Origin of the sequence: Gloeothece verrucosa PCC 7822 (genome assembly GCF_000147335.1) — a bacterium.
Taxonomy (GTDB): domain Bacteria; phylum Cyanobacteriota; class Cyanobacteriia; order Cyanobacteriales; family Microcystaceae; genus Gloeothece; species Gloeothece verrucosa.
The window spans coordinates 3,530,662-3,761,347 of record NC_014501.1 but is presented as its reverse complement, the minus strand read 5'-3'; the positions used below and the strand labels follow the sequence as shown (position 1 = coordinate 3,761,347).

224 protein-coding genes, 1 pseudogene and 1 riboswitch (2 of these 226 running past the window's edge) are annotated in these 230,686 nt (G+C 40.2%); of the genes and pseudogenes, 114 read left to right on the top strand and 111 right to left on the bottom strand.

What is annotated here, in order from left to right:
* Both glnA and CYAN7822_RS16585 read left to right on the top strand, forming a co-directional pair.
* Nucleotides 1-1,126, top strand: partial view of a type I glutamate--ammonia ligase gene (glnA, locus tag CYAN7822_RS16590; protein WP_013323417.1) — the 3' portion only. The gene continues 296 nt to the left of window position 1, outside the view; only the last 1,126 of its 1,422 coding nucleotides appear in the window; its start codon lies off the left edge, out of view; the stop codon is at nt 1,124-1,126.
* Nucleotides 1,127-1,516: 390 nt separating this feature from the next.
* Nucleotides 1,517-2,605 carry a class I SAM-dependent methyltransferase gene (locus CYAN7822_RS16585; protein WP_013323416.1) on the top strand — a complete coding sequence of 363 codons (1,089 nt, stop codon included), beginning with the start codon at nt 1,517-1,519 and terminating at the stop codon, nt 2,603-2,605.
* A gap of 104 nt (nt 2,606-2,709) precedes the next feature.
* Here CYAN7822_RS16585 and CYAN7822_RS16580 read toward each other — a convergent pair whose 3' ends face one another.
* Nucleotides 2,710-3,072: a DUF5615 family PIN-like protein gene (locus CYAN7822_RS16580; RefSeq protein WP_013323415.1), complete on the bottom strand. Its 363-nt coding sequence runs from the start codon at nt 3,070-3,072 to the stop codon at nt 2,710-2,712.
* Nucleotides 3,069-3,323, bottom strand: coding sequence for a DUF433 domain-containing protein (locus CYAN7822_RS16575; RefSeq protein ID WP_013323414.1), 255 nt, complete (start codon nt 3,321-3,323; stop codon nt 3,069-3,071). The genes CYAN7822_RS16580 and CYAN7822_RS16575 overlap by 4 nt, the downstream gene beginning before the upstream one ends.
* Nucleotides 3,324-3,606: 283 nt before the next feature.
* Between CYAN7822_RS16575 and CYAN7822_RS16570 the strand changes: the two genes are divergently transcribed.
* The 4 genes from CYAN7822_RS16570 to CYAN7822_RS16550 all read left to right on the top strand — a co-directional run bounded on the left by CYAN7822_RS16570 (nt 3,607) and on the right by CYAN7822_RS16550 (nt 7,002).
* A complete protein-coding gene (locus CYAN7822_RS16570) occupies nt 3,607-4,116 on the top strand; it encodes a DUF4149 domain-containing protein (protein WP_013323413.1) in 510 nt (169 codons plus the stop codon).
* Between the two features lie 218 nt (nt 4,117-4,334).
* Nucleotides 4,335-5,933, top strand: coding sequence for a 2,3-bisphosphoglycerate-independent phosphoglycerate mutase (gene gpmI, locus CYAN7822_RS16560; RefSeq protein WP_013323412.1), 1,599 nt, complete (start codon nt 4,335-4,337; stop codon nt 5,931-5,933).
* 41 nt (nt 5,934-5,974) lie between these two features.
* Entirely contained in the window at nt 5,975-6,220 is a 246-nt protein-coding gene (secG, locus tag CYAN7822_RS16555; RefSeq protein WP_013323411.1) for a preprotein translocase subunit SecG, read from the top strand.
* Entirely contained in the window at nt 6,220-7,002 is a 783-nt protein-coding gene (locus CYAN7822_RS16550) for a peptidase (protein ID WP_013323410.1), read from the top strand. The genes secG and CYAN7822_RS16550 overlap by 1 nt, the downstream gene beginning before the upstream one ends.
* Before the next feature lie 337 nt (nt 7,003-7,339).
* Here the strand turns inward: CYAN7822_RS16550 and CYAN7822_RS16545 are convergent, their stop codons facing one another.
* Complete coding sequence (locus CYAN7822_RS16545) at nt 7,340-8,614, bottom strand: hypothetical protein (protein ID WP_013323409.1); 1,275 nt, start codon at nt 8,612-8,614, stop codon at nt 7,340-7,342.
* A 438-nt stretch (nt 8,615-9,052) separates the two neighbouring features.
* Between CYAN7822_RS16545 and CYAN7822_RS16540 the strand changes: the two genes are divergently transcribed.
* The 7 genes from CYAN7822_RS16540 (at nt 9,053) to CYAN7822_RS16510 (ending at nt 15,524) form a co-directional block, all read left to right on the top strand.
* Nucleotides 9,053-10,417 carry a UDP-N-acetylmuramoyl-tripeptide--D-alanyl-D-alanine ligase gene (locus CYAN7822_RS16540; RefSeq protein ID WP_013323408.1) on the top strand — a complete coding sequence of 455 codons (1,365 nt, stop codon included), beginning with the start codon at nt 9,053-9,055 and terminating at the stop codon, nt 10,415-10,417.
* Nucleotides 10,418-10,686: 269 nt separating this feature from the next.
* Nucleotides 10,687-12,054, top strand: a complete 1,368-nt coding sequence (locus CYAN7822_RS16535; protein ID WP_013323407.1) for a cyclic 2,3-diphosphoglycerate synthase — start codon at nt 10,687-10,689, stop codon at nt 12,052-12,054.
* Nucleotides 12,039-12,974, top strand: a complete 936-nt coding sequence (gene arcC / locus CYAN7822_RS16530; protein WP_013323406.1) for a carbamate kinase — start codon at nt 12,039-12,041, stop codon at nt 12,972-12,974. The genes CYAN7822_RS16535 and arcC overlap by 16 nt, the downstream gene beginning before the upstream one ends.
* 267 nt (nt 12,975-13,241) lie before the next feature.
* The gene (locus tag CYAN7822_RS16525; protein WP_013323405.1) at nt 13,242-13,724 is read left to right on the top strand and encodes a Tic20 family protein; all 483 of its coding nucleotides are present in this window, start codon (nt 13,242-13,244) and stop codon (nt 13,722-13,724) included.
* A 274-nt stretch (nt 13,725-13,998) separates the two neighbouring features.
* Nucleotides 13,999-14,472, top strand: coding sequence for a pantetheine-phosphate adenylyltransferase (coaD, locus tag CYAN7822_RS16520; protein WP_013323404.1), 474 nt, complete (start codon nt 13,999-14,001; stop codon nt 14,470-14,472).
* Nucleotides 14,473-14,482: 10 nt separating this feature from the next.
* A complete protein-coding gene (locus CYAN7822_RS16515) occupies nt 14,483-15,217 on the top strand; it encodes a hypothetical protein (protein ID WP_157871817.1) in 735 nt (244 codons plus the stop codon).
* A 55-nt stretch (nt 15,218-15,272) separates the two neighbouring features.
* Nucleotides 15,273-15,524, top strand: coding sequence for a hypothetical protein (locus tag CYAN7822_RS16510; protein ID WP_013323402.1), 252 nt, complete (start codon nt 15,273-15,275; stop codon nt 15,522-15,524).
* Nucleotides 15,525-15,593: 69 nt separating this feature from the next.
* Here CYAN7822_RS16510 and psaK read toward each other — a convergent pair whose 3' ends face one another.
* Nucleotides 15,594-15,869, bottom strand: a complete 276-nt coding sequence (psaK, locus tag CYAN7822_RS16505; RefSeq protein ID WP_013323401.1) for a photosystem I reaction center subunit PsaK — start codon at nt 15,867-15,869, stop codon at nt 15,594-15,596.
* A 231-nt stretch (nt 15,870-16,100) separates the two neighbouring features.
* Between psaK and CYAN7822_RS16500 the strand changes: the two genes are divergently transcribed.
* Nucleotides 16,101-16,745: a phosphoribosylanthranilate isomerase gene (locus tag CYAN7822_RS16500; protein ID WP_013323400.1), complete on the top strand. Its 645-nt coding sequence runs from the start codon at nt 16,101-16,103 to the stop codon at nt 16,743-16,745.
* Between the two features lie 191 nt (nt 16,746-16,936).
* Here the strand turns inward: CYAN7822_RS16500 and CYAN7822_RS16495 are convergent, their stop codons facing one another.
* Entirely contained in the window at nt 16,937-18,535 is a 1,599-nt protein-coding gene (locus CYAN7822_RS16495; protein ID WP_013323399.1) for an alpha/beta hydrolase, read from the bottom strand.
* A 207-nt stretch (nt 18,536-18,742) separates the two neighbouring features.
* On the opposite strand from CYAN7822_RS16495, the gene CYAN7822_RS16490 reads away from it, so the two are divergent.
* The 4 genes from CYAN7822_RS16490 to CYAN7822_RS16475 all read left to right on the top strand — a co-directional run bounded on the left by CYAN7822_RS16490 (nt 18,743) and on the right by CYAN7822_RS16475 (nt 22,503).
* Nucleotides 18,743-19,543, top strand: coding sequence for a hypothetical protein (locus CYAN7822_RS16490; protein WP_013323398.1), 801 nt, complete (start codon nt 18,743-18,745; stop codon nt 19,541-19,543).
* A 537-nt stretch (nt 19,544-20,080) separates the two neighbouring features.
* Nucleotides 20,081-20,425, top strand: a complete 345-nt coding sequence (locus CYAN7822_RS16485; RefSeq protein ID WP_013323397.1) for a rhodanese-like domain-containing protein — start codon at nt 20,081-20,083, stop codon at nt 20,423-20,425.
* 128 nt (nt 20,426-20,553) lie between these two features.
* Nucleotides 20,554-21,636, top strand: coding sequence for a heat-inducible transcriptional repressor HrcA (hrcA, locus tag CYAN7822_RS16480; protein ID WP_013323396.1), 1,083 nt, complete (start codon nt 20,554-20,556; stop codon nt 21,634-21,636).
* A gap of 120 nt (nt 21,637-21,756) precedes the next feature.
* Nucleotides 21,757-22,503, top strand: a complete 747-nt coding sequence (locus CYAN7822_RS16475) for a Uma2 family endonuclease (RefSeq protein ID WP_013323395.1) — start codon at nt 21,757-21,759, stop codon at nt 22,501-22,503.
* A gap of 26 nt (nt 22,504-22,529) precedes the next feature.
* On the opposite strand, the gene CYAN7822_RS16470 is transcribed toward CYAN7822_RS16475, so the two are convergent.
* The gene (locus CYAN7822_RS16470) at nt 22,530-23,084 is read right to left on the bottom strand and encodes a PadR family transcriptional regulator (protein WP_013323394.1); all 555 of its coding nucleotides are present in this window, start codon (nt 23,082-23,084) and stop codon (nt 22,530-22,532) included.
* 89 nt (nt 23,085-23,173) lie between these two features.
* Between CYAN7822_RS16470 and CYAN7822_RS16465 the strand changes: the two genes are divergently transcribed.
* Both CYAN7822_RS16465 and CYAN7822_RS16460 read left to right on the top strand, forming a co-directional pair.
* Nucleotides 23,174-24,730 (top strand): efflux RND transporter periplasmic adaptor subunit, encoded by a 1,557-nt coding sequence (locus CYAN7822_RS16465; RefSeq protein ID WP_013323393.1) that lies wholly within the window; start codon nt 23,174-23,176, stop codon nt 24,728-24,730.
* Nucleotides 24,731-24,820: 90 nt separating this feature from the next.
* Nucleotides 24,821-27,952 carry an efflux RND transporter permease subunit gene (locus CYAN7822_RS16460; RefSeq protein WP_013323392.1) on the top strand — a complete coding sequence of 1,044 codons (3,132 nt, stop codon included), beginning with the start codon at nt 24,821-24,823 and terminating at the stop codon, nt 27,950-27,952.
* 337 nt (nt 27,953-28,289) lie between these two features.
* Here CYAN7822_RS16460 and CYAN7822_RS16455 read toward each other — a convergent pair whose 3' ends face one another.
* Together CYAN7822_RS16455 and CYAN7822_RS16450 are read right to left on the bottom strand one after the other, a co-directional pair.
* Complete coding sequence (locus CYAN7822_RS16455) at nt 28,290-29,159, bottom strand: hypothetical protein (protein WP_013323391.1); 870 nt, start codon at nt 29,157-29,159, stop codon at nt 28,290-28,292.
* A gap of 40 nt (nt 29,160-29,199) precedes the next feature.
* A complete protein-coding gene (locus CYAN7822_RS16450) occupies nt 29,200-29,802 on the bottom strand; it encodes a DUF1517 domain-containing protein (RefSeq protein ID WP_013323390.1) in 603 nt (200 codons plus the stop codon).
* A 320-nt stretch (nt 29,803-30,122) separates the two neighbouring features.
* Here CYAN7822_RS16450 and CYAN7822_RS16445 point away from each other — a divergent pair, with 320 nt between their 5' ends.
* Together CYAN7822_RS16445 and CYAN7822_RS16440 are read left to right on the top strand one after the other, a co-directional pair.
* The gene (locus tag CYAN7822_RS16445) at nt 30,123-31,058 is read left to right on the top strand and encodes an ion channel (protein WP_013323389.1); all 936 of its coding nucleotides are present in this window, start codon (nt 30,123-30,125) and stop codon (nt 31,056-31,058) included.
* A gap of 296 nt (nt 31,059-31,354) precedes the next feature.
* The gene (locus CYAN7822_RS16440) at nt 31,355-31,588 is read left to right on the top strand and encodes a hypothetical protein (RefSeq protein WP_013323388.1); all 234 of its coding nucleotides are present in this window, start codon (nt 31,355-31,357) and stop codon (nt 31,586-31,588) included.
* A gap of 83 nt (nt 31,589-31,671) precedes the next feature.
* Here CYAN7822_RS16440 and CYAN7822_RS16435 read toward each other — a convergent pair whose 3' ends face one another.
* Nucleotides 31,672-32,985: a serpin family protein gene (locus tag CYAN7822_RS16435; RefSeq protein ID WP_013323387.1), complete on the bottom strand. Its 1,314-nt coding sequence runs from the start codon at nt 32,983-32,985 to the stop codon at nt 31,672-31,674.
* Between the two features lie 218 nt (nt 32,986-33,203).
* Here CYAN7822_RS16435 and CYAN7822_RS16430 point away from each other — a divergent pair, with 218 nt between their 5' ends.
* Together CYAN7822_RS16430 and CYAN7822_RS16425 are read left to right on the top strand one after the other, a co-directional pair.
* Nucleotides 33,204-33,848 carry a MotA/TolQ/ExbB proton channel family protein gene (locus CYAN7822_RS16430; RefSeq protein ID WP_173362922.1) on the top strand — a complete coding sequence of 215 codons (645 nt, stop codon included), beginning with the start codon at nt 33,204-33,206 and terminating at the stop codon, nt 33,846-33,848.
* 22 nt (nt 33,849-33,870) lie between these two features.
* Nucleotides 33,871-34,533, top strand: a complete 663-nt coding sequence (locus tag CYAN7822_RS16425) for an ExbD/TolR family protein (protein ID WP_013323385.1) — start codon at nt 33,871-33,873, stop codon at nt 34,531-34,533.
* 35 nt (nt 34,534-34,568) lie between these two features.
* On the opposite strand, the gene CYAN7822_RS16420 is transcribed toward CYAN7822_RS16425, so the two are convergent.
* Entirely contained in the window at nt 34,569-34,970 is a 402-nt protein-coding gene (locus CYAN7822_RS16420) for a hypothetical protein (RefSeq protein ID WP_013323384.1), read from the bottom strand.
* Between the two features lie 212 nt (nt 34,971-35,182).
* On the opposite strand from CYAN7822_RS16420, the gene CYAN7822_RS16415 reads away from it, so the two are divergent.
* Nucleotides 35,183-36,334: an extracellular solute-binding protein gene (locus CYAN7822_RS16415; RefSeq protein WP_013323383.1), complete on the top strand. Its 1,152-nt coding sequence runs from the start codon at nt 35,183-35,185 to the stop codon at nt 36,332-36,334.
* Here CYAN7822_RS16415 and CYAN7822_RS16410 read toward each other — a convergent pair whose 3' ends face one another.
* From CYAN7822_RS16410 to CYAN7822_RS16395, 4 genes are all read right to left on the bottom strand, one after another.
* Nucleotides 36,335-37,351 carry a formylglycine-generating enzyme family protein gene (locus CYAN7822_RS16410; RefSeq protein ID WP_013323382.1) on the bottom strand — a complete coding sequence of 339 codons (1,017 nt, stop codon included), beginning with the start codon at nt 37,349-37,351 and terminating at the stop codon, nt 36,335-36,337.
* A 39-nt stretch (nt 37,352-37,390) separates the two neighbouring features.
* Nucleotides 37,391-38,266, bottom strand: a complete 876-nt coding sequence (locus CYAN7822_RS16405) for a formylglycine-generating enzyme family protein (RefSeq protein WP_013323381.1) — start codon at nt 38,264-38,266, stop codon at nt 37,391-37,393.
* Nucleotides 38,267-38,339: 73 nt separating this feature from the next.
* Nucleotides 38,340-39,200: a sulfotransferase family protein gene (locus CYAN7822_RS16400; RefSeq protein ID WP_013323380.1), complete on the bottom strand. Its 861-nt coding sequence runs from the start codon at nt 39,198-39,200 to the stop codon at nt 38,340-38,342.
* Nucleotides 39,201-39,272: 72 nt separating this feature from the next.
* The gene (locus CYAN7822_RS16395) at nt 39,273-40,547 is read right to left on the bottom strand and encodes a polysaccharide pyruvyl transferase family protein (protein WP_013323379.1); all 1,275 of its coding nucleotides are present in this window, start codon (nt 40,545-40,547) and stop codon (nt 39,273-39,275) included.
* Nucleotides 40,548-41,109: 562 nt separating this feature from the next.
* On the opposite strand from CYAN7822_RS16395, the gene CYAN7822_RS16390 reads away from it, so the two are divergent.
* Nucleotides 41,110-42,387 carry a glycosyltransferase family 4 protein gene (locus CYAN7822_RS16390; RefSeq protein WP_013323378.1) on the top strand — a complete coding sequence of 426 codons (1,278 nt, stop codon included), beginning with the start codon at nt 41,110-41,112 and terminating at the stop codon, nt 42,385-42,387.
* Nucleotides 42,388-42,517: 130 nt separating this feature from the next.
* On the opposite strand, the gene CYAN7822_RS16385 is transcribed toward CYAN7822_RS16390, so the two are convergent.
* The 3 genes from CYAN7822_RS16385 to CYAN7822_RS16375 form a co-directional block, all read right to left on the bottom strand.
* A complete protein-coding gene (locus tag CYAN7822_RS16385; RefSeq protein ID WP_013323377.1) occupies nt 42,518-44,320 on the bottom strand; it encodes an ABC transporter ATP-binding protein in 1,803 nt (600 codons plus the stop codon).
* A gap of 285 nt (nt 44,321-44,605) precedes the next feature.
* The gene (locus tag CYAN7822_RS16380) at nt 44,606-45,523 is read right to left on the bottom strand and encodes an NAD(+) kinase (RefSeq protein WP_013323376.1); all 918 of its coding nucleotides are present in this window, start codon (nt 45,521-45,523) and stop codon (nt 44,606-44,608) included.
* Between the two features lie 11 nt (nt 45,524-45,534).
* Nucleotides 45,535-46,536, bottom strand: a complete 1,002-nt coding sequence (locus CYAN7822_RS16375) for an SDR family oxidoreductase (RefSeq protein ID WP_013323375.1) — start codon at nt 46,534-46,536, stop codon at nt 45,535-45,537.
* 305 nt (nt 46,537-46,841) lie between these two features.
* Here CYAN7822_RS16375 and CYAN7822_RS16370 point away from each other — a divergent pair, with 305 nt between their 5' ends.
* The 7 genes from CYAN7822_RS16370 (at nt 46,842) to CYAN7822_RS16350 (ending at nt 56,968) form a co-directional block, all read left to right on the top strand.
* On the top strand, nt 46,842-47,726 hold the full coding sequence (locus tag CYAN7822_RS16370; RefSeq protein WP_013323374.1) for an Hpt domain-containing protein: 885 nt from the start codon (nt 46,842-46,844) through the stop codon (nt 47,724-47,726).
* 199 nt (nt 47,727-47,925) lie between these two features.
* Nucleotides 47,926-48,195, top strand: coding sequence for a hypothetical protein (locus CYAN7822_RS35800; protein ID WP_013323373.1), 270 nt, complete (start codon nt 47,926-47,928; stop codon nt 48,193-48,195).
* Between the two features lie 92 nt (nt 48,196-48,287).
* Complete coding sequence (locus CYAN7822_RS16365; protein ID WP_013323372.1) at nt 48,288-49,139, top strand: prephenate/arogenate dehydrogenase; 852 nt, start codon at nt 48,288-48,290, stop codon at nt 49,137-49,139.
* A 47-nt stretch (nt 49,140-49,186) separates the two neighbouring features.
* Nucleotides 49,187-49,990 carry an ion transporter gene (locus CYAN7822_RS16360; protein ID WP_013323371.1) on the top strand — a complete coding sequence of 268 codons (804 nt, stop codon included), beginning with the start codon at nt 49,187-49,189 and terminating at the stop codon, nt 49,988-49,990.
* A gap of 195 nt (nt 49,991-50,185) precedes the next feature.
* The gene (locus CYAN7822_RS16355) at nt 50,186-50,479 is read left to right on the top strand and encodes a response regulator (protein ID WP_013323370.1); all 294 of its coding nucleotides are present in this window, start codon (nt 50,186-50,188) and stop codon (nt 50,477-50,479) included.
* Nucleotides 50,451-55,133 carry a PAS domain S-box protein gene (locus CYAN7822_RS34640; RefSeq protein ID WP_013323369.1) on the top strand — a complete coding sequence of 1,561 codons (4,683 nt, stop codon included), beginning with the start codon at nt 50,451-50,453 and terminating at the stop codon, nt 55,131-55,133. The genes CYAN7822_RS16355 and CYAN7822_RS34640 overlap by 29 nt, the downstream gene beginning before the upstream one ends.
* Before the next feature lie 65 nt (nt 55,134-55,198).
* Nucleotides 55,199-56,968, top strand: a complete 1,770-nt coding sequence (locus tag CYAN7822_RS16350; protein WP_013323368.1) for an EAL domain-containing response regulator — start codon at nt 55,199-55,201, stop codon at nt 56,966-56,968.
* Between the two features lie 27 nt (nt 56,969-56,995).
* On the opposite strand, the gene CYAN7822_RS16345 is transcribed toward CYAN7822_RS16350, so the two are convergent.
* A complete protein-coding gene (locus CYAN7822_RS16345) occupies nt 56,996-57,232 on the bottom strand; it encodes a NifU family protein (protein ID WP_013323367.1) in 237 nt (78 codons plus the stop codon).
* A gap of 151 nt (nt 57,233-57,383) precedes the next feature.
* Between CYAN7822_RS16345 and CYAN7822_RS16340 the strand changes: the two genes are divergently transcribed.
* The 3 genes from CYAN7822_RS16340 to CYAN7822_RS16330 all read left to right on the top strand — a co-directional run bounded on the left by CYAN7822_RS16340 (nt 57,384) and on the right by CYAN7822_RS16330 (nt 60,810).
* Nucleotides 57,384-57,851 (top strand): MarR family winged helix-turn-helix transcriptional regulator, encoded by a 468-nt coding sequence (locus CYAN7822_RS16340; protein ID WP_013323366.1) that lies wholly within the window; start codon nt 57,384-57,386, stop codon nt 57,849-57,851.
* A gap of 66 nt (nt 57,852-57,917) precedes the next feature.
* Complete coding sequence (locus tag CYAN7822_RS16335) at nt 57,918-59,474, top strand: HlyD family secretion protein (protein ID WP_013323365.1); 1,557 nt, start codon at nt 57,918-57,920, stop codon at nt 59,472-59,474.
* An 82-nt stretch (nt 59,475-59,556) separates the two neighbouring features.
* Nucleotides 59,557-60,810 (top strand): MFS transporter, encoded by a 1,254-nt coding sequence (locus CYAN7822_RS16330; protein ID WP_013323364.1) that lies wholly within the window; start codon nt 59,557-59,559, stop codon nt 60,808-60,810.
* A gap of 107 nt (nt 60,811-60,917) precedes the next feature.
* Here CYAN7822_RS16330 and CYAN7822_RS16325 read toward each other — a convergent pair whose 3' ends face one another.
* Nucleotides 60,918-61,388, bottom strand: a complete 471-nt coding sequence (locus tag CYAN7822_RS16325; protein ID WP_013323363.1) for a hypothetical protein — start codon at nt 61,386-61,388, stop codon at nt 60,918-60,920.
* Nucleotides 61,389-61,780: 392 nt separating this feature from the next.
* Here CYAN7822_RS16325 and CYAN7822_RS16320 point away from each other — a divergent pair, with 392 nt between their 5' ends.
* The 5 genes from CYAN7822_RS16320 (at nt 61,781) to CYAN7822_RS16300 (ending at nt 66,252) form a co-directional block, all read left to right on the top strand.
* Nucleotides 61,781-63,169 carry a mercuric reductase gene (locus tag CYAN7822_RS16320; protein WP_013323362.1) on the top strand — a complete coding sequence of 463 codons (1,389 nt, stop codon included), beginning with the start codon at nt 61,781-61,783 and terminating at the stop codon, nt 63,167-63,169.
* A gap of 185 nt (nt 63,170-63,354) precedes the next feature.
* On the top strand, nt 63,355-64,977 hold the full coding sequence (locus CYAN7822_RS16315; protein WP_013323361.1) for a DHA2 family efflux MFS transporter permease subunit: 1,623 nt from the start codon (nt 63,355-63,357) through the stop codon (nt 64,975-64,977).
* A gap of 1 nt (nt 64,978) precedes the next feature.
* Nucleotides 64,979-65,476, top strand: a complete 498-nt coding sequence (locus tag CYAN7822_RS16310) for a nucleoside deaminase (protein ID WP_013323360.1) — start codon at nt 64,979-64,981, stop codon at nt 65,474-65,476.
* A gap of 48 nt (nt 65,477-65,524) precedes the next feature.
* Nucleotides 65,525-65,806 (top strand): hypothetical protein, encoded by a 282-nt coding sequence (locus CYAN7822_RS16305; RefSeq protein ID WP_013323359.1) that lies wholly within the window; start codon nt 65,525-65,527, stop codon nt 65,804-65,806.
* Nucleotides 65,807-65,808: 2 nt separating this feature from the next.
* On the top strand, nt 65,809-66,252 hold the full coding sequence (locus tag CYAN7822_RS16300) for a type II toxin-antitoxin system VapC family toxin (protein ID WP_013323358.1): 444 nt from the start codon (nt 65,809-65,811) through the stop codon (nt 66,250-66,252).
* A gap of 315 nt (nt 66,253-66,567) precedes the next feature.
* On the opposite strand, the gene CYAN7822_RS16295 is transcribed toward CYAN7822_RS16300, so the two are convergent.
* The 3 genes from CYAN7822_RS16295 to CYAN7822_RS16285 form a co-directional block, all read right to left on the bottom strand.
* Nucleotides 66,568-67,224: a DUF3386 domain-containing protein gene (locus CYAN7822_RS16295; protein ID WP_013323357.1), complete on the bottom strand. Its 657-nt coding sequence runs from the start codon at nt 67,222-67,224 to the stop codon at nt 66,568-66,570.
* Nucleotides 67,225-67,265: 41 nt separating this feature from the next.
* On the bottom strand, nt 67,266-69,026 hold the full coding sequence (locus CYAN7822_RS16290) for an ATP-binding protein (RefSeq protein ID WP_041933277.1): 1,761 nt from the start codon (nt 69,024-69,026) through the stop codon (nt 67,266-67,268).
* A gap of 356 nt (nt 69,027-69,382) precedes the next feature.
* Nucleotides 69,383-69,613 carry a type II toxin-antitoxin system CcdA family antitoxin gene (locus CYAN7822_RS16285; protein ID WP_013323355.1) on the bottom strand — a complete coding sequence of 77 codons (231 nt, stop codon included), beginning with the start codon at nt 69,611-69,613 and terminating at the stop codon, nt 69,383-69,385.
* A gap of 213 nt (nt 69,614-69,826) precedes the next feature.
* On the opposite strand from CYAN7822_RS16285, the gene lepA reads away from it, so the two are divergent.
* The 3 genes from lepA (at nt 69,827) to CYAN7822_RS16270 (ending at nt 73,824) form a co-directional block, all read left to right on the top strand.
* On the top strand, nt 69,827-71,641 hold the full coding sequence (gene lepA, locus CYAN7822_RS16280; RefSeq protein WP_013323354.1) for a translation elongation factor 4: 1,815 nt from the start codon (nt 69,827-69,829) through the stop codon (nt 71,639-71,641).
* A 207-nt stretch (nt 71,642-71,848) separates the two neighbouring features.
* Nucleotides 71,849-73,108: an AAA family ATPase gene (locus tag CYAN7822_RS16275; protein ID WP_013323353.1), complete on the top strand. Its 1,260-nt coding sequence runs from the start codon at nt 71,849-71,851 to the stop codon at nt 73,106-73,108.
* On the top strand, nt 73,096-73,824 hold the full coding sequence (locus tag CYAN7822_RS16270; RefSeq protein WP_013323352.1) for a hypothetical protein: 729 nt from the start codon (nt 73,096-73,098) through the stop codon (nt 73,822-73,824). The genes CYAN7822_RS16275 and CYAN7822_RS16270 overlap by 13 nt, the downstream gene beginning before the upstream one ends.
* Nucleotides 73,825-73,885: 61 nt before the next feature.
* Here CYAN7822_RS16270 and thrC read toward each other — a convergent pair whose 3' ends face one another.
* From thrC to rimO, 3 genes are all read right to left on the bottom strand, one after another.
* Nucleotides 73,886-75,010, bottom strand: coding sequence for a threonine synthase (thrC, locus tag CYAN7822_RS16265; protein ID WP_425365324.1), 1,125 nt, complete (start codon nt 75,008-75,010; stop codon nt 73,886-73,888).
* A gap of 282 nt (nt 75,011-75,292) precedes the next feature.
* Nucleotides 75,293-76,741, bottom strand: a complete 1,449-nt coding sequence (locus CYAN7822_RS16260) for a DEAD/DEAH box helicase (RefSeq protein WP_013323350.1) — start codon at nt 76,739-76,741, stop codon at nt 75,293-75,295.
* 155 nt (nt 76,742-76,896) lie between these two features.
* Entirely contained in the window at nt 76,897-78,207 is a 1,311-nt protein-coding gene (rimO, locus tag CYAN7822_RS16255; protein WP_013323349.1) for a 30S ribosomal protein S12 methylthiotransferase RimO, read from the bottom strand.
* Nucleotides 78,208-78,697: 490 nt separating this feature from the next.
* Here rimO and btpA point away from each other — a divergent pair, with 490 nt between their 5' ends.
* Both btpA and CYAN7822_RS16245 read left to right on the top strand, forming a co-directional pair.
* A complete protein-coding gene (gene btpA / locus CYAN7822_RS16250) occupies nt 78,698-79,549 on the top strand; it encodes a photosystem I biogenesis protein BtpA (RefSeq protein ID WP_013323348.1) in 852 nt (283 codons plus the stop codon).
* A 48-nt stretch (nt 79,550-79,597) separates the two neighbouring features.
* Nucleotides 79,598-80,581, top strand: coding sequence for a vitamin K epoxide reductase family protein (locus CYAN7822_RS16245; RefSeq protein WP_013323347.1), 984 nt, complete (start codon nt 79,598-79,600; stop codon nt 80,579-80,581).
* Nucleotides 80,582-80,732: 151 nt separating this feature from the next.
* On the opposite strand, the gene CYAN7822_RS16240 is transcribed toward CYAN7822_RS16245, so the two are convergent.
* Entirely contained in the window at nt 80,733-81,326 is a 594-nt protein-coding gene (locus CYAN7822_RS16240; protein WP_013323346.1) for a PAP/fibrillin family protein, read from the bottom strand.
* Nucleotides 81,327-81,479: 153 nt separating this feature from the next.
* On the opposite strand from CYAN7822_RS16240, the gene mraY reads away from it, so the two are divergent.
* Nucleotides 81,480-82,577 (top strand): phospho-N-acetylmuramoyl-pentapeptide-transferase, encoded by a 1,098-nt coding sequence (gene mraY / locus CYAN7822_RS16235; RefSeq protein WP_013323345.1) that lies wholly within the window; start codon nt 81,480-81,482, stop codon nt 82,575-82,577.
* An 85-nt stretch (nt 82,578-82,662) separates the two neighbouring features.
* Here the strand turns inward: mraY and ftsH are convergent, their stop codons facing one another.
* From ftsH to CYAN7822_RS16215, 4 genes are all read right to left on the bottom strand, one after another.
* The gene (gene ftsH / locus CYAN7822_RS16230; RefSeq protein ID WP_049802709.1) at nt 82,663-84,558 is read right to left on the bottom strand and encodes an ATP-dependent zinc metalloprotease FtsH; all 1,896 of its coding nucleotides are present in this window, start codon (nt 84,556-84,558) and stop codon (nt 82,663-82,665) included.
* 179 nt (nt 84,559-84,737) lie between these two features.
* Nucleotides 84,738-86,426 carry a DUF3685 domain-containing protein gene (locus tag CYAN7822_RS16225; protein WP_013323343.1) on the bottom strand — a complete coding sequence of 563 codons (1,689 nt, stop codon included), beginning with the start codon at nt 86,424-86,426 and terminating at the stop codon, nt 84,738-84,740.
* Nucleotides 86,427-86,463: 37 nt separating this feature from the next.
* Nucleotides 86,464-86,916: a Fur family transcriptional regulator gene (locus tag CYAN7822_RS16220; RefSeq protein ID WP_013323342.1), complete on the bottom strand. Its 453-nt coding sequence runs from the start codon at nt 86,914-86,916 to the stop codon at nt 86,464-86,466.
* Between the two features lie 82 nt (nt 86,917-86,998).
* Nucleotides 86,999-88,486, bottom strand: a complete 1,488-nt coding sequence (locus tag CYAN7822_RS16215) for a DASH family cryptochrome (protein ID WP_013323341.1) — start codon at nt 88,484-88,486, stop codon at nt 86,999-87,001.
* 118 nt (nt 88,487-88,604) lie between these two features.
* Between CYAN7822_RS16215 and CYAN7822_RS16210 the strand changes: the two genes are divergently transcribed.
* Nucleotides 88,605-89,939, top strand: coding sequence for a cytochrome P450 (locus CYAN7822_RS16210; protein ID WP_013323340.1), 1,335 nt, complete (start codon nt 88,605-88,607; stop codon nt 89,937-89,939).
* A 59-nt stretch (nt 89,940-89,998) separates the two neighbouring features.
* Entirely contained in the window at nt 89,999-91,720 is a 1,722-nt protein-coding gene (lysS, locus tag CYAN7822_RS16205) for a lysine--tRNA ligase (protein WP_013323339.1), read from the top strand.
* Between the two features lie 98 nt (nt 91,721-91,818).
* On the opposite strand, the gene CYAN7822_RS16200 is transcribed toward lysS, so the two are convergent.
* Nucleotides 91,819-92,526, bottom strand: a complete 708-nt coding sequence (locus CYAN7822_RS16200) for a Uma2 family endonuclease (RefSeq protein WP_013323338.1) — start codon at nt 92,524-92,526, stop codon at nt 91,819-91,821.
* Nucleotides 92,527-92,744: 218 nt separating this feature from the next.
* Nucleotides 92,745-93,878 carry a substrate-binding domain-containing protein gene (locus CYAN7822_RS16195; protein ID WP_013323337.1) on the bottom strand — a complete coding sequence of 378 codons (1,134 nt, stop codon included), beginning with the start codon at nt 93,876-93,878 and terminating at the stop codon, nt 92,745-92,747.
* Nucleotides 93,879-93,999: 121 nt separating this feature from the next.
* Between CYAN7822_RS16195 and CYAN7822_RS16190 the strand changes: the two genes are divergently transcribed.
* From CYAN7822_RS16190 to CYAN7822_RS16180, 3 genes are all read left to right on the top strand, one after another.
* Nucleotides 94,000-94,776, top strand: a complete 777-nt coding sequence (locus CYAN7822_RS16190; protein WP_013323336.1) for a type I restriction endonuclease — start codon at nt 94,000-94,002, stop codon at nt 94,774-94,776.
* A gap of 112 nt (nt 94,777-94,888) precedes the next feature.
* On the top strand, nt 94,889-95,317 hold the full coding sequence (locus CYAN7822_RS16185; protein WP_013323335.1) for a hypothetical protein: 429 nt from the start codon (nt 94,889-94,891) through the stop codon (nt 95,315-95,317).
* 255 nt (nt 95,318-95,572) lie between these two features.
* Nucleotides 95,573-95,965 carry a hypothetical protein gene (locus tag CYAN7822_RS16180; protein ID WP_013323334.1) on the top strand — a complete coding sequence of 131 codons (393 nt, stop codon included), beginning with the start codon at nt 95,573-95,575 and terminating at the stop codon, nt 95,963-95,965.
* Between the two features lie 81 nt (nt 95,966-96,046).
* On the opposite strand, the gene CYAN7822_RS16175 is transcribed toward CYAN7822_RS16180, so the two are convergent.
* The 3 genes from CYAN7822_RS16175 to ahcY all read right to left on the bottom strand — a co-directional run bounded on the left by CYAN7822_RS16175 (nt 96,047) and on the right by ahcY (nt 100,229).
* Nucleotides 96,047-97,867 carry an alpha/beta hydrolase gene (locus CYAN7822_RS16175; RefSeq protein ID WP_013323333.1) on the bottom strand — a complete coding sequence of 607 codons (1,821 nt, stop codon included), beginning with the start codon at nt 97,865-97,867 and terminating at the stop codon, nt 96,047-96,049.
* Between the two features lie 362 nt (nt 97,868-98,229).
* Nucleotides 98,230-98,850: an exopolysaccharide biosynthesis protein gene (locus CYAN7822_RS16170; protein ID WP_013323332.1), complete on the bottom strand. Its 621-nt coding sequence runs from the start codon at nt 98,848-98,850 to the stop codon at nt 98,230-98,232.
* Between the two features lie 89 nt (nt 98,851-98,939).
* The gene (gene ahcY / locus CYAN7822_RS16165; protein ID WP_013323331.1) at nt 98,940-100,229 is read right to left on the bottom strand and encodes an adenosylhomocysteinase; all 1,290 of its coding nucleotides are present in this window, start codon (nt 100,227-100,229) and stop codon (nt 98,940-98,942) included.
* Nucleotides 100,230-100,646: 417 nt separating this feature from the next.
* Here ahcY and CYAN7822_RS16160 point away from each other — a divergent pair, with 417 nt between their 5' ends.
* Both CYAN7822_RS16160 and CYAN7822_RS16155 read left to right on the top strand, forming a co-directional pair.
* A complete protein-coding gene (locus CYAN7822_RS16160; protein ID WP_013323330.1) occupies nt 100,647-101,120 on the top strand; it encodes a TspO/MBR family protein in 474 nt (157 codons plus the stop codon).
* Nucleotides 101,121-101,481: 361 nt separating this feature from the next.
* On the top strand, nt 101,482-102,741 hold the full coding sequence (locus CYAN7822_RS16155) for an L-lactate MFS transporter (RefSeq protein WP_013323329.1): 1,260 nt from the start codon (nt 101,482-101,484) through the stop codon (nt 102,739-102,741).
* Nucleotides 102,742-102,969: 228 nt separating this feature from the next.
* On the opposite strand, the gene CYAN7822_RS16150 is transcribed toward CYAN7822_RS16155, so the two are convergent.
* The 4 genes from CYAN7822_RS16150 to CYAN7822_RS16135 all read right to left on the bottom strand — a co-directional run bounded on the left by CYAN7822_RS16150 (nt 102,970) and on the right by CYAN7822_RS16135 (nt 105,776).
* A complete protein-coding gene (locus tag CYAN7822_RS16150; protein WP_013323328.1) occupies nt 102,970-103,239 on the bottom strand; it encodes an HMA2 domain-containing protein in 270 nt (89 codons plus the stop codon).
* A gap of 269 nt (nt 103,240-103,508) precedes the next feature.
* A complete protein-coding gene (locus CYAN7822_RS16145; RefSeq protein ID WP_013323327.1) occupies nt 103,509-103,742 on the bottom strand; it encodes a FeoA family protein in 234 nt (77 codons plus the stop codon).
* On the bottom strand, nt 103,739-105,184 hold the full coding sequence (locus CYAN7822_RS16140) for a ferrous iron transporter B (protein ID WP_013323326.1): 1,446 nt from the start codon (nt 105,182-105,184) through the stop codon (nt 103,739-103,741). Before CYAN7822_RS16140 ends, CYAN7822_RS16145 begins: the two co-directional genes overlap by 4 nt.
* Nucleotides 105,150-105,776, bottom strand: coding sequence for a FeoB small GTPase domain-containing protein (locus CYAN7822_RS16135; RefSeq protein ID WP_013323325.1), 627 nt, complete (start codon nt 105,774-105,776; stop codon nt 105,150-105,152). The genes CYAN7822_RS16140 and CYAN7822_RS16135 overlap by 35 nt, the downstream gene beginning before the upstream one ends.
* Before the next feature lie 235 nt (nt 105,777-106,011).
* Here CYAN7822_RS16135 and CYAN7822_RS16130 point away from each other — a divergent pair, with 235 nt between their 5' ends.
* Nucleotides 106,012-106,890, top strand: coding sequence for an Rpn family recombination-promoting nuclease/putative transposase (locus CYAN7822_RS16130; protein ID WP_013323324.1), 879 nt, complete (start codon nt 106,012-106,014; stop codon nt 106,888-106,890).
* A 334-nt stretch (nt 106,891-107,224) separates the two neighbouring features.
* Here the strand turns inward: CYAN7822_RS16130 and CYAN7822_RS16125 are convergent, their stop codons facing one another.
* Both CYAN7822_RS16125 and CYAN7822_RS16120 read right to left on the bottom strand, forming a co-directional pair.
* Nucleotides 107,225-107,821, bottom strand: a complete 597-nt coding sequence (locus CYAN7822_RS16125) for a GNAT family N-acetyltransferase (RefSeq protein ID WP_013323323.1) — start codon at nt 107,819-107,821, stop codon at nt 107,225-107,227.
* Between the two features lie 31 nt (nt 107,822-107,852).
* Entirely contained in the window at nt 107,853-108,116 is a 264-nt protein-coding gene (locus tag CYAN7822_RS16120) for a hypothetical protein (RefSeq protein WP_013323322.1), read from the bottom strand.
* A gap of 173 nt (nt 108,117-108,289) precedes the next feature.
* A riboswitch (Glutamine riboswitch) is annotated at nt 108,290-108,346 on the top strand.
* A 34-nt stretch (nt 108,347-108,380) separates the two neighbouring features.
* Here CYAN7822_RS16120 and CYAN7822_RS38695 point away from each other — a divergent pair.
* Complete coding sequence (locus CYAN7822_RS38695) at nt 108,381-108,536, top strand: hypothetical protein (RefSeq protein ID WP_013323321.1); 156 nt, start codon at nt 108,381-108,383, stop codon at nt 108,534-108,536.
* A gap of 29 nt (nt 108,537-108,565) precedes the next feature.
* On the top strand, nt 108,566-108,724 hold the full coding sequence (gene pirA / locus CYAN7822_RS38690) for an arginine synthesis PII-interacting regulator PirA (RefSeq protein WP_013323320.1): 159 nt from the start codon (nt 108,566-108,568) through the stop codon (nt 108,722-108,724).
* A gap of 57 nt (nt 108,725-108,781) precedes the next feature.
* Here the strand turns inward: pirA and CYAN7822_RS16115 are convergent, their stop codons facing one another.
* Together CYAN7822_RS16115 and CYAN7822_RS16110 are read right to left on the bottom strand one after the other, a co-directional pair.
* Nucleotides 108,782-109,444: a response regulator transcription factor gene (locus tag CYAN7822_RS16115; protein ID WP_013323319.1), complete on the bottom strand. Its 663-nt coding sequence runs from the start codon at nt 109,442-109,444 to the stop codon at nt 108,782-108,784.
* An 8-nt stretch (nt 109,445-109,452) separates the two neighbouring features.
* Nucleotides 109,453-110,529, bottom strand: coding sequence for a sensor histidine kinase (locus CYAN7822_RS16110; RefSeq protein WP_013323318.1), 1,077 nt, complete (start codon nt 110,527-110,529; stop codon nt 109,453-109,455).
* A gap of 153 nt (nt 110,530-110,682) precedes the next feature.
* Between CYAN7822_RS16110 and kdpA the strand changes: the two genes are divergently transcribed.
* From kdpA to CYAN7822_RS16085, 5 genes are read left to right on the top strand one after another with little or no spacing between them, the layout of a single operon-like run.
* Entirely contained in the window at nt 110,683-112,365 is a 1,683-nt protein-coding gene (gene kdpA / locus CYAN7822_RS16105) for a potassium-transporting ATPase subunit KdpA (protein ID WP_013323317.1), read from the top strand.
* 31 nt (nt 112,366-112,396) lie between these two features.
* The gene (kdpB, locus tag CYAN7822_RS16100; protein WP_049802572.1) at nt 112,397-114,490 is read left to right on the top strand and encodes a potassium-transporting ATPase subunit KdpB; all 2,094 of its coding nucleotides are present in this window, start codon (nt 112,397-112,399) and stop codon (nt 114,488-114,490) included.
* Between the two features lie 44 nt (nt 114,491-114,534).
* Nucleotides 114,535-114,786, top strand: a complete 252-nt coding sequence (locus tag CYAN7822_RS16095; RefSeq protein WP_013323315.1) for a potassium-transporting ATPase subunit F — start codon at nt 114,535-114,537, stop codon at nt 114,784-114,786.
* Between the two features lie 22 nt (nt 114,787-114,808).
* Nucleotides 114,809-115,381 carry a K(+)-transporting ATPase subunit C gene (gene kdpC / locus CYAN7822_RS16090; protein ID WP_013323314.1) on the top strand — a complete coding sequence of 191 codons (573 nt, stop codon included), beginning with the start codon at nt 114,809-114,811 and terminating at the stop codon, nt 115,379-115,381.
* Nucleotides 115,382-115,383: 2 nt separating this feature from the next.
* Nucleotides 115,384-116,520, top strand: a complete 1,137-nt coding sequence (locus tag CYAN7822_RS16085; RefSeq protein ID WP_013323313.1) for a histidine kinase — start codon at nt 115,384-115,386, stop codon at nt 116,518-116,520.
* A gap of 9 nt (nt 116,521-116,529) precedes the next feature.
* On the opposite strand, the gene CYAN7822_RS16080 is transcribed toward CYAN7822_RS16085, so the two are convergent.
* The 13 genes from CYAN7822_RS16080 to CYAN7822_RS16025 form a co-directional block, all read right to left on the bottom strand.
* Nucleotides 116,530-117,159 carry a precorrin-8X methylmutase gene (locus CYAN7822_RS16080; RefSeq protein WP_013323312.1) on the bottom strand — a complete coding sequence of 210 codons (630 nt, stop codon included), beginning with the start codon at nt 117,157-117,159 and terminating at the stop codon, nt 116,530-116,532.
* 262 nt (nt 117,160-117,421) lie between these two features.
* Nucleotides 117,422-118,231 (bottom strand): TPM domain-containing protein, encoded by an 810-nt coding sequence (locus tag CYAN7822_RS16075; protein ID WP_013323311.1) that lies wholly within the window; start codon nt 118,229-118,231, stop codon nt 117,422-117,424.
* A 64-nt stretch (nt 118,232-118,295) separates the two neighbouring features.
* The gene (locus CYAN7822_RS16070; RefSeq protein WP_013323310.1) at nt 118,296-118,742 is read right to left on the bottom strand and encodes a hypothetical protein; all 447 of its coding nucleotides are present in this window, start codon (nt 118,740-118,742) and stop codon (nt 118,296-118,298) included.
* Between the two features lies 1 nt (nt 118,743).
* Nucleotides 118,744-119,097, bottom strand: coding sequence for a YtxH domain-containing protein (locus CYAN7822_RS16065; RefSeq protein WP_013323309.1), 354 nt, complete (start codon nt 119,095-119,097; stop codon nt 118,744-118,746).
* A gap of 149 nt (nt 119,098-119,246) precedes the next feature.
* Nucleotides 119,247-120,107: an NAD(P)-dependent oxidoreductase gene (locus CYAN7822_RS16060; RefSeq protein WP_013323308.1), complete on the bottom strand. Its 861-nt coding sequence runs from the start codon at nt 120,105-120,107 to the stop codon at nt 119,247-119,249.
* Between the two features lie 242 nt (nt 120,108-120,349).
* Nucleotides 120,350-121,675, bottom strand: coding sequence for an IS110 family transposase (locus CYAN7822_RS16055; protein WP_013322666.1), 1,326 nt, complete (start codon nt 121,673-121,675; stop codon nt 120,350-120,352).
* Nucleotides 121,676-122,002: 327 nt separating this feature from the next.
* Nucleotides 122,003-122,242 carry a hypothetical protein gene (locus CYAN7822_RS16050; RefSeq protein ID WP_013322667.1) on the bottom strand — a complete coding sequence of 80 codons (240 nt, stop codon included), beginning with the start codon at nt 122,240-122,242 and terminating at the stop codon, nt 122,003-122,005.
* Nucleotides 122,243-122,303: 61 nt separating this feature from the next.
* Entirely contained in the window at nt 122,304-122,630 is a 327-nt protein-coding gene (locus tag CYAN7822_RS16045; protein WP_013322668.1) for a hypothetical protein, read from the bottom strand.
* Nucleotides 122,631-122,649: 19 nt separating this feature from the next.
* Nucleotides 122,650-122,955: a hypothetical protein gene (locus tag CYAN7822_RS16040; protein WP_013322669.1), complete on the bottom strand. Its 306-nt coding sequence runs from the start codon at nt 122,953-122,955 to the stop codon at nt 122,650-122,652.
* Nucleotides 122,945-123,124: a hypothetical protein gene (locus CYAN7822_RS16035; RefSeq protein WP_013322670.1), complete on the bottom strand. Its 180-nt coding sequence runs from the start codon at nt 123,122-123,124 to the stop codon at nt 122,945-122,947. Before CYAN7822_RS16035 ends, CYAN7822_RS16040 begins: the two co-directional genes overlap by 11 nt.
* A 2-nt stretch (nt 123,125-123,126) precedes the next feature.
* Nucleotides 123,127-123,402, bottom strand: coding sequence for a hypothetical protein (locus CYAN7822_RS16030; RefSeq protein ID WP_013322671.1), 276 nt, complete (start codon nt 123,400-123,402; stop codon nt 123,127-123,129).
* Nucleotides 123,399-123,572, bottom strand: a complete 174-nt coding sequence (locus tag CYAN7822_RS37745; RefSeq protein WP_013322672.1) for a hypothetical protein — start codon at nt 123,570-123,572, stop codon at nt 123,399-123,401. The genes CYAN7822_RS16030 and CYAN7822_RS37745 overlap by 4 nt, the downstream gene beginning before the upstream one ends.
* A 7-nt stretch (nt 123,573-123,579) precedes the next feature.
* A complete protein-coding gene (locus CYAN7822_RS16025) occupies nt 123,580-123,849 on the bottom strand; it encodes a hypothetical protein (RefSeq protein WP_013322673.1) in 270 nt (89 codons plus the stop codon).
* A gap of 413 nt (nt 123,850-124,262) precedes the next feature.
* Between CYAN7822_RS16025 and CYAN7822_RS16015 the strand changes: the two genes are divergently transcribed.
* The 5 genes from CYAN7822_RS16015 to CYAN7822_RS15995 all read left to right on the top strand — a co-directional run bounded on the left by CYAN7822_RS16015 (nt 124,263) and on the right by CYAN7822_RS15995 (nt 126,971).
* Complete coding sequence (locus tag CYAN7822_RS16015; protein WP_245602583.1) at nt 124,263-124,568, top strand: helix-turn-helix domain-containing protein; 306 nt, start codon at nt 124,263-124,265, stop codon at nt 124,566-124,568.
* Between the two features lie 62 nt (nt 124,569-124,630).
* Entirely contained in the window at nt 124,631-125,101 is a 471-nt protein-coding gene (locus tag CYAN7822_RS16010; protein WP_013322675.1) for a coiled-coil domain-containing protein, read from the top strand.
* Nucleotides 125,102-125,103: 2 nt separating this feature from the next.
* Complete coding sequence (locus CYAN7822_RS16005; protein ID WP_013322676.1) at nt 125,104-125,295, top strand: hypothetical protein; 192 nt, start codon at nt 125,104-125,106, stop codon at nt 125,293-125,295.
* A complete protein-coding gene (locus CYAN7822_RS16000; RefSeq protein ID WP_157871810.1) occupies nt 125,276-125,539 on the top strand; it encodes a hypothetical protein in 264 nt (87 codons plus the stop codon). Before CYAN7822_RS16005 ends, CYAN7822_RS16000 begins: the two co-directional genes overlap by 20 nt.
* A gap of 58 nt (nt 125,540-125,597) precedes the next feature.
* The gene (locus tag CYAN7822_RS15995; RefSeq protein WP_013322678.1) at nt 125,598-126,971 is read left to right on the top strand and encodes a hypothetical protein; all 1,374 of its coding nucleotides are present in this window, start codon (nt 125,598-125,600) and stop codon (nt 126,969-126,971) included.
* Here CYAN7822_RS15995 and CYAN7822_RS15990 read toward each other — a convergent pair.
* Nucleotides 126,968-127,531 (bottom strand): tyrosine-type recombinase/integrase, encoded by a 564-nt coding sequence (locus CYAN7822_RS15990; protein ID WP_013322679.1) that lies wholly within the window; start codon nt 127,529-127,531, stop codon nt 126,968-126,970. The genes CYAN7822_RS15995 and CYAN7822_RS15990 overlap by 4 nt on opposite strands.
* Nucleotides 127,532-127,755: 224 nt before the next feature.
* Here CYAN7822_RS15990 and CYAN7822_RS15985 point away from each other — a divergent pair, with 224 nt between their 5' ends.
* From CYAN7822_RS15985 to CYAN7822_RS34635, 10 genes are all read left to right on the top strand, one after another.
* Complete coding sequence (locus CYAN7822_RS15985) at nt 127,756-128,382, top strand: hypothetical protein (protein ID WP_013322680.1); 627 nt, start codon at nt 127,756-127,758, stop codon at nt 128,380-128,382.
* Nucleotides 128,383-128,393: 11 nt separating this feature from the next.
* Nucleotides 128,394-128,873: a hypothetical protein gene (locus tag CYAN7822_RS39500; protein WP_013322681.1), complete on the top strand. Its 480-nt coding sequence runs from the start codon at nt 128,394-128,396 to the stop codon at nt 128,871-128,873.
* The gene (locus CYAN7822_RS15975; RefSeq protein WP_157871811.1) at nt 128,795-130,357 is read left to right on the top strand and encodes a hypothetical protein; all 1,563 of its coding nucleotides are present in this window, start codon (nt 128,795-128,797) and stop codon (nt 130,355-130,357) included. The genes CYAN7822_RS39500 and CYAN7822_RS15975 overlap by 79 nt, the downstream gene beginning before the upstream one ends.
* On the top strand, nt 130,347-131,150 hold the full coding sequence (locus CYAN7822_RS15970; protein ID WP_013322683.1) for a hypothetical protein: 804 nt from the start codon (nt 130,347-130,349) through the stop codon (nt 131,148-131,150). Before CYAN7822_RS15975 ends, CYAN7822_RS15970 begins: the two co-directional genes overlap by 11 nt.
* Before the next feature lie 140 nt (nt 131,151-131,290).
* Nucleotides 131,291-131,662, top strand: coding sequence for a hypothetical protein (locus tag CYAN7822_RS15965; protein WP_013322684.1), 372 nt, complete (start codon nt 131,291-131,293; stop codon nt 131,660-131,662).
* Between the two features lie 52 nt (nt 131,663-131,714).
* A complete protein-coding gene (locus CYAN7822_RS15960; RefSeq protein WP_013322685.1) occupies nt 131,715-132,089 on the top strand; it encodes a hypothetical protein in 375 nt (124 codons plus the stop codon).
* On the top strand, nt 132,086-132,409 hold the full coding sequence (locus CYAN7822_RS15955; RefSeq protein ID WP_013322686.1) for a hypothetical protein: 324 nt from the start codon (nt 132,086-132,088) through the stop codon (nt 132,407-132,409). The genes CYAN7822_RS15960 and CYAN7822_RS15955 overlap by 4 nt, the downstream gene beginning before the upstream one ends.
* Nucleotides 132,406-132,684 (top strand): hypothetical protein, encoded by a 279-nt coding sequence (locus CYAN7822_RS15950; RefSeq protein WP_013322687.1) that lies wholly within the window; start codon nt 132,406-132,408, stop codon nt 132,682-132,684. The genes CYAN7822_RS15955 and CYAN7822_RS15950 overlap by 4 nt, the downstream gene beginning before the upstream one ends.
* Nucleotides 132,684-132,824 (top strand): hypothetical protein, encoded by a 141-nt coding sequence (locus CYAN7822_RS38685; RefSeq protein ID WP_013322688.1) that lies wholly within the window; start codon nt 132,684-132,686, stop codon nt 132,822-132,824. Before CYAN7822_RS15950 ends, CYAN7822_RS38685 begins: the two co-directional genes overlap by 1 nt.
* A gap of 38 nt (nt 132,825-132,862) precedes the next feature.
* Nucleotides 132,863-133,654, top strand: coding sequence for a hypothetical protein (locus CYAN7822_RS34635; RefSeq protein WP_013322689.1), 792 nt, complete (start codon nt 132,863-132,865; stop codon nt 133,652-133,654).
* A gap of 366 nt (nt 133,655-134,020) precedes the next feature.
* Here the strand turns inward: CYAN7822_RS34635 and CYAN7822_RS15940 are convergent, their stop codons facing one another.
* Nucleotides 134,021-135,808 (bottom strand): mechanosensitive ion channel family protein, encoded by a 1,788-nt coding sequence (locus CYAN7822_RS15940; RefSeq protein WP_245602581.1) that lies wholly within the window; start codon nt 135,806-135,808, stop codon nt 134,021-134,023.
* 231 nt (nt 135,809-136,039) lie between these two features.
* Entirely contained in the window at nt 136,040-136,849 is an 810-nt protein-coding gene (locus CYAN7822_RS15935; protein ID WP_013323306.1) for a sulfotransferase domain-containing protein, read from the bottom strand.
* A 108-nt stretch (nt 136,850-136,957) separates the two neighbouring features.
* On the opposite strand from CYAN7822_RS15935, the gene hslO reads away from it, so the two are divergent.
* Both hslO and CYAN7822_RS15925 read left to right on the top strand, forming a co-directional pair.
* Nucleotides 136,958-137,857 carry an Hsp33 family molecular chaperone HslO gene (hslO, locus tag CYAN7822_RS15930; RefSeq protein ID WP_013323305.1) on the top strand — a complete coding sequence of 300 codons (900 nt, stop codon included), beginning with the start codon at nt 136,958-136,960 and terminating at the stop codon, nt 137,855-137,857.
* Between the two features lie 228 nt (nt 137,858-138,085).
* Nucleotides 138,086-139,948 (top strand): hypothetical protein, encoded by a 1,863-nt coding sequence (locus tag CYAN7822_RS15925; RefSeq protein ID WP_041933273.1) that lies wholly within the window; start codon nt 138,086-138,088, stop codon nt 139,946-139,948.
* A 320-nt stretch (nt 139,949-140,268) separates the two neighbouring features.
* On the opposite strand, the gene CYAN7822_RS15920 is transcribed toward CYAN7822_RS15925, so the two are convergent.
* From CYAN7822_RS15920 to leuB, 6 genes are all read right to left on the bottom strand, one after another.
* Complete coding sequence (locus tag CYAN7822_RS15920) at nt 140,269-140,484, bottom strand: hypothetical protein (protein ID WP_013323303.1); 216 nt, start codon at nt 140,482-140,484, stop codon at nt 140,269-140,271.
* A 196-nt stretch (nt 140,485-140,680) separates the two neighbouring features.
* Nucleotides 140,681-141,625, bottom strand: coding sequence for an acetyl-CoA carboxylase, carboxyltransferase subunit beta (gene accD / locus CYAN7822_RS15915; protein ID WP_013323302.1), 945 nt, complete (start codon nt 141,623-141,625; stop codon nt 140,681-140,683).
* Between the two features lie 7 nt (nt 141,626-141,632).
* Nucleotides 141,633-141,866 (bottom strand): class I SAM-dependent methyltransferase, encoded by a 234-nt coding sequence (locus CYAN7822_RS15910; RefSeq protein WP_013323301.1) that lies wholly within the window; start codon nt 141,864-141,866, stop codon nt 141,633-141,635.
* 27 nt (nt 141,867-141,893) lie between these two features.
* Nucleotides 141,894-142,706 carry a prepilin peptidase gene (locus tag CYAN7822_RS15905; RefSeq protein WP_013323300.1) on the bottom strand — a complete coding sequence of 271 codons (813 nt, stop codon included), beginning with the start codon at nt 142,704-142,706 and terminating at the stop codon, nt 141,894-141,896.
* A 45-nt stretch (nt 142,707-142,751) separates the two neighbouring features.
* On the bottom strand, nt 142,752-143,012 hold the full coding sequence (locus tag CYAN7822_RS39495) for a hypothetical protein (RefSeq protein WP_013323299.1): 261 nt from the start codon (nt 143,010-143,012) through the stop codon (nt 142,752-142,754).
* Nucleotides 143,013-143,082: 70 nt separating this feature from the next.
* Nucleotides 143,083-144,177, bottom strand: coding sequence for a 3-isopropylmalate dehydrogenase (gene leuB, locus CYAN7822_RS15895; RefSeq protein WP_013323298.1), 1,095 nt, complete (start codon nt 144,175-144,177; stop codon nt 143,083-143,085).
* Between the two features lie 548 nt (nt 144,178-144,725).
* On the opposite strand from leuB, the gene glgX reads away from it, so the two are divergent.
* Complete coding sequence (gene glgX, locus CYAN7822_RS15890) at nt 144,726-146,852, top strand: glycogen debranching protein GlgX (protein WP_013323297.1); 2,127 nt, start codon at nt 144,726-144,728, stop codon at nt 146,850-146,852.
* Between the two features lie 751 nt (nt 146,853-147,603).
* On the opposite strand, the gene CYAN7822_RS39070 is transcribed toward glgX, so the two are convergent.
* The 5 genes from CYAN7822_RS39070 to CYAN7822_RS15875 all read right to left on the bottom strand — a co-directional run bounded on the left by CYAN7822_RS39070 (nt 147,604) and on the right by CYAN7822_RS15875 (nt 152,464).
* On the bottom strand, nt 147,604-148,947 hold the full coding sequence (locus CYAN7822_RS39070) for a coiled-coil domain-containing protein (RefSeq protein WP_013323295.1): 1,344 nt from the start codon (nt 148,945-148,947) through the stop codon (nt 147,604-147,606).
* A gap of 93 nt (nt 148,948-149,040) precedes the next feature.
* Complete coding sequence (locus CYAN7822_RS40505) at nt 149,041-149,151, bottom strand: transposase (RefSeq protein WP_071881425.1); 111 nt, start codon at nt 149,149-149,151, stop codon at nt 149,041-149,043.
* Between the two features lie 44 nt (nt 149,152-149,195).
* On the bottom strand, nt 149,196-149,351 hold the full coding sequence (locus CYAN7822_RS37740; protein WP_157871815.1) for a hypothetical protein: 156 nt from the start codon (nt 149,349-149,351) through the stop codon (nt 149,196-149,198).
* A 288-nt stretch (nt 149,352-149,639) separates the two neighbouring features.
* The gene (locus tag CYAN7822_RS15880; RefSeq protein WP_013323294.1) at nt 149,640-150,290 is read right to left on the bottom strand and encodes a hypothetical protein; all 651 of its coding nucleotides are present in this window, start codon (nt 150,288-150,290) and stop codon (nt 149,640-149,642) included.
* A 455-nt stretch (nt 150,291-150,745) separates the two neighbouring features.
* The gene (locus tag CYAN7822_RS15875; RefSeq protein WP_013323293.1) at nt 150,746-152,464 is read right to left on the bottom strand and encodes a helicase HerA domain-containing protein; all 1,719 of its coding nucleotides are present in this window, start codon (nt 152,462-152,464) and stop codon (nt 150,746-150,748) included.
* A 174-nt stretch (nt 152,465-152,638) separates the two neighbouring features.
* Between CYAN7822_RS15875 and CYAN7822_RS15870 the strand changes: the two genes are divergently transcribed.
* Nucleotides 152,639-153,220, top strand: coding sequence for a Uma2 family endonuclease (locus CYAN7822_RS15870; protein ID WP_013323292.1), 582 nt, complete (start codon nt 152,639-152,641; stop codon nt 153,218-153,220).
* Here the strand turns inward: CYAN7822_RS15870 and CYAN7822_RS15865 are convergent.
* The 6 genes from CYAN7822_RS15865 to CYAN7822_RS15835 all read right to left on the bottom strand — a co-directional run bounded on the left by CYAN7822_RS15865 (nt 153,215) and on the right by CYAN7822_RS15835 (nt 158,305).
* Nucleotides 153,215-153,619: a DUF4332 domain-containing protein gene (locus CYAN7822_RS15865; protein WP_013323291.1), complete on the bottom strand. Its 405-nt coding sequence runs from the start codon at nt 153,617-153,619 to the stop codon at nt 153,215-153,217. The genes CYAN7822_RS15870 and CYAN7822_RS15865 overlap by 6 nt on opposite strands.
* A gap of 24 nt (nt 153,620-153,643) precedes the next feature.
* Nucleotides 153,644-154,582: a 7,8-didemethyl-8-hydroxy-5-deazariboflavin synthase subunit CofG gene (gene cofG, locus CYAN7822_RS15860; protein ID WP_013323290.1), complete on the bottom strand. Its 939-nt coding sequence runs from the start codon at nt 154,580-154,582 to the stop codon at nt 153,644-153,646.
* Nucleotides 154,583-154,699: 117 nt separating this feature from the next.
* Nucleotides 154,700-154,879, bottom strand: a complete 180-nt coding sequence (psb34, locus tag CYAN7822_RS15855) for a photosystem II assembly protein Psb34 (protein WP_013323289.1) — start codon at nt 154,877-154,879, stop codon at nt 154,700-154,702.
* A 184-nt stretch (nt 154,880-155,063) separates the two neighbouring features.
* On the bottom strand, nt 155,064-155,462 hold the full coding sequence (locus tag CYAN7822_RS15850) for an FHA domain-containing protein (protein WP_041933785.1): 399 nt from the start codon (nt 155,460-155,462) through the stop codon (nt 155,064-155,066).
* Between the two features lie 1,351 nt (nt 155,463-156,813).
* Entirely contained in the window at nt 156,814-157,887 is a 1,074-nt protein-coding gene (gene ygfZ, locus CYAN7822_RS15840; RefSeq protein WP_013323287.1) for a CAF17-like 4Fe-4S cluster assembly/insertion protein YgfZ, read from the bottom strand.
* A 25-nt stretch (nt 157,888-157,912) separates the two neighbouring features.
* Complete coding sequence (locus tag CYAN7822_RS15835) at nt 157,913-158,305, bottom strand: hypothetical protein (RefSeq protein WP_013323286.1); 393 nt, start codon at nt 158,303-158,305, stop codon at nt 157,913-157,915.
* An 82-nt stretch (nt 158,306-158,387) separates the two neighbouring features.
* Between CYAN7822_RS15835 and CYAN7822_RS35790 the strand changes: the two genes are divergently transcribed.
* On the top strand, nt 158,388-158,504 hold the full coding sequence (locus CYAN7822_RS35790; RefSeq protein ID WP_071881424.1) for a DnaJ domain-containing protein: 117 nt from the start codon (nt 158,388-158,390) through the stop codon (nt 158,502-158,504).
* 317 nt (nt 158,505-158,821) lie between these two features.
* Here CYAN7822_RS35790 and CYAN7822_RS15830 read toward each other — a convergent pair whose 3' ends face one another.
* Nucleotides 158,822-159,448 carry a molybdenum cofactor guanylyltransferase gene (locus CYAN7822_RS15830; RefSeq protein ID WP_013323285.1) on the bottom strand — a complete coding sequence of 209 codons (627 nt, stop codon included), beginning with the start codon at nt 159,446-159,448 and terminating at the stop codon, nt 158,822-158,824.
* Nucleotides 159,449-159,466: 18 nt separating this feature from the next.
* Here CYAN7822_RS15830 and CYAN7822_RS35785 point away from each other — a divergent pair, with 18 nt between their 5' ends.
* On the top strand, nt 159,467-159,784 hold the full coding sequence (locus CYAN7822_RS35785; RefSeq protein WP_013323284.1) for a hypothetical protein: 318 nt from the start codon (nt 159,467-159,469) through the stop codon (nt 159,782-159,784).
* A 175-nt stretch (nt 159,785-159,959) separates the two neighbouring features.
* On the opposite strand, the gene CYAN7822_RS15825 is transcribed toward CYAN7822_RS35785, so the two are convergent.
* A complete protein-coding gene (locus CYAN7822_RS15825; protein ID WP_013323283.1) occupies nt 159,960-160,907 on the bottom strand; it encodes an NAD-dependent epimerase/dehydratase family protein in 948 nt (315 codons plus the stop codon).
* Between the two features lie 97 nt (nt 160,908-161,004).
* Here CYAN7822_RS15825 and purD point away from each other — a divergent pair, with 97 nt between their 5' ends.
* From purD to CYAN7822_RS15805, 4 genes are all read left to right on the top strand, one after another.
* The gene (purD, locus tag CYAN7822_RS15820; RefSeq protein ID WP_013323282.1) at nt 161,005-162,270 is read left to right on the top strand and encodes a phosphoribosylamine--glycine ligase; all 1,266 of its coding nucleotides are present in this window, start codon (nt 161,005-161,007) and stop codon (nt 162,268-162,270) included.
* A gap of 111 nt (nt 162,271-162,381) precedes the next feature.
* Nucleotides 162,382-164,421: a two-component system sensor histidine kinase NblS gene (nblS, locus tag CYAN7822_RS15815; protein WP_013323281.1), complete on the top strand. Its 2,040-nt coding sequence runs from the start codon at nt 162,382-162,384 to the stop codon at nt 164,419-164,421.
* A gap of 138 nt (nt 164,422-164,559) precedes the next feature.
* On the top strand, nt 164,560-165,612 hold the full coding sequence (locus tag CYAN7822_RS15810; protein WP_013323280.1) for an NAD-dependent epimerase/dehydratase family protein: 1,053 nt from the start codon (nt 164,560-164,562) through the stop codon (nt 165,610-165,612).
* Nucleotides 165,613-165,760: 148 nt separating this feature from the next.
* The gene (locus tag CYAN7822_RS15805) at nt 165,761-166,831 is read left to right on the top strand and encodes an NAD-dependent epimerase/dehydratase family protein (RefSeq protein WP_049802570.1); all 1,071 of its coding nucleotides are present in this window, start codon (nt 165,761-165,763) and stop codon (nt 166,829-166,831) included.
* 5 nt (nt 166,832-166,836) lie between these two features.
* Here the strand turns inward: CYAN7822_RS15805 and CYAN7822_RS15800 are convergent, their stop codons facing one another.
* The 4 genes from CYAN7822_RS15800 to CYAN7822_RS15785 form a co-directional block, all read right to left on the bottom strand.
* Nucleotides 166,837-167,184 carry a hypothetical protein gene (locus tag CYAN7822_RS15800; protein ID WP_013323278.1) on the bottom strand — a complete coding sequence of 116 codons (348 nt, stop codon included), beginning with the start codon at nt 167,182-167,184 and terminating at the stop codon, nt 166,837-166,839.
* Between the two features lie 10 nt (nt 167,185-167,194).
* Nucleotides 167,195-167,503 carry a TIGR03792 family protein gene (locus CYAN7822_RS15795; protein ID WP_013323277.1) on the bottom strand — a complete coding sequence of 103 codons (309 nt, stop codon included), beginning with the start codon at nt 167,501-167,503 and terminating at the stop codon, nt 167,195-167,197.
* Nucleotides 167,504-167,757: 254 nt separating this feature from the next.
* Nucleotides 167,758-169,509 (bottom strand): ShlB/FhaC/HecB family hemolysin secretion/activation protein, encoded by a 1,752-nt coding sequence (locus tag CYAN7822_RS15790; protein WP_013323276.1) that lies wholly within the window; start codon nt 169,507-169,509, stop codon nt 167,758-167,760.
* A 280-nt stretch (nt 169,510-169,789) separates the two neighbouring features.
* Nucleotides 169,790-170,569, bottom strand: coding sequence for a DUF1350 family protein (locus CYAN7822_RS15785; RefSeq protein WP_013323275.1), 780 nt, complete (start codon nt 170,567-170,569; stop codon nt 169,790-169,792).
* A gap of 178 nt (nt 170,570-170,747) precedes the next feature.
* Between CYAN7822_RS15785 and CYAN7822_RS15780 the strand changes: the two genes are divergently transcribed.
* The gene (locus CYAN7822_RS15780) at nt 170,748-171,959 is read left to right on the top strand and encodes an ABC transporter permease (RefSeq protein ID WP_013323273.1); all 1,212 of its coding nucleotides are present in this window, start codon (nt 170,748-170,750) and stop codon (nt 171,957-171,959) included.
* Between the two features lie 225 nt (nt 171,960-172,184).
* Here the strand turns inward: CYAN7822_RS15780 and lpxB are convergent, their stop codons facing one another.
* Nucleotides 172,185-173,339 (bottom strand): lipid-A-disaccharide synthase, encoded by a 1,155-nt coding sequence (gene lpxB, locus CYAN7822_RS15775; protein ID WP_013323272.1) that lies wholly within the window; start codon nt 173,337-173,339, stop codon nt 172,185-172,187.
* A 43-nt stretch (nt 173,340-173,382) separates the two neighbouring features.
* Nucleotides 173,383-174,213, bottom strand: a complete 831-nt coding sequence (gene lpxA, locus CYAN7822_RS15770; protein WP_013323271.1) for an acyl-ACP--UDP-N-acetylglucosamine O-acyltransferase — start codon at nt 174,211-174,213, stop codon at nt 173,383-173,385.
* A 338-nt stretch (nt 174,214-174,551) separates the two neighbouring features.
* Here lpxA and CYAN7822_RS15765 point away from each other — a divergent pair, with 338 nt between their 5' ends.
* Together CYAN7822_RS15765 and CYAN7822_RS15760 are read left to right on the top strand one after the other, a co-directional pair.
* Entirely contained in the window at nt 174,552-175,010 is a 459-nt protein-coding gene (locus tag CYAN7822_RS15765; protein WP_216701608.1) for a peroxiredoxin, read from the top strand.
* A gap of 214 nt (nt 175,011-175,224) precedes the next feature.
* Complete coding sequence (locus CYAN7822_RS15760) at nt 175,225-175,470, top strand: hypothetical protein (RefSeq protein WP_425365323.1); 246 nt, start codon at nt 175,225-175,227, stop codon at nt 175,468-175,470.
* Between the two features lie 6 nt (nt 175,471-175,476).
* Here the strand turns inward: CYAN7822_RS15760 and CYAN7822_RS15755 are convergent, their stop codons facing one another.
* The 3 genes from CYAN7822_RS15755 to CYAN7822_RS15745 all read right to left on the bottom strand — a co-directional run bounded on the left by CYAN7822_RS15755 (nt 175,477) and on the right by CYAN7822_RS15745 (nt 176,814).
* Nucleotides 175,477-175,914 carry a type II toxin-antitoxin system VapC family toxin gene (locus CYAN7822_RS15755; RefSeq protein ID WP_013323268.1) on the bottom strand — a complete coding sequence of 146 codons (438 nt, stop codon included), beginning with the start codon at nt 175,912-175,914 and terminating at the stop codon, nt 175,477-175,479.
* A complete protein-coding gene (locus CYAN7822_RS15750; RefSeq protein ID WP_013323267.1) occupies nt 175,914-176,150 on the bottom strand; it encodes a hypothetical protein in 237 nt (78 codons plus the stop codon). Before CYAN7822_RS15750 ends, CYAN7822_RS15755 begins: the two co-directional genes overlap by 1 nt.
* Nucleotides 176,151-176,223: 73 nt before the next feature.
* Nucleotides 176,224-176,814 carry a hypothetical protein gene (locus CYAN7822_RS15745; RefSeq protein ID WP_013323266.1) on the bottom strand — a complete coding sequence of 197 codons (591 nt, stop codon included), beginning with the start codon at nt 176,812-176,814 and terminating at the stop codon, nt 176,224-176,226.
* A gap of 176 nt (nt 176,815-176,990) precedes the next feature.
* Here CYAN7822_RS15745 and ileS point away from each other — a divergent pair, with 176 nt between their 5' ends.
* The 4 genes from ileS to CYAN7822_RS15725 all read left to right on the top strand — a co-directional run bounded on the left by ileS (nt 176,991) and on the right by CYAN7822_RS15725 (nt 181,218).
* Nucleotides 176,991-179,870, top strand: a complete 2,880-nt coding sequence (gene ileS / locus CYAN7822_RS15740) for an isoleucine--tRNA ligase (protein ID WP_041933783.1) — start codon at nt 176,991-176,993, stop codon at nt 179,868-179,870.
* Between the two features lie 100 nt (nt 179,871-179,970).
* On the top strand, nt 179,971-180,330 hold the full coding sequence (locus CYAN7822_RS15735; RefSeq protein ID WP_013323264.1) for a DUF6972 family protein: 360 nt from the start codon (nt 179,971-179,973) through the stop codon (nt 180,328-180,330).
* Nucleotides 180,293-180,550, top strand: a complete 258-nt coding sequence (locus CYAN7822_RS15730) for a hypothetical protein (RefSeq protein WP_013323263.1) — start codon at nt 180,293-180,295, stop codon at nt 180,548-180,550. Before CYAN7822_RS15735 ends, CYAN7822_RS15730 begins: the two co-directional genes overlap by 38 nt.
* A gap of 14 nt (nt 180,551-180,564) precedes the next feature.
* Nucleotides 180,565-181,218: a Uma2 family endonuclease gene (locus tag CYAN7822_RS15725; RefSeq protein ID WP_013323262.1), complete on the top strand. Its 654-nt coding sequence runs from the start codon at nt 180,565-180,567 to the stop codon at nt 181,216-181,218.
* A gap of 28 nt (nt 181,219-181,246) precedes the next feature.
* Here CYAN7822_RS15725 and CYAN7822_RS15720 read toward each other — a convergent pair whose 3' ends face one another.
* Complete coding sequence (locus tag CYAN7822_RS15720) at nt 181,247-182,653, bottom strand: hypothetical protein (protein WP_013323261.1); 1,407 nt, start codon at nt 182,651-182,653, stop codon at nt 181,247-181,249.
* 167 nt (nt 182,654-182,820) lie between these two features.
* Here CYAN7822_RS15720 and CYAN7822_RS15715 point away from each other — a divergent pair, with 167 nt between their 5' ends.
* The gene (locus tag CYAN7822_RS15715) at nt 182,821-183,039 is read left to right on the top strand and encodes a hypothetical protein (RefSeq protein WP_013323260.1); all 219 of its coding nucleotides are present in this window, start codon (nt 182,821-182,823) and stop codon (nt 183,037-183,039) included.
* Between the two features lie 37 nt (nt 183,040-183,076).
* Here CYAN7822_RS15715 and CYAN7822_RS15710 read toward each other — a convergent pair whose 3' ends face one another.
* On the bottom strand, nt 183,077-183,658 hold the full coding sequence (locus CYAN7822_RS15710) for a Uma2 family endonuclease (protein WP_013323259.1): 582 nt from the start codon (nt 183,656-183,658) through the stop codon (nt 183,077-183,079).
* A 352-nt stretch (nt 183,659-184,010) separates the two neighbouring features.
* Between CYAN7822_RS15710 and CYAN7822_RS15705 the strand changes: the two genes are divergently transcribed.
* Entirely contained in the window at nt 184,011-185,123 is a 1,113-nt protein-coding gene (locus tag CYAN7822_RS15705; protein WP_013323258.1) for an acyltransferase family protein, read from the top strand.
* Between the two features lie 26 nt (nt 185,124-185,149).
* On the opposite strand, the gene CYAN7822_RS15700 is transcribed toward CYAN7822_RS15705, so the two are convergent.
* The 5 genes from CYAN7822_RS15700 to CYAN7822_RS15680 all read right to left on the bottom strand — a co-directional run bounded on the left by CYAN7822_RS15700 (nt 185,150) and on the right by CYAN7822_RS15680 (nt 193,045).
* Nucleotides 185,150-187,774: a chloride channel protein gene (locus CYAN7822_RS15700; RefSeq protein WP_013323257.1), complete on the bottom strand. Its 2,625-nt coding sequence runs from the start codon at nt 187,772-187,774 to the stop codon at nt 185,150-185,152.
* Between the two features lie 192 nt (nt 187,775-187,966).
* Nucleotides 187,967-188,986, bottom strand: coding sequence for a patatin-like phospholipase family protein (locus CYAN7822_RS15695; RefSeq protein WP_013323256.1), 1,020 nt, complete (start codon nt 188,984-188,986; stop codon nt 187,967-187,969).
* A gap of 232 nt (nt 188,987-189,218) precedes the next feature.
* Complete coding sequence (locus CYAN7822_RS15690) at nt 189,219-190,661, bottom strand: hypothetical protein (protein ID WP_216701549.1); 1,443 nt, start codon at nt 190,659-190,661, stop codon at nt 189,219-189,221.
* On the bottom strand, nt 190,658-191,452 hold the full coding sequence (locus CYAN7822_RS15685) for an alpha/beta fold hydrolase (RefSeq protein WP_013323254.1): 795 nt from the start codon (nt 191,450-191,452) through the stop codon (nt 190,658-190,660). The genes CYAN7822_RS15690 and CYAN7822_RS15685 overlap by 4 nt, the downstream gene beginning before the upstream one ends.
* A gap of 300 nt (nt 191,453-191,752) precedes the next feature.
* Nucleotides 191,753-193,045 carry a TldD/PmbA family protein gene (locus CYAN7822_RS15680; RefSeq protein WP_013323253.1) on the bottom strand — a complete coding sequence of 431 codons (1,293 nt, stop codon included), beginning with the start codon at nt 193,043-193,045 and terminating at the stop codon, nt 191,753-191,755.
* Between the two features lie 44 nt (nt 193,046-193,089).
* On the opposite strand from CYAN7822_RS15680, the gene CYAN7822_RS15675 reads away from it, so the two are divergent.
* The gene (locus CYAN7822_RS15675; RefSeq protein WP_049802569.1) at nt 193,090-193,389 is read left to right on the top strand and encodes a hypothetical protein; all 300 of its coding nucleotides are present in this window, start codon (nt 193,090-193,092) and stop codon (nt 193,387-193,389) included.
* Between the two features lie 23 nt (nt 193,390-193,412).
* Here the strand turns inward: CYAN7822_RS15675 and CYAN7822_RS15670 are convergent, their stop codons facing one another.
* Complete coding sequence (locus tag CYAN7822_RS15670; protein ID WP_280990151.1) at nt 193,413-194,159, bottom strand: TIGR03032 family protein; 747 nt, start codon at nt 194,157-194,159, stop codon at nt 193,413-193,415.
* A 365-nt stretch (nt 194,160-194,524) separates the two neighbouring features.
* Here CYAN7822_RS15670 and CYAN7822_RS15665 point away from each other — a divergent pair, with 365 nt between their 5' ends.
* Nucleotides 194,525-196,216 carry a right-handed parallel beta-helix repeat-containing protein gene (locus CYAN7822_RS15665; RefSeq protein ID WP_013323252.1) on the top strand — a complete coding sequence of 564 codons (1,692 nt, stop codon included), beginning with the start codon at nt 194,525-194,527 and terminating at the stop codon, nt 196,214-196,216.
* 165 nt (nt 196,217-196,381) lie between these two features.
* Here CYAN7822_RS15665 and CYAN7822_RS15660 read toward each other — a convergent pair whose 3' ends face one another.
* Complete coding sequence (locus tag CYAN7822_RS15660; RefSeq protein ID WP_013323251.1) at nt 196,382-198,370, bottom strand: amylo-alpha-1,6-glucosidase; 1,989 nt, start codon at nt 198,368-198,370, stop codon at nt 196,382-196,384.
* Nucleotides 198,371-198,531: 161 nt separating this feature from the next.
* Entirely contained in the window at nt 198,532-199,773 is a 1,242-nt protein-coding gene (locus tag CYAN7822_RS15655) for a vWA domain-containing protein (protein ID WP_013323250.1), read from the bottom strand.
* A 253-nt stretch (nt 199,774-200,026) separates the two neighbouring features.
* On the opposite strand from CYAN7822_RS15655, the gene ppk1 reads away from it, so the two are divergent.
* From ppk1 to CYAN7822_RS15640, 3 genes are all read left to right on the top strand, one after another.
* Entirely contained in the window at nt 200,027-202,192 is a 2,166-nt protein-coding gene (ppk1, locus tag CYAN7822_RS15650) for a polyphosphate kinase 1 (protein ID WP_013323249.1), read from the top strand.
* A gap of 129 nt (nt 202,193-202,321) precedes the next feature.
* Complete coding sequence (locus tag CYAN7822_RS15645; RefSeq protein ID WP_013323248.1) at nt 202,322-202,762, top strand: DUF7980 family protein; 441 nt, start codon at nt 202,322-202,324, stop codon at nt 202,760-202,762.
* Nucleotides 202,763-202,857: 95 nt separating this feature from the next.
* Complete coding sequence (locus CYAN7822_RS15640) at nt 202,858-203,517, top strand: phosphatase PAP2 family protein (protein WP_013323247.1); 660 nt, start codon at nt 202,858-202,860, stop codon at nt 203,515-203,517.
* A gap of 280 nt (nt 203,518-203,797) precedes the next feature.
* Here the strand turns inward: CYAN7822_RS15640 and CYAN7822_RS15635 are convergent, their stop codons facing one another.
* The 3 genes from CYAN7822_RS15635 to CYAN7822_RS15625 are packed head-to-tail and all read right to left on the bottom strand — an operon-like array spanning nt 203,798 to nt 207,133.
* A complete protein-coding gene (locus CYAN7822_RS15635) occupies nt 203,798-204,574 on the bottom strand; it encodes a class II glutamine amidotransferase (protein ID WP_013323246.1) in 777 nt (258 codons plus the stop codon).
* Nucleotides 204,575-204,611: 37 nt separating this feature from the next.
* A complete protein-coding gene (locus CYAN7822_RS15630; RefSeq protein WP_013323245.1) occupies nt 204,612-205,796 on the bottom strand; it encodes a retropepsin-like aspartic protease in 1,185 nt (394 codons plus the stop codon).
* Nucleotides 205,797-205,810: 14 nt separating this feature from the next.
* Nucleotides 205,811-207,133: a D-alanyl-D-alanine carboxypeptidase gene (locus tag CYAN7822_RS15625; protein ID WP_013323244.1), complete on the bottom strand. Its 1,323-nt coding sequence runs from the start codon at nt 207,131-207,133 to the stop codon at nt 205,811-205,813.
* 182 nt (nt 207,134-207,315) lie between these two features.
* Between CYAN7822_RS15625 and CYAN7822_RS15620 the strand changes: the two genes are divergently transcribed.
* Both CYAN7822_RS15620 and CYAN7822_RS15615 read left to right on the top strand, forming a co-directional pair.
* A complete protein-coding gene (locus CYAN7822_RS15620) occupies nt 207,316-208,521 on the top strand; it encodes a 4-hydroxy-3-methylbut-2-enyl diphosphate reductase (RefSeq protein WP_013323243.1) in 1,206 nt (401 codons plus the stop codon).
* A gap of 357 nt (nt 208,522-208,878) precedes the next feature.
* Complete coding sequence (locus tag CYAN7822_RS15615) at nt 208,879-209,079, top strand: hypothetical protein (protein WP_041933777.1); 201 nt, start codon at nt 208,879-208,881, stop codon at nt 209,077-209,079.
* A gap of 280 nt (nt 209,080-209,359) precedes the next feature.
* Here the strand turns inward: CYAN7822_RS15615 and CYAN7822_RS15610 are convergent, their stop codons facing one another.
* The 5 genes and pseudogenes from CYAN7822_RS15610 to uvrB form a co-directional block, all read right to left on the bottom strand.
* Nucleotides 209,360-212,161, bottom strand: a complete 2,802-nt coding sequence (locus tag CYAN7822_RS15610) for an NACHT domain-containing protein (protein ID WP_013323240.1) — start codon at nt 212,159-212,161, stop codon at nt 209,360-209,362.
* A 47-nt stretch (nt 212,162-212,208) separates the two neighbouring features.
* On the bottom strand, nt 212,209-212,649 hold the full coding sequence (locus CYAN7822_RS15605) for a hypothetical protein (RefSeq protein WP_245602577.1): 441 nt from the start codon (nt 212,647-212,649) through the stop codon (nt 212,209-212,211).
* A 206-nt stretch (nt 212,650-212,855) separates the two neighbouring features.
* Nucleotides 212,856-213,029: pseudogene (locus CYAN7822_RS35770) on the bottom strand (DUF29 family protein); the annotation flags it as partial.
* A 108-nt stretch (nt 213,030-213,137) separates the two neighbouring features.
* On the bottom strand, nt 213,138-213,851 hold the full coding sequence (locus CYAN7822_RS15600) for an SDR family oxidoreductase (protein WP_013323238.1): 714 nt from the start codon (nt 213,849-213,851) through the stop codon (nt 213,138-213,140).
* 135 nt (nt 213,852-213,986) lie between these two features.
* On the bottom strand, nt 213,987-215,984 hold the full coding sequence (uvrB, locus tag CYAN7822_RS15595; RefSeq protein ID WP_013323237.1) for an excinuclease ABC subunit UvrB: 1,998 nt from the start codon (nt 215,982-215,984) through the stop codon (nt 213,987-213,989).
* Nucleotides 215,985-216,169: 185 nt separating this feature from the next.
* Here uvrB and CYAN7822_RS15590 point away from each other — a divergent pair, with 185 nt between their 5' ends.
* Together CYAN7822_RS15590 and CYAN7822_RS15585 are read left to right on the top strand one after the other, a co-directional pair.
* The gene (locus CYAN7822_RS15590) at nt 216,170-216,592 is read left to right on the top strand and encodes a hypothetical protein (RefSeq protein ID WP_013323236.1); all 423 of its coding nucleotides are present in this window, start codon (nt 216,170-216,172) and stop codon (nt 216,590-216,592) included.
* Between the two features lie 81 nt (nt 216,593-216,673).
* Complete coding sequence (locus CYAN7822_RS15585; RefSeq protein ID WP_013323235.1) at nt 216,674-218,347, top strand: M14 family metallopeptidase; 1,674 nt, start codon at nt 216,674-216,676, stop codon at nt 218,345-218,347.
* A 47-nt stretch (nt 218,348-218,394) separates the two neighbouring features.
* Here the strand turns inward: CYAN7822_RS15585 and CYAN7822_RS15580 are convergent, their stop codons facing one another.
* Nucleotides 218,395-219,114, bottom strand: a complete 720-nt coding sequence (locus CYAN7822_RS15580; RefSeq protein ID WP_013323234.1) for a M15 family metallopeptidase — start codon at nt 219,112-219,114, stop codon at nt 218,395-218,397.
* A gap of 213 nt (nt 219,115-219,327) precedes the next feature.
* Between CYAN7822_RS15580 and CYAN7822_RS15575 the strand changes: the two genes are divergently transcribed.
* From CYAN7822_RS15575 to CYAN7822_RS37735, 6 genes are all read left to right on the top strand, one after another.
* Nucleotides 219,328-219,696 (top strand): hypothetical protein, encoded by a 369-nt coding sequence (locus CYAN7822_RS15575; protein WP_013323233.1) that lies wholly within the window; start codon nt 219,328-219,330, stop codon nt 219,694-219,696.
* An 83-nt stretch (nt 219,697-219,779) separates the two neighbouring features.
* Complete coding sequence (locus CYAN7822_RS15570; protein WP_013323232.1) at nt 219,780-220,007, top strand: DNA-directed RNA polymerase subunit omega; 228 nt, start codon at nt 219,780-219,782, stop codon at nt 220,005-220,007.
* A 33-nt stretch (nt 220,008-220,040) separates the two neighbouring features.
* Entirely contained in the window at nt 220,041-220,679 is a 639-nt protein-coding gene (locus CYAN7822_RS15565; RefSeq protein WP_013323231.1) for a hypothetical protein, read from the top strand.
* Nucleotides 220,680-220,681: 2 nt separating this feature from the next.
* On the top strand, nt 220,682-221,050 hold the full coding sequence (locus tag CYAN7822_RS15560) for a DUF1818 family protein (RefSeq protein ID WP_013323230.1): 369 nt from the start codon (nt 220,682-220,684) through the stop codon (nt 221,048-221,050).
* 25 nt (nt 221,051-221,075) lie between these two features.
* Entirely contained in the window at nt 221,076-221,459 is a 384-nt protein-coding gene (locus CYAN7822_RS15555) for a DUF4346 domain-containing protein (protein ID WP_013323229.1), read from the top strand.
* 303 nt (nt 221,460-221,762) lie between these two features.
* Nucleotides 221,763-222,392, top strand: a complete 630-nt coding sequence (locus CYAN7822_RS37735; RefSeq protein WP_013323228.1) for a hypothetical protein — start codon at nt 221,763-221,765, stop codon at nt 222,390-222,392.
* 89 nt (nt 222,393-222,481) lie between these two features.
* Here the strand turns inward: CYAN7822_RS37735 and CYAN7822_RS40195 are convergent, their stop codons facing one another.
* Together CYAN7822_RS40195 and carB are read right to left on the bottom strand one after the other, a co-directional pair.
* On the bottom strand, nt 222,482-222,616 hold the full coding sequence (locus CYAN7822_RS40195; protein ID WP_013323227.1) for a hypothetical protein: 135 nt from the start codon (nt 222,614-222,616) through the stop codon (nt 222,482-222,484).
* 64 nt (nt 222,617-222,680) lie between these two features.
* Nucleotides 222,681-225,929 (bottom strand): carbamoyl-phosphate synthase large subunit, encoded by a 3,249-nt coding sequence (carB, locus tag CYAN7822_RS15535; RefSeq protein ID WP_013323226.1) that lies wholly within the window; start codon nt 225,927-225,929, stop codon nt 222,681-222,683.
* A 297-nt stretch (nt 225,930-226,226) separates the two neighbouring features.
* Here carB and CYAN7822_RS15530 point away from each other — a divergent pair, with 297 nt between their 5' ends.
* Nucleotides 226,227-226,430, top strand: coding sequence for a hypothetical protein (locus CYAN7822_RS15530; RefSeq protein ID WP_013323225.1), 204 nt, complete (start codon nt 226,227-226,229; stop codon nt 226,428-226,430).
* A 188-nt stretch (nt 226,431-226,618) separates the two neighbouring features.
* On the opposite strand, the gene CYAN7822_RS15525 is transcribed toward CYAN7822_RS15530, so the two are convergent.
* The 3 genes from CYAN7822_RS15525 to tnpA all read right to left on the bottom strand — a co-directional run bounded on the left by CYAN7822_RS15525 (nt 226,619) and on the right by tnpA (nt 228,421).
* The gene (locus CYAN7822_RS15525; protein ID WP_013323224.1) at nt 226,619-226,807 is read right to left on the bottom strand and encodes a hypothetical protein; all 189 of its coding nucleotides are present in this window, start codon (nt 226,805-226,807) and stop codon (nt 226,619-226,621) included.
* A 324-nt stretch (nt 226,808-227,131) separates the two neighbouring features.
* Nucleotides 227,132-227,671: a phycobiliprotein lyase gene (locus tag CYAN7822_RS15520; RefSeq protein ID WP_013323223.1), complete on the bottom strand. Its 540-nt coding sequence runs from the start codon at nt 227,669-227,671 to the stop codon at nt 227,132-227,134.
* Nucleotides 227,672-228,010: 339 nt separating this feature from the next.
* Nucleotides 228,011-228,421, bottom strand: a complete 411-nt coding sequence (gene tnpA / locus CYAN7822_RS15515) for an IS200/IS605 family transposase (RefSeq protein ID WP_013323222.1) — start codon at nt 228,419-228,421, stop codon at nt 228,011-228,013.
* 46 nt (nt 228,422-228,467) lie between these two features.
* Here tnpA and CYAN7822_RS15510 point away from each other — a divergent pair, with 46 nt between their 5' ends.
* Nucleotides 228,468-229,697 (top strand): RNA-guided endonuclease InsQ/TnpB family protein, encoded by a 1,230-nt coding sequence (locus tag CYAN7822_RS15510; RefSeq protein WP_013323221.1) that lies wholly within the window; start codon nt 228,468-228,470, stop codon nt 229,695-229,697.
* 126 nt (nt 229,698-229,823) lie between these two features.
* Nucleotides 229,824-230,686 carry the 5' end (the start) of a group II intron reverse transcriptase/maturase gene (gene ltrA, locus CYAN7822_RS15505; RefSeq protein ID WP_013323220.1) on the top strand. The gene runs 982 nt beyond the window's last position, so only the first 863 of its 1,845 coding nucleotides appear in the window; its start codon is at nt 229,824-229,826; the stop codon falls past the right edge of the window.

Genomic DNA, 230,686 nt, shown 5'->3' with positions numbered 1-230,686 from the left:
AGGGGAATGGTATAGTAGAGATCCTCGCTCAATTGCGGCTAAAGCGGTGGACTATTTAAGAAGCACCGGTCTTGGTGATACGGCTTTCTTTGGACCTGAAGCCGAATTTTTCGTTTTTGATGATGTTCGCTTTGACCAAGCCGAAAACAAAAGTTATTACTACGTTGACAGTGTAGAAGGTCGTTGGAATTCTGGTAAAGAAGAAGCCGGCGGAAATTTAGGCTATAAACCTCGTTATAAAGAAGGGTATTTCCCGGTTCCTCCTACGGATACCATTCAAGATATGCGTACCGAAATGCTACTGACAATGGGGAAATGCGGTGTTCCCATTGAAAAGCATCACCACGAAGTAGCCACAGGAGGACAAAACGAACTCGGTATCCGATTTGATACTTTAATTAAATCAGCAGATAACTTGATGATTTACAAATACGTCATCAAGAATGTGGCTAAAAAATACGGTAAAACCGTGACCTTTATGCCCAAACCCCTATTTAATGATAACGGGTCGGGGATGCACACCCACCAGTCTATCTGGAACAATGGGCAACCTCTATTCTGGGGCGATGGCTATGCTAATCTGAGTAAAATGGCCCTCAATTATATTGGTGGTCTTCTTAGACATGCACCAGCGCTTCTGGCGTTGACTAACCCCACTACGAACTCTTATAAGCGGCTAGTGCCTGGGTTTGAAGCACCGGTAAACTTAGCTTATTCTCAAGGTAACCGTTCTGCTTCGATTCGGATTCCTCTGTCGGGTACGAATCCTAAAGCCAAGCGCTTAGAATTCCGTTGTCCGGATGCCACTTGTAATCCTTACCTCGCTTTTGCGGCTATGCTGTGTGCAGGGATTGATGGGATTAAGAATGAAATTGATCCCGGTGAACCCCTAGATGTAGATATCTATGATCTCTCTCCTGAAGAACTCAGTAAAGTTCCTTCTACTCCGGGTTCTTTAGAAGCGGCGTTAGAGAATTTAGAGAAGGATCATTCTTTCTTAACTGATTCAGGAGTCTTTACTGAAGACTTCATCGAAAATTGGATCGAGTACAAACTCGACAATGAGGTTAACCCGATGCGCTTACGTCCTCATCCTTATGAGTTTGCGCTTTACTATGATGTTTAAATAGAATTTTCTATTATTTCTCATTCCCAGGGTAAAACCTTGGGAATACTACTAGGAGGCTGTGGCCTCCGTTTTTTTTCCAATAGGTGGCTAATTTTTCCCTAAAATCATAGGACTTACGCACTCTCCACCAAATCATTAGGGTTTGAGATTGTTCGCGATCGGGAGCAAGGCTCGCTTGGGACATAAAATCGTTGTTTTTAATCAGGAGTGCGTAACTCTTAAATCATTTTAAATGAGCGCATTTTGCCTTGCTTAGGCATTAACCCACCACAACCAAACTGCTTACTGGTAGGGATTTTTCTATCTTCAAAAGGTAGCAAATCCTTGGTAGATTAATTATATTTACAAAAAGAAACAAAAAATTAGGCGATAGAATCCGTTTTATCTATGCAATCTACTGCTAATTTTGAGCGATTTATTCCTGAATCCGTGACTCAAGCCGCTTATAGCAGCTTTCAACAAGGTAAAGCCTTATTCGGACTAGCTCATAACAATCTAGGCAGGCGTTTGACTCAATTTTTTGCTCCGGATTGGGAAAAAATGGGTAAGCCACTTCCAGAAGAAGAAATCCAGGCACTCAAGCAGAGTGGAGAGCAATTGCGGCAAACTGACTGGCAAGATGCTCAAGACGGAGTTTATCCGCACAGTTTACTCTTTGACAATGCTTGGGATGAGTTTTTTTTATATTATCCTGCTGTTTGGCTAGATTTGCCTTTAAATTGGCAAAAAATTCGAGATAAAAAACATCAACAATTTTCAGCCGAGATCGACCAAGAAGGGTTTCCGAGTTACTATCTACAAAACTTTCACCATCAAACCGATGGTTACTTAAGTGATTGGTCAGCGAGTCTTTATGATCTACAAGTAGAACTGTTGTTTAGTGGCAATGCTGATCCGATGCGGCGGCGAATTCTGAAACCTTTAAAAAAAGGATTAAGTGCTTTTAGGGAACTTTCGCCGAAACAAATCCGAGTTTTAGATGTCGCTTGCGGAACAGGCCGCACATTAAAAATGATGCGGACTACTCTGCCAAAAGTATCTTTATTTGGGGCAGATTTATCTCCCGCTTATCTCCGTAAAGCTCACCAACTTCTCTCTAAAATCCCAGGAGAATTTCCCCAATTAGTACAGGCTAATGCTGAAGAATTACCCTATCAGGATAATTATTTTCATGGTCTGACTAGCGTGTTTTTATTTCATGAATTACCGCCTCAAGCACGTCAAAATGTGATAGAGGAATCTTTTCGGGTAACTCAACCGGGTGGGATATTTATCATTTGTGACTCCATTCAACTAATAGATTCACCCCAATTTCAAACATTAATCGATAACTTCCCTAAAACCTACCATGAACCTTATTACAAGCACTATACTACTGATAATTTAGGTGAACGCTTGGAAAAAGCAGGTTTTGAAAATGTAGAGATTGAACACCATTTATTTAGTAAATATTGGATTGCTCATAAACCTGTTTAATCTTTTCTGGTCACCATTTGTATTAACCGGGTAGGCAAGGCAGACAAATATCTTTCAATAAGGATATTCCACCTTGCCCACCTTGAAACTTAATGAGGCTATTTTTAAATAGGCAAACGTCGAACTCGGAAACTTTCATCACTGACTGAGATAATGGCTCCTAGTTGCAAATCATTAACACATTCTCTAAAAACAGTTTGCAATCGTTCTTCAATGACTTCACGGCTTTCGTTTCCTAAACGAAATAAAATCACACTGGGCAAAATTTCTCCTCGGCTTGCTAATAAATAACCAAAATCTAAATCCATTGTTAAAATAATTCTATTTTCATTTTGTGCTTTCACTAAAATTTCCTCATCTGTAAGCCGCTCTAAACCTTCCTCAACTAAATGAACAGCCTCATAACCCATCCTTCTTAACCCATCAACAGTACGAGGAGAAATCCCCATATCAGCTAAAAATTTCATTTGACTAAGTTGCCTTCATTAATAGGTTTTAAGGGAATTACTCGTTCTTCAGTTAACCAAGCCGCATAGAGGAGTGATTGTCTAATATCTTCAGGTTCAATATAAGGATAGTCTTCAATAATTTCGGCTTCAGATTTTCCATTGGCTACTAAATTAACGATTAAAGAAACTGGCACACGCATTCCTCTAATACAAGCTTTTCCTGCCATGATTTTTGGATCGAAGGTAATTCTATCTAGATTTTTTAACATAATTTTCCTCTCATTTGATCAACTGTAATGGACTTTTGATCAACTGTAATGGACTTTTACTTTTTTAGAAGATAACATAAATACTTCTTTGAGCAATACTCCCTGATTACCACCTTATCAGTTTTTTGTCTAATTTTATTTACAAAGCTTAACAAAAAAGACAAAAATTTAGTATGACATTCTCTTACATTGTAAAGTTACGTATCAAAATCGAGAATAGCTGTTAAGCTCTGTCTGGAAAAATCGTAAAATAAAAAAGTAGAAAAGCATCGTAAGGACATTTATGAATACATATTCTGAACGGGGCTTAAACCAAATTAATTGGCCTATCCTAGTGATGTTCGTCTTAGGATTTTGGCTCAGTGCCAGTATTGTTCTCGATTTAGTGATCATGCCCGGTTTATCAGCATCGGGAATGATGGCTACTAAAGGATTTGCTAGTGCTGGTTATCTCATTTTTGGGGTTTTCAATCGTCTCGAATTATTGTGCGCTGCCGTAGTTTTAAGCGGGATTTTAGTATTCCGCCGCCATCATACCTTAACTCATTCTCACGAAACCTGGTCAATTATTCTATCAGCATTTCTGTTAATCATTGCCCTAATTTATACCTATATTCTAACTCCTTATATGAGCGGATTAGGACTACAGTTAAACCAGTTCGATCCCATCAACCCCATGAGTGGAGTGATGCTCCCCATGCAATGGAGTTATTGGATATTAGAAGCCTGTAAACTCCTATTAGGCGTGACCTTACTCCGATGGTGCTATAAGGATTCTTGCTTAGTTCCCTAGGAGTCAAGAGAAAAAACAGCAATCCCCTCTAAATTCCGAGGGGGTTTTCATTTTTGGTGACAAATTTGCTGAAAAGTCTGAAATTCCTGAAAGTGAGCGGCAGCCAAAAAACCGGGAGAACTGAACAATCTAAAGATCCATACCCAAAAATTAGACTCTAACAAGAAGTCAATGGTATCATCAATGTGCAAAGCAAAAAAACTGGTAGGGTAACAATCATGGCACACGCACCTATAGCTCCTGTGGTGCTAGTTATACTAGATGGCTGGGGTTATCGAGAAGCCACAGAAAACAACGCCATCGCGGTTGCTAATACCCCAATTATGGATAGTCTCTGGGAAGTTTATCCCAGAACTTTGATTCGTACCTCCGGCAAAGACGTTGGACTGCCAGAGGGTCAAATGGGGAACTCAGAAGTAGGACACCTTAATATAGGTGCCGGACGGATTGTGCCACAAGAATTAGTAAGGATTACTGATGCCGTTGAGGATGGTTCTATTTTCCACAATCCGGCATTAGTGAACCTTTGTCAAGAAGTAAAAGCTAGAGGGGGAAAATTACATCTGATTGGGTTGTGTTCAGAAGGCGGTGTGCATTCCCATTTGTGTCATTTACTGGGATTGTTAGACTTGGCTAAATTACAATCTATCTCAAATGTCTGTGTTCATGCGATCACCGATGGACGAGATACCAACCCTAACGAAGGCGTAAAAGCGATTGCCCAAATTCAAGCACATATCGATAAAATCGGCATCGGACGGATTTCTACTATCTGTGGCCGCTATTATGCCATGGACCGAGATCGCCGTTGGGACCGCGTGAAAAAAGCTTATGATCTCCTGACACAAGACGGACCCGGAGATGGACGAACGGCCCTACAAATTCTCAAAGACTCCTACGCGAAAGATATTACAGATGAGTTTATTCTACCCACTCGAGTTGCTCCGGGTGCAGTAGAATCCGGAGATGGCATTATTTTCTATAACTTCCGTCCTGATCGCGCCAGACAGTTGTGTTATGCGTTCACTATGCCAAATTTTGACGGATTTGAGCGCAAACTGATTCAACCCCTCAGTTTTGTCACTTTTACTCAATACGACCCCAAGTTACCCGTTCAGGTGGCCTTTGAACCCCAAAACCTGACTAACATTCTCGGAGAAGTGATCGCTAACCATGGCCTGCGTCAATTCCGCACCGCAGAAACCGAAAAATATCCCCACGTGACCTACTTTTTTAACGGTGGACTCGAAAAACCCTTTGAAGGCGAAGATCGCGAATTAATTCAAAGTCCAATGGTAGCGACTTATGATCTAGCCCCAGAAATGTCTGCCCAAGCTGTTACAGATACCGCTTGCGCCGCTATTGAAAAAGGGATTTATTCTTTAGTGGTGATGAACTATGCTAACCCGGATATGGTAGGGCATACGGGCAATATTGAAGCGGCTGCTAAAGCCATTGAAAAAGTCGATCAATGTCTGGGACAGTTATTAAACAGCATCCATAAAATGGGAGGAACGGCGATCATTATCGCTGATCACGGAAACGCTGAGTATATGCGCGATGAAGAAGGAAATCCTTGGACGGCTCATACCACTAACCCAGTACCGTTTATCTTGGTAGAAGGGGAAAAACGAAAAATCCCCGGCCATGGCGGTCATGTTACCTTGCGAGATGATGGACGGTTAGCCGATATTGCCCCAACTATCCTAGATATTTTACAATTACCTAAACCCGAAAATATGACGGGTAAGTCGTTGATTGTGCCGGCAGAGATTGATGTAAAAACCAATCGCACACCGGTGCGAATTTCCCTCTAAGCAGTGGATAATGAGATCATTAACTTTGGGGTAACGTTTAGATGAATATTGTACAGATCGTTAAAATTATTTGGGCATTATGTGCCGGTTTGCTAATTGTTCTGGTATTATTACACAGCCCTAAAGGCGATGGACTCGGCGGCATCGGTGGACAAGCTCAACTGTTTACCAGCGCTAAATCAGCCGAAAAAACCCTCAACCAAATTACTTGGACTCTAAGTAGTCTTTTTATCGCTTTAACCATTGTCCTTAGTGCAGGTTGGTTAGAGAGTACCCCTAGTGGTTAATGCTTCTCATCCGGATGAGACGACTTGTGTCTGTTAATTCCCTTGTCTTCTTCTTGGTGATCGCCATAATTACGGTGGGTTTATTCGGGTTGCCAAGAGGAGAGGCTAAGGACTCTGAGGTATCTTTACCGCCTTTACAGGCTCATCCTTTACCTCTTACCCTAAAAAACTGGAACGATAGCCAAAATAGCGGCGATTATTTTTCTTTGATGGAATCAACCCCTGTAGGGTCTTTAATTTGGTCAGAGTTTCCCATTAAAGTGTATTGGGACCAGCCTAACCTCTCTGGTGATCATTCTGCGGCAAAGCGCCGCTTTGAGCAATGGGCAGAGTTAGTGAAGCAGGCGATCACCGAGTGGAATCAATATTTACCTTTAATTGAGATTCAACAGGAGGAATCAGCAGATATTATCATCAAGCGCGATAATCCTTCTCTGGGGGCAAAGATCAACCCCGAAACCGGTAAATTAGAAATTCCTCGGGCCAGATCAGCCCAAACCGATTATAAGTTGTATATTCGAGCAGATAATCCCCCGATTTTGTGCCATCGCATGACGATTCAAATTAGTCCTAATTTAAGTCAGGAATTGATCTTATCAGCAGTGCGGCATGAATTAGGTCATGCTTTGGGTATTTGGGGGCACAGTCCCGTAGAAACCGATGCGTTATACTTTTCTCAGGTTCGTAACCCGCCGCCCATTTCTGTACGGGATATTAATACTCTTAAAAAAGTTTATGAGCAACCAACTAGATTAGGCTGGACAATGAGTCAGGGAAATTAAGTTTTAGATCGGTTTTTTCGAGGGTGCTTGTTATAGTATTAGGGTAAAAGTAGGGGAATAGTTATATTAACCCCTACTATCGCCCAAAAGTCAAAAACAAGAGTTAAGGGCAGATAAAAGGGAAAATATAAAAATATCCCTCATCATCTGCCTATCACGCTAAAACTCTAATTGGTTCTTCTATAGATCAGAATATCCGGCTCAAGGATTTTTTATGGTTAATCTGGTTACCGTTTTGAAAATATTACCTCAATCCCCCTCAATTGAGCTAACTTTTCGCACAAAAATAAACCGTAACAACGGTTTTCTACCTTGTCCTATTCGCTTTTTCCTAACCTCAACGACTCTTAAGTTGTTGTAAACTAGAAATATCCACTTTACCAAAATTCAGACTAAAAGCAAGCTGAAGATTTTCTAAAGTTTTCACTAACCAAGGTGCGCCATCTGTCGCAAAACCTTCATAATGATTAAACAAAATTGAAAAACGCTTTTCTAAATAGGGCTTAACCTTTTTACAAATTAAAATCAATTTTAATAATAATCCAATCGTCCCCGTTACCCCCATATTAGTAATCAGATCAATAAAAACATAATGCTGAGGATTTTGGGCACTGTCAACCACTAAATAATTTAATAGCTGACTCGAAGTCCGCAACATCAGAAACTCATTCGGTTTTTGACGATTACATTCAGATAAAGTATTTTGAATAATCTGGTATAATTTTTGCGGAAATTTCCCTCGACGATTCTCAAAAGAAGAAACTAAATATTCATATAAATCATCTTTAAACGCTTGATAATTGGGCGTAAAATTGGTATGAGTTATAAAATTTTGTGATAAACTTTTATAAGTGTAACCTCCTTCCACCGTTCCTACATATTGTTTGAGTGATTTACTCAATTCTCTATCACTTAACAAAGTCGGATTTTTAACCGGCTGAATCAATCCTGCGCTTTCAGACGACAATTCGTTTCTTCTAGCCAATTGAGCCATTCTGACCTGATAAGTCACATATCGAGACAGATTAATTTCATAATTTTTCTCGATCTTACGTTTAATTTGTCGTACCGTTTGCTGGTGTTCTTGGGAGCTTTCGTCACTGAGCAAACAATGGTCATATAAATAAGGATAACGATTAATTAAAGTCCCAATGGAATTATTCGTTTTACCTTTATTATCAATGATACGAGCTAAACGCTCTAACTTAATATAGTCATCCGAGAGGGTAAATTCCTTTACCAACAACCGCAACCGGTTTGGTGTCGTCGAGACTCCTTGCCGCGCTGGGACTAAATTCTCTAATAATTTAACTAATTCTGGAATAGCTTGCTGATGCTGCGGCAGCATTTGCCAACGGTTAACCAGAATGTGGCAGCAACGATTAAAGCAATAATAAAACCGCTCTTGTGCATCTTTAGCTTTAATGAGATTTTCCAGCGCCGTGTAAACTTGAGCTTCTCGAAAGCCCCTGCCTTCAATAAATAACTCTCGAAACTCCTCGAGCAAATTCTCAGGAGTATCAGTTTGTACTCGACCTAGTAGATAATCGTATAGGAGTTGCTCCTGTTGTCTAGATTGTCTATCCTCAAATTTATGAGTAGATACTGACATTTTAATCAGCCCTCCTTTGTTAACCGGCTCTATATTGGGGCTGTAAGATAGTTAATCGTAACTGACTCGCGCGTGGAACAAGTTCTACACTCTTGTGGTTTAATCGATTGACTATCCTCCAATGAACGTTTATCATTGATGCTTCCCCAACCCTCATTCCTTAATATTCTATAGCTTGTTTGTCTTGCCTCTTGAGGTCCCAACTCTCTAAGTTAGCTGGTTTGTTAATGATCACTCAATGATCACATTACCCCAATTTATGGGACAATGGTTACTCTATGCCAGAGTCACCCTTTACTTTATTATAGCTAATATATCAAGATATTGTAATCTCTAAAATAACTTTTTAAATCATTTTTGTATGTGATCTAGATCACTCCTTTAAAAAAAACTAACATTCAACCCTTTTGTAGATTTAATTCAGTAATCATACCTTATATGCTCAGTCAAATTTCTTTGAAGCAACTCAGTAATATCCTTGAATTACCAGAAACTAATTTACTTGCTATATTTTCTGAAAAAACGGTAACCGGAATCACCACTGATAGTCGTGAAATTAGTGATGGTGAAATTTTTGTAGCCTTACGGGGAAAGAATTTTGACGGATATGAATTCACTGAAATAGCGGTGGAAAAAGGCGCGATTGCTATCATTGTCGATAGAGAGGTTCCCGTAATTGCTTCTAAGAATATACCTCAGTTTATTGTTAAAGATACTTTGAATGCTTATCAAAAAATTGCTCATTGGTGGCGCAATCAATTGACCATTCCAGTCATTGCTGTAACGGGGTCAGTAGGCAAAACAACAACTAAAGAATTGATAGCGGCAGTTTTATCACAGAGAGGAAAAGTCCATAAAACTAGAGCAAATTATAATAATGAAATTGGCGTTCCCAAAACTTTATTAGAATTGGATAAAAGCCATGATTATGCAGTAATTGAAATGGCAATGCGAGCCAAAGGAGAAATAGCCTTATTAACCGAAATCGCCCGCCCGACCCTAGGTATCATTACTAATGTGGGAACCGCTCATATTGGACGACTCGGATCAACCGAAGCGATCGCCGCCGCCAAATGTGAGCTACTCGAACAGATGTCACCTGATACCATAGCGATTCTCAATCATGATAATCCTCTATTAATAGAAACCGCTCACAAGGTTTGGCAAGGAGAAACCCTGACTTATGGCTTAGAAGGAGGAGATTTAGTCGGGCAACTGATTGATGCTCAAACCTTGAGAGTAGAAGGCATCAATTTTCCCCTACCCATACCCGGACGGCATAATGCCCTTAATTACCTTGCAGCCCTAGCAGTGGCAAAAGTGCTTAACCTCGACTGGACTCCCTTAACAGAAGGCTTAACCGTAAATTTACCCAGTGGGCGCTCACGTCGTCATCAACTCCCCAATGATGTCCTCCTTCTCGATGAAACCTATAATGCTGGATTAGAATCCATGATAGCCGCCCTCGAATTACTCAAACAAACCCCAGGGCAACGCCACATCGCCGTTTTAGGCACCATGAAAGAACTTGGCGATCACTCGCCTCAATTTCATCGCCAGGTGGGAGAAACCGTTAAGCGGCTAAATATCGATCATTTATTAGTATTAACTGATGATCCACAAGCCCAAGAAATTGCTGTCGGTGCTGATGGGGTGACCACCCAGTGTTGGCAAACCCATCAAGCATTAGTCCAACAGCTACAGGAAATGATCAAACCCGGTGATCGCATTTTATTTAAAGCGTCCAATTCTGTAGGGTTAAATCGAGTGGTAGAAAGTTTACTCAACGACCAACCCGTTTAACTTCTGTTGTCGCTGGTATTGATTAACCGTTCCACTTATTGTAAACCCCGCCGAAGGGAAAAGGGGTCTTATTTACTGTTCAGGGGTTTATAATGAGAATAGATACATAGGGATCAAGATAAAATTTATTAATTTTTGTGACGAAAAACCCCGAAAAAGTCAAAAATTATCATCATCAAAATTCAAGCGGGTTCAATTCCATTCAGGAGTGAATTTTGCCATCAATAGGGAACTTCAGAAGCAACAATTTAATAATCGGAGGATGACAAATGAATAATAAACCAATGCGTAAGCGGCTGATCATCATGGGAGCGGCAGGTCGAGATTTTCATAACTTCAACCAAGTTTATCGAGATAACCCCCTCGTGGAAGTGGTGGCCTTTACCGCCGCCCAAATCTCAGGCATCGCCAAGCGTCGCTATCCTCCCTGTTTAGCCGGTTCTCTGTATGCTGACGGTATCCCCATTTTTGAAGAAAGCGAACTCGAAAACCTGATCAAACGAGAAAAAATCGATCAGGTAGTCTTTTCCTACAGTGACTTAACCCACGCTGAAGTCATGCACCTAGCCTCAAGGTCCCTATCTGCGGGGGCAGATTTTCTCTTACTCGGCCCCGAACGAACCATGTTATCAGCGCAAGTCCCTGTTATTGCTGTCTCAGCCGTGCGTACAGGTTGCGGGAAATCTCAAACAGCCCGTTGGTTATCTAAACTGCTGCGGCATCAAGGATTAAAAGTCGCCGTCATTCGGCATCCCATGCCCTATGGGTCCTTAGAAAAGCAAATGGTTCAGCATTTTGCTACCCATGAAGACCTAAACAGCGCTAATTGTACCATCGAAGAAAGAGAAGAATATGAACCTCACATCGATATGGGCAATATTGTCTATGCCGGGGTTGACTATGGTTTAATTATCGAACAAGCGGCTTCAGAAGCCGATATTATCCTATGGGATGGCGGAAATAATGATTTTCCTTTCATTCGCCCGGACCTTCATTTGGTTTTAGTCGATCCTCTGCGGCCTGGAGATGAAACCACCCATCATCCGGGAGAAGTGGTGTTACGCATGGCCGATATTGTGGTGATTGCCAAAGTGGACTCAGCCGCCGATGCGGATATTCAAAAAGTCCAAGAAGCCGTTCAGATGGTAAACCCCAAAGCCACTATTGTTAGGGCTGCATCTCCTATCGCCTTAGAAGACCCAGAAGCCGTCAGAGACCGCCGAGTATTAGTCGTAGAAGATGGACCCACTACCACTCATGGAGGAATGGCTTATGGAGCCGGTTATGTAGCCGCCACTCGCGCCGCCGCCAAAGAAATTATTAACCCTCGAATCTATGCCGTGCCAGAAATAGCAGAGGTTTATCATGCTTACCCCCATATAGGTCGAGTCTTGCCGGCGATGGGTTATTCTGCCACTCAATTAAAAGCTTTAGAAGAAACCATCAACCGCGCTGAGGCCGACGTAGTGGTAGCGGCTACCCCCAGTAACCTCGTTAACTTAATCCAAGTCAATAAGCCCATTATTCGCGCTCATTACGAATTTGCCGAAGTGGGACAGCCAAAATTAAGCAATTTAGTGGAACAATTTTTGATTCGTCAGGCTTTAATGGGGAGGGAGCTATGCGCGTTGTCATAGCACTTGGGGGTAATGCCCTCTTAAAACGGGGGCAACCCCTAGAAGCCGAGGTGCAACGGCAGAATATTCAAACCGCCGCCGCCGTCATCGCCGAAATTGCCGAAAATCATACCGTAGTTGTCACTCATGGAAACGGTCCCCAAGTGGGATTACTCGCTCTACAGGCCGAAGCTTATAAGGGGGTAAACCCCTATCCTCTCGATGTTCTCGATGCTCAAACCGAGGGAATGATCGGTTATCTTCTCGAACAAGAATTACGGAACCATCTCAAAGACCGACAGGTAGTGACCTTATTAACTCAAATCGCAGTGGACCCTCACGATAGTGCTTTTAGCCAACCGACAAAACCTATCGGGCCAGTTTATTTAAAAACCGAAGCACAACAGTTAGCCGCACAGAGGGGATGGGCCATTTGTGCCGATGGGGACGGATATCGTCGCGTGGTACCTTCTCCAGAACCGAAACAGATTCTAGAATTAGCGACCATCCGCTTATTGGTGGAAGTTGGGGCGTTGGTGGTGTGTGCCGGGGGAGGGGGAATTCCAGTGATGATCACCCCTGGCGGCGCGATTGGCGGCATTGAGGCCGTTATTGATAAAGACTTAGCTGCTGCCCTTTTGGCTATCAACCTCAAGGCTGATGCTTTGTTACTGTTGACTGATGTAGAGGGAGTTTATCACCATTGGGGGACTCCAGAGGCTCAACTGTTACGAGAAGTTACCTCAACTGCCCTCAGACAAGAGCATTTTGCTGCCGGTTCTATGGGGCCAAAAGTTGAAGCCGCTTGTCGGTTTGTGGAGGCTACAGGAGGTTACGCTGGTATTGGAAAGTTAGAGGATGGAGCAGAGATTTTAAACGGTCAACGGGGTACTAGGGTTCAAATTGGAGGTTATGGAGCCAGAAACTATGATTCGCCATAATCTCTCTTTTGGGGGAGTTTGAAGACTTTGGGTTTTCCCGTTATTTTCAACCCCGCCGTTAACTAAAGAGAGCTAGGGGGTAGCACTCGGCACCACTGGATGAGCCATTAGATGCAGTATTAGAGAAAATTAGGATTACACTCCTTTGCCCCAAATCCTGATCTTAAAACAGAGAAATAAAATTTTCAAAAGGAGACAGTGATTATTCAATCAACTTGCTATTATAAACTTTAAGTGTTTGTATACAATCAACAGGAGAGTTAAAGCATGACAACACCAGCAACGGCAGAGGTTAAAGATCGCATACTATCGGCCTTGGTTTATATACTGCCTTTGATTTATGCTTTACCCTTTGGCATCTCTTTGCTGAAGCAGATTCCCTTTTTAGGATTAATTTATCTCCCTTTATCCCCTCTAATTTCTTTGTATTATAGCCTTCCCTTTGGCGGATTAATTATCTTCTTTGTTTTGTTTTTTGCTGTAGTCAGAAATGAACGGGTCAATCGTTTTATTCGCTTTAATACTTTACAAGCAATTTTAATAGATATTGCTTTAATATTATGTAGTTTGATTTTGCAGTTTTTGGGTCAAATTTTAGTTGATAATAGTTTATTTATTTTGACTTTAAATAATACTATCTTTTTAGGAACTCTAACAGCCTGTATCTTTGGCATAATTCAGTCAGGAAGAGGGTTGTATCCTGAAATCCCTGCCATTTCTGAGGCAGTTTATTCTCAACTTCCTTGGTAGCCCTGCACCAGTTTAAAAACCCAAAAGGAAACTATCAGCTTATAAAATTCAAGTAAATACTTAGCGGTTAACTCATTAGCCCTAGAGCCATAGCTAGTGGATGGGTTAGTGAAGTTTTTAAGATAATTAAGCTTAAAAAAGGGTTGTTTCTTTTATTTATAAGCTTATTCCCCATTTCTAAGTGCTTCTAGCGGGAAATTTCCCCCTTGCCTAAAAGGAGCGCGGCAAGAAATAATAACACACAGATAAAACTTGAAAGTGCTTTATCAAACCTGTGATAGCGATTTACCCCGGTAGTTTCGATCCCATTACTTTAGGACATTTGGATATCATCACACGAGGCGGGCAATTATTTGAGCGTGTCATCGTCACGGTATCATGCAATCCGAACAAAAACCCTCTGTTTCCCGTAGAAAAACGAGTTGAGCAAATCCGCCAATGTACTCAACATCTAACCAATGTAGAAGTAGACAGTTTTACAGGATTAACAGTGGAATATGCTAAATTACGAAAGGCTAATGTTTTGCTGAGAGGGTTAAGGGTGCTTTCTGATTTTGAAAAAGAACTCCAAATGGCTCACACTAACGTCACTCTCTGGGATGGGATAGAAACAGTATTTTTAGCAACGGCCAAAGAATATAGCTTTTTAAGTAGTAGCATTGTCAAAGAAATTGCTAAATTCGGTGGCTCAGTTTCTCATTTAGTTCCTGAAAATGTCGCTCGGGACATCGCGCTATATTACAGTTAAATTACTCAATATGTCCAATTTAAGCCCCCATTCTTTGCCCATGTCACGCCGAAACTCTTCCTCCCGTAGTCCTTCTCCCAAAAATCAGCCCAAAGAAGCTCCCCGTCGTCATGAAGTCGATTTTGAGATTCTCCAAGAACTCGAACGACTACAAGAAATCATCATGACCGAAAGTTCTCAGATTCCTTTCACGAGATTACGATTAATTAATGAAGATAAATTGTTAGATCAAATCGAAATGATTTGTGATAGCTTGCCAGAGTCGATCAAAAAAGCTCAAGCTTTACTCGAGCAAGAGGAAGAAATTATCCTAGAAGCACAGGATTATGCTAAACAGATTGTTCAATCTGCTCAACAACGAGCCGCTCAAATCTTAGACGAAACCGGAATTATACAGCAGGCTGAACGACAAGCCAGTCAAATTAGACAACAGGTACAGCAGGAATGCGAAGAGGTTCAAGAAAAAACCATTACTGAAATTGAGCAGATGCGCCGTACAGCCGAACAGGAACTTCAGCAAATACGTCAACAAGCCTTAGCTGAATGTCATGATATTGAAGATGGGGCTTTTGATTATGCTGATAATATTTTTTCTAATCTTGAGCAACAATTGGCCGAAATGCTTACCATTGTTCGTAAGGGACGACAACAGATGAACCAAAAAGCGTCTCCTACCGGTGCTGTTTCTCCTGAACTTCCTCTCAAAAAAATGCCGGGTCCTGGTAATCCGGGCAAACGCCCATAAGCAGACAATATCCGCCTTTGTAAGCTGTATTTAATAACCTTAATCAAAAAAACTCATGATTATTATCGAAATTACCAATGTGGAAGAGTTAATTAAACAGCACATAGGCTCTCTTGGTGCTAAAGTTCTCCATGCTGTGGCTGATGATGAGGCCAAAATCGAAAAAGTAATGATAGAAGAACTGCAAACTAATTTTAAAAAAATGGGTGTTAAAGCTAATATGTTTAGTGTTGCCGGGGTGGATATGCTCGGCAATGGAAAAATCGAAATTGGCATTAAGGTTCGTTCTTCGACTTTTATGTCCTAGACTTCAGCCAGATAATTACGGATGCGACTGGTTTAGGGGGCGGAAAAGATTCCGCCCAATGCTTGTTATTTAGAGGATACCTGAGCTAGATAAACCTAGGATGATTCCTGCACCTAGGATATGGCCAAAACTAGCGGTTGCTAAGAGTTCAGGAAGACCAAAGCTTTTTTTAGAAGCCAGTTGAGGAAGCGGTAAACTGGGACCTTGCCCTGTTTTTTGAATCGCAAAATAACCCACGATGAAAGCAAATAAATTGGCAAAAATCATGATTAATGCGATCGAAAAATTCCAAGGAGTAGTAGTGGGCACATTAGACACGGCAGCGAATAATAACATAGAACTCATTGCTGTTTAAGGCTCCTTTGTTGCTAAACTTTTATTAAAACCCCGTCCCTTCGGTTGATCCCTTGGGACTTTGGCTCGGAGACGGAGTCTGTATTAACACAAGGCATTATAGGAAGCTCTTGCAAAAAAGAGGTCATTTTGTTTGAATACTTAACAGTTATGTTAAAGTTTTGCTAAGTACCTCGACAAAAATCAAGCTTTACTATCCTAAGAAATTTAATTAAAAATCAAATGAGAGTTAAAATTTGTGGCATTACCAAGCCAGAACAAGCCGCAGCCATTACGGCTAAGGGAGCAAACACACTAGGATTTATCTGTGTTGAGTCATCTCCTCGTTATGTTACCCCTCATCAACTAGGAGCAATCATAGAACAATTGCCGCCTCAAGTGGATAAAATCGGTGTGTTTGTGAATGCCGCCACTACTGAAATTACGACCCTTGTGGCTCAAACCGGTTTAACCGGAGTTCAGTTACACGGTGAAGAATCTCCCGATTTTTGTCTTCAATTAAAAGAGGCTCTTCCCGATATTGAACTTATTAAAGCTTTAAGAGTTAAATCTGCCGAATTTTTAGAGGAAGCTACCCCTTACTTCTCATCAGTTAATACTCTACTGTTAGATGCCTATCATCCTCAATTATTTGGCGGCACCGGCACAACCCTAGACTGGGAAAGTTTAGCACTATTTTCTCCTCCTATACCTTGGTTATTAGCCGGAGGACTCAAACCGGATAATCTCATTTATGCTCTCTCTCAATTATCTCCCCAAGGAATTGATTTATCTAGTGGTGTAGAACGAGCGCCAGGGGATAAAGATTTAGACAAAGTTTCTCAATTATTTCAACAACTTCAGATTTGGAAAGCTAATCAACCCTAAAAAAATTTATAAAAATTATTCAGTAGAGATGAAAAATTTAACACCCCTACTGAGCGGATTTTTGAGCATCTTTAGCCGTCTTGTTTTACTTAACTAACCAAGTTAAGTTAATTTCAATATACCCCTTAAAATTGATAAGTTTTGTAATGGATATTACGAAAAAGCCTGAAAAGAAGGGTCAACAAAAGTATCTAACCCGGATTGGGCAAGGCAATGTCCGTTTCAGGAAATGATTTCAGCAAAATTGCTGGTAAGGGTTCTTGACTCATTTGAGTAACATAAGACTCAGTTAAATAAGCCGCAAATTCTGGTTGTTTACTCAAATAATTTTTAAAGAAGGCTACCCCCAGAACTTTTAAATAATTTTGTGCTAGTTGTGGATTAGGGCCAAGTATGGCTTCAGGAACTGGCACAGCATTGGCTAATCCCTGAGTTAGAAAAGAAAAATGAGTGCTATTTTTGACTAACAATAAATATTTATCTGAGGATTTTAGCCAGCTAAAAGGGAGTATTTGCTCGGGTATAGGTGGCGCAAAAATATCCGCACTGCCGCCAATCAGCATGACGGGAACTTGCATTTTTTGCATTCCCTGAGAGTCAAATACAGGATTAGTAACAGGATTAATAGCAATCACAGCCTTAATTCGAGGATCACTAAGCTGTGTGGATGGAGGTAAATCATTTACCCCTTTACATTGCAACAGTACAGATAAATTGAAAGTGATTTGATCGGGGCTATTTTTCTGGGCACAATATTGAACCAGAGAATTCCAATTCACCTGCGCTCCCCCAATAGCCGTTACGGTATAACCCCCTAAAGATTGACCTAAAACACCGACGTTAGAGAGATCAAGCTTTCCTTTCCAATCAGGATTTGATTGGGATTTTTTTTCTATTTCATCGAGAAGGCGGCTAATTTTTTTGGGTTGTTCTACCCAAAGATTGGGAGGAGGAGGAGTCGCTAAACCAGCAAGATAATCATTGATCATTTGACTATCACTGCCCGGAAAATTTAAGGCGGCTACCCCAAAGCCATAAGAGGCTAAATGTTCTGCGATGTATAACAAGCTTTGATAATCAGAATTAAGTCCAGGTGCAATGACTATGAGAGGGGCGGGGGTTTTAACGGCTTCAGGCAGATAGACGACGGCTTGAATGGATGAATCAATTGTTAACGATTCTTTCCGCCATTTTTGCGCTCCAGGCTGGGTTAAATCGGCTAAATTAGCGGCGACAGGTGTGGCTTTTGTGGCTGCCTGTTGTTGGAGAGTGGCAAAAAAGCGCTCGGTTTTGATCATTAAATCGTGTGCTTCATCAACGGCTTTAATGCCTCGGTTGGTATTAAGGCGAAGGTTCTGGAGTGGATACTTTTGTAAGACTCCTAAGAGCGTTAGCCCTTGCGGTTGCCCTGCGGCTTCAATAATTGCTCCCTTTAAAGCGGGTTGACTTTGATCAGGAGGATTATCAATTAACAAACTTAGTTGCTCAACAAGCCGCTCTCCTATGCGCGAATTAAATAATTGAGAGACGAAAATGACATCAACATTAAAACTCTGGTTGAGTAGCTCTCGGAATTGTTGTAACTGCTTTGGGGTCACGTGCTGAGCATAAAAGGAAAAATTGGGCGTTATTTTTCCTTCTTTAGCAAAAACGGCTAAATCATCGACGGAAACTTCAAACTCTCCAAAGGGAGGATACCAAAAAGTTATCTGCTCGGCGGCTTGTACTGGCACAGTGTATAGGGCGGCGGCGATCAGACTTCCTAGAATGACTTTGAGACGGGAGAACATTTGATTGATTAAACCTTCGGTTTCAATGAATATTTTTTAATTTTTTAGTTCAAAATTTATTGTACTTGCTTTGAAACCCATAACTTAAATTTTAAAATAAATTAATAATCTTTTCTTAACCAGAATTTTATTGAGCAGTTGTAGGATAACTAGGGTTTTGTCAATTAAAAAATCATTCTATAGAGCCACAGCAGCGAGGTAAAAAAGATGAATCCAGCCAATAAAACAAGGATTAGTCAGTCAAAAATTTTCAAGCTTTTAAAAAAGAATGTTAAGCGTATTCTAGCCCAAAAAGGCATGAATGCCATGACGAGAAAGGGAGATAAAGAGCTAGATTTACTGGTCAAAAAAATAGCTAACCAACCTATTCAAACTGAAGAAGAAGCTACTCAAATCGCAGAAGAGTTGGGCGATAAAATTGTGGAAATTTCGCAAAAAGAAGGTAAAGAGAATTTAGATAAAAGCATAATCCGTCAATTGGCAACGGGGAGTCAATTATCCATTTTTTCTAGAGTTTCTACTCAAGATTTACAACCCAGCTTACCCCCAAGGGTTATAACGCCTACTCCTTCTACCCCTGAAGAGGAAATCGCCACAGCCGCCACCCACTCACCGCTAACAGCGTCTTCGCCTCAAGAGGAAATTGCCACAAGTGCCACCCACTCACCGCTAACAGTGTCTTCGCCTCAAGAGGAAATTGTCACAAGTGCCACCCACTCACCGCTAACAGTGTCTTCGCCTCAAGAGGAAATTGTCACAAGTGCCACCCACTCACCGCTAACAGTGTCTTCGCCTCAAGAAGAAATTGTCACAAGTGCCACCCACTCACCGCTAACAGAGTCTTCGCCTCAAGAAGAAATTGTCACAGCCGCAGAAAAGTCAACCAACTTACCATCAATAAATACACCTGTAACAAAATTTTCTCTTGAGCCAAAGAAAACTTCTGATCTAGAGGAATCTCAGGATATAAGCGAAGAATTATCTTCAACTGAGTCTGTCGCAATTTGAGATCAGTTTTTTCTCTCGCTTTCTCCTAACAATCCTCTTATATAGTGTCTAAAGCCTTTTTTCTGAGGCGAAGGAACTGGGGCATGGCGACGGGTGTCGTCTCTTTTAGGAGTTACGCACTAAAAACTTAAAATAATGATTTCATGTCCGAAGTGAGTCCTGAGCCTTGCGAAGGCAGATCGAACAATCTCAAACCCTGATTTTTTCATCACAGTGCGTAACTCCTATAATTGTTAATTGTTAAAATTACTTTACAGACAGCTTCTAAAGAGATCAATATGATTACGTTTGAAAATGTACTAGAGATAGTCAGTCAACTCCCCAGAGAACAACAAGAAGTTAGGACTCTCTAAAGCTTTTTAAGTGTTTATCTGCAAGAATCTGTATAAATTAAATTCACTAAAAAATAATTGATTAAAGTAAAAAATTAGCAAATTAGAGTAATCTGCTTAATGTTAAAGAGGTTAGGTACAAATTTATATAAAGACCTGCTAATCTATAACAAAACCTCTTTCAACTTTTATAGTCCGTGAAACGATGAACGAACCCATTCCTCAAATTAGTGTCGAAGAACTTGCAGAGCGTCTAATCGCTCAAGATGCTAACCTACAATTAATCGATGTTCGAGAACCAGGAGAGATTGAAATCGCCTATATAGAAGGGTTTGAAGTGCTTCCTTTAAGCCAATTTGCTCAATGGTCCTCACAAATCTTAACTCGCTTTGAGCCATCATCGGAAACCCTGGTTTTATGTCATCATGGGATGCGTTCGGCTCAGATGTGCCAATGGTTACGAAATGTAGGCTTTACTAATGTTAAAAATATAGCAGGCGGCATTGATGCCTATTCCCTGCTTGTGGACCCCAATATCCCTCGCTATTAATAACTCAAGACTCCCTGAAGGGAGTTTTAAAATCTTTGAGCGCATCTCCCATTTTTCCCCAAGAGACGTTATACTGACAGAAAAATTTCCCTAATTATTCTCCACTTAACAAAATTTTCTTAATATCCATGTCTGTTCGACTCAACTTAAACGATCGCCATCAAGATATTTTGCGGGCAACGATTCAACATTATATTGCCACAGCAGAACCCGTTGGCTCTAAAACCTTAGTCGAAGAGTATAATTTTACTGTTAGTTCTGCTACCATTCGTAATGCTTTAGGACGTTTAGAAAAAGCCGGCTTACTCTATCAACCTCATACTTCATCCGGAAGAGTTCCTTCCGACCGAGGTTATCGGACTTATGTAGAGCAACTAATTACTCCCGATGAAAAAATTGGCAAAAAAGTTGAAAAATATTTAAATGAGCAATTAAATTGGGATACTTGGAGTTTTGAAGCTCTTCTGCAACGAGCAACGCAAATTTTAGCTAATTTAAGCGGTTATATTGCTTTAATTACTTTACCTCAAACTCGAGCTAATCGTCTGCGTCATCTCCAGCTAGTTCAAGTCTCTCCAAAACAGCTAATGCTAATTATCGTTACAGATAGTTATCAAACGCAATCAATTTTAATAGATACGCCTCTATCGGTTGCAGAAAATCTAGAGGAAAACCTAGAAGGAATCGAAGAAGAATTACAAATTTTATCTAATTTTCTTAATAGTAAATTAAGGGGACTGTCTCTAGCAGAATTAGCCCTTTTAAATTGGAGTGAACTCGATCAAGAATTTACTCAATATACGAACTTTCTTAAAAAAATATTAGGAGAATTAACGCGAAATCTTCAGTCGTCTTTGACGACTCCTATCATTGTACATGGCGTTTCTGAAATGCTGCGGCAACCGGAATTTTCTCAGTTACAGCAAGTGCAAATGTTAATACATCTTTTAGAAGAAGAACAAGATCAACTCTTGCCTTTAGTGTTTGAAATATCTAATCCCGAAATCTTAGTTCAGCGTGTGACGTTAAAAATCGGGTCAGAAAATCCTCTAGAATCCATGCGCCCTTGTACTTTGATTTCTGCTACCTACAATCAGAAAGATGTTCCTATAGGCAGTGTAGGCATTATCGGGCCGACAAGAATGTTATATGAAAATACTATTCCTCTTGTAGAATCTACGGCGGATTACTTGTCTGATGCTTTAAGCTAATTGGTTTTTATTTGAGAACTTTTGAAACCACTAGCCAATCTCGCTTGATCACTAATAAAAAACATTGTTCTGCTACTTGTGAGTTATGCGAAATATAAACTATTTTCTTTGAAATTAGCTATGACTTCCACTAACCCAACAGCCCCCCCTAAAAAATTAACCTTTCAAGAGTATCTATTTTATGAAGATAATACTGATACTCTTTACGAACTTTACAGGGGACAATTGATACCAATGGCAGCACCGACAGGTTTACACACTAATATTTGTAAGTATCTTGTCTATCAATTTCAGCTTTATTTTGCTACGGTGCGGAACGAGTTCCGCACCCCAGCTAATCTTCCCTTAATTGCTACTAGCGATGCAGGCATTAGAACCGAAATTGATTCTTCTCGTATTCCCGATATAGTGGTTTGTTCTCCTCAATTGTGGCAACAAGTTTGTGATCGCCCAGGTTCAGGGGTGTTTGATTTTGGAGAAACCCCTAATTTAGTGGTGGAAGTGACTAGCGATAACTGGCGTGAAGATTATATCCGTAAACGGGCAGAATATGCTTTAATTGATATCCCTGAATATTGGATAGTAGATGCTAATAAAAAACGAGTCCGTATTTTATTTAATCCTCAAAATGAAGACGGTTATGAACATATTGATTATGAGGTGGGTCAAGTGATAAATTCTCCTCAGTTAGCTAATTTGAGCTTATCGGTTGAGGAAATTCTTGACCCTCCTTTAGTAGATGATTTGATTAAAGCAGAGCAAGCGCGTTTAAGAGAATTAGAGCAAGCGCTTGAACAAGAGCGGCAACGAGCAGAAAGATTAAGTGCTTTATTACGAGAAAGAGGGATTGATCCTGATTCTTTATGAATTTTTTTCTCGAGAAAAAACCTAATTTAAATTAACAAATACTGCTTTTTTTCAGCCGCATCCAATAACATCGCTTTCTCAGCCACAATTTGCCGCTCTAACCATCCAATTTCATCTTGAATTACTTCTTGACATCTCTCCCAAGCCGCAGATTGATAAGGATCAGGCGGAAACACTTCTATATCTTGATTCTCTAGACGCAACTGACACACCCTCAAACGATGCTCTAACAATTTTAGCCGCTCTTGAGGACTTAAATAACTAAAAAAGAAAAACTTGATAAAAAAGCGGGAGCGAGCATGAACCCAACTCTCTTGGGGTTGTTCCAACATTCTTTTTTTCCACTGCTCTCTTCCTTTCTCGGTAATGCTATAAATTTTACGGGAATTCCCACTACTCCCATCTTCCTCAAGACAAACCTCAATCAATTCTCTCTCTTCCAGACGTTTTAACAAAGGGTAGATCGCGCCATAATTGACACTGATGCAACCACTCATGAATAACTCTAGCTGTTGCTTGAGCCGATAGCCGTGTAATGGTTCTCCTTGCAGTAATCCCAAAGTCGCTAATTCTAACATCATTAATATTTATATCAAACTGATATATATAATTGATATACTAAAATAAGATACCCAAAGATCTCAGAGAAATTAAGATAACTTTAAATACTATGGATAGGCCCAAGTCCAAAAACTACTCGGAATTATCTATTCTCGAAGAAATAGACGATATAGAAGTGGCATATCAAGAAAAAACAGCAAAAAAGCCTAAAAAACAACGGGGTGGCCCCAATTGGTCGCTAATTTTAAGCTTGTTGCTAGTATTGGGTGGGGCAGGATGGGGTTGGACTTGGTGGACATCCAGTAGCCGCAGGGGAGAACATCCTTCAGAAGCCTTTGCCCAACAACCCCAAGCCATACCCGTTAAATTAGCAACACTACAAAGCGAAACCGTCCAAAAAAGTACGGAAGTATTAGGCTCGTTAGAAGCCCGTCGTTCAGTCAATCTCAAGCCAGAAGTTGACGGGCGAATAACACAAATTTTAGTCAGAGAAGGTGATCGCGTTGAAGTCGGGCAAGTGATTGTTCGTTTAGACAGTGATGACTTACAAGCACAAGTGGCACAAGCGAAAGCCAAACTAGAAAATGCCAAAGCCAAGCTAGGGATGCTCGAAGCCGGTAGCCGCATAGAAGATATCGCAGAAGCCAGAGCAAATTTAAATCAAGCTTTAGCGCGTTTAGCGGATGCCAAAAAAGGGGCACGCCCAGAAGCCATTGCTCAGGCCGAAGCTCAGTTAGATGCAGCCCAATCCGAGGCAGAATTAGCCCAAAATCGGGTAAAGCGATATAAACAATTAGAGGAAGAAGGAGCAGTATCGATTGATGAATATCAAGGATACCTCCAACAAGCCAAGAGTGCTACCGCAGCAGTGCGAGAAGCCGAGCGCCGTTTAGCCGAAGCTCAAAAAAGTCGTCAATCTGATATAGATGAACAGGAAGCCCAGGTAGAACAAGCCCGACAAAATCTTAGACGACTCGAAAACGGGCCGCGTTCTGAAGAAATCGCTCAAGCTAGGGCAGACGTATCAGATGCAGCCGCCAACTTGCAAAACGCCCAAGTAGCTTTGCAAAAAACTAATGTTACTGCTCCTTTTGCCGGAGTGATTGGAGATATTCCTATTAAACTTGGAGACTATGTAAAAGAAGGTGACCAACTGACCACCATTACTGAAAATAACGTCTTAGAAGTTAATCTTCAGATTCCTCTACAAGACGCTCAAAAATTGCGGCTAGGATTGCCTGTAGAAATATTGAATAGTCAAGGCCAAATCATCACCACTGGAAAAATTAGCTTTATTGCCCCAAATGTGAGTGCTAACTCTCAGTTAATCTTGGCTAAAGCCGCTATTCCTAACGTATTGGGCGAACTGCTGAACCTTCAGTTCATCCAAGCTCGGATTATTTGGGACCAGCGCCCAGGAATATTAGTGCCCTCTGCGGCTATTTCTCGCATTGGTGGAGCGACCTTTGTTTTTGTTGCCCAACAAGCGCCTGAATCCACCAACCAAAAGGCTCCTAAGCTCATCGCCAAGCAACGGCCAGTGAAGTTAGGAGAGTTACAAGGCAACAATTATCAAATTCTTGAAGGACTCCAACCCGGAGAAAAAGTGGTCACAGCCGGAATTCTCAACCTTGCTGATGGTGCGCCCATTCTGCCACAGTCTTAAGGCAGGCACTCATACAACAGGCCATAAAAGAAAGACTAATGACTAATGATTAATAACTAATGACTAATGACCAATGACTAATAACTAACAATGTTTGTTGACTTTTTTATTAAGCGTCCGGTTTTCTCAAGTGTGTGCGCCATCATCATTTTGCTGGTGGGCAGCATTAGTATTTTTACCCTGCCGGTAGACCGCTTTCCTGACATCAGTCCTACTCAAATTCAGGTAACAGCGAACTATAACGGGGCCAATGCCGAAGTGGTTGAAAATGCCGTTACCAATATTTTAGAGCGGCAAATTAATGGCGTAGAAGGGATGAGATATATCTCTTCTAGCAGTAGTAACGATGGAACCAGTAGCATTAGCGTTACCTTTGACTCGTCTCGTGATAAAGACATTGCTGCCGTTGATGTGCAAAACCAAGTCGCTTTAGTAGAATCTCAACTCCCCGAAGATGTACAACGGCTGGGTGTGCAGGTTAGTAAAGAGTCTAATAATATTTTGCTGGGGATAGGCTTATATGATGAAAATCAACAGTATGATAATGTTTTTCTGAGTAACTATGCTGACCGTTACTTGGTAGATGCTTTAAAAAGAGTCAAAGGGGTTGGTAATGTTCGCATTTTTGGGGAACGCCGCTATGCCATGCGGCTATGGTTAGATCCGTCGCGCCTAGCGAGTCGAGGGTTAACCATGCAAAACGTGATTCAATCCCTTTCCGAGCAAAATATTCAAGTGGGGGCCGGAAAAATCGGGGCTGAACCAGCACCCCAAGGACAGGCATATCAGCTAGACCTTCGCGCCGAAAGCCAACTAACCGATCCCGCACAATTTGAAAATTTATTACTCAAGGCAGATGAAAATGTCGGATTAGTCCGCCTAAAAGATGTGGGACGAGCCGAATTAGGGGCACAAGATTATAACTCTTTTCTAAGGTATAGAGGGCAAGAGGCTGTAGGAGTTGGGGTGTATCAGTTAGCGGGTTCCAATGCGCTAGATGTAGCCCACCGAGTTAAGCAAGAATTAGCCAGATTATCGAAGACTTTTCCGGCAGGAATACAGTATCGGGTGGCATTTGATACCACCCTATTTGTTGAAGAGTCATTAAAAGAAGTTGTTATTACCCTATTAATGTCAATAGGACTGGTAATACTGGTTATTCTGCTATTTTTACAAGATTGGCGCACTACCTTAATTCCTTCTCTCACCATTCCGGTTTCTTTGGTGGGGACTTTTGCTTATGTAAAAGTGTTCGGTTTTTCCATCAATAGTTTAACCCTGTTTGGATTGACCTTAGCGACAGGAATGGTGGTGGATGATGCCATTATCGTCGTAGAACAGATCAGCCGCTATATTCAAGAACGGGGAATGAATCCCAAAGAAGCCGCCAGCCAAGCAATGGCAGAATTATTTGGGGCGGTTATTGCAACCTCTTTGGTGTTGATGGCGGTATTTGTGCCAGTGGCTTTCTTTCCGGGAACTACAGGCGCATTGTATAAACAGTTTGCGCTGACGATCGCTTTTTCTATTAGTATCTCTACGTTTTTAGCAATTACTCTCACGCCTTCATTGTGTGCTTTATTATTGCGCCCAGGACAAGGATTACCCGGTTGGTTAATGGGGCCTTTTAGCAAATTTAATCAGGCTTTGGATTGGACAAGAAGGAGTTATCGCAGTGCGCTGATTTTTCTGTCTCGCATCAGACCGATCATTATGAGCATTTTTGTCGCCTTACTGGGGGTAACAGTTTGGTTATATTTCCAAGTCCCCAATGCTTTCCTTCCTCAAGAAGATGAAGGCTACTTTATGACCATTGTTCAAGCACCTGAAGGAGTATCTTTGCAATACACCAGCGAGGTGATGAAAAAGGTAGAAAAATCTATCCTTGAAGAACCGGAAATTCAGGCAACCTTTGCCATAGGAGGCTTTGCTTTTAGCGGCAGTACCCCCAACCAGGGGATTATTTTTTGCCCCCTTAAACCTTGGCAAGAACGACAAGGTCCTCAAAGTACGGCTACAGCCGTTATTGGGCGGCTATGGGGAAAATTTGCCCAAATTCCGGAAGCCAGGGTTTTACCCATTAATCCTCCTGCTATCCAAGGGTTAGGAAACTTTGGCGGATTTGCTTTTCAGTTGCAGGACCGGCGGGCTAACGCGGATTTTCCTTCTTTTATGCAATCTTTAGGAGCCTTGTTAGGAAAAGCCAATCAAACACCTGGGTTACAGCAAGTTTTTACCACCTTTACCGCTAACTCACCTCAGTTACTCATTGATGTGGACCGTAACCGAGCTAAAGCCTTACAAGTGTCTATTGATGACATTTTTAATACCTTACAAACCGCTTTGGGTGGGCGATATGTCAATGATTTCACCCTACAACAGAGGACTTATCGGGTGTATGTGCAGGCAGATAAACAGTTTCGCGCTAACCCGGCCGATGTAGGGCGGCTTTATGTCCGTTCTGCTAATAATGAGATGATTCCTCTAGGGAATTTGGTCAACATTACTCAAACTGTCGGACCACAAACCATTAATCATTATAATCTGTATCGTTCTATTGAAGTTACTGGTTCTGCTGCTCCTGGGTCGAGTTCAGGACAGGCAATTAATGCTATGGAAGGTGCAGCCGCACAGGTTCTTGCACCGGGGTTAGGGTATGAATGGTCAGGAATTTCTTTAGAGGAGTTAGAATCAGGGGGTTTAGCGCCTTTGATTTTTGGCTTGGGTTTATTGTTTGTGTTTTTAGTGTTGGCGGCACAGTATGAGAATTATGTCGATCCTTTAATTATTATGTTGGCGGTTCCTTTGGCAATTATGGGGGCTTTATTTGCTCAAATGTTGCGGGGATTTCCCAATGATGTGTACTGTCAAATTGGGTTGGTGATGTTAATTGGTTTGGCAAGTAAAAATGCTATTCTAATTGTAGAATTTGCCAATCAATTAAGAGAGGAAGGATTGTCTATTGTGAAGGCGGCAATTGAAGCTTCTCAAGAACGTTTAAGACCCATTTTAATGACGGCAATTTCGACTTTATTGGGGATTTTTCCTCTGGTAATAGCGGTAGGAGCGGGGTCAGGAAGCCGTCAATCTTTGGGTACTGCTGTGTTTGGGGGAATGTTAATTGCTACGTTTTTGAGTTTGTTTATTGTGCCGATTTTGTATATTGTTGTTAAGTCGTTGACTGAGCGGTTTTTGCCCTCTAGAGAAAGAGTTAATAGCTAAAGAGAAGAGGGTGGGCACAACAAAATAATTTCTTTTCTTGTAGGGTGCGTTACACTTTGTTAACGCACCTCTTTAACTGGAGGGACAAAAAATTCTTATTCTAAGGGTTGTCAGATGTTTTTTAAGCGATGTTAGGATAGCATTTCGATTGGCGGGACTAACCCAAATAAGAAAAGATCACCAAATTCAAACGGCTCTCCGGACATAGCTGGGTGGTGGGTTACGGTGCGGCTCAAAACTTATGGGTTTTTCATCAAAATTACCCGGTGCGCCTAACCCACCCTACTATTAATTATTCAGAGAACGCGCCGCACAGAAACAAGCCGATAATATTTAATTAACGCCGCCGTCCTCCACCAAAACTACGCCGACTACTACCAAATGATTTACTGCGACTACCTGAACTACTACCAAAGCTCGGGTTGCGTTTAGAGCCGCTAGAATTAAACTTACCAGAGTTTCTTAGGGTACTTGACCCATAGCCTGATCCGCTAGATTTAGTGCCAGTAGAGTAACTGGGGCGACGAACCGTTTGCCCTCTGCTAGACGATCTGAGATTGCCAGTCGTTCTTAAACTCTGACGGTTTTGCACTACCGGTGGGGGAGCATTGTATCGAGTTTGATAACTTTGTATGGCTTGATCATAGCTTCTGCCATAGCCGCCATATCCGGTCATAATGCCACCGGTTTGATAGACAGGCGGCACATAATAATGGGGAGTAAACAATAAACTGCCTAAAGCTTGACCAGCTAATGCACCCGCAAAAGGTGCCCAGAAACCCGACTGCTGACGCACCACTACGGTTTCACGTTGTCCGGTTTGGGGGTTGACTTGATTTTCGGTGACGTTATGGACGTATTCAATTTTAAAATCTTCAGGGATATACATCACCGTCTGATTTCCATTAACGTCTAAATAGGCTTTTTCCCCTTTAGCAATGGCTTCCTCACTTAGCCGCGCCATCTGTAGATTAGTGGTTCGATATACAGGGGGGTTAGCATTGAGTAACATCAGAGTGTAAACTCCTTCCACATCATCATAAGTGGCCTGTTGAACCGGATAACGTCCGTTGGCTAACTTAGAGGAATTGACACTGACATTATTGCTAAAGTTAGGATTCGAGGAGGTAGAAGTAGGGGAACTACAAGCTACGGTGGTCCAACATAAGGCTAGAGCGAGCAAAATCGCCGTAAATTGACGGAACATAAGGTTATATTTAAATTTTTTTTCAATCAACGAAGGTCATTTATAAGGGTACAAGTTCAGGGTAATTAATTAAAAGTTGGTCATTGGTTAATTCATCTCCCAACTGAGCCGGAGCAAAATGAACTTGAATCGCTCTTAATTGTCCTTGATAATTTAGATTAATCAAGGCTTTTAGACTATTTTCGAGGGCTTGGAGGTCCGCCAAATTCGTTTCTAGGTCGGGATGTTCACCCTCAAAGGCTACTGTGATCATAACAACTATGTTGCGGGTAATAGGTAGGGTTAGAGGTTCGTTTTCCCCTACTCCCTCATCAAATTCTGTTCCACTTCCATAGCGTTGTGCTGAGTCGGTGAATAATTCCGTCACATAATCTCCCGCGTCTTCTTCTTTCCAAAAGACATCCCCTTCATTAGCGGCAGATCGCCAATAAATTTTCAGGTCTAGGAGTTTTTGGCAAATATTAACCAAACCTTCGCCTAAAACTTCCATATCTCCGTCTGATTCTACCGCTTCTATGGCGGCTTCGTTTAGCACTCCTAATAAAGGAGCGATTTCTTGTCCTGACAGATGGATAAAGATCCGACAAACCACATAACGGGTTCTTCCTGTCATTTTGTTAATGCGATCGCGCCAAGAACTCATAATATTTGCTACAGATCTTAGTTATAACTGTATCTATTTTAGTCATTAGTTAATAGTCATTAGTCAATAGTCATTGGTCATTCCCCTTTCCCTACTCCCCAGTCATTAATAAAATTTAAGATTCAAAGCGGCTCATCAAGGTCAAAAAGAGTTGTGTTTGTCAAGAAATCTAATTAAATTCAAATTCTTCACGACTTATTGGCACAAGAGCGAGTTTTTATCTCTGCCGATTACAGCCCTATTGCTCTACAATTTGAGTTAAATTTTCAGTGGTTGATCACTGAAAGAATAAACCGTTATTTTTGTATTGTATTTAAGCTATGCTTCCTCCCCTAAAATATCGACACAAACCTTCCCTAACCAAAAATCGTACTACTCCCCCATCAAGCCAAAAATTGTGGCTCAGATTTGATGGTACAAAGATCAGTATAGAGGGTCTTGGGGTTTGGTATCATTATTGGAAAGACCCTTATCATTTGCTGCTAACTCTTCCTTGGTCAGGATTTTTATTGATTATCATTTTGTACTATATATTTTTAAATACTATTTTTGCTTTAGCCTATTTATCATGCGGACAAGGGATTCATGACTTACCCCCAGGTTCGTTTTTAGATGCTTTTTTCTTCAGTGTTCATACTCTAGCCACCATTGGTTATGGGAATATGTACCCTACCTCAATTTATGCTAATTGTCTGGTGGCAATAGAAGCTTTCGTGAGTATTATCGGATTAGCTTTAATCACTGGCTTAGCTTTTGCTCGTTTTTCTCAGTCAAGCGCCCGAATTTTATTTAGTAAAGTCAGTGTTATTTCCCCTTATAACGGCATTCCTAGTTTAATGCTTCGAGCCGCTAATCAGCGCCGCAATCTCATTTTAGAAGCGAAAATGCGAGTTTATTTGATGTGGGATGAGGTGAGTAGTGAGGGAAATTTTATGCGTCGTGTTCACGAATTAAAACTGTTGCGTAATCACACCCCAAGCTTTGCGATGACTTGGATGGTTATTCACCCGATTGATGAACACAGTCCTTTATATAATATTACCCCCGAATTACTCGAAAAAAGAAAAGCGATGGTTATGGTTTCTGTGACAGGAGTAGATGAAACCATTGCCCAACCCATGTATGCTCGTTATGCTTATGGATTTAGGGAGATTCTTTGGCATCATCAATTTGAAGATGTTGTCTATCATACGGCCAATGGCGATCGCTATATCGATTTATCTTACTTTCATCGGGTTAAAGCTAAGGAAGCATGATCTTTAGATGAACTAGAAAACCGGCCAAGGTTTTTTCTGTTACGAATCCTAAACTAGATTTAAGTTTAGGACAATTTTCCCTTAAGATTAAATTATTAATATAAAAGGCTAAAACCCGACAACCGCTTTTATCTTGCCATTTTGGGTCAATCAATACCTGATCCCAACCGGTATCCTAATGATTAACTCTGAAATTTTATCATCAGACTTTCTCGTTTTTACGTGAGGAAAAAAACGAAATACTTAAAGATTGTTTACAATTTTTCAACATTTATTAATACAAAGAGGTTTTCAAAATGTACGAAGATTTTGATTCAGTTTCTGAGGAAAAAATTTTCTCGGCTTATGCTGACCAAGAAAAAATTCTTTGTCCCTACTGCCAAGGAATGGGAAAGCTTTCCTTTGATAGTGAAGAAGAGATGATAGATTGCCACTTATGTCAGGGAAAAAGATGGGTTAGCCATCAACATTATCCCAAATTGCTGTCTTTAAATACTTTCCCTGAGAATTTTGCCCTCTGGACTACTTAGCTTCAGGAGAATTATCTGTAGTCACTCTAGAGACGTTGCTAGTAACGTCTCTCTATAACCTCTCTTAATAGAGATTAATCTATCTATTGTTTGGGATCAACAATGGCTCCCATAAACAAAATTGTGCCTGTTTGATTATCTCGGATAGCACAGAAAAAAGGACGATTAACTGTCATGCTAAAAGTTCCTGCTGTGGAAGTTCCTCTTACACCAATAGAGGTAACGCCTGCCGCTTCTGTTCCTTTTTCATTAACTTCAATAAAAGTTTTGTGTTTAACTTCATTAATGACGACAGGAGAAGAAGTCATTTGAGAAAAATTAGCTTGTCTAAAAAGAGATTCCATTCCCAAAGCGGAGAGAGTCTCTTTTAAATTCGTGTCATACTCTAACTTAAATCGGGGAATCTTCAGAGAGCCTTCTTGAACGTTAAATTTTCCGGTCCATTGAGTCCAATTTTCAGCAGTAACTTGGTTTAAAAATTTTGTCAAATTACTGTTGGTTCGAGGTAAGAAAACATACATACTCAAACGACCATCGCCATAAGGTAAATTAACGGCCTGAAACTCTTCATTTTCGTAATATTGATACTTACCTGTTCCTGACATGAGCGGCTGTTGCTTAGTTTGGCCGTTAGGTAAATAAAAAGGCTCCTCCTTGGTTTGTTTTTGAGCAAACTCAGTTTTCCAAATACCTTTAAAATAGATAGCATTGATTAAAATCAATACCTCACTGGGATCAATCCTAGTGATAATTTGATCAATTTTGCCGTTGGTGTGTTCCTTTGTCCAACGATTGATGATTCCTGGTGCTTGAGGAGAAGAAAAATTTAAGCTCGTAATTTGGGCATGATAATACTGTTCATTATCCTTAAGGAATTGATGACGAAAGGAAACTCCCTCACGAGCATATAAAGCATTAGCTAAGGCAACTTCGATCTGCGAATTCTCTGTTTGTAAAGTTTTCAGTAAGGTCAAGTTAGCCATATTGATCTGCTTTAGATTGAGATTTTCATATCCTAAAGTAGAGAGCATTTGCTGTTGAGTTTTGCCATCAGTGCCTTGCAAAACCATTGACAAAGCGATCGCCACACTGGTTGGGGAAACAAAAACATTCTGATTGGGGTCTTCTGTAACCAGAGTCTGAAATAAATTTAAGCCAAATTGAGTATTAGCCTCAATCAGTTGTTGTTGTGGATTAAGTTGTTTAAGAGAAGGCATAAAAGCGTGGAAACGATAGGTAGCTTGAGGATTAGCTACAAACTCCAAGGCATCGCTGCTATATTGGGCCAACCAACCGCTTATAAATAATAAGAGGGTTAAGCTCGTTGTGGCAAAAACGGCTTTTTCTTTGATTTTGGTATCTGAGAGAGCAGAAAGAAGTCCCTTAGTTTTGATCATGGTGTTTGAGGCGATAACAGATGTGAGAGTTGCTCGTAGTGCTAACTATTCTTTTCCCTCCTTTTGAGGATATACTTGATTGCTAATCATAAACACTTAGAATTGTAAACATATAATTGTAAACTATTACGGAAACATCTAGTTTTTTTAAGGTCAATGAACGGAGGTTAACAAAGGCTGTGAATTTTGCAGAAATCATGGAAAAAGGCGGGGCTTCTATGTGGCCTCTATTATTTCTGTCTATTTTGGCTTTAAGTACCATTATTGAACGCATTTGGTTTTGGAGCCGGGTTTTACTCAAACAAGGACAGGTTTTGAATCGGATCATGGATAGCGCGGCGCGCAGTTGGGAGATGACCCCAAAAATCGCCCGAGACTATCGTCGTCATCCGTTGGGAGAATATCTTTATGCTCCTTTAAAATTAAATAATCCAGACCCCGATTTATTTCATCTAGCTTTAGAAACAGCCGCCGATGATCAATTAAACACCATGCGTCGGGGAGATAAACTTTTAGAGGCAGTGGTTGCTTTGGCTCCTCTGTTAGGATTATTGGGAACGGTATTAGGTCTGATTAAATCTCTCAGTAATATCCAGTTGAGTGATTTGGGGACATCTTCCACAGCCGGGGTGACTTTAGGGATTAGTGAATCTTTAATTTCTACGGCTGCAGGACTGATTGTAGCCATTAGCAGTTTAGCCTTCTATCGTATTTTTCAAGCGCTTTGGTTTAATGAAATGCGAGTTTTTCGTAAATCTGGCAGCGATTTAGAATTAATCTATCGTCAACGCTGGATGGCTCTCGAAGATAACCGAATCCCGATGAATTCTAATTTAGAAACCAGTGAAACCGTAGACAATTAATCCAAGTTTATACAGAAATCCGATGACAGACACCTTTAACAACAACAAAACTACACGTTCCCAAGTTCGCCACACCCATCCACGGCCGATCAGAGTATGGCAAGATGCCTCTCACGGAGGAGGGGAGGTACAAGTCAATATTGTGCCTTTGATTGATGTTATTTTCTGCATTTTGACATTTTTTATTTTAGGAGCCGTAGGGCTTTCCCGACAGCAGGCCATCGGGTTAGATTTGCCAAAAGCGACATCAGGAACCACTGAAATGCGGGAAATGTTGGTGGTTAGTCTAGATAGCGTTGGTCAACTGTATGTAGAAAAACAATTAGTCACGCCCAATCAGCTAGAAGAAGCCATTAAAAACTATCATCAATATAATCCCCAAGGGCGATTAGTCCTCCATGCTTCCAAAGATGTCAGCTACAATGATGTGGTGCAAGTGCTGGATATGTTGAAGAAAGTGGGAGGGGATCGGGTAGCTTTAGCCACTTTACCGGGCGAGGGGGGGTCTTTGAATCCAACAACGCCAAATCAAAATTCTTTCCCTTCAGGAACTAATCTTCCTAGTGGATCTTACAATTACGGACAACAACAATCACCCTCATCTTTCCCAGAAGGCTTAAATGGTGGAAATTCTAGTGTGCCGGGTGTTCCCAACGCTCCAAGCAGCAATCCTCAAAGCAATTAATCCTTATCGTTATCGATGAGGTATGGTTGAGCCTCCTAATGGTGAATGCGACGAGCTAATAATTGTTCTTCTAAAACGGCAATGCGATTATAAGCTGCCGTTAATTGGGCTGTTAGCCGTCGAATTTGTATCTCTGGTGGTAGATAGGTTTCGCTGTAGTAAGCATAGCCACCCGTGTTGCTAGTGTTTTGATCCTCAATAATATCTTTGTGAGCCATGACTGATGAACAAGAGACTTCCTGGATAGACTCTGAACTAATCATTGGCTCAACAATACTGATGTTGATTGGTTCATTATCTTTAGGGTCTGGGTTAGGAGGGGGCGGTGCTTGTTGAGTCGCTAAGGTAGCAATTTGCTCACTTAAGCGTTCTACCACTTCATGAAGTTGATCAACCTTACTATTGAGGTCGATAATTTGTTTTTGTAGTGCGCTCATGTTCTGATTACTTGGCCTCAAAAAATCCTTTTCTTCCATCCTAGAGTGAACTGTCGATCAAATGTAACAATTCCTGAAACATTTAACGATTACTTCATTAGTCTTAATTTTACTTAAAACTTCCTGAAAATATTTAGTTAGATTTACCTAAGCTTAGTTTCAACTGTTTTTTTAGTAAGCTAGATCCTAGATTAAACAATTCATCAGGTACTATGGTTCGTCGTCGTTCTTTTTTATTAGCTGTTGGCACTGTAGCCTTAGCCCAAATCTTAACAGGATGTAATTCAGATGAAGCGGCTTTTAGAGTGTTATTACTCGATAATTCTATCCCTTCTCAATTAATAGGGGACTTTAGGTCTTCGATCTCAAGTAAATCAATTTTTACTTTAGAATCTCAATTAAAAACTCTATTAAAGTTACTACAAACTTGGCAAGCCAAAGACTTGTCAAAACCCAATAAAAATTCCGGGCTACCTTTTATCAATAAAAAACCGGCTCCGGTCCCGGATTTAGTCACATTAGGAGATAGTTGGTTAGCCACAGCGATTGAGCAAAAATTAATTAGTCCTTTAGAAGGAGATTTAAAATGGCAACAGTTGCCGCCTCGTTGGCAAGAAATTGTGCGCCGTGATGAGCAAGGAATGGTTTCTCAACAAGGAAAAATTTGGGGAGCGCCCTATCGTTGGGGAACGACGATGATCGCTTATCGGAAAGATAATTTAAAAAAATTAGGTTGGGAACCGAAAGATTGGGGTGATCTTTGGCGAGAAGATGTTCGTAATCGCATTTCTTTATTAGACCAGCCGCGAGAAGTCATTGGCTTAACCCTTAAAAAGTTAGGGTATTCCTACAACTCGGACAATATTAATCAAATTCCTAATCTTAAATCAGACTTAGTTGCTCTCAATAAACAAGCAAAATTTTATAGTTCTGATCATTATTTAGAACCTTTAATTTTAGGAGATACTTGGTTAGCGGTTGGCTGGTCTCATGAAATTATCCCACTCCTAAAAAATTACCGAGATATAGCCGCAGTAGTTCCCCAATCAGGGACGGCTTTATGGGCTGATATTTGGGTTAAACCGGCGGCGGTGATAAAGCCCTCAAAATTCGTGCAAGATTGGATTAATTTTTGTTGGCAGTCTAAGTCAGCCAAAGAAATTTCTCTATTTACTGATGCGGTTTCGCCAGTTATTCTTGAGCTTGCACCAGAAAATTTACCCCAGGCAATTCGGGATAATCCTTTATTATTAATTGATAAAAATATTTTAGAGAAAAGCGATTTTATTAAACCTCTTCCGGCTTCCGTTGAGAAACAATATGAGAATTTATGGCGGGAAATTAGAGTGGCTATTAGTGATTAGTTAATTCTTATTTCTGCGGAGAGTTTTCTTGACGATGGCTGCCAAAGAGGAGATGATTCTTTTTCGATACCATTTGAATTTTGTGTAAGAACTATCGGAATAAATTGTCTCGCCGCTAGGCGTTAGATGCGCTCTAGCCAGTCTTCCTCCCCAAAGAAATTTCTCATGAGAAGGATTCCCCGGATCGGTATTGCGAGCGTGAAGACCTATTTCACTATAAGTAGCAGAACCGCCGCGCAATCCCCTAACTTTCTCTGATCCTCGGTATTGCAGCCGCCAATTCTCTAGCCATTCCCATACATTTCCCCCTAGATCATACACACCATAATAACTACAGGCCAACGGATAAGCATCTACATCAGTTAAAAAATCCGGTTTTCCTATGGCAAAAGTTTCTCTAAAAAAGTTAATTGAAAATTGATCGCCAGGAGGTTCAGAGTTATTCGGAAGTTTATTGGTTTTAACTGGGTAATCCCAATACTGTCTCTTGTCTTTTATGGTGGGATCGTAGTAAGCGGCTTTATACCATTCCTCTTCATTAGGAATCCAGTATAGAGCTTTTTTATTTCTCCCAAAAGGAAGTTTTCCATAATCGACAAAATCTTGAGCGTGTTTTGGGAAAAAACCGGTATCGTATGCTCCCTGATTTTGTGTCCCTTCGGTTGTTCCTAATTCTGAGCGTCCTGTACAGGGTTTTCCGTAATGATACCAATTAGCTAGACGAGCTAAATCATACCAAGAAATATAAACCACAGGTTTTTTTTCCCATCCCTTTTTAGCCAAATAAGTATATTTTCCAGCTTCAAACGATCTGTCAATTCCCCCAAACAAACCTGTCGCCATATTGGGGTGGTATAAAGAATAAGGATCGTCGCTTTGAGCCACAGCATTTAAGAATTGTGCATAATCTTGATTGGTGACTTCATATTTACCGATTTCATACAGATAAGGAACATATCCAAATTTAAATTTTGAGTCTCGTTGATTACCGGGATCGCTAATGAGTACAAATTCCATTTTTTCTTGCTACTTTACTATTGAACAATAAGGATTAAATTAAACAATATCTGGTTTTTTCGCAACTCTAAAGCCAAAAATGTAGAGTTTATGGTCAGGATACTCTGAGTCAACATTTAACCTTGAGAGAGCAAGATCATAATTGGTTGCGCCTCCTCCCCTTATCCAGCGATGTGTTTTCTTATAAAGAGATGTTTCTACCCACTCGTGAACATTACCGCCTTGATCATAAGTTCCATAGTAACTACTGCTATATTTATAGCTCCCAACAGGGGTTAAATAGGTTTCAGGAGCGGCCCATTGAAAGTCATAATAGTTAGCCGAATTTTCATCGCCCGGAGGGGGAACGGCTTTTGGTTTTGTATCGCTTTTGGTTGGATAAAGCCAATAACCTCCTTGACCATCTTTGGATGGATCAAAATAGGCGGCTTTATTCCATTCATCTAAGGTAGGTATCCAGTATTTAGCTTGAGGATTATGGGTTTCAACTAATTGAATACCACGCTTACCAGTCATTAAAGAAGTGTTGTAGGCTCCTATTTCAGCATTGCCTTCAGTTGTCCCCAAAACGGATTCTCCTTTTTTGGGTTTGCCAAAGTGTAACCAATTACAAAAACGAGCCGCATCAAACCAAGAGACATAAACGACTGGCAAATCAGCATAACCTTCCAAAGGCTCATATACATAGCCGTCATGAGAAGATGTACGTTTGATGCCGCCAAACAGTCCTCTTTCCATATTAATGTTATAGAGTTGGTAAGCATCAGAATAAACAGCTACTGCATTTAAAAATTCAGCGTAATTAGCGTTGGTTATTTGATATTTACTTATTTCAAAAATGTAGTTAACTTGACCTGATTGAGTTTTTAGATCAGGGGGATTATTCGGATTATCTACAAGAACAAATTCCAGCATAGGATCTGTTTTTTTCTCTCTGTAAAATAATTTGTTTTCAAATGTGAGAAGCGAAAATTGTCATTAATTTAAGTTACCATTCTGCTTCAGAATAAAATTTATCAGCTAATTCTCCTGTTTCTTGGCGAACACGTTGAATTTCAGTTGCTGACAGACGGCTTTTCCACAGTTCACTAACGCTGCGACTGTTGCGACGGAGATTGTGCTGGGTTGCTGTCGGTATTTCAGTAGGGTTTTTCTCAGAAGTGCTATCTAAAATACTTTGACAAATCGAGTCGCTTACCGTTATGTTTAAATAAGCAAATATCTGTTTAAAGGCAGCGAGTGGATCAGCACAAATATCTTCATGACGAATAAATAGCCAATCGGGATGATTATGACGATAGATGTCGACGACGTAATATATTACTTTCCAAAGCATAATTGATTCATCAATGATATCTCTGTCTCGCTTTGTAAGGGACTCTAAATCACTCCTCAAAGGCTCTAAATAATCTTGCATCAGGAGTGATTGTTGCAGAAAATTTTTGAAATTAAAACGCCAGCCTAGTTTTTTTCGGCTACTGACTATCGAGGCAGGATGGCGAATGGTCACGACAACTTTTGCTTGAAATTGCTTGTTTAACCAGGGAGCCGAAAAGACGGCTAATGGATCTTTTAGCAGTGGCCGCTGCTTACCTTGACCAAAATTCGCCAAACGTTCCTTCAAAGGGATAGTGGTTAGCAATTTCTGTATAGGTTGGTAATATTCTGCTCCATTCTCCTCATTAATATACATAAACTGAAAAGGGAATTTGAGTCTATTTGGGGATTTAATATCAATATTAAACGGTTCATAAATGTACCGTAATTTTTTATTTAAACCAATACTTTCTCCAACCCAAGTGCTGCCAGAGCGAGAACATCCTGTCACTAAAATTGGTGTATAATCCATATAAATTGTGTAGATTCAAGTCAGATAACATAAAAATATTATCATTTTTTTTTTCTTGAATCAATCATCTGGCTACTCGCCTAAATTCGCCTCAGATAGTTTTTTGATTTTTGGTAATTTAGCTTGAATATATTGACTCATTTCCTCTCTTTTTGCTATTAAAGGCATCAAAAATTGGACTAATTTTTCTGGCTGAAGAACTTTTTCAGGTTCAAGAGTCATTCCTTCAAGCTCTAAGTGCTTAAATAATCCTTCAAACTTACCTTGATAAGTAATACAAGCGGCTGGAATCCCTTGTCCTAAACTAGCAATGGCAAGGTGCATTCTCCCACTGACCACCATATCTAATTGACGACAAATTCCCTTGATTTCACTGGCACTACAAGGACTAGGGACGATAAAACAGTTAGACTGAAGGTCTTGTGGAAGTGCTTGATAAATCCCTTTAGCCAAGCCCACGTCACTTTTCATGCCTTGAGTATCTCGAAAATCATGGGGAATTAAAACAAAGCTAAAATCAGCATTTTTACTCTTTAGTTCTACCAGAGTAGTGACATATATTTTAATAAGATCATCCAAGGTTTTCAATTTAAGGCTTTCCACTAATTTATAATTAGCGTTAATTCCGAGGATAACTTTATTGTTACTACGCTGTTCCTTAATCCATTGCCCTACTGTTAGAACAGTTGGCGAATCTTGAACCGGGGGTAAAAGAAAAGCTAAATCGGCGACAAGTGCAATCGGTCGTTGTAATAGTTTACTTAATCTTTCATAAGAAACTGGGTCTCTGACACAGATTCGTACATCTAAAGGGAGTTTATTTAAGGCTTCTATAATTTCGGGTTTTTGTCGGTCATTGAAACTAAAGCTAACCAGAGCGGCTTCTATTCCTAAACGAGTAGCTAGATCCACAAAATTGATTCGTTGAAGAGAGTCTTTAAGCGAATAATAGCCGTCCATTACATCGGCACCAATACAATAAAATTTTTGGTATTGATGTACAGCATTAAGAAAGTAAAATGGAGCAATTAGGGAACCTAGATAGCCTCCTAAAAAATGATGTCTAAGTTCAAAGCTGTAAGTTTCCAACCGATAAATTTCCCACTGAAGTTCTGGCTTATAGGAAACTAAGCCAATTTTTTTAATCCCTTTATCTTCTAATAAGGTTAACAGCCCAGTGACTAATGCTTCATCCCCTAGACTACCGGGTTCAGCAGGCGGCAAAATTAATACAGATGGACTGGTTCTAGGGTTGAAAAAACGCCCTCTCAAACGCAGCCAAGCAATGTATATAAACAGAAAAATAGAGATAATGGGCTTGAGTAGCCGTTTAACAAATTCTTTCATTATTTAACTTAATTAATGCTCAAAGGATAAAAAAATACATAAATTATACTAAATCGGCTTTAGATAACCCTTTTATCGAAAAAGACAACAGATAATAGGCAAAATCAAAAACTGTAAAGGGGTTTTGAAAATTTGATTTAGTATTACTTGAAAAACCGTGAACTTTGATAGCCACTCTACCATATACAATTAATCAAGTCAAATTTATTCAATTAATACCTAGAGACTTTATTTCAATTCAAACCTTGCATTTCCCTAGAGCCTTGTCGTCATTTATCTAACCTAAGATAGTAGACATTACTATCTAGCTAGTCTAAGATGGCACTTAATTTACTAAGCGTTATCACTCAATTTCTTTAGAGAATTGAAGATATTATCATGAGTCAATTCAAAATTTAACTTCTAGCAGGTTGACCGCGCGTAGAACTGAACACTCCTGAATTTTATTCAGTATTCAGGGGTTATTTTGGCGCGAAATTTATTAATTAAAGCTCAATAATGTTTCTGCTTGAATCAAAAAATTTTGAATTTAAAATTGGTCAAACCCTTCAATATAGTTTTTATGTATTCTACAGACAAATCTAAAAAATTTTTACTGATTGCTCCTAGCTATGCTTGCTTGGATACCACAGGAGGGGGTCAACGGACCCTCCTTATTTATCAAAGTCTTCTGGTTCTAGGAAAGGTGGATGTTGTTATAGTAGGTAAAGGCTACTTACCCTTTCTCAAAAAATTTTTTCCAGATGCCAACTCAATCAATCTAATTGAACATTTAGAACGGGGGCAATTTGGAAAATGGCGGTGGGTTCGACCTTTATCACCTAAGTTAGTGGATCAAATAGCAACAGTTTTCGGAGAACGTAGCATCGAATATCAAGCGGACCCACAAGTCCTGTCTTTAGTTACTGATTTAATCAATAAAAATAATTACGATTTCATCGTGGGCAGATATTTACGACCCACTGCGCGTTCTGGAGTTTTTAATCAGAATACTATTCCCATATTACTCGACATTGATGATTTAGATGATAGCGTTTTTCGCTCTCGGTTGAATCAGCCGAATTTAAATCCTTTATTGCGTCCGCTAATTACTAGACAACTGCGACAAATAGAGGAAATTATGCCGCCATTAATTGAAAAATGTAAGCATATTTGGGTAACTAATGAAAATGATGCTCGTAGAATCAATCATCCTTCAGTTTCATTGCTTCCCAACATTCCTTATCAGTTCAGTATCTCAAATCTAGTTGTACCGTCTTTTAAACAGTCAAACTCGCCAGTAATCCTCTTTGTAGGAACTTACGGTCATCGGGTCAATCGTGAAGCTATGTTAAGATTTGTTAAGCACTGTTGGCCAAAAATTCATGGGGTAGTGGCTCAAGCCAAACTGCGGATAGTAGGGTCAGGAGGATGGGAAAAGATAGAATCTGTTATTGGTCAAATTCCGGGCGTAGAAGTGGTAGGTTTTGTTGAGAATCTAGCCGAGGAATATGAACAATGTACTTTTACGATTGTGCCAATTTTTGAAGGGGGTGGGACAAAAATCAAAGTTGTAGAGTCTCTTTTTTATGGACGAACTGCGATTATTACTTCCCATGCTCACAATGGCTACGAAACGTTACAAAATGGAGAATATCTCTTAGTTGCTGAGAATGAAACAGAATTTATTAATCACTGTATCCAACTTTTGAAAGAACCAGAATTATGTATAAAAATGGCCGAGAAGGGACAAGCTAAGGTAGTTAAAGAATATTCCACGAATGGATTTCAATCTATAATTAAAGAAACCCTCAACACAGTTAATAATGGAGTCCCATCCGAGCTAATTAAAACTCAGTAAATATTTCTGTTGAGCGATGTCTTAGGATTACAAATTCCTCAATTTTTGATAAGTAGGCGGTTCGATCCACCTACTTACTTTTATCTTTGTTTGCCAATCTGTTAGGGGTTTTTCCCTAAATAGGAGCTTGTTAGGATGTGACAACTTCTTGGTAACTACCTGACTTAACGATACTACCCTTATTAAGCATATAAATACGATTGCAATGTTCAACCGTAGTCAGTCGGTGGGCAATAATAATCAAAGTTTTGCTTCCAGCTAGGGATTTAATCGCCTCAGTAACAAGACGTTCGGTTTCGTTATCTAGTGCAGAAGTGGCCTCATCTAAGACGAGAATTTCTCGCTCATGGTAAAGGGCACGAGCAATTCCTATGCGTTGACGTTGTCCGCCTGATAGTCTTACTCCTCGTTCACCGATTTCTGTTTTAATCCCTTTGGGTAATTGTTCAACGACCTCTTCAAGTTGAGCGGCTTTTATCGCTTTAAATAATCTATCTTGATCGATTAACTTGTTAGGAACACCAAAAGCAATATTTTTCTCAATAGTGTCATCTAAGAGAAAAATGGACTGGGGTATATAGCCAACTAAATTTTGCCAGGAACGAAGATTATTGTAGACCGATACCCCATCAACTTGTATGTCTCCACTTTCTGGTATTAACAGGCCTAAAATAACATCTACTAATGTGGTCTTACCTGCGCCAGATTTACCGATTAGAGCAATAGATTCTCCCTTTTTAATACTCAAAAATATATGATCTAGAGAAGGCTCTTCAGAACCGGGATAACGGTAACTGATATCAACTAAATCAATTTGATTTTCAAAAGCTAAGGTTTCATTTTCAGGAAGATTAGAATTGGTGTTGTTACTTCTGCTTAAAGCTTTTCCCTCGTCCAACTGATAGGTTGTATTTTCTTTTTCTAGTTCTTTGAGGTCTAAATAGAGCATATCCAGGGTATAACCACTATTTTGTAATTGATTGATCGTAGTTATAACTCCACTAGCTACTGGAGTTAAGCGCATAGCTGCCACTGCAAAAATTCCTATCACTCCCGTTAAACTGGCTAGATTTTGATTAAATAGAGTTTCAGCAAAAGCAATGTAAAGCACCAAAATCATAATTAAAACTGTTTTGATGATCACATTCGGCAGCATTTGAGCGATAGTAAACAAGGTAGATGCTCGGCTGTAAACATGAGATTGGTGTTCTACTTCTTTTCTAAAATAACTTTCACATCCTAAGATTCGGGTTTCTTTAAATCCCCCTAGACTGTGATTGATAGTACGAACAATTTCTTTTTGACTTTCCGAGCGGTGCTTACCCCATTGTCGCAATTTTCCCCCTAATTGGTTAAATAATAAAAATATAGGTAAGATAACTCCTAAGACCAATATCAAAAGGACTGAACTTGTTTTAGCCAGCAGTACAAAGAATAGAAGAGTGATCACTAGATAGTTAATGAACCTTAGAGATGGCATTAAACAGCCCTGAGTAAAAAGAGTCGTTTCGCTAATAATATTTTTAATAATATGGGCTGTATTCTTACTTAAATGAAAAGTATAGGGGGCTGCCAAATAAGAGTGAATCAATCTATTTGTTAAAATTCTTTGTTGGTTGTAGCTAAAGTCACTCAAGTATTTTTGTGAATAAATTAGTAAAACAGCTTGAATGATAAAGGAACAGGTAATAGCCAGGCCCATCAAGGGAATAAACTCTCTAGTAGATTGCAGATGTAATTGCTCGTAAATCCAGTTTAAAACAGGGATCTTTTGAATAGAGCTTGGTTTAATAGCTATGTTAAGAAATGGGCCAATCAGTCCTACGCCGAAAACTTCTACGCCTGATGAAACGAAAAAAGTTAACACGAGAATAGCCAATTGTATTCTTTTACCGGTTACGACGTATAAAAGCTTTGATAAATATTGAATCATAATCAAATAAGTAGCAATAGGCAACTTTTAAAAGGGATAGGTTAATGGTGACCTTGAGGAGGAAAGGTTTTTAAACTTTTAACGACTTGACCACTTTTCCTCTTGATCACCCAGTTAGGTTTTTACAGCTTTAGAAACAACGCTAATTATCCTCAACTTTAGCAGCTTATACATATTTCTGACAAGTTCAAATTCCAAATAAATTTTCCCCCAAAGAGGTGGATGAAAAACGCAGATTTTATGCAAAATTAACCACAAAGGATATAACCAATGACGATGGATTATTCAAGGCAATTCTACAGAAGTGGGTTTAGCGATATGAGGTAAACCCCAACCCAGCTTTTCTCGTAATACACGGAAAAACTCGGGAGATTGTAAGCGAATAAAGCGGACGCGATAAGATGAGCGCTCTAGATGAATTCGATCGTCGGGTAAAATATAGCAACCCCCGTTACCATCCACCACCATCACCATTCGGTTAGGAGTAGCTGGAAAAATATTCACCTTTTCACTATCAGAAAAGACGAGAGCGCGAGAAGCCAGAGAATGAGGACAAATGGGGGCCAACTGGAATACAGGAACATCAGGAGTAACCACTGGACCCCCTGCACTCAAAGAATAGGCAGTAGAACCGGTAGGCGTAGAAACAATAATCCCATCAGCCGCAATATCCACAGGCGCATGATGACCAATTTGAATTTCAAAATGGCACATACTGGTTAAAGGCTCTCGATGAACCACCATTTCATTAAGACACAAAGCTTCCCATAATAAAAACTCCTCTCGGAATAACTGTACAGTCATCATTGAGCGTTCTTCAATGTTGTAATCTCCCGCCAGTAACTTATCTAAGGCAGAGGGTAATTGATTCAAATAAATTTCGGTCAAAAACCCCATATGCCCAGTATTAACCGTTAAAAGGGGAATTCCACAAGGAGCTAATTGACGGGCAGCCGATAATACTGTCCCATCACCCCCTAAAACAATTGCAAAAGTTAAACTCGAGTCAAAGTTTGGCGGAATTAATTGTTCAATACGGGTATGACATACAGGGCTTTCTGGTCGAGAATAGCCCAATATTCCTCCCCCACCTGTGGCGGTTACCACCTCCCAACCATGAGTTTTTAGCTTGTCTTCTAACTCCAAAGCCACTTTACAAGCTATCGGTTTGATATCGTTATAGATGATGCCGGCTGTTGGCACGATTTGTCATCCTACTTTAGAGATCCGTCAAAATTAGTTTTAAAAGGGGTTTTCTTGTTTTTCTTTTTCTGGTCTTTTTTGTCGTAATCGAGTTCTTTAAGCTTTTTAAGGATTCGACTAAAATAATCTTGTAAATAGGATTCTAAAGTAGTTGTTTGCTTGGGATCAAGTCCAAAGGCTTGATAAACTTCATCCATTGGCGCGTCTAAGGGTTGACCACTCGCTAAAACCTCCGCAAAGGCTAGACGGTCTGATACATTATAAGTCCATTGAAAAAAGCGAGTCACTCGGCGCAGAAAACGCAACAATCCCATAGGAACTCGCGAAATTTTGGCTTCTTTGCCCGAGAGCCGCTCACACAGTTGGATAATTTCTTCAGCTTTCCAAGCGCGAGTTCCCATCAGAGGAAAGGTTCTTTTTTCGGTTTGAGGAACTTCCAAAGCGCGAACGGCGAATTTAGCAAGATCTTGAGTATCCATATAGGCAATGGGTGTACTTTCGCCAGTAATCCAAACCCCCTGCTGATCTAAAATGGGCACAGCGTATTGGCTGATTAACCCCTGCATAAACCCACAAGGGCGCAATATGGTGTACTTTAACCCAGATTCAGCTAAAAAAAGCTCTGTACAATGTTTAATTTCCATTAAAGGAACATTCGGAAATTTTTCGGCATTATGAATCGAGAAAAAGACATAACGCTCAACGCCTGCCGATGCCGCCGCCTTAATGAGATTGACTTTCCCTTCCCAGTCAACTTGTTTAATACTTAATGAATCAGTGGCTCTAGCTGTAGCTACATCAATAACGGCTTCTATTCCTTCTAATGCTGTAATGAGGGTTCTTGGGTCACGTAGGTTCCCTTGGATCAGTTCAGCACCCCACTCTTTTAATTTTGAAGATGCCGGCTTTTTGGGATTTCGCACTAAACACCGTACTTGATAACCCTCTTCTAAAGCGCGACGAGCCACTTGTATGCCCAAAGTGCCCGTACCACCAACTACCAATAATTTCATTGAGAATTTTTGTAACATTTTTTAAACTTTCTCTAAGATATTATCAAATCTTGGCTCGGGATCATAGAGGAGATCACAAAACATCTTGAGTCAGAGCGTCTTTCCCTTGCCCCCTTCCCCCACGCCCTACCCCCTGTTCCCTAAAGAATGTTATTTTTTCTTCCATTTTTGGGAATTCTATGATTAGAGTCTCTATAGGGTTCTGGCATAGTCAGGGTTAGATACTTAAGACTTCCTTGCCGACTAAAAAGAGACTTCATTGTTTATCAATCAACAGTGATGTATCTGTAAGGGGGAACTGGCTTGTGGAAGCGGCAAATAGTAAAATTCTAGAATATTTCATTATAGAAGCCAACGAACACTTAGAAACCTTAGAAAAGGGCATTTTAGATCTCTCTAACATGGCTAATGACTCTGAAGAGGTTAATGAAATGTTTCGAGCGGCCCATTCTATTAAAGGTGGCGCGGCGATGCTTGGCTATGGGAGCATTCAAAAAACAGCCCACCGCTTAGAAGACGCTTTTAAAATCCTAAGAGAAAATTATGTTCAAGTTGACCAAAAATTAGAATCTTTATTTTTAAAAGCCTATGATATCTTACAAGCGCTAGTGGAAAAATTACAAAGTCCTTTTGGTCTTCAAGATGATGAAGCTAACGCCCTCGTTCAACAAGGAGAACCCATGTTTAACGAGTTACAGAGCTATCTCAATCAATTGCTTAACCCCAATGCCAAAGGCACTACTGTGATAGCTGAGACGGCTGTGGTTAATCCATCTTCTCAAATTAAAGAACTGCTGCGGCAAATGTTACAACTCTTTAAGCAGGAAGCTACAGCAGAATCTCGCCAAAGACTAGAAAAATTAGTATCTAGCTTAAGTAAAGTAGCCCCTAATGATTCCGGATGGCAACAACTGGTCAACTTGTCTCAAAAAGCCATCGCTAACCCAAAACACTCCTATCCGACTCTAGCGCCTGTGATCATTAAAGAGCTTAAACGAGGCAGTGACTTGCTTGAATTAGGGCAAAGTCAAAACATCGCCCCGACTTTTGAGTTAGAGCAACTGGCTAATGCTAAATTACCTCAAATCCTGGTGTCTTTAGAGCCGCAGTCAGTGGCAAAAACCCTTATGAAAGTTTTTAATAAACAACAACTATCTCAGTTAGTACAAATTCTTGAAACAGCACGGTAAGATCAGTTAGCAGTTAACTGTTAACAGTAATCACAGATCAGTTCAGTTATTCTTTTAAACCTCTGATCACTCAGAGGCGCGGGTGCGTTTGCCAGATTTATAATCGTCTCAACTGAGATCTGTCGGATCAACCCCCCAGCAACGAACTACTGATAACTGTTAACTGTAAACTGTTGAACGCAAAAGGAGAAGAAATTCCGTGCTTCGCCTAGTACATGAGTTGATTAAAATTTTACAGCCCGTTTTAGTGCCCATTTGTTTTGTGTTGGCTTGGGGACTTATAATTCTACTATGCTCGACAATGTGGATGGCTATCCGTGATTCCGTAGCGAGAGCTAAAAAAATGCACCAAATCCCCTGTCCTACCTGTCAGTATTTTACTAACGATCATCGTCTTAAATGTACGATAAAACCGATAATCGCTAATACAGAAAATGCGATTGGCTGTTCTGACTATCACAGTGATTAGTCATTAGTCATTAGTCATTAGTCATTAGTTATTAGCCATTAGTAGGAAACGGGGAAATAGTTAATTAACAATCAACAACACATAACTCACAAATGACTAAAATTGGAATTGTAGGACTAGGGTTAATAGGCGGCTCTTTAGGACTAGATTTACGGGCCTCTGGCTTAGAAATATTTGGGGTCTCTCGTAACCCAAAAACCTGTGAAATTGCTATGGAGCTAGAGGCGGTTAATCATGCTGATGTTAGTCTAGAAATATTGTCTCAGACAGAAATAATTTTTATCTGTACTCCTATTGATAAGATTATTCCTACTGTGGAAAGATTAACCCTCGAACTCAATCTTAATCCTGAAACTATTATTACCGATGTCGGCTCGGTTAAAGCCCCTATTGTTGAACGATGTTCTCAACTTTGGCCCAATTTTGTCGGCGGACATCCGATGGCAGGAACCGCAGAACAAGGAATCTATGCCGCACAAAAGAACCTATTTGTCAATCGACCTTATGTTTTGACCTCAGTGGAAACGACTCCTGAAAAATCTGTCGAAAAACTGCGAGAAATTGTGCAGAAACTAGGAGCCTTGCTCTATGATCAATGTTCTCCCATAGAACATGATCAAGCGGTTGCTTGGATTTCTCATTTACCCGTCATGGTTAGTGCTAGTCTGATTGATGCTTGTATTCATGAATCAGACTCAAATATTCAAGAGTTAGCCCAAAAATTAGCCAGTTCTGGGTTTAGAGATACCAGTCGAGTCGGAGGAGGAAACCCAGAATTAGGGCTAATGATGGCTCATTATAATCGAGAAGCTTTATTAGTATCACTCTCTCAATATCGCCAAAGTTTAGAGCAAGTCATTGATCTGATTGAGAATGAAAATTGGGAGCGGCTAGAAGAATTTCTTGAAAAAACTCAACAATTACGAGGAAGATTTTGTTCTTAAAAACTCATCAGTAAACTAGAAATAACTAGGTAGGCTTCAAAATAATCATGAAACAGCAATTCTTTTTAAAAGAGCAAATTGCTTATTATCTAGAAGATACAGAAACCGCCCTAGGACAAATCATTAATTTAAGCATTATGGGAGCGATTTTTTTATCTTTAGCGATTTTTGTCGCTGAGACTTATTCCATTCCCAAATCGCTAGAAGTATGGTTTGATTATATTGATCTAGTTATTTTAATTATTTTTACGCTCGAATATAGCGTCCGTTTTTGGTGTGCCCAAGAGAAAGTTAAATTTGTCTTTAGCCTTTTTTCCATTTTAGATCTTTTAGCGATAATTCCTTTGTTGTTTGGTTTAATAGATGTTCGTTTTTTTAGGATTTTTAGATGGTTTCGAGTTTTAAGAATGATCCGATTTATCGAATTTGAAACCTCTGTATTTAAAATGAAAATAGCTAATGAAATAGCTGTAACTCGAATTTTTTTAATTTTATTATCAATTACCTTTGTTTATGCTGGATTAATCTATCAGATAGAACATCAAAATAATCCTGAACTTTTTCGTAATTTTTTTGATGCTTTATATTTTTCGGTAGTGGCGATGACTACCGTCGGTTTTGGCGATGTGACTCCTTTATCGGAATTGGGACGTGCAGTCACTTTAATGATGATTATCAGTGGTGTTATTCTGATTCCTTGGCAAATTACTGAGTTAACTAAACAACTCATGAAAACAGTTGAAAATAAAACCAATAACCTCCAATGTTATGAGTGTGGGCTAGATAGTCATGATAATGATGCCATATTTTGCAAAAAATGTGGAAACAAGCTAGATATAGCTCATCAATAAATACCCTTAAGATTCAATTGAAATTGGCTAGTATATAGATTTGTAAAAAAAAATCAATAACTGTTAAATAAGTTCTGCAATTGCCTAAAAATAAGAGAAAATTAAAATCAGGTTAAGGAATTTGAGGCGATAGAGAACAGAGGCTAAAATAAAGAGTTAAAAACTAAAATTTATACCGAGAGTATAAATCATAATATGAAACAGTCAGACAAAGCTTCTATTTTAATAGTGGACGATCAACCTGACAACTTAATGTTGTTAGAATATATATTAAATAGCCTAGAACAAAATGTCATCAAAGCTGGCTCGGGTGAAGAAGCGATAAAAGCGATAAACCAACAAGATTTTGCCGTTATGATCCTGGATGTCAATATGCCAGTCATGGATGGTTTTCAACTCGCAGAGTATATTAGAAATCAGACCGACATAGAACCCACTCCCATAATTTTTTTGACGGGGGATGGAAATCAGCGAAATCAATCCTTTTAAAGGTTATGAATTGGGAGCCGTAGATTATTTAACTAAGCCAATTGATGTAAAAATTTTACGGTCTAAAGTTTCCGTTTTTGTCGATTTATTTCTGCAAAAACAGCAACTTAAATATCAAATGGAAGAAATCGCTAAAGTTAATCAAAAATTAGAAGCACAAATTGTTAAGTTTGAAAAAGCCGAAACGAACCTACGCCATTTAGCCGCCAATCTAGAAAACTTAGTTGAACAAAGAACGATTCAACTGCAACAAACCAATATTAATCTCTCTCAAGAAATCAAACAACGTCAGCACATAGAAGAAGTTCTGAAAACCATTGCTTTAGGATTTTCAGAAACTTCAACAGCAACAATTTTACAATCTTTAGTTAAATATTTAGTAAAAGCTCAAGGCATAGATTATGCTTTGGTTTGTGAATGGGTTGATTCAGAAACAACGCCCAATAAAACCATAGCTTTCTATACTGATGGACAATTCATTGAAAATATTGAACCCAGCATAATTGACTCTCTTTGTCAAGAAACCTTAAAAAAAAAATTTTGTATTTATCCGACAAATGTACAGAAAAATTTTCCTAAAAATATCCTGTTTCAACAACTGGATGCCTACAGCTATGCAGCTATTTCATTAATAGATTCAAAAGGTAAACCCTTGGGAATGCTCGCTGTAATTGGTCGTCAATCTATTATTGATATAAACTTTACAGAAGAGATCCTACGAATATTTGCTGTTCGTGGTGCAGCCGAATTAGAAAGGCAACAGGCTGAAAAAACTTTACGAGACTCTCAACAATTTTATCAACTGATTCTCAGCAATATTTCTGATGCTGTTTTAATGACAGATGAGCAGAAAAATTTTACTTATGTCTGCCCTAATGTTGAGACAATTTTTGGTTATTCGTGCCAAGAAATTCAGACGATGAAAACCATTGAAAAATTACTGGGAGAAAACTTATTTGACATAGGGCAGTTAGAAAGCTGTGGCGAAATCCCCAATATTGAACAGAAAATTACTGATAAATCGGGAAAAACTCATGTGGTATTAGTTAATGTCAAGCGAGTTTCTATTAATGAAGGAAAATACCTTTATACCTGTCGAGATATTACTGAGCGAAAACAAGTAGAAATATCTCTAAGAGAAAGCCAAGACAGACTAGCAAAAGCACAAGAAATTGCTCATTTAGGTAACTGGGAATGGAATTTCTTAACTCATGAATTTTTCTGGTCTGACGAAACTTATCGAATTTTTGGTCAAGATATTCAACAATTTTTACCCACAGAAAATGCTTTTTTTTACTGCCTCCATCCCGATGATAGAGAATTAGTCATTAAACAATTAAACCAAGCCTTATATAACCATAAAAGCTACAAGATTAATTATCGCATTTTACGCCCAGATGGAGAGATACGAATCGTTCAAACACAAGCTGATGTTAGCTTTGATAGTCAAGGCAACCCCTTGGGGATGTTTGGAACAGTTCAGGATATAACAGACTCTAAATTAATGGAACAAGAGTTAAGAGAAAGTGAGGAAAAATTACGCCATATAGTTACCACTACGGCTGATGGTTTAATTGTGATGAATCAATCGGGTTATATTTATTTTGTCAATCCGGCGGCTGAATCTTTTTTTGGTTTAAATGCTAATGAACTCTCAGAATATCAATGGAACTTTTCTCTTAACCATGATTCCACTGAATTAGCCATTGAACATCTGGAAGGAAAACCCATATTTTTGGAAGTCAAAATCGTAGAAACGCTTTGGGATGGAGAACCAGTTTATCTCATTTCGTTGAGAGATATTACCGAACGCAAGCAGGCTGAAGAAGCTTTAAAAATTAGTGAGAAACGCTATCGAAATTTAATTAATAACTTACACGCGGGTGTGGTGGTTCATCAAGCCGATACTAGCATAGCGTTAAGTAATACTAAAGCCAACGAACTCTTAGAATTAACTCCCGAACAAATTTTAGGAAAAACCGCCTTTGATCTCCACTGGTGTTTCTTGCGAGAAAATGGCACGGTCATGCCAATAGAAGAGTATCCGGTTAACATTGTCATTAGCACTCAAAAACCTGTTAAAAACTACGTCATCGGGATTAACCGGCCCCAGAGTCAAACCGTCGTTTGGCTTTTAATTAATGCCTTTGGAGAATTTAACTCTAATGGTCAAATGAATCAAATAGTGGTGACTTTTGTTGATATCACTGAATTTAAACAAGCACAAGAAGAACTACAAGAAAGTAAACGCCGCTATGTGACTTTAGCCCAAGCTTCACCGGTAGGAATATTCCGAACTGATGTAGAAGGAAACTGCTTATATGTTAATGAAAGATGGCAAGAAATTGCCGGCTTAACTTGGCAACAAGCTTTAGGAAAAGGTTGGTCACAAGCCATTGATTATAATGACCAAACTCGAGTTTTACAGGAATGGAAACAAGCTATCATTAATCATGTCCCTTTTCAAGCCGAATATCGTTTTCAGCGTCCTGATGGCTCAGTCACTTGGGTCTATGGTCAAGCCATTGCAGAAACCGATGAACAGGGAATATTAATAGGATTTTTAGGAACCATCACCGATATTAACGACCGCAAAGAAGCCGAATTAAAATTACAAAGACTTAAGGATGAATTAGAACAAAAAGTAGAGAAGCGGACCTGGAATTTACAAAGAGCGAATCAACAATTAAGGCAAGAAATATTTGAACGGCAGCAGACAGAATTAGCTTTAAAAAAAAGTGAAGAACGTTTTCGAGCCTCTTTTGAACAGGCAGCAGTAGGAATGGTTTTGGTTAGCTTAGAAAAACGTTTTTTGAAAGTCAATCCTAAATTTTGTCAGATGTTAGGTTATACCGAAGAAGAATTACTACAAAAAACTGTATTAGAGATCACTCATCCTCAAGACCGCTCACAAGTCCCTCAACACATTGAAAAATTAATCACAGGGGAAATTATCACCTTGAGTTTTGAAAAACGCTTCTTCAACAAAACAGGGGTAACCGTTTGGACAAATATCACGATTTCATTAGTACATGGAGCATCCGGACAGCCAGATTACTTGATGGAAGTGGTAGAAGATATTACCGATAAAAAGCGCAATGAAGCCGAACGCCAAGCCGCTCGAGAAGCCTTACAAAAAAGTGAAGCTCAATTGCGTTCAATGTTTGAATATGCTGCCGTTGGTATTGCTTTTGTAGATGCCCAAGGACGACCTTTTAAGAGTAATCCGGCTATAGAAAAATTTCTCGGTTATTCTTCTCAAGAACTAACTCAGAAGCCCTTTACCCAGTTTACCCATCCCGAAGATGCTCTAGTGGACCTGAACTTGTATCAAAGCCTTTTTGCTAATAATAGAGATACCTACCAGATGGAAAAACGCTACATCCGTAAAGATGGAGAAATTGTTTGGGGACATCTAACCGTTTCTTTAGTTCGTAATGCCAAGGGAAAACCTCAATTTGCTATTGGGATGATTCAAGATATTAGCGATGCCAAACGTAGCGAAGCCGAGCGACAAATAGCAGAAGAAGCTTTACGGGAAAATCAAGCCTTTTTACGTAATGTGATTGATACTGTTCCCAATTTTATTTTTGTCAAAAACCGGGCGGGTAAATATACTTTAGCGAATCAGGCTATGGCAAATGCTTATGGAACAACAGTACAAGAACTCGAAGGTAAAAGTGATGGGGATTTTCATCTCGTCGCCGCAGAAATCACTCTCGCTGGCACTGATGACCAGCAAGTCATGAATTCTTTACAATCGTTACTCATTCCTGAACAATCCTTAACCTTGGCTAATGGAGAAGTCCGCTACTTTCAAACCATTAAGACTCCTCTGGTTTCTCCTGATGGAAACGCGCATTATATCTTAGGAGTGGCAACCGATATTACAGAACGAAAACAGATCCAACAGGAAATTGAAAAGGCTTTAGCCAAAGAAAAAGAACTTCATAAGCTCAAAAGTCAATTTATTGATATAGTGTCTCATGAATTTCGCACTCCTCTGACTTCGATTTTGGGTTATGCCGAATTACTAGAGCGTCATAGCGATAAGTTAACGACCGAGAAAAAAATCAAGCATCTACATAATATTCAAATGGCTGGACAACGACTCAGTGATTTGATTCAAGATGTATTATGTATTAGCCGGGCTGAATCTGGCAAATTGCTCTATAACCCGACTCTGATCAATGTTGCAGATTTTTGTCAAGATTTAATTGAAGAAATTCAAATTGGTATTGGTCAAGGCTATGAAATCCTCTTTAAACAGCCAAATTTACGCCCCCATTCCTCAACTGATCTGATTTATCTTGATGAAAAACTTTTACGCCATATTTTAACTAACCTGCTCTCCAATGGGATCAAATATTCTCCGATAGGCAGCCGAGTAGAATTATCTTTACAATATGAGAATCAGCAGGTTATCTTCGAAATAAGGGATCAGGGTATAGGAATTCCTTTAGAAGATCATCCTAAATTATTTGATTCTTTTTATCGGGCTAGTAATGTGGGTAATATACCCGGAACGGGATTAGGACTTAATATTGTGCAAAAATATGTCAACTTGCATGGAGGAACGATTGACTTTACCAGTACAGTTAAAGTAGGAACAACTTTTAAGGTTAGCTTGCCCATCAATAAAACTTTATGCTAATTAAATAAAACGGTAAGAGATTGGAGCCATCATTCAATAGAGGAAAAGCAGAAAAGAAGAGAAAAATGAGCAAAATCTTAGTCATAGAAGATGAACTATCCATTCGGGAACTCATCAACGAGTTACTCACCCTGGCTGATTTTGAGGTTGTGGAAGCCGAAGATGGACAACAAGGAATAGAGCAAGCTCTTTCGACTTTACCCGACTTAATTCTTTGTGATATTATGATGCCCTACAAAAATGGTTATGAGGTATTACAAGAATTACAGTGTCATCCAGAAACCGAATCAATCCCATTCATTTTTCTCACCGCTAAAGGCACAAAATTTGATATTCGTCAAGGGATGAATTTAGGAGCCGATGATTATCTTACTAAACCCTTTACTGAGGACGAACTTTTGCAGACGATCAACATCCGTCTGAAAAAACGCTTTTCTATTGAACAGCGATATGCTCTTGAATTATCTAAGACCAAAGAACAACTCAATTATTTATTTCATTATGATGCCCTCACGGGTTTACCGAATCAATGGTCTTTGCGAGAAATTTTTAATCAAATGGTTTCAGAGGTGAAAAGTTCTCTTTCGGGTTCGGAAATCCCAACCCCTCAAACCCGACAGCCGCTTATCCCTATTCTCAGCTTGGGTTTAGATCGTTTTAGACGAATCAATCAAAACTTTGGCTATGATTTAGGAGATTCGGTTTTAAAATTAGTGGCACAATTTTTAAATAATTGTCTTGGCAGTCGAGGCGTACTGGCTCGTTTAACGGGCGATGAATTTGCTATTATTATTCATCCCATTGAAGACGAAAAAAAAGTTTTTGAGCTTGCTCAAGAGTTACTTCAAACTTGTTCTCAACCTTTGGTGATCAATCAGCAAGAAATTTTTCTCAGTCTGAGTATAGGCATTATTTTTTATCCAGCCGATGGTCCTAGCTTAGAAATTTTACTACAAAAAGCTAATGCGGCGATGAAACGCGCTAAATATTTAGGCGGTGATCGCTGTGAATTTTATTCTCAATTTCTTCAAAAAATTCCCAGTACGGATTATCTCGAACTTGAAGCCGATTTGCGCCATGCTTTAGAACGAAATGAATTAGATGTATACTATCAACCTAGGTTAAGTCTAGTTAGCGGTGAAATAGTGGGAGCAGAAGCATTAATTCGTTGGCATCATCCGCGACGCGGACTGGTTTCACCAGCAATTTTTATTCCCATTGCTGAAGAAACTGGATTAATTGAACCTATCGGCGAATGGGTATTACGTACCGCTTGCCGCCAAAGTAAAATTTGGCAAGAAATGGGTTTAGGATTAATTCGAGTGGCAGTTAATCTCTCGGGACGGCAATTTAATCAACTGAATTTAGCTGACTGGTTGGCCAATATTCTACAAGAAAATGATTTTAACACTCCTGACCTAGAAATAGAATTAACCGAAAGTATTTTAGTAGAAAATGCGCTAGAATCTATTCAAAAGTTAAATGATTTAAAAGCGTTAGGAGTGAAGATTGCTATTGATGATTTTGGAACCGGCTATTCTTCTTTAAGTTATTTGCAACAGTTTCCCTTTGATATCCTCAAAATAGATCGCTGTTTTGTTCGTAATATTGACCAAAATAGTAAAAATGCCGCCATTACTAAAGCGATTATTTTTCTAGCCCATCAACTTTCTCTAAAAGTGGTTGCTGAAGGCGTAGAAACAAAAACTGAATTAGCGTTTCTTCATCAACATCAATGCGATGAAATGCAAGGCTATTTATTCAGCCAGGCGGTAAAAGTGTCTGAGTTTGAAACTTTAGTCTCTTCAAAAAAGAACTTACTCAGCTTCAAATAAGGTGGGGCTTTCCCACCCCATCAACAGCTATACTACTTGTTCTACCTCAACAATTTCAGGAATATATTCCCGCAAACGCCGCTCAATCCCCATTTTTAGGGTCATGGTAGAACTAGGACAAGAACCACAGGCCCCCTGTAAGCGCAGTTTAACAATTGGCCCATCAATTTCGACTAACTCCACATTCCCCCCGTCTGCCATCAGGTAAGGACGCATCTCATCTAAAACGGTTTCTACGTTATCTGAAGTTAAGGCTAATGTCATAACTTACCTCTTTAAGACAATCTCAAAATACCATTGTAATTCTTATCCTAACGCAGCACAGGTGTTAGATCAGTTCTCAGTCAACAGTAAGCTGTAAACTCCGGGACTAAATATGATAGACTAATATTACGTACTCTAAATAATTGTTTTCATGACTGAGCCGTTTGTCCATTGCCAGTTCCCCCAACAGTGGCAAGAAGTCCTAGCTCCTCAAGGCATAGGATACCGAATTAAACTGCTTTCACAATTACTCAGTCGGAAATTTACTGAACGCCTCGAACCCTATGGCTTAACGCCGTTTCACTGGGTAGTCTTGTGCTGTCTTTGGCAAGAGGATGGTTTACCGACCTCCATGCTCGGAGAACGACTACAACAAGTGGGCGGAACCTTAACAGGTGTCCTCGATCGCATGGAACAACGAAATCTGATTCAACGACAACGGGACCCTGATGATCGCCGGATCTGGCGTATCTGGTTAACCGAGGAAGGCAGACAACTCAAATATCAATTGCCCCCCATAGTTTTAGAACTTAAGGAACAGACCTTTAAAGGATTTTCCACAACAGAACAACAACAGTTCTCTGATTGGTTGGATCGCGCCATTAGCAATATCACTTAAAAGTTTAACCCAATGGGATGAGGTTAAGCTCTGTAAATAGTACGTACCCTAAATAATAGAAGAGTTATGTTAACAAACCCTGATAGTCAGCCGAGTCAAAATTTTGAGCCAAGAAAGGATAAAACGATGGAACGCAGTCAGACAGCAACACTCAACGGTCATAACGGTCATAGGCCAATAACCGAATTTCAAGAATTACCCATCTCAGCCTTACAAAGAGAAACCGCCCCACAAGAATTACCCATCACAGCCCTACAAAGAGAAACCGCCCCACAAAAAGAAAAAGAAACCACGCCGGTTCCTCCCCCATCTCCTAAAAAGAGAAAACCGGTCTTGTTAGTTTTAGGGCTAGGCATTGGAGCCAGTGTTTTAGGGATGTTTGGCTATCAGTGGTGGCAAAATTCTTTAATTCATCAAGAGACAGATGATGCCACAGTGGTAGGTCATATTCATCCTCTTGCCAGCCGCGTAGCCGGCACAGTTAGCGAAGTCAGAGTAGATGATAACCAACAGGTGCGTCAAGGACAAATATTAGTCAAACTCGATCCTCAAGACTATCAAGTTAAAGTTCAGCAGGCCCGGGCAGCCCTAGAAAATGCCAAACAACAGGCACAAGCGGCTCAATCAAATATTAACTTAGCCCAAGAAAATGCCTCCGCCAGCGTCACCACAGCCCAAGGGGAGGTCAACAAAGCCAGAGCCGGCATTACAACCGCTCAAGCCGCCTTAGCCGAAGCCCAATCTGGAGTTCCCACAGCCCAAGCCGCCGTAGAAGAAGCGCAAGCCGGAGTCCGATCTGCCCAAGCACAAGTAGCTCAAGCCTCCGCCACTGTAGAGAGAACCCAAACCGACTACCAACGCTATACCCAATTAGAGCAAGAAGGGGTAATTCCGCGTCAACAATTAGATGTTGCCAGAGAAGCTTACCGAGTTGCTGTAGCCGAACAACAAACCGCTAATCAGGGCGTACAACAGGCAAAAGCCAAATTAGCGAGGGCCCAACAAGGGGTATTACAGGCACAGGCACAAGTGGCTCAAGCGCAACAAGGAGTTACTCAAGCGCAAGCAGAACTAGCCTCAGCCATAGGGAATTTACAACAAGCTCAAGCCAAAGGACAACAAACCCAAGTTAATCGCGCTCAATATGAAGCCGCACGAGCCGCGATCTCTCAATCGGCAGCAAATCTTAAAGATGCTCAACTTCAGTTATCCTATACCAATATCGTCGCGCCGGTAAGTGGAACAGTAGGAGATAAAACCGTCGAAGTCGGGCAAAAAATCCAAGCCGGCACTCCTTTAATGGCAATTGTGAGTAATGATTATTGGGTAGTGGCTAACTTTAAAGAAACCCAGTTAAGGAAAATGCGACCGGGGCAAAAAGTAGAGATTAAAATAGATGCTTTTGGCAATCATACTTTTACTGGTCATCTTCAAAGTATTTCACCGGCATCAGGGGCGAATTTTTCTTTATTACCGCCGGATAATGCCACCGGTAACTTTACTAAAATTGTACAGCGTATTCCGGTTAAAGTTACCTTCGATCCTCAGAGTATTAAAGGTTATGAATCCCGTATTACTCCTGGGATGTCTGCTGTAGTTAATGTGGCTCTAGACTCTGATTAAATGATTAATTATGATTAATTCTTGCATCGGAGTCGGGAATAAGAAGAATGACCAATGACTAATGACTAATGACTAATGACTAATGACTAACCTGCTGAGAGCTTTAGAATCAAGAAACTACCGCCTATTCTTTGGCGGACAATGTATTTCTCTCATTGGCACTTGGATGACTCAAGTTGCGGCTGTTTGGTTAGTGTATCAGCTAACAAATTCAGCACTATTATTGGGAATAGTTGGCTTTAGTAGTCAGATTCCTAACTTTTTTGTTACCCCTTTTAGCGGCATTTTAGTAGACCGTTGGAGCCGCCGAAATATTTTAATCACTACTCAAGTTTTATCGATGGTTCAATCTTTGGCGTTAGCGGCTTTAACTTTAACAAAATTGATCACCATTGAGCAATTGATTCTTTTGAGTCTATTTCAAGGATTAATTAATGCTTTTGATGCACCGGCTCGTCAAGTTTTTGTCAACGATATTATAGAAAATCCCTCCCATTTAGGTAATGCTATTGCTCTTAATTCTTCTATGTTTAATGGAGCGAGATTAGTGGGGCCGGCTATCGCCGGCTTAGTGATTGCTGGTTTTGGGGTAGGAGCGTGTTTTCTCATAGATGGATTGAGTTATATTGCCGTAATTGCTGGCTTATTGGCGATGCAACTTAAACGCAAAACTCTGGAAATTCCCCAAACAAATCCTTGGGAAAGATTAAAAGAAGGTTTTCTGTATGCCTATAATTTTCCGCCCTTTAGAGCGATTTTTTTGTTATTAGGATTATTTAGTTTTGCGGGGATGTCTTATAGTGTGTTAATCCCTATTTTTGCGGAAAATATTCTCAAGGGAAATGCCCAAACTTTAGGATATCTGATGTCAGCTTCAGGCATTGGAGCGTTAATAGCCGGAATTTATTTGAGTTCGCGGCAAACAATTTTAGGATTAGGAAAAATTATTGTGGGTTCTTTAATCCTTTTTGGCATTAGTTTAATGATTTTTTCCCAGTCTCGTCAGTTATGGTTATCCTTATTAATGATGTTTATTTCTGGGTTTAATGGCATTCTGACTGTTGCTTCGATCAATACAATTTTACAAACTATTTCAGAACCCAGTAAGCGGGGACGGTTAATGAGTTTTTATACCATGTCTTTTTTAGGGGTACTGCCTTTTGGAAATCTAGCGGCGGGAGCTTTAGCGAATCGGATTAGTGCCCCTTACACGCTGTTATTAGGAGGACTAATTTGTATTTTAGGAGCATTGATGTTTAGGCAACAATTACCCACATTAAGAAAATATATGCGCCCTCTTTATGCTCAATTGGGTTTATTACCTGAAGCCTCATAAGAAAACTAAAAAATCTTCAAAAGCACTAAAACGGCAAGAGGTAATGCCGTTAATTTTAAGTTAGAATATTTAGCTAGTTAGCTAGGACTTTAAGATTTGATAATGGCTTATTCAAAAGTAATTACGTAATCTAAAGATCCTCCTTCATTACCTGGAAAATCTATAGTGCCCCTCACATTTTGGGCAGGAGGAAGAACGGCTTGACCAATGGAATCATCAATATTATCTTCACCCCCAGCAAATTTATCATCATCCCACAAGGTCAACAACATTTCTAAATCTACTGGAAATTGCTCTTTGTAATTAACATCTATGACTTCGTTATTATGACACAACCAATAGGTAGGCTCACCTGCTGGATCTGGCCATAATTGAACATCGTCGTTAACAGGGAGACTGGGTACGTAGTCTTTTGACTTCCAAGTTACATACAACTCTTTATCTCCAGGTGTTGGCCCACAGTTAACTTTATCAATTGTTACATAAGCGTGAGCGGCAAGCGCTTGCTGACTTAAAGGGAAAGCCATCAAGGACAATGCCATTAAAAAACCGAGAAAAATACTGATTATTCTTTTCATAGTTCCAAATTTGAGTTAAATGAAGTTATTTGGTTGATGCTTCTACATATTCTCAAAGTGAATTTGAAAAATCAACCGAAGATAAGCAATTTAAGCAGATATTTAAGCGCAAATTTAAACCCATGAAAAGACATTTAAGACAGTTAAGTAAAAAATGAAAAGACAGTTAGGACAGTTAAGACAGTTAGTAGAGGTTGAAAAATCAATTGACTATAAGCTCTCTTTCAGCTTCGCTCTTTTGAGAGATTAACAACCCTTTAAAAAAAATTGAAGTTTAAATTATTATCTCCTAGGAAAGTTGACAAAATTTAGCTAATGTATTCTAGTGTTAACTAAACAATTCAAAACTATTTTGAATGAATCCTCTCCGCTCAAACTAAAAGGCTATAAGAATGGATACTCAATACTACGACGACATTATTATCGGCGGCGGCAAAGCTGGTAAAACACTTGCGCCGGCACTGGTGGCTCACGGACGTAAAACGGCACTGGTTGAAGGCAGTTTAAACATGATTGGAGGCTCGTGCATCAATATCGCCTGCATTCCCACAAAAACTCTGGTAGCCAGTGCAGATATCGCCAACAGCGTGCGACAGGGTGCGGCTTATGGCATCAAAACAGCACCCCCTACTGTGGATTTCGCCGCCGTCATTGAGCGCAAACGGGCAGTAGTAGAGGGGATGCGAGCAATGAATCTCAACAATTTAGAGAAATCGTTGGGGGAAAATCTCATCATTGGTATAGCCCGCTTTGTCTCATCCAAAGTCATAGAAGTGACAACAGTTCAAGGAACCAGTCGTTTACTGACCGCAGAACGTTTGTTTATCAACACAGGCACGCGACCGTCAATTCCACCAGTGCCCGGACTCTCTGACATCGGGTATTTGACGAGTGAGTCAATTATGGAGTTAGACCACTTGCCCGAACACTTAATTGTTCTCGGTAGCGGCTACATTGGGTTAGAATTTGCCCAGATGTTCCGGCGCTTTGGTTGTCGCGTCACCGTCATAGGGCAAAGTGAGCAAATCCTGTCACATCAAGACCCCGATATAGCGATCGCCGTTCAAACCCTGCTCGAACGAGAAGGCATTGAATTTTTGCTCAAAACCAAACTAACCCGAGTCGAACGCTCTGTTAATGGTATCGTCCTTGATCTCCAAGTAGCGCAGGACCCGAGGCGGCTTTCTGGTTCTCATTTGCTAGTAGCGGTTGGTCGTGTCCCCACAACCGAAAGTTTAAATTTAGCGGCTGCCGGTGTAGCAACTAATACACGGGGATTTATTCTAGTCAACGAACGCCTCGAGACAAACATACGCGGGATTTGGGCTTTAGGCGATATCAATGGGGGGCCGCAATATACCCATATATCCCTCGATAATTACCGCATTGTCAAAGCGAATCTCATTGATGGCGGCAACCGCCACACCGGCGATCGTCCTGTTCCCTCCTGTCTTTTCATCGATCCAGAACTCGCTCATGTCGGACTAACCGAAACCGAAGCGCGGCAAAAAGGCTATAGTATCCGAGTAGCAAAAATTGATGTGTCAGCCGTTCCCCGGGCCAGAACACTGAGTCGAACCGAGGGACTAATGAAAGCCATCGTCAATGCCGAGACTAACCATATTTTAGGCTGTTCACTCTTGTGTCATGAAGCAGGTGAAGTCATTTCGACAGTACAAATGGTCATGCAAGCACAGATGCCCTACACAGTTTTGCGAGATGGAGTTTTAACTCATCCAACCATGACCGAAGGGTTAAACATCTTATTTTCCCAACTGTAAAAACCTGTTCCTTACCCTTATTTAACTTACTCACCGACAATTTTTTAGCGGTTTTTGCGGGCAACTAAAATCATTTATTATTATACCATAATTTTTGATTCAAAAATTCCTGATTCAGCAGGTTTTATCTATTAATTTTTAAGCGATAAAATATTTAAATAGAGCCTTTTTTTCCATTAACTTACATGAAACAGGATCAAAACAATTCCCAAAAAATAGAACAAACTGGGGGACCGAACGAGTTCCGCACTGCAACAGCCATACCTGAAAAGATCCCCTTAAAAACATGGATCGGACTTTTCGGAGTAGTGTTAGGGGCATTTATGGCAGTTTTAGACATACAAATTACCAATGCCTCCCTCAAAGACATTCAAGCCGCATTAGGAGCGACCTTAGAAGAAGGCTCATGGATTTCTACAGCTTATTTAGTAGCCGAAATCGTCGTTATTCCCCTGAGTGGATGGTTATCACAAGTCTTTTCTCTGCGCTTGTATTTGCTAGTCAACGCGGCATTATTTACCTTCTTTTCTATCTGCTGTGCTTGGGCAAATAGTCTCAACATGATGATTGTCGCTCGTGCCCTACAAGGATTTACCGGTGGGGTGTTAATTCCTCTAGCATTTAGTTATATTTTGACCCATCTTCCCCCTAAAAAACAACCGATTGGATTAGCCATGTTTGCCATTACAGCAACATTTGCGCCTTCCATTGGGCCAACCCTTGGCGGATGGTTGACGGATAATTATGGTTGGCAATATGTATTTTATTTAAATTTAATTCCCGGTTTATTATTAATTACAATTGTTTGGTATGCCCTAGACAAGCAACCCCTGAAATTGTGGATGCTCCCTCAAGGAGACTGGGGCGGCATTATCGCTATGGCAATTGGTTTAGGGTGTTTACAAGTCGTTTTAGAAGAAGGAAATAGAAAAGATTGGTTTGGGTCAGAATTAATTGTTAATTTAAGTATCTTCGCTGCGGTTTTTTTGAGTATATTCTTCTGGCTAGAATTAACCCAATCTCGTCCGTTTATCAATTTGCGTTTGATCCTGCGGCGTAATTTTGGGTTATCGGCAATTATTAATGTTGCTTTAGGGTTGGGGTTATATGGGTCGGTTTATATTTTACCCTTGTATTTGGCTCAAATTCAGGGTTATAACGCCATGCAAATTGGTGAAGTAATTATGTGGTTAGGACTTCCTCAATTATTCATTGTGCCATTTGTGCCTAAATTAATGCAGAAAATAGATTCTCGATTTATGATTGCTGTGGGAGTCAGTTTGTTTGCGGTTAGTTGTTTAATGAATTCCACCATGACTCATGATACCGGAATAGATGAATTGCGTTGGTCACAATTAGTGAGAGCAATGGGACAACCATTAATTATAGTTCCCCTCTCGTCAATTGCTACCGCCAATATTGAACCTGAACAAGCGGGTTCTGCCAGTGGTTTATTTAATATGATGCGAAACTTAGGGGGGTCAATGGGGATTGCTTTTTTAGCGACGATATTAACTCGTCGAGAGCAATTTCATTCTAACCGTTTGGTAGACTCTGTTTCCGTTTATGACCCTCAAACTCGGGCAAGAATAGATCAATTAACGCAATATTTTGTCAGTAAAGGTTCAGATTTAGCCACAGCCGGACAGCAGGCACTCGCATCAATTGATAATGCGGTACGCCGTGAAGCTTATGTCATGGCTTTTAATGATTGTTTTTATTTTATGGGAATAACATTATTATTAAGTGGAATTGCTATTTTCTTTTTGAAAAAATCTAAAGGCGGCGGTGCGGCAGGAGCGCATTAATATGAATTTTTCCCGACCCACAGAACAAGATGAACGAATGATTGAAAAAGTGATTGCTCTTGCTTCTGATGCAATCTCAAGAAATAAAGTTGGTGTAGCCGCTCTTTTGGCTTGTGGTGATGAAATAATAGTCCTTGATCATAATCCATTTGCAGATACTCAAAACCCACTCGATCACGCTGAAATAGTAGTGCTTAATAAAGCCGGTTCTTATTTAACAAAATGCAGCCAGGAGCAAAAGTCTAAATTGACATTATATTCAACTTTAGAACCTTGTTTAATCTGTTTACTAGCCGCTTCATTTGTTGGCATTAGACGAATTGTTTATGCGGCTTTAGCAGAAGATGCTAACCAACAAGGACAGCTAATTAAAGGCATGACAGCAAGAACCATTAATCCTTATTTGACTAAGGGAGAAATGGAATTAATTCCTGGAGTAAAGCGAGAACAAGGAAAAGCTTTATTAGAACAAATGGGAATATTTAGTTCTGCTGAGTAAGGGATAGGAAGGCTTATAATTTATATTAACGATTACTAAACTCGTCCCATGATGACCATTACCTTGAATTTATCTCCCGAAGAAGAGGCTCAACTACGCTCTTTTATTGCTAGTGGAGATGCTATCAGTATACGCCGTCTTTTGGCTGAGGCAGTGGCCCCAACTGTGGAAACATTGTTATCAGAGTCATCAGAAGAACTGAGTATTGATGAATTTGAAGCAATCGCAGACCAGTTAGCAGAGGAAGTAGCCACTTATTTAGGCCCCAATCCGCCTGTTTTATCTGATTATGCCCTTAGTCGAGCAGGAATTTATGAGGATCATCCCTAATTATGATCTATCTGGTGGATACAAATGTCTTGTTACGTTTTTCTTTCCGTGATGACCCTCTACATTTAATAGTACGAACGGCAGTACGAAAACTCAAAGAAGATGGTCATAAGCTACAACCCACCTCGCAAAACTTTATTGAGTTCTGGAATGTTGCCACTCGGCCTACTGACAAAAACGGTTTTGGGATCACCCTTAGAGAAGCGGATAGGTCGTTACGTTTGCTTGAGCGTCTTTTTCCTGTGTTAGCTGATGCACCTAACCTTTATTCAGAGTGGCGTAAAATTGTGGTTCAATTTGGTGTTTCAGGTGTCCAAGTTCATGACGCTCGTCTTGTGGCGGCGATGATAACCAATAATATTACTCATATTCTGACGTTCAATACAAAAGATTTTGCTCGATACAACAGCTATGGAATTACAGCAGTCAATCCGACAACAATCTAGATAACTCTGATAGTTTAGCTCAGAAATAAGCTTAAAATTTACAATCAAGAAACTTTTGAGTACGAAAGAAAGCGACTAGAACTCCAGATAATAATAGACAGTTATAAATACTTTAGAGAACAATTTTACTCAAATGCTCAACCGATTATTTCAATTCTTAAGTTAGATGAAATTTTTTTAACAACGGATTTTTATAATGCAGTACAAGTCTTTAAAAATATACTAAATAAGCAAAAAGAGTTAGAAGATAAATATATTAAATAAATTTAAGTATTAAAATTTTGGTGGGCAATGCCCACCCTACATAAAACCTAATTAACTAACAACAGCAGGCTCAAGCAACTTGATATTTTTGAAATTAAACTCAGTGGTAATTCTTTCTCCTCCTGGTTCAATAGCTTCTATGACTTGGCGAGAAGGAAGATAATAATTCCCCACTTTTTCGTAACTTTCGCTAAAATCGCGTTTGCCCTTCAATTCATTAGTCTTAGAATTGCGGAAGATGGCATTATACTTAGTAGAAATATAACCCGATTCAGTTTCGAGACTTTCTTCGGTATTAATAGTAAAAGCCATCGGCCCCATCACGCGGCTAACCTGACAAATTTCTTGGCCTCTCACTTTATAATTAGACCCCATTGCATCGCCTTCTACAAGGATTTCTACGGCACCGGTGTGGTCTTTTTCACCTAAAGTAAATTTATTCTTGCCATGAGCTTGTTCAAAGTTGCCCGGTTTACGATGGGTAACGATATCTCGTAACTGATTATAAACACTCTCTTTCACTTTTTCATCTTCAATCCCATCCACTTCTACACTGTAGTCCGAGTTAACGCGAATAGTGCCAGTATAAACCTCATCTCCTTGTTTGAGATGGATTTCGGCGCTATAACCGGGGAAATGCTCATCCCATGTGTAACGGTTCAGGTAAGCGGCTTGAAAAATGTCTCTTCCTTGAGTTGCTTGGGTCATAAAATCTGTGATGTCTGTAACACTATCTTTTTATCTTTTACTTATTCTGACTCAAAAATGAGATCACTGACATCATCTTCCTCATCTTCTTCGTCTGAGGATAAAGGAACCGTTTTCATCACAGGAACTTGACACAGGGGAACAGTAAAAGTCACCGTCGATCCCAGTCCTTCTCCCATGCTGTAAAAATCTATTTGTCCTCCCATCGCTTGTACCAATTTTTGAGAAATAGCCAACCCTAACCCTGTACCCCCGTAAGCTTTCGTGTGAGAACCATCTATTTGTACAAATTTTTCAAATAATTTAGCTTGTTGTTCTAAAGAAACGCCTATACCCGTATCAGCCACGCTAATTTTAGCTATGGCGGGAAATTCTTGGTCATGACAGAAAATTTTTTTCTTCACCACTTCTGCACTTACCACAATTCCCCCTTCATGAGTAAATTTAATGGCATTACCCACTAAATTTAACATCACCTGTAACAGTCGCTGATAATTACCGTAAAGTAAAATGGGGGTATGGGTATGAGGTTTTTTAAGTTTAAAACTCAGATTTTTTTGTTGCGCTTGAGGACAGGTAAAATTATTAACCGCTTCAAATAATTCATTTAAATCTACTGGGCTGAGGTTTAAAACCATTTTACCCGCTTCAATTTTAGCTAAATCCAAAATATCATTAATTAAATTCAACAGATGAAGGGCAGAATTATGGGCCTCTTCTAGAAACTCTCGTTGTTCTTCGGGATCATCGGCCATCCCATCTAAAATTAATCTTAAAAAGCCGATAATTCCATTGAGAGGAGTTCTCAATTCATGGGTGGTTGAAGCCAAAAATTCACTCTTGAGACGGGAAGCTTCCTCTGCCGCATGAGTCGCCTGTTCCAGTTCTTGATAGAGAGTGGCATGGGCGATCGCTGTTCCCACCTGATCGGCTAATTCCTGTACAAATTCAATTTCTGCGGCACTCCAGGGGCGAAGATGTTTACATTGTTGTAAACAGATTAAACCATTGCGCTCATTTTGATAAAAGGTAGAAACCACTAAAACTGATTTAGCTTGGAAAGCATCTAACGCCAATTGATCCACAATAACCGGTTCTGACTGCATTAATGCCTGTCGCCAATAGGGTTCCGCTTGCCAATCAAAGCTACAGTCTAAAATGGAATTCGAACAAGGATGACAATATTCGGCTTTAATTTCTAGCTGTTCAGCTTTAGTGCTATAAGCAATCATCAGGCAACGGCTAACTTGTAAAGCATTGCCGATACTATCTACTGTTTGCTGCCAGATCGTTTCTAAATTTAGGGTACGACGAATTTTTCGAGCAATTTTCGTTAAAAGTTGTTGATAGGGATCGAGATGACTCGGGAGTGAAGAGAGATTTGTATGAGACATTTCGACCTCGCTTAATAGATGCCCCATGACTAAAACCCTGTGAGGTTTTTCTTCTTTAACCAAGATCGGGCTTATCACTAACTCTAAGGGAAAAAACTGTCCTTGATAGCGAAATAGACAATAAAACTGTTCAGGAATGCGACGTTCTAAAATTTTCTGTATTCTTTTTTGATAGACTTCCGGCAGTACAGGGGAAAACACTGCATCAATAGAACTGCCCACAATTTTTTCACAAACAATATCATATTTATAAGCGTCTGGCCAGGCAAAGGAGAGATATCTACCAGACTTATCTTGAATAAAAATTAATTCAGCCCCTAAATCTTGCCATCCTGTCGGACCGGCTAGGGGAATATTCCCTTTCATCCCTAGGCTTGGAAAACCATTATAATTTATCAGCGATTTCATAGTTTAGTTTAATGGGGAACAGTTTTTATCCAAGCGGGATGAGAGCTAATAACTTTTTATAAAAGATAATCGCCTTTTTTGTCCCCTGTCAAACTCAGACATCAAATGGTTAGTGCCTTTTGTTCAACTTGTAAGTTGGCTTACCTATTTTCAAGTTACTCATCGCTCTGTAATCCGCTTACACTTATAACATTCCCTGAAAGTTGACGAAAATAACCATCTAAAAATCCTGATTTCAACTTTCCTATAGCAAAATTAAAAATTGAACCTTGTGTTTCAAGTCCTTAGAAACCGGCTCAAATTCTGAAGATTATTTTACTGCATCTCTAAGGACTAACCATTAAGACATAGTTGGATTAATCATTCCATTCACCTTTAGGAGGAACAGGCGGATTCCGCCTAAAAGTACGAGTTAGATCATCATCTCTGTCTCTTTCTCCTTTTAACCATTGTTTAATCGCCGTTTCTATAACGCGACTCGGGTCATTGGTTAGATGTTTGATTTGCTCTAGTAGCTCAGAATCAATGTGAATGGAAATTTCGACTTTGTCAGTCGCACGCTGAGAGGATACCGCGTTATCGTTCATAAGCTGATCGATGCTATTGTCTTTCTATTGTACGCTAGATGGTGTTCTAATGTTGAGACTGATAAAGTCTTTAGGCCTTAACTTTCCTCCACCTGAGTCGATTATAGCGATAACTAAGGCAATTAAAAACCGACCTTGGCTAATGACATTAAAATAGATTAAGGAATCTTGATTTTTGCAAACCCCATTTGGATTGTCTTTAACTTAAATAATATGACTGACGTTCCCGTCTCTCGAATTCGCAACTTCTCTATTATCGCCCACATAGATCACGGTAAATCTACCCTCGCCGATCGAATGTTACAGGTCACTGGTACTGTCGAGGAGCGTAAAATGAAGGAACAGTTCCTCGATAATCTCGACTTAGAACGGGAACGAGGGATTACCATTAAATTACAAGCGGCGCGGATGAACTACACCGCTAAAGATGGTCAACACTATGTCCTGAATTTAATTGATACCCCGGGGCACGTAGATTTTTCTTATGAAGTCTCCCGTTCTTTAGCCGCTTGTGAGGGCGCTTTATTAGTGGTGGATGCTTCCCAAGGGGTAGAAGCGCAAACCTTAGCCAATGTTTACTTAGCATTAGAAAATAATTTAGAAATTATTCCTGTTCTCAATAAAATCGATTTACCCGGCGCAGAACCGGAAAGAGTCGCCGAAGAAATAGAAGAAATTGTCGGACTTGATTGTAGTGGAATTATTAAAGCATCGGCTAAAGAAGGCATCGGGATTGATGAGATTTTAGAATCTATTGTACATCTAGTTCCTCCTCCCCAAGACACCACCAATCAACCCTTACGCGCACTTATTTTTGATAGCTATTATGATGCTTATCGCGGAGTGGTGGTCTATTTTCGGGTGATGGATGGTACTGTCAAAAAAGGTGATCGCGTTCTTTTAATGGCTTCGGGTAAGGAGTATGAAATTGATGAGTTAGGTGTGCTTTCTCCTCATCAAATTCAAGTCAATGAACTTCATGCTGGAGAGGTGGGATATTTTGCCGCCGCTATTAAAACCGTAGAAGATGCCCGGGTGGGTGATACTATTACTCTAGCTCAAAAACCCGCTTCAGAGCCTTTACCGGGTTATAAAGAAGCGAAACCGATGGTATTTTGCGGCTTATTCCCCACTGACTCGGATCAATATGAAAGTTTACGGGATGCCCTCAATAAGCTTAAACTTAATGATGCGGCGCTCAATTTTGAACCTGAAACCTCAACAGCAATGGGGTTTGGTTTCCGTTGTGGATTTTTAGGCTTGTTGCACATGGAAATTGTGCAGGAACGTCTAGAGAGAGAATATGATTTAGATTTAATTACTACGGCTCCTAGTGTAGTTTATCAAGTCACCACCACTGACGAGGAAGTTTTAGAAATTGATAATCCCAGTCAGTTACCGCCCCCTCAAAAACGAATCAAAATAGAAGAACCTTATGTTAAGGTAGAAATCCTGACCCCAGAAACCTACGTTGGCGCATTGATGGACTTGTGTCAAAGTCGGCGGGGAGAGTTTAAGGATATGCGCTATTTTACCCAAACTCGCACCGCTTTGATTTATGAGTTGCCTTTGGCGGAGATTGTAACTGACTTTTTCGATCAATTAAAGTCCCGCACTCGTGGCTATGCGAGTATGGAATATCATCTGATTGGCTATCGAGAAAATGAGTTAGTTAAGTTAGATATTATGGTCAATGGAGATGGTGTGGATGCTTTAGCCATGATTGTTCACCGAGATAAAGCTTATAATGTGGGACGTGCTTTAACGGAAAAACTCAAAGAATTAATCCCCCGTCATCAGTTTAAAGTGCCTATTCAAGCGGCTATCGGGGCTAAAATTATTGCCAGTGAACATATTCCGGCTTTACGAAAGGATGTATTAGCTAAATGTTACGGCGGTGATATTACCCGTAAGAAGAAACTCTTAGAAAAGCAAGCTAAGGGTAAGAAACGCATGAAATCTATTGGAACAGTTGATGTTCCTCAAGAGGCGTTTATGGCGGTACTACGGTTAAATAACGAATCGTAGAAATTAGGATTCCCTAACCCTGAAGGGAAAGGCTCTACGGACAAAGCCCGCCTGGGCCGGCTTCAATATTTAATAAGGAAAAGAAAAATGAAATAGTCTACCTTTTTACGCTCAGAATTTCCTACGTTTTAGCCCCCCTTAATAAGGGGGGTTGGGGGGATCAATCCCACCATTAACATCAATGAATGAAAATAAATATAAATTCTTATGCTGTCTTTTTTATATCTTCAAAATTACAAAAATCTGGCTCTACCCGATAAACTAGAGTTGAAAAATCTCAATATTTTTATCGGCTCGAATGGTTCGGGTAAAAGTAATTTAATTAATTGTTTAAAGTTTTTAAAAGACTGTCTAACCACTGTTCCTGAGCAAAGCCGGGGGGTTAGTAGCTTTGAAGATGCAATTTATAAAATCGGAGGGGATCGGATTTTAGACCGGAATATACTTAGTCCTGCACAACTTCGGTTGGTCTATGGGTTTAATATTTCTGATAATAGGATTTTAGATTTAAAAATTTTTTGTAGTGATAAAAGAGTAAGTATTTCAGAAGAATTTTTATATAGAGGAGATACTTTTTATGAAAATTACAATAATTCCGAACCTTTTTATTATTACAAATTTCATAATAAAGAAGTCAATCAAGGTGTTATTTCTGTATATAATCCAGAAGAGAAAAGAACTCGCTTTGAAGTATTAACTAATATTTCTAATAAGATTTTAGGATTAGCTGCCATTTCCAGCCTTCTAGAAGATAGTCCATTTCCTCCTACAAATACTCCTGTATATAAAATTAGACAAGAAATTGTAGAAACTGTCTCAAAATGGCAATTTTATAATGCTAATAATATGAATTTAAATTTAATAAGAACCTCAGAGCCTAAATTAGGACTTAGTGATATTTATTTATCTCCTTCTGGAGATAATTTACCATTAGTCTTAGATAATTTAAGCTATAAAATTGATTTTGAGGATAAAATTAATTTAGCAGTAAAATCTATTCTGCCAACAACTCGCCGTGTTAGAGCCATTCGTTCAGGCCAATTATCTCTAACTGTAGAATGGTATTTTGACGGAATTAATGAGCCATTTTATCTTAATGAAATGTCAGATGGAACTGTAAGAATGTTATGTTGGGCTACAATCTTATTTTCTCCTCATCTACCTTCTTTATTAGTCATTGATGAACCAGAATTAGGCTTGCACGTTGCTTGGATGCCAATATTAGCAGAATGGATTAAAGAAGCCGCCACAAAAACCCAAATTATTATTACTACCCACAGTCCAGATTTATTAGATCACTTTACAGATTCTTTAGAGAATGTTTTCTGTTTTTATGGTAGTGATAAAAGCCATTTTTCAGTAACTAATTTATCTAAAGATATGCTAGACACAAAACTCGATGAAGGATGGCAATTAGGAGATTTATATCGAGTGGGAGATCCCAGTGTAGGGGGATGGCCGTGGTAGTTTGGGTTTTTGCCGGTGGAGGTGAAGCAGAAGTCAGAGGGTTAATTCCGTTTCTACAACAAAACTTTCCTAATTGTCGATTTGAACGCAAAACACCGATTCGCCAAAAACCAGGACCAAAACCGAATAAAGCCGCGAGTTATGGAAAAACAGGTCAAAGTTTAATTGAACAAATTACAAGAGAATTACCCATAGCTTTAAACAATACAAAACAAATCTGTCAACTAATTTTAGTTATTGATGATTTAGATTGCCGTGATTCTGAACAACAGAAACAAACATTTTTGCAAGCAATCTCATCCATTCAAGAAAGTCCTGAAATTAATAATATTGATAAATTTGTCGGATTTTCCGCCCCAGAAATAGAAGCATGGATTATTGCTGATTGGGATAATTCTATAGGGAAACATCCAGATTTTAGAAGCAGACATCAAAGAATGCGGCATTGGTTAAGCACAGAAAAAAAAGTCCCTTTTAATGCACCTGAATCTTTTAGTGAGTATGATTCAGAAAGAGATTGCTGTCAAGATAAATTGTCAGAATTACTGATTGAGTCAACACGATTTTATGAAGATCGAGAACGTAAATTAACCATTTTTAGCAAAAGTTTACATACTTCTCAGCTATTATGGTTAATTAATCCAAAAATTATTCAACAAAAATGCCCTTTATTTCGTGAACTCTACAATCATCTCAATAATTTGAATCAAACCTAAATCATCCAAATAGCTGTTATTATAGAGACGTTGCATCCAACATCTCTACAATTTCGACTTACTAAAATCCCATTACTTTTGCAACCACCGACAAATCCGGAGTAATCCCCGCCTTAACTTGATTATTACAGTTATCGATCGCACAACCTGGGTCTTTCAGACCATTACCCGTCAACACACAAACCACCGTCGCCTCAGCCGGCACTTGATCTTTAACCTTTAACAATCCTGCCACAGAAGCCGCACTCGCTGGCTCACAAAATACCCCTTCTTGAGCGGCTAAAATACGATAAGCCTCTAAAATTTCTGCATCCGTAACCGGGTTAAACTCTCCCTGACTCGCTTCTTTTGCGCCCCAAGCTTTATCCCAATTGGCCGGGTTACCGATACGGATAGCTGTAGCGATGGTTTCTGGATGAGAGACAGGTTTCCCTGAAATAAAGGGAGCAGAACCAGCCGCTTGAAATCCCATCATTCGAGGCAAACGATCACATTTTCCGATTTGATGATACTGACAAAAACCCATCCAATAGGCACTTATATTACCCGCATTGCCCACCGGAATACATAACCAGTCGGGCGCATTCCCCAACACATCTACCACTTCAAAAGCCGCCGTTTTTTGCCCTTCGAGACGATAAGGGTTAACCGAGTTAACCAAGGTAACTGGATAATTTTCTGATAGCCCCCGTACTATCTTTAAAGCATCATCAAAATTTCCCTGAACCGCCACCACTTCTGCGCCATAGACTAGCGCTTGAGCGAGTTTTCCTACTGCTACGTAACCATCGGGAATGATCACAAAAGCCCGCATTCCGGCACGACGGGCGTAAGCGGCTGCCGAAGCTGAAGTATTACCGGTACTAGCACAAATAACGGCTTTTGCGCCTTCTTCTTTGGCTTTTGAGATAGCCATCGTCATCCCCCGGTCTTTAAAGCTACCGGTAGGGTTTAAGCCATCAAATTTAACAAATACTTTTACTCCTTTTCCTATTTGCTCAGAAATGTAGGGTACGGGGATAAGGGGGGTATTTCCTTCAAGGAGGGTGATAACCGGGGTTGTGTCGGTAACTGGGAGATAGGGGCGATAATTTTCGATTAAGCCGCGCCAAGGCTTGAAGTCTGAGTTAGAGGGGGTTTCTGAAGAGTGGCTATTGATGGATTGCTGTGTTTTCAGTTGTTGCATTACCATAGACCAGTTTATCGCGGATATTCAGACTTCAAATTTCTTGTTAGCGCATGGCGGAGTGTCATACACCCAGATTTCTATTTTACCGAGTTTTGACCCGCTTGTCTGGAAAATTTCTCGCGTGGATTATCGGCTTTCTCTTATTTGGGGCTGATCAGTTAATTTTATATTGAACAGGGGGCTTTGACTTGTGCCCCCAGATGGGACGAAAATTGATGGGGTTTAAGGGCGCAAACAAGAGCCTCATGGCAAGCTTTGCGCCGACAGTCTAATTTCAACCTAACGAGACTGATTTTGTATTACCGGTTTACGATCGCCGTGACGACCAGACTTTTCAAACTTACTCGGTTTACCAGACTTATTGTACCGGCGTTGCTGTTTGAGCATAGGTTTGGGTGCTGTTTCTTTTGGCACTTCCCAATCTGTTTTCATCCAGTTAGGACAATCTTGGTCATAGACCATTTGCAAGGCCGCCGCCGCAATGGCTAAAGGATCGTATTCTGCACTTAATTCCCGTACTAGGGGTAAGAACGAGGCCATCCTTTCGCCGGCCAAGGTTTCTTTCACTTGGGTTTGCAGTTTGGAAAGCCGCTTGGCTTCTACTAAAGAGCGGTCCGGTAGCTGACTGACATCTAAGCGATGTCCGACTCGATGCTCAATTTGGCGCAACATCCGCCGGTCAATGGGTTCAATTAAAGAAATAGCGGTTCCGGTTTTGCCTGCGCGTCCGGTGCGTCCTATGCGGTGAATATAGGTTTCTGTGTTATCCGGTAGATCAAAGTTAATCACGTGGGAGAGATCTTCTACATCTAAACCTCTTGCCGCGATATCTGTGGCTACCACTAACTTAATTTTTCCTTCGCGGAAACGTTGAACTAAGCGTTCCCGTTGCGCTTGACTCAAGTTCCCATGATATTCATCCACATGATGTCCGGATTCTTGTAACTTACCGGTGAGTTCGGTAGCGGTTTGTTTGGTTCTGACGAAAATAATCGCCGACTCGGGGTCTTCTATTTCTAAAATCGGTTGTAAGGCTTTTAATTTTGACCAGCCTCGGGGAACCATATAAATGTGCTGATCGATTCTTTCTGGGGTTGCTTCGTGCTGAGTTGCACTTACTACCACTGGAGATTTTAAGAATTGATCGATCAAGCGCTTGATTTCTGGCGGCATGGTGGCGGAAAAACAGGCTGTCTGACGAGTGCTAGGAGTTTGTTGTAAAATCTTCTTCACATCGTCGATAAAGCCCATGCTTAACATTTCATCGGCTTCATCGAGTACCGCCATTTGCAGTTCATCTAAGCTCAATTTTTTGCGTTCTAAGAGATCGATCACTCGCCCGGGGGTTCCCACTACTATTTGAACGCCTCGTTCTAAGCTGCGGATTTGTCGATCAATGGATTGACCCCCATAAACGGTTAGAATAAACAGCCGCCGATCATCCACAAAATCCTTAATAGCCTGAGCTACTTGTTGTGCTAACTCCCGAGTGGGTGTTAAAATTAGTGCTTGCACTGATCGAGAATGTCGATCAATTCTTTCTAATAGCGGTAACGAATAAGCGGCTGTCTTACCTGTCCCGGTTTGAGATTGTCCAACCACATCGTGACCTTCTAATAAAAGAGGGATGGCTTTTTGCTGAATATCTGTTGGATTAGTAAACCCTATTGATTCTAAATGTTGAACACGGGCATCAGATAATCCTAGGTTTTTGAAAGAAATGGTCATAAGTTAATTAATGATTTGGTTATTGTTTGATAGTTCTTGAAGGAAAAAACGGGATTTACACTTTATATGAGCTTCAATCTCCACTCTTAAAATTGAGCATTCTAAAAGTGCTATTACTTGCGCCAAGGAAGTTAATCCACAGAGGGTTTCCTTAGCTAAACGACTTCTCCATAAAGATCATAAATATCTGCATCTTTTATTTTTACTGACACCAGGCTTCCTAACGATGCTTCCCCTTCGACATAAACCAATCCGTCTACTTCAGGCGCAAAACGGGCTGATCGACCAATTAATTGACCAGTGTGGGGATTTTCCTGTTCAATTAATACATCAACTGTGTCTCCAATGCAAGCGCAATTTTTTTGTAGGGATATCGGTTGCTGGATTTGCATAATGGTATCCCGTCTTTGCTCCATAATCTCTTGAGGGATTTGGTTTGCCATTCGGTAAGCTGGTGTTTCTTCTTCAGGGGAAAAAGTAAATACACCTACATGATCGAATTGGTGTCGCTTGACAAATTCGACTAAGTGAGCAAAATGCTCATCGGTTTCTCCGGGAAATCCTACGATGAAGGTTGTCCTCAGAATAGCTTCAGGTATAGTATCCTTTATCCTTTCTATAATACTATCATTTACCTTTCCTTGCCAAGGCCGATTCATCGCCCGTAAAATTTCCGGGTGAGAATGTTGTAAGGGTAAATCGAGATAAGGTAAGACGTTAGGGGTTTGTTGAATCGCTTTAATGACTTTTGGCGTTAAACCGGTCGGATAAGCATAATGAATGCGAATCCAGGGAACATCTACCTTCCCTAATGAGCGCAAGAGTTCAGCCAACTTGGGTTCTCCATACAAGTCTAACCCATAATTGGTAGTAATTTGAGAAATGAGAATAATTTCTTGAACCCCTTGAGCGGCTAGTTGTTCGGCTTCAGCGACAATGGACTCAATGGAACGCGAGCGCTGATTGCCTCGCAGATGGGGAATAATACAAAAAGAGCAACGATAATCGCATCCTTCTGCCACCCTTAAATAAGCGACTCCCTCAGTAGTGGTGCGATAGCGGGGGAGATTTTCATCAGCGATGTAAGTGGGTTCTGGGGAAATTTCTTTAACCCGTTGTCCGCTTTCCACTCGCTCGATCACTTCAACAATTTTATGATAATCTCCGGTGCCCACCAGGGCGACGGCTTCGGGTAATTCACAGAGCAGTTCATCTTGAAAATGCTGCGCCAGACAACCCGAAATAATAATTTTTTTGTTAGCTTCGGCCAATTCTACCAGAGTCCGAACGGATTCTTGCCTAGCCTCTCCGATAAAACTACAAGTATTAACAATGACATAATCGGCCAAATCCGGGTCATCAACCCCATAGCCGGCTTGTGCCAGCAATCCTAACATATGTTCTGAATCTATACGATTTTTCTCGCAGCCGAGATGAGAAATAGCAATGGTTGGCTTGTTGCCCATTCTTGAAAATACGTTGTTTAAGGTTAACAATACACGCGCAGTTACCTTCTCGCTCCGAATTGTAAAATAGAGGTTTTACAGATAGATTGATTCAACCATTCCAATTGGGATGGTTAGGGGGTGGGGAGTGAGGTAACTCCATCTTACTGTTAAGATATTTTAACCGATTTCAGAGAGAGAATCTTATCGAACTGGACAAAAAATTAATTAAGGAGTAGGTGATCAAGCTGACCCAATTCACAGTAAAATAATAAGTTGGCTTTTAAGCTTCCTAGCTGGCGGGTAGACAGTCAAGGAGAAGCTAATATGATGTCGTGCAGGATAGGCGTTTCCGGCTATCAAACAGGAGTGGGTAGAAACTGCACCTCTTTCTATCGGCCCCTTCAGGGGACGGCTAATTCATTAGCCATATCGCGTTTTCTCCCCCACTCAAAAGCTTGCCCTGAGTGAGCGAAAAGATGGGGTCTTCCACGCTCGCGTATTGTCTAAGGTGAATTTAAATCAACTCTTTAACACGGAAAATCCTATCATCGGCGTTGTTCATCTGTTGCCATTGCCTACCTCTGCCCGTTGGGGAGGGAATTTGACCGCAGTGATCGAAAGGGCAGAACAGGAAGCAACCGCCTTAGCAGCCGGCGGAGTAGATGGCCTGATTGTCGAAAATTTTTTTGATGCTCCTTTTGCCAAAGATCAAGTGGAGCCGGCAGTAGTCAGCGCGATGACCTTAATCGTAGACCGGATTAAAAATTTAGTGGTTTTACCCGTAGGAATAAATGTACTACGGAATGATGCCAGAAGTGCCATGGCCATCGCCTCCTGTGTCAAAGCCGAATTTATTCGGGTAAATGTTTTAACAGGAATTATGGCAACTGATCAGGGCATCATAGAAGGACAAGCTCATCAACTGCTGCGCTATCGTCGAGAATTAGGCAGCGAAATAGCGATTTTAGCAGATGTATTAGTAAAACATGCGCGTCCTTTAGGAACAGCGAATCTGACCAATGCGGTGCAAGATACCATTGAAAGAGGATTAGCGGATGCTGTGATTTTATCCGGATGGGCAACCGGTACTCCTCCGTCTTTAGAAGACTTAGAATTAGCTTTAAGCGCCGCCAAAGGCACGCCGGTTTTGATCGGCAGTGGGGCAAATTGGGAAAACATCGGTCAACTGATGAAAGCGGCAAATGGGGTAATTGTGGCCAGTTCTCTCAAACGTCATGGCAAGATCAACGAACCCATTGATCCCATTCGAGTCTCCCAATTTGTGGAAGCCGCGCGAGAAGTGAGTGCAGCTAAAGAAACATCACAATCTATAACGTCTGTGAAACTGCCTCAAAAATAAGTTGCTAGAATCACTGTTAGCTGATCAAAGATAACAAGTAACTTGGGTATGAGTCGCCGACGTTCCATTCCTTGGATTTATCGCTATTCCCGCTTCATCTTGGGGGGAATCGCGCTTATAGGAATTTTAATTACTACTTATTTAACCTTTCTAGCTTTTACTGGGGGAAAAGCCGCTTGTCCCATTGATCAAGCAACGGGAATATCAAGTTGTGATCGGGTGTTAAGTAGTGCCTATGCCAAAATTTTTGGACTTCCCCTCAGTTTATATGGCTTAGTAGCTTATATCACCATGGCCGTTTTAGCCTTATCACCCAATGCTATTAATCCAGAAACCGATAAACCCTTACGTAAACAAGTCGAAGAGGTAACTTGGTTATTGCTATTTATTGGCTCAACAGGAATGGCCGTATTTAGTGCTTATCTAATTTATACCTCTTTGGTGGTGATTGGAGCAGAATGTTATTACTGTATAGGGTCAGCCCTTTGCTCTTTGGCCTTATTTATTGTCACGCTACTAGGCCGTGAGTGGGAAGAACTCGGGCAACTGGTTTTTACAGGAATTATCGTAGCCACAGTGACATTAGTGGGGGTTTTAGGGGTATATGCTAGTGTCAATCCTGATAGACATCTAGCCACTGTGGAAGGAAAAATCGTCATTCCTCAACCCACAGAAAACGCTAAACCGCCTAAAGGATGGGATATTACCACCACTTCAAAAGAGGCAGAACTGGCTCTAGCTAAACAGCTTTCAGCATCCGGTGCGAAAATGTACGGGGCGTTCTGGTGTCCCCATTGCTATGATCAAAAACAGTTATTTGGTAAAGAAGCCTTTGAGTTAATTAATTATGTAGAATGTGATCCCCAAGGAATTAATCCTAAACAGGAGTTATGTCAAAAAGCCGGAGTGACAGGATTTCCTTCTTGGGAAATTAAAGGCAAATTATATCCCGGCACCCAAAAGTTAGATAAATTAGCCGAGTTATCGGGTTATAAAGGCTCAACTGACTTTAAGTACACATTACCTCAATAGTCATCAGTCAATAGTCATCAGTCCTTAGAGAGCAGTAAAAGGCTCTCTTGCCATAGGCCATAGGAAAATCTTGGCTGTCACGCGCGTTTTAAAACAGACTAATCAATAATTCATAACAAATGACTAATGACTAATGACTAATAACTAATGACTAATTGAATTTTTCTTTGGCTAGGACAAACACACTACCTTGATTACCTCGTCCAATGCGTAAATCCTCATCAAGATAAGTAATTTCTAGCCATCCCTGAGATTCTCGATTTTCTAAACTCACATCTAAAGAAACCCATTTTTTACCGGCTTCAAGCTCCTCAATAAACTGCTCAGGAGATTGATAACCGATAAAGCGTTGTAAACCAATAATATAACGTTCAAACTTGACATTAACTCGACGCACCGAAACCGGTTCAAAGCGAGCCGCCACACTCACTATCCCCTCAAAAAAAGGCACACCAACAATCTCAGCAATATTATAGAGTCTAGCTTCAGCCGCTCGAATACATTGATAGGTTTGTCCTAATTGTAGTAGGGGGACACGATCTAAGCCCAAAATTCCGCGACTGGTAGTATAAAGTAAGCGCCAGTTTCCTGAGAGCAAATCTTTGGCTTCAAGGGGGTTAGGGGTAGGATTATGGTCCTCGAGTTGTTCTATGGCCGAAAGCACTCTAACTCGGTCAGCTTCACTAGCTAGTAAACCTCGATTTTTGCCGGCGATAATTTCTAGCAATTTGGTTTTCTCATTCATGTGACTCATCCTTAATAGCTTGCCGCTACCTTATATCATAAGTTGAGAAAATCAACCCATGAACCGGAACACCCACAAGCTAACACCAGACATAATACAGGACTATCATAAAACTTAACACTTAAACGCTAAAATTAATTGTCTGTAAGAATCGTGGATACAAAATTATTTTCATCTACAAGCTTAACCAAGCCCTCTGGAACAAGTTTACTCATTTTATTAGCAACACTATTATTTTTATTAATCGTTTTTTTTGGGTGGATGCTGACGGCTTCCACAGACCTAAAATTTTCAGTGCTTTTGCCGCTTGGTATTGGTGCTATTAGCAGTGCCGCATTAGGTTATGGGGTTGTTCCTCTGTTACGTTGGTTTAAAACCGGGCAATTTGTCCAGGAAGATGGCCCGCAAACCCATTTAAAGAAAGCCGGAACCCCGACGATGGGAGGCATCTTTTTTATTCCTGTGGGGGTTGTTGCCGCTTTAATTGGGTCACAATTTGATCCTCAAGTAATCGCCGTCGGAGTGGTCACTTTAGCTTATATGGGAATTGGCTGGATTGACGACTGGCAAGTCCTCAGACAAAAATCGAATAAAGGGATTTCCCCGAGAATGAAGCTGATGCTACAGATTGCTGTAGCCGTTTTATTTTGTCTGTGGATGTTCTGGACTGGAGACTCTAACCTAACTAATGTTACTTTACCCGGAAATTGGGTGATTCCTTTAGGATGGTTTTTTTGGCTGTTAGCCGCCTTTGTTTTAGTGGCTGAAAGTAATTCTACTAATTTAACCGATGGGGTAGATGGATTGGCTGGCGGCACAGCAGCGATTGCCTTTTTGGGGTTAGCGGCGGTTGTCGCTGCGACTTCAGAGGGTTTAATGATCTTTTGCGCCTGTATGAGTGGGGGTTGCTTGGGTTTTGTCGTTCACAACCGCAATCCGGCTAAGGTATTTATGGGAGATACGGGTTCTTTAGCTTTAGGGGGTGCCATAGCGGCTGTTGGGTTACTCAGTGGTAATCTTTGGGCAGTATTTATTATTAGTGGAATTTTCTTTATTGAAGCTTTATCTGTGATTGCTCAAGTCAGTTATTACAAAGCCACTAAAGGTCCTGATGGCAAGGGCAAACGGTTATTAAAAATGGCTCCGATTCACCATCATTTAGAACTTAGTGGCTGGTCAGAAACTCAAATTGTTGGGGTATTTTATTTAATTAATACAGGGTTGGTAATTCTAGCGTTTTTAAGCCGCTAAATAGTTAAATAAACAACCCCCATAAAAAAAGTAGAGACAATATCGCTAACGTCTCTACAGGAATAAAAAGGGGATAGCCGCACCATCAATGAGAGACAGCCAGTTTTTTATCTGATTGAGTATATTCGCTCACCAGTTTACGAAACTCATCTCCTTCGATGGTTTCTTTTTCAATTAAAAGATCGACAAGTCGATCTATAGCGGCTCGATTTTCTTCAATAATTTCCTTAGAAACGGCATAGCAATGATTAATAATCGTGCGGATTTGGCTATCAATTTTAGCCGCCAGTTCTAGCGAATGCTGGTCGGAACGACGACCAAACCAATCATAGGGGTTATCCGTATCATCTTCTAAGGCCACAGGACCTAAATCGGACATCCCGAAACGAGTCACCATTTGGCGGGCCAGATAGGTAATCTTTTCGATATCATTACCGGCTCCGGTGGTGATTTCTGTATCGCCAAAAATCACCTCTTCGGCGACTCGACCCCCCAATAAACCCGAAATCCGTGCCAAGATTTGAGAACGACTCATTAAGCCTTGTTCTTCATCCGGCGTAAACCAAGTTAATCCTCTGGCCTGACCTCGGGGAACTAAGGTGACTTTCTCGAGGGTATCGTGGCCTGGACAAAGGGTTGCTACGATGGCATGGCCAATTTCATGATAAGCAATGAGTCGTTTAGCTTTACTATCTACTAGGGGAGTTCCTTCCATTCCCGCCACGACGCGATCAATGGCATCATTGATTTCTTGTGAGGTAATCGCTTCTTTGCGACGACGGGCCGTAAAAATAGCCGCTTCATTTAAGACATTGGCTAAATCCGCGCCGGTAAAGCCTGGAGTGCGGCGGGCGATGGCTTCTAAAGACACTGCTGAGTCTATTCTTTTATTACGGGCATGGACTTCTAAAATTCCCAATCGTCCTTTCATATCAGGATAATCGACGATCACTTGACGGTCAAATCGTCCTGGACGCATCAGGGCAACATCTAACACATCAGGACGGTTGGTAGCCGCAATAATAATGATGCCGTTATTGCCTTCAAACCCATCCATTTCTGTTAATAATTGGTTGAGGGTTTGTTCGCGTTCATCATTTCCTCCCCCATAACTCACGCCTCTTTGACGGCCGACGGCATCAATTTCATCGATAAAGACGAGGCAGGGGGCATTTTCTTTGGCTTTTTTAAATAAATCTCTCACTCGGGATGCGCCTACCCCGACAAACATTTCGACAAATTCCGAACCCGAGATACTGAAGAAAGGAACGGCGGCTTCTCCGGCAATGGCTTTGGCGAGTAAGGTTTTGCCGGTGCCAGGAGGCCCAATTAATAAGACTCCTTTGGGAATTTTTGCACCAATGGCGGTAAATTTTTCAGGTTGCTTGAGGAAGGTCACCACTTCTTGTAATTCTTCTTTGGCTTCATCTATACCGGCTACATCCTCAAAATTGATGCCGGTTTTAGCTTCCATCTGAAACCTAGCTCGAGATTTTCCGAAGTTCATCGCTTGTCCGGAAGCATTGGCAGAGCGCCGCAGAATAACGATAACGATTCCAAATAGTAGGAATAAAACTAATAAGTTTGTCATAATTCCAATCACGGCGGAGTGATCGGATGAGGATTGGACATCAAATTCTACGCCATTTGCTTTGAGCTTGGCGACTAATTCGGGATTTTCGCCACTAAATACTTCAACATCTTTAGGCGGTTCTTTTTCTTGCCCTTTTAGAATTACTTGCGCTCTTTGTAGGGTGGGGTCTAGGGTAGCTTTTTCAACTTTGCCTTGCTCTATGTCCTTTAACAACTGGCTATAGGAATACTCCTGTTGCTTTTGCTGTAGATTATCTCTTTTTCCCTGAGCTTGTGCTGGTGCTACCGTCAAGAGGGTTTGACCAATTAGTAAGCTCGCTACTAGGGATTTAAGATACCTAGAAGCTATATTAGGTTTTTGAGTTGATTCTTTCTGCTTTTGTTTCATACCAGCATTAACGGCTTTTTTCAATTGCTTGTGAGAGTTGAGCCAGGATTTCTTTTCCATAACCAATTGTTGTGCGAGATACCCCTGTTTTCATTTTAAGCTAACACACCCGATCAACGGGAAGATGGGAAAGCCAAAGAGCAAGATTTTCCTAGTAAATTCTTCCTATCCTTGTCAAGTTATTTAGTTTGTTGACTATTTTTCCTGTATCTAGCTTGTTCTAAACTGTTGCCTACTCCTTGTATTATCCCTCTTACGATCAAGCCGATGCCTTTGCCGATGACCTGAGTTAAAATATAGATGATTGCTTGCCCGATGAAGGCGATAATGGCTCTTATACCTGGGGCCACAGCATCTCGCACTTCTAGGACAATAGTTATTATCCAAGGAATACCGCTCAGTTGATTCAGTTCTTGCTGACGGGGTGATTCTATAAATATTTTGCTAATTTTTCCTCCTTTAAAAAACCATAATCGATATTGACTTTCAAATATATCTTTGGGTTCTTGCCAATATTTTTCCTTTCTATATTTCCAAGATAATTGATTTCTAAATCGAGCGATTTCTCTTGAAGATCTCATTCCTCTTTTGTATAAAAGTTTTTGAATCGCCTCATGATCAAAAAAGTTATTTAAGATTACGGCTATTACTCCATTGGCAATTTGCACCAATAAATTTTCTAGTAAGATGCCGGCTCTAGCTTGTGCTTCTGGCGATTCGGGTCTATATTCTACTTTTTCAATTAACAGATTTTTTTGATATAAAAGATAGGCGAACAAGTCATATTTTAACGGAATTTTTGTTAAAATATCTTGCTCAACTGAACGACTTTCTCTGTCGATGATTTCTTCTAACAATCCGTCAACTAATTTTTGCTTATTGGGATAATAAATTTCAATAAATAAACGAGTGGAATTTTCCCAGATTCTTAATAAAATTAACGATAATCTTTCTTGTAAATGCTCAGGGGGAATGTCTAGTAAAGGAAACTCAGTAATGAGGTTACGAACTTGGCTATAAACTAAATAAAGTAATTCTCGTCGTTTTTCGGGGGGTAATATATCAATTTCTAAAGGAACGTTGGTCGCATTTTCTAGACCCAATTGAATTCTGGTGAGAATTTCATCTAAAAGGTTAGAAACGGTTAAGGTATTAGAAGAACTGACGAGGGAAAAATTAGACCCATAAAGAACCGGACTCGTTTCTTCATTTAAAGGATTATTAGCCGCTTTTGGAGATGGAGGCTGACAAAATTCGATAACCTCTTGCGGCATTAAGGAGCGAACTATCCAACGAGAGGCTAAAAGTTCACGCCGTCTCCCTGTCCAAAATAACCAATCTAGGTTAGTTAGCTGTGGTTTTTCCAGTTGATTATTGACAAGGCTTAAACTTTGTTCGATTTGAGCTATTCCTGAGCTAAATAAACGGCTCAACCATTTTTTTCTCTGGCTTAAATTTGGAGAGTTAGAGTCTATTAGCGTGCTTAGGTCTTGCCAATAGGTGGCTCCTGAAGCAATATGGTGTAATAGTGTCACTAACTGCTCAAGAGTTTTTCCTTTGGGACAATAAGCTTCTAGACCAGATTCTTTTGCCGCTAAAAGTTCTGATACAGATAAGGATTGAGTGAGCAAGCAAATTTTAACTTGGGGATATTCTCCTTTTAATTGTTGTGACAATTGCCATCCCCTAGGATAGGGATCAAGTAAGATCACATCAGGAATTTGTTCTGTGAGTTTTTCTCGAACCTGCTGAGTATCGCCTTCGGCTAGAATTTCTAAATTGTCTCGGGTCGCTAATGCCGTTGTTAAACCTAGGCGAAATATTGGGTCATCATCAATCAGGAATAGAGTTATTCGACCATTGCTCACGAGTCTTAAAGATTTTTTGATAACTTTTGTTCTTAGTTTAATCTAGTTTGGGTTCTTGATGCTTATAACCATAAAAATTTATCCGATAGTCTGTGATCTTAACGCCGGTTTGAGCTTCTATTTGCTTTAATAAATCTTCCGGCAGGGTGATGTGAAGGTCAATGATCTGATTGGTATCAATACAATTGATATGACTATGGGAATCACTAATGTTGCCATAGAGTCGTCCATCACACCGCTCGACACACTCGATAATTCCTTGGCTCGATAGAGCTTCTAAATTTTGATACACTGATGTGTGTCCAATGTTCTTTCCTTGCTGATTTAAGCGATCGTAAATTTCCCGCGCGGATAGATGTTCTTGTGCTTGCCACAACAGTTCTAAGATAAATCGTCGTTGGCGACTTACCCGCATTCCTAGTTCCTGACATTTATTGATAGCATCCTCTAGGGAGCGAATTGGCTTATTATCTGCCCCTTGTGTCATCATATTTTGAGGCTACATTTACAAAATTTCTTATACAAACTCATTACCAGTTTAGCTTAGATGGCTCGAGAATGTCCAGAAACAGTTATCTGTCATTGGTCATTAGTCTTGTTCCCTTTTCCCTTGTGCTATAAATAGCTTCGTTAGTCTTGATGGATTTGAAGAAATCGACGACGGGTTGAGGATAATCTACCCCTAGTCGGACTTGATAGCGTTTTTGTTCTTCAGAGGAGAGTTTCCAGGGTTCATGAATTTTATCTCCTGGCACGGCGGCTAATTCAGGTAGCCAATGTCTGAGGTACTCTCCTAATGGATCATAGTCTTTTGATTGTTTGGGAATATTGAAATAGCGAAACCCTCGGGCATCATTGCCGACTCCGGCTGTATAGTTCCAATTCCCATAATTACTACAGACATCATAATCAATGAGTAATGATTCAAACCATTCTGCGCCCATTATCCAGTTAAGCCCTAAATTTTTGGTTAAAAAACTGGCTACATTTTGCCGTCCTCGGTTAGACATAAATCCAGTGGCGGCTAGTTCCCTCATATTGGCATCTACAAGAGGATAACCGGTTTTTCCCTCTTGCCAAAGTTGAAAACGTTGCCAGTCTTCTTTCCAAGGAAGATCAAGCCCTTGTAACCCTGATGGATAAAAGATTTTATTGCCATGTTTAGCACAAATAAAGCGAAAATAATCTCGCCAAAGCAGTTCAAAAATTAACCAATAAGTGGAATCATTTTTGACTCTTTGCTGTTCGTATTTTTGGACGGCTTCATAAATATAACGCGGGGAAATACAGCCAGAGGCTAACCAAGGAGAAAATTTAGACGAATAATCTCCTCCTAGCATTCCGTTTCGGGTTTCTTTGTAAGATTTTAAACAGTTTTTTTGCCAAAAATATTCTTCTAATCTTTCTAAGGCGGCTGTTTCTCCTCCTCGAAATTTTAAAACTCCCCGTTGGTCAAAAATCGGTGTTTCTAATCCTAATGCGGCTAAATCTGGTAAAGTGCCTATTTCTATGGCTGGTAGTGGAGATAAGCTTTTAGGCGTGGGTAAAATTGGGTCAACTGTGGAAGCTTTTTCTACTTTTTTGCGAAAGTTGGTAAAAAGTTCAGGAATATGAGCAATTTTAAAGGGTAAGTTATCCGGATGGTAAAGAGTTGCTCCCCAAAAGCTTTCAGTTTTAACTCGGATTTTATTTAAGCCGCTTTCTAAAGCTTTTTCAACGGCTAATTCTTCGGCTGTGACTTCTTGGTGATAATAAACTGCCGTCAGTTTTAATTCTTGGGCAAGTTGAGGGATAATTTTTTCCGGTAACCCTTTACGAATAATTAAATCGCTTCCTCGCTCCTGTAAAGATTTTTTTAAATCAGCAAGACTTTCTAATAGAAATTGGGCGCGAAAGTTGCCGGTTTTGGGAAATCCATAAGAAGTTTTTCTAAATTGACGCTCATCAAAACAGTAAAAAGGAATGATCTCGGCTTTTTCTTTTAAAGCTTTATTTAAAGGTTCGTGATCATGTAGCCGCAAGTCATTGCGATACCAGATTAAAATTCTTTTATTGCTCATTAGTCAGGAGTCATTACTCATTAGTCATTGGTTATTATAACTAATTTTAAACTTTTGTAACAACTTCGTTTATATTAAAGTATAGATAATTTTTTTATCCTGTTTTATTGAGTAGAACATGACACAAAGAACGCTTGACGGTCAATCTTATCCTTTACCGCCTGGGAATTTGGGTTTACCCATTTTAGGAGAAACGCTCAGTTTTCTTCAAGACCGCAATTTTGCTAATAAGCGCCACAAAAAATACGGTTCAGTCTTTAAAACACATCTTTTCGGTCGTCCTACGGTGATCCTGATGGGGCCTGAAGCTAACCGTTTTATCCTCTCGACTCATTTTGATCACTTTTCTTGGCGAGAGGGTTGGCCGAAAATGTTTCGAGAATTATTAGGTAGATCGCTGTTTTTACAAGATGGCGAAGAACATCGACGTAACCGAAAATTACTCATGCCGGCTTTTCACGGTCCGGCTTTAAACCAATACATCACAACAATGGAGGAAATTATTGATCGTTATCTGAATAACTGGGAAAAACAGGGCAGTATTGCTTGGTTTTTTGAATTAAAGAAGATGACGTTTGAAATTGCCAGTATTTTACTGATCGGCAGTGAACCCGGAGAATTGACAGATATGTTATCTCAATGGTTTACTGAACTGACGAGCGGCTTATTTACGTTACCGATTGCCTTACCTGGAACAACTTACTCGAAAGCTTTAAAAGCCCGGGACCGCCTTTTAAACCATATAGAAAAGGTCGTACAAGAACGACAAAAACACCCTACATCTGACGCACTAGGGTTATTGGTACAAACCCGAGATGAAGAGGGGAATAGTCTTAGTTTAGAAGAACTCAAAGTTCAAGCTTTATTAATGTTATTTGCTGGCCATGAAACCACTACTTCGATGCTGGCCTCATTTAATATGGTTTTAGCTCAAAATCGGCAAATACGCGCTCGCTTGAACACAGAAATTGAAAATATTTCGCCAAAGGGTTCAATTACTTTAGAACAACTAAGACAGATGACCTATCTCGATCAAGTTCTTAAAGAGGTAGAACGTTTTTACCCTCCTGTGGCGGGTGGGTTTCGAGGAGTAGTGAAACCTTGTGTATTTGGAGGTTATTATATTCCGGAAGGTTGGCAACTGCTTTACCGAATTGATGCTACTCATTTAGATCAACGAGTTTATACTAACCCTGAACAATTCGATCCAGACCGTTTTAGTCCCGAACGAGCCGAAAATAAGAAAATGGAGTATAGTCTAGTAGGATTTGGCGGCGGATCGCGGATTTGTTTAGGCTATACGTTTGCTCAAATGGAGATGAAAATATTTGCGGTTCATCTGTTGCGTCATTATGACTGGGAATTGTTACCCGATCAAGACCTCTCTTTCCATCCTATTTCTACCATAAATTCTGGTTCTGGGCTTCTGGTCAAGTTTTATAGATATAATTAAAGTCTGTAAGAATAACCAATACACATCTATTACCTGTAGTTGTTCACTCATTTGTAACAATGTCATCTAATCAATCCCAACCTCAACCCCAATCCGGTTCTTCTCTTGAAGAAATTCGCGCTACACGCCTTGAGAAAGTTGAACAACTCAAACAACTGGGATTGAATCCTTATGAGTATAAATGGGAGTCAACCCACCATGCGGCCCAATTACAAGAAAAATATGCGTCTTTAGAAAATGGCGAAGAAGTGGACTTAGAAGTGGCTGTTGCTGGACGAATTATCGCCCGCCGCGTGTTTGGTAAGTTGGCCTTTTTTAATCTCCAAGATGAAAGCGGCACGATACAGTTATATCTCGATAAAAAAAGAATTGGCCAAACTATGGCCGATGTACCTAATGCGTTTAATACTGTCATGAAACTGACGGATACCGGCGATATTTTAGGGGCAAAAGGAACCATTAAACGGACAGAAAAAGGGGAATTATCCATTTATGTAAATGAGTACGCTATTTTAACGAAATCTTTATTACCCCTGCCGGATAAATTTCACGGATTAACCGATATTGAAAAACGCTATCGTCAGCGTTATGTGGATTTAATTATTAATCCTGAAGTGCGAGAAACTTTTCGCCGCCGCGCTCAAATTACCGCTTCTATTCGTCGTTATTTAGAAGGAGAGGGCTTTTTAGAAATTGAAACCCCTGTGCTACAAAGCGAAGCCGGCGGGGCTGATGCACGTCCTTTTATTACCTATCACAATACCTTAGAGATGGATTTATATCTCCGTATTGCTACCGAATTACATTTAAAACGGTTAATTGTGGGGGGATTTGAAAAAGTCTTTGAGATGGGACGTATTTTTAGAAATGAAGGGGTTTCTACGCGCCATAATCCTGAATTTACCTCGATAGAAATTTATCAGGCTTATGCAGATTATCACGATATGATGGTTTTGACGGAAAATATTATTACCAATGCGGCTAAAGATGCCCTAGGAACTTTAAAGGTTACCTATCAAGACCAAGAAATTGATTTAACTCCCCCTTGGCGGCGCTTAACAATGCACCAATTAGTAGAAGAAAAAACGGGGATAGATTTTAATCAATTTCAAACCTTTGAGGAAGGGAAAAAAGCCGCGCAAAAAGCCGGAATACAAGTTTCAGAAGATTGTAAGACCCTTGGAAAGTTACTCTATGAATCTTTTGAGCAAAAGGTAGAAGAAAGCTTAATTGAGCCGACTTTTGTCCTAGATTTTCCCGTTGAAATTTCGCCTTTAGCTAAACCTCATCGCAATAAACCGGGGTTAGTAGAAAGGTTTGAATTATATATTGTTGGACGAGAATTAGCCAATAGTTTTTCTGAGTTAACAGATCCCATTGATCAACGAGAAAGATTAGAAGCACAAGCGGAGAAAAAAGCCGCCGGAGATTTAGAGGCCCATAGTGTAGATGAAGATTTCTTAACCGCTTTAGAGTATGGAATGCCGCCCACTGGGGGGTTAGGAATTGGGATTGATCGCTTAGTGATGTTATTAACCGATTCTGCGAGTATTCGAGATGTGATTGCTTTCCCTCTACTGAAGAGTCAAAGTGCGGCTTTAAAAGGGTTTGATTATGATGCTGATAAAAAGGTTTTGAGGGTTGAATTTTTGAATGGTAGTGTTTATTTATATCATGATATTCCTGAGTCGAAATATAAGGAGTTAGAAAAAGCTCCCTCAAAAGGTCAGTTTTTTAATGCTGAAATTCGAGATAAATTTGGGTTTGATCGGGAGATATAAAAGCTGAAAACAGGCGGGTGTCAACCCGCTCTTTATGTTTATGAAAAAATCTGAGGATTAGATGAAAATAAGCTTATGAGATTTATTCTCTTCTACTCTCATATTTCATCAGGATTAATCCCCAATTCTCGTAATTTTTGGGCTAATTGATCGGCCCGTTGTTTTTCTTGTTCGGCCCGTTGTTTTTCTTGAGTTGCTACTTCAGAAGGATGAAAAACTAATTGTCCATCAGGCGTAAAATACCGCAATTTATCCTCATATATCCCCAAATATAACCCTAACTGTTGACTCCATAACCAACCGGCTTCAGTAGGTTCAAGGGGTTGATAAGTTCCACTAATTAACGTAAATCCCTGAAATTCTAAACTATCCGGATCAAACCAAAAATAATCTGGAGTCCGAAAAGTATCTTGATAAATTTGTTTCTTTTCTTCTCTATCAACTTTAGCGGTACTGTCCGAAAGAATTTCAATAATTACATTCGGATATTTTCCATCTTCTTGCCACACTACCCAACTTCTGCGGTTTTGGTTTCTGGTGGTTCCTAATACTACAAAAAAATCGGGACCGCGAAAAAATTCGGATTTTTTTTGATTGGGGCTATAATAAATGGTTAAATTTCCTGTCGCAAAATAATCATCTCTATGTTGCCACAGCCATTCTAAACATTCAATTAATAATACAATTTGCCGAAGATGTAAGTTACTTTCCAAGGGGGGTTCATCGCTCCAAAATTCGCCTTGAGGAAAAATTATCTCATTTTTTTCATCGGTTTGAACAGGTGTTGGGGGTGCGGTGATCGTCATGGGTTTTTGGTTAAGGGTGATGGTTATTGTTGATCTTAACTTAAAAATATTTTATCGAGGATGCTTATAGCTGCCGCTCAAAAAAAATCAAGGCTGATATAAATAGGAGTTTAAACAACGGTCTTTATATCAGCAACTGATTAGGCTATTATTGATGTCTAGGTACTTAAATTAAATTACAAAACTTAACAAAAATCTTCGGGATTATCCCTCTTTTATCAGGCAATGGTAGCCACAATTTCTCCTGTCTGAGAGGTATCATAACCCCCAAGTGCTATTAACTGAGAATGAAGCCGATGATGTCCTAAAATATTAAGCATTTGTTGAACCGGCTGTTCTTGCAAATACTGTTTCAGAATCACTAAATCATAACGAGTCTGTTGTAAAGGCACAAAATCCAGCCCAAAAGCGGTAGCTAACGCTCTGGTACTGACTCCAGCATCGGCTTCTCCACTGGCGATCGCCCTAGCTACGGCTACATGACTATTGACAATTTGTTTAAATCCGTTGATAGCTGTATGAGGAATTTTTGCCTCTTCTAGCAAACGATCTAACAGTTGACGAGAACCTGATCCCTGTTCGCGGTTAACTATGCGAATCTGGGAGTCGGTTAACTGTGACACGGTTGTCAATTTTTTAGGATTGCCGGGTTGAACTAATAGGCCTTCTTCCCAAAGTCCCAAATTGATTAGCACTGCTGAATGATGGGTTAATACCTCTTTAGCAAAACTTTCATTATAAGAATCTGTGGAGGGGTCATACAGATGCACACCGGCAATATGCACCTCTCCGCGCTTTAAACGGTTTAATGCCTCCATGCTATTAGCAAAACTCCAATAAACCCGCAAGTCGGGATACCAACGTTCAGCCACATTAGCCCATAAAGACAGTACAGGAGTACAACCGGCAATCACCACAGTACGATGAATCACATCTGCGCTAGTCCAAAGTTTAACTTTAACGGTAGAGTCTTGGCTTTCTCGCCATCCTTCCCCATCTGCGGCAATAATTTCCGTGCGAAAGGCATCTTCTTGAATCAGGGGATGAGCGACCAATTGGCCTCCCACTTGAGCTAAACTGAGTCTAAAAGGTTGTCCCATCGGAACGCTTTCAGTAGGCTGTGCTTCTATAACAGCGTCATCGTCTTCTAGCCAAAATAAATCTTCTACTCGACAGCCTAAAGCTTTAGCTAAACGCAGAGCAACCGTAGCAGAGGGAGCATACTGCCCAGACTCTACGCCGCTAATGGCTTGGCGAGACACTCCGGCCACTTGTGCTAAATCTTGCTGACTTAAGCCTAAACGAGTGCGAATTTGCTTGATGTTGTTGCGTAACTCCTTGTCTTGTTTCATTGTTTATGGTTTTAAAAGAAAGTGGGGTGGGGTTTGATCTCAAAATGTATCTTCAATAACGCAAGTTAATTTAACACTTTGCTAATATCATGGCATCGAAAAATAATTCATAACACCAAGTATGGCAAACAATCAGATAGATATATTGACTTGGTTTGAGGTTCTTGGTTATAGCGTCCTATGGGAGTCAGATCTTGCGCCAATTCAGGTTAAAGAGGAGGGAGTTTTAGGTGAGCGCCTTCTTCTGTGTTTAGAGCGGATCAATCCTCAAATTCCTACTTCAGCTATTTTAGAAGCTTTTCATCAAATTGTTTCGCTGGCTAACTTTCAAGATGAAAAAAAACGTCAACGTTTCCGTACATTTTTAAGAAATGGAGTGACAGTTTGCTACCCAGTTAAAGATCAAATTGTTTATGACAAAGTCAAGCTGATAGATTGTTATAATCTACTTAATAATGATTGGTTAGTGGTTGAGCTAGGTTGTATTAATCCCGAAAAAAATCAACAAGAACTGATCGCTATTATTTCCCGAGAAATTGTTATTTTTATTAATGGTTTACCCTTAGCTAATATTCTTATTAAAAATCCTGATTTCAAGGACTGTTCTTTTTGGGGTTATTTTCAGCTATTTTCGCTTATTTATCAGGGTAAAACCGGACAACTTATCGCTTGGACTGAGCTTAAAAAACCTGCTATGATTTGCCAAGACTTAGGCGAGTTAGAAAGCTTAATACAAAACAGTTTTGATAAGCGATATTTTTTAGATTTAGTCGCTCATTTGGTTAAATTTGAAACTTTAGATGACCAGATTTGCAAAAACACGATAACCGATTTTCATCAATACAAAAAAATATTTTCAACAAAGGGTTACGAATATACTAGATTATTTGAGTTTTAGTATAATTTTCCCTGAAACACCAGCGTGAATTTACTGATCTTTGATTAATTGCAGCCACTTAACATAATTTAAAGTGATTAAGATCATTACAAAAAAGAGATTTAAGTCACTTATGCTACAAAATATATTTGTAAAAATTAAATTATACACACCAACGCACCTTAATAGTAACTCTGTTACGTTAGAACCAAATATGTTTATATACAAAAACTTTCAAATTATTTGCAAAAATTTAGCAAATAATCCTGATTGTTGGTATGCTCAAGCGCAGACGCTAGACGGTTCTGTCATATTTGAGCCAACTTTTGGGAATAGTCAACTTAAAGCCCTTAAATATACTTTTTTAGAGCTTCTTAAATTTGAAGTTTTAAAAAGAGAAGATTCAGTAGTAATTTGTTTAGATGATGAGCCAGTCTATTTTAATTTGGCAGCAAGAATAAATCCTGAGCAGATTCCTACATTGATAGACGCAGAGAGTTGGGCTGAAGAAATTCTGAAATCTCAAGAAGTGCAACAGTTTCTTTTAAAAAAAAACAGCTAATAGTACAGCAATCTTATGTTTAGTCAAAAAATACCTAAGCATAAGTAGCAGTCTCTCTTTGTCTGAGATGAATCTATTTAATAATTCCTGACAAATTAGTTTTGAAAAAAACACTATGATTTTTAATCAATTAAAGCCATATTGAAAGCCTGCTTGCATCTCTTTTTGTTTCCAGAAATCAAAATAAATAAGTCAAAAATAATTTGATTTGTGAATTTATAATTTGCAAAAAAAGAAGGAAAGAGGTAATAAAATATGATGTTAAATTTCGCTGAACATAATAATTGGATTTTGCAAAATTTGGGCTTAAAAGAACTTGACATACAAAGCAATTTTCAGGTTTTTTCCTTAAACTTACAGCAAATGGAAATTCTGCTTGAAAAAGGCTATTTAGAAATTGACAAAAGTTTAGCTCCTCTGAATAATGAAGTGTTTCAGCAAATTCAGTCTTTAAGAAAAGAATGTGAAATTGAGTTTAAAGGGTATGTCTTGCTCGAAGAAAATATCATCAATATTGATACTATCAATATTAAAGGAAATATTCCTCGAAAAATTGTCGAGTATTGGTTGAAAATAATTCTTGCAACCAAGCCAAAAGATTTCAAAATATCTTCTAAGCGTATTTCAGTTTGGTGGTCTGAAGTTTAGACTAGAACAAAGTTACTCAGTCTTTGTTTGAAGGCTGAGTGTAATTTTAAGCTAAATAATCAGGAAGATTGAATTTGTTGATTAACTCAACTTTCCTGAATGTCGGTCATAAGTTTTCAAAAGACCGTCGAAAATTTGCTCTAATTGTCCAGTTTGATATTGAGGGGGAGAAAAAAGAGAGCCTAAATTAGCCAAACAAACCCGAATTTTCCCAAACGGATCGAGGTTAAACTCGGATTCATCGTCTACAGTAAGCTTTTGATTGCTCAAAGAAAGAACATCTAAGGTTAAATTTAAACTGGTGGGTAACTGAGTCGTCAAACGCAGAGAAATCAGATCACTACTGAGGGACTGAAGATAAACCGGGGTTAAAAAAGACTTATACTCTGACCGTTGGTCGGTTAACTGCTTAATAAAGGCTAAACTCACTCCTTTGGCTGCCTCTCTTACAGGATTAGCGGATTCGTCCATAATTTCGCGCACAAGGGTACTTTGTCCCATCGTACTTGTAATGTAACTAATATCAGTGACACTCATGTGAGTAGCCCCAACCGCAACCATTAAATATTTTTCTCCCTGTAGTTGTTTAAAGGGTTCCAGTTGATGGGCTAGATTCGGGGTAATACCATCTTCACTAGAAGCTAAAATTAGGGTGGGGACTTTAACCTCAGATAAGCTTTCACCAAACAAATGACCCGCAATGGGATTAAAGGCAATAACTTGGGCGACTCTGGGGTCAAAAAAGCTAACTTGAGAGTAGGGTAATTCAGCCCCTGAACATTGTAACCAGTCTGCCGGCGAACGTCCCAGAGGCGTTAAACTTTGACAAAAACTGCGGAGTTGCTTCGGGTCTAATTTTGCGCCGGCTAAAGCTAAGACGGTATAACCGCCAAAAGAATGACCAATAAGACTGACTTGCTTTGTATTAAATTTGTCGTGAAAATAGCTATTTTCTTGATTGATTTTTTCTAATTCATCTAGTACAAAACTGATATCTTTGGGACGTTCGATAAATTCTGAAGCCGGTAAAATTTGATTGAGTTTCATTCCTTCGGGGAACTGTACCAAAGAATGTATATTGCTACCTGGATGTTCAACGGAAACAACCGTTAAGCCATAAGAGGCGAGATGATAAGCTAAATATTTCAAAAAACGACGATCAGCCGCAAAGCCATGAGACATAACTACCAAGGGGCCTTGGGTATTAAAACTGTAATAAACGTCGGCAGGAATAGTACGTTTTCTCGCTTTGTCTCGAAAAATAAAGGTTTCTTTATAAACGGTTTCTGGACCGGGATTGGTGGGATTGAAGCTTAATGGTAATTTTGTATCAGTTTTAACGGCTAACTCGGAAGCTAAAATGGGACTGAGAATTTTGCTCTGTAAATTAGCCGCCGCCAGTTGAGCGGCTATAGTTGCGCTCGCTTTTAGGTCTATTTTAACGGTATCAGAGGGATATACTCGTAAAAAACTGAGAATATTTAAATCATCGGGTTGTTTAGTCGCCTCTTGTAAAGACTGTTGAATTTGAGCTAATGTGGTTTCTGGTATAGCGCTCTGTATTTGCTCAAGTAATTTTTCGCCGTCTGAAGAATGAAATAATTGATCTAAAAATTGTTCGGCTAAGAGGGGATCGACGTGTAGCCGTCTCACCAGCATTTCTTTGAGTTCTGGCGTTAACAAAAAGCTGTAGGGTTTTAATTTAGGGGGAACTTCTGCTGTGTGGGCAAATTTTTCTAAGTCCTCAATCGTGATAGTCTGTTGTAGAGGTCCTATTTCTAGAATAAGGCGCTCGGCGGCTCTAGCCGATGGGGCAAAAAGAGTTCCTAATGTCCATAGGATTGTGCAAAGGCTACCCAGTAAAGTTAAACGAGAAGTGAAAGTCTTCCAAGCTACTGTCATTTTTCCGTGATCAGACCTGTATTATTGCTTTCTAGCGACTACCCTAAAGGGAGGGGCTACTTTAATATAATTCCCATAACTTTTATGGTAATTAACACAATCTAATACTATCTTTACAATTAGATAAAAGTAGTCTTTCGGTTTTTCTTGATCGACGTATTATTACAGATAAAGGTTCAAAAATATAATTTTAATTTTCAGGCTTTAGACCTAGAGAGGTTTGTGGCTTGGTTATTCCAGTAAGTCTCTTGGTGGCTTTAATGTGGATTATTGAGATTTTTTTGCTAAAAAAAGAGTTTTTAAGTCAGATAATGGCGGAAAAATACTAAAAGCTTGTTTATATTTTTGATTAATAACTTTTATTAACTAAGTTGGCTTTTCATGAAATCTAATAAATTTAGACTCCCCCAAATAGTGGCCCAAATAATAGAACTAGAGAGAAAGCCGGCTATTAAACAAAATAATAAGCCGATAAGACTGATAAAGCCATCATCTTCTTGTAGCCCAAAAGCCGTAATGAATATTCCCATCGCGGGTAGGGTATTGGTTCCCGGCAGGGGAATGATCATAGAAAGTGCCATGACGGCAATGGCTATGCCCAGTATGATTCGACCTGGCAAACTCGTACAAATATAGGCTATGCGAGGTTGGCTTAAGCGTTCAATTCTCTCTAAAGCGGGAAGTGCGGCTTGAATGACTTTTTGTACAGTTTCTAATTTGACTGATGTCTGCATGATCTTTTCTGGCAGCCAAGGCATTTTTGCCCCTAAAATCAGTTGAATGGCTAACAAAAAGATTAAAATTCCAAAAGGGGTAGAGTAACCCGGCGCAGGAAGCGGCAAAGCCGAAGGAAGAGATAATATTACTAATAAAAACCCAAAAATTCGTTCTCCTGCTAGGGAGAGTAAATCACTAAGTTGGATTTTTGAAGCTCTTTCTTCTTCAAAAAAAAAGCGCTGCAATTCTAAAGAAAGTTTAGTCATTAGTTATTAGTCGTTAGTTTTCCTCGCTACTCCCTACTTAATAATAAAGGTGGGCAGTGCCCACCGGAGTTAAATTTGATTCAATTTAATTAAGTTCCCGAAGTCCAAGAATTTAAGTAAGCTTCTTGTTCGGGGGTCAGACTGTCAATAGAAACTCCCATGGCTGTTAATTTGAGACGGGCAATTTCTTGGTCAATTTCCGTAGGAATATTATAAATTCCTGGCTGTAATTGACCTTTATGGGTGACTAAGTATTCACAGGCTAAAGCTTGGTTAGCAAAGCTCATATCCATAACCGCAGAAGGGTGTCCTTCAGCCGCCGCTAGGTTAATTAAGCGTCCTTCCCCTAAGACCACAATAGATTTACCAGTAGGTAGGGTATATTGTTGGGTAAAGTTACGAACTTCTTTGACTTCAGTGGCTTTTGCGCCTAATGCTTGGAGGTCGATTTCAATATCGAAGTGACCCGAGTTACAAACAATGGCACCGTCTTTCATCACATCAAAGTGTTCAGGACGAATGACGTGTTTATTACCGGTAACCGTAATAAATATATCTCCCAGAGGAGCCGCTTCAATCATCGGCATCACGCGGAAGCCATCCATAACAGCTTCAATCGCTTTAACAGCGTTAATTTCAGTGACAATGACGTTAGCACCTAATCCTCGGGCCCGCATGGCGGTTCCTTTACCACACCAACCATAACCAGCTACTACTACGGTTTTACCAGCTAACAAGATATTGGTAGCGCGGATAATTCCATCTAGTGTAGATTGACCGGTTCCATAGCGGTTATCAAAGAAATGCTTGGTATCGGCATCATTGACGTTCATGGCGGGGAAGCTGAGAACCCCATCTTTTAACATCGCAGCGAGGCGAACAATACCCGTTGTAGTTTCTTCGGTAGTGCCAATAATATCGGGAATTTGGTCTTTTCTTTCTTGGATGAGGGTAGCGGTAACATCTCCTCCGTCATCGATGATCACATTGGGTTTATGATCGAGGGCAATTTGAACGTGGCGGTGATAGGTTTCGTTATCTTCTCCTTTAATCGCATATACGGGGATACCGTAGTCAGCGACTAAGCAAGCGGCGACATCATCTTGTGTCGATAGGGGGTTACTGGCAATTAAAAGAGCATCTGCACCACCGGCTTTTAGGGCGATCGCCAGATGAGCGGTTTCGGTAGTAACGTGACAACAAGCAATTAAACGAATCCCTTCAAAGGGTTTTTCTTGTTCAAAACGTTCTCGAATTTGCTTGAGGACTGGCATTTCACGTCCTGCCCATTCTATACGTTGTTTTCCAACGGAAGCAAGAGAGATGTCTTTAATTTCGTATTTAAGCTCTTGTTTGGGTGGAATAGGAGTTACTGTCATGATAGGATTTTCCTTAATATGGTTTTATGGTTATAAGTCGCCAGTTTTACTAAATTAACATTTTCTTCGGTCTTTGGTAATAGGAATTTTTTTGTCTAAGTTGAAGGTAAATGACTAATATCTTTTGACTTTACGATAATTAAGGACATGGTAGAGGAGCAAACCAACCTTTCAGAGCGAAACTCCCCGTCACCAAGAATCCCTATATAAGAATTAGTCTCAACAAGCTAGAACTTTTATACCATCACTCAAATGGCTAAGTATGATTCAAGTTAGCGTAATCTGTAGATTTGTATAAGATGAGCCTCTATTTTCTCTTTTAATTCATTCTACAGAGAGATTAAAGTCATTTAACCGATTGTCATTATTGCTGTAGGGTTTCCCAAGTTTTTATTTTATTCTTTTGGCAGTAAAACGATGTTAAAACCCTGGATGATCATTGGTGGAGTTACCTTTTTAGTGGCGCTAGGCGGCTTGCTCATTCGACCCCGAGATATTCCTTGGGCAAAGCATTTAGAACGCCCGAATTGGCTCTTTTTTGAGCCTGCGATTCCTTTTATTTGGACAGCAATTTTTACTGGCGGCGCATTTAGTGCCCTGCGGGTTTGGCAAGCTGATCCAGGCAGTATGAAAACTTGGTTGTTAATGGGGCTTTATTTACTCTTAGAAATCGTTACCACTGCTTATATTCCCGGAACGTTACGCTCTCGTAGTCTAGTGGTTGGTAAAGTTTTAGGCGCATCAGGATTATTGTTAGGAATTTTGTTGACTATAAGCGTGTCATTTATTGATCAATGGGCAGCAATCTTGTTATTACCTTATGTCCTTTGGAGTCCCATTGGTACTTACGCTACTGAGCAAATGATTCAATTAAATCCTGATGAGGCATGAATCAGCCGTTGAAAATGATTTAAGGACGAAACTTAGAAATAGTCAAACTTTTGAGTTTAGCCCTGATTTAAACAGCAAACCATATTATTTTAACCTCTTCGCCCTGTAGAGATTCTCTATTTAAGCTCTCTACGGGGATTGATTTTTGCTCTAATAAGCTGAAAATTTTTTTTTTGCTATCTATTATCAATAATCCAGATAGTCTCACTCTAATAAATAAAAAATATTTTTAATAAAGTATAAATAATACCTTACAAAACATTAATGTTGTGTTAATAAAAGTAAATATACTTAATCTTTTAGGCTGAATTTAGCTACGATAAATATATAGTCAAAACTCATTGCAAACTTGACAAAAAGTATGGATACCATAAAACTTTTTGGGCTGCCGGCTCGCACAGGGAGGTGGCTAATTATTCCTCTGGGTATGGCAGCCATGCTGTGCCTTGGTACGGTTTATTCTTGGAGCATCTTTAGAAAACCTTTGGAAGGTTGGCTTCATGTAGGAGCAACAGCAAGCTTATTGCCTTATACAATTTTTTTGGCAGTTTTTGCCATTTTAATGCCTATTACAGGCTTTTTTATCGATAAATTGGGAACTCGCGTTGTACTTGCCATTGGCGGAGTGGTGATGGGTGTTGGCTATCTTCTCTCTGGGTTTGTGAGCAACATTCCTCTGCTGATCTTAACCTATGGAGGCATTGCAGGGGCAGGAGTGGGGATTGCTTACGGAGTGCCTCTGGTGGTCACCGCTAGATGGTTTCCCGATAAGAAAGGATTTGCGATCGGGCTGACAGTGCTTGGTTTTGGTTTATCTCCTTTAATTACTGCCCCTTTAACTAAATCTCTCATCAAGCAATATGGCATACAACCCGCCTTTGACATTTTGGGTATTGCTTTTATCCTGCTGTTAGTCGGGATTGCTTTTTTGCTGAGAGAACCTCCCGCCCATTGGCAACCAACCTCAACGGAAACGGTTCAAGCAAAGGTTATGCCTTCTGAAGGCATGAATGTTAAACAAATGTTGCAAAGCCAGACATTTTACGGCTTGTGGCTGTGTTATATTATTGGCGGCTTTGTCGGACTCTCAGCCATTGGAATTTCTAGCTCTGTCGCCCAAGAAATCATTAAACTTGATGAGACAACAGCAGCTATCAGTGTTTCTTTATTTGCCATTTTTAATGGCGGAGGACGAATTCTTTTTGGGTGGTTGACTGACCGAATTAAACCGAAAGCAGCCGCTATGACTACTTTCGGACTCATGCTATTTGCTTCCATTATAATGCTCTATGCTAAAGCGGGAGATACCGTTTCTTATTTGCTTGGCTTCTCTATATTTTGGCTGTGTTTAGGCGGTTGGTTAGCGATCGCACCTACAGCAACTTTGTCATTTTTCCAAGCCCCAAATTATGCTAAAAACTATGGGATTGTCTTTACAGCCTATGGGTTAGGGGCGTTATTCGGGAGTTTGGTGGCTGGCTCAATTAGAGACTTTTTTGGCAGTTATACTTATGCTTTTTATCCTATGGCAGGACTGGCCATCATCGGAATGTTTATTGCTGTTTTCCTCTTAAAGCCTTTGCCTTCTGCTGTAAAAGTGAAATCAGAGCTATTACATTAGTTAAACTTCTGAAATGCTATCAGTATTTTTGAGCAGCGTTTTTTCATCACTTGAAAAAATATTACTGCAACATCTAATGAAACCTTGAGCCGCTCCACGCTTTGGAATAAGCTCCTACGCATCTAAATTATTAGTTGAGACAAAGAAGGGAGAAAGGGAAAAGGTTTCAACGTTTTTCCCCCAATTAAACTTATAAAAATTGGCCGTTTCTCCCAATATTTTTGGCTTTTAGGGTTTTTTTTGTACCTCTTTGGGAAAAACTAGATCAGCTATTTTGAACAAATTCTCTAGCTGTGTCTGGACTTTTTCGGCTGATAAAGATTCTGTTTGATAACTAACCACCAGAGAACTAGCGAAAGGTTTAATCCGAACTTCCGTTACATACTCTTCACGCCCTAGTAAAAATTGCAAATTCTCTACTAATTCTGGATCATGAGCTAGTTGAGGGATGCGATATCTAACCCGCCCAGGAACTTGATGAACGACATCATATTCCACTTTTCAGGTATCCTTTATTTCTATCTGTTTATATTATACTAAGACTACTACTTTAATTCCAGAAAAAGTAAAAAAAATTTTAGATAGACAAATTAATCGAAAAAACGGTCACAATTGATTTAACAGATTATCCCCTACCTCCTATAGATTTAATCCTAGTAATTTTGGTGTGGATGGTATCTATTGCTTAATAAAAGTATTTTCAGAGTAAGTTCCTAACAGACAAACTCTTTGCGTCTTGGTGCGAAACCCCCATAGAAACAGATTGTTTAACCCCTTCTTTTAACCTCCTGAACATAAATTAATTGTGCCGTTTCGCGATCAAAAGCCGCACGAGTTCTACCCACCTTAACAATATAAGAAGGAAACTGTTGTTCTAAAGTAATAGGAATTCCCGGCATAATTCCCATCGTCATAAACTTCCTAATTAGAGCATCATCAGCCGTTTGCCAAGGAGCAACTACCGCTTTATCTCCAGTTTTTAATTTAGACAATGCCATCATAAACTTAATCCCGTAACAGTTAAGAACAAATTAACCAGATAACCGATTATAAACGCAAAGGGAAAGATAAATAAAACAATTGCCGTTGTGGTTTTCCATCCTCTTTCTTTCAGCATAATTTGCAGTTGAGCAACGCAAGGTAAAAAGAGGGTAAGAACAATCGCCGCAACGACAATTTGATTACCATTCATTGCCATATTAGATTGTAAATCAAATAATCCTGCTGCGCCATAATCTCGTCTAAAAAAGCCATACAAGAAAATAGCGGCTGTTTCTTTTGGCAGTCCTAAAGCAAGGCTAACCGGTTGTATCCAGCTAATAATTAAATCAAATAACCCTGTCAGACGACCTAACCAAATTAAAACCGAAGCCCAGATAAATATCGGTAGGATTTCTAAGAAATACCATTTCATCCTGACATAGGTTTTAGTGATGATATTTTTCAGTTTAGGAAAGCGTAACGGAGGAATTTCGATATAAAATCCTGCTTCTTTTCCGGGTAAGATTCGAGCCACTAAAAAACCCGCTAACAAGAAAATAGAAAAAATAAATCCCCCCCAAAATATTAAGGCTGCCGGTTTTTGTGCCAACAGTCCTAAAATCACGCCCCATTGAGCCGCGCAGGGAATAGCTAATGATAATAAAAAGGTGGCAATTAAGCGCTCTCTTCGGGTTTCTAGAGTGCGTGTAACGAGAGTGGCCATCGTATCACACCCTAATCCTAAAACAATGGGAATAACTGCCCGTCCCGAGAGACCCATAATTTTAAATAAGCGGTCAAGCATGAGGGATAATCGGGGTAAATAACCACTGTCTTCTAAAAAGGAAAACATTAAAAAGAAGGTACAGACTATCGGCAAAACAATTGCTGTGGCGTAGCGAATACCCAGAGTAATAATCCCGTAGTCATTGGCAAATAAATCTTGTAAAGGTTGCCAGGGAAAAATAGCGGCTACGAGATGATTAACAAAAGGGTTGATTTTGCCTTCAAAAAACCCCTCAATGGCATCAACTAAAGTTCCGGCACCGAATTCTCCAACAAATTTATAGACTCCATAGTAGAGAATGAGCAGCAAAATGGGAAAGCCTGTCAGGGGGTTTACTGTTAAGCGGTGTAACGTTTCTGTAAAGGGGGGTTTACTTTGGGTGGGTTCTTTTAAAACTTTTTTTTCTAACTGCCATGCAAGTTGTTGTCGATAAGAAGCAATAGCAATTGCAACAGGTTCTCCTAAGTCTTGCTGGACTCCGTTAATAATTCCTTCTATTTCTGGATATTGACTTTTTTTTAAGCCTAAACTTTCCCATACAGAAGCATCTTGTTGTAAGATTATGAGGGCGATACTACGCCTAGAAAGCGAGTAAGACGGCTCAAAAGATAAGAGAGATTCAACCGAAGTGATCGCCGCTTCAATAGGCTCCGGATAAGCAATCTGATGTGACATATTTAGCCATCCTTGAAACTAATTCTTTGACACCACGACCTTGAGCAACTGCCATTGTTACCACAGGTATTTTTAATTCTTCTTCGAGTTTTTGTTGATTAATCTCTATTTCCAACTGTCGTGCTTCATCCATCATATTTAAGGCTAATAAAACTGGTATTTCTGTTTCTATGAGTTGGAAAGTTAGGGGTAACATTCGGGCTAAATTTTTGGCATCTAAGACATGAATGGCTAAATTTACCCGTTCTTTTAATAATAAATCCCGAGCGACTCGTTCTTCTTCTGTGATGGGAACTAACGAATACATTCCAGGAGTATCGATCACATTTACCTGACGATCATCAATTACAGTCTGACCTCTCGACACTTCTACCGTTGTGCCAGGATAGTTGGAAACTGTGGCGTAAGTTCCTGTTAAAGCGTTAAATAGTACGCTTTTCCCCACATTTGGCATTCCTACTAAGGCGATTTGAGGAATATTGGTCAAATTTGCCGTCGGTAAACCGGATTTTTGGCGAAAAAATTGCAGTATTTTATTGGGAGAGGGGTTAGTGGTCTTGCCACAATTAGAGGAGCATTGATGACATTTCATAGGCGTTGCAGTAGTGTCCTACTGGGGGATGGGAAAAAAACTGGTTTCTTAAAAGAAAATTTTGTCAATTACCTCTCCATAGTTTATTGATAACATTTTTTTGTTGTTAAGATTTGTTTTTAACAAACATTTAACCAAAAGTGTAATTTTTTTCAACAAAACTTAACTTTAGGAGGATGCGCTGTTATTACATACACCCTTGGTAAGATAGGCTAAATATTAGGTTTTAACGAGCGTGAAAACTGATACTATTTTCTATAGCCTTTTTGAAGCTTTTCCGCAAATTTTCTTTGAATTAATCGACTCTTCACCATCTGAAGCGCAAAATTATCAATTTTCGTCGGTTGAGATCAAACAATTAGCTTTCCGACTCGATGGGGTTTTTCTGCCAAACGCAGATTTACCCGAGAAACCTATTTATTTTGCTGAAGTGCAATTTCAAGTTGACTCTCGGTTCTATTCTCGTTTTTTTGCTCAGATTTTTCTCTATCTGGATAAAACTGAGTTAGAGAATGATTGGCGGGGAGTGGTTATTTATCCTAGCCGCCGAGTAGAAACGCTTTCGATTCAACGATATAGAGAGTTATTATTGAGTGAGAGAGTCACAAGAATCTATTTAGACGAGTTAGGGGAAATTTCTCAATTATCCTTGGGTTTAGCCACCGTTAAGTTAGTGACAGTGGATGAGGAAAGTGCTATTGCTGTTGGCAGAGAGTTAGTTACTAGAAGTCGACAACAAATACAAGATGATAATCAACTTCGAGAAATTTTACAATTAATAGAAACAATCTTAATCTATAAATTACCCAGAAGCAGCCGCCAGGAGATAGAAGCGATGTTTAGTTTAAGTGATTTAAAGCAGACTAAGGTTTATCAAGAAGCTTTAGAAGAAGGGCGCGAAGAAGGGCGCGAAGAAGGGCGCGAAGAAGGAGAGCGTAAAGGACGCGAAGAAGGACGACTTGAAGGACGACTTGAAGGTCGAAATGCGGCTAAAATAGAATCTGTGCCGCGTTTGTTGGCATTGGGGTTAACTATTGAACAAATAGCCGCCGCTTTAGATTTAACCCTAGAACAAGTCACACAAGCCGCCTCAAATCAATCTGAGAATTTATAGTCACTTAAAAGCACTCGCAGGCTGAAGCCTGGAGCTATACGGACTAAGCCTGCCTACGCAGGCTTCAAAGAACAATTTATTTATATTAGCCCGCCTTCGCGGGCTTTGCTCGTATAGCCCAACCCTTCAGGGTTAGGGGCTTTTAAGGGTAATTAAGTCCTCCCGAACCCGCACACCACCCGAAAACCGATGTCGTAGCCGTCGACTTTGAGCGATCGCCAATTATCATATTGATTAATCCCAATAACATCGGATCTTGCTTCAAACTCGCCTTGAACTTACGGGCGCAAAGCCTTGCGCCCCTACAAATCATATAAAGATGACCCAAATACCTCTAGAGAGATTTTACTAAAATATTACTGCCTATTGCCTGACCAAAGAGCAACATTTTTTTTGTTTCAACCATCTTAAAGCCAACAGACTCATAAAGTTTTTGCGCTCTCGAGTTATCAATATCTACACTAATCCACACCGAAGTTGAGCCTAATCCCTTGGCTTTTTCTAGACAACTTTCCAGTAATTTTGTGCCAATGCCGCGCCCTCGATACTCAGGATGTACGGCTAAATTTGCCACATAACAACTTTTGTGAGGATAGTTTTCTTTGAGGAACCGATTAAAAATTAACTTATATACAAGCTTCTGCCTTAAATGTTGCCAACTATTCAAGAGTTTTTTATGATCTCTATTGTTGTGTAGTTCTTCGGCTGTTACCATAACCGCTACTCCCAATACTTGCCCCTCAATTTCAGCGATATGTAAATTTCGATAGCTATAATGATTTTGCTCGCCTTTGACTAAACGAGTTAACAGTGAAATAGCCTGACGACCAAATATTAAGCCAAAAAGTGCTGGTCCTGATTCATAAATGAGAGCGGCAATGGCTTCTAATTTGTATTTTTTAGGGTCTATGCTGGAATTGACAGTTAACAATGCTCAAAAACCCCCTGATGTGGTTTGATATTTATTCTTTTGTAGCCATAGGAGTAAGGGCTTTTTCTATTAAAGCTTGAGTTTGGGCTACGGTAAACTGCGGATGAGTCCAAGTAATGATCCATCTATCGCCAGCACCCACAAGTTCCATGTCATTATCAACCCCAGGCCGCCCTAAAGCGTTGATTAAAAGCCTTGTGAGGATACAATGGCTAGAGACTTGATTCAGCACCACTGTAGTCAATACTAGCTCAGTGCCGTTAATTGTTTCTTGTGTTGTAGATTCGATTTGCATAAATTTTAAGAGGAACTTTAATTAGCTTATCTCGTCTACCTATGTATAATCTGTATCAAATAACAATAATAAAACTTGATGTAGTAATAATCACATCACACGAGTAGAGTTTTCCCTCTTTTGGTAGAAAGCACCTAGGGAAAAAAATTGATATAGTAGTAAGTGAAGGATAAATCGTTCATCTCTGGAATCAGAGACGGAAGTAGGGAAACCTCCCGAAGGAACGCGCCTCATTCAAACACACAACAATCCGAAAGAGGCGACATGGTTAACAATCAATTGGGCATTCAAACTAATAATAATTCTGATTCCGTTCGCGTCACTGCTCGTTTACTGATGAGCATTAGCCGCCATAAGCAACAAAATCGGGAACAAACAATGTTGCATAGAACAGCCGAAGAAATCGGTATTAATGAATAAATTTAACCTTCTTCAAGCAAAGGATAATCATGCAAAGAAATAATGACAAAAACGTTTCTCCACTTTCTCAAATCCATCGGGCTAACCTTCTCAAAAGGCTAGAACATCGCTTAGAAGTAGCCAGAGCTAACGGGCAACATCATTTAATTGCTCAACTAGAAGCAGAAAGAAGATACTACAACGATTAAGTCATAGGCTCAAGCCTATGTCTATACGAGCCAAGCCTGCCTACGCAGGCTTTAATATTAAGAAACCAAGCCTTTTTGAATAGCCAACACAGCCGCCGAAGTGCGGTCACGGACATCTAATTTTTGTAAAATAGTATGAACATGAACTCGCACGGTACCCACAGTAATTTGTAATCTCTCGGCAATTTCTTGATTAGTATGACCTGTGGCTATCAAGGCTAAAATTTCTAATTCTCGTTTGGTTAACGGTTGTGGTAAATCTATTTCTGATAATTCCACAGAAGAATTAAAAGGCACATTTGTTAAAGCTTCCCGTAAAGAACTGGTTCCGGTAGAATCCCACCAAGAAGCACCCGCCGCCACTGAACGTAGGGCTAAAATTAATAATTCTGCTTCAATTCCTTTCTGACAATATCCGGAAGCACCCGCCACAATTAAGCGCTCAATCAAGGTTTTCTGAGAATGAGAAGTTAAGGCCAACACAGGTATTTGAGGATGTTGCTGTTTAATGCGGCGACAAGCTTCTACCCCTCCAATACCTGGCAAACCCACATCTAGCAATACCACATCCGGCAAATGCTGATTAACTAAATCTACTGCCGTTTCACCGTCGGTTGCTTCTGCGACGACTTGCAAACCTGTTTCTTTTTGCAACCTCACAGACAATCCTAAGCGGAATAGTTCATCATCTTCAACCAGTAAAATTCGTAGAAAATTCATAAAAATTATTAATTTAAATCATTGTTTGGCAAGGGAATAGCTTTTAAGCAAAAGATAAATATAGCACCCATTGGAGAACGATTTGCTGCCCAAATTTTACCACCATGAGCGGTAATAATTTGTCGAGTTAGGTACAGTCCCAAGCCAGTGCCACTTGCTTGTCTATCACCCGTGCCCTGATAGAATCTCTCAAATAAGTGAGGGAGTTCATTAGGTGTGATTCCCTGTCCATTATCGAGAATTTTGACCAGTTGAAAATCGCCCTCTGTTTCTAATTTGACCTCCACTCTACCCCCTCTAGGAGAGTGATTAATCCCATTAATAATTAAATTACTAAATACACGCTGAAGTTGTAAAACATCCCCATTGACCCAGAAATGAGTCCGAAAATCTGAATCTCCACAACTTAAAACCACATAAACCTGACGAGTAGCGGCTAAATTGGTTAAGGTAGCAATAACTTCAGCCGCAATAGAGGCTAAATTTACAGGTTCACATTGAAGTTGAATTCCTTCAATATCATTACGATAAACATCCAGTAAAGTTTGCACCAATTCTAAACTAGACCGATGAGAACGCAGCATCATTTCTAGAACTTTTTGATGTTGAGGTGTAATCTCTCCAAATAATCCGGCTTTAATTCCTTTAATTGTCTCAATAGCTCCTAAAAGCGGCGTTTTTAAATCATGAGTTAGGGTAGAGATAAAATCTTCTCGCACAGCCGCTAGTTGTTGTTGTGCTTGTAGCTGTGCTTGTTGACGGTTAATTTCTTCTTCGTATTGACGAATTCTCACGGCCAAGCTTCCCGTTACCCACAAGGCTAACACAGCAATCAAGCGATTGACGGTAATGGCTAGAGTCTCTATTTCTAATTGAGGAAAAACTAAATTAGATAACGTTAATCCTACGCCTATCAATGTTAGGCGCAAGGTGGCTTTTTTAGTCAATTTATAACTGGCTAAGACAATAGGGACGATATAAAAATAGCCAAACACATACTCGGCGGGGGTTGCGTACTCTAAACTCAGTATCACAGCAAAAAAAAGCAAAATTAGCCAGTATATTAGGGGTTTTGAACCTTTCATCCGTATTCATTGACCTCAGTTGTGGAGCCTATCTATATTTCTAGATATAGAAGCATCAATTTATATATCATCTGATAAATTTACAAACCTTCATCAAAGTTTCAAAATAATGGCATATCAAACAATCTTAGAACTTTAGAAGGCCAATTTGCTATGGTGCAAGGCTTGATACAAATTGTCTTAACTCTAATTATATTAGTGGTAATTGTTCCTTTTTTGGGCAATTACTTGGCTAGAGTATTTTTGTTCAAAAAAACAATTCTTGATCCTATTCTAAATCCTATCGAAAGAATAATTTATGCAGGAATTGGAACGAACCCCAATAAAAACATGACAGCAGCACAATACATAAAAGCGGTATTGTGGTCTAATCTGGTTATGGCTATTTTAGTCTATTTAATTTTTATGATTCAGGGGAGTTTACCCTTCAATCCGACTGGATTACAAGCCCCGAGTTGGGATTTGGCTTTACATACCACTATTTCTTTTATTACTAATACCGACCAACAGCATTATTCAGGGGAAACAACCTTAAGTTATGCTTCCCAAATGTGGGCTATAGGGTATCTAATGTTTACTTCTGCTGCCACAGGATTAGCTGTTGGAATTGCTTTTATTCGAGGATTGACAGGTCAACCTTTAGGGAATTTTTATGTTGACTTAACTCTTTCTATTACAAGAGTTTTATTACCATTTTCCTTAGTGGCGGCAATAGTTTTAATAAGCTTAGGAGTTCCTGAAACCCTGGCTCCACCAGTTACCCTCACAACCCTAGAAGGAGCAACTCAAACCCTCGCAGTAGGCCCAGTAGCTCACATTGAAGCGATTAAACAGTTAGGAGAAAATGGAGGGGGTTTTTTTGGGATAAATTCGGCTCATCCTTTTGAAAATCCGAATGGTTTCTCGAATTTAATCGAAACTATTTTAATGGTTATAATTCCCGCAGCCATGATTTATACCTATGGGATAATAGCTGGTAATAAAAAACAGGGATGGCTTTTATTTTGGATGGTGTTTATCCTCTTTGTTATTACAATTTTTATCGCCGCTTCGGGAGAATTCCAAGGGAACCCTATTATTAATGGACTATTAGGAGAACAGCAACCCAATTTAGAAGGCAAAGAAATCCGTTTTGGTTGGGCACAAACTGCGCTTTGGGCAATAACCACTACAGGAACAATGTGCGGTGCTGTTAATGGAATGCACGACTCTTTAATGCCGCCTGGAGGAGGAGCCACATTATTTAATTTGTTCTTACAAATTATTTGGGGAGGACAAGGAACGGGAACCGCTTATCTATTTGTTTTTCTAATTTTAACGGTTTTCTTAACGGGATTAATGGTAGGAAGAACCCCAGAATTTTTAGGACGTAAAATAGAAAAAAGAGAAATCGTTTTAGCTAGTGTTATTCTCTTAGTTCATCCAATAGCTATTTTAATTCCTGGGGCGATTACTTTAGCGTTTCCTGAACAAATCGCGGGAATTAGTAATCCGGGTTTTCATGGTATTTCTCAAGTGATTTATGAATATGCTTCCGCCGCCGCTAACAATGGTTCAGGATTTGAAGGATTAGGAGATAATACCCTTTGGTGGAATTTAAGTACCTCTGTGGTTTTATTAGCAGGGCGTTTTATTCCCATTATTGCTTTGTTGTTATTAGCAGAAAATATGTACCGAAAGCAACCGGTTCCTGAAACCCCAGGTACACTCCGCACTGATAGTAACTTATTCACCAGTGTAAATGCTATCACTATTCTCATTTTGGGAGCGTTAACCTTCTTTCCCGTACTCGCTTTAGGACCCATTGCAGAAGCTTTTCAAATTGCCGCTAAATAATCTATTTTTTCTGTGAGTTGAAAGTTTTTATATGCCAAACCCAAAAATGTTATCAAAACCCCCGGTAAGACGCGCTCATATCAAAAAAAGTAAGCGAGTCAATTTTCAAGGAATTTATCAACGGGCCATTAAAGATTCTTTCGTCAAACTGAATCCAAAAGTGATGGTCAAAAATCCCGTCATGTTTGTGGTTTGGATTGGGACAATTGTCACTTTCTTGTTAACCATAAATCCCGATTTATTTGGGCAATACCCTGGAGAAAATCAACGGCTTTTTAACGGATTAGTGACGGTCATTCTTTTCTTTACCCTTCTATTTGCTAACTTTGCTGAAGCGGTTGCCGAAGGGCGAGGAAAAGCCCAAGCAGATTCCTTAAGAGCCACTAAAAGCGATGCTATCGCCCGCAAACTTTTACAGGATGGTTCCATTCAAGAAGTGAGTTCTACAAACTTGCGTAAAGGCGACATTATTAAAGTGATTACTGGCGATATTATTCCAGCCGATGGAGAAGTCATTGCTGGCGTAGCTTCTGTGGATGAATCAGCCATTACTGGAGAATCTGCACCCGTTTTAAAAGAACCCGGTTCTGATGTGGCTAGTTCGGTGACTGGAGGGACAAAAATTATCTCTGATGAGTTAACTATTCGAGTTAGTTCTGACCCCGGCAAAGGCTTTATAGACCGCATGATTGCTTTAGTTGAAGGGGCACAAAGAAGCAAAACGCCAAATGAAATTGCTCTCACGGTTTTATTAGCGGTTTTAACGGAAGTTTTCTTAATTGTTATTGCGACAATTCCCCCCATTGCCAATTATGTAAACAATCCGGTCAGCATAGTTATTTTAGTTTCCTTATTAGTCGCTTTAATTCCTACTACTATTGGGGGATTATTAAGCGCTATTGGTATTGCCGGCATGGATAGAGTCGCTCAATTTAATGTTATTGCTACTTCAGGAAGGGCAGTAGAAGCTTGTGGCGACATTAATACTTTAATCTTAGATAAAACCGGTACAATTACCTTGGGAAACCGTTTAGCTGAAGAATTTATTCCGGTTAATGGACATACCCCATTAGATGTGGCTAAAGTGGCTTTAGCCGCCAGTATATTTGATGAGACACCCGAAGGAAAATCTATTGTCAAACTCGCCCAAAAATTAGGAGCGATAGTCGATTTTAAAACTGAACAAGCAGAGGGCATTGAATTTTCAGCTAGAACCCGCATGAGCGGCACAAATTTACCAGATGGTGGCGAAGTTCGCAAAGGAGCGGTAGATGCTATAAAAGGTTTTGTTCGTTCTCGTGGCGGAAAATTATCAGAAGATTTAGAACAAGCTTATCAAAAAGTTTCTAACTTAGGAGGTACTCCTTTAGCAGTGGCTTTAAATGGTGATTTGTATGGCGTAATTTATCTCAAAGATATCATTAAACCCGGGATAAAAGAGCGCTTTGACCAGTTGCGACGTATGGGTGTGCGGACGGTTATGTTAACTGGGGATAACCGTATTACGGCTTCAGTTATTGCTAGAGAGGCAGGGGTTGATGATTTCATTGCTGAGGCAACTCCAGAAGACAAAATACGAGTGATTCAAGAAGAACAAGCTAAAGGTAAATTAGTGGCCATGACAGGAGATGGAACCAATGATGCTCCGGCTTTAGCACAGGCGAATGTAGGAGTAGCCATGAATTCTGGTACACAAGCCGCTAAAGAAGCCGCCAATATGGTAGATTTAGATTCAGATCCTACCAAGCTAATTGATTTAGTAACGATTGGCAAACAATTATTAATTACTCGCGGCGCATTAACAACTTTTTCTATTGCTAATGATATAGCCAAATATTTTGCGATTATTCCAGCGATGTTTGCTGCAATTGGTATTAGCAGCTTAAATATAATGGGATTAACCAGTGGTTCTTCAGCTATTTTATCCGCTTTAATTTACAATGCTTTGATTATTCCTGCTTTAATTCCTTTGGCACTTAGAGGAGTGGAGTTTCAACCGCTTAGTGCTAATCAATTATTACAAAAAAACATTTTAATTTATGGAGTAGGAGGAATTATTGCTCCCTTCATTGGAATTAAAGTGATTGATTTGCTAATAACGGGAGTCGGTTTAGCCCGATTCTAAAATTCAATCAGTGCTAACCTTTTTAGAAAAGAGGAAAAAATAAAATGAAAAAGCCTATTTTTTCAAAGACAAAAACTTTTATGAAGGGAGAAGTAAACCCTTTAAAATTTATTTATTTACCGATTTTAGTTTTTAGTGGGATGATCTTGAGTTTATTAATGGCTTATCCCATTTATGCGGCGGCTGAAGACAGTTTAACTAAAACTAATTCTTATGCTATCGGGATTTTGATTTGTTCTACTTTTGCTTTATCAGTTTATTTATTCTGGGTAATTTTACAACCCGAAAAATTCTAAATTACATAGGAGTGTAAAGAATATGGTAAAAGATATTGTTACAGGAATTAGAGCCACCTTAGTTTTTTGGCTTATTACAGCTATAATTTATCCATTTTTTTTGATATTTTTAGGACAAGTCTTGTTTGCTGATCAAGCTAATGGAAGCTTAATAAAAAATGAGCTAGGAAAAGTTATTGGTTCAGCTTTAATTGGACAAAATTTCACATCTGATAAATACTTTTGGACTCGTCCCAGCGCCATTAATTATAGTGAAGGAGAAAAGGCTCAACCGACAGGAATTTCTGGGGCAAGTAATTTAGCGCCGAGTAATCCTGATTTATTAAATCGGGTTGAAAAACGTTCTGCTGAACTCAATAAAGTTGGTATTAAACCGAGTGCTGATTTGGTCTATACTTCGGGTTCTGGATTAGACCCTCATATTACTATTGAATCAGCTAAAGCCCAAATTGAACGAATTGCCGCCGCCCGTTCTTTAGACAAAAATAAACTGGAAATTTTGATCAATCAAAATACTGATTCTCGCTTTTTAGGTATTTTTGGAGAACCCGGAGTTAATGTCGTAAAATTAAATATAGCTCTTGATAAAGCTTAATTATGATCAGCAAAAATGAGTTAACAGAGCAACCTAATTTACCTCTTCCTTACGAGCTTCCTAAAAAGCGGCGAGGCAAACATAAAATATATATTGGTATGTCTGCCGGTGTCGGTAAAACTTACCGAATGCTAGAAGAAGCTCACGAATTGAAAGAACAAGGAATAGATGTTGTAATTGGCTTACTAGAAACTCATGGACGAGAAGAAACTGCCGAAGTTGCTGAAGGATTACAAATAGTTCCTCGTAAAAATATTAATTATGGAGGAGTTATTTTAACTGAGATGGATACTGAGGCAATTTTAGCACGTCAACCTCAGTTAGTTTTAATCGATGAACTTGCTCATACTAATGTCCCAGGTTCTCCTACAGATAAAAGATATAAAGATGTTGAAATTATTTTAGAAGCCGGAATAGATGTTTTTTCTACCGTTAATATTCAACATTTTGAAAGTCTTAATGATGTCGTGGCAAAAATTACCGGCGTTGTTGTGCGAGAAAAAATTCCCGATCGTCTTTTAGATGAAGCCGATGAGGTTGTTGTTGTGGATGTTACGCCAGAAACTTTACAAGAACGATTAAAAGAAGGAAAAATATATGCTCCTGACAAAATAGACCAAGCTTTGCAAAACTTTTTTCAGCGACATCACCTAGTTGCTTTACGAGAATTAGCTTTGCGAGAAGTAGCCGATAATCTAGAAGAAGAAGCCGAATCTTTTGAGCCTTTTAATCATCACTGTTGCGTTAAAGAACGGATTTTAGTATGTGTTTCTACCTATCAACACTCTGTCAAATTGTTGAGGCGAGGGGCTAGAATAGCTAGTCAAATGAAGGCGCGGCTTTATGGATTATATGTCAGTAATCCAGAACGTTTTTTAACCAAAGATGAAAGTTTATATATAGAGACTTGTGAGAAACTTTGTGAGCAATTTGGGGGAAAATTTTTGCGAGTTGAAAGGGTAGATGTTACTAAAGCCATTGCCGATGTAGCTCATCAATATCATATTACTCAAGTGGTTTTGGGACAAACTCAGAAATCGCGCTGGCAATTATTTTTAAAAGGCTCTCCTGTTCAGCAGTTAATTGGCTATTTAAAGGATGTAGATTTACATATTATTGCCACTAAAAATCATGATTAATCTAGTTCCTTACCTGTCGTCATTGGCCGTTTGTCCGTAAGCTTGCCAAGCTAAATCCACCAAAGCATTGACGATAGCCACCGCTACCACAGGGCTTCCTTTACGCCCATAAACGCAAATATAAGGCACTTCAGCATCATGTAATCGTTGCTTGGCCACATCAGCACCGACGAATCCGGCAGGAGTACCAATCACTAATGCGGGTTTAATATTCTCTTCTTCAATTAATTCCACTAAACCCACCAGTGCGGTTTGAGATTCTCCAATGACAAAAATCGCTTCAGGATAACGTCTAGCTAAGGTTTGCATTCCCCAGGCGGCTTGGGTTTTTCCTTTTTGGGGGCGAGTAATGGTTTCTGTGGAACAGTAAACTGGATTAGCAAAAGTTCTTTGTAAATTGGGGACAATACCCACTTGAACCATTGGTACATCGACAACAATGGTACTACGAGCGGCTAAAGCCGCCCCGCCTGCGGGTAAAGCCCGATCAGCAAAACGAATCAGAGACAGATATTCAAAATCAGCCGTTTCGTAAATCACGCGACGAGCAATTTCATATTCTGCCGGTGCCAGAGAGGTTTGCCCAATTTCATGATCAATAATTGCTAGACTTTGGGCATCGCTTAAGTGCCATTCCATGATCAGTTAACTGTTATTTGTTATCAGTTATCAATGGTATAGCAATCCTTGAGACTTGTGAGACTTTTAATTTCTGGGGTTTGTTAATATTAATGTCGTTTTTTTCTTATTAATTGACAAAGTGATAGCAGTTATCAATGGGATAATGTACAGTTGATCAGCTAAAACCTAGATAAAATCCGTGTTTTAGTCTTATCTTGGAGTTTGATGAATCGTGCTATCAAAGGAAATGCTATACACATTGATCACTCGGGTTTTTTATCTATAAAGTTTTTGAGGGAGTTGGCCCGTTAAGGATAGGAGTTAGATAAGCCACTAAAAACCCCAGCACAAACCCCATCACATTGCGAAATAGCGGTAACCATTCAGAAGTTCGTGTGACCACTGGTCCAATTCCAAAAGCAATAAATAAAATTCCCCATAAAGGAGACATAATTAAAACCCATTGCCAAGCAAAGACTTGCCCACTTTTACGAGGAACAGCAGAAAACCCGCAGACTAAGCCTCCGACAACCGAAGTGGCTAGAGTGAGAATCCACTGTTCGCGGGGTAGTCCAGGAACAACGTTACAGCCTCCTTGAACTAAACATTGTTTGACGGTATCTAGAGCATCAACGATCGCATTATTTTCACCATTGTCTCTCACATAGTAGAGATTGCCAAAACGGGCTTGTAATTCGATCCAAAAGGTACGGGGCAGTAATTCATAGACGGCATCCCCAATACTGAAAGCTAGAAGATTACCGCCTCGCCCATCAGCGACCAGCAGGATACTTTTATCATCTAAACCCCAAAAAGGAATGACTGCCCGACCGGGAGAGCGGTCATATTGGGTTAGAACTCGCATTTTCCAGCCGCTTTCCGCTTCAAAATCTTTAATATTGTCAATTAAAGCTTCTTCTTGAAGTGTCGGCAGGTAATTGGCCAGATCCACCACAGGGGTTTCTTGCTCTGGCAATAATTCAGGATTGTTTACCGCCCAAGCGGCAGACGGTTTTACTCCCCACATCGATAAGAATAGGACCCCTACAGCTATAACAATTAAAAGTCGCCCTCGCCAACGATTCTCCATGATGATTTATTTCAGTTTCGTTACACTTGTTTACTTTATTTTAAGATCAGTGATGAATTAATGCTCATCTATGATCTTTATTTTCCGGAGTCTCGTTAGAGAGAGGCGGCTTAAAACTTTGTTCTCTTGGGCGAGGAGATAGAGCCGGATAGCGATGCCATGTTTGCCAAGCGGCCTTGACTCCTGCGACGACGCTACGAGTTCCCATGCCCACTTTAGAGGCCTGTTGTCTAGCACTACTGAGACTATGATCCACTTGTTTGACCACTTCGGTAGCGCTTTTAACGCCTTCATTAAGATCATCGGTTAATTCGCTAATTTCTAAGCCGGTTAAGCGAATGGCCTCGAGAGTGGGGGGAAATTCCCGTCTGAGAGTATCAAAAAGTTTTTCAGCACTACGGGCTGCTCGAGCCAGTTCCTGTAAAGCAGGCACAGCAGCAACTAAAACCGCCGTTAAACTGACGGCGACTAATAAAAGGGAAAAACCAAGCCAAAAGATCGGATCACTCACGTTACTCTTGTTTATTAATTTCCAGAGAATTCGACTCAACCATAACTTCTCGTGACGGCGGGATTTCTTGGGCCTCAATTTGAGTGGCCTCTATGCCGGCGGCGATCGCTTCTTTGAGCCGCGTTAGGGTTTCATCCCAGTTGCGCTTGGCTGAGTCTGATAGGCGATCAGCTTGTAATTGGACACTGCTGGAGACATCTTCTACTAATTCAGGAATAGCTTGAGCCGATTTTTGAATGATCCGTCTAGTTTCGCGTCCTGATCTTGGGGCGATTAAAATCCCCAACATAGTTCCGATGGCTCCTCCCACCATCATCCCGGCTATCAATACTCCTCCGTTATTTTTTTTAGACATTGTAGGGGCCTCTATGCTTAACACCAATTGTAGGCGGATTCTTGGCTAAGAGATTAGCTCCAATGGGGAACGAGTTCCCTACCTACTTGGTTTTCCTTGAGTAGGGTTATTTATCATTCTATTGTAAAAAATTCTGTTCTATCTAGGCCTTATGGCTTTTCTGGATTGATCACACTATACAAAGCGGAATAATCTTCTTGCTCCATGCCTAAATTGATTGCGGCTTGGATAATTTGATGTACCCCTTCTAAAGAAGACAAATTTAAATCCAGTTCTTGAGCCTGTTGAAGAAATAAATTAACATCCTTTAGTAAATGTTGACTCTTGAAATTCGGGTTGGCAAAATTGCGCTCTATCATTCGTTTTAATTTTTTATCGAAGGTAGGCGCGTAAACCGCACTGGTACGTAAAATAGCCATAAACTGATCTATATCGACATCTTGACGTTGCAAAAACCCTAAACTTAGAGCAAATGCTGTGGTCAGAGCCGCAATTAACTGGTTAAGTGCCAATTTCATCGCCGAGGCGCTTCCTACCGGCCCAATTAACACCGGTTCTGAGCCAAAATTCTTTAACACCCCCAACCATTGTTGAAATTGTTCTTGGCTTGCTCCTACCATGACAATTAAGCTTCCTTGTTGAGCTTCGGGAATACTCCCTAAAACAGGGGCTTCTAGATAGTCTCCTCCTCTTTCTATTACGGCTTGTTGAATGGCTTTACTCTCAAAAGGCGCAATGGTACTCATTTGGATTACTGTACGATTGGCTAAAGACCTATTTTCTGATAATAAGATTTCTTCAATGGCCTGAGCATTGGTTAACATTAAAATCAAACAATCAGACTGTTGAATGGCTTCCTCAACAGAGGCAGTAACGGATGCACCGGCTTGCTCTAAAGGTTTTAATTTAGATGGAGTACGATTATAAGCAATAACTGGGAGACCGGCAGATAGTAATCTCTGTACCATCGGTTCGCCCATTAACCCAGTTCCCAAAAATCCTATTTTCATTTTGATTTTGATAATCCTTGTTTGGCCATGACTGGTTTGTATTGTATAGCAATCCTCGATGATTTATAAAAAGTGCGGAACACGAGCGTTGCACCCCAGTCAGTCTTTTTCTCTAGAGGTTGCTTGCAGGGTCTCTACGAGCATTCTCTCACGCCTGACGGGGGATGACTATGGCCATAAAGCTAGTGGCGATCGCCGTTGGTTTTTCTTTAACTACCCAGAATTTTTTATAGTCTTTTATTCTAACTAATTTCTTTTAACAACTCCTGGAACAAGAGACGGGTAACATAAAACAGTAATCGAGTTTGAATGTCATTCCCCCTGACCCCAGCGCGGTAAATTTTTAGGGTCTTCTTTGCGATCATGTTCCCTAATTCTCCTTTAATGTTGGGATGCTCAATAGTAAATTCGTCAATCTCGTCATTAGTCAATTTAGGATCGTCGATCAGGTCTTGGTAATTTGTTTTAAAACCCTTAAGAGCTACGCTCGTTACCCACATAAAGAGCTTTGCTCTACACATGGACGAACCGTGAAACTTTTTCTTATTCTTGTCCCCTGACTGCTCATAACTATAAGCCAATCCCAAGTAAGCTTGGAATTGCCTTAAGCTATGGTTTACCTTCCTTCTTTTCCATTTACCATCCTTTTCATGCTCTATCCACTCAATCCACTGTTTACCATCGATTAGAAATTTATTGAATGGGTAGCACTGAATTAACAACAATATGCAATTGTCAAAGCCGAAATTAAAAAGCTTGAAAACTTTTAGGTAATCTTGAAACTCTTGATTATTATTCAATTGCTCTTTCAGTTCACTTAAGTTGTGTGTGATGATTAACTCTAAGTCTGTGATGTGTTTGGCTTTGAGTTTACTTAAGTTTGAAATGGGAATACCCAACCGCTTTGCGCTACTCTCCTCATATCTTCTGTTAGCCCAAGTATAGGAGTAATTCCCAGCCAGCCAACCCCAGAAAGGGGAAAAACCTTTTTTTTCGGAAATTTCTATCCGTTGGTCTGAAGCTTCGGGAAACTCTAGTGATAGTCGCTGGCGGTTCCCGTTGACGTTAGCCGTGCGGAGTTTTTCACATTGAAGGATATCAAGGTATAGACGACGGATGGTCAATATTTCCGAAGTGTAGAAAGTTAACCACTTCTTGCGATCGAAGTCATCAATCCATGTTGGGTCATGAAATAGAGCAGCCAAGGTGAGCGCGTCATGCTCATCGCTCTTATTTGTAAACCCATAATGTCCCCTCGACTTACTCAGGTCAGCATGACCCACCCAGTAAACCGGGATGAGATAATAGTTTGCCCAGGCGACCCAAATGCTTGAGTACCACATTCCTGTCGGCTCTAGTACAATCCCGTCAATTGTTAGCTGCTCTAAATAATTAAAATCCTTAAATCCTTTCTCAATAAGCTTTTGAGATAGATGGGATACGGGTTTAAGCCGCATAAAGTCTTTGCGGTGCTGGTTAAAGTATCGTTTAATATTAGTAGGGAATTGGTCTAAAATTATGCCCACAGCAAAATTTCGACCAACATCTAAACCTAAAATGTTGACCATAATTACCTTAGCTTTTTGAGGGAGATAACCACAAGCTAAAACCCTTCTCGGCAATGCTTACAAATCTCCCGGAAGCCCTCACAACGGACATCTCACGGTGAGCCGTGCGACGGCTCACTCGTGTCCTCCTCAAGGGGGCTTAATTTATTCTGGAAGCTTTTAGAAGGGGGGCTGCTCCTAGATTGAAAAGGCTTAGGCTTATAAAAGACTAAAGGCGTTAAGAGCCTACTTTAATGTCGAAGCCACTGGCCTATCTAAGAGCGGGAATGGTAGCTAATCACTCCCCTATGCTCACCGATATTTCTATCAGTAAGCATCGGGGAATGATTAACAGCAGTATTTAGCTTGTGCCTCTGCTAGGGCTTTAAGAATCTCTTTGGCCTGGTTCCCTCGATAGGCTTTAGATTTTCCGTTGACAAAAGTGACGAATACTATGTCATCTTTTTCTTCTTGGTTACACTCAACCGTTAAGACATTAGCTAAATTAATCCAGGTAGAGTGACTACCAGTAGTTTGAGGTAGATGAACGGGGTACATTGCTATTTTCGTCTGTACGATAGTGGTCATGGTAGAATTAAATAAATTGAATATGTACCGAATAAACACCTTTAGGGGTGTTTTTGTTTTTTTATTGATCACAAATTTCTAGGGGAACTAAAAAATGGTCACCATACAGCCTCTTAAACCGTTTTATCTGATGCACCCAATTGGGTTCTATTTTTAAGTTCCTTACCCCGTCTGCTATCTGCATCATGGTCATGTCATATTTCATGATCGAAGGGATAACTTGACATAATTCATAAATAAACAATATTGTGTCAAGGTTAGCGGCTCTAACCGAGAAATTAATTTCCGATGCGGAACTAATGGTCACGTCAAAATAAACCATATTATCTTGATTTATATTGACACATTCTTTTATTGAAACTAACTCGCATACCGTTGCTGTACTCATGACTATTTGTCCTTGTTAATTATCCGAGATTTAAACTTGGTCTTTGAGGATGATACATCTTGGGGAAATCCTTAAATAATTCCTGATAAACTTCTTCTAGTTCAGGCGCGACATGAAGGAGTCTTTGAGCGATGTTCTGGGCGACTATTAAATGTCCATGTTTAGTATCAAGCGGCACTTCTTCAAAAGCGCATAAGCATAACATGGAACTAACACACAAATGTAAGTATTCAATAGGGACAATGGCAAAAGACGCTTCATGTTCCTCCATAATATCTTTGGTAATCTCTACAAGATATTGGGCTTTATTTGCTTCATTGTTCATAAGTTTCTTCTAACCATTTTTGAAAATCAATCAACTGCTCATAGGTGAGCATGGATAAATAGGGGAGTGAGTAGCGTTGGTTTAGGATCACTGATACATTTTTAATCCCCTTGGCTCGGGCTAATTGGGCACATTCCCCGATTAAGTTTAAGAGGTCTTTTTGTCCCATTATTACGAACTCCATCCTTGAGATTCTAAGTTTTTCCAACCGCCATTAAGCCAGCAAAAAAAGTCTCTAGCTTCATCAGAAGGAAAATCAATTAAACTTTCATCACCAAAAGGGAAATACTCACTAATTGAAGCCCCTAGACAAAATAACTGAAGTCTTTGTAATGAGGTGATTTCATGGGGGGCAAATACCCCACACCCCTCGGAATATTCCCGCCAAAATTCAAAGCGGATTAAGAGCCAATGACCCAACGGTTTTCCTCGGTATTCAAAATTCATTGTTTACACTCCAAGAAACTTGTCATAGATACGATAGCTTGTTCTAGAGCCGCATCAATATCATCAAGATGAAGGGTTTCTAATTTAGATGAAGCGACAATCGTCAAGATTCTCTTCTTCATTTCGGTTAATAGTTCAATGTCTTTTTTGATTTGTTCTGTGTGGTTCATAGTGTAATTACTCCTCAATAACAACTACACCTTTTTTGAGCAACTCCTCTATGAGATATCGGTGATAAGAAAAGACAAAAACCAGTTCCCCTATGGTGAGTTCGCCGCCGTGATGTCGCAGCATCTCAACTATTGGTCGTTCTTCTCGCTCTAAATTATTAACGGATTGGGCTATTAAAGTAACTTTTTGTTGGTATTTTAGGGAGGCTTGATGCGCCTCTTGCCCAATTTCTTGAAAAAGAATTTGAGTTTTAGTCAAACGAGTTTCTGTTTTCATGATTCCTCCTCATCAAAATCATCCTCATCAAAGTAATAATCATCATCGTCATATTTTTTACCTGGGTCGAGCGAGACATAATCCTCGTGACCACAGTTTTGACAGTATCCATATCCTTCGAATGAGTTGCTTTTAGACAACACAAAGTTATTTGAGTGACAATTTGGACATTGCATTTTTAATCTTTAGTGAGTAGTGAAGCCTGGGTAATCCCAGGCATGAAATTATCCTGATCAACAATTATTTGAGTTGTAGTCTCTAAGAATGGTTGTCTAGGGAGAGCAACTATTAAGTGCCCGCTAAGGATGGTGTTATAGAGCCAAACACCTAAGCATTACGATTACAACAGCCTTAACCCCTGCTATGAGTGCCTACCCGCCTCCCTAGGGGTAAGGATGTTGTTTTTATTCATAGTGACAATTGTAACGCATAGCGTGACGATTGTCACTCTTTTAGGTATGATCGAAAAAAAAGATACTTCGGAGATAACTTTGCGCTTACTTCTCAAACGAGCAGACATTAAACAAGTCAAACTAGCAGAACTAACAGGACTATCTAGAGATGCTATCCGCGCCTATGTTGCGGGTCGTCGAATGCCAAGTCTTGACAATGCTGCTTTGCTCGCTCGTGAGTTAGGCGTGAGTTTTAAAGTTTTAGCTCAGGCTTTTGGGATTGATGTGAATAATATCCCAGATGATGAAGGCTCATCGTCTGACTAAAAATTCAACCACTGCATTTTCTCTCAAGTGCAGTGGTCAACTCAACTACATCTATCTTTATTATGAATGCAAATGACCTACAACAAGAACTAGAACGGCTCAGGCGAGACAACGAGCGCCTAGGCGAAGAAGTTGCCCATCTAAGAAAAAGACTTCGCAACGCTAAAGACCCAAGCCCCATTGAGCGAGTTTCTTTTAAACGATTGCTTGAACTAGCTCGTCAGGCTTGCTTGGGACTAAAGCGATCTGGGGGGAAAGTCTTGGTGACCCTGGGCAACCTACAAAGGAAATTTAAAAATTTACGGGAGGCTTGGGAATTCTTAAACCAGGAGGAATGGCTGCTTGAGGAGTTATTCCCCCCCACCCCCAAGCCCAAGAAATTTTGCCGATTTTGCCATGAGCCTATCACCTGGGCCAACGGTGCGGCGGGCTGGCTACCGTTTGGACTTGATGGAATTCGGCACCGGTGTAAGGGTAGAGTCCCGTCACTCGCCCCCAATCCCGCTATAGTTATACCTTTTTTTGGAGACTAACAATGGAGATTCGGATCACAGGAACACAACTAGAGGTAGAAGTCATGATGGCGATTTTTGCTGTTTTGGCTGCTCCTCAAAAAGGGCTGATCAGCTATACCACTAACGGGAAATTCTACCCCCGTCGCCTAGAGCCTGGAAGATTTTCCGTTTATCTCGACAACGTAAACGTTCATGAGCCGACGGGTAGGTAAAAAAATGCAGATTAAAACCATTTCATACAAGCGAATAGTCAATCTAGGGAACTATAACTCTGAACACCTAGAGATGTACGGCGAACTCGAACCGGGCGAGGACCCAATAGCTGAGGCTAAAAATCTTAAAGAGATAGTGTCAAGCGCATTAGAGCTTATCAAACCCCCGCCTCAGTCACCGGCAACAAAAGAAGTTCAACCCGTAACCCGACAGCCGAGTGATCAAAACGACCCACCATTTTAAGTAAACAGTGGGCACCCTTAACGTGCCCATCTTAGTAGTTTAGTATCAACCAATTATTATGCAGCAACTAGACTTAGGATTAGCATTACCCCCCTCCCCTGTAGGGAATAGCGGCGCGGCAGAACCATTCCCTACACAAAACTCTGTAGGGAATCAAGATGCGGCTGACCAATTCCCTACACAAAACTCTGTAGGGCAACAAGAAGCTGACGAGCCTTCCCCTACGGTCATAGAAAATGACTGGCTCAAGCTCATCGAAGAAGGTGACCGCGTCGCGTATAAAGGTCAAGAGGCAACTGTTTTTAGGGTTTTAAGAAATTCGCTGAAGCTGTTGTCATTAACTGAGGCAAAAACGATCACCGCTCCCATTGGAGAGGTTGAACTTATCCAAAAAAACTCTGTAGGGAATGATGACGCGGCTGACCAATTCCCTACACAAAATCCTGTAGGGAATCAAAGCGCGGCTGAACCATTCCCTACAGAAAAAGAGGAACCGAAGAAATTAGCCCTAGAAATAGGGCACAAATACTATCTCAAGACCGACGGGCGAGCAGTTTTCTTGATGAAGCCCTGGAAGAAACGCGCACGGGTTTGTACAAGAGACTTTGAAGAGTTCAATGTCGACATAGATGACCTAACTGATAAAAGCATCCAGCTTGAATTGCCTATTGGGGAAAAAGAAGCTGTGCCGCCCGATGGCCACCACCTACCTGATGGATGGACAATCAGCGAGAAGGAGTGCCCCGTTAGGGCACCGGACGAGATTAAACGACAAATGCTCCAGGGGAAAAAACAAACCCTACAGAAACGAATACTCAACTACAATCAGCAAATCAAAGGCAAGCTGCCGCCCTACCCCTCAGAGGCTACTAAGAAAAAAATTGATGCCAATATCAAGCAATGTCGAGACCTGATAAAGGAAATTGACCAAAAACTAGCCGCCTACATCGAGGTAGCTGTAGGGAATGATGAGCCGCTAACCCCATTCCCTACACAAAACTCTGTAGGGAACGACGAGCCGCTAACCCCATTCCCTACACAAAACTCTGTAGGGAATGACGCAGCTAACCAATCCCCTAAAGCTACTATTGATGAGCTTTACGAATCCCTCGAGGGATTGCCCCTGGACTATCTAAAGAAGCTGAGTCAAGCCGTAGCTGTGCGCCTTTCTGAGATGGAAGATGATAGCGTTCTTGGTGATGATGAAGTGGATGATGAGCCGCCGTCGGAAATACCACAGCTTTACATTGAGGCTAAAAAACTCCCTTACAGGAACAAAGAAGGTATTAAAACTTTTCGAGGACCTTACTACTACCTGATCACCAAAGAGGGCAAGAGGAAGACATCAAAGTATCTATCGGCAAAACGAGAAGGGATTCCCGAGCAGTACCAGGCATTGCCCATTTACTGTGAGGAGAAATTGCCATTCTAGCTATAGGCCCCCTCGAGGGCCAGTTTGCATCTGTGAGGATTGGAATCCGCATAGCGGATGACGTTTTGGATCGATGAGTGCCCGGTGATGGCTTGAACGGTTCTCAGGTCAACCCCGTTACTAATCAGATTAGTGATTAATGAGCGCCTGCCCGAATGAGTTTTAACCGCCTTGTGGGATAATCCTGCACTGGTTGCACATTTCATCAAATAATCCCTAACCGCCTCATAAGACAGGTGACCGCTACTGGTTCGGTCACTGGGAAAAAGATAACCATCTGTTGGGGGCTTGTAGGCCGCGAGGTAAGAGTGAAGAGCGTTAGTAACAGGGACGCTATGATTTTTATCCTTTCCTTTGCGGGTTTCTTTTCGGTAAAGGATATAGTCAAAAGGCTTTCCATTATTATCATAGACATCTGAAACTTTTAAATTTAAAACCTCATTGACCCTTGCTCCCGTAAAACGAAGCAAAGCCCAGATGAATTTGTGTAAATCGCTCTGGCAATGTTTTTCTAACTTTGCCCAATCTGAATTACTTAAACTAGCCGCTTGTCCTGTCATAGTTTCCAGCTTTTAAAATAACTACAGAATTTATTTGCTATTAATATAAATTCTGTAGTGGTCAACATTGGTTGATAACTCCTATGACTCAAGAATAGCTCAGGGGCTGGGTTTGACTCATCCGAATAACTACAGAAAATATCTATTTTCTGTAGTTGCGACTGTTAATTTTTTAAGAGATTCTAGATATATAGAGATTTATTTAGCAAAGGGAATAAGTGCTTATGGCTGTCTATGATCAATTTCCTAGCTCGTGTAATACAGTTGCCCGCTCTACTGATTTTGCTTGCCGCTATTATCACAGAATGTACAAGCACGTAAAGATAGACACGGCTGATGATAAGGGGATAAATTTATTGTTCCCACTCGTACAAATGGATGGAGACTCGAATGATGCCTATGGGAATGTTTGGGATAAGTTCGTTATCATGATTCCCAAGACTTCGGACTCGGTCTCTGGAGGAAATAAACCTTGGACATACGTAACTAACCCAGATAGCACAGTATCTTCTACAATTAGCGGCGAAACCTGGCTAGTTTCGTCCTCACCCCAAAGCACTTTCGCTATTCCAAATACTGTTGATACTCCCGCTAAAGCCTGTGATTTTTGGTGTCGGCTTTATCGTCAGATGTTCAGCTATAGAAAAATCTGCCTCCTCGATACCGCAGGGGAACGCCCTTTTTCGATAGCAACGCAAAACAGTGAAGCGCAGGACAACAATGGGAAAAACTACGACCTCTTTTATATTTATATCCCCAAAGATGTAAGCGTTCTTGCTGGAGGCGCGAACCAATGGACATACGCCACCAGTCCGGCCACCGTCGATGTTCCCCCTGGATACTTTAACTAGGAATAAAATTTATGTTTATTGGATTTGTGGGGTTTCCCCCAATCATTGCCCCACCGCCCAGTGCGATAGGGCATATTCCAGGCGCTCCTAACGGAACCGTTCAACCGCCGAATAAACCCCCGCCTGGAGGATATAAGCCATCAGGGGGGGGAGGAGCCTGGCGAGCAGGAGCAAACGCAGCCGCCGTTGCTGCCGGCAGTTATTTGGGCTGGCAGGCTTCTAAATGGCTACTGAAGAAATTCTTCAATCAGTCCTCGGAGATCACCCCCGAGGCTCAAGAGCGAGCCGCGATCGCTAAAGCGAGGGCTGCCCAGAATCAGGGGGGATTCAGGACGGGCCCCGCGAAATTTCGCCCCCTGAATATCCTTTTAGGGGAGGGCAATCAGCCGGAGTTGCCTATAATATTGAATTTTTGCGGAATGACAACGGCGCAACGACTGGCTCTCCCTATATACCTGGCTCAACCTGGGTCTATGGTCCCGTCAAGCTAATTGCCCAGCCTGCCGGTGGGGTTGACCCAACATACGGCAGACTATATTTGGGTTACATCAACAACCGAGATATTATTTATTTTTACGAAAAGGTTGGATTGGGGGGAGCAATACAGATAACTAAAGTCACCCGCGCCGACGGGTTACCAGATACCGGCGGTGATCCTACCCCGACAAACCCACCCTCAAAATATTCTCCTAATCAACTTTTTTTTCCTCCACCGGAAGAGGCAAATTCATCTGAGCCAGAAAATCCGCCGTCTCAAAATAAATTTCCTCATCCAACAATCAACCCTAGCAATTTTCAAAACCCAACTATTACCCCAACCCCAACCATTACCCCTACCCCAACAATAAACCCGAGCAAAAAACCAACAAAAAAGCCGACCGAAGACCCAGAGCGAAAGCCGACCAAAAACCCCGATCATCCCCCGATCATCCCGAATCCAAAGCCTAGAATACCTACTATTAAGCCAAGCAATTCAGTAATAGCTCCCCCAGCACCAGAAAAACCAACAGCACCAGAACGAACAACAACGCGAAACCCCAACCCCAACCCTAACCCTAAACCCAACCCAGACCCAACCCCTGAACCCCCTATTCCTGATGCCCAGTGCGACATTATGAACCAATGCTCCGCTCCTATTAAAAAGGGGATTGAAGATAATAGTAAAAAGCTTGATGGATTAGCGGCTGGTTTGTCAGGATTAGGGGATTTAGGAATAGCCGATGTACTTGCTCAAATCGAGGCTTTAAAAAGCTTGATTACAGGCAAATTTACTAAATTATTCCAGCATCGGATATATGATAGAGCCTTAGCCACATTTAATTTTATTTTGGCTCTCCATAATGCCCTCCAGCTATCAGCGAATTTTGGTCAGAGTATTGGGCAAACTCTCGATACTGTAGTCTCTATATTTTTTAAAGATGTTGACGGGAATCCCTTCTCTGTGTCGCAAATTATCGGGACAACCTTCACGGATTGGATTAAAGCTTTAATCGGGGAACATAATTACCAAACCTGTGCTACAGGATTTATTAAAGCTAATAGAATCTTAACGACTACGACCAATTTATTCGACTCTGTAAAAGCGATGCAGAGCGCTGTCACGAATGGGCTGGAAACTATTGGGGGATGGGTTGGAAAACTCAATAATGATTTAGTTCGTGAAGGTATTCTATCGGAAGGAGTCGGCTACCATGACAAATCCCCCCAGTTTACAAACCATTTAGGTCGCGCTCAAGAGGTTCTTGAAAACCTGACAGAAGCCACTGAATCAATCAATCAATTAGCCTCTGCCGTCGTCGAAACTCAAGAGTCAGTTACCCAAATTAAGCAAAATTGGGAAACCCTCAAAACTGAAATTTCAACCAATGAAAATACCAAAAAAACCGAGGAGGAACAAAAGACAACTGAATCTAGTACAAAGGCAGATATTACACCTGTGGATTTAGTAGAAGGAAGACAAAACAATGGCAGTTAGTAAAGAGTGGGACTTTTTAAAAAGTTTCTTACACAAAACTTATAATCACGAGGTAAACAAATTTTTTAATGATATTCCCGACGAGGTTCTAGAAGAGATTGACGAGCCTCGAAAAGCGGCAAAAAGAGCCTGTCTGATTCTGCCCAAAGAAACAATGATTAGGGCTTTACATAAACGAATGAATTTTTATTATATTTGCCAAAGAGTTCAAGATAGACCCGACTACGTGGGCGGCAAACCCAAGCAAGAGATGGACGATTCTTACCCTTATGCCCCTCACGTTTATTTATTTTTTAAGCAAGATAAAGACGCATCACCAGAAGGATTTGAACCCTTAGAAATTGAATGTAGTTTTGTTTTAACAGATGAGACTTCAGAAACTATAACTGAAGCAAATCTTAAAACATTAGCAAATAAAATCAAAGCTGAATTTGCTACTAACGATGGGTATCTGTGGAAAAAAGGTTCGTATTTATACACTTATAAAGACCTTAAAAAAGGACTAAATTTACAGATATATTCCATTAGTGAAGCGGAAGCGAAAGAAGTAATACACAAATTATGCTCAATTGTAGGTGCGACATACGACGATGAAAAGCTAACAGAGCATAACCCCAAAAAATCAACCGTAAACAATCCCCCAACACGCCATATACTAGGCGAATCAAGAAAAGGACGACGCTACAGACCTACTGGAAACTGCCGATTTAGAAACGCGAAAATTAGCATTAATGGCATCCCTCGTCTAATGACCCTAGTCGACTTGTCGGGACGCAAAAACAGCTTAGTCTAAGATCCTTGATTCATCTTGGTTGCAAATTTCTTTTAATCTGTGGCCGACTTGGGGAACCTATATAGGTTCCAGGCTGCCGGCGATAGTCCGAATCGGTGCCAAGATTAAGATAACAACTGTAAAACATCAACTGAGTACAAATGGCAACAGTTTCTCGAAAAATTCTTAAGCCTCATAGCTTTACCGAGGGAAATCAAACCTACCTAATTAGGTTGCCCGATATTTACGACGGCAATGGAAGCACAATAGGGGCGGCACTTGGGATTAAAAAACTTGCAGATAACTATGAACCTAAAGCTGGAGACATTTCCATATCTGTTTGCGAAGGACAAAAACAAGGAAAGCTTGTCAAAATGAGAATTTCTTATCTCCAAGGGACAAAGAAAAAAAATTCTATAATTACCTGCCCTGTTGACAAGGCGGCTACCGCAGTAACTCAAATTCTCAGCAAAAATTTTGAGGGCAATAACATCGTGGGGGCTGGCTTTCCGCGCCGCCGCCGCCGAGGATAAAAAGATTTAAATAAAGGATAAAAAGATTTAAATAAAGGAGAAATAGCAAAAAATGGCAAGAATTTTAGTCAAGCACAAAATCACCGTTAGCGACCCCGCCGACAATAGTAAAACGATGATTTTGGCATTTTATGCTCCCCCTGATGCTTACACAGGCATCGAAACAGAAACAGGAGTAAAAGCGCCCGCATCTGATAAGCCAGATGAATTCGGTGATTTCCCCGCTTGCAGCGTTGAGGAACTTCTCTCTACTGGTACGGCTGTTCGCAAAGTGGTGGATGTTCTTAAGGGGGGAAAAACTTACCGACATAAAATTATTGTGGCTGATGTCAAGGCGGCCGCGTTCGATAATGCCGTTAAAGCAAAAACTTATAGAGGCGGAACTATCAAAAAAGTTGTCAACCCCTTAGATGACATTTTCTCATGATAAGTGACGGTAACTGGCAATTGGTAGCCGAGGGGGTAAGTCCCCCGGGCTACTACGGATGGGAGCTTAATTTTTTAATAGAAAATGCGGCTGACTACGCGCTTATTTCCTTAAAAATACCTTCCCGTCCTGACTGGGTAAACATCGGTTGGTTTAGGCAGATAACTTTAGGAACATCCCCCTATGTTTTGACTCGTCGGAAACTCTATCAAGAAGGAAGATTGATTAGGTTAGAGCCGATTGATTTAAGCCAGTTTTCTTTTAAAGCTCTGTCCTATATTTCTGATTATCAGTTTAATATACAGGTCAGGTATCTATGAATCGGATTGAATATTTAGACCTTTTAAGAAATTCTTCAGTTAAATTGGCAATTCCTATAATTGCCCTCCAGTATGCCTTGGAGCTTACTGTTGACAAAGCCATGAGCGAGCAAAATCCTTATTTAAGAGGGTTTTACCTTGCGAATGCTCAAACACTTTTACATTCTATGGTTGCTCAAGTTCCTGAAATAGAAACCTATTTTAAAGAACAGCAAAACCCTTTAGTAACCGCTTTGCTAGAAGTTAATTTGCAACCTTATGAGGTAGTGAAGTGATGATTATTATCTCAGTTGATGAGCGATGGACAACTGTCCGAAAATTCACTAAGGAAGAAATCTCTAAAATTTTGCAAAGCTTACCCAAAGACTTTGATATCTCCATCAAAAACCGATTGCTACAAGTAATTAACTCTTAAGTAGTAAGCCCCCAACTAGGGGGCTGGTATTCTCTTCTATGAATAAGTATAAAACGTTTTTGTTGACGCTTGTCTTTTTAGCTGGCGTATTTTCTAGTGTTTTTTTTTGGCCAAGAGATGTGATGGCCGAGAGCCGATCCTTAACAGCTATCGTTCAAACGAAAGCTTATAAGCCCGACGGCTCAAAGGTTTTAAATTTGTCCAGGGGCAAAACTTACGGGGTTAGCTTGGTCGCCAACGCGCAGGACTATTGGGATGTTCAACTTGCTGGCGACGCGGGTCGATGGAAATTTAAAAAAGCTGATGTGGATTTTCACATGGGGGATTACCCTCTGAACTTGAGTGATTTCAAGGGAGGAGATAGGGTGTCAACGATTAAAGCGATCGTAAGCGAATGTCATCGGTGGGGACTGCTTAAATCTCAATGTGCTTACGTATTGGCGACGGCTGAACATGAATCAAACTTTCAGCCAGTGCGTGAGGCTTGGTGGATGGGTGAAGCTTGGCGGCGGCAGAATCTTAGATACTGGCCTTGGTATGGGCGTGGCTATGGTCAGATGACTTGGGACTTTAACTATCGGAAGTATGAGCGCCTCACCGGAATCAAATTGACCCAAAAGCCAGACCTTGCGCTTCAACCAAACTTAGCTTTATATATTCTCGTTCACGGGATGAAGACTGGAAGCTTTACAGGATATTCCCTGGAAAATTGGATTAACTCCAAACAGACTAATTTTTATAAAGCACGGATGATAGTTAATGGCTTGGACTGCGCTGGTCAAATAGCGGGCAGGGCATCTTATTGGTACCGGCAGCTAACCGTTTATTGAATTTGTAGGGAATAGGTTTTGCCGCTCAAGCGTTCCCTACACAAAATTACCCCTCAACCATTGAGGGGTTTCTCTGTAGATTTTAGTGCTTTAATGCAAATGTCCGTACTACTGAATTAGTTGGGGATTTAATGTAACATTTTTAACTGTTCAGTCAGCGAAAAAATGGTTTACTTTTAGTAATCCTAAATCAGGAAACCTTGAGTAAATACCCCTAAGTTTATGAACTGAATTTGCCCAGAGAATTGAGTAGACTAACCGGGCTGTAAATTTTGCTACTACTAAAAGTTGATTTTGGAGTCAATCTTTTAAGCTAATAGTCCTGTGGGTAAATTCAGATATTTTTATTCTTATTTTTAAAGAGAATTAATTAATGTCATTATCTCTTATTTTCAGCATCCCAGAAGGATTTTGCATTAAGCGAGATTCTTGCGGCATTCCTAAATGAATTCCTTTTTCATCAAAAGCGAGTTTAAGACGACGGCGATATTCTCGACCTACTGCCCACTGTTGGGTTGCTTTGGTTTTCATCCAATATTGAATCTCTACACCTGTATGATCTAAATTGTTGACTCCCATCAGAACCGTCGGTTCTAAAATACAATCTCTCCATTGGGGGTCTTCTTGCATTTGTTGTGCTACTTGTTGCATAACTTTCATGGCTAGGTCTACATCCGCATCATGGGAAATTTTAATATAAAGATCGATTCTTGCCCATTCTTTAGTTAAATTGTGAACCACTCGAATATCTCCATTAGGAACCGTTGTCAAACGACCTTGAGGACCTCGAATTTTAGTGACCGTTAGGCTAAATCCTTCTACTAATCCCCAAGTCTCTTGTACTTGAATAAAATCCCCAATCACATAGCGATCTTGACGTAAAATTTGCATACCATTAATTAGGTCTTTAATTAAGCTTTGAGCGACAAAGGAAATAGCAATCCCTAGCACGCCTGCCCCCGTTAACAAAGCTTTAATGGGAAATTCTAGGATATCTAATGCCAGAAGGATTCCCAAGGCAATAAAAATCCAAAAAACCAAATCCTTACTAATTTCAGCTACGGTACTAAGACGAGATGCTCTCCTTTGAGAAACTCCGATTCCATTAAAAATTTTAGGACAAATAGAGGCTTCTTCGATTAAAATTTGGATGTAACGATCAATACAAATAGAACTGAGCCGAATTGTTACACTAATTCCCAAAAATAAAATTACCACGATCAAAGGCTTTTCAAGAAATTCCCCAAAAATCCATCTTGTCCAAGGAAATAATTCAAGAATTCCCAGAGAAGCCAGAATCCAAATAATAGCCTGTCCTGATTGTAGCAATCTTCTTTTTAAACGAATCCAGTCGAGTTTACGCCGATATTCTTGCTGTTTTTCTCTAACTTTTAAAAATTTAGACTGTTGAGCCGCCAGGGATAATTCTTCTTTAATGGTGGATAAATCTGAGGGAGAAAGAACTAATTCATTGATGGGTTCTTGAACCATTAATAAATGTCGTTGTTTGCCTAACTTTCTTTGTAACCCTAAAATTACCCAACTAAAAACTATGGCAACAGCGATAATGATTAAACTCCATAATAATTGATGAATAATATAGTTAACGTTGCGTTCTTGTTGTGCCCGAATGAGAGCATTTTTGATGATCTCGGCCAATTTTTGCGCCCATTGGGGAACAGAATAGCCATAAAATTCAGCATCTTCTTCAGTAACAGTAACAATTTGACGCTCTCTTAATTTATCATCATCATAAGCAATCACTACTGTTATACCATTGCGTTTTGCTACTGTAACCGTTAGCGTCTCTTTTTGAAACCCTTGATTAAAAATACCACCATAAAGATGATTAGAAACGATACCCTTAAGTTCATTTTCCACTAATTGCGCTCTAAGGCGAGCAAATTTTGGGGGAGATAGCACATTTTCGGAGGATTCAGTCTTGACACCATCAGTAGCAGTAACTTTAAATATTTCATATCCATCTAACCTCACCGAAGCGGCGTAAACATTCCCCACATTAATAACATCAGGGTTAGGATTTAATAAACTGATGCTGTGTTCAATTTTTTCTGACTCTAATTGGGGAGTAAAGAATCCCATAGCTGAAGAGGCATAAGTCAGGGTGATCATACAGCTAAGTATACTCATCATTCCCCAGCTAATCAAAGAGCGAATGGGAAATAATTGCCTATATCTAAAAAAATTTACCATCATATTGCTTATTTATAGCTTAAAGTCTCTGGTTTGGGTCTGAGTAAAGAATCCTAAAATACAGGAGTTAGAAACTGTTGTCTAACTCGTTCCCCCTTAATAAGGGGCGAGAAAGCTCTCTCAATATGCCAATCACCTAAAATATTGTATATTACTTAACGAATAACTAGATCACCAATTTAGATCATTTTCATAGCCTGTTTTAATAAGTATATGCCCAAAACGACGCTTAAATTCTTGCTTAATCTTCTCAGAAAAAAAGTTTTTCCAGTCTCCGGTTATGGCTTTTCTTTGATGGGAGCTAATATCTTCTTGACCTCGCTGGCGATTCGTGACAGATTCAAAAGAATATTTTTTAATAACTTTCTCTAACTCTTGATCACTTATGTCAATTTGACAATGACGAATGATTTTTTCAAAACCTTCATATTCATCGGCTAATAAATTCTCATATTTTATTAATAGGGCTTGATCATTAAGCCAGGAAACCTGAATATCGGCCCAACGCGGAATCACTTCATCCATCAAATAAATTAAGCCTTCTTCCTGATTCATACTGTTCAATTTATGTCGCCATTCTTCAAGTTTTGGACTCAACAATTCATGGCTAATTTTAAAACTAAAATAAGCGGAAATTAGGCTATCTCTAAGGTCACGAATGATGATAAACTTGAGATAAGGTTGTTGCCGCTTCTGAAAGTTATACCAATTGCTAATATAAGTATGAGGAACCGACAAGAAATTTGGGTAATTTTCGGGATTGACCCAGAGATTAGCACCGAGGATTTTCTCAAAATCCGGTTGGGAAAGATAAATATTAGAGTAAATTCCCCCTAACTTAATAGGATTTTTTTTATAATGGTGTCCTTGTACTTTTGGCATAACATACCGATGTGGGGCACAATCATTTAAAACTGCTGCGACCCATTTAGAACCGGCTTTCTGATGAGTAATGTGAAATATTGTGGGTAGCTGATTCATTTTTTCTCTTTTTGAGTTATCTTTGCTGAATTAAATAAATTATTTCATAACCACGACGTGATCCAATTTGTTAAGTTATATAAATAGACCATCAACAAATCAGATCAAATGGCAGATCAATTAATACGGGCAACAGCAGCAGATGGCGGCATTAGAGCAGTGGGAGTCATTTCTACCCGTCTGACGGAAGAAGCCAGAGTGCGACATAAACTTTCCTACGTAGCCACCGCCGCTTTAGGCCGGGCCATGTCGTCAGGGCTATTACTCGCTTCCAACATGAAACGGGAGGGTTCAAGGGTTAATATTCGCATTAAAGGCGACGGACCTCTGGCAGGATTGCTAGTAGATGCAGGATTAGATGGCACTGTACGAGGATACGTGGGAAATCCGAGCGTAGAATTGCCGCCTAATGCTAAAGGGAAACTTGATGTAGGGGGAGCAGTCGGGAAAGATGGTTATTTATACGTCGTTCGAGATGTGGGTTATGGCTATCCCTACTCTAGTACCGTTGAGCTAGTTTCAGGAGAAGTCGGCGAGGATATTGCTCATTATTTAATTACCAGTGAACAAACTCCTTCAGCCTTGTTAGTGGGAGTTTTTGTGGATGTTACCGGCGTAATCGCGTCAGGCGGCATTCTCCTACAAGTTATGCCAAAAGCGGCTAGAGATGAAGCCTTAGTCCAGACCTTGGAATCTCGAATTGGAGAGTTAAGCGGCTTTACGCCCCTATTACGAGCAGGTAAGACTTTACCAGAAATCTTTGAGCAACTTTTAGGAGATTTAGGTTTAGTTATCCTTCCTGAAATTCAATTGGTGCGTTTTGACTGTCGCTGTTCCTTTGACAGGGTTTTAGGAGCGCTAAAAATGTTAGGAGAAGCAGAATTACAAGACATGATTGAAAAAGATGATGGGGCTGAAGCCACTTGTCAATTCTGTGGAGAAGTCTATCAAGCCAGCAGTGAGCATTTAGCTCGCTTAATCGAAGATTTACGCGCTCAGTCGGGTTAAGGTGATTAGTCAGTAGTCAGTAGTCATTAGTCATTAGTCAGAGCGTTTTTCCCTATACTCCCTACTCTCTAGTAATGATTAATGACTAATGTGTTATCATAATGCACAACTTGATCCTTAAATAAAAATTAGGGATAATTACTCAGAAAAACTGGGTCGGCTATGGCAAAAAATTACAAAAGACTGGCAACTAAGACATTAAAACTATCCGGTCAACCAAGTGGAACAATGGAAATTCAACCGGGGCGTGAGGAGCAGAGTAAGTTTAATTGGCGAGTGTGGGCAGCTATATTGGTACTGGCATCCGGTAGTATCGGATTTACAGCCACCTCTTTGCTGTTAAAGCTACCACAAGCCCCCAACTGTCCGAGGATATTTTGGCCAATTGCTTCAGCTTCTATGCGTCTGTACTGCGCTCAGTTAGAAGCTCAAAAAAAGACGGTAGACAGCCTGCTTAAAGCCATCAGTCTAGTAGAAGCCTTACCCAGTGACCATCCTCTACGTACAGAAATCAATCGAAATGTAGAAGAGTGGGCACTTGATATCCTCAGCATAGCCGAAGAAGAGTTTCAAAAAGGGGACCTAGAAAAATCTATTGCCATAGCTAAAAAAATCCCTGAACAAGTAGAAGCCCATAATCTGATCGAACAACGGATCGAACGTTGGCGTTCAATCTGGTCAAAAGGAGAGGGTATTTTTTCGGAAGTTGAACAGCATTTAAGAGATTCTGACTGGAATCTGGCTTTTCGTTCAGCGATTGAATTGTTGAACCTCGATAATAAATATTGGGCAACGACTAAATATGATGAAATCGTCCAAAAAATTCAACTCGCCCGCGAAGAAAGCAGTAAGTTAGATGCCGCTTATGTGTTTTTACGACGATATGGGTTAGATAATTGGCTAAAAGCCATCGAAGAAGCTCAAAAAATTAATTCTTCATCCTATGCTTATCAAGAGGCACAAAACCTGATCGGTAAAGCTAAAGATAAGCTACTGTCTTATGTACAAACATTAATCAAAAATCGGTCTTGGAACGAGCTACAACAAGTCGCTGATCGCATTCCGGAAAATTTGGTCTTAACTGAAGAAGTCAAAGATTGGAAAGCACTCGCCTCTGCTGGCATTGATGCTCAGACTGGGACAGTGGATACTTTACAAGCGGCTATCTTATCGGCCGAAGAAATTGCGGCTGATAGCCCCCTCTATGACACCGCACAGGAATTGATCAGCCGTTGGAAACAAGAAGTAGACGATGTTAAAGTCCTCAGTCAAGCCAAAGATTTAGCTGTATCCGGAACCGTAGAAGACCTTCATGCAGCCATCGCTAAAGCCGACTCCATCCCCACTTCTAACCCTCGTTATCAACAAGCACAACAGCAAATCCGAGAGTGGAACCGTCAAATTGAAGTCACTGAAGATCAGCCGATTTTAGATCAAGCTCAATCTCTTGCCAGTCGAGGAGATTTAGATGCTTTAAGAGAAGCCATTAGTCAGGCCAGTTTAATTGCTTCAGGTCGCGCTCTTTATCCCCAAGCTCAAGAGGAAATTCGGGACTGGAGAACTACTATTGAACGCAGCGAAGACCGTCCCTTGTTGGATCAAGCTATGGCTTTAGGGAATGCCAAAGATTATCCAAATGCCATCAACACAGCCGAACAAATTCGCCGAGGAAGGGTGTTGTATCCGGAAGCACAAGCAAATATTAATAATTGGCGGCGGGAAATAAAAGCTCAACAAGATTTACAGCAAGCTTATGCAATTGCTCAAGCCAGAACTTCAGAAGCTTTAGTGACGGCAATCACGATTATAAGACGGATTCCCTCTTCTACAGATGTAGGCACACAAAGCCGTCAGGCCTTGGATCGCTGGAGTTATCAATTATTAGATATTGCCTCTACTACAGCTAATCAAGGATTAATTGAAGAAGCTATTAAATTAGGACGAATTATACCGCCAGAAAGTTCTGCCTATCAGTCAGCTAAGGCTCAAATTCAACAATGGCGTAGTTTATTACAACCTCCTACTCCTGCGACTCCTCCTCCTTCGGTCACGGAAACCACTTATCCGGCTTCATCGGAGCAAACCCCCTAACTTTACTATCATCAAATAGGGGGTCAACCCACCCCCGGCTCAAGTGCGGGGAGTTTGACGAGATTCAGCAAGTGTTAAAATTTTTAATATTTTTTGGTGGATTTTACTGATAAAATATGAATATACACTAAATTGTTAGTGTTTTCTGGCTTCTTAAACTCCGAGAAGGGACTTGAGCAAATGTCTTGAATCAGTCCTTCTCATTTTTATCAGCATAATATAAAGTGTTTATTATTGGTTCCCTCTAAAGAAATATTTTTTAATATAATTTCTCTTGAACTTAAAGGTTCAAGCTTTTTCATTGATGAAGAATTATGAGCTTAACCTAAATCACCACCCCGTGCAAAAATTTCGATGACTTCCGTGCGGGTAAGCTGGTTTTTTTCGCCAATTTCTGCCAAGAGTTTCCAAGCGGTATCAGTTAATCTCATCGTTCTAAGTCGTTTGGTATCTTCGGTATAGTCACGGCTAAATTTCCCATCAAGTCCACGTTGTCTTCTGAGGGATTTTTGTCTTGTTCCTGAGTATTGGTTCATCTGTTACGATTTATTTGTTTCTTGTCTATTATTCTATAGAGCAAAAATAAGAAATTTATAAGAAAAGCCGCGTTTTGGGGATTTCTTTAGATTTGTTCATGCTTGTCAGGTGAGTGAGATTGGCATTGCCGAACCCGCTAATATAAATTAACCAGTTGCAACACCAATATCAATAGCCAGCAAGCGAAAAATGCTATTATCCCTTAGCGGAATCCAACTTAATTAATTCAGGTTCAGGTTCTTTATGTTTAGAATCCGCTTCGAGGGGAGATAATAAAGGAAAGAAAGGTTGATGAATACTAATTAACTGGGCTAGAGTTTTCTTTAATTGGGTACGAGGCACAATGGCATCCACAAACCCATGTTTAAGCAAATACTCAGAGGTTTGAAACCCTTCCGGTAGCTTTTCTCGTAGGGTTTGCTCAATTACCCGTTTTCCTGCAAATCCTATAGTCGCTTGAGGTTCAGCGATAATAACATCTCCCAACATGGCAAAACTTGCCGTAACTCCCCCTGTGGTGGGATGAGTCAGTACAGGAATATAAATTAATTTAGCTTCTCGATGGCGTTCTAATGCCCCAGAAATTTTAGCCATCTGCATCAGACTTAACATTCCTTCCTGCATTCTCGCGCCGCCAGAAGCGCAGATAATTACTAAAGGTAAACTATTAGCTGTGGCTTGTTCAGTTAAACGGCAAAGTTTTTCTCCCACTACCGATCCCATGCTACCACCCATAAAACGGAAGTCCATCACCCCCAGAGCCACTGGTAAGCCATCGAGTAAACCTGTACCGGTAGCCACAGCATCCTTGAGTCCGGTTTTTTCTTGAGTATCTTTGATCCGATCGCTGTAGGGTTTACGGTCTTTAAATTTGAGGGGATCGCTTGGAGATAAATGTTCTGCTAAGGGAGTCCAAGTGTTAGGATCGATTAACTGGCGAATGCGTTCATCACTATCAACTCGGTTATGATATCCACAATCTGGACATACCAATTGATTAGCCAATAAATCTTTTGAATAAGCGAGAACCCCACAAGAATCACATTTCGTCCATAGTCCATCCGCGATTTCCCGTTCTTGCTGTTGTTGGACGGAGGGTTCTGATTTTTGTCTGTTAGCAAACCAATCTAATAAAGACATAATTAACTTAATTCTCCTCTTCTAGAGGACTTAACAAGAGTAAGGCTGTCCATCGATCTTGTGAACGCACTTGTAAGGCGGCTTGACTTCCTTGACCACAATAAACGCCAAGACCGATATCAAGCACACGAGCGGGAATTTCATGAGCCGCCAGTATTTGCTGCATTAATTCAGCTTCCCAGCGAGCTTGAGTGGTTCGGATTGTAACCCAGCACACAGACTTTATTTTATCAACAGACATGAGCCATTATTCATTGATCTTCGATTTTTAATAAAGAGGGAAAAAGAATTTCATATAGGTTGATATCATCTTCTCTCCCCAAAATAAAGTCAAGGCGGCTCCCAAACCTAAAAACGGACCAAAGCGAATAGGGTGCCTACGCCCCATCTGAGTTAATAATATCGCTACAACACCAAAAGCTGTTCCCAACGCACAAGCTAAAAATCCCGTTAACAGCAAATATTTCCACCCTAACCAAGCTCCAATCATAGCGGCTAATTTTGGGTCTCCTCCCCCCATCGCTTCTTGTCCAAAAACCAAGGTTCCCACCCAACGAATAATCTCAAATAACCAAATTCCTAAGACGGCACCGACGATTCCAAACATGAGATTATGGGGAATTTGAGAAAAATCCGACCCGCCGCGCGTCCCTTGAAACACTAACCCCAAGACTAACCCCGACTGGGTTAAAGCGTTGGGTAAGGTCATGGTATCTACATCAATGAGGGATAATGCCAGTAACCAGCTACAAAAAGCCCAATAACCTAGGGTTGATAGCTCAAAACCAAATTTCCAAAAAACCAAGCCAAATAATAAAGCTGTAGCCGCTTCTACTAGGGGGTAACGAATGGAAATAGGAGACCTACACCAACGACAGCGCCCTCTTAACCAAAGCCAACCTAAAATCGGTACATTTTCCCGACTTCCCAGTTTATGGGAACACTTGGGACAACGCGAAGGCGGATGGATTAAGGATAATCCTGCTGGAATGCGATAAATCACCACATTTAAAAAACTGCCAATAGCTGCACCAAAGGCAAAAACAAATAAGGTTACTATCACATTAACCAGGGTTTCCATTTTCGGAGTTTCATCGTCTCTAAGACTGGAAGAGAGGTTTTGGATTTAATAGATTTCTGATTCGAGTTGTTTAATGGATACAAAACATTCTCCGGGTAAAAGGATCGGTTTCGCATTAAAAATCAGTTGACCCCGATGAGTTTCTCGATTAATTGCCACACCAAAGGGCCGCTGTGTTAATTTTGAGTGCAAAGAGCAGTAGGTCCGGTAAATCCGTCTCGCTGCTCTGAGGAGGGTGGGATCTAGCAGAATGGGAATGTCCATGTCTAGATTTTTTTGTTTGGCTTGCTCTGATAGATATACCACTATCCTATCTCCCAATTATTAACTTGTCTTGTAATTGATATAGATGTTACACAATTGTTTAAGACGTAGATCACCCTTGTAAAGATTCTAAGACATTAATCAAAACTTCTCCCATGCCCTTACATCCCACTAACGTCATTCCTTCTGACATGATGTCTCCTGTACGATAGCCTTTTTCTAATACGGCTAAAACCGCTTGTTCGATTTGATCGGCGGCTTCTGGCTCATTTAAGCCATATTTCAACATCATGGCGGCACTGAGTACCTGAGCAAGCGGGTTAGCTTTATCAAGTCCTGCAATATCGGGGGCTGAACCATGTACCGGTTCAAATAGTCCGGGTCCATCTGAACCTAAACTAGCAGAGGGTAACATCCCAATACTACCGGTTAACATAGCGGCTGCATCCGAGAGGATATCGCCAAATAAATTGCCGGTGACGATGGTATCAAATTGTTTTGGGTTACGCACTAGCTGCATAGCCGCATTGTCAACATAGAGATGAGACAGTTCTACATCTGGGTATTTTTCGGCCATTAAAGTTACGCGATCGCGCCATAATTGGGAGACATCTAAGACATTGGCTTTATCCACAGAACAGAGCTTTCCTCGACGTTTTTGGGCTGTTTCAAAGCCGATTTGAGCAATGCGGTCTATTTCTGATTCTGTATAGGCCATGGTATTCACGCCCCGTTTTTCGCCGCTTTCTGTCTCAAAAATTCCCTTCGGTTGACCAAAATAAATGCCGCCGGTGAGTTCTCGCACCACCATAATGTCCACGCCTTCGACGACTTCTCGTTTGAGGGTGGAAGCGTCGATTAACTGCGGTAAAATGGTGGCCGGACGTAAGTTAGCAAATAATCCTAAGCCGGCTCTGATGCCTAATAATCCCGTTTCTGGGCGTTGATGACGGGGCAAATTATCCCACTTATAACCCCCGATGGCGGCTAAAAGCACTGCATCACTGTTGCGACAAATCTTTAAGGTTTCTTCGGGTAAGGGGTTTCCGGTTGCATCAATGGCAGCACCGCCGATGAGGGCTTCTGTAAACTCAAAATTTAGGTCGAATTGTTTGCCTATCACCTTTAGGACATCTACGGTTACGGCTAAAATTTCAGGTCCGATACCATCGCCAGGAAGTAGGGTTATGCGGTGTTGCCGAGTCATGAGCGCTTTCTTTTCCGTTTTTATTGCCAATCTTCTATTATAGCAGTAATTCTGCAATTAAATTCTTAATTTTTACAGTTGGGCCGATTTTTGTGATTGATTTTCTGTAAAAACATTAGATCTCTTCTAAAAGGGTTATTTTAGATTATTGTCCACAGATAAACCTTGCCCTGAGCGGTAGCCAAGCGGCAGATAAATACAGATAAAATAGATCAAATATTTGGCAAGGGGTCTATTTTACTTTTGTAGAAGTTTGAGAAACTTTTTTGATAAGTCTCTCTAGAGATAGATAACGCTTCAGTTCGAGTATTTTATACTTTTTGATAGAGAAAACTTAAAAATAATATCATGTCAAATCATCCTATGATTGATATATTTTTCGACAAAATTTAGTGTTTTTTTAAACAATAAATATAGATATATCAAAATATATAGGATTAAAAAAACTACTCGAAAAAAAAGGTTATTTTAAGTCAAACTGTTTATTTTAAGTAAGCAGTATTTCCCCTTTAAAAATATTAGTGATTTCAAGAAAAGTTGTAAAAAATATGCACTTAGAAGTATGGCCAGGTAACGTTTATCCTTTAGGTTCCTATTGGGATGGAAAAGGAACAAATTTCGCTTTATTTAGTGAAAATGCCACAGGGGTCGAACTTTGTTTATTTGATAAAGACGGTGTTGAACAGCGTATTACTCTAACCGAATATGACAACTATGTTTGGCACTGTTATATCCCTGGTATATCACCCGGACAACGTTACGGTTATCGGGTACAGGGGCCTTACGATCCTGCTAGTGGTCATCGCTTTAACCCCAATAAATTGCTGATAGACCCCTATGCTAAAGCGATTGATGGGGATGTGCAAAATGGTCCAGAACTGTTTGGTTACTCTTTTGATGACCCAGAAGAAGACCTGTCTTTTAATGATACAGATAGCGCACACTTGATGCCAAAATCTGTGGTTGTGGATGAGTCGTTTGACTGGGAAGGGGATAAACTCTTACGAATTCCCTTTCATGAAACTATTATTTATGAACTTCATGTTAAAGGGTTTACCAAATTACACCCCGATGTACCCGAAGAACTGCGGGGAACTTATGCCGGACTCGCTCATCCTGCTAGTATAGCCCATCTTCAAATGTTAGGCATTACGGCGGTAGAATTGATGCCGGTGCATCACTTTTTAGCCAACCCTGGACATTTGGCCGATAAAGAACTCAGAAATTATTGGGGTTATGATTCTCTTAATTTCTTTGCTCCCTACTCAGGCTATAGTTATGATCAAAGGCCCGGGGGTCAGGTCAAGGAATTTAAAGAAATGGTCAAGGCGCTGCATAAGGCCGGCATTGAGGTGATCTTAGATGTGGTCTACAATCATACCGGCGAAGGCAATCATAAAGGCCCTACCCTGTCCATGCGAGGGGTGGATAATGCGGCTTATTATCGTCTGGTAGATGATGAACCTCGCTATTATATGGATTTTACCGGCTGTGGTAACTCCCTCAACGTGCGCCACCCGCAAATCTTGAAGTTAATTATGGATAGTTTGCGCTATTGGGTTTTAGAAATGCACGTCGATGGGTTCCGCTTTGACTTAGCCTCAGCTTTAGCGCGAGAATTATATGATGTGAATAATCTCTCGGCATTCTTTAACATCGTTCATCAAGACCCTGTTATTGCTGATGTAAAATTGATTGCTGAACCTTGGGATGTGGGAGATGGCGGCTACCAAGTGGGGAACTTTCCTCTGTTATGGTCAGAGTGGAATGGTAAATATCGGGATACCATACGGGACTTTTGGCGCGGTGAACCTGGTAGCTTAGGAGAATTTGCCTATCGCTTTACAGGGAGTTCTGATTTGTATCAAACCAATGGGCGCAGTCCCTATGCCAGTATCAATTTTATCACCGCTCATGACGGCTTTACCCTTTACGATTTGGTCAGCTACAACGATAAGCACAACGAAGCTAATGGCGAAGATAATAATGATGGAGAATCTCACAACCGTTCTTGGAATTGTGGGGTAGAAGGAGAAACCGATGAGCCGGAAATATTAGCCTTGCGGGAACAACAAAAGCGTAACTTTTTAGTCACCCTGCTGCTATCTCAAGGGGTTCCCATGATACTGGCAGGAGACGAAATGCAGCGAACCCAAAAAGGGAATAATAATGGCTATTGTCAAGACAATGAGGTTTCTTGGCTCAATTGGGAATTAGTCAATGAAAAAGCCCAACTATTAAATTTTGCTCGTCAGTTAGTTTTCTTCCGCCGCAAACATCCCGTTTTTCAACGACGCAGATGGTTTCAAGGTAGCCCCATTTTTGGTAAGACCATTAGTGATATTCATTGGTTTAACCCGAATGGAACTGAAATGACTGAGGAAGAATGGCAAGATGGTTTTGCTAAAACCCTGACGATTTTCTTAAATGGTAAGGAAATTCCGCGAGTGGGTTTTCAAGGTCAACGCATTATTGATCAGAGTTTTATATTGTTCTTTAATGCTTACTGGGAACCTCTTGAGTTTTTTCTACCTGAAGGGTTACAAGCTCAAGAGTGGCGGGTGGTTGTTGATACTACTCAGCCGAGTTTTGTTGAAGAAGGAGCGATTTATAAAGGAACTCAAGAGCTTATCATTGAAGGACGATCAATCATGGTATTAGAATCTATTGAGTAAGTCCTAATTTGACTTCTGTGCCATCCCTTCTCCTACAAAGAGAGGGGAATCATTATTTGTATGTATGCGATGAGTTTCCTATTAGACCTCTTGCACAAATCAGAATTGTTGCAGAAAATTAATAGTTCACAAGGCAAAGCCGCTCAAGCTGCGTTTACCTGAGCAATTTTATTGACCTAGAGGAATTTTTTAGGCGGCAAGAGGTATGGCAAAAATATTAAAACTTACGCACCGTAACCCAATTATTAGGGTTTGAGATTGTCCGCGATCCTTCGCACAGCGAGGGATGACATAAAATCGTTGTTTTTAATCAGGAGTGCGTAACTCCTAAATATAATCCTTTTTATTTGTGATCTGCTAGGGTAATAGGTTTTTATTCTGTCCAGAGGACGATTAAATTTAATCTAAATTATGGCTATACTTATGGCTGTAATCAAATTCACTACATAGAGAAATCAACAATTATGGAAGAATTTTTGCGCCATTTATTAGGAAATAATATAACGGTTACTTTATTATTTTTAATTATTGGATGTTGTTGGCTATTTTACATTCCAGGACATGGAAATAATTAGAGCTTATTTACTTTGTTCCTTTACAGAGTAGAGGGTTTTATGGATTTATTTTAGATGAAAAGATTGTTCCATCGAAGCATCACGACAGGAAACTATTGTATGAGTTTCTCACATCTAATTACTGATGGATATAAATCTAGAAGAAGCAAAATTTGTTGCTTGTTCTGCTTGCTGAGTTAAATTTGGCTGCCCATGAGTTTAGACATAACTTCGTATAAATCCAGCCATTCTTGTGACTCTTGTATTGTTTTATTACTATTTTGTAAACTGTAATTTAGCCGAGAGCGAACTGTGCTTAAATTAAGTTCTTGTTTTTTGTGCTTGAGTAACTCGATTGTATTAGACCGATATTGCTCTTCAACTTCTTGATATTTTTGCTCTAATTTGTTGATAGATTTTTGCAAAATAAGGGCTTTTTCTTCAGCTTTCTGCTGCTGATTTTCAATTTTAGTAAGTTCCTTTTGAAGTTGCTCTAAAGTTTGTAGAGTTGATGCTTCTGTTGGTTCCAGTAGCAACAGTTGATTCTTGTGTAAAACTTTTATTTCTTGTTGCTTCTCTTGTTGATAAGCTGGCTCTTGATTGAAATTTGGTGAAAAACCATTTAATGATTTTTTAACAAGTTGTTTTTCCAAAAATGGTATATTTTGTTCATTTAGCAATTGATTAATTTGTTCCTGTAAAGCTTGAGTTTTTTGCTGATAAATCTGAATTAATTCTTGTTTAACTTGATACTCGGCTTTTAATTCTTCATTTAATCGAGTAAGTTGTTTCATGAGTTGTTTTAAGCGTTTTTGCGATTTTTCTGTTTCTTTAGCTAAACGTTGGTTTTCTTTTAAGAGTGAATCTTGCTTTTTTTGCTTTTGTTGTAGTATTCTCTCTAAAAACCACCAAGCGCCTAAGCCTCCCGACAAAAATAATGAATATGTTAAGGTATAGTATTTATTCGCGCCATCGGCATTGAACAAACTTTCAGGGGAAGCTTTTACCCAAGTTGCTAAGTCTTTTTGAAACGAGGGGGGTGTACTCCGAATATAGTAAACTCGCCCAAAAATTTTGCCTTGATTAACTTTACCCGTTTTTTCTAATATCTTAGAGTCAGGATTATTAAAATATTTTTCGGTGAATAAAGGAGGAGGATTTTGAAGGACACTATAAGGAGATTGGTATAAACTTTCAGGCGTTAAGTTGTCTTTCAAAGCTAAATTGGAACGGGAAGTATAAACTATTTGTTGATTTGGACAGTCAGGTAAATCGGTTTTACAATTGGTTATTACTAGCCCAAATAAGCCATAATTGCTATCTAAAGTTCGTTGCATTTCTTCTTCATTATTTTGAATAAGTGTATAAGATAGCTTAGTGGGTAGAGTATGAAATAAAAGGTTAAAGTAAACATTCTGTACTCGTACTATCGTACCTTGCCAATAACTTTGATAATTATAAAAATTGGCTAATGTAGCGATTGCCATAGCAGAAGAAGTTACGACAAATAATCGCATCAACATCAATTTTAAATTTTGCATGGTTGGTTCTTTTTTTTTAGATTTATTAGGCTAAACTAGCAGCTAAATGCCAAAATTCTAAAACTGTTTTTTGAAATTATCGAACGTTTTAAATCAGAAACCGTAACGCTTGAAAACCTTTAATTGATTATTAATTGATTCGAATATACTATTAGTTGTTTTACAATCAAAGTAACCAACTGTTTCAGCCAACCAATTTTTGATAGTTGCGACGGTTTAAGGAAAAATCTGTTTGCTAATTTTAGAAATTAAGTAGCGATGTACTCAGCAGATGTGGGTAGCGGTACATACCTTGGACTAAATAGCAGCGTTGTTGGTAGGCGGCGAGATAATCTACGCTCAGAAGTTTCAGCTTCGGTAGCGTAGCAGTTGAATATTCGGTTGTCGAGTTGAGTGGTGTACATCGCTTGTTTTCTTTATTTATCTACTGAGCTTATTTACTGATTTAAAGTAACAGCTTAAGCTATTCTGAAGTCAATTGTCAAGTTGAGCGAAGAGATGAGTAAATTAAACGATTACCTGCGATCAATCCCCGAAAGAACAAAAGGTATGCAGCGAAGCGAGGTCTAGTTTGAGGATCAACAGCGAGACTCATTCGGAGTAAACTTTCTTTCTGCGTCTCCTCATGAAAGCATGGGCAAAGTCGAGCAACTTCGGCACAAATCTTAATGTAATATTAATGATCTTGGTAATTATATAGGTTTATGAACATTGGGTAAAGAAGGACGAAGAGATAAATAAGCAAGCGCCCCTCCTAGAGGAACAAGACTTACTGCCCAAAAAATTCGAAAATCTCTAAGTCCTCGGCGACCCATATCATCTCCTAAAACCGCCGGAAATACCAGACACATTAAACAAAAATCTAAACTGATCAGATGAACAAAAGGATTAGTATGCCATTGCTGAACAAAATCTTGCCAATCTCCCGCCCAGATCGCATAAACAAGCAATCCGAGGGTAACTAAGCTGAGAAATATACCATACAAGCGAGAGTCTAAAATTTTTATCCATATATCTTTATAACTCGAGAATTCTTGATTAGGACGACGGACAATTAAATAAGGTAATAGTCCCATCACCCCCGCCCCATTGGAAGTTAAAAAAGACGGCCAAGCTGATATATTTTGTGTTCGCTCATCAATAAACAGAAAGCCCGCGTAAATCATCGGCCAAACGCCCATCAACCAAAATATAGATACCACAAAGGCATTAATATCTGAGATTTGAAATTTAATTAATTTTTCCATCAGCGTTAAAACACCCGGATGATCAAGAGGAGATATCAGTAACGTATAAGCCGTAAAAATTAACCACACTAACCACAGCACAATTTTTGTCTTCATGATTACTTTAATGATTTTGCCAGCAAAAATTGATTCAAGCCGCTCACAAAAAGCTCTGGATGTTCAACAGAATTTGGGCATTCATCGCTTCATCCCTAATTCATCCTATTCATTCAACATTTTTATCTGCTCTATCTCTAGACTGACTTTGGCAGAAAAAGTCTCATTAATACCAATTTTCCTTAATAAGGCAATTTTTTTTTATTAAGCGAAAATATAAAAATAGTTAAAAGTTATTTTTTAAGCGCTAAGTACCTGGACATAAATAAAGTTCATTATGTTAAGAAATGTTAAAGCCTTGAAAGGCTTTCCTGTTCCCTGTTCCCAGATCCGGTGTTCCCTTACCAAACAGTTAACTTTAATTTTGTCCAGGTACTTATAAACATCTTTAACTTGTGGGTAAAGTTAATGTCTCGGCTCTTGGTTTGATGGTTTTTAGTAAGTTAATATAATGATTAAAATCCTAAATCTGCCTTAGCCATTTTGGCGCGTTCCAAAAGAACATCATCCGGCAAATTTGACCACTCGGTTGCCCCAATTTCAGCATAAAATTGTTGATCATAAGCACGAGTTCTCACCACCACCGGCATAGGAACAGCATGACCTAAAATGAGTGCCTGTTGTTTAGAATCTAACTTGGCTAAAACCGATCGCAAACTCCCCCCACCCGATACGCCGGTGAAAATTGCATCAATATCTTTCTCATCATTCAGTAAACAGGTGATCCGAGTCCCCACCTGAGACATGACCTCATTATCAATACCCGAAGGACGCTGATCCACAATTAACAAAGTAACAAAATATTTCCGCATTTCCCGGGCAATGGTGCCAAAAATGGTTTGCTGAACAATTTTAGAATCTAAAAAGCGATGTGCTTCCTCAATAGTAATTACTAAATGACGGGGACGGTCTTGCGGTTTTTTCGTTTGTAAAAATAGTTCGGCTTTTTCCACATATTTAGCGTGAATGCGGCGGGTAATCATATTGGTGGCTAACATATAGGAAAGCATATTGCCCTGAGAACCAAATTCTACGACGACGTGCTTACCAGCATCCAAAGACTGTAAAATTTGGTCAATATAATTATGAGGACAGACACTGCGTAGATATTTTAAACTCTCGAGCCGCATCAACTTACGCTGCAACGACATAATTGAACCCGGATGACCTTGTTTATCGGTACAAAAAGTCTTAATCTCTTCATTACTCATGCTGACCAATTGCGTAATCCAAGACCGTCCAAACTCATTATTCAGGATAGCCGCATTATCGATACTCGCGTCTGATAATCCTAACTCACCGGCAATCAAGCGGATATCTTCGATTTCTATCTGATCATAACTTAGATAAAGTTCTTGAGCATCCCGCACTCCCCGTCGTTGGGTAGACTGAGGGTCAAGGGTATAAATTTCTACTTGTCCTGGAAATAATTGACGCAACCCCTTAACCGTAGAGATTTGTTTCCCCTCCTGCATGGCCTCCCACCCATATTCTGAGTGCATATCAAACATTAGATTAACGGCGGCTTGTTTGCGGATAATTCCGGAAATTAACAGACGAGTCAGAAAAGATTTTCCCGTTCCCGATTTCCCAAAAACGCCATTACTGCGTTCCACAAAACGATCTAAATCGATACAGATAGGAACATCCATATCTAAAGGTTTACCAATGGCAAAATTGCGCCGCGTTATATCGTCATCCCATCCAAATACCATGCGAAAATCTTGTTCTGAGGCTTCATAAACTTGGCTAAAATGGGCGGGAATGGTTTTAACCGGTAATAATTCTAAATCGGCATTAGTTTGGGCTTCAAAAGAGGCTAAAGAACTTTTACCATTGTCATGATTACCATTGGCAGAAGCGGCTGATTTATTGCCCTCGGTTGGGGTAAACATTAACATCGGCGCTAATTCGATCATGCCAAATGTTCCACTACCGGCCAGAATATCCAGCATTAAAGAATCGTCTATACTGGGAGGATTGGCTAAAATTCTCGGATTAGAGGTTCCTAAAGAGACATCCGTCAGCAGACAAAAGAAACGGGATCGTATTCCTTGGACGACTAAAAATTTACCGACCCGCATATCTTCTACAGACACACCTGGATGTAGCCGCACCTCTAACCCTTCCGAGAGGGAACCTTCAATAATAAAACCGAGGGGTTGTTCGTTCATGCTATCAGGAAACCAGAATAGAAATGTAAAACGAAGAGTCAAGAAACAGAATAATTGATTTTGTTCTCAGAGGAAAACTTTTTTTTGATGATGATAAGCAGGACGTGAGGTTTTAATAATCTATTTTATAATAAGCATAAGATTGTTGATTAATCAAGCTCCCCTTTTTTTTTAATGATGAATCCTCTACCCGTTTACATTCCCCCAACTTTCAAAGTTACCGATGAGCAATTTAGAGAAATTGCTGCGGCTAATCGAGATTTACGACTAGAAAAAACCGCTACAGGAGAATTGATCGTTATGCCCCCAACTGGAGGAAATACCGGAAGACGTAATTCAGATTTAGGTTATCAAGTCTATGCTTGGAATAAACAAGCCAACTTAGGTGTAGTTTTTGATTCCTCTACCGCCTTTGTCCTTCCTAATGGGGCAATTCGCTCTCCTGATGTGGCTTGGATTGAGCGGGAAAAATGGGATTCTTTGACCTCTGAACAGCAGAATGAATTTCCGCCGCTTTGTCCGGATTTTGTGATTGAATTACGCTCAAAAAGCGATTCTTTAAAAGATTTGAGAGAAAAAATGCTAGAATATTTAGACAACGGAGCGAAATTAGGTTGGTTAATTGATCCCCAAAATAAACAGGTGGAAATTTATCGACCTTTACAAGAAGTCAAAATTTTCAACGCACCTAAAAGTTTAACGGGTGAAGATATTCTGCCGGGTTTTGTTTTAGATTTAACGGCTATCTTCTCATAAAAGTGATCGCGCTTCGGCTATCCACTGCTGTACTAATTCTACCGGCGGGCATAAATCTTTTCGTTGCATTGTTGCCACTTGAAGCCGCAAAATTTGACGATGTAGTCGATAGGCTGGTGTTTGGCTTAATTGAGGGATAGAAGCAATTCCCGAATGTAATAATAAGCCGCAGTATTGACAGCCGACACTAGGCAGACGAGCTAAATCAGCTAAAGCGATCCATTTATTAATATACACAATATTCATGCCTAACTTATGGGCTAAAGTTTGTTTTAATTGAACTGTTTTTCCACGCTCTAGTAAATCTTGAGTTGTTGTAATGCCACAATTTTTTAATTGAGTTTGTTGTTGTTGACTCAAACCAGGCAATTTTTCGATGATCCAATAACAAGCTTGCATCTTTTTCAAGTATTTTACCTTAAACTATATTTTGAGGGAAAACGGCAACCAATTATAATACTGAGGATAAACGGGTAAACGCGGGACTAATTGCCATCCGGCCGGTTCTAAAAGCTTTTTTAAAATTGCTGGGTGAGGATGAGGATAATCAGGGTTTACCTCATCTACCGGACCAATTCCCCCTAAATCTCTAGCCCCTGCTTGGATACATTCGAGTAAAATTGCCGGGTGAGCCACTAAATTAGGCGGAATTTGAATATTAATCGAACTGGGAAGGATTTGCCTCGCTATTTCGACAACTTTGGGTAATTGCTGCAATTTAAATGCAGGGGCATCAAAAAGCTGTTGATGTCCTGGGCTATGCGGCTGTAAGATGACTTCTTGAATATGTCCCCACTGTTGATGTATAGAGGCTATCATTTCTAAACTATCCCGGCAATCTTGTTCTGTTTCCCCAATGCCTAAAAGTATACCGGTGGTGAAAGGAATTTTGAGTTCTCCTGCCCATTGTAGCTGTTGTAGTCGCAATTGAGGGTTTTTACTGGGGGCATGGCGATGAACAGAGTCTAATAATTTCGGTGTTAATTGTTCCAACATTAACCCCATAGATACATTAACCTGTTTGAGCCGCTCCATTTCTTCTTGACTGAGAGGCCCGGCATTAGTATGAGGAAAAAATCCCATTGAAAGTGCTAATTCACAGATGTCATAAATTCGTTGAAACCAACTTTTCCGTTGAGGAGAATGGGGATGAACTTCTCCGCTAAGAATTAAAATTTCTGTAATTCCTTGATGTTGCAGTTGTTGTAATTTTTCTCTAGCTGCCGTTAAACTTAACCAGGGACTTTGGCCTATATCCGTGCGAAAATTGCAATAGGTACAGCGATTAAAGCACTCATAAGTGGGCACTAAAGTATAGGCAGGGCTATAGGTAACAACGAAAGAATTGGGATCGTTGTTCATTTTTAGTTAGGAGTTTTATGAAAGGGTAGATAAAGAGATAGACCTTTGGTTTAAGCATATCCCTTTACTTATTTTTACCCGATTATTTCAACTATAAATATATATAGCGATATACGATTAGCTAACGCTGGTTGCATAGACAGCAACGGCTAATAAGCCACCAACCAAGAACAAACCTAAAATTCCTAAAATTATATAATTACGCTGTTCTGTTTTAGATGGAGGGGTAGCTTGATAAACTTTCGGCTCTGCTGCAAAGTTGTTTAGCCGTCCACCTTCTTCAGTTGTATAGGGCATAGATTAAAACCTCTTGGAAATTGTTTTATTTTAGTTGTTATATGAATGATACATAAATCTTTACAAAAGTTCAACACCTGTTGGCGGTTGATCTTTTTTGGGGGGAATGCCCTTTGTACGAGTGCTATAATCGTGAAGCCTTGTTTGCTCCCTGTGAGCGGTGTTCTTTTCCCTGGGTATGGAGCTAATCTTTAGCCGCTTGCAAATCTTGTTCTAGTGTTTTTTCCAGAGATGATTCGGTAGGAGTTTGAGTGATGATCGGACTAGAAGACATTTCTTGTGATTTGATGCTAATCTGAATTTTGGGTCCTGAACTAGCTAGACGAATGACCATTCCATCATCTACTGCTAAGGGTGTTGTAATCAGTTTTCCCTCTATAAAGGTTCCGTTAGCTCCAAAACTTTCTAATTCCCACTCTGAGCCATTTTTCCTTAGTTCTAGATGATGTCGAGACACTACTGCACTGTACAGAACTACATTATTATCTATCCCCCGCCCAATCCGAATGATAGATTCGTCTTCAAATGTCCAATGTTGTAGCGGGATTGTTTTGGTTGGATGTAGTAGGGTCAGAATAATCACTGATGTTCCATTAGAGTAGATTTGGTTATAAATTGACTGAGTTGGATCAGTCAAGGGGTTATGTGTTCCCACCGAAGGCAATAGGAAAGCGGTGGAACTTTGTATTTTTACTTCATATATTTTAGCGTGAACTATCCCTATTGCTGTAATGAATAAAATTATAACATAAATCTCTCGGCAACTCTGCAAGCTGATTTTGGCAACAATTTGCCACAAATACTAACAATTTGCTTAAGAATAAACTTTTTTACTTCTTGACAAAAAAGCAGAATTATAGTATGCTCTGCTTCAAGAATTTTGCCTGAAAAGACTTTATCAAAACCTAAAGTTCAGTGGAGGATAACTCAAGTTTCTTAATACTTATTTTAGCTTTAGTCGGATTAGATCTGTGAATACAGAAGGAGAAGTTAGCTTTTGATGACTTGTGTTGTTAAATAGGTTTTTGCGGTCAAGAAGATTTATGAAATTTGGTGCTAACATGATGTTTTATGTTGTAAGTTTTTTTGCAGCTTTCGACTCGAATGTACTGTTCAAGGATTGGCTAATTCACAAAACCCCTAACCGATTAATTTGATAAATGCCTCCTCATCTCTCGAACACTGCTTAAATTTTGTCATCGTTGATCCAAGGCTAATGTCTATGATTAAACTACGATCTCATCTTTTGGTGTATTGGATAGGATATAGAGGAAACTCTATTTGGCGTTGTTGGGTATACAAAAAAGCCTTAACTTGCCGGCAATCTTCTCATGAGGTCGTAGTGATGAAATCGCAAAGAGTTGAAGGCTGATTTTAGTACATCAGAACTAGCCGAGGTTAAAGAATCTTCTCTAACCATTAGCTTTTAATGATTGTTATCCACCTACTTAAAAGCCGTTCAATTTGCACCTGAGCCAATTAAAAACTACTCATATAATATAAAGTTTTAAAGTATAGGATTTAACACATAAAGATCAATCTTAGGAATTAAGCTTTTAAAAAGCTTTAGCAGTAAAATACAATCATAGAGTTCAATAACATAGCTGAAGCAAAATCAATAATCACTAAAATCTTTGCAAAGAGATGACATTTTTTCAGCAAATACTGAAAGAATTGTTCTTCAATTCAAGCAAGATCGATTATTTGAGGTGAACCTGGATAGAGGGAGCTTTAAGCCTCTACCCGTCAAACAATTCTCAAAGACTAATTTCAGACAAGAAGTAAGATATAAGCTTTATGGCTTTTTAGAAGATAGCGATTCAATCTAGCTGAAGATTTTTTAATTATTAAAGTCTTCAGTTAGTTTCATTGCTCAGGCATAGCCATGATCTCGAGCAGATAAAGAGGATTTTAGTCATCAATCAATCCTAATATTAATTTGTCTGAGTCTTTTGGGGTTGATAATACTCATGAGTTAAAAAAGGAACACTGACTAATTCTCCAGTTTGTTCTCCTAAAGTCACCCTTAAACCTTCGCCGCCTGCTTTAGTCTTCACATAAGCTAAGCCGAATGCGCCCTCTTGTGTTTCAGTACAGCTAGTGAGAATTCCTACCTTTTTGTCTTCTAAAATCACCTCAGTATGGGGTTGAACGCATTGACTTAATTTCACTCCCCAAAGTCTTTGTTTAACCCCTTTATAAGTGTTTAATCGAGCAATAGTTTCTTGACCAATGTAACACCCCTTCTCAAAAGAGATAGCCTTCCACAATCCGGACTCTAGGGCATTATAATCTTCTGTTAATTCATAATCCGGAACGGGTCGTCCTTGAAGAATGCGAAGTTGTTCCCAAACTCGGTTACCTAGCAAAGTAACTCCAGTATTAACCAGTTGCTCCCAAACCGTTAACGCCTCTTGCATGGGAACCATCAACGTATATCCAGGTAAAGCTAAACCACTTCCTAGCGCTACTCTGACTAAACTGTTATCTATTTTCTGTTGAATATGAGTATTTAGAGGTTGACCGATCAGGGGATCTAGATTCAATTTAGCTAAAACAGAATGGCTTTGGGGGCCAATAAGCGTAAAAATTGCATATTTTCCCGAACTATCCTCTAATTCTACCTTATCCATCGGAAAAATATAGCGATCCATCCACTGTAATAAAAACTGACGACGGTTAGGAGAAACCAACAGATAGATGGACTCATCAGTAACATAAGCTGTGGCTAAATCTAGGGTTCGTCCTGTAGAATTAACAAAAACCGTATCACATCCTTGTCCTGGTTTTAAACTGTTAATATTATTGGTGGTTTGATTATGTAAAAATCGCAATCGTTCGTTGCCTTTGAGTTGAATTAAACCCCAATGAGAACGATCCGACAAAGCGACTCCGGTTTGTGCCGCCTTGATCGCTTCACCATCATTACCAAAACTGCTGGCAAAAGTGCCATCGGCTGATATAACTGCGCCTAATTTAATTTGATGTGCTTTAAGTGCTGAAATCATAACTAATATGGGTTATCAAACGTAATTAAGTAGGTAAATTCGCAAAAACTTCTTTCACTAAGTATTGAGTTTTTGTTTCTAGACGATGCCAGTCCACATCTCCAGTTTCATCAATCAAGGCAGGGTCTATATCCACTTCTTGAGAATTATCAATTGATGCTTCAGTAGAGGAAGATATTGGGTAGTCTATAAAACAAATTTTAAAACACAAATCCCAAATATTTACTGTAACCGAGTGATGCTGATGAGTCAAACAAAGTTGATATCCTGGAAAAGGGGTTTGTATTTCTTGATAGGTTCCACTCCATGAAGACTCTTCGAGTTGTTTACGAAGATTATCCATCACTCGGATAAAAGCCGGTTGCATGAGCAATTGTGCTTGTTCCCAGGCACGAGTATCTTTGAATTTAGGCTTCATCTAGTTTGTCGGCTAACCTAATTTTGTTTGTATAAATCATAATTATAGCTGTTGAGTCATTTAAGTAGAATAATTTAATCTGATGGTAGAGTCACTCAATTATTATGAAATTCTTCAGGTTTCTCCCCAAGCAACACACAGAGAGATAAAAATAGCATTGCGTCGTCAAGCCCGACAGTATCATCCACTTATTTATTGAACTAATCCCTAATAAAAAACAGCCCTTAAGCAATTCTGAGGGACAAAAATCAGAAAGTTAGGGCTGATTATATAGGTTGAGTCATCTACCACAAAAGTAGTTCAGAAGGAAGCGTTAATCATTTTAATAAGGAGCAGGTGATGAAGTTATCAAAGTAGCCTTTTTTAGATTGAGACTACTTTGAGTCCCCAGCAACTTTCTAGGAAGGAAAGTTTTTTTAAAAGTGAGTTATCTGACTTCTTCGAATATAGAAGCAGTTTATGTCAAACTTATGTCATCACTATGTCAATGGGATGAAATTTCATTCAAACTCAAAATCAAGCCAAAAAATTGTATTTTGCGGTTATTTTAGCCAAATCTTCAGGAGTATTACAATTAAATAACACATTAGGGTCACTGACTAATAATTCTTGCACTGATTGCCGCCCTAACCAATCCTGAAAAGACCTTCCTCCTTGGCGGATAAACTCATTGAGCAACGCCAAACAAGAACAGCGATAAAATCCACATAAGGGTTCCCATCTATTATTCCGTCGAGGAAGTACCGCCATCATATCTTCTGTTACGGTATAAAGAGACTGACTCCACTGCTGCAACTGTGACGCGCTCAGGTAAGGTAAATCACAAGCTAGTAAAAGAACCCAGTCGGTATTAACTTGAGTTAACGCTTGTGCAAAACCCACTAAAGGCCCGTGAGGCAAAGTTTCTCCAGGTAAACAGACCTCTCGAATCAGTTGACATCCATTAGGTAATATAGAATGGTATAGCTCAATCGCAGGAGTAATCACATAAACCCCCATAGCGCATTCAGTGGCGATCAGACAAATTTGTTTGAGTAGAGGAACGCCACCAAGATTAATCAGCGCTTTATCTTGTCCCATACGAGAACTTTGTCCTCCAGCGAGGACTATAGCGGTAATAGAACTTTTTGGAAATGGTTCCATGCTTTTAGGTTTAAAAAAATGATGAATAGAAGTGATCCTTTTGGGGAGGAAAAACTCAATAAAGTTCAATTAATGTGGTATCTGTTCCCCCTTATCGGTTGGATACCCTCTTTATGGACACTATACCGTCATCAGGGCAATACTGAGCAACGTTCAGTGAGCCGTCTATCAGTTAGGTTAACTTTAATATGGTTACTGGTTTATGCTACTCTCTGGACTGGATCTGCCTTGGGTTCAGACATCTGGACAGTGCGTTTACTTTATCTTAACGGTTTAGTAACCACAGGTTATATTCTCGCCTGTCTGAGTTTGATAGTACGTTTGTCGCGTCGTTAGTCGTTAGTCATTAGTCATTTGTCATTAGTAAATAAGTCGGTGAGCATAAATAAACGAATAATAAATTAACTCTTAAAAATGCCTAAAATTCTTTTCTATTGCCTGTTGCTATTTTACACTTAATAACCGACAACATAAAACTATTAATCAATGACTCTTGACTCTTGACTCTTGACTAATAAAGTTGTTGAATCCACTCCCATTCTTGAGTTAATCCTTCTGTCAAAGCCACTTGGGGATGATAACCTAAGAGTTTTTGGGCTTTAGTGGTATCTGCCCCAGTATGTCGCGCATCTCCCATCGCTTTTTCGATATATTCCCGTCGGATAGGACGACCGGTGATCTCATCAATTTTAGCCAAAACATCGGTTAATACCACTCGACTACCCCCACCAATGTTAAACACTTCTCCCACAGCTTCAGGGATAGTCCCAGCCGCTAAATTAGCCGCTATAACATCACTAACAAAGGTAAAATCTCGGGTTTGTTCTCCATCGCCATAAATGGGGATAGCTTGATCGAACATCGCCGCTTTAAAAAATTTATGAAAAGCCATATCAGGGCGCTGACGAGGACCATACACCGTAAAATAGCGCAAAGCCGTCACAGGCACCCCAAAATTTTGATGATACAACCAGCATAAACGCTCGGCTGCTAGTTTAGTAATGCCATAAGGAGAAACCGGTTGAGGGCAGATGGTTTCGGGTGTGGGTAGGGTTTCTGCATTACCATACACTGAAGAGGTAGAAGCAAAAACTAAACGCTTGAGAGATTTCGCCTCTTTAGCCGCTTCTAGGATAATCTGTGTGGCGTTAATATTGCGTTCGGTGTAAAGACGAAAACCCTCTCCCCAACTCGCCCGGACTCCCGCTTGTGCGGCTTGATGATAGATCACCTCAACATCCACTAACAATTTCTGCCAATCTAAAGCTTGTATATCGGCTTCTATAAATTCAAAATCGCTATATTTATTTAATATTTGCAAATTTTTGCGTTTTAACTGGGGATCATAATAGTCATTAACTTGATCGACACCAACGACCTTTTCACCTTGGGTTAATAAAGCTTCTGCCAGGTGAGAACCAACAAAACCAGCAACTCCAGTAACAATGTAACTAGCCATTGAAGCAAAAAATAAAAAATAAAGGTTAATTATCCTATTGTGAATCAAGAATCAGTAATAATTGATCCTTGTTTATAGGGTAACAGTATATTGGCTCGTGAAAGTATTAGTTGTTGGTAATGGTGGGCGAGAACACGCCCTAGCGTGGAAACTCCTACAATCTCCGAATGTGACAGGAGTATTTTGTACTCCCGGCAACGGTGGTACAGCCACTTTGGCAAAATGTGAGAATATTCCGGTCGCGGTGGATGATTTTGACGCAATAGCTCAAGTCGTTTTAGATAACGGGATAGACTTAGTGGTAGTGGGTCCGGAATTGCCCTTATCTTTGGGAATTAGTGATCGCTTACAACAAGATCAGATCAAAGTTTTTGGACCGACTCGAGAAGGGGCCCAAATAGAAGCGAGTAAATCTTGGGCAAAAGCGTTAATGATAGAAGCCGGAGTTCCTACAGCCATCGGAGAAAGCTTTAGTGATCCCGATGCGGCTAAAGCTTATATTAAACAACAAGGAGCGCCCATTGTCGTCAAAGCTGATGGGTTAGCGGCCGGTAAAGGGGTAATAGTGGCCCAAACCGAAGAAGAAGCCCTCAAGGCTGTAGATGCCCTCACAGAAGAAGGGTTTACTCAAATCGTCGTAGAAGAATTTCTCGTAGGAGAAGAAGTGTCTGTTTTAACCCTAACTGATGGGTTAACTTTTCGTCCTCTAATTCCTGCCCAAGACCATAAACGCATCGGCGAGGGAGATACCGGCAAAAATACCGGCGGAATGGGCGCTTATGCCCCGGCACCCGTGGCCACTCCTGAAATTATGGAACGAGTCGAAAGAGAAATTCTCGCCCCAACCGTAGCGGCTTTGAGAAATCGAGGTATTGACTATCGGGGCGTTCTTTATGCCGGCTTAATGATTTCCCCAGACGGGCAGGTCAAAGTTCTAGAATATAACTGCCGCTTTGGTGACCCCGAAACACAAGCCGTTTTACCCCTGCTAGAAACGCCTTTAGATCAATTATTACTCGCCTGTTGTGAAAAGCGCTTAGAACACTTTCCCCCGCTACAATGGAAATCAGCAACGGCTGTTTGTGTGGTGGCGGCTGCTGGAGGCTATCCTGATGCTTATGAAAAGGGTAAAGTGATTACAGGGATTGATCAGGCTTCCTCTTTAGGGTCTGTCGTGTTTCACGCCGGAACCAGCTTAAAAAATTATCAACTGGTTACCAGTGGGGGACGGGTATTAGGCATTACTGCCATTGGCGACACCTTTGAAGCCGCCATTGAGAAAGTTTATCAAGGAGTCAAGGCTGTTCAATTTGAAGGAATGTACTATAGACGAGATATTGGTCACCGGGTTAGCGCTCGCTAAATCCAACACTATTCTCAGTCACCATCAGTTATAAGCTAAGATAGTCATGCTTTCTTGTTTAAACTAAAGATAAAAATTGAATTTATTAGTGGTAACTGATAATTGATAACCGTGCTAGGACTACTCCAAACAATTCGAGAAGTTATTGGTCGTTGGTGGTCAGAGTTTACCCTCCAGACTAAATTAATGGCGGCAGCAACCCTTGCTGTGTCTCTATTCATGAGTGGTCTGACATTTTGGGCAGTCAACACAATTCAACAAGATGCCCGCCTCAATGATACCCGTTTTGGTCGAGACTTAGGGCTGCTACTGGCGGCTAATGTTGCGCCCTTAATTGCTGAGGATAATCTGACAGAGGTGGCGCGGTTTTCTAGTCGTTTTTATAGCACTACCTCTAGTGTTCGCTATCTAATGTATGCGGATGTTGAAGGAAAGATCTTTTTTGGGATACCCTACTCGGAACCCCAAGTGAAAAATTCTTTAACCATCGAAAGGACGATTCAGTTACCTGAGAATTATGCTAAAGACGCTGACCGGCCGATGGTTCGTCAACATTTGACTCCCAATGGAGAGGTGACGGATGTCTTTGTGCCGCTTAACCAAGATGGGAAATATTTGGGCGTGTTGGCCATTGGCATTAATCCTAATGCGACGGTGGCGGCTTCTTCTAATTTAACGAGAGATGTAACCATTGCTGTTTTTATTTCTATTTGGGCAATGGTGATTCTTGGGGCAGTTTTTAATGCTTTAACCATCACGAAACCCATTAAAGAGTTGCTAGTCGGGGTGAAAAATATTGCTACCGGCAATTTTAAACAGAGAATAGATTTACCCCTAGGCGGAGAGTTAGGAGAGTTAATTTGCAGTTTCAATGAAATGGCTGAACGGCTAGAACGCTATGAAGAACAAAATATTGAAGAAATGACCGCCGAAAAAGCTAAGTTAGATACGTTAGTTTCTACCATTGCTGATGGGGCAATTTTACTCGATACAAATCTACAATTATTATTAGTTAACCCGGCAGCTAGGCGTTTATTTAGTTGGGAAAATAAAGATGTAATCGGTCGGAATGTTCTGCATCTTTTTCCGCCAGAATTAACGGTAACATTAACTGAACCTCTCTATCAATTTGCGGTGGGTGAGCAGATTGAATCCCATGAAATTCATTTTCAAGGCAGTTCTCAGTTGACCATTCATCAGGAAATGCACAGCACACCCGGAGAATTTCGTGTCACCCTTTCTCATCCTAGTCCCCGCACGGTGCGTATTCTTTTAACTCAGGTTTTTGATCAATATCGGGAAACGGTTAAAGGCATAGCGATGACGGTACAAGATATTACCCGAGAAGTGGAATTAAATGAGGCAAAAAGTCAGTTTATTAGTAATGTTTCTCATGAGTTGAGAACGCCGTTGTTTAATATTAAGTCTTTTATAGAAACCTTAACTGAGTTTGGTGATGATTTAACCGAAAGTGAGCGGCGAGAGTTTTTAGAAACCGCCAATCACGAAACGGATCGTCTCACTCGTTTGGTGAATGATGTTTTAGATTTATCTCGTTTGGAATCGAGCAGGATTTATCATTTTGATGCGGTGGATTTAGGGCAATTAATTGATCAAACTTTACGGACTTATCAACTGAATGCCAAGGATAAAAATATTGAGTTATATCAAGAAATTGAAGCGAATTTACCGACGGTTTTAGGTCACTATGATTTGTTGTTACAAGTGATAACCAATTTAGTCGGCAATTCTTTAAAGTTTACTGAGTCGGGAGGACGGATTGTTATTCGGGCTTATAAACTTCGACCAAAATCTGAGCATTCTAGAAAAGCTTCTCAAGTTAGAATTGAAGTTTCTGATACCGGAATAGGAATTGATGCCGAAGACCAACAGGCGATTTTTGACCGCTTTTTCCGAGTAGAAAATCGGGTTCATACCTTGGAAGGAACCGGGTTAGGTTTATCGATTGTGAAAAATATTGTTGAAGAAAAACACCGTAGTAAAGTTCATTTAATTAGTGAGGTTGGTGTGGGAACCACTTTCTGGTTTGAGTTGGATGTTTATCAGGATAGCTCTTTAGAATCTCTGCCTTTAGAGCAAGAGTCCGGAAAAAGTTCCCAACCCCAGTCTCATACAACTCCTACAGCCTGAATCGGCCCCAGAAAAAAGGTTATAGCAGTGGTGCTTTTAATGTAGAATGAACTTAATCTCATTCATGAGGCATCATTTTCTTAAATTTGAGAAATTTTACGCCTATATTTTTAGATAAACTCGATTAATAACATAAGAATGAAAAAACTTTTAGTAACGGGTTCTTCGGGGTTAATTGGCTCTGAAGTGTGTACTTATTTTAGTCAGTCAGGTTGGCTAATTCACGGGCTAGATAATAATCAGCGTGCCGTTTTCTTTGGGTCTCAAGGGGACACTCGCTGGAATCAACAACGACTACAACAATTTTTAGATAACTTTCATCATCATGAATTAGATATCCGTGATCGCCAAGGGGTCTTAGATTTATTAGAAAAACTTAAACCGGATGCGATCGTTCACTGTGCGGCTCAACCATCCCACGATCGAGCCGCAGCAATTCCTTTTGATGACTTTGATACTAATGCAGTGGGAACCCTTAATTTGTTGGAAGCAACCCGCCGCAGTTGCCCGGAATCGCCTTTTGTTCATTTATCCACCAATAAAGTCTATGGTGATCGCCCTAATTATATTCCCTTAAAAGAACTGGAAACCCGTTGGGACTATGATGATCCAGAATATATTAATGGCATTGCCGAAACCTTTAGTATTGATCAGTCCAAACATTCTTTATTTGGTGCGTCTAAAGTAGCCGCCGACGTGATAGTTCAAGAATACGGGCGTTATTTTGATATGCCGACTTGTTGTTTACGAGGAGGATGTTTAACTGGGCCGAATCACTCAGGAGTAGAATTACACGGCTTTTTGAGCTATTTAGTTAAGTGTAATTTAGAAGAACGTGAGTACAAAATTTTTGGCTATAAAGGTAAACAAGTTAGAGATAACATTCATTCTCTGGATGTAGCCCGCTTTATTCACGCTTTTATTGAATCTCCTCGCTGTGCAGAAGTTTATAATCTTGGTGGCGGGAAAAATAATAGCTGTTCGATCCTAGAAGCTTTTAAATTAGCCGAAAAGTACAGTAACAAACCCATGCGTTATGTTTATCTGTCGGAAAATCGCATAGGGGACCACATTTGTTATTATTCAGATTTACGAAAAATGCGGGAACATTATCCGAATTGGGATATTACCATCTCTTTAGAAGAAACCATTAAACAAATAGTGGAATCTTGGCAAAAACGCTTACAATAATTACCTGGACAAAAGTAAAGTTAACTGTTTGGCAAGGGAACAGGCAACAGGCAACAGGGAACAGGCGCATGCTTTCAATATTTTTACATTTCTTAACATAATGAACTTTATTTATGTCCAGGTACATAATCTGTTAAGAGCTAATACTATGCGTTTATTAATCACTGGGATTTGCGGCTTTGTCGGGTCAACCTTGGCAAAAGCCTTTCGAGAGTCATCAACAGATTATAAAATTATTGGAATTGATAATTTATCGCGTTCCGGTAGTTGGATTAATAAAGAACCTTTACAAAAATTAGGCGTAGAAGTTCGTCATGGTGACATTCGCCAAGCCAGCGATGTCCTTGCTTTGCCCCCTGTAGATTGGGTAATTGATGCAGCAGCGAATCCCTGTGTTTTAGCAGGGGTAGACGGAAAAACCAATAGTTTACAGCTAGTTCAGCACAATCTACAAGGAACCATTAATTTATTAGAATATTGCCGAAGCTATCAGGCGGGATTTATTCTACTGTCTACTAGCAGGGTTTATAACATTCCCGGTTTAAGCCATCTTCAAGTTAAAGAAATTAACGGCGCTTTTAAGCCGATAGCCGAGCAAAAATTTCCTCAAGGAATATCTTTAGCCGGAGTATCAGAAAATTATTCTACATCTCCCCCAGTTTCTCTCTATGGCAGTACAAAAGTTGCCTCAGAACATTTATCTTTAGAGTATGGAGCGACTTTTAATTTTCCTGTGTGGATTAATCGCTGTGGGGTGATGGCGGGGGCGGGACAATTTGGTCATCCCGGACAGGGAATTTTTGCCTTTTGGATTCACAGTTTCCGAGAAAAACGCCCTCTCAAATACATTGGATTTGGCGGTAAAGGCTATCAAGTTCGAGATTGTCTCCACCCTAGAGATTTAATATCACTTTTACATCAGCAATTTGGCGAACCATTGAACACACAAAAGCCTAGAGTTATTAATATTAGTGGTGGTGTGGACAATAGTATGTCTTTATGTCAGTTAAGCTATTGGTGTGAAAACTATTTTGGCTCCAATGAAGTGATTGAAACTGATTTAGAACGACCTTTTGATATACCTTGGATGATTTTAGATCCCACTCAAGCGAGTCATGTCTGGGACTGGTTCCCCAAAACAAAAATTGAGCAGGTGCTTGAGGAGATTGCTGCCTATGCTGAAAAAAACCCTAATTGGTGTAGTTTGTCCTTAATGTAGGAGTCTCAAAAAGCCAAGGCCACACTAATCACAATTAAACCCATTAATAAAATCAAGCCCCAATTTTTGCGAACCCAAAACCGAACCCTGGTACTAAAACTCGGTTGGGGTAACTGGGCGATTAGCGGCTCATTTTTATTTTGATACAGGGTACAAGTTTGGGCATAGGGACGCTGAGGAAAATTGCAGCTATCATCCTCATGATAAAGACAACTTTCACATAAATAACTATCTTTTGCCGCTTGGTATAAAGGAATCCCCGGATGACCAAAGGCTTTTAATTCATTTTGACAATAGGGACAGCGAACCGCTTGTTTATCTACTAATTGATGACAACGAGGACAAGTAGCCATGAGCAGCATTTTAACTAATAAATTTGCGAACTTGATATTCTCCAGATTCAATTAATTTATATTCATCATTTCTCATACTTTGAGAAAATTTATCTTCAATTTCCTCTAAAGCCGCCGCCGGAATGGATGACCAAGCTTCATGGTTTTCCCAGTGGATGACTAAAACAATTTCATCATCGATTTTAGGATTAACCCAAACTTCTTTACCTAAAAATCCCTTAAATTTGGCTAAGGCGGCTGTCCAAATTAGTTCATCTTTTTGGATAAATTTTTCTCGGGATTGAGCCGGAACTCGAAATTTTAACCATTCAATTACCATTGTTAATTCAAACTATCTACTTATGAAAATTTTTGATTAATTAAAGCTCTTTACAGATTTTAAGTAGCTTAGGACTAATTTTATCAAATCTATGCTTGAAGCGGCAAGTCTAAACTTTAGATGGAAGAATATCAATTTTTCTATAATGAGGAGGCAGCGAAAATTAGACAAGATAATCGTAAATTTCTCAGTAGCGAAATCATTAATAAAAATAATTTCTCACCGGTTCAGGTCAATTGAGGCCAGAACAAAGCCTAAAAAGGTCTAAAGATGAAAGAAAAAACAATTCCATTATCTTGTAGCGTATGGCCTTCGAGACGAATCGGCACTAATTTGATCCCCCAGTCAATGCGGGCACTAATATAATCACTGTACTGCCATTGTAATCCAAGACCGATAGAAGCAATAGTTCCCGGAGTAGGATTAGGCGCTTCGCGGATATTCCAACCCCCCCCCACAGTGGCAAAAGGAACTATTTGCAAAATATTATCGGGTTGACGAGCGCGATAGATAGGAAGACGCACTTCTACAGAGCCAAAATAGCCATTATCAGTTAACAGATAATTCTGACGATACCCCACCACATTACCCAGACCCCCAAGAGAAAACTGTTCAATAGAAACCAGAGGATTACTCGCTAACTGTATGTCACTGCGAATCACAAATAAAGTATCAGGAGCGAGCAAACGAACCCATTGTCCTTGGCCTCGCCAGATAAAATAATCCCGACCTGGGGCAAAACGATTAACGGCTTGATCAAAGGGTTCTGTCGTATCAAATATATCTACACCCACACTAAACTCTGAACGAGCGGCTAATACTTCTTGTTCATTGCGTTGAGTGGCTTCTTGAAAAAAACGAAGGGTAGAAATATTGGTGCGTCCTCGGTTGTTAGTTCCTCGGGTGGGAAACCCGACACCAAATAAGCGTGTCTGGGTTTTTTGATGGTCGAACCCTAGTCCTACGGCAATCTCTTGCTGAGGCGTTTGAAGGATAGGTTGGCGAAAACTCAAGAGAAACTTTTGATAATCTGAAGTGATATCAAATTGATCAAAGGGTTGTTCAATCACTTTAGCGGTAACATTACGGTATTCAAGCCTAACAGCACCATTGTAGGGGTTAACAGGAATCGTATAAGCCGCATCCACATCATCAGTTCCCTCGGTGTTTAAATACCAAGCCTGTATATTATCGCCAAAACCAATTAAATTGGTATCGCTTAGCTGTATTCCTCGTCGTTCGCTACCGACTCTAGGATTACGACCATTATCAAAAATCGCCTCCGGGGTAAAGGTATCAGCGATGGCGACGTTAACATCTAAGATACTGGTGCCTGGGCGAGTTCCCGCCGATAGTTCAGCAGAAATTCGCTTAATGATCGGATTAAGCTGTAGCAGTTGCAACGCTTCTAGCAGACGATTTACATTGAGGGGAGGACCACTAGCCACCGCAATGCGATCGCGGACATAACTAGGAGTGAGTTTTCCTTCCACCTTGACATTAATTTGTTCTAGACTGCCTTCAACGATCTGTATCTTAACCACTCCGTTTTCAATGGCTTGAGGAGGAATATAGGCACCGGAGGTAACATAGCCATTATTGACATACAGTTGAGTCACTGCTGTTCTGGCTTCAAGAAGTTCCGCAAAAGAGATGGGGCGGTTGGTATACTGTTGAGTAACCCGATCTAATTCAACGTCACTGAAGGCGGTATTCCCTTCATAATCAAACCGTTTAACCCTAATGGTGCCAGGGATATTACTGGGAAAATTTTCTCCGGGTAAAGGGGACGGGGCAGAAGGGGGTAAAATCTGATCAGGGGGAGGCAGAGGAGAGGGCGCAGGAGCAGGAGTGTCTGGTTGTGAAGGCCCCCTTGGAAATGACGGAAGTGGATTATTGATCTGTGCCGATACAGAATCTTGTCCTAAGCTATTGACTAGCATCATTCCTGTTAGAGGTAACAACAATAGAGACGGTATCCAATGACGAATGGATCGGTAAACCATAGTTAAATGAGGGAAGTCAACTTATAAGCCGCAAAGTTACTGACCAAGTATAAACTGTCAGATTTACTTTATCATTAGTCTCTATTGATTAGATGGTATTGTTACGATTATTTGTTCTTTTTCGACCTTGCTGAGTAATCATCATTGAACAAGCCCTAATCCTCAATAAATTAGGGATTTTCCCACTGTTCTTAGTTGAGAATTTTGCCGATTTAAGTCAGAATTTCTTGAGAATTTATGGCGGCTAGAATGGGTTTTTAAAAGCCGCAAAAAAGCCCACCTATATTTTTTTAAGTTCAAGGGGATTTAACCATCGCACAATTTCTTGCTTGAGACTATATAAATCCCGAGATAAACCTTGTTTCACCCATTGTCCGATGGCATCCAAAGGAGTAAAAACTTCCCCCATTTGCCACTCAAAATCTTGACCTAAAGGAGTCAAATGATTGCCCTTCAGGGTTAGGGTAGCCACCATTTGAGGAAAACGTTGTTCTAAGACTGGGTTTAAAAGAATTGTCTGATCAATATCATCATTATTAAAACGGATCAAAAGATTACGCCGTACAGCATAATTTTTGGCAATCAAAACGTTGGTTTCTTCAGGGGAAGGGGCAAACTCAAGCTGAAAAGTTTTATCAATCTGTAACTGTTCTATAAAAGGAATAGCACGACGGATGGGATAATTATTATAGGAGATGAGAATATTCCCCGCGCGTTCTACAGAAAACAGACTGCCAATCAGTAAATGTAACTTACATCCCATGCTATGGCCAAGACCATAAATCGGAAGATAACGTTGTCCTAGAACATTGGTTGCCTGAAGACGTTCGAGAATACTCTCAAAACGGTTGAGGACGTTACGAGCAATAGCAGTATGATCGAGAGTGTTAACAAAGGGGGTGGTTATAATAGCATATCCAGCTTTACCCAAATTTTCTAACAACCATCGATAGGTAAAATTGGGAGCCGTTCCCACAAAAGCGCCTCCGAGAAAGTGAATCACACCAACGGGTTGTCGAGGAATTAACACCCAGTTTCCTGAAAACTCTTGCCAGTTCATATCCAGTCAGAATTTTACATTCGTTAATATTATCGCCTAAAATAGCATGACCTTGATCGACTCCCACCTTTTTAACCTTTTCGCTAACAGCTTGGGAACAATACTATTTATCGGCTTTGTGATTTGGGCTTTTTGGTTTGCCTCTAAAATGGATTAGAGCAAGCAAGAGATTAATCTTATGGAAATTCTAGAAAATCTAAAAATGGCCGTATCTTCCTTGATGGCTAATAAATTGCGTAGTAGTTTAACCATGCTAGGAATTGCTATTGGAAACGGTGCTGTAGTTGCTCTAGTGGGAGTTGGACAGGGGGCACAGCAATTAGCCGCTCAACAATTTCAAGCTTTAGGCCCTACGGTTTTGTTTGTGAGTATTTCTCGCTCTATGAGAAGAACGATTATTAATGCTAGACCTTTAGTGCTGGAAGATGCTAAAGCAATTGCTCGCAATGTGCCTACGGTTACTGAAGTTTCTCCGGAAATTATTTCAGAACAATTAGTTACTTATAAAAATAATCTTTATAATAATCAAACTCTTGGCGTGGCTCCTGAATTTTTAAGGGTTAGAAATTATCATCTAGCCACCGGAAGATTTATTAATAATATTGATCTTAAACGAAATAACCGAGTAGTGGTTTTAGGTTCTCAATTGGCGGAGCAATTGTTTAAAGATGAAAATCCGATTGGGAATCAAGTTAAAATTAAAAATACCAGTTTTCAGGTGATTGGAGTCTTGCAGCCTAAAGGTTTTTTATTTGGGGCTAATCAGGATGACCGGGCTTTTGTTCCTTTAACCACGATGTCTCATCAATTGGTGGGATATCAGTCGCCTTATGGCATTTCTTTAACTTTAATTGCGGTTTTAGCTAAAAATGAACAAAGCGTCAAAGCCGCCGAGTTTCAGATTGCTAACTTAATTCAATTAAGACATCAAGTCAAACAAGATAAATATGTCTCGGTTATTAATCAACAACTGGTGATGGAAACCGCCACAGCAATGAATGAAGGATTAACAAGAATGTTGGCAGCCATCGCTAGTATTTCTTTATTGGTGGGGGGTATTGGGGTGATGAATATTATGCTAGTCTCAGTCAGCGAAAGAACGCAAGAAATCGGATTGCGTAAAGCCCTTGGGGCACAAAATCAAGATATTATGCTACAATTTTTAATAGAAGCCGTTATTTTAACAACTACTGGAGGAATGACGGGGATTATTCTAAGCGTTGGCGGGATAATTGTGGCTGAAACATTTTATGCCATGAGTATTATAATCTCTCCTGTAGCCATTGTTGTAGCTTTGGGATTTTCTAGCATAATCGGCTTATTTTTTGGTATTTTTCCCGCTAAACGAGCGGCTAAATTAGATCCAATTCTTGCTTTAAGAAGCGCTTAATCTCCATTGGCTCCTACTAAAAAAGCGTCATGCTGAGTAGCGACGCTTTGTAACCAGAAAAACTAATGCTTAACATAATATACTATATTTCTGTGTAATCTTTATCTACCTAAAGGCAGAGGTTCAAATCAATTGTATTCATTTTGCTGATTTTTTAGGATAATTTTCTTCTCAATAGTTTTTCTAGCCCTTGAGCCTGAGAAAAAAACAGATTAGATGATAAATTTAGAGATATTCTAGAATTTCTTGAGCCGCACGCTCACAAACGCCCACTTCTCCTAATTCTTCCCGTACCCGTTGGTAGTCAGATAAGGTTTGTTGACGACGTTGAGGGTTCAGTAATAGCTCTAAAGATTCTTGTACAATTTGCTCGGCTGTTGCTCGCTCTTGAAACAATTCTGGCACAACTTCTTCCATTACCACAATATTAACAGGGGATAAAAAAGGTACAGAAAAATTTAAGAATGTCCGCGCTATCCACAAGGTTAAAGGGGTGAGACGATAGACCACCACTTGAGGCACATTTAACAGGGCTAATTCTAAGTTGACTGTTCCGGACTTGGCTATGGCTAAATCAGCCGCCGCCAAAGCATCTAAAGATTTACCATCTACAATAGTGGCATTGAGTCCATATTGAGCAACCATTGCCGCTAAGGTAGGGCGATAGTCTTCTAAAGCAACGGGAATTAAAAAATGAACTAAGGGGAGTTTTTCTTGAAGCTGTTGGGCGGCTTGACAGACAACCGGTAACAGATATTTTAATTCTTGTTTACGGGAAACGGGTAACAGGGCGATCGCCGTTTGATCGGGTGTAAGTGCAAATTTTTCGCGGGCGGCTTCTCGGGTGGGTGCTTGTTGCATACGGTCTAAAATGGGATGACCCACCCAACTCACCGATAAGCCTTTTTGGGCAAAATAGCGGGCTTCTTGAGAAAAGATAGCCAAGAGATGATCGGTAATATAAACTAATTCCTCAGTGGTTTTCTTGTTAGTGGTCCATAACCAAGCTTGAGGCGCAATATAATACAGAATCGGCACTTGGGGTAAATATTTACGGGCATATTTCCCGATGGCCACATTAGGGCCACAGTAGTCAATTAAAATTAATAAATCCGGGGGATTTTCCCGTAAATATTGTTTAGCCTGACGTTGAAGTTTCCAAGTGGGAAGGATAAAGGGTAAGGCTTCCACAAGTCCTATAGAGGCAATTTTAGGAGTTTTGCCTAATAAGTTAACTCCCGTTTGCGCCATGCGATCACCTCCCAAGGCGACTATTTCTAAATCAATGGCTTTGATGGCGGCTTGACGTTGAAGGGCTTCAATTAACATTGCCCCTTGTAAATCTCCAGATACTTCGCCTGTACTAATAAAAATCCGCATTTGATTGATTAATGTATGAATGAATTAAGGGGCTAGTGCTAAATTATCCTTTACCGGGAATGAGTCCGCGTCGTCCTTCTACAGTAGTAGACTGATGTAAAAAGTGACGGAAATGTTGCACGTAAGGATTATTAGAGAAAGATTCTAGCTGTTCTAGGGCTTGAGTAAAAGTGAATTCTGAACGGTAAATGAGCCGAAAAGCGCGTTTGAGTTCGGATATGGCTTCATCAGTCAAACCAGCACGCTTTAAGCCGATTAAGTTTAAGGTTCGTACTCTGGAGGGATTTCCTTCTACTGTAGTATAGGGAGGAACATCTCGTTCTATACGGGCCATGCCGCCAACCATCGCCAAACTGCCAATATGAACAAACTGATGAACGCCCAAGACTCCACTGATTCTAGCTTTTGATTCTATATAAATATGCCCGGCCAGGGCAACGGAATTAGCAATGATCACCTCATCTTCTATGACACAGTTATGAGCTACATGAGCGTAGGCCATTAAGAGATTATTATTGCCGATTTGGGTGACTTCTCCTTCGGCTGTAGCTCGATTGATCGTGACATACTCTCGAATCTGGTTGTAATCGCCTATTTTAACCCAACTTGCCGCGCCTTTATATTTTAAGTCTTGGGGTTCAGTTCCGATGACAGCACCGGCAAAAATCCGATTTCCTACGCCAATTTCTGTAGGTCCTTCGATGAGGACATGAGGGCCGATAACGGTTTGGGCCCCAATTTTAACATTTTCTCCGATGACGACATAAGGTCCCACTTCTACAGTAGGGTGAAGTTCGGCTAGAGGATGAACAATAGCAGTAGGATGAATTAGGGTACTCAAGGGAGTGTCTCCCGGGCGTAGGTTAATCAGCATTGGCTTTAGTTATGGTTTATAGAGTTTTTGAGCTTTGATACAGGTTACAAATACAGATTAAAGTCAATAGTAAGTCTTGTAACAAAGTGCGTCAAACATCTTTAAGTTGTTAGTTGCTTGTTATGTTGCTGTTGTTCCTGACTTTAGCGAATAGGGTGATCTCCTAGCACAAGCGACTGTGGGTAACGCTGAACATGGTAGGGTGTAGGGTGTGGGGGGAAAGGGGAAAGGGGAAAGGGGAAAGGGGAATGACTATTGACTAATGACTTTTGCAAAAGTTTACATTCAGGCGTATGATAATTAAAAAAAGACCTTTAAGTATAAAACCGTTAGTATAAATTATGGCTCTCAAAGTCGGCGATCGCGCTCCAGATTTTACCCTGCCTTCCCAAAGTGGAGAAAAAGTCAGTCTCTCTGATTTTCTGGGCAAAAAGGCGGTAGTGGTGTATTTTTATCCTAAAGATGATACTCCGGGTTGTACAGCAGAGTCATGTGCATTTCGGGATAGTTATGAAGTGTTTAAGCAAGCCGGGGCGGAAGTGATTGGAATTAGTGGAGACTCACCTCAGTCTCACCAAAGTTTTGCCAGTAAATATAAGCTTCCGTTTATTTTATTAAGCGATACGAATAATCAAGTTAGAAAGTTATTTGGGGTTCCTGCAACTCTGTTTATCCTTCCTGGCCGCGTGACTTATGTAATTGATCAAGAAGGAATCGTTAAACATATTTTTGATTCTGCTTTTGATTTTAAAGCTCATGTTAGCGAATCTTTAAAAACTTTAGAAGCGGTTAAATAAGATTAGAATATATTTTGCTGCTGCTTTTTTATACGGAAGTTAAGGGAGGCACAGCAAAATTTTTAAAGGAGATAATTTGATAGGAACTATTGGCTAAGGTTCGGACTCATCTTTCATCAAGGGTTAATAGTGCCGCTTCACCCTGAAGGGTGGGGGCCAACCGAACGAAGCCCGCCTACGCGGGCTATAATATCTAGTAGAGTAGGCAAAGAATATGATGAGCAATAATTTTAAAAATGAATTAGAGGATGAACTTAGCGAAGAATATGATTTCAGTCAAATCAAAGGAGGCGTTAGAGGTAAATATTATAAACGGTTTCAAGAAGGAACAAATTTAGTTTTATTAGATCCTGATGTAGCAGAAGCGTTTCCGACGGATGAAGCGGTTAATGAGGCGTTAAGAATGCTCATTAGGTTGGCTAAATCTCAAGTTAATCAAGGCAATTCAAATATTATTTAATTCAAGTTAATCTTCTTGCGGTTTAAAATCTGTAATGGGTATAAGAGTAACACCACAATCTTTTGCCGCTTGTGCTTGACGTTCATCAACAGTAATTAAAGGATAATCTAGTCTTAAAGCTAGAGCAATATAAAGTGAATCATAAATAGCTAATTGATAGGTTAATCCTATTTTTAAAGCCGAATTAAGTAAATAGCTAACAGGTACTATTTGAAAAGAAATTTCTCTAAGTTCGTTAATGAATTGGTTCGCTTTTTCTTCTGATAAGCCATAAAATCTGACCTGTTTCCAAAAAACATTACTACATTCTAAAAGACAAAATTCAGGAATATAGAGTTGATCACCTACTAATAGACGATTTAATAAAGCTCTTACGTTGGGGGTGTAAGTTTCTCTAATAAACCTCTGAATGACTATGCTAGTATCAACTACATAATTTGGCATTATCTATCTCTATCTTGCCGCAAAAGTTCTAAAGTTGAAGGAGCATCAGCAGGAGGTGTCCACATATGATTATCAATTGATCTAAAAAGTTTTTTTAAATGTTCTTGATCTATTGCCTGTAAAGGATGTTGTACCTGACTAATTCTTTCATCAACAAGTTTCGTAATTAAAGCGGTGAGTTCTTCTAAAGTTAACTGGCTAATATTTTGCGCTTTCATTTTAAATTCGTTGTGCATACTATTTACTATTATAACTAAATTAGTATCATTGGCTTTTATAATACCGGAAATATATAAATAAGCATTAAATTTACACAATTTTAATTAAGATTTCTTTTCCTAGCCCCCTAGCTATTTGTTCCAAAATTTCTTTTTTTTCTTGGGTCGTTGAAGTCGTCATGACCCAGTAGCGTCCTACGGGATGTTGTTGATAATTATCATTAGGGTGTTTTTGAGTTGATACTAAATCCCAATTACGGTGCTTTATTCCTAAAGCTTTAACCTTCTCAATTCCTAATGCAGTAATAACCTCAAGAAATGTGTCAACGGCTTTTCGATTTTTAATTAGTCTCCCATTTAACATTGTGACCTCAAGATTACTAATAGGCTGTCTACCCACTTTTTGACGGAGTTGACTAACTTGATCAAAAGAAGAAGAATCTGAAGATATTGAAGAATATAGAGAATAATCGCTACCTGCAAAAGACTTAATCACCCCTTCAGCATCTTTGAGGGCACTAATAATCAATTGAGTCGCAAAATCAGTTTCAGAAATACCTACCTTTTGAGATATAAATTCCAATTGAGCATAAGTCTCTCTCGGTAGACTAATGGGAAGCTCTTTATTTCCAGCTTTTTGCGCCAATAAATTTTGAACCATTTTTTTTACTTCATCAGTCATTTTATTTTCTTCCGTCGAGCCGACTTGTAATTTGACTTTAATTATAAAAGCAGCCAAATATTTTGTCAAACTGACTTTGGTGAAAAAATCTTGATAGTCTACTTAGTTTTCCTTGGCGCGAGAACGAATGTAATATCATGGGAGAAAGCAAACCTATACAGAACTCTTATACCACTGTGACAGAAGCAAAAAGTTACAAAGACACCGTAAACTTGCCCCAGACTAACTTTGATATGAGGGCGAATGCAGTCAAACGAGAACCCGAACTGCAAAAATATTGGGCAGAAAACCAAATTTATGAGAAACTGTCACAAAATAACGCCGGTGACATCTTTATACTACATGACGGCCCACCCTACGCCAACGGAACCCTACACATGGGTCACGCCTTAAACAAAATTCTTAAAGATATTATCAATAAATATAAACTCCTACGCGGCTATAAAGTACGCTACGTTCCTGGATGGGACTGTCACGGACTCCCCATCGAACTCAAAGTCCTGCAAAGCATGAAGCAAAAAGAACGCGAAGACTTAACCCCCCTGAAACTGCGGCATAAAGCGCGAGACTTTGCCCTATCCACCCAAAAAGAACAATGTGAAAGCTTTAAACGCTTTGGGGTATGGGGAGACTGGGAACACCCCTATCTTACCCTAACCCCTGACTACGAAGCCGCACAGATCGGAGTCTTCGGAGAGATGGCCCTCAAAGGATACATCTATCGCGGACTAAAACCCGTTCATTGGAGTCCCAGTTCACAAACGGCCCTTGCTGAGGCTGAGTTAGAATATCCAGAAGGACATACTTCTCGGAGTGTCTACGCGGTTTTCCCCGTTACTAAAGCATCGGATACCGCCCAAAAAGTCTTAAAACCTTACCTAAAAGACTTAGGCGTTGCTATCTGGACAACAACCCCCTGGACCCTTCCGGGTAACTTAGCGGTTGCCCTCAATCCTGAACTCACCTATGCTGTAGTAGAATCAGGGAAACCTATCTGCAAGCATAAATATTTCATCGTCGCCGCCGACTTAGTCGACAAACTAGCCGCTACTTTTGACACTCCCCTAACCGTCAAAGCAACTCTCAAAGGAAAAGACTTAGAACACACTACCTATCGTCATCCTTTATTTGATCGAGAAAGCGAGATCCTCATCGGCGGAGACTATGTAACCACTGAGTCAGGGACTGGGTTAGTTCATACAGCGCCCGGACACGGACAAGAAGACTATATAGTAGGTCAAAGATATGGTCTACCCGTTCTTTCCCCAGTAGACGAAAAAGGAAACTTTACCGCCGAAGCCGGACAATTTGCCGGTTTAAACGTCCTCAAAGATGCCAACGAAGCGATCATCAAAGAACTCGAAGAAAAGGGTGCATTATTAAAAGAGGAACCCTATCAACATAAATATCCCTACGACTGGCGCACCAAAAAACCCACTATTTTTCGTGCCACAGAACAATGGTTTGCATCGGTTGAAGGGTTCCGAGATACTGCCTTAGAAGCGATCAAAACTGTAACCTGGATACCCGCACAAGGCGAAAACCGTATCACTCCAATGGTAGCGGATCGCTCTGACTGGTGCATCTCTCGTCAACGGAGTTGGGGGGTTCCTATTCCTGTTTTCTACGACGAAGAAACGAACGAACCGCTATTAACTGAAGAAACCGTCAACTACGTTCAAGAAATTTTTGCCCAAAAAGGATCAGATGCTTGGTGGGAGTTATCGGTAGAGGAATTATTACCCGAACAATACCGCAACAACGGGCGCAAGTATCGCAAGGGTACAGATACAATGGATGTCTGGTTTGACTCGGGTTCTTCTTGGGCGGCAGTAGCAAAACAACGCCCTGAGTTAAAATATCCAGCAGATATATATTTGGAAGGATCTGATCAACATCGGGGTTGGTTCCAGTCGAGTTTATTAACCAGTGCCGCTACTAATGGTATTGCCCCCTATAAGACGGTGTTAACTCATGGGTTTGTCTTAGATGAACAAGGCCGCAAAATGAGTAAGTCTGAGGGAAATATAGTTGATCCGGCCATGATTATAAATGGAGGAAAGGATCAAAAGAAAGAACCTCCTTATGGTGCTGATGTATTGCGGTTGTGGGTATCTTCGGTAGACTATTCTTCGGATGTCCCCATCGGTCAAAATATGCTGAAACAGTTAGGGGATATTCGCAATAAGATCCGCAATACCGCTAGATTTTTATTAGGGAATTTACATGATTTTGACCCGGAAAAAAATGCGGTGGCATATCAGGACTTACCGGAATTAGATCAATATATGTTGCATCGCATCACTGAGGTGTTTAACGAGGTAACTGACGCTTTTGAAAGCTTCCAATTTTTCCGCTTCTTCCAAGTGGTGCAAAATTTCTGTGTGGTGGATCTTTCTAACTTCTATTTAGATATCGCCAAAGATAGACTGTATATTTCTGATGTAGATGCGTTACGCCGCCGCAGTTGTCAGACAGTCTTAGCGGTAGCAGTGGAAAACTTAGCAAAAGCGATCGCGCCGGTATTATGCCATTTAGCGGAAGATATTTGGCAATTCTTACCTTATAAAACTCCTTATAATTCCGTGTTTGAGTCGGGATGGGTAACCCTAAAACCTGACTGGAAACGGCCAGAATTAACCGCTAAGTGGTCAAAATTACGTCAGGTCCGGGATGAAGTGAATAAGGTAATGGAGTTAGCGCGAAGAGATAAAATGATCGGTGCATCTTTGGACGCTAAAGTGTTGCTGTATCTCTCGGATAAGGAGTTAAGAAAACAGTTGGAAGCTTTTAACCCTTCTGATAGTTTATCCGGCGATCGGGTTGATGAGTTGCGTTATCTATTTCTATCCTCTCAAGTGGAGTTAGTCGACTCACTTAAAGCTATGGAAAAAGCGAATTATAAGAGTGAGTCAGAAACCCTCGGAGTGGGAATAGTAAAAGCAGATGGCCAAAAATGCGAAAGATGCTGGAATTATTCGACTCTTGTGGGTAAGTTTCCTAATGATCCTACTCTTTGTGAACGTTGTGAAGCGGCTTTACAGGGTAAGTTTTAATTAAATTATGGGGTGGGTTATATTGTTTTAACTCACCCTACCAGACAAAATTAAGCGAGGAGTAATATACAATTAGGATTCCGATGTAAACGGAATTAATATGAGTGGTATTAACCGTCAAATCACACCAGATCCCAGAATTAACCTGTTTTTGAAACATCTTCCCAATACGCCTCAAGTTATTAGACTACTAAGAAAGGAAGGAAAAGCTTATGTTTTTAACGATCGAGAGACGATGGAACGAGTCACCCAAGCTATTATTGAAAAAGGAGAAAGAACAGGTATTGAAGATGAGACAGATAACTATGAACGCTACGGACTTTATTTTTCTCAATCAATTGGATATATACTAAAAGCAGATGGAAATCAAATACCTCTTTACTACGCTGAGATAAAAATTATTAAAGGAACAGATATTTATCATGTTATCCCCCGCACCAAACCTCGCCGAACAAATTAATAATTGGGAATTTGTTGAGTTATGGGTTGATACTATTGTGTTTCCTCCTCGTCTTTTGATGTTAGTAAGTGATAAGGATGGAAAGTCATATATTTATGATCCTATAGAGAAATACAAGCTGATTTTTTCTGGTTCGACTTACGATGAAGCACATTCCTGGTTACTTGAGGATGAATATGAACGGGTAGATGGCAGACTTTTAGCTCAGGATGTAGTTTAGATGGATAAAAAAGTATGACAACTATAAAAATAAAATTTCCGACAGAGACATGGGTTAATGCAACCTGGGATGAATATCTTCAACTTTACCAAAATACGAGCTATGAAAAGGCCAAGTTTTATTACAACAATGGAAGAGTAAGAATTGAAATGACTCCGTTAGGTAATCCTCATTCTAGAGATCATGCAATTGTGATTGTTGCTGTTAATTTATTTGCCAGTCTTAAAGGGATTGATTTAGATGTACATGATAATTGTACTTACCGAAAGACGGGTTTTCAAGATGCTCAACCTGATGTTTCTTTTTATATAGGAGAAAATGCTGAAATTATTCCTTGGGAAACCTCAATTATTAGTGTTGATCAATATCCTGCACCAGATTTAGTGATTGAAGTTGCTAGTAGTTCTCTAGCGGATGATAAGGGAGAAAAGCGGCTTTTATATGAGGATTTGGGAGTTAGGGAATATTGGATTATTGATGTAAATAATGTTGATGTTATTGCGTTTGCTATTGCAAATGGTGGGAGTAGACGGATTAATGAGTCTCAAGTTTTACCTAATTTATCTATATCGGTTATAACAGAAGCTTTGCGCCTCAGTCGTCAGATGAATCATGGTAAAGTGGGAGTATGGTTGTTAGAGAAGTTTAAACAAATACCCCCATTGTAAAAACATTGCATACGACGTTTCTACGCCATTACCAACTTGAATTACGTAAGCTTAAATCATAACGAGGAGTAATAGATTTTCTTTGACTCCGGTCTAAATATTTATCACTATAACCTAAGCGCCATAACAAAATTTCATCAATCCATTGAATTCCTTGGTCAATTAATTGCCAGCGCCTTTCCTTTGTCATACTACTGACTCTAGGATGAACGGCATCGTTTCTTACCTCAAGAAATTCTGGTACATCGTTTATATCATTGTATCCTCTACATGGAGTTAATCCTATGCGTTCAAGCATTAATCTTAGGCGTTTACCAGTAACACTAATATGTTCTTGTCCAGGTTTTTTGCCTAAATTCCAAGTTTGTTTAGCTTGTCCAGTTTTTGTTATATCAAATAATAAATCTATCTTAGATTTTTGAGCAGGATTAGTCTCATCTTCAACTAGGATAGCATAACTTAAACGTTCCAGAGCCGCGCCAATAGCACTTGCTCTAACTGGCCATGCCATATAATGCTGTGTTGCTTGAAAATATTGAATGAGTGTAAAGTCAAATGTATCTTTCCATAAAGAATTTTGAATCATCCGTTCAAAAGTTGAAAAACGTTCTATATACTTTTCTAAATCACTGCAAGGTGTAATCCATGAAACAGATAATTGTTCTAAAGGAGTAGTTTTATATTGACTAGCTAATGCACAAACAGGATATATAGCAGGCTTATCAAAAAGCCTTTGACCTTCAATAAATAGGGGAGCAGTATATCCTCCGTTTGCATAAGATAAAAACCAAGCAAAATTATTAAAAATATTTTTAACTTCTGTTAAAGATAGATTAGGTAAATCATTCTCATTATTTCTAGCAATTTCAGCCAAATTTTTTTGCCAAATTTCTCCTTGTGCTGTAATTAGTGTTCCTCTATTGCGGTTTTCTGGATTTAACCATTCTAAGGCTTCTTTTTTGATTATTAAAGAAATTGTCCAAGTTTGATTGTAGGAAAATTCAATAACCAATGGTTGACCTTGCTCTAAACCTTGCCCTTGCTTTAACTTTAATAATTGGTTGGATTCTAAAAATTTGGTATTGGTTAAGTAAAAAGTAAAACTATGTGCTACCTCCTCTAAAGAATTGTAAATTGCTTCAAGAGAAGAACCTCTTCTTTTTTCTAGTGCAAAATGATACATAGACAAGGTTTCGCCCGTAATAACTGCTTTGTTTAAGGAAAATAAGTGACCTAGGCAAGAGTTGATGGGTTGTCCTAGATGAGGTAGATTATAATTTGAGTTATCGATTGTTTCAAATTCCCAAACAATGCGAGGAACAGGATAAATCTCAAGTTCTACCATTAAACGACCTTCACAGTTATCGATTTTAGCTATATTATTATAGAGTACGACTTCTTCTTGTAGAAGTAATTGCTTAGATGTAGGGATCATTTTTAGGACTTTAGCTAGGTTAAATGGTTTTTGTAGTATAATTGTAGCATGAAATTATATAGCTTGCCATCATAATTGTAAAATTATGTAAAATAATAAATCAGTATAGCTAGGATTATTCTCTAGTTATATCATAGGCTATATAGAGTTTTAATTCAGAAAAATTTATGACAGTAAAAGACAAAATTTTCAAAGCAATTCAAGAAATGCCGCAAGATGTTACATTTGATGAATTAATGGAACGTCTTAACTTATTGTATAAAGTAGAACAAGGACATCAAGCAGTTACAACAGGTGAAACTATTTTATCTGAAGAAGTTAAACAAAAATTACAAGAGGGTGCTATTAAAAGAGCTAAACGCGATCTAGAATTAACTCAAGAATGATTTAAGCTTGAAGAGGAAGTCTCTACTATCCATCTTCTCACCCGTTCAAAATTCGACTCACATCCAAAATAAAACCCGGTAATACATCCTCACCCGATAAACTAATAGGAGACTTTAACACTTCTATATCTTGTCTCGGACGATAAATTTCTACCTGTTGATTTTTCGGATCAATTAGCCACCCTAATCTAATACCATTATCTAAATACTCTTGCATTTTCCCTTGAAGAGGTTTTAAATTATCACTTTGCGAACGCAATTCAATCACAAAATCAGGACAGATTGGCGGAAATTGTTCCTGTTGTCGAGGAGTTAAAGCATTCCATCGTTCCAGAGATATCCACGCCGCATCAGGAGAACGATCAGCACCTAATGGTAGACTAAAAATAGTCGAAGAACTAAACACCACCCCTAATCCCGTTTGACGATTCCAAAGCGCTAAATCAGCAATAATATCCGCTTCTTTTTTTCCACTTCCTCCTCCTACAGGTGACACAATGACTAACTCTCCTTGTGCGGTACGTTCAAAGGAAATATCCGGGTTAGCTTGACAGAGTTCATAAAACGCCTCTCTTGTTAAAGCAATTAATGGTTTAAGATTAATGGTAATGGTACTCACTCACCCTCCTCCCCTTTTATGTCTCTGTATTTTATTGTAGCTACTTTTAAAACGCTCTTACCCGCGAAATTACTTAGATAAATAGTTAAATTTAAAACGCTAGGGTTTCGCTGGGAACTTACTCCTAGCCATAAGAATCTTAAAATCTTTAAAGGACTTATTTTCTTAGTTTTGTCCCTAGTCCCACTCTAGCCAAACCCTGCCCTTAATGCTATTTTAATAGTAAGTGCTTTAAATATCTTCCTAACTGTCCCCTATTAGAGTTTTATTAGATTTTACTCAACTTGCAATCGGATTGGTGGTTAGGAGTATTTAACCTAATCAATTGTTTTAAAAGTAACCCGATTAACTAATGAATACAGCCAATTATTTATCAAAAAAATATTTATATTGGATTGATTATAGTAAAGGAATATTAATTTTAATTATTGTTTTTTATCATTTTTTCCAAAATTACCGAGATGGAAGCGGCTTAGTTAACTTTTTGTATCAAATAGGGAACAGCTTGGCTTTTACTGCTGTGAACATATTTTTTGTTATTGCTGGCTTTAATACGACTTTATCTTTATTAAAACAAGTCAATCAAAATTCTCAGGGTTTTAATCAAATCAACTGGTTCAATTGGCTCAAAAAAAGGTTAGTTAGATTATATCCGACCTACTGGCTGGTAATTTTGGTAACAATGATTCTTTATTTGGCTACAGGGCATCAAATAAAAATTAACTCCCTCGGGGATTTTATTTTAATTGCTATTGGTTGGCCAGGTTATGCCCGATATAAAACTTTAAATCCTGGCTTTTGGTTTTTTTCTGCTATCCTACAAGGTTATCTAATTACTCCTTTGATATTTTTTATTTGTAACAATCGCCCTATTCGTATTCTTAATCTAGGCTTAGGTTTGGGAATCTTAACTAAAATTATTTGTTTAATTAGCCTAAGCAATAACTTTATTGATACTGCCTCTCTAATTCAAAACAATTGGATTTTAAGTTATATATTTCCTTTTTGTTTAGGTTTTTATTGGGGATTTATTTATTATAAAAATGATCAACTTAGGCGAAAAGATTGGCTAATTTCTCTGGTTGCTTTTGCTATTGGTTTAGTTATTTATGCAATTTTGCTTATCTCTAAAATAGACGTTAGGTATATGTTAGGATTTGATTTGTTATTCACTCCTTTAATCATGTTACTCTGTTATTGGGTTAGTCAAAAAATTATTGAAAAAATTACCTATCTGAAGGAATTAATTGCGCTACTTGGCAGAAATTCTTATCAAATTTATTTGCTGCATCAGCCGCTTTTGTTTATCTTATTACCAAGCCTGATAAAATATATTAAATTGCCCTTATATCCTCGCCTGGCTATTTCTTTAATAATCACTGCTTGTTTTTTAACCCTATATATCTTTCTCTTCAACAAAATAGAATTATCTTTAAAAAAAATTTTAAAATTTAAAAGTACCTAAGACCTAAAAAAATAAGATTAGATTGATTAATCAATCGCTCCTCGTACCACAATAACCGTACTATCAACCCCACGAGCAATAGCATCAGGAATATTCCCATGAATAGCCTGCTGTAATAACCCTTCCCGAGACGCTCCCAAAACAATCACATCACACTCTTCGGCGCGAGCTAATTGTATTAAAGCATCAGAAACAGAATTAGAACGAATAGAAATAGGAAAAATCGGTTTATTCAATTTATCTCTTAAAATTTGAGCCGCTTCTTCTAACCCTTGAGAATCCGGTTCAATCTCTGAAGGAGGATAAACTTTACACAGCCACAACTGAGGGGCATCCGGATTAGAATATAATCGTGTTAAACTCGGTAATAATTCAATTGCTCGTTGAGCATTTGGCCCCCCCGCCATCGGCACTAACCAAGTAGCATTATGCTCTAAATTTAGGGGATAAGCATTAGCACTAGCTCCAAGTTTAACTAACATTAAATCACAGGGAGCTTTATGAATCAAGGTATCTGCAACACTGCCAAAAATTGCCCCTTGACTATCACTAATTCCTTTCCAACTCATTAACATTAAACTAATATGCCGTTGCTGAATAGTTTCTATAATGGATTCAGCCGTATCCTGAGCGACTCTCACTTGAGTATGAACGGCAATATTCAAATGTCGCCCTAATCTTTCCATACGCTGCATCAGCTTGCGGCTATGATGAACCTCAACTCGAGCTTCAGAAGGAAATTGATGTCTAGGAATCTTAATCACTTGCAGACATTCGATTTCATAGTGGCGATGACGAGCGATGGTTGCGGCAATTTGAAATAAGGTTGCAGCCATCTCCGGATCACTAAGCGGCAATAAAATCCGTCCATTCCCCAAAGCCGGCGAACGAGTCTGATAAACCACATAAGACGGGGGCGGTTTAGTTCCTTGAGTTCCGCCTCCGAGTTGCTTAACTTCTGCTTGAATAATATCGGTGCGGGTAATAATCCCCACTAAAATATGTCCTTCTGTCACCGGTAAACGAGATAATTGATAGCGGTTGAGTAAATAGAGAACATCACTTAAAGAGGTTTCCGGTTGCACAGTAATCGGTTTTGGGGTCATAATCTCACGCAGAGATACATCGGGTGAGCGCTCACCCAAATTCGATAAATCACTCTGAGTGACAATTCCCACTAATTTTCCCGCTTCTACCACCGGAAACCCGCGATGACGGGATATAGACATCGCCTGTAGCACTTTATCTAGAGTAAGATGACTTTCTAAGCTTTCTACCTGAGACTGCATCACATCAGCCGCTTTTAACTTACTCAAGAAATCATTAACCGGCACTTCCTCGCTTAAATGAATCCCACTCGCATCAAGCAAATGTTCATAAATCGAACGACTAAACACATTTTCTGCCACCAAATAAGACACCGCACAAGTCAGCATCAACGGCAGTACAATATTAAAATTAGCCTTTAATTCAAAGACAATCACAATCGCTGTCACCGGAGCGCGAACCACCGCCGTAAAAAACCCTCCCATTCCCGCCAGCGCGTAAGTGGTAGCCGCTCCTGAACCCGTCACCCATCCGGCTAATTCTCCCACGATATAGCCCAAAGCGGAACCCAACACCAGCGCCGGGGCAAATAATCCTCCGGGAGCGCCCGAACTATAAGCTAAGATGGTTAGGCAAAAATGAGCCACAAAAGCCAACAGAATACTACGCCAACCTAATTCCCCAGTGACTAAAAACTCCCTCAGTCCCGAGTTATCGCGGAAAAAAGGCGGTAACAGGGCAATCACTCCCCCAGAAATCATACAGACTAAGCCAACCCGCCAAGGCATCGGCAATCTCAGCCGCTTTTGTACGTTCATACAAAAGAGAATTCCCCAATTAAATAACGCTCCTAGCATTCCCGCTAAAAAACCGAGCAAAAGATATAGAGGAATTTCTCGAGCGGAAAAGTTTATGTTTAGAGGTGCGGGTATAATGGGACCAGCAGACTCGAGTAATAAAGATACCACTGCCCCAGTAAAGGAAGCCACGATGGCTGTTTCTAAAGTTAACCCAGAGACATCGCGCATCAATTCTTCAACCACAAATAAAACTCCCGCTATGGGAGTCCCAAACCCCGCCGCTAGTCCTGAAGCGGCCCCGGCTGCAATCATCTGTCGCCGATGTTCTGGGGAAGTGGGAACCCATTGACTCAATTGAGCCGCTAAGGCCGCCCCTATATGAACTGTAGGCGCTCGCCGCCCAAGGGTTAACCCTGCGCCTAATACTAAGGTTGCCCCCAGTAATTTAGCGATGGCTACCCGTAAAGACAGAGGCACCGGAAAGCGAGCTAAAGCGGCTTTGACTTGGGGAATGCCTCCACCGGCAGCCGCCGGTGAGATCACTTGTATTAACTGACCGGCCAGTAATCCTAATAATAATCCGCCGATGGGAAGTAGCCAGACTGCCCCAAGTTTAGTAGTAATATGAACTCGCCATCCTCCTAACCATCCTACCCCCTGTTTAAGGAGTAAGGCCGCGATCGCCGATAAAATCCCGATGAGACAAGATTCCAGCATGGCATAGCGGGTATCGACGGAACTGCGTCCGAAACGTCTAGCTTTAAACCAACCATGCAGGCGTTTTAGGGGAAAAGGTAAATTCATTAAGATTCTGGCTCGATTCCAATAGCTCTATAATACAGACTATCCCATTTTTGAAAAGGTATATTGAAGTCCAGTTTCAGAAGTCTTGTTAATGATCCCCTAAACCGATAAACTTAAAGATAAAGGCGAGCTAGGCAAAAATTTTCTCAAGGATTTTTCTACTGTACCCCAGCCCCCACTGGAGCGGGGTTTTTAGGAGCTACTGCCGGCCTGTATGAAGTGGCTGATTTTAGGTTTAGTGCCATCTTCTAGATAATTTTGTGTTGCCACAATTAGATGATTGATATTTTTCTCACTCGCATCATCCATATCCTCATTAACGTCAGTTAAATCGAATTGAAGCCGCAGATAATAATCGTGAGGATCAATTAGTTTTTTAGCAATTTCATCATTAATTGTAGATGAGCTACCAAACATTATATCTACTAATGGCCCTGCCCATTTTATAAGGCCCCAATCTCGTGCATCTTCTAGAGAAATAGAACGAGTGAATCTTCCAGTACCTAAAGATAATAGAGCTATTTCTTGGCCATTTTCTGCACTTTGTTGCAAAGATGGACAGTTTAGCGTTGGATAATCTGTGGCATAATGCTGAATTAAATTAGTGGCTTCAGCGATGGCACAAATCGACGGATTACCGGCAAACATTCCGCCATCAATCGCTGAATAATCTTGATTGCCAATTGTCAGTCCATGAGCCGGGAAAAATGTCGGGGCAGAAGCCGAACAGACACAAGCTTCCCAAATGGGAATGTTTTTATATTCTTCCTCCCAATTTTTTAAAACAATAGGTCGCCGATGAATGGTATCATAAGAGGTTATCAGCACTAATTTAGGCAATAAGTCTCCTAAATTTTTGCGTGGCAATTGCTCTTGTAAAACCTTAATTAATCCTTCGTCCGAGTATTGAGGGTTGATAAAATTTGCCGGATTTTTATGGATTAAGCTCCATCTATTAAGAAGATGATTATCTCTCGGAAAAATTGTTGCTCCATTTTCTTTGTAAAGATCAACTAATGTTTGAGCCGTGTAGCCAGCAGCTAGAGCCGCAGCTAGAATTGAACCAGTAGAAGTTCCAACAAATAAATCAAAGTATTGTTGTAGAGATTGTCCAGTTAGTTGTTTAATTTGTCTTTCTACCTCGATTAACATCGTAGCGGTTACGACTCCACGAATTCCACCACCATCTAAACTGAGTATGCGAAAAGTCATAATTTTTTCTCCTATTCTTAGCGAAAAGATTTGACTGATTTTTGCTCATCAGTATATAGTCATCAAAATTGAAAATAATTGATGCAGTAATTTTGATTAAAAGCTCCCACACCTTAACTTGTATCTATCTTTTTTAATAATAGACTCGGGTTTTACTTAAAGGGCTTTTTAGTAAACTTATTTAAAGTAAATTTACTTAAGTACATATACTGATTATTCTTGAATAGGGATTCTAATCAAGCCAACGGACAGGAAATTGCTGACCTTGCTCTGAGATAAACTGATCAAGCTGTTCTAAAGTTAAAGGTTCGGGTAAAGGATATCGTTGAGAAATAGTGCGCTTTAAATCCGTATAATAACGAATCATAGACGCAAAATCTCTGGGATATTTATCTTGATCTACACCAATAAAATCACCCTTTTCTTTAGCACGAGCTAAAACGGCTCGCCACTGCTCAATCGATACTAAACCCACAGATTCCACACCATGAGAAAACAGCATCATATAAATTTCATTATATGATTGGCTACTCTTAAGATAGTCTAGAAGCCAATCGAGAGAGGGTTGTTTATTAAACGTCAACCAAAAAGGAATTGAACCCGTTTGTAACATCCAAAAAGGCTCTAATAAAACAAACGATTCTATCAATAACCGATTCGTTAAAATCTTCTGTTGTTTGTACCACCACCGATATAATTCCGCCACAAAAGGACTCGGATAAGCTGGCTCATCAAAAACAATACGCCGCACTCGATAACCTCGCTCACGAGCAAAGCGTTCTACATCTTCAGCCAACTCTGGCCTAAAACCCCATTCGGCTTCGGGACTCTCGGCATCAGGCTCAGGAGCATCCCATTTTTGTTGGGATGGGTGATATCGTTGTATATATTCGGCTACTCGCTCACTGCCATAGAGAAACTCTTGGGAATTCATCCCTCCCACTGCCCCAAATTGGAATATATGCCGCTCGCTGACTTGGGTTGTGGGCCAGGAGTTTTGACACTCGACTAAAAAAATCGTTCCTCCTTGGGGCAAAGAATTCTCGATAAAGCGTTCAAAGGCTGTCCCCAAACGCAGACGTTTCACCCGAAAATAAGTCATGCCTTGGCTAGTTAAGCGGTCTTCATTGGGGTCGTGCATCTGATGTAAGACAATCTCAGGATTCGCCTCCAAAAAAGCCGGCGCGTATTTTTTGCCCCATTCGAGATATTTTTTCGGTTCATCGGGGTCTAGTCCGGGATGTTTTACCGGCACTAAAAAGGTTTGAGGTAGCCAAGGAATCCCCAATGCGGCATAAAGATGTACCATTGCCCCACTCGATGAACCAATAGCTACTGCTGGATACTCTTTGAGAGGATACTGATTGACCATCCACTGAGCTACCACTTCAATCCGAGTATCTTTCAACCGTTCTGGGGGAATGCCTTCATTAGCACTACCAGTGGTATAGATGAATTCTTGAAGGGGACGAGGTAATTGATTCACCAGAGAAAACAGAGGCTCAACCGCAGGTGAGGTAATCCCCAACCCCGGAAAATCTTCTCCTCGCAAGTAAGCCGCCGTTGCTCGTAACATCGCCGAGGCTGAGTCAAAATCTGCTATGTAGGGCGGGCTAACGTTTAAGTTAGCTAAGATAGAAGACCACTTGGGTTGGTAAAAAAGTTCTTTCATCATACCTCTGTTGTAATTAAATCTGATTCTGTAGCCTTAATAAAGGCTTCTACGGCTTGGGTCAGTTCTAGCGGCTTACTGTAGTTGAGGGTATGCGCTCCCCCTGCAATAACCTTTAATTGACCTTGGGGTAAAAGGTCCACTACTTCTTGTGCCCATTGCTGCGGCACGACTGGGTCTTTGTCACCCCGCACGACTAACGTGGGGACACGCAAATAGGGAAGTTTCGCTTCAACGCGGTCATAGAGGGCAATTTGAATAGTAGCGATACAGCGAGGTAAACCGGCTAACCAGTAATCTTGTATTTGTATGGGGGCTTGGCTATAGTCTTCTCCGGGTGCATTGAGCAGAAACCGCCAGATTTGCTGAAAAAGACTGCGCCCCCGAGGGTCAACGGTAGGACCTTGCAAAATTGCCCGCTCAATACGCTGCGGATGCCGCATGGCTAACTCGGCAATAATTTGGCAACCCATCGAGTTACCTAAAAAAGTGGCTTTTTTAATTCCGGTTGCATCCATCCAGCGAGCGATAACATCAGCCAGTTCAGGCAAGTCTAATATTTTTTCTGGTTTCTCACTTTCGCCATATCCCGGTAAGTCAAGGGCATAGACTCGATAATTGGCGGCTAGTAATTCGGCAGTAGGAATCATGTAGCGGCTTGAGAGAATCAATCCGTGTATTAAAATAATGATCGGAGCATTTTGGGGTAGCATTTCTGCCGATACCCGGGCAAATATTGAGAGTCCATCAACAATGGTACATTGAGTCTGCAATTTTCCTTTGCGTAGGTTCATTTTGATTTTTTAATACTATTTGAGCCTTATTTTGCTAGATTAAACATTAATTTAGCAGGGGTTTGTGTGTTTAAAATTTAGCGAATTTTTTTAAAGATTGGAAATAGGATTATTTATATTATTTTTATTAATAACAAAATCCACCTCAACCATTTGAGGGATTCTTGAGGGTTATAACTCGACCTTGGGTTAGATTTTTTCTCGTTAGCGTAATATAAACAGTCGGATATAAACAAAGTTATCTGTACCACAAAGCAACAGATAGTCTATCAAACAATCACATAAATTAGAGTTAAAACATCACTCATTCGCTCCCACGACCGATAACCCCTCAACAATTAAAGAAGGGGTATAACAGGAACCATTCCATCGGACATCATTGCCTAAAGCCGCCACTTGCTTTAACGCACTATAAACATTGCCGGCGACCATTGTATCTTTAACCCGGCCTAAAATTTCTCCTTTTTCTACACGATAGCCTAAATCCACATTGATAGAAAAATCTCCCGAAATATCAGCCCCACCGCCTAAAATTTGCTCAACAATTAAAGCCTTATCTAACTGACGAATTAACGCTTCGAACTCACCTTGTCCAGGTTCAATGATTAAATTGACTAAATCTGGCGTAGGATAGCGCCCTAAACCCGGACGAAACCCGTTACCTGTACTAGAAGTTCCTAACGCTCTCCCTGTCGTACGATCACAATAAAACAATTGTACTGTTCCTTGTTCGATTAAAGATAACTTTTGAGTTAGAGTTCCTTCGTCATCGAAAGGACAGTCATAGGGTTCTCGGTCCGGTTGTTGGGATAAACTGAGTTGCTCACTGATCACCATGTCCCCTTGTTTCTCACTCCAAGGCGAAGACTTTTCTAAGACATTTTTTCCATTTAAAGCCGCCGCTACCGTTTCCCATAGCAGGGTGGCGGCATTTGCGGTCAATAAAACCGGGATACGTCCTGTGGGGGTTTCTGCATGAGACTCGGCCCACTGTAAACGCTGTAATAGCTGTTTAACGACTTGTTCAGGGTTGAGTTTACCTCGGGTATAGTCTCCTTCATAGACACCTAAAAAGTCTTCTCCTCGAATCCATTCTACCCCTAAGTAATAACTGACAGAAATATCACTCGAGTGACAATAAAGTCCTTGGGAATTGATTAAAATCGTGCTTTCTTGTTCACACTCTAAGGCGGCATTACAGATAACATCCGGATAAACGTCTCGAATTTGAGCGATCATCTCTTTGCCAGTTTCCACTAACGCCTCCACAGAAACCGTTTCCCCCACATTAGAATAAATCGCCTCGTGAGGAGCGGCTAGTTCAATGGTTTCAGGGACATTGAGGTGCGTTAGAGCGATCGCTTTTTCTACTAATTCTAGGGGTTCACAGGGTCCATAAGCAACGGCTAACCCTGGACATCCGTCTCGCCATAATCTTAAGGCAGTTCCTTCTGACTCGGTAATTTCTAGCTGTTTGAGGCGGTTGGCTTCAAAAGAAACCGGACGAGATAGGGAACTAGACTGATATACCTCTGCATGGGTGGCTCCGGCTTTGAGGGCTAAATCGATAAGTTGTTGAGGTTTAATGGTCATTCTTTAACTTGATAGACGGCTCCTTAAACAGAATAACATTCTATTTGAATGATTTTGATGGGTATTTAGAGCGTGAGTATTACTGCTATGATCTTCAAGGTAGCACTATATTTGTTAATTTACGCACATTAATGAGAATAAATCCTCGTATTTTGCAACTCATACCTCTGGTACTTTCTTTAGCAATCACAACAATTTTGGGATTAAACTTGAACTCAAAAGCACTCGCCCATAGTGTTTGTGGACTAAAAAGAGAAGAAGCGTCTTTTAAAACTAAGAGTTATCTAATTACTATTTGCCCAGGAGAAGCGAGTTTTCAGTTAATTTTGACTTACTTGGGGTGATTCAAATCAAAAAAGTCAACTGATTAAGAAATTACTCGTTTGAGTTCGTTTGGGACATCGACTAGGGCCTCATCTGGCAGAATATAACTACTTCCTAATAACTTTTCATCACTATCAATAATTTCAGGAAACCGCAACCCGGCTAATACTTGCACGGCAAAAATTTCTTGTAGGGCATCTTCAAAGCGTAAAAAGGCCACTGTTTGCCCTGTCTCAATATTGACTACCCATACCCCACAACTTCTTTCGGTTAGTCTACTGGTGAGGGGAATTCCACTAAATACCGCCGTTTCTCTGACCTGAGATAAACCAATAAAAGCTAAATTGCCCCAAAAATCTAATCCTCTTGTAAATCCTGGCAACATAGCTACGGTTTCTAATTTGCCGCTTTTTAAATCCACAGTGGCTATACTTCCATTTCCCGATTCTAAAACCCAGAGTTGATTATTATACCAACGGGGAGAATGCGGCATAGATAATCCTGTGGCGATAATTTCATTAGAGTCAATATCGATGAGTACACCGCCCTTAGCTTTGTTTTCTCGCCAGCCGTTCAAACTGTCACTATTTCCCAAGGCAGTAACATATTTAGGTTGATAGTTTACCATCGCTAACCCATTCAGATGACAGCGATCTTCGGGGGTTAAAGCACTAATAAAGCTGGGTCGCCAACAAGGCACAAAACTATGAACAAAATCTACTGTACATAAACAAGAAAAGCGGGTATTAATAAACCATAATTCTTCTTTTCTCCAAGCCATTTCATGAATATCAATAAGGAGAAAAATTAGAAGTTTTCACACTTCTGAGAGGAGCGTCATCGGGAGAATTGGGTAGAGGATCATTCATGCAGTTTGATTGAGGTAGGTGGACAAAAAAATATGAACAATATGAATAATATGAATAATATTAACAATATTAACAACATGAACCTTAAAAATATCTTCAGTTAAATCCCATTTTATAACCCAATATATATAAGTTTTTTTTAATTGACGTTTTTTAAAAGTTTTTGTAAAGTGTTAATTAATTGGCTTCATTTACTTGTTTATACGTAATCAATATTACGTAATTACGTATTATGTCAGGTCTATTGATTAAATTGTCAAGTTGTGAGAGAGATTGAGGAAAACAAATGGCTATTTTTAATGTTACCAATTTAAATGACTTTGGTGCAGGTAGTCTGCGGCAAGCTATTTTTGATGCCAATGGGTTGCCGGGTGCAGATACCATTGAGTTTAGTAGTGTGACGGGAACCATTACCCTGAGATCAGGAGAGTTAAGGGTTACGGACTCCCTCACCATTAACGGGCCAGGTGCTAAACTTTTGAGTGTATCAGGAAATAATGCTTCGAGGGTTTTTAATATTAACTCTTACTCTACTAATACTAATTTTGATGTCTTTATTAATGGCTTAACAATTACAGGAGGGAATAGTTCTTCCGGTGGCGGTATTGAAACCAATGGTGGCTCCATCACTATAATGGATAGCATTATTTCTGGGAACTTTGGTAATGGTGTTACCAGCTTTGGTGGCACTACTACTATAAGTAACAGCACTATTTCTGGGAACTTTGGTAATGGTGTTACCAGCCTTGGTGGTGGCACTACTACTATAAGTAACAGCACTATTTCTGGGAACTTTGGTTATGGTGTTAGCAGCAATGGATCATCTAGTATTCTCACCATAACTAACAGCACTATTTTGAAAAATTCTCAACATGGTGTTAGTAGCAATGGTCCTAATGGTACTACTACTATAACCGACAGCAACATTTCTGAGAATTCTGGTAAGGGTGTTACAAGCTCTGGTGACACTACTATAAGTAACAGCACTATTTTGAAAAATTCTCAGGATGGTGTTAGTAGCAATAATCCTAATGGTACTACTACTATAACCGGCAGCAACATTTCTGAGAATTCTGGTAAGGGTGTTACAAGCTCTGGTGACACTACTATAAGTAACAGCACTATTTTGAAAAATTCTCAGGATGGTGTTAGTAGCAATAATCCTAATGGTACTACTACTATAACCGGCAGCAACATTTCTGAGAATTCTGGTAAGGGTGTTACAAGCTTTGGTGACACTACTATAAGTAACAGCACTATTTTGAAAAATTCTCAGGATGGTGTTAGTAGCAATAATCCTAATGGTACTACTACTATAACCGGCAGCAACATTTCTGAGAATTCTGGTAATGGTGTTGCAAGCTCTGATGACACTACTACTATAAGTAACAGCACTATTTCTGGGAATTCTGGTGATGGTGTTAGAAGGATTTTTGGTGACACTATTACTATAACTAACAGCACTATTTCTGGGAATTCTGGTGATGGTGTTAGAAGGATTTTTGGTGACACTATTACTATAACTAACAGCACTATTTCTGGGAATTCCAATAGTGGTATTGAAATCATCTTCAGTAACTTGAAGTTAACTAACACAATTATTGCTAATAGCGGCGGTGGTGATTGCACTAACAAAGGTACAATAGCCGCTAACATCAACAACCTCATCGAAGACGGAACTTGTAATCCTGGATACCAAGGTGATCCCAATCTAGGGCCTTTACAAAACAACGGAGGACCAACCTTGACTCATGCCCTTCTTCCCGGAAGTATCGCTATTAATGCTGGTTCTAATGCCGCAGTTCCTTCTTATCTTACCACTGACCAAAGAGGCATAGGATTTACTCGTATTCTCGGCGGGACAGTAGATATCGGTGCTTATGAAGCCGTTGCCGTCGTGCCGGAACCCTTAACCATGCTTGGAGTAGCTACAGCTACCGCATTTGCCATAGCTTTTAGGGGCAAACGAAAGAGGTAAAAAACGCCTCTCCCATAACTTGTGACGATAAGAAAAGCGATTACGAATCGAGGGCATATTCGATACGCCCCTACACCAAACAGCATTTATCCACTTGTAGGGGCGCTCCGCTTGCGCCCAATTACATTAAGTTAATTAGGTGAGTATTGCCCACTTAACCAATTTCTAACCTTTAATCAACAACCAACTTCTTAACACCTCTGCCACTGACCAAGCTTGAGCAATACAACCTTTAGGAGAAAAGGGCTTATTCCCCTCAAAAATTTCGCTAATGGTTCCTAACCCTGCTGTTTCTAAATGAGCAATCATTGGCTCTAAAAATTGATAAGCACGGGTTTGATCGCCATAAACTCGTAAATAAGCCATGACAAACGCTCCGATTAACCATCCCCAGACGATTCCTTGATGATAAGCACCATCTCGTTCTAATTGATCTCCTCGGTAAAACCCTTTATAATTCGGGTCAGTGGCGGCTAAACTCCTCAACCCATAGGGAGTTAATAAGGCCTTTTGACAAGTATCCACTACGCTTTTTTGTTGTAAAGCGCTTAAAGGACTCTGGGGTAAAGAAACTGCAAAAATTTGATTAGGACGCAACGACGGATCATTTCCTGTGGGGCTATCCAAGACATCAAAACAATAGCCTAATTCGGCATTCCAAAAGCGTTGAAAACCCTTTAAAGTTAGTTGAGCCATCTCTTCATATTCTTTAAATGGCTTTTGCAACTTTTGAGCGAATTGAGACAGCGTGAGTAAAGCATTATACCAAAGGGCACTAATTTCTATCGGTTTGCCAATGCGAGGAGTAACCACCCAGTCCCCAACCTTTGCATCCATCCAAGTGAGTTGTTTTCCTTCAACCCCTGCATAAATTAAGCCATCTTCGGGGTCTAGATGGATATTATAGCGAGTGCCTCTGAGATGCCAATGAATAATATCAGTCAAAATCGGCAAAATTTCTGCTAAAAATTGATGATCTTCTGTGGCTTGGTAATAGGCACGGATAGCTTCAAAAAACCATAAAGTTGCATCAACAGTATTATAATCCCCTTCGTTTAAGGGTGCGCCATCATCGGGAAAACGGTTAGGAAGCATCCCTTGACTCACGTATTGAGCAAAGGTTAAAAGAATAGAGCGGGCAATTTCTGGACGGCCGGTAGAGAGGGTTAAACCGGGTAAACTAATCATAGTATCCCGTCCCCAATCGGTAAACCAGTGATAACCAGCAATAATGGTTTTTCCGGCCGGGTTATGGGGAATAGGACGCTTAACAATAAATTGATCCGCAGCAAGCACCAACTGTTTTAGAGATTTTAAATTTTCTGGAGGGAGATGAATAATAGAAGGGTTCTGCCGCCAAAAAATTTCTATTAGTTCTTGTTCATAAGCGCGACGAATCTCTAATTGTGCCTTAGCGTCTAAACTGGGGTGCGGAACTCGTTCCGCACTGGGGTTAGGATCGCAACTAGCGACAAAGGTTGCCGACTCACCAGGCGCAAGGGAAATTTCAAAAGTAGCCGCGTGAAAGTTATCATCCAAATCATATAATCCCCGCTCCCGTTCTTGAGCTAACTGAAAACCGTAATACCAAATCTGCTTAAGATAAATAGTCGTTTGGGGACAATTGCAATACAGATAAAAAGGAATGGCTCCCGGTGCGGCAGTAATACACACTCCATAATTTATCGGAGCAACTTGCATCTGCCAGTTTCCGCCCACAGTACGACTATGATGATCTCGGTAATTCACTAATGCTTTGAGTGATAATTTGAGGGGTTCACTCGCTTCAATGAGAGAATATTGAATATAAGTCGTATTCGCCTCGGGTTGCATCCAGATCCGTTTTTCGAGTAGGGACTCTCCTAAACGAAAAAACCAGACTGGAATAGTGCCTTCTAGCAAGAACTTTTCTAAGTGCTGATCAACTTCTGTTTCTCGGGTTCCATCTGCCCAATAATTGCTATAAAGAGGATAAGAAGTGGTTTGAGTAATAGCAATTTCATCGAGTTTAGTTAATAACAGGGTACGTTGTAAGGGAGGCTTCAGGGCAGCTATCAACAGTCCATGATATCCACGCCCTAGGGCCCCCCTTACTGTCCCACTGGCATAACTCCCGATGCCATTAGTTACTAACCATTCTTGGTCATTAGTCATTAGTCATAAGGTAAGGGTACAGCAATGCTGCGCCCTTACAGTTGTCATTAGTCATTACCTAATAATAAATCATAAATCGGTACACTTTTTCAAATCAAAGAATTTTTTAAACTTTTAACTTAAAGGGAATAGGCAAGAGAAAGAAAGATAATCTACGCCTATTAATCAGCCTGTAATCGGGTTTTGGCGACAATTCTGGTCTTTTTGCGTTCGGCTTCTGAGAGGTCTTCTCCCATTTGTAAACGAGTGGCACTACTTTGTAGAATGGTAGCGGCTCCTTGGTCTCCTAATTGTAAAGCCGTTTTAGCCGCCGTTTGTAGTAAAGTAGCTGCCCCAATGCGATCGCCTTGTTTAAGTTTTTCTTCAGCAATTTGGGTTTGACGATATTTGGCTAAAGCTAAAATAGATTGACGAACTTGATCATTGGGTTCAGGTTGGTAAACCGTTTGGACTTCTACATTGAGAGGTATGGTTTCTGAAAGTATGCCGGTTTGAGATAAAGCCGGATCATCAAAACGGACTTGTGCTTTACCAATAGTTTGAATACCTGGAGAGAGTTGATTAATATAAAGATTGATCAAAACCACTCGTTCTTGATCCACCATTAAGTCTCCTAAACGCACAGTATGGCGAGTGCCTTCGGATTGTACTGTTAACTCTACCGTTTCCGGTTCCACTTGGGCAATGGGTTTTAACTGGGCTAAACTGGCTTGAGGTAATAAATCAATGATTAGATGAGCATTAGTTAATCCGATGGACTGAGCGCGGCTAAATAGGCGGCTGAATTCTTCTAAAGCTTTTTCGGGGTTTTCAATATAAGATAAGCTGCCTCCGGCAGAATCAGCAATTTTTTCTAAAACATCTTGATTCCAATGGTTGCCAAAGCCTAGGGTATTAAGAGTAATATTATAGTCTGAGGCCACTTGAGCCAGTTTCAAACAGCGTTCGTTATCTCCGTGTTCATTTTCTCCATCGGTTAACAGAAATATTTGCGAGACTCGTTCTTGTTTCCCTAAAGCAGATTCTTTGATCCCGAGTTTGAGTCCTTCATCGATGGCTGTTCCTCCGGCTGCTCTAAGCGCTTTAATCTGTTCTATGACAGTATTGAGGTCTTCTATTCCTTGGTTAGGAACAATCACTTTTGCTCGGTGATCAAAGGCGATGACTGAGACACGATCTTCAGGATTTAATTGTTTAACCAGTTCAATTGCCGCTTTTTTCACCGTTTCTAGGGGTCTTCCTCCCATTGATCCACTGTGATCTAAGACAAGGCATAAATTTAAGGGTAAAGTTCTCCCGGGTTCTCCTTGTGCGGATATGGCTAAGGAAAGTTGCCGTTGGCTGCTATTTTGGTTAGCATCAATATGAGCATCACTTAGGGCCGGTCTGATAATAACTCTCATAGTTTTCCTAGGATGTAATGGTCTTAGAAGAATATCTGTAGCTATTTCTAGGATAGCTGACTTTCTTTTGAAGCTACAGGTAATGCCCTCATGCTAATTGTGTATAGATTTTTTTGTTTCGCGCTCCTGCACCAAGGAGCCAAAGGATACAATAGACTGTGTTAGGTTTATCGGCTTATTTCCTTAACCTTCTCTTATTAATGCCAATATAACTTAATATCAAAGACAGAATAGTCTTGAGTGTATTAGCCTTATGCCTAAATCAAAAATTAAGTCCTCCGAAGTTAATCTTAAGGATCATCAGTATTATTTTAACCGGGATTTAAGCTGGTTAGAATTTAACTACCGGGTGCTATATGAAGCCTTAGATTCCCGTACACCGCTTTTAGAACGCCTCAAATTTAGTGCCATCTTTTGCTCAAACTTAGATGAATTCTTCATGGTAAGAATTGCCGGACTCAAACAACAACAAGAAGCCGGAGTGACTAAACTGACACCGGATGGACGTACCCCTTCTCAACAATTAGCAGATATTAGCGCTCGCCTACGTCCGTTAGTTTCTCAACAAGACCAAAACTTTGAATATAATCTTAAGAGTCAATTAGTGGCTCAGGGAATTCATTTAATTAACTACGTTGACCTTAACCAGGAACAACGTACCCATTTACATGAGTATTTTGAAGCTCATATTTTTCCTGTTCTCACTCCCCTGGCGGTTGATCCTTCTCATCCTTTTCCTTATATTTCTAATTTGAGTCTTAATCTCGCTGTGGTTGTTAGGGACCCTGAAACTGATAAAGAACTTTTTGCGCGGGTAAAAGTGCCTAGCGTTTTACCTCGTTTTATTGAGTTACCCAAAGAACTTAGACAACAACAAAGAGATAAAACCGCCATTTGGACAGGAGTCCCCTTAGAACAAGTCATTGCCCACAATTTAGAGTTCTTATTTCCGGGGATGATTATTCAAGAATGTCATGCCTTTCGAGTGACTCGGAATGCCGATTTAGAAGTAGAAGAAGATGAAGCTTATGATTTACTCTTAGCGATCGAACAAGAACTGCGAAAAAGACGTATCGGAAAATCAGCCGTTCGTTTAGAAATTCATGCCTCAACACCAGAAACGATTAAGCATAGATTAATGCAAGATTTGGGGCTAGAAGACATGGATGTCTATGAAGTAGAAGGATTACTGGGCCATAGAGATTTATTCTATTTTATGTCTTTGCCTTGTCCAGAACTAAAAGACCCTCCTTGGAATCCGGTCACTCCTAACTGGGTAAAAGAAATTCAACAAAGGCGTTCAGAATGTGAAACCGAAGATATTCCCGATGGCATGGATATTTTTAGTGCTATTCGTGAAGGGGATATTTTAGTTCATCATCCTTATCAAGCTTTTAGCGCTACGGTTCAAGAATTTATTACTGAAGCGGCTTATGACCCTAATGTACAGGCCATTAAAATGACTTTGTATCGGACTTCGGGAGATTCCCCCATTGTTAAAGCGTTAATTGCTGCGGCTGAAAATGGTAAACAAGTGGTAGCTTTAGTAGAATTAAAAGCCCGATTTGATGAAGAAAATAATATTCTTTGGGCAAGAAAATTAGAACAAGCTGGCGTTCATGTAGTCTATGGATTAGTGGGATTAAAAACCCATACAAAAACGGTTTTAGTGGTGCGTCAAGAAGATAAACAAATTCGCCGCTATGTTCATATCGGAACGGGAAATTATAATCCGAAAACCGCTAAATTATACACCGATTTAGGGTTATTTAGTTGTCGAGAAGAATTAGGAGCCGATTTGACAGATTTATTTAATTTTTTGACCGGCTATTCCCGACAAAAATCTTACCGTAAATTATTAGTTGCCCCTGTGAGTATGCGTAAACGCATGATCGAAATGATCCGCCGAGAAGCCGAACATTGTCGCAATGGGGGAACCGGCCGAATTGTAGCCAAAATGAATGCTTTAGTTGATCCTGAAATTGTCGAGGTTCTTTATGAAGCTTCTCGCGCCGGGGTGGAAATTGATCTCATTATTCGGGGGATGTGTTGTTTACGTCCTGGGGTTGAAGGAATCAGTGAAACCATTCGAGTAATTAGCGTTATAGGGCGTTTTCTCGAACATTCTCGCATTTTCTATTTTCATAATGGAGGAAAAGAAGAAATGTATATCGGTAGTGCCGACTGGATGACCCGAAATTTGAGCCGCCGAGTAGAAGCCATTGTTCCTGTAGAAGATCCCAACATTATCAAAGAATTACAAGAAATTTTGGGCATTATGCTCTCAGATAACCGGCAGGCATGGGATTTACTCCCGGATGGGACTTACGTCCAACGTCGCCCGAGTGATGAGGACCATCAACAAAGTACCCATGAAACTTTGATGCAAATGGCTTTAAACTCCGTAAGTACCCATTAAGATCCCAGCAATTCTAGAGGCGTTACCGACAACGTCTCTACCTCTTGAGGCCGTTTACAATATTACCGATTATCGTTACAATATTTTGATATTTAAAGTACGATAAATATATCGGGTTTACCATAATTTATGAAAAGCTATTTCCAATCAATCCGCGCCAGTCTAAATGAAGCCGTCTCTATTTCAAACCCCTTTACAACGAGTGATACACCAACAACCCTCCTAGAAAAACTGATAGGAGTCGTATTAGTAGTCCTTGGCTATTTACTCTCACCCCTATGCTGGTGGAATGATTTGGTGATTAATCTCCCTCTTGCCTATGGCTTTGGTTATGTTTGCAGTTGGATTTGGTCAGATATACTGCTACCAGCCTCAATTGTCGGTTACTGGCTCACGAATATTGCCGGAATTCTTTTAATGCAAAGGGGAGCCATGAATATTTTGCAAAAGCAATCTGAAGAACGCAGCCTTAAAAAAGAATTGATCAACGGTTTAGTCTCTTCAACCGCTTATACACTCGTAATTTTACTGTTAATTCAGTTAAAAATTCTCGACTTACCTCAATTATAAGGTTACCCTAAGCTCAGTTTCTCCGGCCACGCCCCCTATAGATTGATACTATTGGAATAAGAGTGTGTTCTAGGTTGAGGTTCACTGATTAAATCATGATATCTTCTGAGAGTTCTTTTAAATCCTGGTTAAATGAGCATCGGCAGTTATTATTGCTTTCAGTTATGGGTGTGTTCTTACCCATAGGGATTTTTATATTCCTAGCGTTAGGAATTGCACGGCAGCCGGAGGGGTTTCCTTGGGATGTACCCATTTTATTATTTATTCACACCGAAGCGCGCTCACAATTAGATATTTTTGCGGCGACTCTAACTCAATTTGGCATTTATTGGGGAGTAGTACCGTTAATTATTGCGATCGCGGTAACTTTATCTTTTCAAAAAAAATGGCGGGCAATCATTTATCTTTTTATTACGGCGGTAGGAACAGCAATCATTAGCCATACTTCTAAATTATATTTTCATCGAGTGCGCCCGAGTTTATGGGAACATTTTTATCCTTTGCCGCCTGATTTTTCCTTTCCCAGTGGTCATGCGCTCTCTAGTATGATGCTATTCGTCACTCTAATAATTTTAACCTGGGGAACTCGTTGGTTTGCGGCTGTGCTATTTATCGGCAGTTTTTTTGTGTTAGGAATTGGCTGGACAAGGCTTTATTTAGGCGTTCACTACCCCACCGATATTTTAGGCGGCTGGATGCTTGCAATTGCTTGGTCAATAGGTGTTAGCTTAATTGTTAAACCTAATAAACTTTAGTCATTAGTCATTAGTCATTAGAATTGTAGGGTGGGTTAGGTGCGGGGATAACTTTTATAAGAAACGGATAAATTTTGATCCGCTCCGTAACCCACCACTATGTATTTTGTATCAAGTTATTAGTCATTAGTTATTAGTTATTATATAGCGTTTCTCCAATCAATGAGGTACACCTCAATTTTATTTTTTATTACCTGTTCCCAGATCCGGTGTTCCCTAAAATCGAAAAACTATGTACCTCACTAAAATGAGAGATGCTATAAATCATCACTCATCACTATTAACTCTTAACTTCAATTGGCGCACCGTCACGAAAAATAATTAACTCTCCAGGTTGTATCGGTGTCCAAACTTCGTTATCAGTTAGAGGAGTGGTAGCAATAACAGCAACCCGGTCTGTAGGATGAGTCAAAGCTTGAAAATCTACGGTGAGGTCTTCATCAATGAGATGAGCTTGGGAAAAAGGAGAGGAGCGGATAATATAATGTAGATGAGTGGAACAATGAGCAAATAAATATTCACCATTGCCAAGTAAATAGTTAAAAACGCCTTTTTCGGCCATCAAATCCGTTGTTTGTTTAAGAACCGAGTAGAGTTGTGTCAGAGTAGGTTTGCCATCAGCAAAAGAGCGGCGCAAAATATTTAATAGATAGCAGAAGGCTTTTTCACTATCGGTTTGACCAATAGGTTGATAAAATCCTGGCAGTTCGCTATTCATATCTATAAGATTTCCATTATGAGCAAATACCCAATAATTCCCCCACATTTCTCGTCTAAAAGGATGACAATTTTCTAGACGAATATCTCCTTGTGTTGCTTTGCGGATATGGGCAATAACATTAGTAGATTTAATGGGGTAGCGTTTGACTAAGTCCGCTATGGGAGAGATAGCAGAAGGTTTAGCATCTTGAAACATTCGACAGGCTTTTCCTTCAAAAAAAGCAATGCCCCAACCATCTCGATGTTCATCTGTTTTGCCGCCTCTAGCACAAAAGCCTTCAAAGGAAAAACAGATATCAGTGGGAACATTACAATTCATGCCTAGGAGTTGACACATAAGTAAAGAGTAAGAAGAAATAATAAAGGGTAAATAACTAATGACTTTTCAGAGGAGATAACGTTAAGCCGCCTGTTTCGGGAAAGCCTAATTCATTGGGAGAACTAAATTGCCAATGTTGTTGATATTGATTGAGAAAATTTTGCCCAACAATGCCATCAATTTCTAAAGTATCTAACACCTTAGTATCAACAATCACGCCATCAATTTGATTAACCGTATTTTCTTTTAAACTCACTTGATCTAAACGGGTATTATAAGCCGCTTCATTTCCACAAAATCCGCTTACTTGTGTGGGTTTGTTTTTCGTCAGATTGAGTTGTTTTGCCAATTTTTCAGAAATAACCATTTGTTCGGCTCCCGTATCAAGAAGAAAGGTAAAAGGACCTTGACCATTAATATAAACTTGAGTGGTCATTAACCCCATTTTTCCTTTTAAAGGAATGGCTGACGTACTGATAGTAGAAGGGGGGGATAATTGGAGTTTTTGAGTTTCAGGATTAATCTTGACATCAAAGCCGCTAAAAAAATCTAAGCCGATGACACCGGCAATATTTTCAGAAATTAAAAATTTTGATAAACCTAGTCCCATAAGTCCTTGTGCGCTTGCCCCTTCAATGGCTATTTTAGGAAAGGGGTGCATAGCCGCCTCAAGTTTATCGCAGCTTTGGCCCACTACCATATATTCTAATAAATCATTGGGGATATTAATACTTTTTAGTTTAAGTTTTTGGGCTATTTGATTAGTAATGATCGAGTTAGAAGCCCCCATATCTAAAATAAATGGGTGTGTTTTTCCCTCAATGGTTACAGGAAGAGAAAAAACATTAGTTGAGGGCAATTTTTGTAATTCAATAGTGGCTTGTCCTTGACGGGTAGGAGTCGGTAAAGGAACGCCTGTTATCTTGACAATGCTTTTAAGACGTTCTTCGGCATCGGCTCGAATATTGCCCTGTTCATCTAGATAAATAACTCGATAAAAACATTGTATAGAAGTGGTTTCTAAACTTTGCTGTTGACTTTGACTATCACCGGAAAAACTATTGGAAATACACTTAACTAAATCTTCTACTAATGCTTGTTCTTCGATTGAAAGATGAGCAGGTGCTTGAGACTCAGCTAAAATCATCGAGGGAGAAAATAGGGTTAGCCCTCCTAAAAAAGGCGTGATTATAAATCGACTAATTTTTTTGTTTGATAAAGCTTTTCGGATTAATTTCATGGAATTTAAATCAATTAATTTTGGGTGATTTTGACCAGAGAACTTTTATTATTAACTCTGCTGGCTAAGGGTTTTAACTCCGGTGGCGCAGTAACAACCCTTCCCCAATCATTGACTAATTCTGTTAGTAATTGTTCTTGTTCGCTTTCCGATTGTTTCCAAGGTTGTCCTATATTCATAATGGCAAACCAAACTGTATTTTTTTGTTGGGTAGGTAACGCTCCGGCTAAAGCACTAATATTGTCCCAAATTCCCGACTTGAGTACGGCAAAGGGGGGAAGTTGCCGCCTAATTTGTAAAATACCTTCATCTTGCCCAATAATAGCAAAAACATCGGCAATAGTCATATTATAAGCTTGTAAATACCGTTCAATGGCTAAAAACATCGCTACTGTAGCCCGAGGAGAAATCTTATCATCTCCACCGAGTTGAATTTCTGAGGGGGGGACTTGTGCGAGTTGAGCGGCTTTTTCGGCGACAATGAGATCACCCCCTAATGCTGTATTAATGATCTTGGTCATCCAAGTATTACTGTAGAGATTCATTTTTTTGAGGAGTTCAGCTAGAGGCAAAGAATGATGAGATAACAGAGGTTTTAGCCCTGGCGGCGCAGTAGCAAGGGGTTTAACTGAACCTTCGATAATGACTTGAGGAGTGGGTGTGCCGGGGGGTAAAGTTTGATATTGTGTTTTGGCTTCTTCAGTCCAGTTTTGGGAGTTTAAGCCGATTTTTAATAAATTACCCGATTCAAGGGCAGATAATTTAAAATTCATGGCAAAACGCCCTACAATAATTAAATCCCCAGTGACTCGCTTAATTCCCATTTCATTTAATAAATTCCCCACCGCCATCGCTTCTTCCCAAACAAAAAAAGGATCATCACCTCCTTTGACCACTAAGTCCCCGTTTAAAACACCATCTTTGAGCTTACCCCTCATAGCAAAATCAGTAGTAAACTGGTGATCTGGGTTAAATCTATCCAAGGCGACTAGGGTAGTGGCCACTTTAGCAATAGAAGCACTCTCAAGCGGCGTAGTGCCTCTATAATTGGCTAATAGCGTATTTCCTGACTGTATCCAAATGCCTTGGGTAGTAGGGTCGTAACCTCTGGTTGCCAGATGCTTGACAAATTGTTCAATCTGTGCTTGATTAGGTTGAGCGGCTCCATTAAGAGCGGCAAGATGAGGGATAGAAACCGGCTTGAGCGATTGAGAAGAAATTTGTTGTAATTTGGCTTCAGGAGTGGGAGAAACCACAGAAGAAGGAGATACAGCACAGCCAGTCAGAAAACCTAAAGGGATAAGCGAAATAAGAACTTTTAAAGTGGAATTTAGCATGATCATCAAGAGCTAAAATTCTTTTTAAGGGAACAGGGAACACCGGCTAAATATATCTGTATTCATCTGCTACACTCTGCCTGCCTGCGTTCATCTGTGGACAATAATCTAAAATCCGGACTTTTGCAAGAGCCTAAAGCCTCTACAATGAGTTAATGATAAGGGATAACAACAATAACAACATGGATACAAAAGCCTTTAAACGCTCATTACAACAGTCAGAGAATTACCACCGCAAAGGATTCGGCCATCAAGAAGAAGCGATGGGGGTAATGAATAGCGAGTATCAGAGTTCTTTAATCACAGAGATTCGTAATAATAACTATAGAATAACTCGAGGAGATGTGACTATTCGTCTTGCTGAGGCGTTTGGGTTTTGTTGGGGGGTAGAACGTGCGGTAGCGATGTCTTATGAAACCCGTCAACATTTTCCCTCTCAACGCATCTGGTTAACCAACGAAGTCATACATAACCCTTCTGTGAACCAGCGCTTGCGGGAGATGAAAGTGGAATTTATTCCTGTAATTGAAGGTCAAAAAGATTTTAGCGTCGTTGAAGGAAATGATGTCGTTATTTTACCGGCTTTTGGCGCGAGTGTGAGTGAAATGCAACTGCTTAATGATAAAGGTTGCACCATTGTTGACACTACTTGTCCCTGGGTAGCTAAAGTTTGGAATTCAGTAGAAAAGCATAAAAAACGCAGTTATACTTCGATTATTCACGGCAAGTATAAGCATGAAGAAACGGTTGCGACCAGTTCTTTTGCAGGAACTTATTTAATTGTATTGAATATGGAACAGGCTGAATATGTCTGTAATTATATTCTTAATGGTGGGGATAAACAAGAGTTTTTAGCTAAGTTTAAAAAGGCTTATTCGGCGGGGTTTGATCCCGATGTGGATTTAGAAAGAATTGGGATTGCTAATCAAACGACCATGCTTAAGAGTGAAACCGAGGAGATTGGGAAACTCTTCGAGCGTACTATGTTGAAAAAGTTTGGCCCGACGGTTTTAAATGAGCATTTTATGAGTTTTAATACTATCTGTGATGCCACTCAAGAACGTCAGGATGCCATGTTCGATTTGGTTAAGGAAGAGTTAGATTTAATGGTGGTGGTTGGTGGGTTTAATTCTTCTAATACCACTCATTTACAAGAGATTCCTATTAATGAGGGAATTGTTTCTTATCATATTGATAGTGCTTCTCGGATAGGACCAGGTAACCGCATTGAACATAAGCCGCTCTTGAAAGATTTAGAAGTTAAGGAAAATTGGCTCCCTGATGGGAAGGTGGTTATTGGAGTGACTTCTGGCGCTTCTACTCCGGATATTGTGGTAGAACAGGTTCTTGAAAAGATTTTTGAGATTAAAGCTTTGGCGGCGGTTTAAATGACCTCTCCCCCTAACCCCCTCTCCTGCGAGGAGAGGAGGAACATTGTAGGGTGGGTTAGGCGGCGAAAAAGTTTGAAACAAGAGAATAAATTATCAATCCGCCGTAACCCACCACCCCATTAAACTTTATGATTAAAATGGGTTATATTTAAATCAAAAAAGTAGCTTTTTGTTGATCAATCCCTAACCCCCTCTCCTCGCAGGAGAGGAGGAACATTGTAGGGTGGTTTAGGCGGCGAAAAAGTTTGAAATAAGAGAATAAATTATCAATCCGCCGTAACCCACCACCCCATTAAACTTTATGATTAAAATGGGTTATATTTAAATCAAAAAAGTAGCTTTATGTTGATCAATATGAAGACTCTGCAAGAAATTGAAGAAGCTGTTAGTCAACTTTCCCCAGAAGATCTTGCCGCATTTCGTAATTGGTTTGCCCAATTCGATGCGGTGGCGTGGGATAAACAATTTGAGGAAGATGTAGCGGCGGGGAGATTGGATGAGTTAGCTAAAAAAGCTTTAAAAAATTTGCAAGCAGGAAATTGTACTGATTTGTGAGACATCGAGCGAGTCCTGATTTTTGGTATCATTATCCACAGCTACCGCGTGATGTCCAAGAACTTGCAGATCGATGTTACGAGTTGCTTAAACAAGACTCTCGCTATCCGTCACTACATTTTAAAAAAGTAGGCCCGTTTTGGTCAGTGGATAAGCCCTTCACCCTGAAGGGTGAGGCTATACGAACAAAGCCCGCCTGCGCGGGCTAAAAGGATATTATGAGGAACGAAATTCAACACAGACCTTAAACTTAAAACTAAGTGAAAAGCAATTAAAATTATCATTTTGAATTAATCTCAGGTTGGGGAATAGGCGGCGCTGGTGGGTGAGAGGTTTGAGATTGGGTATAGATGAGAGTTCCTGCTACACTTCCACTGAGCAAGATAATAATTAATGGCTTGATCCAAGGGTTGCGGGGCTTGTGCCAGGCTTGATAGAATTCGGGATAAGGTAGGGTTTGGGCGCAATGCGAGAAAATTTCGTAAGCCTCTTTGTTAAAACTAAAATTACGCAAAAGTTGCCAAGTTATTTCTAATGGCTTATTTTTCAGCTTGGTAACAGCTTTTGCCATCTCAGATTTTGTCAATATTTGTTTTAAACTCTCTGCCGCATTACGGCGAGTCCATTCATCCTGTGAGGTAGAGATTAAGGCTTCCAAAGCGGAGATCGCTTTTTCGTTGCCGGGAGCTATCTTTCCTAAACTCTCTGCCGCATCACGGCGAGTCCATTCATCCTGTGAGGTAGAGATTAAGGCTTCCAAAGCGGAGATCGCTTTTTCGTTGCCGGGAGCTATCTCTCCTAAACTCTCTGCCGCATCACGGCGAGTCGATTCATCCTGTGAGGTAGAGATTAAGGCTTCCAAAGCGGAGATCGCTTTTTCGTTGCCGGGAGCTATCTCTCCTAAACTCTCTGCCGCATCACGGCGAGTCGATTCATCCTGTGAGGTAGAGATTAAGGCTTCCAAAGCGGAGATCGCTTTTTCGTTGCCGGGAGCTATCTCTCCTAAACTCTCTGCCGCATCACGGCGAGTCGATTCATCCTGTGAGGTAGAGATTAAGGCTTCCAAAGCGGAGATCGCTTTTTCGTTGCCGGGAGCTATCTCTCCTAAACTCTCTGCCGCATCACGGCGAGTCGATTCATCCTGTGAGGTAGAGATTAAGGCTTCCAAAGCGGAGATCGCTTTTTCGTTGCCGGGAGCTATCTCTCCTAAACTCTCTGCCGCATCACGGCGAGTCGATTCATCCTGTGAGGTAGAGATTAAGGCTTCCAAAGCGGAGATCGCTTTTTCGTTGCCGGGAGCTATCTTTCCTAAACTCTCTACCGCATAAGCGCGAGTCAATTCATCCTGTGAGGTAGAGATTAAGGCTACCAAAGCGGAGATCGCTTTTTCGTTGCCGGGAGCTATATTTCCTAAACCGAGTGCCGCATAAGCGCGAGTCCATTCATACTGTGAGGTTTGGATTAAGGCTTCCCAAGCGGAGATCGCTGTTTCTCGCTCAGTCTCTACTAGAGTTGCATTCGCTAAGTCTTTTATAGGAGAATTACTAAATGTCCAGTTTATTATCTGCGTAACAATTTCTTTAGTCTGAGAGCAATTTTTAAACTCCCTCACTCCCATTGCGGCTAACAAATAAGCTCGATAATCATACATTCCTTTATTTTCCCATTTGCCGCATCCATCATTAAACGTCACTAACTTATTAATGAATGCCTCTTTTTCCTCTTTTTTTACATCCCCTCGTCCCAACCACAGCAAAAAAGGTTCTTTCCATTTAGCCTCAAAAATGCGATATAGTTTCCCTTTAGCAGGTTTATTTTTGTGTTTACGAGTGAGAAAATAATCCCAATCATCAATAACTGTAGCGGCGAAATATTCTTGAAAACTCGGATGATAAAAAGCATAAACCGGTTCATCTGTTGCCGCTTCCCGATCAACAATATTCAACCAACCCACCCGACAAGCTAACTTAAATAATTCCTCACCCATCACATTATAAGCCCTACTTTCCAGAATACGAAATCTAACCTCACTATCAAGCTGTTGTAACGCTAATTCTCCCAACTTTCGATTTAATAGCTGTTGTTTTTCTCTACTAATTTGATGCTGTTCTGGTTTCCATTCCCGATAATAATCTCTTACATATAACTCATATAACTGGGCTTTTGTATCGGGTAATTGCCCTGGATTATTGGACCAAACTTCACATAACATTGCCAATCTCAGGGGATTATGAATCAATTCTTGGATAGATTGATATTGAGGTTCTTTAAGTTTATCTTGTAATTGAAATACTATATTATCTAGCTCCCCTCTCCTCGCAGGAGAGGGGTTGGGGGAGAGGTCATTTTCAAACCAATCCTCAATAAATTCTGTTACTTGTTCATCCGTAAACTGTAAAGTCCGAAAAGTTTTAAAATCTGATAACGGATTACTTTTCTGCTCATCCCAAACATTTAAACGAGAGGTTAAAATTATTCTGGCTCGATTTATCCAATCCTCTAAATACTGTTGAATTGTCGTCAAAACTCCGCCCGATGAATTCACGGCCATTTCATCTAAACCATCTAATAATAACCAGACTCCGCCCTCTCGAAAACGTTTTTTTAATGCTTCTTGTAATGCTGTTTTATCTTGTCTTTGTTCTTCTGAGATAAATTCTTCAGCTTTTTTGAGCCAATTATTTAATAAATAGTCTTCTAAAGATTGCTTTTCTAATGCCGCCAAAGAAATTAAAATCGGCAACCCTTTTTGATGTTCTTCAATCCAAGCCGCAATTTTATATAATAAAGTAGTTTTACCGGCTCCGGGTTCTCCAGTAATAGCAATATGTTTATTTTCCTGCCCAGTTCCTCCGATAATTTCTGTTAAAAAAGTCTCATGTTGATATTCTTTCGTGATAACAGTTTCTTCGAGTTGATAAACTTTTTCTCGGTCTGGATCTTCTTGTTTTTTTCGTCGTTGTTGCTGTTTCCGTTCTACTAATCCTAAAGGTACATAAATATTTAATTCAAATCTCTTTCTGTAATTTTTTTTCTGAGTTTTTTTTGTTTTTGTAGGACTTGTTGACAGATAGATTGCCAATCAAGATTAGGAATGAACTTTGTCCCCTCCCCATAGGACGATCCCATTCAAAATGTATTATTTTGTATAATGTGAATTGTTTGAGCTTGATTAAAATTATTGATTTTCTCGGTTAATTTAGCTAAGTTTTGAATAGAAAACTGTTTTTGCTGTAGTTCTTGGTCAATTTTTTGCAGTATTTCTGTTATATTCGGAGGGGGTTCTGCTTCTGCCGCTTTTGCTAATTCATCAATACTTTGGCTTAACTCTGTATTATTTTTAGCGGCTGTTTCCACTTCTAAAACCGCTTGACCATAATCTAAAGGTTGTTCGGGTGCAAGTGCAAGTGCTGTTGCTATTTTGGGGGCTGTTTTGGTCAAAGCATTGATAAATTGACTGATTTTTTCTGATAAAATATCACTGACTTTGTCCTCAGTTTTTTCAAGGGTTTTTTGAGCTATTACTGATCCTATAGCGATCACAGTCCCTGTAAAGAGTTCTATCATCATCCCCTCCTGATTGCTTTTTATTTCTTTATTAGCAATATTTCCTTAAATTGTCAATATTTTGCGATAAATTTTCATATTTAAGCCTGCGTAGGCAGCTTTTGCTCGGTTGGCCCTCACCATATGCGGGTGTAGGATAATTTCAATAACTTAAGTGGTGCGTTACGGCGGATTTTTAGTTGTAGTTCATTTTCAAATATTGTAGCCGCCTAACGCACCCTACTCGCTGATTTTTTTTTATTTGGCAAATAATCAGAATTTAAGATTTCTTCAGGAGTAAAAGGACATTGTTCAGGAAACACATTAGCCGCTAACCCAGTTTTTTTAATAACCTGCTTTCGTGCCTTCGGATAAACAAGCTCAATTTTTTCTAAAAAATAATTATATAAAGAGTTATAGTTTTAGTCATTGGTGAATTCGTCAGTAATACACACCTACAATATTAACTCCCCTCTCCTTGTAGGAGAGGGGTTGGGGGAGAGGTCATACATTTACCAAGGAAGAAGCTTCCTATCGCGGTAAAACCCTCCACTCGGCGAACCATCCGGAAGCATCGCCAACCAGACAATAGTATCTGCTCCCTGTTGAGGGGTACGGGTTGCATCAGGGCCTCCCATTTCCGTCTTTACCCAACCTGGACAGGCCGAATTAACTAATATATTTGTACCTTTCAATTCATCTGCTAAAATCCGGGTCACGGCATTAATAGAAGTTTTCGAGAGTCGATAACCTGGATATCCCCCACCCATATTAGTTAACTGTCCCATGCCTGAAGACACATTAACCACCCTTCCATAATTATGCACCCTCATGATGGGTATTAATGTCTGGCTTACCAGTAACGGACCATAGACATTCGTTTCCATCGATTTTCTGATGGTGTCTATCTTAGCATTCAATACACTGCTATCCTCAGCAGAACCAATCAAAACCCCTGCATTGTTCACCAAGATGTCTAAACGTCCAAATTGATCCTTGATAAACTTGCCTAATAATTCAATACTGTCAGGGTTAGTGACATCGAGAGGATGATAAGTCACCTTGAGTTTTTCTGATTGTAGCTTTTCTGCCGCCGCTATTCCTTTGTCTTCATCCCGACTTGTCAAAACCACGTGAATTCCGTTTTTGGCGAGTTGACGACTGGCTTCAAACCCTAACCCTCGGTTAGCACCAGTGACAACTGCTATTTTTTTAGTAGCACTCATCTTCGATTTTATCGTTTATGGTTCTTTCTCTAATGTATCTATAAATTCTCTGCCGGTGACGCTTATTTTGAACTTGTGAGTTATTTGGGTTTATTGGCCGCACCCTGTAGCAGATGAATAAGGAGGGTTTGTTGGTTAATGTCCTAGGAGTTTTTCTCTTAGATGTTGTATTCTGTCTCGGTATTTGGCGGCTTCTTCAAATTCGAGTTTTTTGGCGGCTTCTTTCATTTTGTCTTCGAGTTGTCCGATCAATTCGGGGACTTTTTCTAGGGGTAATTCGTCTGCTTGTTCATAAACTTGTTCTAGTTGTTGGGCGTTTAAGCGGCGGGATATATCTAAGAAAGATAAAATCGCATTACTTGAGCGTTTAATAATCGGTTGAGGGGTAATTCCATGACGTTTGTTATAGGCTATTTGTATGTTCCGTCGTCTTTCGGTTTCTTCCATCGCTTTGAGCATACTATCGGTTAAATTATCTCCATATAAAATGGCTTGTCCTTGGATATGCCGCGCTGCCCTGCCGATGGTTTGAATGAGAGAACGTTCTGCCCGTAAAAACCCTTCTTTATCTGCATCTAATATGGCCACTAAAGACACTTCGGGTAAGTCTAATCCTTCTCTTAATAAGTTTACCCCGATTAATACATCAAATTCTCCCTCCCTCAAATTTTGTAAAATTTCTATTCGTTCTATAGAAGTAATTTCTGAGTGTAAATATTGGACTTTTATCCCTCGCTCTTGGAAGTATTCGGTTAAATCTTCTGCCATGCGTTTTGTCAGCGTGGTAATTAAAACCCTTTCATTGCGCTTAACTCTAACTTTTATTTCTCCTAACAAATCATCCACTTGTCCTTCAGTAGGACGCACGAAGATTTCCGGATCGAGTACCCCAGTCGGACGGATAATCTGTTCCATGACTCTTCCTTCAGATTGTTCTATTTCCCAGTCTCCAGGGGTAGCAGAAACAAACACACATTGATTGACTTTTTGCCAGAATTCCTCGGCTTTTAAAGGTCGGTTATCGGCCGCACTCGGCAAGCGAAACCCATGTTCTATTAAGACTTTTTTCCGAGATTGATCACCGTTATACATTCCCCGAATTTGAGGCACGGTGACATGAGATTCATCGATTACTAATAACCAATCTTTCGGGAAATAATCAATTAAACATTCTGGGGGTTCTCCGGCTTGTCTTCCCGCTAAATGACGGGAATAATTTTCTACCCCATTACAATAGCCCACTTCCCGCAAGAGTTCTAAATCATAACGACATCTCTGTCCTAATCTTTGCGCCTCTAAAAGTTTACCTTGTTTCTCTAATTCTTCGACTCGTTCCTCTAATTCTAATTCGATCGCCTGACAAGCCGCTTCTAATTGATCATCCGGAGTCACAAAGTGCCGCGCTGGGTAAACATTAATCCGATCTAAACTGTGTAAAATTTGTCCGGTCACGGGATCAAGATATCGAATAGCGTCTATTTCATCCCCAAAAAACTCTACTCGAATAATCCGATCTTCATAAGCCGGAACCAATTCTAAAACATCCCCCCTAAGACGGAATCTTCCTCGTTGCAACTCTAAATCATTGCGGCTATACTGAACAGAAACTAAATCCCGCAATAATTGCCGTTGGTTGATTTCTTCTCCCACCTGTAAGCTAATCGCCGCTTTAAGGTATTCTGAAGGCATTCCTAAGCCATATATACAGCTAATAGAAGCTACCACAATCACATCCCGTCTCTCAAACAGGGAACGAGTGGCAGAATGCCGCAACATATCTATTTCATCATTAATCGAGGCAGTCTTTTCAATATAGGTATCACTGACCGGAATATAAGCCTCGGGTTGGTAGTAATCGTAATAACTGATGAAATATTCTACCGCGTTATCGGGAAAAAACTGTCTGAGTTCATTACACAATTGAGCGGCTAAGGTTTTATTATGGGCCAAGACTAGCGTCGGTCTGCCGATTTTTTCAATGGTTGCAGCAATGGTAAAGGTTTTACCGGTGCCGGTTGCACCGAGGAGGGTTTGAAAACGGTTTCCCCTTGTGATAGAGTCAATCAGTTGAGTGATCGCTTGGGGTTGATCCCCTGTGGGTTGAAAAGGTGCTTGCAGATAAAAAGGACTCATAAGACTATTCAAAAGGAACTATAGGCTGAGATAATCAACAGTATTACAGAGTTTTATTTTGAAGGGGTAACGACAACGATAACCTTATAATAGAGGCAAATATTAAAACAAGATTAAAGTGGGGACTTCCGTAAGCGACCACAACGCCCGCTAATTCATTGTATAATCTTAAAGGAGCAAACCAAATGAGTACGGAAAAAGTAGAAACCAACGGCACCCAAGAAAGTGATAATGCTGCTACAAGTAGCGCCAAAAAAAGCACTAAGGGAACTGCAACCAAAGAAAAAGAAAAAGAAGTCGTTGCTCTCTCGGTATCTCAAGGTTCAAGCGCTGGTACTAATTTAATCAAACACACTGATACTTTACCCGGGGGTCGTCCCATCGAAGCTAGTCATTTAAAAGTGGTTAGCACTTACAACTCTGTCGGCGCTGCGCGTCCGGTGGTAGCAAGTGGGATGGAAATTAAAGGGACTTTAACGATATCTGGCGATCGTCCCATTGCGGCTAGTCATTTAGTTATTAGTGAAACTTATACTGTCATGGGTAATCGTCCGGTTGCGTCTAATGAAATTGATGATCCAGCCTCTTTAATGGGATTTCTCGATTAATACAAAGATTGTTAATGATAATCTTTTTGGCTTTAGGGTGGCTAGTTACAATCATGACTGGTCACTTTAATTTTGTCTCCCATGTTAGTACCTCCTTTTGATTTTAGCCATTACTACACCTACGAGGAATTGGTGAAATTTCTACATCAGATGGCTGAATCTTACCCTCATCTCATTAAATTAGAAGTCATTGGCCAAAGTTATGCCAAGCGAGACATCTGGTTAGCGACCCTCACGAGTCAAGATAGCGGCTTACCCCTAGAAAAACCCGGTTACTGGATCGATGGTAACACTCATGCCGGAGAAGTGACCGGCTCAGCAATTGTTCTTTATATTATTCATCATCTGCTCACTCAATATAAGCAAGACCCTCAAGTTACTCGCCTACTAAATGATTATACGGTTTATGTCCTTCCCCGTATCGCCGTTGATGGTGCCGAAAAGTATTTAACCACTCCCTACCGTCTGCGATCGAGTATTCGTCCTTATCCTTATAGCGAGGGGCGAGAGGGACTTTATCTAGAAGATATTAATGGAGATGGGTTAATTTTACAAATGCGGCTCAAGGATGACTGCGGTGGGTGGAAAGTAGCACCCGAAGATCCCCGTATTATGATCCCTCGAGAACCGGATGAATTTGGCGGCACTTATTACACCCTGTTACCCGAAGGATTAATCCGCAATTATGACGGGTATAATGTTAAACTTGCCCCCACTTATGAAGGATTAGATTTTAACCGGAATTATCCGGCCGAATGGGTTCCCGAAGGAGAACAAAAAGGGGCGGGTTCTTTTCCTTTTTCTGAACCAGAAACCCGCGCAGAAGCAGAATTTTGGTCACAGCATCCTAATATTAATGGCTTTATGACTTATCATACTTCGGGTGCGGTGATTTTACGCCCTTATAGTACCGAACCGGATGATCATTTTCCTTATGAAGATTTAGAAATTTATCAACTGATCGGCGAAAAAGGCACAAATTTAACGGGTTATGAATGTGTTTCGGTTTATCATGACTTTCGTGATCATCCCACAAAAGTAACTCATGGGGCGATGGATGATTATTGTTATGATCATTTTGGTTGGTTTGGTTTTACCGTAGAATTGTGGGACGCTCCCACCCAAGCCGGCGTTAAAAAAGAACATTATGTTAAATGGGATGATCGACATCCCCTCAGTGATGACCTGAAGTTGATGCAATGGAATGATGAAAAATTAGCCGGAAAAGGCTTTATTCCTTGGCAACCTTTTCAACATCCTCAGTTAGGTGAAGTAGAAATCGGCGGATGGAATTTTAAACAAGTTTGGCAAAATGCCCCCGTCGAATATTTACCTGAGTTGTGTGAAAAGCAATGTCGTTTTGCCATTTCTCACGCCCTGATGTGTCCCCGTCTTGCTATCGCGCGCACTGATTTAACCCATCATGGGGGAGATATTTATCATCTGGTGTTACAGTTAGAAAATCAGGGTTTTTTACCCACTTATACCAGTGAAAAAGCGCGAAAAAGAAAAAGCGTTCAACCTATTCAAGTAAGTTTGTCTTTAGGCGAAGGGGTAAGTCTAGTCAGTGGGGAAAAAGAACAAGAAATTGGCCATCTCGAAGGACGGTCTAATAAAGCCTTTAGTAATGTAGCAAAAGGTTATGATTATCGTTGTACAGTAGAATGGGTAATTAAAGGAGTATCGGGCAGTGAAATCGAGGTAATTGCTAAAGCCCAAAGAGCCGGTACAGTGAGAAAAAAAATTAGTTTTTGAAGACAAAATACACTAAATTAAAAAATTTTGTCTTTCATTTTGAATGGCTACACTCCACCATAACGAGCGATAACCGGTTGTAGCGGCTGTTCTTGATTATACAACCAAGCCCACATTTGATCCCCTAGAGAAAAATGCCACCACTCCCCCAAATGACGACGAAAACCAGCCGCTCTCATCACTTGATGTAATAACTCTCTATGAGTATGATAATCTTGTTCTTGAGCCATAGTAGAATTAGCGTAATAAAGGGGATGAGAACGGTCTGAAAGTTCATCAATATCGCCCCCCATATCAATAGGCTTTCCGGTAGCATCAACTAGCGTAATATCCACAGCCGCACCGGTACTATGAGGAGGAGGAGTCGCAGGATTATCATTAGCAACTGCCCAAATTTTATAGACTTCTTGCCAAATCTCTTGACGTTGTTGGGGAGATAAATTATTTTCTGTTAATCGTCTTTCTTGTAATACAGTAGCAAAAGTATAATCCACCATAAACTGTTGAACCGATACAGGACGATAGGCATCAAAAATAAGAATATGCCAACGAGGATAATCTTTTTGTAAATTCCTCTGAGCATTAATTAAAGCTTCTAGCACTCCTTGACGTAGAAAATAAGGAGATTTTCCCCCATAGTCGGCTCCCAACTTTTCATAGGGATGAGGAGATTCTACCGCAAATAAATTTAAAGGAATAGGAACCAAGGGTTCTCCACATTCTTCTATCAAGAGAGTCTGATAGGGTTTAACTGAAGCTATACTCATTTCGGTTATAGGCGAATAAATCTCGCTCTACAAGGTAACATAAACACAGAGGACTATCTCACTAAATGTCAATTTCTTCTTTGCCGCCTGTCTTTATGTCTTGTAATCATCACAATTATTAAAAAATTCTATAGACTGGGAAACTGTTTTATTGCTTGAGCGTCTATGGCAATAACCATCAACTCAGATATTCAAGCAATATAGGTCAATCCCGTGAAACATTTTCTTAGCGCTCTCACACTCTCAAGCTTATTTTTGAACATTCCCTCAACTTTAGCCACCATACAGAAAAATATTTACTTACCCACCGACAAAACTTGTGCCGTTTATCGAGGAAGAATTGACCACGCACAAGCTTTTCCGATGTGGATTGAAAAAAACCGTCAACTGATGATAGAAACCAATAGCGAATTAAAAGTAGCTGTGGTTTTTCAAAATGAAGTGGTTTCTCCCTATCAAATTCATGATTTAGTGCCTGACATCACCTCCCAATATTCTTATCGCACGCCCGGCACGGGGAATCATATCATCTCAGTACAAGGAAAAGCCGCCTCGGCCAAGATTTCATTCTGCTTGAAATGATCGCGGCTCCCAGAATAACTAAGCAAATGCTACACTGAGGTTTATATCTCTATTAGTGTTCTCCTCTCAAAAGGTCGCCCCCAATGCAAAAACGACATAACTTTGATTCTTCTCATATCATGTACCGTGCTGAGGAGCTTATGAGGCACGCTTCTAACCGCTATCGCATTACCGTACAAGTGGCTAATCGTGCTAAACGTCGTCGCTATGAAGAATTTGACAATATTGATGATCCCATGATGAAGCCTTCGATTCGTGCCATCATTGAAATGTCAGATGAAATCTCTCAGGATGATATCATTAGTGACTAAGTTAAACGTTAATGTGTAGGAATAAGTTTACTGATGTTACCCCCTAAACCGAGAAAAAGAAAACTCCCTCAGCTAATCTTGGCGATGGTTATAGGTTTTTTATTGGTATTGGGGGGAGGATTAATTAAACAGGTAGCTTTGGGACAACAAACGGTTGTTTCTCAATATTTACGGCCCGAATTTGTAGCCGATCAAATTTATACAAAGCTGAATTATCTTCCTAAAGAAAATCAGTATCTCAATAAAGAAACTGGCAAACCTGTACCAGAAAATACCCTCCTTAACCGTTTTATTCGCTATCATCAAGATATTGTCAAACGCCCCACTAGATTTCGTCTAGATTGGCAACTTACCCTAGCGGATTATTTGGGAGTTAATCAAGAGATAAAAGAGGAACGCTACCCCGGACGAAGCACTTTAACTGTTAATCCGATGGAAGCTGATATTAAAATTATTCAAAGTCTAAATCGTCGTCAACGAGAGGAATTAGTGGAGGTTTTGGTGAGTATCTATGATGTAGATCCAGAAAAACCCTCAACCCCTGAACAATCCCCAAATTCACCTTCTAACCCAACTCAGACAACGCCTCAAGCGACTCCTACACCCACCCCGACTACTCCTAAAAAACCTTCCCTTTCTAAACCCGGTGATGCAAATTTATTAGTTCCTTAAGCATGAAAGAACGTTTGCTCAAAGAAGGTAAAGGTTGGCGACTAGGGTGGAACCCACAAGGAGAAATCTACAAAGGTTTAGTAGGAAGCGAAGAATGGGCGATTGAACTAACAGAAGCCGAATTAAATGATTTTTGCCGCTTGTTAAATCAATTAGCCGAAACGATGGAAGAGATGAAACAGCAGTTAATGGACTCTGAAAAGATTGCCTGTGAAGCTGAAAGTGATTTACTCTGGATGGAAGTAGAAGGCTTTCCTCATGCTTATTCTTTGCGTTTAATTCTCCATCAACATCGCCGTTTTGAAGGAAATTGGGCAGCCGAATCTGTCGCAGACTTGGTTAAAGCAACCCAGTTTTTAAAAGTGTTTTGAAAATTGATGAATTTGTGGATTAAATATGAGTCAATTAGCCGAAATAATTACAACGATTGATAACCAATTGTCTAACCGTCATATAGACCTAGATCCCGGCGGATATTTTATTATTTATTTGGATCGAGAAAGCGGCTTAATTTGTGCTAAACATTTTACGAATATCATTAATGAGCAAGGATTAGCAGTAGACCCAGAAACGGGTAAGGTGATTCCCGCTAAGGGAAAAGTAGCAAGAACTGCCGAGACTTTATATACCGCTAGAACAGCTAAAGAACTTTGTGTCAAAATTTTTGAGGAAACTCAACCGAGCCCGGTCACAATGTTCGATCATGCGGCTTATTTAGGTCGGGAATTTGTTAGGGCAGAGTTGGCTTTGATTAATGGACAAGAGTATGTTCAAGATTGATTAGGGAGTAGCTGTTGAAAGTCGCCAAGGATGAGGGCACTTTTCTAGATATTGCCATTGAGTTTTTGGTTCTGGTAGGGTCATTTTCTTGTTTTGCGCGTCGCTTCTATTTTCTCATATAAGTCTGATTGCTCAAATTGGACAGTGATCGCATCTGCCGAACAATCTGCAAGAACCACAAAAAAAGGAATTTAGGCAGGGCCCAATCTACAAATGAAACATCAAGAATTTTTAACTTTAGAAATCTAATATTTTACTCTGGGCTATAAATAAGGTGGTATTAGTTATTTTTACCTAAGCCTTATGAGCAATAAGTCATCATCAGAGAGTCAATCTGGGTGCTTTGACAACTTTATTAAATTAGTGGCAGCATTGGGAGGCGGAGCAGGAATTGTTGCGCTACTCACATTTATTTTATACACTATATTCCACCAAAACCAAGGCACAATCATATCACCAACCCCAACCCCAACTCTAACCATATTACCAACCCCAACCCCAATCGCAACCCCAACCCCAACCCCAATCGCAACCCCAACCCCAATCGCAACCCCAACCCCAACCCCAACCCCTATATCCGATATTGATATTAACTGGGGAAACACATCTCAATACTTTAATGTGAGCCAAGTTAACCTTAAAAAGGGCTTTCAGCAAGCGAACTCAGAATTATCTTTTATTCTTGAAGCTAAAGGGGATTTTTCAGGAAAATTAGTCGCTTACTTTTATGATTCAGATGGAATTAAAATTTGCCAACCACTCGCTGGTGGTTTTATCCCTGATTGCTCTTTATTTAACTATCAAAACTTTGTTTTATTTTCAACTAAAAGCACTGATTTTGATTTTTGGAAAACCAATGAACGCGATAGAGCAATGCTATTTGTCCCCAACAACGCATCTAAAGTTGAATTTAGCTTTAGCCAGTATCAATGATTTTTCAATGTTTTACCTATTCTTACTCTTATTCTTTATTGTCCGCTTAAAAAGTTTTTTTCTAATCTTTTAACTGCTGCAAAAAGCGGTTATTTATCAGGATCTGACCAAGCATTTTGTTCGATTTCTTCATCTGATATTTTTTCAATCCGTTCCCAATCAGTTAAATATTCTATATTTTTAGCCTTCTCAAGTGTTACTCTCGTAATAGATTTTTTTTTCATTTTTAGTTGCCTTCTTTGATCCCCCCTAACCCCCCTTATTAAGGGGGGAATAATAGGGAAAAGATTACTTAGCGAGGTAATCTTGTATGGCCTTCACATCCAAAGTTTCAGACTGCAAAGACCTTAACGCCGCTACGGTTGCTTTCGCCCCGGCAATGGTCGTAATAATCGGCAATTTATAATCTAAAGCAGTACGACGAATCGAACGCCCATCGTTTTGAGACTCTTCTCCACTAGGCGTATTAATAATAAACTGAATCCAATTATTTTTGATCCAGTCAATCACATGAGGACGACCTTCATGAAGTTTCAGTACCACTTCTACCCCTTCAATACCATTCTCTTCGAGGATTTTTTGAGTCCCTGAAGTGGCCACCACCTTAAACCCAAGTTGCAGCAAGTCTTTCACCACTGGAACGGTTGCTTGTTTATCTCGGTCATTCATAGAAACAAACACCGTCCCCGAAGTAGCCAAACGCACGCCGGCAGCCATTTCTGCCTTAGCAAACGCTTTACCAAAATCGGTATCAATTCCCATCACTTCCCCAGTAGAACGCATTTCAGGACCTAACAGGGTATCTGCGCCCGGGAATTTCTCAAAGGGTAATACCGCCTCTTTAACCGCAATATGGGTGGGAATAAATTCTTGGGTAATTCCCAGAGATTCTAAGGTTTTACCCGACATCACCAACGAGGCAATTTTTGCCAAAGGTCTTCCTGTGGCTTTAGAAACATAGGGAACTGTCCGAGAGGCGCGAGGGTTAGCCTCTAAAATATAAACCTGTTCTCCTTGCACGGCATATTGAATATTCATTAACCCTACGACCTTGAGAACTTGGGCTAATTGAGATGTCCAATTGCGAATCGTTTCTAATACAGTCGGTGTTAAGGTAGTGAACGGAACCGAACAAGCTGAGTCTCCCGAGTGAACCCCGGCTTCTTCGATGTGTTCCATAATGCCGCCAATAATGGATTTTCCTGTCGCATCGGCTAAGGTATCCACATCTACTTCGATGGCATTTTCTAGGAATTTATCAATTAAAATCGGATGGTCCGGTTCAACCTGCACCGCATAAGTCATATATCGTTCTAAGTCTTGGTCAGAAAAAACGATTTCCATCGCCCTTCCTCCCAATACATAGGACGGACGTACTACTACCGGATAACCGATCCGTTTGGCTACCGCTAACGCCTCATCATAACTGCGGGCAATGCCGTTAGGCGGCTGAGTAATATTTAATTCCCAGAGAATTTTTTCAAAGCGTTCCCGGTCTTCAGCGATATCGATAGAATCGGGAGAAGTTCCCCAAATTTTTGTTTTGACGGGACAATCAGGACTATCTAAATACTTTTGTAGCGGAACCGCCAATTTTAAGGGTGTTTGACCGCCAAATTGCACTATCACGCCTTCTGGGTTTTCGGCTTCAATGATGTTAAGAACGTCTTCTTTGGTTAACGGTTCAAAGTACAGCCGGTCACTCGTATCATAGTCAGTGGAAACCGTTTCAGGGTTAGAGTTAACCATAATGGTTTCAAACCCTTCGGCCGAAAGCGCAAAAGCCGCATGACAACAACAGTAATCAAATTCTATGCCCTGTCCAATGCGGTTGGGACCACCGCCTAAAATCATGACTTTACGCTTATCTGTGGGGCGAATTTCCGATTCTCCTTCTTCGTATGTGGAGTAATAATAAGGTGTATAGGCTTCAAATTCTGCGGCACAGGTGTCTACGAGTTTATAGACAGGAGTCACCCCTAACTGTTTACGAACTGCCCGCACTTCATCTTCGTGGGTTTTAGTAGCAAAGGCAATTTGGCGGTCGCTAAACCCTTGCTGTTTGACAAAGCGCATTTGTTCAAGGGTGATGTTTTTGAGGGGAGTTTGTTTGAGGAATTTTTCGGTGTCTACTAATTCGTGCATTTTATCCAAGAACCAAGGATCGATCGCCGTTAGTTCAAAGATTTCTTCTACAGTCATCCCCAGTTTTAAGGCTTGGTAGACGGTAAAGATTCTCTCAGGGTTAGGTGTGCGTAGATTTGCCCGAATTTGGGACAGCGACGGTAAGGTTTCATTTTTATCGCAACCAAAGCCAAAGCGCCCAATTTCTAGGGAACGGAGGGCTTTTTGCAGAGATTCTTGAAAGGTGCGACCGATAGCCATCGCTTCCCCTACCGATTTCATCTGAGTGGTGAGGATAGGTTGGGCCCCGGGGAATTTTTCGAAGGCAAAACGCGGCGCTTTTGTGACCACATAATCAATGGTGGGTTCAAAAGAGGCGGGCGTTTGTTTAGTAATGTCGTTTTTGATTTCATCGAGGGTATAGCCTACAGCCAATTTAGCCGCAAACTTAGCAATGGGAAAACCGGTTGCTTTCGAGGCTAAAGCTGAAGACCTAGATACACGGGGGTTCATTTCAATAACGATCACATCCCCATCCACAGGGTTAACGGCAAATTGAATATTAGATCCGCCGGTTTCTACGCCAATTTCTCGAATAATGGCTTTAGAATAATCTCGTAGTCGTTGATATTCTTTATCGGTTAAGGTTTGAGCCGGCGCAACCGTGATGGAATCTCCGGTATGTACCCCCATCGGGTCAATATTTTCAATGGAACAGATAATGACCACATTATCGGCCAAGTCTCGCATCACTTCTAACTCATATTCTTTCCAACCGAGAAGGGATTTTTCCACGAGAATTTGAGATACTGGCGAACAATCAAGGCCATATTGAGCCATGACTTCAAATTCTTCCTGGTTGTATGAAATGCCGCCTCCTGTGCCTCCCAGAGTAAATGCAGGACGGATAATCAGAGGATAAGACCCTATCTGGACGGCGATCGCTTTAGCTTCTTCTAGGGTGCTGGCAATTCCTGAAGGACAAACCGGGACTCCGATTCGCGCCATAGCCTCTTTAAATAAGAGGCGGTCTTCTGCCATTTCAATCGCGGGTAATTTTGCGCCAATTAATTCCACGTTATATTTATCTAATGCCCCATTTTTTGCCAACGCCACAGCGAGATTTAGGGCTGTTTGACCTCCCATTGTCGGCAAAATTGCATCCGGGCGTTCTTTGGCCAGCACTTTTTCCACCATTTCTGGGGTTAATGGCTCGATATAGGTGCGATTTGCCATTTCCGGGTCGGTCATGATTGAAGCGGGATTAGAATTGATCAAAACGACTTCGTAGCCCTCTTCCCGAAGGGCTTTACACGCTTGTGTCCCTGAATAGTCGAATTCACACGCTTGTCCAATAACGATTGGTCCTGAACCGAGAATTAAGATTTTATGTAGATCGTTGCGGCGTGGCATAGGCTCTAGTTAGTAGAGTATTTATATATTTAAGACCCCCATCATTGTATCGGCTCTCACCCCTGTTAACCCCCATAGCTTTATTTAGGTTTAACTATTGAACCCAAGGGGCGGGAGTTTCTACCCCACTGTTGCCAGAAGTTTAATTTCTTGAATTAGAGGCGAGAAACTTTTGGGATTTCGGCTCAATTTGTAATAATTCTTAACTCCAATTCTTTTTATAGTTAATTTTAGGCCAGGTATTTTATACTGTTTCTGGTATAACTTAAGAGTTCTCATAACCAGAGGTTAAGTCAAATGAACGAACCTAGATCTCAACAAGCTGTTGTATCCCAACCTTCTACCCACAGTCGCCTATTGAATGAGATTAGGGACGAGTTTAGTCTAGATGAAATACAGTCTTTTGACGATGAACACTACTGGAGCGATGACAGTGATTTAGAATTTCTTTACCAAACCACTTCTGAAGATTATGTGGATTTTTTATTAAGTTATGAATAGTAGAAGTTGGTTAATTTCGTTTTTATAAAATAAAATCAGGTGATAGTAAACATGACTAACACCTAGATTTTTAGCAAACTTTGTCTCTAAGATTGGAGTGCGCTAATTATATGGCTTGTGAAGGGAGGATCAAGGCAATAATCTCTTAGATAGCCTCTGGAGCTATCCTATGAAACTTAATCCTACCTTTAAGATTTGTGTTGTGAACGAGGCACTAAATAACCTCTGGCTACCAGTTCATCAAAAAAGCGATCGGTTAAACAACGGCACTCTGTCCAATTTTCACTGCGTTCTTTCTTAGTGGAAACTTCTACGTCTTCCCAATAGAGAGAATCATTATAGGTTTTTTCGTAGCAGATCATATCATATTTATTCATTTGAGTTTCCTCCCTCCGTATTTCTTACTTTTATAATTCCCTATTTTGGGAAAAAAAATATCATACCTAAGTTATTTTTTTGGCGATGACTAGAAAACCACTACCGTGAATTTACTCTAACTACTGATAGATACAGAGTATTCCGGGGAAATTTCGGAGGAATTGTTTCAAGATATAGAGACTTTAACCCAGTTTTGTTGCTGGGTTTTGGGAAAAGTCGCTCGAGTCTGCTTTTCCCTTTACCTAATCGTGATCAACCCTTAGCCTGATATTTCTGCCAATAAAAAGAATAAATGGCTTTTTGTCCACTTAATACTCTTGAATTTAAGCCAAGCGTTTTTCTAAATACTGCCCGATCATGATTTCTTCCCCGGAGCGTGAAATAATGGATTGCCGGGTTCGATAATGCTCGCCGATAAATTTTAATTCTTCTTCAAATACAGAACCTTTATACTCTGTTCTTAAACATAAGGTTGTGGGGTTAGTAAAAGAATAAATCGCTTCTACGGGATCATCTGTGGCGAAACCTCGATCTCGGTAAAGAATGTTTCCATTAGCCCCAAATATCGTTGAACCTTCTGAAGGTTTGCGGGTTCCTTTAACATAGTCACTTTTCCAAGTAATGTAAGTCCCACAAATTAAGCAATCTTCTTGTTCTAATTGATGTAACTGCGCTAATTCAATTAATTGAGGTGAACCTTGGGGTAAATATTCAACCGTTAATAAGCTGATCACTTCTTGAGGTTCTGTCTCCTGTTTAAGAGTGTAATAGCGCCGTTGAGATTTCCATCTCCCCTCGGATTTCTTAAAGAACTCTTGTACTAATGATTCCGCAGATAGTTGAACAATGGGTTTTGAGATCATTTAACGATTACCTCTTGAGAGTTTAAAACGCATAAAAAAGACGTTTTGTAAATATGATTTTGCCATATTGTCATATAAGTTAATGTAACACAGACAACAAGCATTGGCTACTGCCTTTAGGCTGGGAACGGTTGACCTAGAGGTAGATTCTTCAAATTTGCTGGTAAACAACGAGAAAAACTGTAAGTATTGTTACTGATTGACAAAACGCAACAGTTAAGAATGAATTTCTCAGAAAAATCTCAGATTAACTAAACAAAAATAATTACGAGCGAGGGTTAGCCATCCGTTTTAACGGGTGGCAGTCGAGCGAATGAAGGGGTTTTAACAAGAGCGTATCTATTTACCCCTTTGGGTTTCAATATATTTTTTGACGGTTTCAGTCGATACATTGCCGGCAGTGCTAACAAAGTAGCTCGGAGTCCACAGGGTAGGGATTTTTAATAACTCAGGAAATTCTTTTCTCAAGACATGAGATGAACGCCCTTTTACTTTCTTCATGATAGCACTAGGGGCATGAGTCGGATCTGTGTTCAGAAAAAGGTGTACATGATCTGACATTATTTCTAGTGCTATCAACCTCCAATCATTCTCTTGACACAACCCAAAAATAACATCCTGAAATCTTTTAGCCACATCTCCCACTAACACTGGTTTTCGCCTCTTGGAACAAAAGACGAAGTGATAGTTCAAGAGGCTTACAGAGTGAGGGTTTCGCCTATACTCTTCTTTCTTGTCCTTGGTTGTCATTTGTTTTTACTGGGTGTATAATAGACTTATTATAATACAGTTTACTATGTACGGATGCCAACAAATCTTAATCAATTCGCCTCCCCATGTGATGGCTATTTTAGAATATGTTTGCTCGGAAGCTAATAAACTCTATAATTGTGGGCTTTATTACGCAAGGCAAATATATTTTAAGACCCATCAATATATTGGTAAGTACACTCTAGATAAAGAATTAAAATCAAATCTACACTTTAAAGCTTTACGCTCCTGTGTGGCTCAACAGACACTTAGAAGTGTTTATGAAGGGATGACTTCTTATCGCAAACTCTTGGCTATGTGGAGAAAGGGCGAGTTAGTCAATAAGCCTAAATTTCCTAATTACAGAAAAGCGGGTTTATATCAAGTTGCCTATCCCAAACAGTGGCTTAAATTGGTGGACAATGAGATTAAATTCTCATTAGGAAAGCAGGTTAAGGCATGGTTTAAATTAGATAGCTTTTCTCTCCCAATGCCGTCTAATTTACTCTTTGAAGATATTAAGGAAGTTAGGATTATCCCTAGAAATCTATGTTTCTATGCTGAGTTTGTTTATCAATTAGAAACACGAGATAAAGGTTTAAATCAAGACAATGTACTCGGCATAGACCCAGGATTAAATAATTGGTTAACTTGCGTTTCTAATGTGGGCACATCTTTTATTATTGACGGGAAACATCTAAAATCCGTTAACCGTTGGTACAACAAGCAAGCATCAACCCTCAAAGAAGGAAAACCTCAAGGATTTTGGTCTAATAACTTAGCTAGAATAACGGAGAAGCGAAATAGACAGATGAGGGATGCTGTCAACAAAACGGCGAGACTTATAGTCAATCACTGCTTAGATAATAATATTGGTACTATCGTTTTTGGTTGGAACCAAGAAGTTAAAAAAGAAGTAAATCTAGGAAAGAAAAATAATCAATCTTTTGTCTCAATTCCTACTGCTAGACTCAAAAATAGAATTGCTCAACTGTCTGAACTATATGGCATTAAATTCATTGAGACTGAAGAGAGTTACACCAGTAAAGCAAGCTTTTTAGATGATGATATTATTCCCGTTTTTGGTGAGAAACCCGAAGGATGGAAATCATCAGGCAGAAGAACAAAAAGAGGATTATTCCGCACTGCTAATAATTGGTATATTAATGCTGATTGTAACGGTGCAGGGAACATTATCCGAAAAGTAGCCACGACGCTCAATTTAGATTTGAGTCGAGTGAATAGGGGCGTTTTGACTGTGCGATTCGTTGGCTAGAAATCAACCAAGACCCCTTAAAGGTCTAGGTTTGAGGGATTAGCCTTCAACGCCTTACTGTAATGGTAATGATATGCTGACAGACCTACGATTAATTGGATGGAAAAGGTACAAGTAGGAGTCTATATGCCTAAAACAGATTCAAAATTGAATACTGTGGGATGCAAGCCTTCAGAAAACCAATGGAACGATATTTCGTGGAAGAAACTGGAGAAACGAGTCTTTAAGCTTCAAAAGCGCATTTTCCAAGCTGCTAGTCGTGGTGACGTTAGAACAGTCCGAAAACTCCAAAAGACCCTTCTACGCTCTTGGTCAGCAAAAGCGTTAGCGGTAAGAAAGGTAACGCAAGATAATCAAGGCAAAAAGACAGCAGGAATAGATGGAGTAAAATCCCTTTCCCCGTCAAAACGCCTAAAACTTGTAAGCCAACTGAAATTAACCAATAAAGCTAAACCTACAAGAAGGGTTTGGATACCAAAACCAGGAAGAGACGAAAAGCGACCTTTAGGTATTCCTTGTATGTCAGATAGGGCATTACAGGCTCTAGTAAAGTTAGCTTTAGAACCTGAATGGGAATCGTATTTTGAACCTAATTCTTATGGTTTTAGACCAGGACGTAGCTGTCACGATGCTATCGGAGCAATATTTCAACAACTTATCGCTAAAGCCAAATACGTGCTAGACGCGGATATAACGAAATGCTTCGATAAAATTAACCATGAAAAACTCCTTAAAAAATTAAACACCTTCCCTACCATGCGAAGACAAATCAGAGCTTGGTTAAAAGCGGGAGTAATGGATGGAAGAAAACTCTTCCCAACTGATGAAGGCACACCACAAGGAGGTGTGGTGAGTCCCTTACTAGCCAATATCGCCCTTCACGGAATGGAAGAAATTATCATTTCATTTGCAGAAAATCCAGGCGAATTTAAAAAAGAGTTCTCCGCAAAAAATAAAAGGGACAGGAAAGGCTCTATCGCTCTAATCCG

What these genes read in the sequence shown, in the direction of transcription:
- CYAN7822_RS37740 (WP_157871815.1), bottom strand. Translation starts at nt 149,351, where the DNA reads ATGTACACCACTCAACTCGACAACCGAATATTCAACTGCTACGCTACC.
- CYAN7822_RS15875 (WP_013323293.1), bottom strand. Translation starts at nt 152,464, where the DNA reads ATGAACGAACAACCCCTCGGTTTTATTATTGAAGGTTCCCTCTCGGAA.
- CYAN7822_RS16335 (WP_013323365.1), top strand. Translation starts at nt 57,918, where the DNA reads ATGTTAACAAACCCTGATAGTCAGCCGAGTCAAAATTTTGAGCCAAGA.
- CYAN7822_RS15510 (WP_013323221.1), top strand. Translation starts at nt 228,468, where the DNA reads ATGTACGGATGCCAACAAATCTTAATCAATTCGCCTCCCCATGTGATG.
- CYAN7822_RS16190 (WP_013323336.1), top strand. Translation starts at nt 94,000, where the DNA reads ATGGCAAACAATCAGATAGATATATTGACTTGGTTTGAGGTTCTTGGT.
- CYAN7822_RS15755 (WP_013323268.1), bottom strand. Translation starts at nt 175,914, where the DNA reads ATGCCAAATTATGTAGTTGATACTAGCATAGTCATTCAGAGGTTTATT.
- CYAN7822_RS15790 (WP_013323276.1), bottom strand. Translation starts at nt 169,509, where the DNA reads ATGGTTTACCGATCCATTCGTCATTGGATACCGTCTCTATTGTTGTTA.
- CYAN7822_RS15525 (WP_013323224.1), bottom strand. Translation starts at nt 226,807, where the DNA reads ATGAATAAATATGATATGATCTGCTACGAAAAAACCTATAATGATTCT.
- CYAN7822_RS16005 (WP_013322676.1), top strand. Translation starts at nt 125,104, where the DNA reads ATGGAGATTCGGATCACAGGAACACAACTAGAGGTAGAAGTCATGATG.
- CYAN7822_RS16295 (WP_013323357.1), bottom strand. Translation starts at nt 67,224, where the DNA reads ATGACCCAAGCAACTCAAGGAAGAGACATTTTTCAAGCCGCTTACCTG.
- CYAN7822_RS16445 (WP_013323389.1), top strand. Translation starts at nt 30,123, where the DNA reads ATGCTTCCTCCCCTAAAATATCGACACAAACCTTCCCTAACCAAAAAT.
- CYAN7822_RS15990 (WP_013322679.1), bottom strand. Translation starts at nt 127,531, where the DNA reads ATGACAGGACAAGCGGCTAGTTTAAGTAATTCAGATTGGGCAAAGTTA.
- CYAN7822_RS16000 (WP_157871810.1), top strand. Translation starts at nt 125,276, where the DNA reads ATGAGCCGACGGGTAGGTAAAAAAATGCAGATTAAAACCATTTCATAC.
- CYAN7822_RS38685 (WP_013322688.1), top strand. Translation starts at nt 132,684, where the DNA reads ATGATTATTATCTCAGTTGATGAGCGATGGACAACTGTCCGAAAATTC.
- CYAN7822_RS15805 (WP_049802570.1), top strand. Translation starts at nt 165,761, where the DNA reads ATGCGTTTATTAATCACTGGGATTTGCGGCTTTGTCGGGTCAACCTTG.
- psb34 (WP_013323289.1), bottom strand. Translation starts at nt 154,879, where the DNA reads ATGCCCTATACAACTGAAGAAGGTGGACGGCTAAACAACTTTGCAGCA.
- rimO (WP_013323349.1), bottom strand. Translation starts at nt 78,207, where the DNA reads ATGGGCAACAAGCCAACCATTGCTATTTCTCATCTCGGCTGCGAGAAA.
- CYAN7822_RS40195 (WP_013323227.1), bottom strand. Translation starts at nt 222,616, where the DNA reads ATGAAAAAAAAATCTATTACGAGAGTAACACTTGAGAAGGCTAAAAAT.
- CYAN7822_RS15730 (WP_013323263.1), top strand. Translation starts at nt 180,293, where the DNA reads ATGTTATCCCCCGCACCAAACCTCGCCGAACAAATTAATAATTGGGAA.
- CYAN7822_RS15630 (WP_013323245.1), bottom strand. Translation starts at nt 205,796, where the DNA reads ATGAAATTAATCCGAAAAGCTTTATCAAACAAAAAAATTAGTCGATTT.
- hrcA (WP_013323396.1), top strand. Translation starts at nt 20,554, where the DNA reads ATGTCTGTTCGACTCAACTTAAACGATCGCCATCAAGATATTTTGCGG.
- CYAN7822_RS15825 (WP_013323283.1), bottom strand. Translation starts at nt 160,907, where the DNA reads ATGGCTAGTTACATTGTTACTGGAGTTGCTGGTTTTGTTGGTTCTCAC.
- CYAN7822_RS16435 (WP_013323387.1), bottom strand. Translation starts at nt 32,985, where the DNA reads ATGATCAAAACTAAGGGACTTCTTTCTGCTCTCTCAGATACCAAAATC.
- CYAN7822_RS15725 (WP_013323262.1), top strand. Translation starts at nt 180,565, where the DNA reads ATGACAACTATAAAAATAAAATTTCCGACAGAGACATGGGTTAATGCA.
- CYAN7822_RS16285 (WP_013323355.1), bottom strand. Translation starts at nt 69,613, where the DNA reads ATGAACGATAACGCGGTATCCTCTCAGCGTGCGACTGACAAAGTCGAA.
- CYAN7822_RS39070 (WP_013323295.1), bottom strand. Translation starts at nt 148,947, where the DNA reads ATGCAAAATTTAAAATTGATGTTGATGCGATTATTTGTCGTAACTTCT.
- CYAN7822_RS16175 (WP_013323333.1), bottom strand. Translation starts at nt 97,867, where the DNA reads ATGACAGTAGCTTGGAAGACTTTCACTTCTCGTTTAACTTTACTGGGT.
- CYAN7822_RS15640 (WP_013323247.1), top strand. Translation starts at nt 202,858, where the DNA reads ATGATATCTTCTGAGAGTTCTTTTAAATCCTGGTTAAATGAGCATCGG.
- CYAN7822_RS16580 (WP_013323415.1), bottom strand. Translation starts at nt 3,072, where the DNA reads ATGAAATTTTTAGCTGATATGGGGATTTCTCCTCGTACTGTTGATGGG.
- CYAN7822_RS16350 (WP_013323368.1), top strand. Translation starts at nt 55,199, where the DNA reads ATGAGCAAAATCTTAGTCATAGAAGATGAACTATCCATTCGGGAACTC.
- hslO (WP_013323305.1), top strand. Translation starts at nt 136,958, where the DNA reads ATGGCAGATCAATTAATACGGGCAACAGCAGCAGATGGCGGCATTAGA.
- psaK (WP_013323401.1), bottom strand. Translation starts at nt 15,869, where the DNA reads ATGAGTTCTATGTTATTATTCGCTGCCGTGTCTAATGTGCCCACTACT.
- CYAN7822_RS16415 (WP_013323383.1), top strand. Translation starts at nt 35,183, where the DNA reads ATGGTTCGTCGTCGTTCTTTTTTATTAGCTGTTGGCACTGTAGCCTTA.
- CYAN7822_RS15965 (WP_013322684.1), top strand. Translation starts at nt 131,291, where the DNA reads ATGGCAACAGTTTCTCGAAAAATTCTTAAGCCTCATAGCTTTACCGAG.
- CYAN7822_RS15745 (WP_013323266.1), bottom strand. Translation starts at nt 176,814, where the DNA reads ATGACTGATGAAGTAAAAAAAATGGTTCAAAATTTATTGGCGCAAAAA.
- CYAN7822_RS38695 (WP_013323321.1), top strand. Translation starts at nt 108,381, where the DNA reads ATGGTTAACAATCAATTGGGCATTCAAACTAATAATAATTCTGATTCC.
- CYAN7822_RS34635 (WP_013322689.1), top strand. Translation starts at nt 132,863, where the DNA reads ATGAATAAGTATAAAACGTTTTTGTTGACGCTTGTCTTTTTAGCTGGC.
- CYAN7822_RS16365 (WP_013323372.1), top strand. Translation starts at nt 48,288, where the DNA reads ATGACTAAAATTGGAATTGTAGGACTAGGGTTAATAGGCGGCTCTTTA.
- secG (WP_013323411.1), top strand. Translation starts at nt 5,975, where the DNA reads ATGAATATTGTACAGATCGTTAAAATTATTTGGGCATTATGTGCCGGT.
- CYAN7822_RS16420 (WP_013323384.1), bottom strand. Translation starts at nt 34,970, where the DNA reads ATGAGCGCACTACAAAAACAAATTATCGACCTCAATAGTAAGGTTGAT.
- gpmI (WP_013323412.1), top strand. Translation starts at nt 4,335, where the DNA reads ATGGCACACGCACCTATAGCTCCTGTGGTGCTAGTTATACTAGATGGC.
- CYAN7822_RS15520 (WP_013323223.1), bottom strand. Translation starts at nt 227,671, where the DNA reads ATGATCTCAAAACCCATTGTTCAACTATCTGCGGAATCATTAGTACAA.
- CYAN7822_RS16375 (WP_013323375.1), bottom strand. Translation starts at nt 46,536, where the DNA reads ATGAAATTATTGGTAGTTGGTGGTACGGGCACTTTGGGCATACAAGTG.
- CYAN7822_RS16315 (WP_013323361.1), top strand. Translation starts at nt 63,355, where the DNA reads ATGAAACAGGATCAAAACAATTCCCAAAAAATAGAACAAACTGGGGGA.
- lepA (WP_013323354.1), top strand. Translation starts at nt 69,827, where the DNA reads ATGACTGACGTTCCCGTCTCTCGAATTCGCAACTTCTCTATTATCGCC.
- CYAN7822_RS16220 (WP_013323342.1), bottom strand. Translation starts at nt 86,916, where the DNA reads ATGATGACACAAGGGGCAGATAATAAGCCAATTCGCTCCCTAGAGGAT.
- CYAN7822_RS15565 (WP_013323231.1), top strand. Translation starts at nt 220,041, where the DNA reads ATGTTACCCCCTAAACCGAGAAAAAGAAAACTCCCTCAGCTAATCTTG.
- CYAN7822_RS16035 (WP_013322670.1), bottom strand. Translation starts at nt 123,124, where the DNA reads ATGGGACAAAAAGACCTCTTAAACTTAATCGGGGAATGTGCCCAATTA.
- CYAN7822_RS16055 (WP_013322666.1), bottom strand. Translation starts at nt 121,675, where the DNA reads ATGGTCAACATTTTAGGTTTAGATGTTGGTCGAAATTTTGCTGTGGGC.
- CYAN7822_RS16465 (WP_013323393.1), top strand. Translation starts at nt 23,174, where the DNA reads ATGGATAGGCCCAAGTCCAAAAACTACTCGGAATTATCTATTCTCGAA.
- uvrB (WP_013323237.1), bottom strand. Translation starts at nt 215,984, where the DNA reads ATGAGTCCTTTTTATCTGCAAGCACCTTTTCAACCCACAGGGGATCAA.
- CYAN7822_RS16215 (WP_013323341.1), bottom strand. Translation starts at nt 88,486, where the DNA reads ATGAGCAATAAAAGAATTTTAATCTGGTATCGCAATGACTTGCGGCTA.
- CYAN7822_RS16185 (WP_013323335.1), top strand. Translation starts at nt 94,889, where the DNA reads ATGCTACAAAATATATTTGTAAAAATTAAATTATACACACCAACGCAC.
- CYAN7822_RS15870 (WP_013323292.1), top strand. Translation starts at nt 152,639, where the DNA reads ATGATGAATCCTCTACCCGTTTACATTCCCCCAACTTTCAAAGTTACC.
- CYAN7822_RS16550 (WP_013323410.1), top strand. Translation starts at nt 6,220, where the DNA reads ATGCTTCTCATCCGGATGAGACGACTTGTGTCTGTTAATTCCCTTGTC.
- CYAN7822_RS16535 (WP_013323407.1), top strand. Translation starts at nt 10,687, where the DNA reads ATGAATAATAAACCAATGCGTAAGCGGCTGATCATCATGGGAGCGGCA.
- CYAN7822_RS16075 (WP_013323311.1), bottom strand. Translation starts at nt 118,231, where the DNA reads ATGGAGAATCGTTGGCGAGGGCGACTTTTAATTGTTATAGCTGTAGGG.
- CYAN7822_RS15880 (WP_013323294.1), bottom strand. Translation starts at nt 150,290, where the DNA reads ATGAAGACAAAAATTGTGCTGTGGTTAGTGTGGTTAATTTTTACGGCT.
- CYAN7822_RS16140 (WP_013323326.1), bottom strand. Translation starts at nt 105,184, where the DNA reads ATGTCACATCAGATTGCTTATCCGGAGCCTATTGAAGCGGCGATCACT.
- accD (WP_013323302.1), bottom strand. Translation starts at nt 141,625, where the DNA reads ATGTCTTTATTAGATTGGTTTGCTAACAGACAAAAATCAGAACCCTCC.
- kdpC (WP_013323314.1), top strand. Translation starts at nt 114,809, where the DNA reads ATGGTAAAAGATATTGTTACAGGAATTAGAGCCACCTTAGTTTTTTGG.
- CYAN7822_RS16325 (WP_013323363.1), bottom strand. Translation starts at nt 61,388, where the DNA reads ATGAAAAGAATAATCAGTATTTTTCTCGGTTTTTTAATGGCATTGTCC.
- CYAN7822_RS15735 (WP_013323264.1), top strand. Translation starts at nt 179,971, where the DNA reads ATGAGTGGTATTAACCGTCAAATCACACCAGATCCCAGAATTAACCTG.
- CYAN7822_RS15680 (WP_013323253.1), bottom strand. Translation starts at nt 193,045, where the DNA reads ATGACCATTAAACCTCAACAACTTATCGATTTAGCCCTCAAAGCCGGA.
- CYAN7822_RS16270 (WP_013323352.1), top strand. Translation starts at nt 73,096, where the DNA reads ATGGCCGTGGTAGTTTGGGTTTTTGCCGGTGGAGGTGAAGCAGAAGTC.
- CYAN7822_RS15925 (WP_041933273.1), top strand. Translation starts at nt 138,086, where the DNA reads ATGGAAATTCAACCGGGGCGTGAGGAGCAGAGTAAGTTTAATTGGCGA.
- CYAN7822_RS16460 (WP_013323392.1), top strand. Translation starts at nt 24,821, where the DNA reads ATGTTTGTTGACTTTTTTATTAAGCGTCCGGTTTTCTCAAGTGTGTGC.
- CYAN7822_RS15555 (WP_013323229.1), top strand. Translation starts at nt 221,076, where the DNA reads ATGAGTCAATTAGCCGAAATAATTACAACGATTGATAACCAATTGTCT.
- CYAN7822_RS16510 (WP_013323402.1), top strand. Translation starts at nt 15,273, where the DNA reads ATGATTATTATCGAAATTACCAATGTGGAAGAGTTAATTAAACAGCAC.
- CYAN7822_RS16080 (WP_013323312.1), bottom strand. Translation starts at nt 117,159, where the DNA reads ATGGAATGGCACTTAAGCGATGCCCAAAGTCTAGCAATTATTGATCAT.
- CYAN7822_RS16030 (WP_013322671.1), bottom strand. Translation starts at nt 123,402, where the DNA reads ATGAATTTTGAATACCGAGGAAAACCGTTGGGTCATTGGCTCTTAATC.
- CYAN7822_RS15700 (WP_013323257.1), bottom strand. Translation starts at nt 187,774, where the DNA reads ATGAATTTACCTTTTCCCCTAAAACGCCTGCATGGTTGGTTTAAAGCT.
- CYAN7822_RS15985 (WP_013322680.1), top strand. Translation starts at nt 127,756, where the DNA reads ATGGCTGTCTATGATCAATTTCCTAGCTCGTGTAATACAGTTGCCCGC.
- ppk1 (WP_013323249.1), top strand. Translation starts at nt 200,027, where the DNA reads ATGCCTAAATCAAAAATTAAGTCCTCCGAAGTTAATCTTAAGGATCAT.
- CYAN7822_RS16340 (WP_013323366.1), top strand. Translation starts at nt 57,384, where the DNA reads ATGACTGAGCCGTTTGTCCATTGCCAGTTCCCCCAACAGTGGCAAGAA.
- arcC (WP_013323406.1), top strand. Translation starts at nt 12,039, where the DNA reads ATGCGCGTTGTCATAGCACTTGGGGGTAATGCCCTCTTAAAACGGGGG.
- CYAN7822_RS16455 (WP_013323391.1), bottom strand. Translation starts at nt 29,159, where the DNA reads ATGTTCCGTCAATTTACGGCGATTTTGCTCGCTCTAGCCTTATGTTGG.
- lpxB (WP_013323272.1), bottom strand. Translation starts at nt 173,339, where the DNA reads ATGCGGATTTTTATTAGTACAGGCGAAGTATCTGGAGATTTACAAGGG.
- cofG (WP_013323290.1), bottom strand. Translation starts at nt 154,582, where the DNA reads ATGAACAACGATCCCAATTCTTTCGTTGTTACCTATAGCCCTGCCTAT.
- kdpA (WP_013323317.1), top strand. Translation starts at nt 110,683, where the DNA reads ATGGTGCAAGGCTTGATACAAATTGTCTTAACTCTAATTATATTAGTG.
- CYAN7822_RS15830 (WP_013323285.1), bottom strand. Translation starts at nt 159,448, where the DNA reads ATGGAACCATTTCCAAAAAGTTCTATTACCGCTATAGTCCTCGCTGGA.
- CYAN7822_RS16500 (WP_013323400.1), top strand. Translation starts at nt 16,101, where the DNA reads ATGAGAGTTAAAATTTGTGGCATTACCAAGCCAGAACAAGCCGCAGCC.
- CYAN7822_RS16135 (WP_013323325.1), bottom strand. Translation starts at nt 105,776, where the DNA reads ATGAAATGTCATCAATGCTCCTCTAATTGTGGCAAGACCACTAACCCC.
- CYAN7822_RS16400 (WP_013323380.1), bottom strand. Translation starts at nt 39,200, where the DNA reads ATGGATTATACACCAATTTTAGTGACAGGATGTTCTCGCTCTGGCAGC.
- CYAN7822_RS16515 (WP_157871817.1), top strand. Translation starts at nt 14,483, where the DNA reads ATGTCCAATTTAAGCCCCCATTCTTTGCCCATGTCACGCCGAAACTCT.
- CYAN7822_RS16085 (WP_013323313.1), top strand. Translation starts at nt 115,384, where the DNA reads ATGATCAGCAAAAATGAGTTAACAGAGCAACCTAATTTACCTCTTCCT.
- CYAN7822_RS16290 (WP_041933277.1), bottom strand. Translation starts at nt 69,026, where the DNA reads ATGAAATCGCTGATAAATTATAATGGTTTTCCAAGCCTAGGGATGAAA.
- CYAN7822_RS16525 (WP_013323405.1), top strand. Translation starts at nt 13,242, where the DNA reads ATGACAACACCAGCAACGGCAGAGGTTAAAGATCGCATACTATCGGCC.
- CYAN7822_RS16305 (WP_013323359.1), top strand. Translation starts at nt 65,525, where the DNA reads ATGATGACCATTACCTTGAATTTATCTCCCGAAGAAGAGGCTCAACTA.
- CYAN7822_RS15645 (WP_013323248.1), top strand. Translation starts at nt 202,322, where the DNA reads ATGAAAAGCTATTTCCAATCAATCCGCGCCAGTCTAAATGAAGCCGTC.
- CYAN7822_RS16540 (WP_013323408.1), top strand. Translation starts at nt 9,053, where the DNA reads ATGCTCAGTCAAATTTCTTTGAAGCAACTCAGTAATATCCTTGAATTA.
- CYAN7822_RS16060 (WP_013323308.1), bottom strand. Translation starts at nt 120,107, where the DNA reads ATGAAAATAGGATTTTTGGGAACTGGGTTAATGGGCGAACCGATGGTA.
- CYAN7822_RS16210 (WP_013323340.1), top strand. Translation starts at nt 88,605, where the DNA reads ATGACACAAAGAACGCTTGACGGTCAATCTTATCCTTTACCGCCTGGG.
- CYAN7822_RS15995 (WP_013322678.1), top strand. Translation starts at nt 125,598, where the DNA reads ATGCAGCAACTAGACTTAGGATTAGCATTACCCCCCTCCCCTGTAGGG.
- CYAN7822_RS15590 (WP_013323236.1), top strand. Translation starts at nt 216,170, where the DNA reads ATGAGTACGGAAAAAGTAGAAACCAACGGCACCCAAGAAAGTGATAAT.
- CYAN7822_RS16110 (WP_013323318.1), bottom strand. Translation starts at nt 110,529, where the DNA reads ATGAAAGGTTCAAAACCCCTAATATACTGGCTAATTTTGCTTTTTTTT.
- CYAN7822_RS16330 (WP_013323364.1), top strand. Translation starts at nt 59,557, where the DNA reads ATGACTAACCTGCTGAGAGCTTTAGAATCAAGAAACTACCGCCTATTC.
- CYAN7822_RS15800 (WP_013323278.1), bottom strand. Translation starts at nt 167,184, where the DNA reads ATGGCTACTTGTCCTCGTTGTCATCAATTAGTAGATAAACAAGCGGTT.
- CYAN7822_RS16115 (WP_013323319.1), bottom strand. Translation starts at nt 109,444, where the DNA reads ATGAATTTTCTACGAATTTTACTGGTTGAAGATGATGAACTATTCCGC.
- CYAN7822_RS15955 (WP_013322686.1), top strand. Translation starts at nt 132,086, where the DNA reads ATGATAAGTGACGGTAACTGGCAATTGGTAGCCGAGGGGGTAAGTCCC.
- kdpB (WP_049802572.1), top strand. Translation starts at nt 112,397, where the DNA reads ATGCCAAACCCAAAAATGTTATCAAAACCCCCGGTAAGACGCGCTCAT.
- ftsH (WP_049802709.1), bottom strand. Translation starts at nt 84,558, where the DNA reads ATGAAACAAAAGCAGAAAGAATCAACTCAAAAACCTAATATAGCTTCT.
- ygfZ (WP_013323287.1), bottom strand. Translation starts at nt 157,887, where the DNA reads ATGATTTCAGCACTTAAAGCACATCAAATTAAATTAGGCGCAGTTATA.
- CYAN7822_RS16170 (WP_013323332.1), bottom strand. Translation starts at nt 98,850, where the DNA reads ATGACTAAACTTTCTTTAGAATTGCAGCGCTTTTTTTTTGAAGAAGAA.
- lpxA (WP_013323271.1), bottom strand. Translation starts at nt 174,213, where the DNA reads ATGCTGATTAACCTACGCCCGGGAGACACTCCCTTGAGTACCCTAATT.
- lysS (WP_013323339.1), top strand. Translation starts at nt 89,999, where the DNA reads ATGTCATCTAATCAATCCCAACCTCAACCCCAATCCGGTTCTTCTCTT.
- CYAN7822_RS15865 (WP_013323291.1), bottom strand. Translation starts at nt 153,619, where the DNA reads ATGCAAGCTTGTTATTGGATCATCGAAAAATTGCCTGGTTTGAGTCAA.
- CYAN7822_RS16145 (WP_013323327.1), bottom strand. Translation starts at nt 103,742, where the DNA reads ATGATGGCATTGTCTAAATTAAAAACTGGAGATAAAGCGGTAGTTGCT.
- CYAN7822_RS35790 (WP_071881424.1), top strand. Translation starts at nt 158,388, where the DNA reads ATGGTAGAGTCACTCAATTATTATGAAATTCTTCAGGTTTCTCCCCAA.
- CYAN7822_RS16050 (WP_013322667.1), bottom strand. Translation starts at nt 122,242, where the DNA reads ATGACCACTATCGTACAGACGAAAATAGCAATGTACCCCGTTCATCTA.
- CYAN7822_RS15660 (WP_013323251.1), bottom strand. Translation starts at nt 198,370, where the DNA reads ATGACTAATGACCAAGAATGGTTAGTAACTAATGGCATCGGGAGTTAT.
- CYAN7822_RS15905 (WP_013323300.1), bottom strand. Translation starts at nt 142,706, where the DNA reads ATGGAAACCCTGGTTAATGTGATAGTAACCTTATTTGTTTTTGCCTTT.
- CYAN7822_RS15935 (WP_013323306.1), bottom strand. Translation starts at nt 136,849, where the DNA reads ATGAATCAGCTACCCACAATATTTCACATTACTCATCAGAAAGCCGGT.
- CYAN7822_RS15615 (WP_041933777.1), top strand. Translation starts at nt 208,879, where the DNA reads ATGAAGACTCTGCAAGAAATTGAAGAAGCTGTTAGTCAACTTTCCCCA.
- CYAN7822_RS15665 (WP_013323252.1), top strand. Translation starts at nt 194,525, where the DNA reads ATGGCTATTTTTAATGTTACCAATTTAAATGACTTTGGTGCAGGTAGT.
- CYAN7822_RS15690 (WP_216701549.1), bottom strand. Translation starts at nt 190,661, where the DNA reads ATGATGAAAGAACTTTTTTACCAACCCAAGTGGTCTTCTATCTTAGCT.
- CYAN7822_RS15720 (WP_013323261.1), bottom strand. Translation starts at nt 182,653, where the DNA reads ATGATCCCTACATCTAAGCAATTACTTCTACAAGAAGAAGTCGTACTC.
- CYAN7822_RS16155 (WP_013323329.1), top strand. Translation starts at nt 101,482, where the DNA reads ATGGATACCATAAAACTTTTTGGGCTGCCGGCTCGCACAGGGAGGTGG.
- CYAN7822_RS16575 (WP_013323414.1), bottom strand. Translation starts at nt 3,323, where the DNA reads ATGTTAAAAAATCTAGATAGAATTACCTTCGATCCAAAAATCATGGCA.
- CYAN7822_RS16360 (WP_013323371.1), top strand. Translation starts at nt 49,187, where the DNA reads ATGAAACAGCAATTCTTTTTAAAAGAGCAAATTGCTTATTATCTAGAA.
- CYAN7822_RS16200 (WP_013323338.1), bottom strand. Translation starts at nt 92,526, where the DNA reads ATGACGATCACCGCACCCCCAACACCTGTTCAAACCGATGAAAAAAAT.
- CYAN7822_RS15705 (WP_013323258.1), top strand. Translation starts at nt 184,011, where the DNA reads ATGAATACAGCCAATTATTTATCAAAAAAATATTTATATTGGATTGAT.
- CYAN7822_RS15950 (WP_013322687.1), top strand. Translation starts at nt 132,406, where the DNA reads ATGAATCGGATTGAATATTTAGACCTTTTAAGAAATTCTTCAGTTAAA.
- CYAN7822_RS15655 (WP_013323250.1), bottom strand. Translation starts at nt 199,773, where the DNA reads ATGAGAGTTATTATCAGACCGGCCCTAAGTGATGCTCATATTGATGCT.
- CYAN7822_RS15750 (WP_013323267.1), bottom strand. Translation starts at nt 176,150, where the DNA reads ATGCACAACGAATTTAAAATGAAAGCGCAAAATATTAGCCAGTTAACT.
- CYAN7822_RS16260 (WP_013323350.1), bottom strand. Translation starts at nt 76,741, where the DNA reads ATGACCATTTCTTTCAAAAACCTAGGATTATCTGATGCCCGTGTTCAA.
- CYAN7822_RS16095 (WP_013323315.1), top strand. Translation starts at nt 114,535, where the DNA reads ATGAAAAAGCCTATTTTTTCAAAGACAAAAACTTTTATGAAGGGAGAA.
- CYAN7822_RS16410 (WP_013323382.1), bottom strand. Translation starts at nt 37,351, where the DNA reads ATGGAATTTGTACTCATTAGCGATCCCGGTAATCAACGAGACTCAAAA.
- CYAN7822_RS15760 (WP_425365323.1), top strand. Translation starts at nt 175,225, where the DNA reads ATGATGAGCAATAATTTTAAAAATGAATTAGAGGATGAACTTAGCGAA.
- CYAN7822_RS15940 (WP_245602581.1), bottom strand. Translation starts at nt 135,808, where the DNA reads ATGATGAGTATACTTAGCTGTATGATCACCCTGACTTATGCCTCTTCA.
- CYAN7822_RS15970 (WP_013322683.1), top strand. Translation starts at nt 130,347, where the DNA reads ATGGCAGTTAGTAAAGAGTGGGACTTTTTAAAAAGTTTCTTACACAAA.
- CYAN7822_RS16385 (WP_013323377.1), bottom strand. Translation starts at nt 44,320, where the DNA reads ATGATTCAATATTTATCAAAGCTTTTATACGTCGTAACCGGTAAAAGA.
- ahcY (WP_013323331.1), bottom strand. Translation starts at nt 100,229, where the DNA reads ATGACAGTAACTCCTATTCCACCCAAACAAGAGCTTAAATACGAAATT.
- CYAN7822_RS37745 (WP_013322672.1), bottom strand. Translation starts at nt 123,572, where the DNA reads ATGAACCACACAGAACAAATCAAAAAAGACATTGAACTATTAACCGAA.
- CYAN7822_RS35785 (WP_013323284.1), top strand. Translation starts at nt 159,467, where the DNA reads ATGATGAATAGAAGTGATCCTTTTGGGGAGGAAAAACTCAATAAAGTT.
- CYAN7822_RS16045 (WP_013322668.1), bottom strand. Translation starts at nt 122,630, where the DNA reads ATGAGTACAGCAACGGTATGCGAGTTAGTTTCAATAAAAGAATGTGTC.
- CYAN7822_RS16390 (WP_013323378.1), top strand. Translation starts at nt 41,110, where the DNA reads ATGTATTCTACAGACAAATCTAAAAAATTTTTACTGATTGCTCCTAGC.
- CYAN7822_RS15780 (WP_013323273.1), top strand. Translation starts at nt 170,748, where the DNA reads ATGGAAATTCTAGAAAATCTAAAAATGGCCGTATCTTCCTTGATGGCT.
- CYAN7822_RS16395 (WP_013323379.1), bottom strand. Translation starts at nt 40,547, where the DNA reads ATGAAAGAATTTGTTAAACGGCTACTCAAGCCCATTATCTCTATTTTT.
- CYAN7822_RS16195 (WP_013323337.1), bottom strand. Translation starts at nt 93,878, where the DNA reads ATGAAACAAGACAAGGAGTTACGCAACAACATCAAGCAAATTCGCACT.
- CYAN7822_RS16040 (WP_013322669.1), bottom strand. Translation starts at nt 122,955, where the DNA reads ATGAACAATGAAGCAAATAAAGCCCAATATCTTGTAGAGATTACCAAA.
- CYAN7822_RS15620 (WP_013323243.1), top strand. Translation starts at nt 207,316, where the DNA reads ATGGATACAAAAGCCTTTAAACGCTCATTACAACAGTCAGAGAATTAC.
- CYAN7822_RS16310 (WP_013323360.1), top strand. Translation starts at nt 64,979, where the DNA reads ATGAATTTTTCCCGACCCACAGAACAAGATGAACGAATGATTGAAAAA.
- CYAN7822_RS15695 (WP_013323256.1), bottom strand. Translation starts at nt 188,986, where the DNA reads ATGACTTTTCGCATACTCAGTTTAGATGGTGGTGGAATTCGTGGAGTC.
- CYAN7822_RS39500 (WP_013322681.1), top strand. Translation starts at nt 128,394, where the DNA reads ATGTTTATTGGATTTGTGGGGTTTCCCCCAATCATTGCCCCACCGCCC.
- CYAN7822_RS15920 (WP_013323303.1), bottom strand. Translation starts at nt 140,484, where the DNA reads ATGAACCAATACTCAGGAACAAGACAAAAATCCCTCAGAAGACAACGT.
- CYAN7822_RS16440 (WP_013323388.1), top strand. Translation starts at nt 31,355, where the DNA reads ATGTACGAAGATTTTGATTCAGTTTCTGAGGAAAAAATTTTCTCGGCT.
- CYAN7822_RS16425 (WP_013323385.1), top strand. Translation starts at nt 33,871, where the DNA reads ATGACAGACACCTTTAACAACAACAAAACTACACGTTCCCAAGTTCGC.
- thrC (WP_425365324.1), bottom strand. Translation starts at nt 75,010, where the DNA reads ATGCAACAACTGAAAACACAGCAATCCATCAATAGCCACTCTTCAGAA.
- CYAN7822_RS34640 (WP_013323369.1), top strand. Translation starts at nt 50,451, where the DNA reads ATGGAAATCAGCGAAATCAATCCTTTTAAAGGTTATGAATTGGGAGCC.
- CYAN7822_RS16450 (WP_013323390.1), bottom strand. Translation starts at nt 29,802, where the DNA reads ATGAGTTCTTGGCGCGATCGCATTAACAAAATGACAGGAAGAACCCGT.
- pirA (WP_013323320.1), top strand. Translation starts at nt 108,566, where the DNA reads ATGCAAAGAAATAATGACAAAAACGTTTCTCCACTTTCTCAAATCCAT.
- CYAN7822_RS15625 (WP_013323244.1), bottom strand. Translation starts at nt 207,133, where the DNA reads ATGCTAAATTCCACTTTAAAAGTTCTTATTTCGCTTATCCCTTTAGGT.
- CYAN7822_RS16245 (WP_013323347.1), top strand. Translation starts at nt 79,598, where the DNA reads ATGAGTCGCCGACGTTCCATTCCTTGGATTTATCGCTATTCCCGCTTC.
- CYAN7822_RS16470 (WP_013323394.1), bottom strand. Translation starts at nt 23,084, where the DNA reads ATGATGTTAGAATTAGCGACTTTGGGATTACTGCAAGGAGAACCATTA.
- CYAN7822_RS15685 (WP_013323254.1), bottom strand. Translation starts at nt 191,452, where the DNA reads ATGAACCTACGCAAAGGAAAATTGCAGACTCAATGTACCATTGTTGAT.
- CYAN7822_RS16585 (WP_013323416.1), top strand. Translation starts at nt 1,517, where the DNA reads ATGCAATCTACTGCTAATTTTGAGCGATTTATTCCTGAATCCGTGACT.
- CYAN7822_RS15835 (WP_013323286.1), bottom strand. Translation starts at nt 158,305, where the DNA reads ATGAAGCCTAAATTCAAAGATACTCGTGCCTGGGAACAAGCACAATTG.
- CYAN7822_RS15785 (WP_013323275.1), bottom strand. Translation starts at nt 170,569, where the DNA reads ATGAACTGGCAAGAGTTTTCAGGAAACTGGGTGTTAATTCCTCGACAA.
- CYAN7822_RS16300 (WP_013323358.1), top strand. Translation starts at nt 65,809, where the DNA reads ATGATCTATCTGGTGGATACAAATGTCTTGTTACGTTTTTCTTTCCGT.
- CYAN7822_RS16240 (WP_013323346.1), bottom strand. Translation starts at nt 81,326, where the DNA reads ATGAATGAGAAAACCAAATTGCTAGAAATTATCGCCGGCAAAAATCGA.
- CYAN7822_RS16570 (WP_013323413.1), top strand. Translation starts at nt 3,607, where the DNA reads ATGAATACATATTCTGAACGGGGCTTAAACCAAATTAATTGGCCTATC.
- CYAN7822_RS16345 (WP_013323367.1), bottom strand. Translation starts at nt 57,232, where the DNA reads ATGACATTAGCCTTAACTTCAGATAACGTAGAAACCGTTTTAGATGAG.
- CYAN7822_RS15570 (WP_013323232.1), top strand. Translation starts at nt 219,780, where the DNA reads ATGCAAAAACGACATAACTTTGATTCTTCTCATATCATGTACCGTGCT.
- CYAN7822_RS15910 (WP_013323301.1), bottom strand. Translation starts at nt 141,866, where the DNA reads ATGTCTGTTGATAAAATAAAGTCTGTGTGCTGGGTTACAATCCGAACC.
- CYAN7822_RS16275 (WP_013323353.1), top strand. Translation starts at nt 71,849, where the DNA reads ATGCTGTCTTTTTTATATCTTCAAAATTACAAAAATCTGGCTCTACCC.
- CYAN7822_RS16545 (WP_013323409.1), bottom strand. Translation starts at nt 8,614, where the DNA reads ATGTCAGTATCTACTCATAAATTTGAGGATAGACAATCTAGACAACAG.
- CYAN7822_RS16355 (WP_013323370.1), top strand. Translation starts at nt 50,186, where the DNA reads ATGAAACAGTCAGACAAAGCTTCTATTTTAATAGTGGACGATCAACCT.
- glgX (WP_013323297.1), top strand. Translation starts at nt 144,726, where the DNA reads ATGCACTTAGAAGTATGGCCAGGTAACGTTTATCCTTTAGGTTCCTAT.
- CYAN7822_RS15960 (WP_013322685.1), top strand. Translation starts at nt 131,715, where the DNA reads ATGGCAAGAATTTTAGTCAAGCACAAAATCACCGTTAGCGACCCCGCC.
- CYAN7822_RS16065 (WP_013323309.1), bottom strand. Translation starts at nt 119,097, where the DNA reads ATGTCTAAAAAAAATAACGGAGGAGTATTGATAGCCGGGATGATGGTG.
- CYAN7822_RS15580 (WP_013323234.1), bottom strand. Translation starts at nt 219,114, where the DNA reads ATGAGTATAGCTTCAGTTAAACCCTATCAGACTCTCTTGATAGAAGAA.
- leuB (WP_013323298.1), bottom strand. Translation starts at nt 144,177, where the DNA reads ATGACTCGGCAACACCGCATAACCCTACTTCCTGGCGATGGTATCGGA.
- CYAN7822_RS16120 (WP_013323322.1), bottom strand. Translation starts at nt 108,116, where the DNA reads ATGCAAATCGAATCTACAACACAAGAAACAATTAACGGCACTGAGCTA.
- CYAN7822_RS16430 (WP_173362922.1), top strand. Translation starts at nt 33,204, where the DNA reads ATGTGGCCTCTATTATTTCTGTCTATTTTGGCTTTAAGTACCATTATT.
- CYAN7822_RS16010 (WP_013322675.1), top strand. Translation starts at nt 124,631, where the DNA reads ATGAATGCAAATGACCTACAACAAGAACTAGAACGGCTCAGGCGAGAC.
- CYAN7822_RS15600 (WP_013323238.1), bottom strand. Translation starts at nt 213,851, where the DNA reads ATGAGTGCTACTAAAAAAATAGCAGTTGTCACTGGTGCTAACCGAGGG.
- CYAN7822_RS16160 (WP_013323330.1), top strand. Translation starts at nt 100,647, where the DNA reads ATGTTAAAACCCTGGATGATCATTGGTGGAGTTACCTTTTTAGTGGCG.
- CYAN7822_RS15605 (WP_245602577.1), bottom strand. Translation starts at nt 212,649, where the DNA reads ATGATGATAGAACTCTTTACAGGGACTGTGATCGCTATAGGATCAGTA.
- CYAN7822_RS15530 (WP_013323225.1), top strand. Translation starts at nt 226,227, where the DNA reads ATGAACGAACCTAGATCTCAACAAGCTGTTGTATCCCAACCTTCTACC.
- CYAN7822_RS15585 (WP_013323235.1), top strand. Translation starts at nt 216,674, where the DNA reads ATGTTAGTACCTCCTTTTGATTTTAGCCATTACTACACCTACGAGGAA.
- CYAN7822_RS15560 (WP_013323230.1), top strand. Translation starts at nt 220,682, where the DNA reads ATGAAAGAACGTTTGCTCAAAGAAGGTAAAGGTTGGCGACTAGGGTGG.
- CYAN7822_RS16025 (WP_013322673.1), bottom strand. Translation starts at nt 123,849, where the DNA reads ATGAAAACAGAAACTCGTTTGACTAAAACTCAAATTCTTTTTCAAGAA.
- CYAN7822_RS15795 (WP_013323277.1), bottom strand. Translation starts at nt 167,503, where the DNA reads ATGGTAATTGAATGGTTAAAATTTCGAGTTCCGGCTCAATCCCGAGAA.
- CYAN7822_RS16485 (WP_013323397.1), top strand. Translation starts at nt 20,081, where the DNA reads ATGAACGAACCCATTCCTCAAATTAGTGTCGAAGAACTTGCAGAGCGT.
- CYAN7822_RS15810 (WP_013323280.1), top strand. Translation starts at nt 164,560, where the DNA reads ATGAAAAAACTTTTAGTAACGGGTTCTTCGGGGTTAATTGGCTCTGAA.
- carB (WP_013323226.1), bottom strand. Translation starts at nt 225,929, where the DNA reads ATGCCACGCCGCAACGATCTACATAAAATCTTAATTCTCGGTTCAGGA.
- CYAN7822_RS16490 (WP_013323398.1), top strand. Translation starts at nt 18,743, where the DNA reads ATGAATCCAGCCAATAAAACAAGGATTAGTCAGTCAAAAATTTTCAAG.
- CYAN7822_RS16320 (WP_013323362.1), top strand. Translation starts at nt 61,781, where the DNA reads ATGGATACTCAATACTACGACGACATTATTATCGGCGGCGGCAAAGCT.
- CYAN7822_RS16405 (WP_013323381.1), bottom strand. Translation starts at nt 38,266, where the DNA reads ATGCTGGAATTTGTTCTTGTAGATAATCCGAATAATCCCCCTGATCTA.
- tnpA (WP_013323222.1), bottom strand. Translation starts at nt 228,421, where the DNA reads ATGACAACCAAGGACAAGAAAGAAGAGTATAGGCGAAACCCTCACTCT.
- CYAN7822_RS16495 (WP_013323399.1), bottom strand. Translation starts at nt 18,535, where the DNA reads ATGTTCTCCCGTCTCAAAGTCATTCTAGGAAGTCTGATCGCCGCCGCC.
- CYAN7822_RS37735 (WP_013323228.1), top strand. Translation starts at nt 221,763, where the DNA reads ATGAGCAATAAGTCATCATCAGAGAGTCAATCTGGGTGCTTTGACAAC.
- CYAN7822_RS16475 (WP_013323395.1), top strand. Translation starts at nt 21,757, where the DNA reads ATGACTTCCACTAACCCAACAGCCCCCCCTAAAAAATTAACCTTTCAA.
- CYAN7822_RS15715 (WP_013323260.1), top strand. Translation starts at nt 182,821, where the DNA reads ATGACAGTAAAAGACAAAATTTTCAAAGCAATTCAAGAAATGCCGCAA.
- CYAN7822_RS15635 (WP_013323246.1), bottom strand. Translation starts at nt 204,574, where the DNA reads ATGTGTCAACTCCTAGGCATGAATTGTAATGTTCCCACTGATATCTGT.
- CYAN7822_RS16180 (WP_013323334.1), top strand. Translation starts at nt 95,573, where the DNA reads ATGATGTTAAATTTCGCTGAACATAATAATTGGATTTTGCAAAATTTG.